Origin of the sequence: Agromyces albus (assembly GCF_030815405.1) — a bacterium.
In the GTDB taxonomy this organism is placed as follows: Bacteria; Actinomycetota; Actinomycetes; order Actinomycetales; family Microbacteriaceae; genus Agromyces; species Agromyces albus_A.
Genome location: NZ_JAUSWX010000001.1, coordinates 3,186,940 through 3,410,965, shown reverse-complemented (window position 1 = coordinate 3,410,965; position 224,026 = coordinate 3,186,940). Strand labels below are relative to the sequence as shown.

Below are 224,026 nucleotides of genomic sequence, written 5' to 3'. Positions count from 1 at the left end.
CACGCCGAACAATAACAGAACGGGTCGCGAGCCCCGTTCGGCACTTCTCATCGGCATTACCCCTCGGCGTCACAGCATTCGCCCGGTGAGCACTGAGCACTGAGTTCCACGCCCAGGGCACACCGAGCGGCGGCGACGACGCCGACCGACTCAGGAGGCACTATGACGATCGTCAGGGCGGCCATCACGCAGACGACCTGGACCGGCGACAAGGAGTCGATGATCCAGAAGCACGAGGACTTCGCGCGGCAGGCCAAGGAGCAGGGCGCACAGGTCATCTGCTTCCAGGAGCTCTTCTACGGCCCGTACTTCGGCATCACCGAAGACGTCAAGTACTACGACTACGCCGAGCCGGCCGACGGCCCCATCGTGCAGCGCTTCGCGGCGCTCGCGAAGGAACTCGGCATGGTCATGATCCTGCCGATCTACGAAGAGGAACAGCCGGGCGTCTACTACAACACGGCCGTCGTCGTCGATGCCGACGGCACGATCCTCGGCAAGTACCGCAAGCACCACATCCCGAACCTCGACAAGTTCTGGGAGAAGTTCTACTTCCGCCCCGGCAACCTCGGCTACCCCATCTTCAACACGGCCGTCGGGCCGATCGGCGTGTACATCTGCTACGACCGGCACTTCCCCGAGGGATGGCGCGAGCTCGGCCTGAACGGCGCGCAGATCGTCTTCAACCCGAACGCCACGAAGCCGGCCCTCTCGAACCGGCTCTGGCAGATCGAGCAGCCCGCCGCAGCTGCCGCCAACGGCTACTTCGTCGCCGCACCCAACCGTGTCGGCACCGAAGACAATGAGTACGGCGACCTCGCCGTCACCTTCTACGGGTCGAGCCAGTTCGTCGATCCGCGCGGCAACCTCGTCGGCGAGTACGGCTCCGATGAGCACGAGGAGGTCGTCATCCGCGACCTCGACCTCGACCTCATCCGCGAGGTGCGCAACACCTGGCAGTTCTACCGCGACCGCCGGCCCGACTCGTACACCTCCATCCCGAAGCCGTAGCAAAGCTGGGGTAGGCGCGCGAGAGTGGTTTCGATACGCGACTCCGTCGCTACTCAACCACCGGACAGAAGGAGTTCCACGATGGCGACAACTCTCATCACCGGCGGCACCGTCGTGAGCTCCACGGGCCGTGCGCCGGCCGACGTGCTCATCGACGGTGAGCGCATCGTCGGCGTGCTCGAGCCCGGCAGTCAGCTGCTGGGCACGGATGTCGCGGCATCCGTCGACCGCGTGATCGACGCGACCGGCAAGTACGTGATCCCCGGCGGCATCGACGCGCACACGCACATGGAGCTGCCGTTCGGCGGCACCGCGGCGATCGACACATTCGAAACGGGCACTCGCGCTGCGGCGTGGGGCGGCACGACGTCGATCATCGACTTCGCGGTGCAGCGTTACGGCGAGCGCGTGCAAGACGGGCTCGCCGCGTGGCACGAGAAGGCGGCGGGCAATTGCGCGATCGACTACGGGTTCCACCAGATCGTCGGGGGCGTCGACGACGACTCGCTCGCGGCCATGCGCGCGCTCCCCGACGAGGGCGTCTCGAGCTTCAAGCTCTTCATGGCCTACCCGGGCGTCTTCTACTCGGATGACGCGCAAGTGCTGAAGGCGATGCAGGTCTCGCGCGACACCGGCATGCTCACGATGATGCACGCCGAGAACGGGCCTGCGATCGACGTGCTCGCGCAGCAGCTCGTCGACCAGGGCAAGACCGACCCGTACTACCACGGCATCGCCCGCGCCTGGGAGATGGAAGAAGAGGCGACGCACCGCGCGATCATGCTCGCGAAGCTCACGGGCGCTCCCCTCTACGTCGTGCACGTGTCGGCCAAGCAGGCCGTGGAGCAGCTCGCGTGGGCTCGCGACAAGGGTCAGAACGTCTACGGCGAGACGTGTCCGCAGTACCTGTACCTGAGCCTCGAGGAGCAGCTCGGAGCGAAGAGCGACGAGTGGGGCTCCTTCGAGGGGGCGAAGTGGGTGTGCTCGACGCCGCTGCGCAGCCGCGAAGAGGGCCATCAAGATGCGATGTGGCAAGCGCTGCGCACGAACGACCTGCAGATGGTCTCCACCGACCACTGCCCCTTCTGCATGAAGGATCAGAAGGAGCTCGGCGTCGGCGACTTCCGCAAGATCCCCAACGGCATCGGCTCGATCGAGCACCGCATGGACCTCATGTACCAGGGCGTCGTCACGGGTGAGATCACCCTCGAGCGCTGGGTGGAGCTCACGAGCACCACGCCGGCCCGCATGTTCGGCCTCTACGGCACGAAGGGCGTCATCCAGCCGGGTGCCGACGCCGACGTCGTCGTCTACGACCCGAACGGCCACACGTCGATCGGCATGGGCAAGACGCACCACATGAACATGGACCACTCCGCATGGGAGGGCTTCGAGATCGACGGACACGTCGACACCGTGCTCTCTCGAGGCAAGGTCATCGTCGACGAGAACGCCTACCTCGGCGCCAAGGGCGACGGGCACTTCCTCAAGCGCGGCCTCAGCCAGTATTTGATCTGACACAGCCTGATCTGACACCGTCCTGATCTAAGGAGCACCCATGGAATTCGGAGCGGTACTGCAGACGAACCCGCCTGCCTCCCGAACGGTGCAGCTCGCGAAGCTCGCAGAGGTGCACGGGTTCACGCACGTCTGGACCTTCGACTCGCACATCCTCTGGCAGGAGCCATACGTCATCTACAGCCAGATCCTGGCGCAGACCCAGCGCATCAAGGTCGGCCCGTTCGTCACCAACCCGGCCACTCGCGACTGGACGGTCACGGCATCCGTGTTCGCGACACTCAACGAGATGTACGGCAACCGCACCGTGTGCGGAATCGGCCGCGGCGACTCGGCGGTGCGCGTCACGAACGGCAAGCCGGTGACCCTCAAAGAGCTGCGCGAGGCGATCCACGTCATCCGCGAGCTCGCCAACAGCCGGTCGGTCCAGTACCACGACTCGACGATCCAGTTCCCGTGGAGCCGCGGCTCCGAGCTCGAGATGTGGGTCGCCGCCTACGGACCGCTCGCGCTGAAGCTCGCGGGCGAGGTGGGCGACGGGTTCATCCTGCAGCTCGCCGACGTCGACATCGCGAAGTGGATGATCACGACCGTGCGGAACGCCGCCGAGGCCGCCGGGCGCGACCCGATGTCGGTGAAGTTCTGCGTCGCCGCGCCCATGTACATCGGCGACGACTGGGAGCACATGCGCGACCAGTGCCGCTGGTTCGGCGGCATGGTCGGCAACCACGTGGCCGACATCGTCGCGAAGTACGGCGAGCATGGCGACGTGCCCGAGGCGCTCACCGACTACATCAAGGGCCGTGAGGACTACGACTACAACGAGCACGGGCGCGCGGGCAACGTGCACACGCAGTTCGTGCCCGACGAGATCGTCGACCGCTTCTGCGTGCTCGGCACGGCACAGCAGCACATCGAGAAGCTCGAACAGCTGAAGGCCCTCGGCGTCGACCAGTTCGCGGGCTACGTGCAGCACGACAACAAGGAGGAGACGCTCCGGGTCTACGGCGAGACCGTGATCCCGGCGCTCTCCGAGCACATCACGGCGAAGGCATGACCGAGGTCGGGGCGCGAGAGACGAACGCGGTGACGGATGCCGCGGCCGTCGTCGCGCCCGGAGACGCGGGTGCTCGCGCGGCACCACCGCGCCGTGCTCGCGCCGGCGCCGGCCGCGGCGGCCGGGCCCGCGGATTCGCCACGTGGATCTGGGGGCTCGCGGGTATCCTCACGATCGCGCTCCTCTGGGAGGGCTACAAGCTCGTCGGTCCGGCCAACGGCGTCGAGGTCGGCGACCTGCGCATCATGCCGCGCACCACCGATCTCGCGATGCCGCACGTGTGGGACATGCTCGGCCGCCTCTTCGAGCCGGTCACGCGAGCGGATGACGCGCTGCCGCTCTGGGCGGCGGTCGCGCTCGCCGCGCTCACGACCCTCGGCATCGCCGCGGCGGGCTGGCTCGTCGGCGTCGTCGTGGGCATCGGCCTCGCCCTCGTCATGCAGCGCTGGCGCATCGCCGAGTGGGGCCTCCTTCCCTGGATCGTGCTCAGCCAGACGGTGCCGCTCATCGCGTTCGCGCCGATCGTGAAGAGCTGGGGCTCTCGCATCGAGATCGGCGCGTTCGAATGGCAGGACTGGATGTCGGTGGCGCTCATCGCGAGCTACCTCGCGTTCTTCCCGATCGCGATCGGCGCCCTCAAAGGGCTGCAGTCGCCCGATCGCATCCACACCGAGCTCATGGAGACCTACGCCGCCGGGTACTGGCAGACCCTCGTGAAGCTGCGCTTCCCGGCTGCTGTGCCCTACCTCCTGCCCGCCCTCCGGCTCGGCGCGGCGAACGCCGTCATCGGCGCCGTCGTGGCCGAGGTGTCGACGGGGCTGCAGGGCGGCATCGGGCGCATCCTCATCCAATTCGCCGGACAGGCCTCGGGCGACCCGGCGAAGGCATGGGGCCCGATCTTCGGCGCCATCGTGCTCGGACTCGTCGCCGCCGGCTCGGTGGCCCTGCTCGGGGTCATCCTCTCGAACTACCGACGAAACGAGGAACACGCATGAGCACCGCCGTCGAGATCATAGGGGTCGACAAGACCTTCGACACCCGCTCCGGCGCGGTCCAGGCCCTCACCGGGATCGACCTCACCGTCGAAGCCGGCGAATTCGTCTCGCTCATCGGCCCCTCGGGGTGCGGCAAGTCGACGCTCATGCGGCTCATCGCCGACCTCGACGAGCCCACGGCCGGCACCGTCGAGGTGTTCGGCAAGGGCGCACGCCAGGCGCGGCTCGACCAGGAGTACGGCATCGCATTCCAGTCGGCGGGGCTCCTGCCGTGGCGCACGGTCGCCGCGAACGTCGCGCTGCCCCTCGAATTGCACGGCGTGGCATCCGCCGTTCGCAGCACACGGGTCGCCGAGCTGCTCGACATGGTGGGGCTCGCCGACTTCGCTGATCGCTACCCCGACCAGCTCTCGGGCGGCATGCAGCAGCGCGTCGCGATCGCCCGCGCGCTCGCCGAGCAGCCGCGGCTGCTGCTCATGGACGAGCCCTTCGGCGCCCTCGACGAGATGACCCGCGAGAAGATGCAGTCCGACCTCGTGCGCATCTCGGCCGAGACGGGGGCCGCGGTCGTGTTCGTCACGCACTCGATTCCCGAGGCGGTGTTCCTCTCCGACCGTGTCGTCGTGATGTCGCCGCGGCCCGGGCGCATCCAGGAGATCGTGCCCATGCGGCTCGGCGCCGAGGCGGCGCGCGCAGCCCGCACTGAAGAGCTGCGCGAGGAGCGCGCCTTCTTCGACATGGTCACCGCCGTGCGCGAGGCCCTGCACCAGGGCGCGCCCGTCGGCACGGCCTCACGTGGACTGGAGAATCGCTGATGGCCACCGCGACCGCGACGCGCATGGGCCCGAAGACCGAGACGACGTTCCGCATCGTCGCCCCGGTCGCGGTGGGCGTCATCGTGCTCGGGGTCTGGCAGTTCCTCGTGACGGTCGTCGGGGTCTCCGACTACCTGCTGCCGAGCCCGGCTTCGATCATCGAGGAGTTCATCCAGTTCTGGGAGTCGATCCTCTCGGCCTCGATCCTCACCGGCGCGAACGCGCTCATCGGCCTCGTTGTGGGCTCGCTCGTCGGCATCGCGCTCGCCGCGATCGCCGCTCGCTGGCGCGCGGTCGACCAGATGAGCGCCCCCGTTGTCGCTTCGCTCGCCGTCATCCCGATCGTCGCGCTCGCGCCGGTGCTGAACTCGATGTACGGCGCTGACAGCCAGTTCGGCCGGCAGGCGATCGCTGCCCTCGCCTCGTTCGTGCCCGTCTTCATCAACACGCTCCGCGGATTCCGGCAGACCGCGCCCGTGCACCGCGACCTCATGAAGGCGTACGCCGCGAGCTCCGGCCAGGTGCTGCGCACCCTGACGCTGCCGACCGCGCGGCCGTTCATGCTCACCGGCATCCGCATCGCCTCCTCGCTCGCCGTGATCTCGGCACTCGTCGCCGAGTACTTCGGCGGCCCGCGCGGCGGCCTCGGCGGGCTCATCTCCACGTCGGCCGCGTCGAGCGCCTACGCCCGAGCGTGGGCGTACGTCGTGGCATCCATCGCCCTCGGCCTCCTCTTCTACCTCGTGACGCTCGGCCTCGAACGGATGCTGCAGCGCCACGCACCTCAGGCGCAACGACGCCCCTGACGCCAGACCACCACGGCCCCGGCCCTGGCGGACCGCACCAACACCGCACCGCAACACGAAAGGACCGACATGAACCACAGCAGACGTCGCTTCGCGACGATCGGCGCCCTCGCCCTGTCGGCGGCGCTCGCACTCACCGCATGCGCGGCACCCGGCGACGGGGGCGGCGACGGCGGCGACGGCAACGGCGGTGACGAGCTCACGCAAGTGAAGCTCCAGCTGCAGTGGCTGCCGCAGGGCCAGTTCGCCGGGTACTTCGCCGCCCAGGAGAACGGCTACTTCGAGGAGGAGGGCCTGGAGGTCGAGATCATCCCCTCGGGCGGTGACATCGTTCCGCAAGACGCGCTCGCCAACGGCGACGTGGACTACGCGATCGCGTGGGTTCCGAAGGTGCTCGGCTCGATCGAGCAGGGCGCGAACCTCACCAACATCGCGCAGATCTTCCAGCGTTCGGGCACCCTGCAGGTGTCGTGGGCCGACTCGGGCATCGACTCGGTGGCCGACTTCGAGGGCAAGAAGATCGGCTCATGGGGGTTCGGCAACGAGTGGGAGATCTTCGCGGCCATGGCCGCAGAAGGCCTCGACTCGTCGACCGTCGAGATCATCACGCAGGACTTCAACATGAACGCCTTCCTGCAGGGTGACATCGACGCGGCCCAGGCGATGACCTACAACGAGTACGCGCAGCTGCTCGAGACGGCCAACCCCGACACCGGTGAGCTCTACCAGCCCGACGACTTCAACGTCATCAGCTACGAGGACACCGAGGGCGCCATGCTCCAGGACGCGATCTGGGCCGACACCGAACGACTCGAGTCCGATGAGGAGTACCAGGAGACCACGGTCAAGTTCCTGAAGGCCGTCATCAAGGGCTGGGTCTACGCGGCCGAAAACCCCGAGGAGGCGTCGGAGATCACGATCGGCGAGGGCTCCGGATGGGGTCCGAGCCACGAGCTCTGGATGGTCAACGAGACGAACAAGCTCATCTGGCCGTCGCCGAACGGCATCGGCGTCATCGACGAGGCGGCCTGGCAGGCCACGGTCGACGGTGCGCTCAGCGCCGTGAACGAGTCGGGTGCGAGCCCGATCACCGAGGAGCCGCCGGCCACCGCGTGGTCGAACGAGTGGATCCAGCAGGCGCTCGACGAGCTCGAGGGCGAGGATCTCGACCTCACGGGCGAGGGCTTCGAGCCCATCGAGGTCGAGCTCACCGAGGGCGGCAACTAGCGAGCGGATGCCCCGTGGCCGGCGCATCCCGGCGGGCCACGGGGCATCCACCCCACACACGAAAGGCACCGACGCCATGACCGAGAACGTCACCGAAAGCCTCACCGAGAGCCTCGACGAGCTCGCCCGCGAGCTCGACCGTGCCCACGTCTTCCACTCCTGGTCGGCGCAGGCGCAGCCGTCGTCGCTCGTCGTCGCGAGCGGCCTCGGATGCCGCGTCTGGGACCACGCCGGCCGCGAGTACCTCGACTTCTCGAGCCAGCTCGTGAACGTCAACATCGGCCACCAGCATCCGGCGGTCGTGCAGGCGATCCGAGAGCAGGCCGAGCTGCTCACGACGATCGCGCCGGCGACGGTGAATCTCGCGCGCGGCGAAGCGGCCAAGCGCATCGTCTCGCACGCGCCATCCGGATTCCACAAGGTCTTCTTCACCAACGGCGGTGCGGATGCCAATGAGAACGCCATCCGCATGGCCCGCTTGCACACGGGCCGTGACAAGATCCTCTCGACCTACCGCTCGTACCACGGCAACACGGGCGCGGCCGTCGTCGCGACGGGCGACTGGCGGCGCATCCCGAACGAGTTCGCCCGAGGGCACGTGCACTTCTTCGGCCCCTACCTCTACCGCTCGGAGTTCTGGGCCGAATCCCCCGAACAGGAGTCGGAGCGCGCCCTTCGCCACCTCGAGCACGTGATCCTCGCCGAGGGGCCGTCGTCGATCGCCGCGATCCTGCTCGAGACGATCCCGGGCACCGCGGGCATCCTGATTCCGCCGCCCGGCTACCTCGCGGGCGTGCGCGAGCTCGCCGACCGGCACGGCATCCTGCTCATCCTCGACGAGGTCATGTGCGGCTTCGGCCGCACCGGACGCTGGTTCGCCTTCGACGGCTACGACGTGCGCCCCGACCTCATCTCCTTCGCGAAGGGCGTGAACTCGGGCTACGTGCCCGTGGGCGGGGTGCTCATCTCCGACCCGATCGCGGCGACGTTCGACGAGCGGGTGTTCCCCGGGGGGCTCACGTATTCGGGGCATCCGCTCGCCATGGCCTCGATCGTCGCGGCGCTCGACGCGATGGAGTCCGAGGGCATCGTGGCGAATGCGCGCGACGTCGGCGACACCGCGATCGCGCCGGCGCTCGACGACCTCGCCGAACGGCACGCGGTCATCGGCGAGGTGCGCGGCGAAGGCGTGTTCTGGGCGCTCGAGCTCGTCGCCGACCGCGAGACCCGCGAGCCGCTGGCGCCGCCGGCCGTGGGCCGCATCAAGTCCGCGCTCGTCGAGCGAGGACTCCTGCCGTTCGTACAGGACAACCGAATCCACGTCGTGCCTCCATGCATCGTCACCGCAGATGAGGTCGCCGAAGCCATGGCGATCTACGATGAAGTATTGAGCACTGCACTCGAAGGAGAGGGCTGACTCATGAGCCAGACCACATCAGCAGCACCGTCCGGAACCGAGCCGAAGGCCGCCGAGGCGACCATGGTCGAGCACTGGATCGACGGGGCATCCGTCGCCGGCGACTCCGAGCGCACCGGCCCCGTCTACAACCCCGCCCGGGGCGTCGAGCAGAAGCGCGTCCGCTTCGCGTCGACCGACGACGTCGACACCGCCGTGCAAGCGGCGGCTCGCGCGTTCCCCGGCTGGCGCGACACCTCGATCGCGAAGCGGCAGCAGATCATGTTCACGTTCCGCGAGCTCCTGAACTCGCGCAGCGACGAGCTCGCGGCGATCCTCACGAGCGAGCACGGCAAGGTGCTGTCGGATGCCGCGGGCGAGATCGCGCGCGGACTCGAGGTCGTCGAGCTCGCGTGCGCGATGCCGGGCTACACGAAGGGCGAGCACTCCGAGAACGTCTCGACGGGCATCGACGTGTACTCCACGAAGCAGCCGCTCGGCGTCGTGGGCATCATCAGCCCGTTCAACTTCCCGGCCATGGTGCCACTGTGGTTCTTCCCGCTCGCGATCGCGACGGGCAACACCGTGGTGCTGAAGCCGTCCGAGAAAGACCCCTCTGCGGCGATCTGGCTCGCACGGCTCATGCAGGAGGCCGGCCTGCCAGACGGCGTGCTGAACGTCGTGCACGGCGACAAGGTCGCCGTCGACGCCCTGCTCGAGCACCCCACCGTGCGTGCGATCTCGTTCGTCGGCTCGACGCCGATCGCGAAGTACATCTACGAGACGGCGGCACGCAACGGCAAGCGCGTGCAGGCGCTCGGCGGCGCGAAGAACCACATGCTCGTGCTCCCCGACGCCGATCTCGACCTCGCCGCCGACGCCGCCGTGAACGCCGGCTTCGGCTCGGCGGGCGAACGCTGCATGGCCGTCTCGGTCGTGCTCGCGGTCGACACGATCGCCGACGAGTTCGTCGAGAAGGTCGCCGAGCGGATGTCGCGGCTCACGATCGGCGACGGAACGCGCGGTTGCGACATGGGCCCGCTCATCACGCGCGAGCACCGCGACAAGGTGGCCGGCTACCTCGACGTCGCCGTCGACGACGGCGCCTCACTCGTGGTCGACGGACGGGGCGTCGAGATCGACGGCGAGCCCGACGGCTTCTGGCTCGGCCCGACGCTCGTCGACAAGGTGCCGACCTCGTCGAAGGTGTATCGCGACGAGATCTTCGGCCCCGTGCTCTCGGTCGTGCGGGTCGACGGCTACGAAGAGGGAGTCGGCGTCATCAACGAATCGCCCTACGGCAACGGCACGGCGATCTTCACGAACGACGGCGGCGCCGCCCGGCGTTTCCAGCGCGAGGTGACGGTCGGCATGATCGGCATCAACGTGCCGATCCCGGTTCCCGTGGCGTACCACTCGTTCGGCGGCTGGAAGGACTCGCTCTTCGGCGACGCCAAGGCGTACGGCCCGCGGGGCTTCGACTTCTACACCCAGGAGAAGGCGATCACCTCACGCTGGCTCGACCCGAGCCACGGCGGACTGAACCTCGGGTTCCCGCAGCACGACTGACGGCCATCACGGCGCTTCACACCGCAATGGCGGGTGTGGTGATCAGTTGCGCCACGAGCGTCGCGCCGAGCCATCGCTCGTAGCGGTCTGCCGACCAGCCGCGTTCCTCGACGAGTTCGCGGTAGATCTCCTCGTTGGAGAAGCACCACAGGATGTCGGTCGCGGCTGATTCGGTGACCCCGGGGGCAAGGTCGGAATGGAGATCGTGGATAAACGCTGCGAAGACGCCGGCGCGGTTGTCGAGCACGTTGCGGTAATCGGCGGCGACCTTCGGGTCGGATGCGGCGGCCTGGCGGTGGATGGAGATCACATCGAAACTCGTCTCCATCTGCTGGCGGATGAGCCGTGCCCATAACTCGAGGCGACGAGGGGCCTCTGGCTCAGCGGCGGCTTGGGCCATCAACTCGGGGATGTTGGAGTCCCGCAGCATGACACTGCGCATGCCCTCGAGCAGCGCCCGCTTGTTGCCGAACGCGGCGTAGATCGTCTGGTGTGCGACGCCGGCCTCCGTCGCGATCGCGTCAATGGTGGTGCCGGCCCAACCGTTGCGCGCCATGAGTACCCGAGCAGCGGCGATGATCCGGTCTTTCGTCTCTTGGGCCTGGCGCTGTCGATGGGTGAGCCGCGGGGAATCAGAGTTCACGGTTTGAGTATAGCCATAGCCCATTAAAGAGAGTATAACTATGTTCAATATAGTGAAGCTCTAACGAGGAGGAGACGATGTCGAACCCGACAGCGCGGAAGGCCGACGCGACAGATCCGGCGATCGACCAGCGACACTCCCTCGATGGCACTGCGCGGCGCCTGACCGGTTGGTGCGGAATCGGGATGGTGGCAGCCATCCTGGTGAACGGCCCACTGTCGCAAGTGCTGCAACGAGTGCCGAGCTACTGGAACGCGGGCGCGGGCGACGAGCTGGCCGCCTACCTGCAAGACGACGGGAACGTCGGCCAGATGGTGGTGTTCTTCACCCTGTCGAACCTCATCTTCGTCTTCGCGATCGGGTTCTTCGCAGGGCTGCGCCGCGTTGTCAGCCAGTCAGGCCTCTCGGACTGGGTAAGCGGCGTGGTGTCGATCGGCTCGGCGATCTTCCTGGCGGGCGGGCTGTTGTCCGAGACGCTGTCCACAGGGATCGCCGTGGTCTTGCGCACGAGCCCCGACTACCAGCTCGACGTCAACTCCGCTCTGCTCCTCCAGGGCTTGTGGTCGACCGCCATAGCCCAAGGGCAGGTGGCACTCGGCGTCGTCATCATCACCGTCAGCGCGGTCTCGCTTCGGGCCGGCGGGCTGCCCCGGTGGCTCGCGTGGTTCGGTGTCGTCGCCGGCATCGCGACCATTCTGCGTCCGGTCCTCATCGCCGACATCCCGCTGTTCATCGCGTCGTTCCAGCCGACGTTGCTGTGGATCGCGGCCGTCTCCGTCGTCCTCCTCGTCTGGAGAGCGCGCCGATCCGCTGCTCGCTGAACGAGTTCGAACGACGTCGCCGTCGCTTGGAACGAAGGTCAGGGCGCTGGCGGCAGCGCGTCGCGCAGCAGTTCGAGCGCGGCGCGCACTGTCTGGTGCACGACGTGCGACGGGTCGCCGTCGAACTTGAAACGCGCATCGTGCGTGGCACCCTGCACGGTAACGGCCGCGAACACAATGCCCGCCGGCTCCCCGTCGGCGGATTCGGGGCCGCCCACCCCGGTCACGGCGACCGCGGCGTCGGCACCCAGCACGCGAGCGACGCCAGCGGCGAGCTCGCGCGCGCACTGCGCCGAGGTGACGGACTCCGCGGTCACCCCGAGCAGCTCACGCTTCACGGCTTCGGCATAGGCGACGACGCCACCGCGGAACCAGTCGGATGCATCATGCCCCGCACCGAGCGCGTTCGAGAGCGCGCCGCTCGTGAGCGACTCGGCCACCGCGACCGTCAGGTCCGCGGCCTTCACGCGCCGCGCGATCTCCGCGGCGATGCCATTGAACTGCTCTGCCGGATCCTGCATCCGCCCTCCTCGTCTCGATCTGTCCTGCTTACCGCACTGGAGTGAGGATGTTCGCGTGGAGGCATCCGCTCCACGCACTCCGGTCGAACAACGTCACTCCTGCGCGGTCGGGGGCCCGCTCTGGGCGGATGCGCGTACGGATGAGGCCCTCGCGAAGGCAGCGACCGCGGCTCGCGCATGCGGCGACTCGAACGCGGCCCCGATCGTGCGGGCCTCGTCGTCGAGCGCCTCGCGGAAGGAGCGAGCGAGTCCGGCCCGCATGAGTCGCTTTGTCTGCCCGAACGCGGCGGTCGCCCCGTGGAGCCACGACGCGGCGATCTCGCGGGCGCGAGCGTCGAGCGCCTCGGGGGCCACGACCTCGGTCACGAGTCCCCACTCGAGTGCCTCCGTCGCCGAGAGGGTGCGCGAGGTGAGGGTGAGCTCGAGCGCGCGGAGGGCGCCGATCGCCTCGGGCAGCAGGGTGCTGACGCCGCAATCGGGGGTGAGTCCGACATCCGCATACCTGCTCGCGAACGTGGCGCGCTCGGAGGCGACGATGACGTCGGCGACGAGCATGAAGCCGAGTCCACCCCCGGCGACGGGGCCCTGCACTGCCGCGACGATGGGCTTCGCGCTCTCGCGCAGCACCCGATGGCCCTCGTGGATCACGTCGGCGAGGCCGGTGATCACGGCGCCCGCGTCGGGTTGCCCCGCCGCGAGTTGCGACATCGCGAGCACGTCGCCGCCCGCGCAGAACGCGCGGCCGTTCGCGTCGAAGAGCACGGCGCCGATGTCGTCGCGCTCGGCGACCTCATGCGCGATGGTTCGCCACAGGCGGATCGCGTCGGGGTCGACGGCGTTCAGTCGCGAGGTGCGGTTGAGCGTGACGTGCGCCAGCCCGTCGGACACTTCGAACAGGATCGCGTCATCGCCCATGCTGCCGAAGTGTACCCGGCACGACCGTGACGCCGAGGTTCCGGTCGCCGGGAGCGTCCGAGCCGGTTTGCAGGGCGATGATGCCGATCGTCATGCGGCCGCGCGCGCGGACTCGAGCCGCGCGGCACGATCGACGAGCACGTCGAGCACGGTGCGCACGGCGAGTCGCTCCGCGACATCCGGTCGCACAAGCGCAACGATCTGGCGAGCGGATGCCACGCCGCGGAGCGGCTTCAGCACGATGCCGGATGACACGGGGCCCGACGTGTAGCGCGGCACGAAGGCGATGCCGAGCCCTGCCTCGATGAAGGCCTCCATGATGCGCATGTCGCTGAACCGCTGGCTCACCTGCACTCGCGACCCGGCCTGCTGCTCCACCTCGTGCAGGATGCGCTCGAAGGGATAGCCCATGGGGACCCCGAGCCAAGTCTCGTCGACGAGGTCGGCCGCCGTGACGTGCGCGCGGCCCGCGAGGCGGTGGTCTGCGGGCAGGCCGATGTCGAGCGGCTCGGTGAGGAGCGGGACGGCACGCAGGCCCCGGCCGCCCCATGGGAGCAGGCCCGGCATCGTGTGGGCGAGCACGATGTCGAAGTCGCCGGTGTGATCGGCGAACTCCTCGAGCTCGGGGTCGAGGTCGGTGCAGCGCACGGTGAGCCCGGCGACCTGGGCCAGGTCGATGAGCACGCTCGGCAACAGGGTTGCACCGATCGTGGGGAAGGTGAGCAGCGTGACCTCGCCGCTCGGATGGTTGCGGAATTCGTCCCACAGCGCTGCGGCGCGCTCCAAGGCGATCGCGATGTCAGTGGCGCTTCGAGCGAGCGCCTGGCCTGCGCTCGTCAGCACGATGCCTCGTCCGCTGCGTGCGGTCAGGGGCATCCCGGCCTCGCGCTCGAGCACCTTGAGCTGCTGCGAGACGGCGGATGGGGTGCGACCGGTCGCTTCGGCCACGGCCGTGACGCTGCCGCGCTCGGAGAGCTCGCGCAAGAGATCGAGTCGATGTACGTCCATGTAGCCAGCCTAAACTATTCGTGAAGCACTATGCGATTGTGCTGAAAGGTTTTTCGCGGTTCAATGGAGAAGTCGAACACGTGCAACGGCGCAACGGTCGCTCGACCAGCCATTTCATCTTCGAAAGGAAAATCATCGTGTTCACCGCCATCCTGCTCCTCGGCGGCGTCTCCGCCGCCGCCATCTCCGCCTCGATCTTCAACACGGTTCGCGATGGTTACCGTCGCCTGCCGAAGGAGACGTTCGCCCGCACCGTCTAGGCGCCGCGAGCATGGGGTCGCAATCCCCGAGCGCAGGGCCGCCGCGCGGGGGAGGGACACCCCGCGGGGCGGCCCTTCGTCGTCGACGTGAGCTTTCGTCACACCCGAGACATCCGATCCTGCTCTCACAGCGCGCGGGCCGTAGAGTATTCGGGTGACCATTCGAGAGCCTCTGGACATCACCGACGCACGTCGGCAGCTCATCGACCACATCTCGGCCGATGCCGTGTTCCATGGTGACTTCACCCTGACGAGCGGCAAGAAGGCCTCGTACTACGTCGATCTACGCAAGGTGAGCCTCGATCACCGGGTCGCTCCGCTCATCGGACAGGTCATGCTCGACCTCATCCACGACGTGCCCGGCGTCTCCGCCGTCGGCGGCATGACCATGGGCGCCGACCCGGTCGCCGCGGCGATCCTGCACCAAGGCGCGGCCCGCGGACTCGCCTACGATGCGTTTGTCGTGCGCAAGGAGCCGAAAGACCACGGCCGCGGCAAGCAGGTCGAGGGCCCCGACCTCGAGGGCAAGCGAGTGATCGTGCTCGAAGACACGTCGACCACCGGCGGCTCGCCGCTCAAGGCGATCGAGGCCCTGCGGAGGGTCGGGGCAGAGGTCGCGGCCGTCGCCGTCGTCGTCGACCGCGCCACCGGCGCGCGCGAAGTCATCGAGGCCGCCGGCGTGCCTTACCTCTACGCGATCGGCTTGGAAGACCTGGGCTTGGCCTGATGAACGCTGACGGGCGCGACGAGAGCGGCACGGAAGGGGGAGCAGACTGGCTGCTCGCCCAACTCGCCGCCGGGCGCCCGCCAGCCCGCAGCGAGCCGCCCGTCGTGCCGCCTCCCTCGACGCGCCCCGAGAAGCCCGCGGCGGCTACACCACCGGTGGTGCCGCCCCCGCCGCCGACGCCCGAGCGCACTCCCGCCCCGCGCCGCGAAGAGGTACTCGACTGGTTCTCGCTCGCCGACTCCGCTCCATCGGCGACGGATGCCGCGACGCGGGCACTCCCGATCGTCGGCGCGCCGCTCGACCGCGGCTCCGCAGCCGAACCGCCTGCGCCCGAGGAACCGCCCGCGCCGTACGCTCCCGCCGCCCTGCCGTCGTGGACTCCGCCGTTCGCGGTCGGGCGTCCCGCTGCCCCGGCCGTGCCGCCGCCCGCGACGCCGCCGACGCCGATCCCGCCCGTGCCACCGGTCGCGCCGCCTACCACTCCCGTCTACTTGACCGAGGTCGAGCCTCCGGTGGGCCAAACGGCGGCTCCGCAGATGCCGACGGTCGCGCCGACGGCAGCGCCGACTCCGACTCCGGCTCCGACTCCGACGCCGACGCCGGCTCCGACCACCCCGCAGGCTCCGCCCGTCGCCCCGACCCCAGTGCCGCCTGCCCAGCAGATGCCGCCCGTCGCTCCGCCTCAGGACGCGGCGCCTCCCGCGGCGCCGATTCCGCCGGCATCCCACGTATCCGACACACCGCCCGGACCGGTCACGCCGACGGCGCCGTTCGCCCTCACTTGGGGCTCGAACGAACTGGACTCGGAAGACGCCCTCCGGTCTGCATTCCGCAACCTGTCGCAGCCGTTGACCCCGTCTGATCCCTCGACGCCGGCCGCCTCCACCTCTTCGGCTCCCCCGGCGGCTGATCCGCCCGCGGTGCCGCCCGCCGCGCCCGCCGATCGCGTGCCTCCGCCCGAGTCGCCGTTCGCCGACTACACCCCGCCGCCGGTCGCCCGGCAGTCGTTCACGCCGGTGCAGCATCCGATCGCGCCCGACACCGCGCCTCCGACTTGGGAGGAGCGAGCAGCCCGACGGTCGCAACTGCCGAACTACGATGCCGAGCTCTGGTCGGCCCTCAACGAGCCCGATCCGGCTGGGCCGACGCCGCCACCCGTGCCGCCCGCTGCGCCGCCTGCTGCGTCTCCCGTGTCGCCGGAGCCTGCTGCGCCGGCGTCGCCTCCTCCGCCTTCGCCTGCGCCGCCTGCTGCGCACGCGTGGCCCGAGCCCGCTGCGCCGACGTCGCCTCCACCGTCACCTGCGCCCCCCGCGTCATCCGTGTGGCCCGAGGCCGCCGCGTCGCCAGCACCGACCGCGTCAACTCCGCCGCCAGCGTCACCTGAGCCACCGGCGTGGCCTTCCGCGTCACCGACGCCGCCCGAGGCCGCATCGCCTCCGTCGCCGGCGTCTCGTGCTGCAGACGCACCGCAGGCATCCCAGCAGCCCGTTCCGACCAAGTCGGAACCCACGACGGCAGGGTTCCCGTATCTCGAGGTTCGAGGTTCGGCTGAGGCCGATCCCCGAATCTCCGAGTCCGTCGGGGCGCCGTTCCGCGAGGCGAGCGTCGATCGCCGCCCGCCGTTCCCGGCATTCGCGTCGGCCACCGGCGATGACGACTCCGGCCGCGAGCCGGCTGAGCCCGTCGACGACCTGCTCGCGCAGCTCGGCGGCGCACCCCGCAACCGCGACCGCGACGCCGATCACGCACCGCGCGTGAGCACTCCCGGTCCGACTTCACTGGGCGGCCCGCCCGCCGGCGACCCGCCGACCGGTCCTCTCTCCGGCCTGGGAGCGCTCGGCCTCGACTTCGACGACGAGCACGACGAGCACGACGATGACGTCGACGAATACGAACCGTCGGGCCGTGGCCGCGGGGGAGTCGGCCGCTTGTTCGGCCGCGGTCGCCAGACCGATCAAGACGAATTCGAGGACGCCGAGGACGCCGAGGAGTCGGCGATCGCACGCGAGGTCGCCGAGACCGGCTACTTCTGGAACCTCACTCCCGACCCCAACGCCGAGGATCCCAAGGCGAATCTCGAGTCGGCGGGTGTCACGCCCGCAGCGTTCATCGGCCCGCAAGTGTTCGCTCAGCCGCAGCCCGAACCGCAGCCCGAACCGCAGCCCGGGCCCGAGCTGACGCCCGAGCCGGTGCTCGACGATGAGCCGGAGTGGGCGTTCGGGGCGCTTCCGGCCGATACCTCGACGGATTGGCCACCGGATGCCCCGACGACGGCCTTCCCCATCGGTGACGCAGACGACTCGGCAACCACGGGGTTCCCGACCCCCGCGTTCCCGGCCGCACGGCGCGACGCCGCCGCCAACGACGGCCCGCTCGCTGCGCTCTTCGGCGGCACCGGCCCGGCGACCGACGGCGCCCCCGGCGCGTTCCCTGCCACGGCGGGCGCGTTCCCAGGCACGGCTGAATCGCGCCCCGCAGCATCCGTTCCCACCGCCGCCCGTGGCACGGGCGTCGCTCGAGCCTCGAGCTCGCCGATCGGCTCGGCTTCACCGGCCGGCGGCGGCGCGGGCAGCGGCTCCGGCCGACCGCCGACCGGATCCGGCGACGCTCCCGGCAGCCAGCGCACACTCCGCACGCTGCTCTGGATCGCGGGCGGCCTCGGCGTGCTCGTCATCCTCGCCGGACTGTACTTCCTCGGAACCCAGCTCATCGGCGGGTCGACACCCGCGGCATCGCCCGCGCCGAGCGCCACCGAGGCGCCGGTACCTGAGCCCACGGCAGCGCAGCCCCCAGGCCTGCACGCGTGGGACACGCTCTTCGGCGGCGAATGCATCGACCCGTACGTGGGTCCGTGGGCCGAGGAGTTCACGGTCGTCGACTGCGCGGCCCCGCACGCGGCCCAGCTCGTCTACCGCGGCGAACTGCCCGGCGACGCGGCTGCCCCGTTCCCGGGCGAGGCCGCGCTCGGCGAGCAGATGGGCCCGCTCTGCCGGGTCGATGGCGTGATCGACGTGGCCGCGGCATCCGGCGCTCCCGACCTGCAGGTGCAGGGCAGCTACCCGGTGACCGAGGAGCAGTGGGCGAGCGGCGAGCGCACCTACTACTGCTTCGCGAGCCGCGCCGGCGGCGAACCGCTCACCGGCAGCGTCGCAGGCCCGGGCCCCGCGGCTTAGCGGCACTCGACGCGCAACTTCTGCCGAGGGTGGTGGTTGTCGGCGGATCGAACGGCGAGGAGAGGCGACAGATGCCAGCGGAGAACGGCGTGACGATGCACATCGACCGGGGTGAGCTGTGAGCGGCCCCGTCGTGGTGTTCGGTTCGCTCAATGTCGACTCGACAAGTTATGTCGAGGCGTTCCCCGCTCCAGGCGAGACGATCCTCGCGCACGGCTTCCAGGTGGCGCTCGGCGGCAAGGGCTCGAACCAGGCTGTCGCCGCCCACGTGGCCGGCGCCGAGGTCGAGCTCGTGGCGCGCATCGGCGATGACGCGAGCGGCGAGTTCGCACTCGCGACGCTCGAACGCTTCGGGCTGCCGACCGGAGCAGTCGGCCGGGTCGCGGATGCCCCGACGGGCGTCGCCCAGATCACGGTCGCTGATTCCGGCGAGAACACCGTCATCGTCACCGGCGGCTCGAACCTCGCCCTCACCCCCGACGTCGTCGACGCCGAGCGATCGCGCATCGCCGCGGCGGGGCTCGTGCTGACGCAAGGCGAGCTGCTCGTCGACACGATCGAGCGCATCGCCGAGGTCACGGCCGAGCTCGGCGTGCGCTTCGTGCTCAATCTCGCCCCGCCCGCGCCGGTCGCCGCCGCGGCACTCGTCGCGTGCGATCCGCTCGTGCTCAACGAGCACGAGGCGCGGGCGGTCGGCATCGGCACGGATGCCGCGGCCGGCACCTCGCTCGACGAATGGCGCGAGCTCGCGGCATCCGCCGCCGGCACCGTGGCCCGCTCGATCGTCGTGACCCTCGGTGCCGCGGGCGCTGTGGCGGCCGACGCCGAGGGTTCGTGGACGGCGCCGGCGCCGCGCGTCACAGCCGTCGACACGACGGGCGCGGGCGACGGCTTCACCGGCACGCTCGCGGCGTTCCTCGCCGAGGGCCGCCCGCTCGCCGAGGCGGTGCGCATCGCGGTCGCGGCGGGCGCGCTCGCCGTGCAGGCGCGCGGCACCGTCGACTCCTATGCGCCGCGCGAGGCCGTGCTGCGGGCGGCGGCCGAGCTCGCGGCATGACGATCCCCGTCATCATCGACTGCGACCCCGGACACGACGACGTCTTCGCGCTGTGGCTCGCGGCGGGGCATCCGTCGCTCGAACTGCTCGCGGTGACCACGGTCGGTGGCAACGTGTCGATCGAGCACACGAGCCGGAACGCCCGCATCGCACTCACCGTTGCAGGCGTCGCGAACGTACCCGTCGCGGCCGGCGCCGCTGGACCGCTCGTGCGCGAGCTCGAGACGGCGGAGTGGATCCACGGTGAGAACGGCCTCGGCGGCCCGGCGCTGCCCGAGCCGACCGTGCCGCTCGACCCCCGCGACGCGACGACGCTCATCGCCGACACCCTGCTCGCGGCATCCGAGCCCGTGGCGATCATCGCGACCGGACCCATCACGAACGTCGCCGTGCTGCTGCGCGACCGGCCGGAGCTCGCGGGTCGCATCCGCGAGATCGTCTGGATGGGCGGATCGACCGAGCGCGGCAACGTGACGCCCTACGCCGAGTTCAACGCGTGGGTCGACCCCGAGGCGCTCGACCTCGTGGTGGGCAGCGGTGTGCGGTTCACGATGGTGGGGCTCAACGTGACGCATCGTGCGCTCGTGACCGAGGCCGTGCGCGAGCGGCTCGCCGCCGTCGGCACCCACACCGCCGCGTTCGGCGACGAGCTGCTCGACTTCTTCTGCCGCACCAACGACGAGGTCTTCGGCATGCCCGACGGCCCCCTGCATGATCCCGTCGCGGTCGCCGTGCTCGCCGACCCGGGGTGCGTCGAGCTCGTGCACACGCGGCTCGACGTCGAGCTCGCCGGCACCGAGACGGCGGGCGCGACGAGCGTCGACTTCGACGGGATGCTGCGGCGCGAGCCGAACGCGTGGGTCGCGACCGGCCTCGATGTCGACTGGTTCTGGGGCCTCGTCGAGACGGCGGTGGAGCGCCTCGCCTGATGTGAGGATTGCGGCGTCAGGCGAGCGAGCGGATGCCGGCGGCGAGCCGGGCGACCGACTCGTCGACGAGCGCGTCCGAGAGGTTGCCGTAGCCGAGCACGAGTGACTCGGTCGTGTCGGCCGAGGCCGAGACGCGATAGCGCGTGAGGTCGGACACCGCGACGTCGTGCCGGGCGGCGGCCGCCGCGGCATCCGTGGCCTTGATGTCCGGCGGCAGCGCGAGCACGGCGTGCATGCCCGCGGCGATGCCGGTGACGGGCAGGCCCGGCAGCTCGCGCGCGATCGCCTCGAGGAGCACGGTGCGGCGGCGACGGAAGCGGCCGCGGGCGGCGCGCAAGTGGCGCTCGAGGTCGCCCGACTCGATGAACGCGGCGAGGGCGGCCTGCTCGATCGTCGACGGCCGTGCCGTGTCGGGGAGGCGCACGCGCTCGCGCAGCGACGCGGGCATCACGGCCCAGCCGAGGCCGAAGCCCGGCGCCATCGACTTCGACAGCGAGCCGATGAGCACGATGCGCTCGGGCGCGAGGCCCTGCAGCGCCGCGACCGGTCGGCGGTCGTAGCGGAACTCGGCGTCGTAATCGTCTTCGATGAGCACTGCATCGTGCGCTCGCGCCCACCGCACGATGGCGTCGCGGTGGCCGGGGGCGAGCGCGGCGCCGAGCGGGAACTGGTGCGCCGGCGTGATGAGCGCGGCGCGGGCGCCCGTTCGCACGGCGGCCGACGCGAGGCGCGCGACGTCGATGCCGCCGGCGTCGACCGGCACCGGCACGGGCGTGAGGCCCGCCGCTGCGGCGACCTCGCGGAGTCGCGGCCAGCTCGGGTCCTCGACGAGCACGCTCCGATGGCCCGCCGCGCGCAGGCCTGCGGCGATCGCGGTCATCGCGTCGGTCGCGCCGTGCGTGATGACGACATCGGCGGGCGCGACGACGGCGCGGCGCGAGCGGGCGAGGTACGCGGCGACGGCCGTGCGGGCGAGCGGATGCCCCAGCCGGTCGGCGACGGCGAACTCGGCGTCGGGCAGCGATTGCAGCGCGTGCCGCACCGCGGCCGCCCAGCGCGCCCGCGGCACGTGCCGCACGTCGGGCATGCCCGGGCCGAGGTCGAAGGTCGGGCGGCGGAACTCGGCGCGGAGCGGCCGGGACGCCTCGGGGGTTCGCGGCGCGGCGCTCGGTGCGGTGGGCACTCGCGTCGCCGAGCCCACCCGCGACTCGAGGAACCCCTCGGCGACGAGCTGGCCGTACGCCTCGGTGACCACCCAGCGCGAGACGCCGAGCGTCTCGGCGATGGCGCGGCTCGGGGGGAGCGCGGCGCCCGCGGGGATCCGGCCGTCCGACACGGCGTCGCGGATCGCCGCCTCGAGGCGGTCGCGCAAGGGGAGCGGCGAGTCGCCGAGGTCGAGGAGGGTCTCCCAGGCGAGGGCGGAGGCCGGGTGGTCGGCTCGCGGCATCCGTCGCTCCTTCGGTCTGGGTGGTCTGGCTGATCGGTCGGTCTGGCTGATCGGTCGGTCTTGGCCGATTGGTCTGGTCTCACGCCTGCTGATTGGAGTGTATGCCCGAGCCGATCCGTTCCTACGCTCGAATCACACGATCCGGAAAGGACACACCATGCGCTACCGCACCATCGGCGACGGACGCTCCTCGTTCGACGTCTCCACCCTCTGCCTCGGCACGATGTTCATGGGCACCCGCACCGACGAGGCGACCTCGTTCGCCATCCTCGACCGCTTCGTCGAGGCGGGCGGCACCTTCATCGACACCGCCAACAACTACAACGCGTGGATCGGCGGGTACGGCCGCGACAGCGAAGACGTCATCGGGCGCTGGCTCGCGAGCCGCGGCATCCGCGACGAGCTCAAGCTCGCGACGAAGCTCGGCGCCGCGAAGAAGGACCCGGCGCTGCCGCTCTCGAACACGCCGCCCACGAACTACCAGGGTCTCTCCGCCGAGGTCATCGACCGTGAGGCACACGAGAGCCTCCGCCACCTCGGCGTCGACCACATCGATGTGCTCTACGGCCACGTCGACGACCGCGACACTGCGCTCGCCGAGACCGTCGGCGCTTTCGGGGCGCTGCAGGCCGAGGGCGTCGTCGGCATCACGGGCATCTCGAACGTCGCCGTGTGGCGCGTCGTGGAAGCGCGTGAGGAGGCGATTCGGCAGGGCATCGCGCCCTACGGGCTCGTGCAGCAGCAGTACAGCTTCGTGCACCCGGCGCCGAAGATCGGGCGCTTGAACTACGTCACCCCCGAGCTGCTCGACTACGCCGACTCGACGGGTGTCGACGGCCGCCCGCCGCTCGCCGTTGCGGCGTACTCGCCGCTGCACCAGGGCGCGCTCACCCGCACCGACAAGCCGCTGTTCGGCGGCATCGACCACCCCACGACGCATGCCCGGATCCGATTGCTGCACGAGGTCGCCCGCGACGTCGGCGCGACGCCCAACCAGGTCGCGCTCGCGTGGCTGCTCGGCGCCGAGGTGCCCGTCATCCCCGTCGTTGGCGCTTCGTCGATGGCGCAGCTCGAGGAGATCCTCGGTGCGGCCGAGCTCGACCTCGGCGCCGACGTGCGCGAGCGGCTCGACGCCGAGGGCGTGGAGCAGCTCGTCGCGTAGTCGCGGCCGCTCCCGCTAGAGCTCGACCTCGATCGGGTCGGCTCGCACGAGCTCGTGCACGCCCGTGAGGATCTCCTCGGGCCGGAACGGGTACTTCTCGATCTCGGCCTGGTCGCTGATGCCCGTCATGACGAGGATCGTGTGCAGGCCGGCCTCGATGCCCGCGACGATGTCGGTGTCCATGCGGTCGCCGATCATGGCGGTGTTCTCGGAGTGCGCGCCGATCTTGTTGAGCGCCGAGCGGAACATCATCGGGTTCGGCTTGCCCACGACGTAGGGATCCTTGCCCGTTGCCTTCGTGATGAGCGCGGCGATCGCGCCGGTCGCGGGCAGCGGCCCGTCGGCGCTCGGCCCGGTGGCGTCTGGATTCGTGACGATGAACCTCGAGCCGCGGCCGATGAGCCGGATCGCCTTCGTGATCGCGTCGAACGAGTAGTTGCGGGTCTCGCCGACCACGACGAAGTCGGGCTCGGTCTCGGTCATGATGAAGCCCGCATCGTGCAGGGCGGTGAGCAGGCCCGCTTCGCCGATCACGAAGGCCGACCCGCCGGGCAGCTGCTGCTTCAGGAAGTCGGCGGTCGCGAGCGCCGAGGTCCAGATGCGGTCTTCGGGTACGCGCAGGCCGCTCGCGCGAAGCCGGGCCGAGAGGTCGCGCGCCGTGAAGATCGAGTTGTTCGTGAGCACGAGGTAGGGCGTGCCGGCATCCTCCCACTGCTGCAGCAGCTCCGCGGCGCCGGGCAGGGCGTGGTTCTCGTGCACGAGCACACCGTCCATGTCGGTGAGCCAGCACTCGACTTCTTCTCGTCGTCGTCCCATGGGCCCAGCTTAAGGTGCGGATGTCACGAGCCGATGAACAGCGGATGCCGCCGCCGCACCGTTCCCGGGCCCACGCACGAGCGTCACTCGGTGATCCAGATCGCCGCCGCCGTCGCGAGCGGCAGCACGTGCGTGCGCTCGCCGGCGCGGAGCGAGACGGCGTCGGCCGCGGCATCCGTCACCATGACGACCGTGTCGAGCCCGAGTCCCGCATCGTCGAGCGATCGCAGCACCTCGGGGTCGCGGTCGCTGATGCGCACGATCGCGCCGGAGTGGCCGACCGGCGCTTCGGCGAGCAGCACGGTCGGGCGTCGCTGCAGGGTGCCGTCGGCCGTCGGGATCGGATCGCCGTGCGGGTCACGTGCAGGGCGTTCGAGGCGCACGTCGATCGCCTCGAGCAACCGGTCGGAGAGGGCGTGCTCGAGCACCTCGGCCTCGTCGTGCACCTCGTCCCACGTGTAGCCCATCTCCTGCACGAGCCAGGTCTCGATGAGCCGGTGCCGGCGCACGACTGCGAGCGCGCGGGCGAGGCCGGTATCGGTGAGCCGCACGGCGCCGTACGGCACGTGCGCGACGAGTCCGGCCGCCGCCATCTTCTTCACCATCTCGGTGACCGACGAGGGCGCGACGCCGAGGCGGCCGGCGAGCACCGACGGCGTGATGGGCTCGGGCTGCCACTCGGTGTGCGCGTACACCGTCTTCAGGTAATCCTCGATCGCGGGGCTCGTGGCAGGCACCGCCTCAGGATATCGGGCGGCGGTCGGCGGCAGCCGCCCGGGGCAAGGCTGACGTGGGCCGATGCACCGGCATCAGACCGGGAAGGACATGGCCAGCGGATGTCGCGACACGGCGTCTGCCGGCCGTGCGCAGCGCCACTGAATCGTGTCAATCTGACGTTTTCTCTTGACCCCTGCGGACTGCGGAGGATACGTTCGACCTTGGGAAAGCGCTATCCCGTTCCCGATCTCCGCCGACGGGCTACTCGCCCAGAGAAGGATTCGACGATGAATCTCGGACACCATCCGTTCCGCGCAGCCCTGGCGGTCGCCGCCGCCGGCTGCCTGATCGCCGGCATCGCACAACCCGCCACGGCGGCTCCGCCCGACACAGCGCAACCGGCCGGGCCACAGCTCGAGGCCCTCGACCGCGGCCTCGTCGCGATCTCGACCGACCAGGGCGTCTTCCTCAGCTGGCGACTGCTGGGCTCCGAGGCGACCGGCGCCACCCCGACTGGCCTCGCCGGCCCCGACTTCGCGGTCTACCGCGACGGCGAGCAGCTCGCGGTCGTGACTGACAGCACCAACTTCGCCGATGCCGACGGCAGCGCGACCTCGCAGTACACGGTCGCCCCGATCGTGAACGGCGTCGAGCTCGACCAGGGCGCCGCGGCATCCGCTTGGCAGCAGGGCTTCCACGACCTGCCGCTCCAGAAGCCCGCCGACGGGGTCACGCCCGCCGGGGAGGCGTTCACCTACTCGGCGAACGACGTCGCGGTGGGCGACGTCGACGGCGACGGCGCCTACGAGTTCGTCGTGAAGTGGGATCCCTCGAATCAGAAGGACGTCTCGCAGGTCGGCTACACGGGCACGGTGTACCTCGACACCTACGAGCTCGACGGCACCCTGCTCAACCGCATCGACCTCGGCGTCAACATCCGCGCCGGCGCGCACTACACGCAGTTCAACGTCTACGACTTCGACGGTGACGGCCGCGCGGAGATCATGCTGAAGACCGCGCCCGGCACGAAGTCCACGGGCTTCGCGGCCGACGGCTCGGTCACGAACGAGGCCTACGTCACGATGCCCGAGACGGATGTCGCGGCGGGCTACACCCACGCCGACGACTACCGCATGAGCGCGGCCGACTACGAGGAGCACCTCACCGAGATGTTCCAGGGCTGGACCGAGCACCCCGAGGTCGTGGCGGGCAACTGGCCCGCAACCCTCGAGGAGGCGTTCGGCATCCCGGTCGCCCACGAGTACCCGCTCTCGCGTGCGAGCGCGCAGCAGCTCGTCGACCACTTCATCGACGTGTACGCCCCGTCGCGCAGCACCCGCAACCAGCTGCGCAACTTCGCGGGCTTCATCGTCGACGGCCCCGAGTACCTCTCGGTGTTCGACGGTGCGAGCGGCGAAGAGCTCGAGACGATCCCGTACGAGCCGGGTCGCGGCGACGACGGCCTCATGTGGGGCGACTACGCCATGGCCCGCATCGAGCCCGGCAACCGCGTCGACCGGTTCCTCTCCGGCGTCGCATACCTCGATGGTGAGCGCCCCTCGGCGGTCTTCGCCCGCGGCTACTACACGCGCACGACGATCGCGACGTACGACTGGGACGGGGAATCGCTCACGCAGCGCTGGTTCGTCGACAGCGGCCACGCGCCCCTGACGAACCCGTTCAACGATTCGCCCCACGGTCGCGACGGCACCGATCCCGAGTACGGCTCGATCACGACGCAGGGCTTCCACTCACTGAGCGCGGCCGATGTCGACGGCGACGGCAAGCAGGAGATCGTCTACGGCGGCGCCACGATCGACGACGACGGCAGCCTGCTCTACAGCTCGTTCGACGTGATGCCCGAGGGCAGCGCGACGCCCGGGGAGCTCGCCCGGCTCGGCCACGGCGACGCGATGCACGTCGCCGACATCGACCAGGCACGACCGGGCCTCGAGCTGTGGACGGTGCACGAGGGCGGCACGTGGGCGCCGTACGGCTCGGTCATGCGCGACGCCGCGACGGGCGAAGTCATCTTCGGCGCCCACTCGGGTCGTGACACGGGTCGCGGCATGATCGGCGACGTGCGATCGGATGTCGCGGGCATCGAGGTGTGGGCGAGCATGCCCGGCGGCACCGATGCGAGCGGACTGCTCAGCACCCAGGGCGACATCCTCTCTGCGGCGACGCCCGGAACCAACATGTCGATCCGCTGGTCGGCCGCACTCACGACGCAGATCGTGAACGGCAGCGGCGACAACACGCCGACGATCGACGACTGGGAGCGCGGGAACGTGCTCACCGCGACGGGCACGCGTACGAACAACGGCACCAAGGGCAACCCGAGCCTCGTCGCCGATGTCTTCGGCGACTGGCGTGAGGAGCTCCTCGTGCGCACGGTCGACTCGAGCGCGCTGCGCATCTTCACGAGCACCGAGGTCACCGGGCACAAGCTCACGACGCTCATGCACGACCCGCAGTACCGCGTCGAGGCAGCTCGTCAGCAGACGACGTACAACCAGCCGTCGTACACGTCGTACTACCTCGCGAGCGACATGGACTTCGCGAAGGTGCCGATCCTCACGACGCCCGCGACGCCCGTCGGCCCGAAGTTCAAGGACCGCCCTGGCGCCGCGGCCGACACCGTGCAGATCCCGCACGACGAGGCGTTCGCGTACTACGTCGACGGTGAGCTCATCGAGAAGGGCACGTACGACGCCGAGGGCGAGGTCACCGTGGTGGCCGTGCCGAAGGCGTGGGTCTCGATCGCCGACGGCGCCGAGTCGGAGTGGACGGCGGTGTTCGGCGACTGAACCAGGAACAGCTCGGCAGCCGGCACGTCACGCGTTCGCGGTGACCTGTCGGCGCCGGGCCGCCGCCGTCAGCCGTCGACCGATGACGCCGTGCTGGGGCGCGAAGAGGTAGACGAGCGTGAACACGGCGCCCATGGTGAGCACGACCATGCCACCGGATGCCGCGTCGAGGTAGTAGCTGAGGTAGATGCCGACGATCGAGCACGCCGCCGCGATGATCGGCGAGATCACGAGCATGCGGGCGAACCGGTCGGTGAGCAGGTACGCGGTGGCACCGGGGATGATGAGCATCGCCACCACGAGCACGACGCCCACGGCCTGCAGCGCGACGACGACCGTGAGCGCGAGGAGCCCGAGCAGCAGCGCGCCGAGGGCCTTCGGGTTGAGCCCGATCGCGTTGGCGTGCGTGGGGTCGAACGCGTAGAGCGTGAGGTCGCGGCGCTTGAGCACGAGAATCGCGAGCGTCACCACGCCGAGCCCGAGCACTTGCGCGAGGTCGGCCACGCTCACGCCGAGCAGGTTGCCGAACAGGATGTGGCCGAGGTCGGTCTGGCTCGGCACGACGGAGATGAGCACGATGCCGAGGGCGAAGAGGGTCGTGAACACGACGCCGATCGCGGCATCCTCCTTCACGCGGCTCGTCGACCGCACGAGACCGATGAGCGCGACCGCGGCGACGCCGAACACGAGGGCGCCGACCGCGAACGGCGTGCCGAGCAGGTAGGCGAGCACGACACCGGGCAACACGGCGTGCGAGACGGCGTCGCCCATGAGCGACCACCCGATGAGCACGAGCCAGCAGCTGAGCACCCCGCACACGATCGCGGCCGTGACCGTGACGAGGAACGCGCGCTGCATGAAGTCGTAGCCCAGCGGCTCGAGCAGCAGGTCGACCAGGGGCATGCTCACTCCCCCGCTCGGCCGGTGAGATCGAACCCGAACGCCCGCGCGAGGTTCTCGGGGCGCAGCACCTCTTCGGGCGTCGAGTGCATGAGCACGCGCCGCAGCAGGAGGATCGCCTCGTCGGCGAGGCGGGGCAGCCCCTCGAGATCGTGCGAGGAGACGAGCACCGTGCGGCCGTCGGCGGCGAGCTCGCGCAGAAGCTCGGTGATCGTGGCCTCGCTGCGCCGGTCGACTCCCGCGAACGGCTCGTCGAGCAGCAACACCTCGGCGCCCTGCGCGAGCCCGCGGGCGACGAAGGCGCGCTTGCGCTGACCGCCCGAGAGGGCGCCGATGCGGCGGCCGGCGAGGTCGGACAGTTCGACCCGGTCGAGGGCTTCGGCCACCGCTTCGCGGTCGGCGTGCCGAGGATGCCGCGTGAAGTTCTGGAACCCGTAGCGACCCATCATGACGACGTCGTACACGCTGAGCGGGAACGACCAGTCGACGTCTTCGCTCTGCGGTACGTAGCCGACGATGCCCCGCTTGCGTGCGCGCTTCGGAGGCAGGCCCTCGATCGTGACGGTGCCGCGATCGGGCTTGACCGAGCCCATGATCGCCTTGAAGAGCGTGGACTTGCCCGAGCCGTTCATGCCGACCAGGCCGCAGATCGTGCCGCGCTGCAGCGTGATGCTCACGTCGTCGAGGGCGAGCACGTCGCCGTAGTGCACGGTGAGCCCGCGCACGATGAGCGCCGGATCGGATGCCGCGCCCGGAACGTGACCCGTTCGAGTGAACGTCATCACCCACCCCCGGCGAGCGCGTCGGTGATCACGGTGGCGTCGTGGCGGAGCAGGTCGAGATAGCTCGGCACCGGACCGTCGGGGTCCGATAGCGAGTCGACGTAGAGCGTGCCGCCGAACGCGGCATCCGTCGCCTGCACGACCTGCTGCATCGCCTTGTCGGACACCGTGGACTCGCAGAACACCGCTGGCACGCCCTGCTCGTCGACGAACTCGATCGTGCGCGCGATCTGCTGCGGCGTGGCCTGCTGTTCGGCGTTGACGGCCCAGAGGTACTGCTCGGTGAGGCCGGCGTCGCGGGCGAGGTACGAGAACGCGCCTTCGCACGTGACGAGCGCCCGCTCGTTGGCGGGGAGCGTCGCGAGCTCGGCGACGAGCTCGTCGTGCACCTGCTGCAGCTCGGCCTGGTAGGCGCGGCCGTTCGCCGCGTAGTCGGCGGCGTGGTCGGGATCGAGCTCGCTGAACGCGGCGACCATGTTGTCGACGTACACCTGCACGTTGAGCGCCGACATCCACGCGTGCGGGTTCGGCAGGCCCTCGGCGGAGCCGTCGGCGATTGACATCACCTCGACGCCCTCGCTCACGACGACGTGCGGCACATCGAGGCTCTCGACGAACTGCGCGAACCACGCCTCGAGGTTGAGCCCGTTGTCGAGGATGAGGTCGGCGCCCGAGGCGCGGCGCAGATCGCCGGGCGTCGGCTCATAGCCATGGATCTCGGCGCCGACCTTGGTGATTGATTCGACCCGCAGATGCTCGCCCGCGACCTGCTCGGCGATGTCTTCGAGCACGGTGAAGGTCGTCAGCACGACGGGCCGTTCGTCGGCCTCGCCGTTGGCGCTGCTGCCGGTGCATCCGCCGAGCAGCACGGCGGCGGCAGTGAGCCCTGCGGCGGCGGCGACGATGCGTTTCGGCATACCTAAATCGTACACAGATTTCGGTGTGCCGAAAGCGGCGGCCAAAGCTCGCGGCGGACGGCTAGCGTTGAGGTGTGGTTCATGAGCGAGCGGATGCCGCGGGCGAGTCCGGCGAGGGTGTCGGCGACGCCACCCGGCACGACGAGCCCGAGCACGACGAGCCGGTCCTCCTGACGCACGGCGTCGGTCCCTGGCCCGGCGGCGCCGAGGCGTGGCCAGACGACCCCCGGTACGACCCTGAGCTCCTCGAACGCGGCGACACCCGCAACGTCATCGACCGCTACCGGTACTGGCGCATGGAGGCGATCGTCGCCGACCTCGACGCCCACCGGCATCCGTTCCACGTCGCGATCGAGAATTGGCAGCACGACATGAACATCGGCTCGATCGTGCGCAGCGCCAACGCGTTCGCCGCCGACACCGTGCACATCATCGGGCGCCGCCGCTGGAACAAGCGCGGCGCGATGGTGACCGATCGCTACCAGCACCTCGAGCATCACGCGGATGTCGCGGCCTTCGCCGAGTGGGCGCGCGCGGCATCCGTGCCCATCATCGCCGTCGACAACGTCGAGGGCGCCGTGCCGATCGAGGCATTCGCGTGGCCCGAGCGATGCGTGCTCCTCTTCGGGCAGGAGGGCCCGGGCCTCTCGGCAGAGGCGACCGCCGCGGCCGACGCCATCGTCGAGATCACGCAGTTCGGGTCGACCCGATCGCTCAACGCGAGCGCGGCCGCCGCGATCGCCATGCACTCGTGGGTGCTCACCCATGGCCGGTTCGGCGCGCCCCCGGCCTGACCCTCGGGCATGCGGCAGACTGGAACGGATGCCGGTCATCGACAACGCGATCTACAACGGCGGCGTGCGCGTCGCCACGCCCGTGACCCTTGAAGAGACGTTCGAGACTCGGGAGGCACACGGCGGCTTCGCCTGGATCGGCCTCTACCGTCCGACCGATGCGGAACTCGACGCCGTCGCGAGCGAGTTCGGGCTGCACCCGCTCGCTGTCGAAGACGCGCGGAAGGGCCACCAGCGTGCCAAGCTCGAGCGCTACGGCGAGACGCTCTTCGTGGTGCTGCGCCCGGCCCGCTACCTCGACGACGTCGAGCAGGTCGAGTTCGGCGAGCTCCACATGTTCGTCGGGCGGGACTTCACGATCTCCATCCGGCGGGCCGAGTCACCCAACCTCGCCAAGGTGCGCCATCGGCTCGAGGCCTCGCCTGAGCTGCTCATGAAGGGGCCTGAGGCGGTGCTCTACGCCGTGCTCGACGAGGTCGTCGACGAATACCTCCCGGTGCTCACGGGCCTCGAGAACGACATCGACGAGATCGAGGAGCAGCTCTTCGACGGCGACCCGGCAGTGACGCGGCGCATCTACGACCTCGCGAGCGAGGTCATGGAGTTCCAGCGCGCGACCCGCCCGCTCGTCGACATGTTCGCGGCGCTCGAGCACGGCTTCGAGAAGTACGGCGTCGACCTCGAGCTGCGGCGGTATCTGCGTGACGTCAAGGACCACGTTCTCCGCGTCGTCGACCGCGGCGAGGCGTTCCGCCAGTTGCTGCAGAACGCACTCTCGGTGCATGCCACGCTCGTCGGCCAGCGGCAGAACGAGGAGATGAAGCGACTCACCGAGACGAGCCTCGCGCAGAGCGAGCAGACGAAGAAGATCTCGAGCTGGGCGGCCATCCTGTTCGCCCCCACCCTCGTCGGCACGATCTACGGCATGAATTTCGCCTACATGCCCGAGCTCGACTGGGTGCTGGGGTACCCGTTCGCGGTGCTGCTCATGGTCGGGCTCGGCTTCGTGCTGTACGGGGTCTTCAAACGCCGCGGCTGGCTCTGAGCGGATGCCGCAGGCGGCGCTCCGGGCACACCCGGCGCATCTCGCCGGTGCCCTTCCCGCGGCATCCGATCGCCGTTAGCGTGGGGACATGACCGAGATCACCGACGATCTGCCCGCCCGACTGCTGCACGAGGAGCACGCCGGATGGCGGGCGATCCTCGAAGGTCGCGGCGGTGAGCACTACGCCAGGGCCATGACGCGCGACGCGCTCATGGTCGTCGAGGGGGCGATGCTCGGCCGCGATGAGATGATGGCCGCGTTCCGCAACACCCAGCCGTGGGACTCCTACGAACTGCACGAGCCGGCCGTCATCCGCCTTGGCGACCATGCGGGCGTGCTCGTCTACCGAGCGGTCGCGCGCCGTGGCGACGACACCGCGAACCTGCGGATGTCGACGACCTACCTCTACGACGACGGCGCATGGCGAGTGGCCGCGCACCAGCAGACGCCCGCCTGACGGGTGCGGGTGCCCGATCGGCGCTGCCGGTCAGGCGGTGCCGGTCAGGCGGTGCCGGTCAGGCGGTGCCGGTCAGTCGGTGCCGAGGTCGAACGCCGCGCCCTCGTTCGCGGCATCCGTCGCGGCCTCGAGGTCGGTCTCGAGCGCGCCTGCAGCGATCGCGGCGGCTTCGCCCTGCACCAGATCGCCCATGAGCTTCGCCGTCTCGCCGCCGACGATGCCCTGCATCGCATACTGCTCGAGGCGGGCCCGCGAGTCGGCGATGTCGAGGTTGCGCATCGTGAGCTGGCCGATGCGGTCGAGCGGGCCGAACGCGGCCCCGTCGACGCGCTCCATCGAGAGCTTGTCGGGGTGGTAGCTGAGCACGGGGCCGCGGGTGTCGAGGATCGTGTAGTCGTCGCCTCGGCGCAGGCGCAGCGTGACCTCGCCGGTGACGGCCGAGCCGACCCAGCGCTGCAGCGACTCGCGCAGCATGAGCGACTGCGGGTCGAGCCAGCGGCCCTCGTACATGAGCCGGCCGAGCCGGCGCCCCTCCTGGTGGTAGCTCGCGAGGGTGTCTTCGTTGTGGATCGCGTTGAGCAGGCGCTCGTAGGCGATGTGCAGCAGCGCCATGCCGGGCGCCTCGTAGATGCCGCGGCTCTTCGCCTCGATGATGCGGTTCTCGATCTGGTCGGAGACGCCGAGGCCGTGCCGGCCGCCGATGGCGTTCGCCTCGAGCACGAGCGCCACGGCATCGGCGAACTCGACGCCGTTGAGCGACACCGGGCGTCCGGCCTCGAAGCCGACGGTGACGTCTTCGGTGTCGATCACGACGTCGTCGCGCCATGACGGCACGCCCATGATGGGCTCGACGATCTCGACGCCCGTGTCGAGGTGCTCGAGGGTCTTCGCCTCGTGCGTGGCACCCCAGATGTTCGAATCGGTGGAGTAGGCCTTCTCGGCCGAGGCGCGGTAGGGGAATCCGCGCGCGACCATCCACTCGCTCATCTCGGTGCGACCGCCGAGCTCGGTGACGAACGCCTCGTCGAGCCACGGCTTGTAGATGCGCAGGCGCGGGTTCGCGAGCAGGCCGTAGCGGTAGAACCGCTCGATGTCGTTGCCCTTGTAGGTGGAGCCGTCGCCCCAGATCTCGACGTCGTCGTCGCGCATCGCGCGCACGAGCAGCGTGCCGGTGACGGCACGGCCGAGCGGAGTGGTGTTGAAATACATCTTGCCGCCGGAGCGGATGTGGAATGCACCGCACGCGAGTGCCACGAGGCCCTCCTCGACGAGCGCAGCGCGGCAGTCGACGAGTCGCGCGATCTCGGCGCCGTACTCCTTGGCGCGCCCGGGCACCGCCTCGACGTCGGGCTCGTCGGGCTGGCCGAGGTCGGCGGTGTACGTGCAGGGCACGGCGCCCTTCTCGCGCATCCAGGCGACGGCGACGGAGGTGTCGAGACCTCCGGAGAAGGCGATGCCGACGCGCTCGCCGACGGGAAGGCTCGTGAGGACTTTCGACATGGGCTCCAGCCTACTTGGGGCGCGGGGGTGCGGCCGTCTCGGGCCGTGAAGGCGCCCGCGATAAGGTTGAGTGTGACTGCAGACGAATCAACTCAGGAGACCGAGGCGTCACTCGCCGACGAACCCGAGGTTCGCCAGGCGCTCGCCGACGGGAATCGCGGCTCGGTCGTGGCCGTCGTGGCCGACCATCCGTCGTCGCCGCTGGCGTGGACCGAGCTCGCCGACATCGCCGACTCCGAGGGCCGCGCGATCGAGGCGTTCGCCTTCGCGTCGGTCGCCGCCGAGTTCGCACGCGACCAGCTCGCGGCATCCGGCTGGCAGCCCGGTGAGGCCGTGCCGTGGTCCGACGAGCGCAACCGCGCCTTTCTCCGAGCGCTCGACACGCAACGCCGGGCCGCCATCGAGCTCGGCCTCAACGACCGCGCAGCGCGACTCGCGGGCGAGCTCTCGAGCGCCGACCCCGACGCGCCGGCCCGCATCGCCTCGGAGTTCACGCCCACCCAGCTCATCTCGGTCGTCACGACCGCCCAGCTCTTCGAAGCCGCTGCCGCCAACGAGGCGCACACCGCTGCCGTCGTCGAGGCGCGCGCCGGTGAACCACTCGCAGAACCCGCCGTGCTCGACGCGGCAGGAGAGGACTGATATGCCCGCGGTCGTACTCATCGGTGCACAGTGGGGCGACGAGGGCAAGGGCAAGGCCACCGATCTGCTCGGTTCACGGCTCGACTATGTCGTGAAGTTCAACGGCGGCAACAACGCCGGGCACACGGTCGTCGTCGGCGATGAGAAGTACGCCCTGCACCTGTTGCCCTCCGGCATCCTCACGCCCGGCGTCACCCCCGTCATCGCCAACGGCGTGGTCGTCGACATCGAGGTGCTCTTCGAGGAGCTCGAGGGACTCTCGAGCCGAGGGGTGGATGTCTCGAGGCTGCGCATCTCCGCCAACGCGCACCTCATCACGCAATATCACCGCACGCTCGACAAGGTCACCGAGCGCTTCCTCGGCAAGCGCCAGATCGGCACGACGGGCCGCGGCATCGGCCCGGCCTACGCCGACAAGATCAACCGCGTCGGCATCCGCATGCAAGACCTCTTCGACGAGAACATCCTGCGGCAGAAGGTCGAGGGCGCACTCGACCAGAAGAACCACCTGCTCCTGAAGGTCTACAACCGGCGCGCGATCGGCGTCGACGAGGTCGTCGACGAGCTGCTCGGCTACGTCGAGCGGTTGCGGCCCATGGTCACCGACACCTCGCTGCTGCTGCACCGCGCGCTCGACAAGGGCGAGACGGTGCTCTTCGAGGGTGGGCAGGCCACGATGCTCGACGTCGACCACGGCACCTACCCGTTCGTCACCTCGTCGAACGCCACGAGCGGCGGCGCCGTCACGGGCTCCGGCATCGCGCCGAACCGCATCGACCGCGTCATCGGTGTCGTGAAGGCCTACACGACGCGCGTGGGCGCCGGCCCGTTCCCCACCGAGCTATTCGACGAGTGGGGCGACTTCCTCACCGACCGCGGCCGAGAGTTCGGCACCACCACGGGCCGCCGCCGCCGCACCGGCTGGTACGACGCTCCGATCGCGCGCTACACGTCGCGAGTGAACGGCGTCACCGACTTCGTGCTCACGAAGCTCGACGTGCTCACCGGGCTCGAGCGCATCCCCGTCGCGGTGGGCTACGAGGTCGAGGGCGAACGCGTCGACGAGGTGCCCGTCTCGCAGTCCGACTTCCACCACGCGAAGCCCGTGTACGAGGAGTTCCCCGGCTGGACGGAAGACATCTCGGGCGCTCGCTCGCTCGACGCCCTCCCGGCCAACGCGCAGAGCTACGTGCGCGAGCTCGAGGCGATCAGCGGTTCGCGCATCTCGGCGATCGGCGTCGGCCCCGGTCGCGACCAGATCATCGAGCTGCACGACCTGCTCGACTGAGCCGTGCCGAGATTCGTGCGGTGACCGCCACTCGCCCCGCCGCCGACGAGATCGTCGGCCGATTCATCCGTCTCACTCCGTTCGCCGAGACCGACATCCCCGCGCTGCACCGCGCGCTTTGCCGCCCAGAGGTCTTCGCGGGCGGGTATGGCGGCGGGCCCGCCGGGCTGCCGGCCGACCTCGCGGCGTTCGAGCGGTTCGCTCGCGCCTACTACATCGCGGGGCCCGATGCCCTGCCGTGGACCATTCGCGTGCACGGCGGGCCCGACGACGGCACGGTCGTGGGTGCGAGCACGCTCGGCGACCTCGACCCGGGCAACGAGTCGGCGCACATCGGGTGGACGGCGTACGACCCGCGCGTGTGGGGCACCGCCGTGAATCCCGAGGCGAAACTGCTGCTGCTCGGGCTCGCATTCGATCACGGGTTCGGTCGTGTGAAGCTGCAGGCGGATGCCCGGAACGCCCGCTCGCGCGCGGCGATCCTGAAGCTCGGGGCCCGATTCGAGGGCATCGCGCGCCGTCACAAGCGACGCGCCGACGGGTCGTGGCGCGACTCCGCCATCTACTCCGTCATCGTCGACGAGTGGCCCGAGGTGCGGGCCGGACTCGAGGCGCGGCTCGCAGCGTGGGGCGATCGACCGGTGACGGTGGTCGAGTAGCCGCGAAGCCGCCTATCAAGCCACCCGCGCGGCATCCGCTCGCCTAACCGCCCCGCTCGACACGCGCCTCGGGCACGTGCAACCGGGTGAGGAACGCGTCGGTGCCCCGCGGTGTGCCGCGCCGGTCGGCGCGCGAGACCACCACGGTCACAAGCACGGCGAGCGGAACGGTCCACGCGGCGGGCTGCTCGAGGAACGGGCGGATGCCGGGCCGCGCCGCCGAGATCGCGGCGCCGCCGAGGATGGCCGCGCCCGAGAGCACCGCGCCCGTCGCCATGCCGGCGATCGCGCCGCGCGCGGTGAGGCCGCGCCACCAGATGCCCAGGATGAGCATCGGACAGAGCGTCGACGCCGTGAACGCGAAGACGAGTCCGACGCTGCCCGCGAGCCCGGTCGACTCGGTCGCGAGCGCGACGACGAGCGGCACGAACGACGACGCGATCGCCGCGATGCGGAAGCCGCGCACGCTGCCGCCGAGCAGGTCTTGGCTGATGACGCCCGCGAGCGAGACGACGAGTCCCGACGACGTCGAGAGGAACGCCGCGAACGCCCCCGCGATGACGAGCGCGGTGAGCAGGTCGCCCGCGACGCCCGGGATGAGCCGGTCGGGCAGCAGCAGGATGAGGGCATCGGCCTCGCCGGTCGCGGCGAGGTCGGGGGCGAACGCACGGCCGATGAAGCCGAAGGCCGTGGGGAAGAGGTAGAACACCGAGAGCAGCACGAGCACGATCACCGTCGTACGTCGGGCGGCCGCGCCGTCTGGGTTCGTGTAGAAGCGCACGAGCACGTGCGGGAGGCCGAGGGTGCCGAGGAGCAGCGCGACCATGAGCGAGACCGTGCGGTACACCTCGAGGTCGCCCGGACCCGCCGCCGGCGGGAAGGCGTCGGCGGGGCTGAGCTCCGCCTGCGAGCCGCCGCCGATCACGAGGAGCAGCGCGACCGCGGGCACCGCGAGCGCCGTGAGCTTGAGCCAGAACTGGAACGCCTGCACGAACGTGATCGAGCGCATGCCGCCCGCGGCCACGATCACCGAGACGATGACGGCGACCGCGAGCGACCCGGCCCACGACGGCAGGCCCGTGGTGATGCGCACCGTGAGCGCGGCGCCCTGCAGCTGCGGCACGATGTAGAACCAGCCGATGACGATCACGAGGAGGCTCGTGACCCGGCGTGCCCACGGCGACTCGAGCCGCGCCTCGGTGAAGTCGGGGATCGTGTAGGCGCCCGATCGTCGCAGGGGCGCGGCGACGAAGAGCAGCAGCATGAGGTACCCGGCGGTGTAGCCGATGGGGAACCACAGCGCCGACGAGCCCGTGAGCAGGATGAGCCCCGCGATGCCGAGGAACGATGCCGCCGAGAGGTACTCGCCGCCGATCGCCGAGGCGTTCCACCACGGGCGCACAGTGCGCGAGGCGACGTAGAAGTCGCTCGTCGTGCGCGAGACGCGCAGTCCGTAGAAGCCGATGAGGGCCGAGGCGAGGGCGACCGCGGCGATCGCGGTGTAGCCGATCGCGGCGTTCACTCCTCCTCCGTGAGCGAGCGGTAGCGCGCCTCGTTGCGCGTCGCGGCGCGCACGTAGAGCCCGCCGACGGTGATCGCGAGCGGGTACACGCCCACGCCGAGCAGCAGCCACGAGAGCGGTACGCCGATCACGAACGTCGAGTCGAGCGCGGGCACGAGCGCGATCGCGAGCACGAAGAGCGCGGTCGCGGCGACGAATCCGATGGCCACGACGATCGCGAGCCGCAACTGCGAGCGGATGAGCGAGCGGACGTAGACGCCGGCGATGTCGCTCGTCGGCGCGGGGGCGCCCAGTCCTCGCGCCGCGACCGGACGAGCGGATGCCGCGGCGGTACCGGTGCCCGGGCGCGGCGCGGTGACGCGGACTCGTGCGGGTGCGGCATCCGTCGCGGCATCCGTCACCGAAATGTCGTCGGCAGTCACGATCTCGGCCGGATGGTCGCGGACTCGAGGCGGTCGCGAAGCGCTGGGAGGAGCCGGCGGCTCACGGGCAGCTCGGCGCCGCCGACGGTGACGCTCGGGTGGTCGGAGCCGAGGCGGATGCGGCCGACGTGGCCGAGCGCCACGAGGTACGAGCGGTGCACGCGCACGAACCCCGCGTCGGCCCATTGCCGTTCGAGATCGGACATCGGCACGCGCACGAGGTAGCTCGCCTCCTCGGTGTGCAGCCGCGCGTAGTCGCCCTGCGCCTGCACGTAGCGCACCTCGTCGCGCCGGATCATCCGCGTCGTGCCGCCCAGTGTCACCGCGATCATCTCGGGCTGCGGGTCGGATGCCGCGGCGCCGGCGTGTGCCGCCGCGGCGGCGTTCAGCGCCTCGGCCACGCGCGTCACCGACCGGTGCAATCGCTCGGTGCGCACGGGCTTCAGCAGGTAGTCGACCGCCGCGAGGTCGAAGGCCTCGAGCGCGCCCTCCTCGTCGGCGGTCACGAAGACGAGCGCCGGGCGATGCTCGAAGCGCTGCAAGGCGCGGGCGAGATCGAAGCCCGTGAGGCCCGGCATGTGGATGTCGAGGAACGCCGCGTCGACTGGCTCGCGAGTGAGCAGGCGGATCGCCTCGGCGCCCGTGTTCGCCTGGTGGATCACGCCGATGCGAGGGTCTTGGCGGAGCAGGAACGCCAGCTCGTCGATCGCGGGCTGCTCATCGTCGGCGATGAGGACGGAGATCATCGATCCAGTCTCCCATCGGTGCGCAGCGCGGTGCCGGCGGATGCCGTGACTCGGCCGGGCTGGGACTTCGGCACCCGCAACCGCACGAGCGTGCCCGCCCCGACGTTGGTCTCGACGACGAGACCGTGCTCCTCGCCGTACACCTGCCGCAAGCGCGCGTCGACGTTGCGGAGGCCGACGTGCTCGCCGGGCGACCCGCCGGCGAGCACCGCCGCGAGCGTCTCGGGGTCGATGCCGGCGCCGTCGTCCTCGACGCTGAGCTCGGCGAACGCGCCGGAGTCCTCGGCGGTGATCGTGATGCGCCCGCCGCCCTCCTTCGACTCGAGGCCGTGCCGCACGGCGTTCTCGACGAGCGGCTGGATCGAGAGGAACGGCACGACCGTCGACAGCACCTCTGGCGCGATCTGCAGGGTCACCTTCAGCCGGTCGCCGAAGCGGGCGCGTTCGAGGCGCAGGTAGCTGTCGATCGACCGCAGCTCCTCGGCGACCGTCGTGAAGTCGCCGTGCCGGCGGAACGAGTAGCGGGTGAAGTCGGCGAACTCGAGCACGAGCTCGCGAGCCTGCGCCGGGTCGGTGTTGATGAACGAGGCGATCGCGTTGAGCGAGTTGTAGATGAAGTGCGGGCTGATCTGCGCGCGGAGGGCACGCACCTCGGCCTCGGCCAGGGCGGCGCGCGAGGCGTCGAGCTCACCGAGCTCCACTTGGGCGGCCACCCAATCGGCGACCTCGCCCGTGGCGCGCACGAGCCCTGCCCGAACGGGTGCCGCGAAGGCCACGATCGCCCCGACCGAGCGCCCGCCGCTGAGAATCGGTGCGGCGACGGCATCCGTCTCCCGATCGCCGATCGCGATGCGGCGCTGCACCTGGGCCCTGCCCGACGCGCTCACCTCGGCGGCGAGCCGTGCCGCGACGGTGCGCACGGCCTCGTCGCCGTCGACCGTGACGAGCCCTGCCGGATCGACGATCGCGAGGCTCTCGCAGCGCAGCAACGCCCGAAGGTGGCGCCCGGCGCGGATCGCGTCGTCTTCACCCACGCCGCCGCGCAAGTGCTTCGCGGCTCGCGAGGCGAGGTGCAGCGTCTGGTACGTGGCGCGTTCGACGTCGGTGCCGAGATCTTTCGACGCGAGCACGATGCGGCGCAGCAGCAGCACGACTCCGACGGCGAGCGCACCCGCCACGACGCCGGCGGCCGCGGCGAGCAACATCGACTCGGGCATGCACGACACTGTAGCCGTCGTTCGTCGACGCCGATTCACCGTTCGTCGCACGTGCAGCGCCGCTCACCGACGACGAACGGTGCGGGCCCCTACGCCCGGGGCGGGCGCGCGAGACTGCTGGCACTGCGCAATGCAGCGGCGCGGCGGAAGCCCGCCGACCCCCTCGAAGGCCATTCTCGAACATCTCGAAGGAGAGACGCCATGGGCAATGATGCCCTGAGCGCGGAGACTGCGACGGCACCCGACGTCGACTACCGCGCCGTGCAAGATTCAGCAGAATTCCAGACCCTCCGGCGCACGCATCGGAGGTTCGTCTTCCCCGTGCTCGGCGCGTGCCTCGTCTGGTACCTCGCCTACGTGCTGCTTGCCGGCTACGCGCACGACTTCATGTCGACGCCCGTGTTCGGAAGCATCAACGTCGCGATCCTGCTCGGGCTCGCGCAGGTCGTCACCACGTTCGCGGTCACGACCTGGTACGTGAGCTTCGCGAACCGCAAGCTCGACCCGCTCTCTGAGGAGATCCGCGATGAGCTCGAGACCGATGGCCTCGGCACGCCCGCCGCGGCATCCCAGGCAGGGGTGAACCGCTGATGCGACCCTTCGAAGCCGCCCCCGTGACCTCGCCCGGCGAGCCGTGGCTCAACATCGCCATCTTCGGCGCGTTCGTCGCGATCACGATGATCATCGTGTTCCGCGCGAGCCGCAACAACAAGACCGCCGCCGACTACTACGCCGCCGGACGCTCCTTCACGGGCGGCCAGAACGGCTCTGCGATCGCGGGAGACTACCTCTCGGCGGCGTCGTTCCTCGGCATCGTCGGCGCGATCGCGATCACGGGCTACGACGGGTTCCTCTACTCGATCGGATTCCTCGTGGCGTGGCTCGTCGCGCTGCTCCTCGTGGCGGAGCTCCTCCGCAACACGGGCAAGTTCACGATGGCCGACGTGCTCTCGTTCCGCCTCAAGCAGCGGCCGGTGCGCATCGCGGCAGCGACGACGACGCTCGTCGTGTGCTTCTTCTACCTGCTCGCGCAGATGGCCGGCGCCGGCGGGCTCGTCTCGCTGCTCCTCGGCGTGGGCGATCAGGTCGGCCAGGCGCTCGTCATCACGGTCGTGGGCGCGCTCATGATCCTCTACGTGCTCATCGGCGGCATGAAGGGCACGACCTGGGTGCAGATCATCAAGGCCGTGCTCCTCATCGCGGGTGCGGGCGTCATGACGGTGTGGGTGCTCGCGATCAACGGGTTCAGCTTCTCGACGCTCCTCGACAACGCGGTCGCCATCTCGGGCAACCCCGAGATCCTGAATCCGGGCATCAAGTACGGAGTGTCGGATGTCGCGAAGGTCGACTTCCTCTCACTCGGTCTCGCCCTCGTGCTCGGCACCGCGGCACTGCCGCACGTGCTCATGCGCTTCTACACTGTGCCCACCGCCAAGGAAGCCCGGAAGTCCGTCGTCTGGGCGATCTGGCTCATCGGCATCTTCTACGTGTTCACGCTCGTGCTCGGCTACGGTGCTGCGGCGCTCGTCGGCCCCGAGGCCATCGCGGCGGCGCCCGGCGGCCCGAACTCGGCGGCCCCGCTGCTCGCGTTCGAGCTCGGCGGGCCGCTCCTGCTCGGCCTCATCTCGGCGATCGCGTTCGCGACGATCCTCGCGGTCGTCGCGGGCCTCACGATCACGGCAGCTGCCTCCTTCGCACACGACATCTATGCGAGCGTCGTGAAGAAGGGCAAGCCGGCCGCCGGCGCCGAGGTCAAGGTGGCGCGTCGCACGGTCGTCATCATCGGCGTCGTCGCGATCATCGGCGGCATCGGGGCGAACGGGCAGAACGTCGCGTTCCTCGTGGCGCTCGCGTTCGCGGTGGCGGCGTCGGCGAACCTGCCGACGATCGTGTACTCGCTCTTCTGGAAGCGCTTCACCACTCAGGGCGCCATCTGGAGCATGTACGGCGGACTCGCGTCGGTGATCCTCCTCATCGCCTTCTCGCCGGTCGTCTCGGGTTCCGTGACGTCGATGCTGAAGAGCGAGGAGATCAACTTCGCGATCTTCCCGCTCTCCAACCCCGGCATCGTCTCGATCCCGCTGGCCTTCTTCCTCGGCTGGCTCGGCACGGTGCTCGACAAGACCATCGAGAGCCCGGCGAAGCAGTCGGAGATGGAGGTGCGCTCCCTCACTGGCGTCGGCGCCGAGAAGGCGGTGCGCCACTAGAGACTTCGGCGCGGCGGGAATGCCTGCCCATGCCGCGCCGAACGAACAGACGGGGGCGGATGCCGCGACTTCGCGTTGCGGCATCCGCCCCCGTTGTTGTTCACCGGTGGTCGACTCGACCACCGTCACATGTTGATCATGTGACCCGCGAGGCCGTGGTAGGCCTCCTGCAACGCCTCGGAGAGCGTCGGATGCGTGTGCACGTTGCGGCCGAGCTCGAGGCCGCCGAGGTCCCACTTCTGGGCGAGGGTGAGTTCAGGCAGGAGCTCGGAGACATCCGGTCCGATGAGGTGGCCGCCGAGCAGCTCGAGGTGCTTCGCATCGGCGACGAGCTTCACGAAGCCCGTCGGGTCGCCGAGTCCGTGCGCCTTCGCGTTCGCCGAGAACGGGAACGTGGAGACCTTCACGTCGTAGCCCTCGTCGCGCGCCTGCTGCTCGGTGAGACCGAAGCTCGCGACCTGCGGCGCGCAGAACGTGGCTCGCGGCATCATGCGGTAGTCGCCGAGCGGCATGGTCTCCGCGCCGCCGATCGTCTCGGCCGCCACGACCCCCATCGCCTCGGCGACGTGCGCGAGCATGAGCTTCGCGGTGACGTCGCCGATCGCGAAGATGTGCGGGACGCTCGTGCGCATGAACTCGTCGATGTCGATGGCGCCGCGATCGGTGAGTTGCACGCCGGTGGCCTCGAGGCCGAAGCCGTCGACGTTCGGTGCGAAGCCGACCGCCATGAGCACGCGGTCGACCTCGAGCGAACCGGGCTGGTCGTCGGCGCCAGTGTAGGCCACGGTGACGGAGGTCCCGTTGTCGGTGACCGTCTGCACCTTCGTCGAGGTGAGGATCGGCACGCCGAGCTTGCGGTACTGCTTCGTGATCTCCTTCGACACGTCGACGTCCTCGTTCGGCAGCGCCCGGTCGAGGAACTCGATGATGGTGACCTCGACGCCGAAGTTGCGCACGATGAATGCGAACTCCATGCCGATCGCACCGGCGCCGATGACGGCGATCGAACGCGGGAGGTCGCGGTCCATGATCTGCGTGTCGTAGGTGACGACGTTCGGCGAGAGCTCGACACCGGGCAGGAGCTTCACGCGCGAGCCGGTCGCGATGATCGCGTTGTCGAAGGTGAGGGTCTCGGTCGACCCATCGGCTTTCGCCACGTCGATGGTGTTCGCATCGCGGAACGTGCCGCGACCGTCGACCTCGGTGATCTGGTTCTTCTTCATGAGGTAGTGCACGCCCTTGACGCGACCTTCTGCGACCTGGCGGCTGCGCTCGTATGCCACGCCGTAGTCGAACGTCGCGTCGCCTGAGATGCCGAACGTGGCGGCCTGCGCGTGGAAGATGTGGGCGAGCTCGGCGTTGCGGAGCAGGGCCTTCGACGGGACGCATCCGATGTTCAGGCACACCCCGCCCCAGTACTTCTCCTCGATCACCGCGGTGCGCAGGCCGAGTTGTGCGGCGCGGACGGCGGCGACGTATCCGCCGGGCCCGGCGCCGAGGACGACGACATCGAAATGGCTGGTCATCGGCCCAGCCTAGAGGGGTGCAGGTGGACTCGATACGGCTGCTTCGCGGCCTACTCGATCACCGGGTCGATGGGGTCGCAGTTGGCCAGGTCGGTCTCGGCGAGCGGCTTGCCCTCCGCGGTGACGTAGGTCACGAGGAGCACGACCTCGTCGTCGCTCAGGTTCATGCCCTTGTGCACGTACGAGGCGCCCTCCACGATCGTGTCGCCCGCCTCGTAGACGTGCACCCCGTCGGGGTAGACCGGGGCGTGGTGGGTGAACTCGCCGGACTCGACGACCGCGATGAGCTGGCCGTAATGGCAGTGCAGGCCGGTGCCCGCGCCGGGCTCGAGCGTGATGCGGCGGTAGGTGACGGTGACCGGGCCATCGACCTCGACGTCGATGGCGTCCTCGCTGTCGCCGGCCCCGAGCTCCTCGACCGTGACGGGCGATTCGGTCGCGGTCGCTGTCGAGGGAGGGCTCGCGGTGGTCGCGGCGGGCGTCGAGGCGGGGCTCGCGGCGCATCCGGCCAGGGCGACGATCGCTCCGAGTACCACGGCTGCGACGGCGGAAGCGCGCGTGGCCGGCGTAGTGGACGAGGACATGCCCCCGATCCTATGGAGGCGGTCGTGCGGCCGACCGCTCCGCCCCACCCCCAGAACGGGCCGCGACTGCCGACGTCCGGCGGATTCCGGACACGTACCTTCAGGAGGCTCCCCGCCTGTCGGTGGCGGGGCATACGCTCGACCGGTGAGCACCACCACGGCACCACAGGTCACTGCGCCGGCATCCGCATCGAAGCGCCCGGGGCGACTGTCGACGTGGTCGCAGTTCCTCGCGATGGGCCTCGTGTGGGGTGCGAGCTTCCTCTTCATGAAAGTGTCGTTGGAGGGCGTCTCGTTCGGCCAGGTCGCGTGGTCGCGCACCCTGCTCGGTGCGCTCGCGCTCGGCGTGATCGTACTCATCATGCGTCCGCGCGTGCCGCGGGCCGACGGCACGCCGGGTCCGGTGCTGCCCCGTGAGCGCGTCGTGTGGCTGCACTTCCTCGTCGTCTCGCTCACGACGTGCGTGATCCCGTATCTCGCGTTCGCGTGGGCCGAGCAGTACGTCTCGTCGAGCCTCGCCTCGATCTACAACGCGACGACGCCGATCATGACGGCGATCATGGCCACGCTCGTGTTCCGCGTCGAGCGGCTCGTGCTGGGCCGTTGGGCCGGCGTCGGCGTCGGCATCGTGGGGGTGCTCGTGGTCATCGGTCCGTGGCAGTACTCGGCGCTCACCGGCAGCCTCGCCGGGCAGCTCGCGTGCCTCGTCGCCACCGCCTGCTACGGCTTCACCTTCGGCTACCAGCGTCGCTTCCTCAGCCAGCGGCCGATCGCGCCTGCGACGTTCGCGTTCCTCTCGATCGGCGTCTCGGCCGTGGTCATGCTCGCGCTCACGCCGTGGATCGCCCTGACTCCGGTCGACCTCGACTGGACGATCACGGGCTCCCTCCTCGCGCTCGGCGTGCTCGGCACGGGCCTCGCCTACATCTGGAACATCAACGTGCTGCGCGCGTGGGGCCCCACGGGCACGTCGACGGTGACGTACGTCACGCCGGTCGTCGGCGTCGTCCTCGGCGTGCTCCTCCTCGACGAGACGTTCTCCTGGCACGAGCCGGTCGGCGCCGTGCTCGTGCTGCTCGGCATCCTGCTCGCGCAGGGCAGGCTCCGGATGCCGCGCCGCCGCGTTCCCGCTGCCGCCTGACCCCGGCCGCGTTCTCGCTGCCCTCGCGCGCGCCACCTCGAGCGCGTCACTTTCCGCCACTGGGAGCCCACTCGCGCGCCCGAATTGGCGCAATCTGACGCGCTCGCCGGCAACTTCTCCGCTCGCACTTGACACGCGCCATCCCGACATGGTTGGTTAGCTACGTAAGTAACTAACCAAATAAGCTCGACCCGCTCGAGCTGAACACCGATTGGCCGGCATGGACGATTCACGTCCGATCTTCATCCAGATCGCAGAACAGGTCGAGAACGACATCATCGAGGGCACGCTCGCCGAAGACGCGCAGATCCCCTCGATCAATGAGTTCGCCGCGTTCTACCGCATCAATCCGGCCACCGCACTGAAAGGGGTGAATCGTCTTGTCGACGATGGCATCGTGTCGAAACGCCGGGGGATCGGCATGTTCGTGACCCCGGGGGCCAGGGCGCGCCTCATCGAGCGTCGTCGCGCCGGCTTCGCGGCGCTCTACCTCAGACCGCTCATCGTCGAAGCCGAGAAGCTCGGCATCGACGTCGACGAACTCGCGGGACTCCTCCGCGCCGAAAGGATCGAATCATGACCCGCACCGTGGTCCGCGCAAGCGGACTCACCAAGCGCTACGGCACCTTCACGGCCGTCGACGCGGTGGACTTCACCCTCGAGGAGCACCGCATCTACGGTCTCCTCGGGCGCAACGGCGCCGGAAAGACGACCATCATGCAGATGCTCACGGGCCAGCTCTTCCCGAACGCCGGAGAGCTCGAGGTGTTCGGTCGCACTCCGGCCGAGCACGCCGACGTGCTGCGCCGCATGTGCTTCATCGCCGAGTCGCAGCGCTACCCCGAAGACTTCACCCCGGCGCACGTGTTCACGTCGGCCCCTTGGTTCTTCGAGAACTGGGACGCCGCGTTCGCCGAGCAGCTCATCTCCGACTTCCGCCTTCCGGTGAAGCGCCGCATCAAGAAGCTCTCACGCGGCCAGCTCTCCGCCGTCGGCGTGATCGTGGGGCTCGCCTCCCGCGCGGAGCTCACGTTCTTCGACGAGCCGTACCTCGACCTCGACGCAGTCGCACGGCACGTCTTCTACGATCGCCTCCTCGCGGACTACGCCGAGCACCCGCGCACGATCGTGCTCTCGACCCACCTGATCGACGAGGTCTCGAGACTGCTCGAGCACGTGATCCTCATCGACCAGGGCCGAATCATCCTGAACCGCGACGCCGATGAGGTGCGCGGCTCCGCCACGACGGTCGCCGGTGCACGTGCTGCGGTGGAATCGTTCGTCGCGGATCGAGCGGTGATCGGGCAGGAAGCCCTCGGCGGGCTGGCATCCGTCACCATCGACGGCCGACTCGATCAGCGAGACCGAATCCTGGCCGCTGAACTCGGACTCGAGCTCGCACCCGTCTCGCTCCAGCAGCTCATCGTCCATCTCACCGGCACCGAGCTCGATGCCGACTCGACCGAACAGGAGGTCGCCGCATGACCGCCACCGCCGCGCAACCGCTCGTCCGCACCGAGACCCGCTCGCGAGCCCACGAGATCTGGCGCATCGTGCGCCTGCACACCGTGAACCCCTCGATCTTCTTCGGCGTGCCGTGGCTCATCCTCGGCGGCGCCTGGGCCGTGAGCATGGTGCTGGCGGTCATCATCACGGGTTCGGGCGCCCAGCCCGACGACGTCGGCGACGGCATGCGATACAGCTGGGCGGTGCTGTCGCCGCAGTGGTACCTGGTCGTCGTGGGCGTGCAGGCCGTGGGCCTGACGTTCTCGTTCGCCCTCGGGTTCGGCGCCACGCGTCGTGACTTCTGGCTCGGGACGAGCCTCATGTTCGCTCTCGTCTCGCTGCTGAACGCGGCGGCCATCGCGACGCTCGTGCAGCTCGAGATCGCGACCGACGGCTGGTGGATCGGCACCCGTATGTTCGACGCGCTCTGGTACGGGCAGACGAGCTGGTTCGGCGACTTCTACGCGACCTTCGCGATGCAGCTCCTCGTGCTCTTCGTCGGCGCGGCCGTGACGACCGTCTTCATGCGCTGGCGCATGCGCGGCATGATGATCCTCTCGTTCGGCGCGATCGCGCTCGCCCTCGCGGCGGTCGCCCTCGTGACGCTGAACCAGGCCTGGCCGGCGGTGTTCGAGTGGTTCGGGAGCCTCGGACTCGGCGGGGCCTTCACACTCGTGCTCACGATGGCCGCGGTATTCGCCGTAGCCGGGTATCTTGTCATCAGGCGGGCGACGCCCCGCTGAGCACGTGCACGGGCACACAGGCCGCGGCGCGGCATCCGATGGGGGTCGGATGCCGCGCCGCATCCGTGTCGCACGTCATCCGCGAGGATGACGCCGGCGCCGCGCAGTCACTCTCCAGCCCGACGCGACGGCTCCACGAGCACGGGCAGTCTCGAACCATGAGCTCCTTCGTGATCGAGGCATCCGGCCTCAGCAAGTCATTCGGGTCGACGCACGCGCTCGCGGGCGTCGACCTCGCCGTGCGCCAGGGCGAGTCGCTCGCCATCATGGGCGCGTCGGGTTCGGGCAAGACGACGCTGCTGCACTGCCTCGCAGGAATCACTCGCCCCGACGCCGGCACGGTCGGCTTCCACTCCGGCGCCGGGCGGGTCGACGTGATGGCGCTCAGCGAGCGCGAGCGTTCCCGGCTGCGCCGCGAGGCGTTCGGGTTCGTCTTCCAGCAGGGGCTCCTCATTCCGGAGCTCACCGCGGTCGAGAACGTCGCGCTCTCGCTCATGCTGAACGGGATGCCGCGCGCCCGCGCCGAGGAGTACGGCGCCGGATGGCTCGCGGCACTCGGCCTCGCCGGCCTGGAGCAGCGACGCATCGGCCAGCTCTCGGGCGGCCAGGCGCAACGCGTCGCGATCGCGCGAGCTCAGGTGACCGGGGCATCCGTCGTCTTCGCCGACGAGCCCACCGGTGCACTCGACTCGGCGACGTCGTCCGACGTCATGGGGGCGCTCCTCGACTCGACCGTCGGGCAGGGGCGCACGCTCGTGCTCGTGACGCACGACGCCGGCGTCGCGAGTCGCTGCTCGCGGATCGTCGACATGCGCGACGGCCGGGTCGTGGCCGAGCGGGTGCCGGCATGATCGCGCGGGTCGCGTGGCTGCTCGCCCGGCCGGGCTCCACGGGGATCGCCGCCATGGCGCTGCCGGTTACGGCGTTCGGCGTCGTGACGGCGCTCCTGCTCACCGTCATCGGCGGGAGCGCAGTCGTTCTGGGGCTGGACCGACGAGATGGGCTTCACCTACCAGGCGCTCGCCGTCATCGCGCTCGTGCTGCTCGTCGTGCCGCTCGTGTCGCTCGGCGGCGCGGCCGCCCGGCTCTCGGCGCGCCGGCGCGACGACCGCCTCGCGACGCTGCGGCTGCTCGGCGCGACGCCCGCGACGGTGTCGGCGCTCGCGGTGATCGAGTCGGCCGTGCTCGCGCTCGTCGGCGCCGTGCTCGGCGTGGCGGTGCATCTCGCGCTCGTGCCGGCGCTCGCGCTCATCGAGTTCCGCGGCGAGGCGCTCGGTGCCGCCGGCGTGCTGCTGCCGTGGCCGGCGCTCGTCGCCATGCCGTTCGGCGTCGCGATGCTCGCCGCCGTGAGCGCGGTGCTCGGCCTTCGGCAAGTGGTGATCTCGCCGCTCGGCGTGCGCACGAAGCAGGATGCCCCGAAGCTGCACTGGCTGCGCATCGTGATCGGGGTGGGCGTCATCATCGTCGCGTTCGGCGTGATGAGCGCGATCCAGGTCGCGCCAACGGCGATGGCGATCCTCGCGATGCTCGTGCTCGGCTTCGGCGGAACGCTCGCGGTGCTGAACCTCATCGGCCCGTGGGTCATCCGCCTCGTCGCACGCGGGCAGGCCGGGCGCGCGAAGACGCCCCAGCGACTCCTCGCGGCGCGCACCGTGCTCGAGTCGCCGAAAGCCGCGTGGCGGCAGGTCGGCGGGGTCGCGATGACGAGCTTCATGGCGGTCTTCGCAGGCGCCGGCGTCTCGGTGCTCGGGGCGTTGGAGTCGGACTCGGATGCCGCGATGCGAGTGCTCGTGACCGACATCCGCACCGGCATCCTCATCACGGTGATCGGCTCGTTCCTCATGGTCGCGTGCTCGGTGGGCGTCAACCAGGCCGCCGGCATCCTCGACCGGGGCGAGCTCTACCGCAGTCTCGACATGCTCGGCATGCCGACGAGGACGATGGATGCCGCGCGCCGCCGTGCCGTCATGTCGCCCCTGCGCATCACCGCGATCGGGTCGGCCGTGACAGCCGCGATCGTGATGCTGCCGCTCACCGGCGCGGCTCTTATCGTCGCCCCGGTCTCGCTCCTCGTCATCGCCGGGGTGCTCGCGGCGGGGATCGGCATCGTGTGGCTCGGACTCGTCGCCACCCGACCTGTGCTGGAGCGCGCCGCTGCGGGTTAGGGTCGAAGCATGACTGATCGGGCCTTCGACGAACGGGATGCGGCGATGAGCGAGCTCCTCGGCATCCGCTCGAGCATCGACAACATCGACGCCGCCCTCATCCACCTGCTCGCCGAACGGTTCAAGTTCACGCAGCAGGTGGGCCGGCTGAAGGCCGCGCACGGGCTGCCGCCGAGCGACCCCGATCGCGAGAAGCGGCAGATCGCGCGGCTCCGCGCGCTCGCCGTCGACGCGCACCTCGACCCGGCCTTCGCCGAGAAGTGGTTCAACTTCGTCGTCGCCGAGGTGATCCAGCACCACGAGGAGCTCGCCGGCGAGGCGAACGGCGACGCGGCCGGACTGTGAGCTGGTACCCGCTCGTCCTGCCGTCCCAAGCCGGGCGGCGCTACCTCGTGACGGGTGCGAACGCGGGCATCGGGTTCTTCACGTCGGCCCGGCTCGCCGGAGCGGGCGCCCACGTCGTGCTGAGCGGACGCAGCCCCGAGCGGCTCGAGGCGGCGACGTCCGCGATCCGCGGCATGGTGCCCGCGGCATCCGTCGAGTCCATCGTCATCGACCAGTCGTCGCTCGACTCGGTGCGCGTGGGAGCCGACCGGCTCATCGGCGGGCCGCCGCTCGACGGCGTCGTGGCGAACGCCGGCCTCGTGCACGCGCCGAGGCAGCGGCTCGAGTCGGTCGACGGCAACGAGCTCGTGCTCGCCACCAACGTGCTCGGCAACTTCGCCCTCCTCTCGCAGTTGCTCCCGCACCTCGCGCCGGGCGCGCGCATCGTCGGGCTCGGTTCGCTCGCGTCGATGCTCAGCACGTTCCGCATGAACGACCTGCACCTGACCCTCGGCTACGACTTCTGGCGGGCCTACGCGCAGTCCAAGATCGCCGGCCAGGTGTTCGCGTTCGAGCTCGATCGCCGGCTGCGGGCCGCCGGCGCGTCCGTGTCGAGCCTCGTCGCGCACCCCGGCTACTCGATCAGCGGCCGCACGCCGCGCGTGCCCGGCGTCAACGAGCCCACGACGGGAACCCGGTTCGCCGACTCGCTGCAGGCGGCGTGGGCGCAGGGCAAGCACCGCGGCGCCGAGGTCGTGCTGCACGCGATGACGTCGCCCGTGGCGAACGGCGGCCAGTTCTGGGGGCCGCGGTACCTGACCAAAGGTCCCCCGGCGCTGCACACGCCCACGCGCACTTCGACCGACGCCGAGATCGGTGCGCAGTTCTGGAGCTTCGCCGAGCAGGCGACCGACTCGGTCTTCGCGGTCGGCGGATGACGCGGCCACGCTCGGCGCGCATACGGCTCCTCCTCGCCCGGGTCGTCGTGGCGGTGGGCATCGTGCTCGTCGTCGTGGCGATCGTCACCGGACGCTTGGGGTTCCTCGTCGTCGGTGTCATCGTGGTGGGCCTCGGGGCGGCACTCGGCCCCGCTCGCATCCGGCCCCGCTGACCGGCGCCTCCGGCAGACGCCCGCGGTTCATGCTCCGGCAACCGCGCATTGGCGCACTGTTGGCGACCGCTCAGTAGCGTGAGCGGTCATACCAACGGCATTCCAGTAGGGGGCATTCGTGCACACTGTAGTGCGAGTTGGCGACCTCGACATCATCGTCAAGCCATCGCCCGTCGCGCTCGTATGGAGCGTGCCCGGTCGGCCGCACGAGGCGCTCGCCGCTCCGGGCGTGCGACTCGCGCCCGGCGATGCCCTCGTCGAGGTCGAGCTCGCGACGATCTGCGGCTCCGACGTGCGCACGGTGCGCGGCGATCGCCCCGCGGCCGCGCCCCTCGTGCTCGGACATGAACAGGTCGGACGCGTCGTCGCGGTCGGGGAGGGCGCCGTGCGTGCCGACGGCTCGCCGCTCGAGCTCGGCGACCGCGTGGTGTGGTCGATCGCGGTCAGCTGCGGCGAGTGCGACCGGTGCCTCCGCGGGCTCACCCAGAGCTGCCGCTCGCTCTCGAAGTACGGCCACGAGCGCGTGCACCGCGGCTGGGAGCTCTCGGGGAGCTTCGCCACGCACGTGCAGCTGCGGTCGGGCACGGCGATCGTGCGCGTGAGCGAGAACATGCCGGCCACGGTCGCGGCCCCAGCCCCCTGCGCGACGGCGACGGCCGTGGCCGCCCTCGACGCGGCATCCGCTCGGGTCGACCTCGACGGCGTACTCGTGCTCGTCACCGACGGCGGCATGACCGGGCTCACCGTCGCCGCGATGGCCCTCGACGCCGACGCCGAGGTGATCGTGTCGGATCCGGATGCCGCCCGCCGGTCGTTCGCGCGACGACTTGGCGCCGTCGCAGTCGACCCGGGTGCCCGTGCAGGATCGCCCGATCTCCTCGACGCGACCCTCGCGCGCTTCGCCGCACGGGGGATCGGCGAGCCGCTCGTCGCGATCGAGACGTCCGGCACCACGGCGGCGGCGTCGACCGCCATCTCGACCGTCGGCGTCGGCGGAATCGTGGTGCTCGCCGGCAGCTCGGCGCCGGGCTCGGAGCTGTGCCTCGATCCCGGGTCGCTCGTGCGCCGCCTCGTGACCGTCACATCGGTGCACGGCGCCACCGGCGAGCAGCTGGCCCGCGCCGTGAGGTTCCTCGAGCGCACGTGGCGCACGCTGCCGTTCGAGGAGCTCGTCGGTGCGACGCATCCGCTCGCCGAACTCGACGCGGCCCTGCTCGAGGCCGCCGGCGGACGGCACGTGCGCGTCGGTGTCGCGCCGGGTCGTAAATCGCTGTGAGTCCGCGCATGTCGGGGGCCGGGCCACATAGGCTGGTGCCTACATGAGAGTGATCAGCTACAACCTTCGAAAGCACCGGGCCAGCGGCGAACTCGTCGGGCTTGCCGAGCACTATGCGCCCGACATCCTGTGCTTACAGGAATGCGACACTCGTGAACTGCCGCAGCACATCCACTCGCTGCAACTCGCGAACGCGACGATGAAGAACCGCCTCGGCCTCGCCGTCTACTATCGCGCCGACCTCTTCCGTGCCGAGAAGGTGCAGGCGTTCGTGCTGAAGAAGTCGCTGCACGACCACCTGTTCCGGCCGGCGCATGAGCGGCTCGTCGGGGTGCGGCTGTTCGACCTCCAGGCCGAGCGCGAGCTCATCGTCGCCTCGTTCCACGCGGCGCCGCTCACGGCGCTCAACTCGCTGCGCCGTCACCAGATCAAGACGGCGCTCGGGGAGCTGCAGCTGCTCGGCCCCGGCCTGCCGACGCTCATGGTCGGCGACTACAACTACCCGATCTTCAAGGACAACCTCGGCGAGAAGGTGCGCGACTCCGGTTACGAGCTCACCCTCAGCGACAAGCGCACCTACACGCGCTACAAGTTCTTCCGCGGGCACTTCGACCTCGCGACCTCCGTCGGCTTCGACATCAGTGGCATCGAGACGCTCAAGCGCGGATCGTCCGACCATATGCCGATCCTCGCGAACGCGACTTACAGCGACCAGATGCAGCCGCTGTCGGAGACCCGCACTCCGTGATCAGTCGCGAGCTCGCGATCGCGCTGCGGGATGCCGGGCTCGTGTGGCGTCCCGAATCGGGCGATCGGTTCCAGCTCGACCTGCCGGGCGACGTGGAGCCCGAGGTCGAGGCCGACGTGTTCACGGTGAGCGACATGACGATCGAGGCGCATCGCTACCCCACCGGTACGATCCTCGGGTTCAACGGCACGACCGAATGGGCGCTCGACTCCGTCTCCCTCGGCGACGCCGTGTGGCTGCCGCGCGAAGACCAGTTGCGCGAGCTGCTCCGATCGACGTTCCGCACGCTGCGGCGGCTCGACGACGCGTTCGAGGTCGAGATCGAGCTCGGCGACGAGCACAAGCGGTTCGAGCATCCGGATGTCGCTGAGGCCTACGGGCTCGCACTCCTCGAGCTCGTGTCGCGCTCGCGCTGACCCGACGTAGGCTCGGAGCATGCCGGAGCGCGACCTCGATGACGTCGCCGCGGCTCGCGCACGTGAGCTCGTGGCACGCGCCGCCGCCGAGCTCGGTGCGGCACGCGCGACGAGGCGCTCGCCGAGTTCGTGCCCGAGCGCCGGGTGTTCGGCATTCCCCGTCGGGCACGCATGACGCCGATCGGACGAGTGTGGCGCCTCGGTGCGCTGCTGCTCACAACCGACGGGGCGCTTTTCGCCGCCGGGCGGGTGACCCGCGCCGAGCGGCCCGCGCGGCGGAGCATCACGGCGAACGCCGTCGCCGAGCAGCGGGCGTACCGGGCCGCCGCCGTGGCCGGAGGCTTCGCCGAGGGCGAGACGGTGAACTTCGATGCGCGCCCGATCGAGCTCGACGCGACGGCGCTCGCCGAGGCATCCGACCCTCTCGTGCTCGACTCGGGCGAGGTGTTCGTGCGCTGGAGCGCCGCGCAACCCGACGCGCTCACGCCGCTCGAACGCTACCTCGCCGATCGGGTCGACCTGCTCGTGAACCCGCCGTCCGGAGCGTGAAGCCGGCAGCTCGGCGGCTGCCTTCAGCGTTCGCCGGGAGTGCCCGTCTCGGCGCCGCCGACCTCCTGCTCCTGCACCGACCTCAGAACCCGTAGGGGGTGATCGGGGCGAGTGTGCCGAGGCGAAGGGCATCGAGTACGGCGAGCTCGTGCGGCACGACCGGTTCGGGCAGTGCGTCGAGCGGGAACCAGCCGAGATCGGCGGCCTTGTCTTCGAGCGGGCTCGGCTCGCCGACCCAGGCGCTGGCGGAGAAGAACACATCGAGGCGCTCCTCGATGGCTCGGGCTCGGCGCTCCGGCCCGCCGCCGGTGCGGTGCATGACGGTAAGGGTCGTGAGCGACGCCGGGTCGACGTCGACGCCGAGCTCCTCACGCGTCTCGCGAACCGCCGCCGTGAGCAACGACTCGCCCTGCTCGACGTGCCCGGCTGCGCCGCACGCCCAGTGCTCGTCGAAGTACCCGGTGCCGCGGCGGAGCTGGAGGAGCACCTCGTCGCCACGACGGAGCACGACGTAGACCGCAGGGATCAGCGAGAACCGACCGTGCGACGCGGCGTACTCCTCGGTGTAGGAGACGCCATCGGAGACGGTCACGGTCGCGGCATCCGCTCGCTCAGTACCCGACGACCGGGCCGAACGCGTCGGAGAGGGTCGCACGGTTCGCGCCGCGCAGTTCGTCGATGCTCACCGTGAAGAGGCCCTGCACCTCGAGCGCGCCCGAAGTGGCATCGGTCACGCCGATGCGGCGCACGGGGTAGTTGCGGCCGTCGCAGAGGCCGCGGAACTTCACGTCGTCTTCGCGCGGCACGGTGACGATGACGCGGCCGGCCGACTCGGAGAAGAGCGCGGTCGCGGCGTCGATGCCAGCGTCTTGGACGATCTCGTCGAGCACGACACGGGCGCCGACGCCGAATCGCGAGACGGCTTCGGCGAGGGCGATCGCGAGGCCGCCGTCGGAGAGGTCGTGGGCCGAGTCGATGAGGCCCTCGACCGCCGCGGCGTTGAGCAGACCCGCGAGGCGCTGCTCGCCGGCGAGGTCGACGAGCGGCGGGTGGCCGCCGAGGTGGTCGTGCACGAGGCCCGCCCACGCGGAGCCGTCGAGCTCGGCGCGGGTGTCGCCGAGCAGGTAGATGTTGTGGCCGTCGTCCTGCCAGCCGCTCGGAACGCGGCGAGCCACGTCGTCGATGACGCCGAGCACGGCGATGACCGGCGTCGGGTGGATCGGCAGGTCACCGGTCTGGTTGTAGAAGGAGACGTTGCCGCCGGTGACGGGGATGCCGAGCTCGAGGCATCCGTCGCTCAATCCCTCGACGGTCTCGGAGAACTGCCACATGACCTCGGGGTTCTCGGGGGAGCCGAAGTTCAGGCAATCGGAAACCGCGGCCGGCACGGCGCCCGTGACGGCGACGTTGCGATACGCCTCGGCGAGGGCGAGCTTCGCTCCCTGCCGCGGGTCGAGCTGCGAGTAACGGCCGTTCGCGTCGGTGGCGATGGAGACGCCGAGCCCCGACTCTTCGTCGACGCGCACCATGCCCGCGTCATCGGGGTAGCTGAGTGCCGTGTTGCCGAGCACGTACTTGTCGTACTGGCTCGTGACCCACGCGGCGTCCGCCTGGTTCGCCGAGCCCACGAGCCGCAGGAACTGCTCGCGAATCTCGTCGGGGGAGGCGGGGCGGTCGAGGTTCGCGGCGGTGTCGGCCTGCAGCGCGTCGATCCACGTGGGGTAGCTGACGGGCCGCTCGTACACGGGGCCGTCGACGGCGACGGTGCGCGGGTCGACGTTCACGATCTCCTCGCCGCGCCACATGATCGACAAGCGGCCGGTGGTGGTGACCTCGCCGAGCACGCTCGTCTCGACGTCCCACTTCTTCACGACCTCGAGGAAGCCGTCGAGCTTCTCGGGGCGCACGATCGCCATCATGCGCTCCTGGCTCTCGCTCATGAGGATCTCTTCAGGCGTCAGTGTGGGGTCGCGCAGGAGCACGTCGTCGAGCACGATCGCCATGCCGCCGTCGCCGTTGCTCGCGAGCTCGGAGGTCGCGCACGAGATGCCGGCGGCGCCGAGGTCTTGGATGCCCTCGACGAGGTCGCCCGCGAAGAGCTCGAGGCAGCACTCGATGAGCACCTTCTCGGCGAAGGGGTCGCCGACCTGTACGGCGGGGCGCTTCGTGGGGCCGCCCTCGGCGAAGGTGTCGGACGCGAGGATGGATGCGCCGCCGATGCCGTCGCCGCCGGTGCGGGCGCCGAAGAGCACGACCTTGTTGCCGGCGCCCTTCGCGTTGGCGAGGTGGAGGTCTTCGTGGCGCATCACGCCCACGGCGAGGGCGTTCACGAGGGGGTTCGCCTGGTAGATCGGGTCGAACCAGGTCTCGCCGCCGATGTTCGGCAGGCCGAGGCAGTTGCCGTAGAAGCTGATGCCGCTCACGACGCCGTGCACGACGCGCGCCGTGTCGGGGTGGTCGATCGCGCCGAAGCGAAGCGCGTCCATCACGGCGACGGGGCGAGCGCCCATCGAGATGATGTCGCGCACGATGCCGCCGACGCCCGTGGCCGCGCCCTGGAACGGCTCGATGTAGCTCGGGTGGTTGTGGCTCTCGATCTTGAAGGTGACCGCCCAGCCCTCACCGATGTCGATGACGCCGGCGTTCTCGCCCATGCCCACCATGAGGTTCTTCTTCATCTCGGGCGTGACCTTCTTGCCGAACTGGCGAAGGTAGATCTTGCTCGACTTGTAGGAGCAGTGCTCGCTCCACATGACCGAGTACATCGCGAGCTCGGCGCTCGTGGGCCGGCGACCCAGGATGTTGCGGATGCGCTCGTACTCGTCGGGCTTCAGCCCGAGCGCGGCGTACGGCTGCTCCTTCTCGGGCGTGGTCGCGGCGACCTCGACGGTGTCGAGCCGGGTCGTCGCGGGCGCAGGAGTCGTGGCGGGAGTCTGAACGGTCACAGGTGGCGAACTCCAGAGAAGGGCGGCGAGGCGGATGCCGCGGGCGGATGCCTGACCGTGCAAGTCTACCGGGCGGCGACGAGTGGCCTCCCGGCTGCCCGCTCCCCGCTCCCCGCAGTAGCCGCAGACCACGCAGAGGATCGTGTCGCGCCGGAGTGAACGAATTCGCTGCCTCCAGCGCAACGCGGTTACTCCCACGTGAGGACGCGATCGTCTGCCCTACTCCGCGCGGGAGAACACCGACGCGCGCTCCACCTGCTCGCGCGTGAGCGGCACGCCCGTGTACCGCTCGAACTGGCGTGCTGCCTGCAGCGCGATGACCTCGGCCCCCGAGATCACGCGCTTGCCGGCCGCGCGGGCGGCGGTCACGAGCGGCGTCTCCGCGGGGAACGCCACGACGTCGAACACCGTCGAGGCGCGCTCGATGAACTCAGGCGAGAAGGCCTGGGCTTGGGCGTCGGTGCCGTGCATCCCGATCGGGGTGACGTTCACGATGACGTCGAACGACGGCGCCGGGTCGTCGGCGACCCACTCGTACCCGTACTTCGCCGCGAGCGCGGGCCCGGCGTCAGCATTGCGCGCCACGACCGTGACCTCCGAGAACTCGGCGCCGCGGAACGCCGCGACGACCGCCTTCGCCATGCCGCCCGAGCCGCGCACGAGCACGCGCGACGCCGGATCGAGCCCGTGCTCGGCGACGAGCGCCGCGATCGCCTCGTAGTCGGTGTTCGAGGCCGTGAGCCTGCCGCCGTCGTTCACGATCGTGTTCACCGACTCGATCGCCGCAGCAGACGGCTCGATTTCGTCGACGAGTGGGATGACGGCCTCCTTGAACGGCATCGAGACGGAGCATCCGCGGATCCCGAGCGCACGGATGCCGCGCACGGCACCCTCGAGATCGTCGGTCGTGAAGGCCTTGTAGATGAAGTTCAGGCCGAGCTCGTCGTAGAGGAAGTTGTGGAAGCGCGTACCGAGGTTCGACGGGCGGCCGGCGAGCGAGATGCAGACCGACATGTCCTTGTTCAGGATGGGCATGCCATCAATGGTGCCGGATGTCGCGCCGCGGCGGTGACTCCGGATGCTGCGGCTGCGGCCGCGGCATCCGCTCGCTCATGCCTCGCGGCCGCCGGGCGGGCCGATAACGAGCAACGTCGTGAACACGGCAGCGATGCCGAGCGCGGCGACCACGGTCAGCAGCACCGGACGCGCGAGGAACCAGCGCAACAGCGCGTTCACCCAGTTGCCGTCGGCGGGGTGGTCGGTGCGCTCGTGGCGCCAGCCTCCCTCGAGGCGGCCGCGGCGAACGAGCCACAGGTCGAAGGGAACGGTCGCGTACGGAACGACCGCGGTGGCCACGGCGACGGCGACGAGGCCGATGCTCCAGCGCTGGTTCACGCCGACGAGCACCGCCGAGAACGCGTACGCGAGGAACACGAATCCGTGGATCGACCCGCCCACGAGCACCGCGGCGTCGATGCCGGCCGCGTACTTCAGGATCATCGCGACGATGAGGATCGTCCAGGTCACGGCCTCGGCGAAGGCGAGGATGCGGTAGAGGCGCTTCGGTGACACGGATGCTCCAGGGGTCGTCGTTCGCGTTCGTCAATCCTCGCAGGAGCAGACCGCCGGTGTTCGCCGATGGGTCGGCGTTCCGTGCGCTCGCCGCGGCGCTCACGGCACCGTTCGAAGGTCGATTCGACGACCTCGGCGGCGTCGAGGCTCGAGGCTTCCTGCTGGCCGGTGCTGCGTCGGCGCTCTGCGGTGCGGGCGTGCTCACCGTGCGCAAGACGGGCAAGCTGCCGCGCGCTGTCCTGAGCGAGAGCTACGACCTCGAGTACGGCACCGCCGGCCTCGAGGTACACGAGGGCGAGCTCGCTCCCGGAGCCCGGGTGCTCATCGTCGACGACGTGCTCGCCACCGGCGGCACGGTCGCGGCTGCGGCGCGTCTCGTCGAACGCGCGGGTTGGCAGGTCGCGGGCATCTCGGTCGCCCTCGAGCTCACGGCCCTCGGCGGTCGCGCGGCGCTCGGCGACCGCTACGAGATCTTCTCGCTGCTGCAGTACTGAACAGGGCGAATGCGGCCAGCGGATGCCGCGGCCCGCCGACCTCAGCCCGCCGGGCGCTCCTCGTCGAGCTGCGTGAGGTAGGCCGCGTTGCCGCGCAGCGCCGCCTCGTAGCGCTGCACATCGGGAATCCGCATGCCGTCGGCCACGAGCTCGAGCAACTCGCCCACGGCGCCGTCGCTGCGGCCCGCCGCGTGGAGGGCGAGGGCGTGGAACGCCCGCACCGAGGCGGAGTCGGGATACTCGGCGCGCGCCCGGTCGAGCGCCACGAGCGACTCGTCGTAGCGGCCGAGGATGCGCAGCGTGCTGCCGTATTGCATGAGGCACTTCCGCAGCGATTCGCCCGAGAGGCCGGCCGCCATCGCGGCCTCGTAGTAGCCGAGCGCCGTCTGCTCCTCGCCCGCCGTGTCGTACGAGCCGCCCACCTCGTAGAGCACCTCGGGGTGACCCGGGTGCGCGGCGAGGAGCGCGAGGAACGCGTCGATCGTCGGCTGCATGTCGTCGCGGTCACGGCGGTCGAAGATCTGACGGATGGCGGACTCGGGCTCGGGCGTGAGGGGCTCAGGCGTCAGCGGGTCGGTCATTGGTCCATCATGCCGCGCGTGCCTCGTGGATTCGATACGCACCGGCCTGCGCCCGGCGCTACGCAACCACCGGAGACGGAGGTTCCCTCAGTTGTTTTGAGTAACTCAAAACAACTGCTACTGTGACGGCATGTTGACCGACGTCGCTCCCGACCGCGAGCAGGCAGCCGCCCACCTGCGGGAAGTCGGCCTCAAGGTCACCGAGCCGAGGCTCGCGGTATTCGGCGCGATCGAGATCGGTGAGCACGTCGATGCCGATGAGATCTTCCGCCGTGTCTCGCGCGAGCTGCCCAGCACGTCGCTGCAGACGGTCTACGGCGTGCTCGCCGCGCTGAGCGGTGCCGGCCTCTTGCGCAAGATCGAGCCGGCCGGGTCGCCGGCACTCTACGAGAACCGCATCGGCGACAACCACCACCACCTCGTCTGCACGAGTTGCAACGCCGTGGTCGATGTCGGCTGCGTCGTCGGCGAGGCTCCGTGCCTCACGCCGTCCGAGACCCACGGGTTCCAGATCGCGACGGCCGAAGTCACCTTCTGGGGCCTGTGCCCCGATTGCCGCGCCCTCACCTGACCGATCCGCCCCTGAACCGGCCGACCAGCGCCGGTCCATCCGCCGACCTGTCACACCGGCAGTCGCACCCTGAAGAGAGAAGGAAGCAATGGCCGAACACACGACCACGCAGACGGGAACTCCCGTCGCGAGCGACGCCCACTCGCTGACCGTCGGCGCCGACGGCGCCACGGTGTTGCACGACCGCTACCTCGTCGAGAAGCTCGCGCAGTTCAATCGCGAGCGAATTCCCGAGCGCATCGTGCACGCCAAGGGCGGCGGCGCCTTCGGCACCTTCGAGGTGACGGCGGATGTCTCGGCCTTCACGCGTGCTGCGGTGTTCCAGCCCGGCTCGACCGTCGAGACCCTCGCGCGCTTCTCGAGCGTGGCCGGAGAGCAGGGCTCGCCCGACACCTGGCGCGACGTGCGTGGATTCTCGGTGAAGTTCTACACGACCGAGGGCAACTACGACATCGTCGGCAACAACACGCCGGTCTTCTTCATCCGCGACGCCATCAAGTTCCCCGACTTCATCCACTCGCAGAAGCGACTGCCGGGTTCGGGCCTGCGCAACGCCGACATGCAGTGGGACTTCTGGACCCTCTCGCCCGAGTCCGCGCACCAGGTCACGTATCTCATGGGCGACCGCGGGCTTCCCAAGTCGTGGCGCGAGATGCAGGGCTACGGCTCGCACACCTACGAGTGGATCAACGCCGCAGGCGAGAAGTTCTGGGTCAAGTACCACTTCCGTTCGCAGCAGGGCGACCTGCACCTCGACGCCGAGACCGCCGAGGCGATCGCCGGCGCCGACGCCGACTACTACCGTCGCGACCTGCACGACGCTATTGAGGCCGGCAACCACCCCGCGTGGGACCTGCACGTGCAGGTCATGCCCTATGACGACGCGAAGCAGTATCGCTTCAACCCGTTCGATCTCACCAAGGTCTGGCCGCACGCCGACTACCCGCTCATCAAGGTGGGCACGCTCACGCTGAACCGTAACCCGCAGAACTTCTTCGCCGAGATCGAGCAGGCCGCCTTCTCGCCGGCGAACACCGTGCCGGGCATCGCGATCAGCCCCGACAAGATGCTCATGGCCCGTGTGTTCTCCTACCCCGACGCACAGCGCTACCGCGTGGGCACGAACTACAACCAGATTCCGGTGAACGCGCCGCACGCGGCATCCGTGCACAACTACTCGCAAGACGGCGCCCAGCGTCACCACTACAACTCGCCGACCGCACCGGTCTACGCGCCCAACTCGTTCGGCGGCCCCGTGGCCGACGCCGACCGGGCGGCCGAGGGCGGCTGGGAGAGCGACGGCGAGCTCGTGCGCACGGCCTACACCCTGCGTTCGGAAGACAGCGACTTCGGCCAGCCCGGAACGCTCTACCGCGAGGTCTATGACGACGCGGCCAAGGCCCGCTTGCTCCAGACCCTCGCCGGCCAGGCCAGCGCGATCACGATCGACGAGATCCGCGAGCGCTTCTTCCAGTACTGGACGAACGTCGACGGCAGCCTCGGGGCCGCGCTTCGTGCGGCGTATGCCGTCGGCGTGAACGCCGACGCGCCCCAGCAGCCCGAGGCCGACGAGGAGGACGACGCCGCGTAGTCCGCACCGAACCTCTCCCATCGGGCGGGTGCCCGGGTTGCGCGGATGTCGCGACTCGGGTGCTCGTCCGGTGGGGAGACGCGATGCCGGGGTGGCAGCCCCGGCATCGCTCGACCCAGATCCCCGAACTCCCGACCAAGGAAGCACCGATGAACCACGGATCCGCTCCAGCCTACGCCTACGCCCACCTCCAGCCCGCGGCGGCGGCGGTCCCGCCCGCCTCGCCGTCCGGGCGATCCCCTCGGCCCGTATCGGGCCATTACGTCTCGGGCGTCACGCCCGCTGAACCCGGCGTGTACGTGTCGGGCGTCGTGCCCGGCGCGCCCGCGTCCTACGTGACCGGCGCCCGGGCTGATCACGCCCCGGGGTGCTACGCCGACCGCCACGCCTGACGGAACGCTCTGACGGGGCAGGGCGGGGCGGCTGCACGGCCGCTCCGCCTCGCCTGTCAATCGGCTGGATCTGCTTGGCCTCGGCCGACCGCTTCGCAAGGCTCCTCGGGTCGGTCGAGCTCGACCTCGACTGGCGCGTCTCCCCTGCGGCGATGCGCGACCAACTCGACGCCATACTCGAGCGCACCGACCTGTGGGACGGCCGGGCGAAGGTGCTGCAGGTGACCGACGCGGTGGGCGGCCCAGTTCACGCAGGCGATCCCGGTCGTGAACCCGCCGTCGGCGGACGACCAGGTCTCCGCGACGAGAGACTGACGCTGGCGGCCGCTACGCCTCGACGAGCGCCTTGCGCACGACGCTCGTGAAGAACCCGAGCCCATCGACGCCCGAGCGCATCGCGAGCGACGTGTCGGGTCCGAAGCCGGGTTCGACGGCGTGCTCTGGGTGCGGCATGAGCCCGACGACGTTGCCGCGTTCGTTCGAGATGCCCGCGATGTCGCGGAGCGAGCCGTTGGGGTTCACGTCGACGTAGCGGAACACCACGCGTCCTTCGCCCTCGAGCCGGTCGAGCGTGTCATCTGACGCGATGAACCCGCCCTCGCCGTTCTTCAGCGGGATCGTGATCTGCTGGCCGGCCTCGAATTCGCTCGTCCAGGCGGTGTCGGCGTTCTCGACCGAGAGCGCCTGGTCGCGGCAGATGAACGAGCCGTGGTCGTTGCGGATGAGTCCGCCCTCGAGCAGGTGCGCCTCGGCGAGCATCTGGAAGCCGTTGCAGATGCCGAGCACGGGCATGCCGCTGTTCGCGGCATCCACGACCTCGCTCATGATCGGCGAGAGGCTCGCGATCGCGCCGGCCCGCAGGTAGTCGCCGTAGCTGAAGCCGCCCGGCAGGATGAGCGCGTCGACGCCCTCGAGGTCGTGCGAGCCGTGCCAGAGGGCGACGGGCTCGCCGCCCGCGAGTCGCACGGCACGCTGCGCGTCGCGGTCGTCGAGCGAGCCGGGGAACGTGATGACGCCGATGCGCATATGGGTCGGTCTCCTCAGTGCGTCTCGCCGGCGGGCGCAACGTACCCGTCGTGCGTCTCGGATGCCGCGTGCGTGGCCTCTTCGGCGAGCTCGGCGTTCGACTGCTCGTAGTGGATGCCCACGACGTCTTCGATCACGGAGTTCGAGAGGATCTCCTCGGCGATCTCCTTGACGCTCGCCTTGAGGTCGTCGTCGATCGGACCATCGACGGTGAGCTCGAAGCGCTTGCCGATGCGCACGCCGGTGAACCCCGTGCGACCGGTGCGGGCGAGGGCGCCGGCGAGGGCCTTCCCCTGGGGGTCGAGCAGCTCGGCCTTGGGCATCACGTCGACGACGATGGTTGGCACCGCGGTTCTCCGTCCGGTGTCGGGGGTCTGGATGCCTCGATTCTATCCGGGCTTGCTGCGCGACTCGTCCGCCACGGGTTCACGATCCCTGCGCCGCTTCGATTCGCAGATCCGGGCGCGCGTCGACACACGCCGGAGCGCCGTTCGGCGCGCGGGCGCGTTCGCCGGCGTGGTCAGCGCCGGGTGATCGCCTTCACGACGGTGACGACGCCGATCAGGGCGGCGGCTCCGATCGCGATCACGAGGCCGGGGTTCTCGCGGTAGCGTTCCTTCACGTAGGCGACGCCCTCATTGACGCCCTCTTTCGCACTCGACACTGCGGCCGTCGCCTGGTGCGAAATGGTGTCGATCGTGTCGGCGAGCTCCGCCTTCTTGGCGTGCGCGGTCGCGGAGAACGCGTCAGCGGCATCGCTCGCGGTATCGGAGATCCTGTCCGCCGCGCCGAACGCGGCATCGGAGAGCCGTGCCGCTGACCCGGTGGCGGTGTCGCCCACTCGGTCGGCCGCGCCTCGCGCTGCCTCTGTTGCTGCCTTCGTCGCTTCGTCGATATTGCGGTCGGCATCGGTCATCGTGCCACATCCTTTCGTCGTGCGATTCGGCCATCGTACGCTCGGGCCGTCCCACCCGCCTGAACGGACGGCGGGCTTGCCAAGACGACGGCGTGGCTGGTAGTGATCGCCACACCACCACCGGCTAGGCGAGCCCCGCCCGCTCGAGCAGCACCGTCTTCAGCGTGTCGCGCGTCGCTGCGAGGCCGCGGTGCACCTCCTCGAAACTCGTCGACAGCGGCGAGAGTCCGATCCGCAGCCCGCCGGGGTCGCGATAGTCGGGAATCACGTCGCGCTGCCACAGCCGCGCGGTCACCTCGCGCATCGCCGGGTGCTGCAGCGTCACGTGGCTGCCGCGCTGCTCGGCGTCGAGCGGCGAGGCGAGGGTCACGCCGAGCGGGCCGAGCCACTCGTCGGCGACGGCGATGGCGAACGACGTGAGTGCCACCGACTTCGCGCGGATCGCGCGCATGCCGGCCTCCTCGATCATCGTGAGCGTCTCCTCCATCGCGAGCATGCCCACGATGGGCGGCGTGCCGCTCACGAATCGGCGGATGCCGGGCGCCGGCGCGTACTCGGGGCCCATCGCGAACACGTCGGACGCACCCATCCAGCCCTGGATCGGCTGACGGATCGCCGCCTGCAGGTCGTCGCGCACGTACGCGAACGCGGGCGAGCCCGGGCCGCCGTTCAGGTACTTGTAGGTGCATCCGACTGCGAGATCGAAGCCCCAGAGGTCGGCCTGCACGGGAACCGAGCCCGCCGAGTGGCAGAGGTCCCAGAGGATGAGCGCGCCGGCGTCGTGCGCGATGCGGGTGAGCTCGCGAGCGTCGGCGAGGTAGGCCGATCGGTAGGCGACGTGACTGAGCACCACGAGCGCCGTCGCGGGGCCCACCGCGTTCGCGAGCTGCTCGGGCGTGACGCCGCCGCTCGTGTCGACGTCGATCCAGCGCAGCCGCACGCCGCGTTCCTTCGCGATGCCGTCGAGCACGTAGCGGTCGGTCGGGAAGTTGTCGGTGTCGACGACGATCTCGTTCCGGCCCGGATCGCGCGCGAGTTGCGCATCGACGGCGGCGCGAGCGAGCTTGTACAGCAGCACGGTCGTCGAGTCGCCGATCACCGTCTGGCCGGCCTTCGCATCGATCACCGCCCGGCCGATGCGGTCGCCGATCTCATACGGCAGCTGCATCCAGGCCTCGTCCCAGCCGCGGATGAGGCGGCCGCCCCAGTCGTCGCGCAGGAAGCGCTCGACCCGCTCGATCGCCGACAGCGGCGGTCTCCCGAGCGAGTTGCCGTCGAAGTATACGACGTCGCCGGCGGCGCCCACGAAGCGCTTGCGGTAGTGGGCGAGCCCATCGGCGCGGTCCATGCGGCGCGCGAAAGCGAGATGCGGGTCGAGGGTCACCGGAGCTCCAGGTCTTCGATCGGAACGATCACGGCCGACGCGAGCCACTCGGGCACCTCGTCGAGCGCGGCGGGCGGCGTGCCAGGGATGAACGTCGCGATGCCGTCGAGTGGCACGTCAGGGCCGGGCCACGGGTCGGTGAGGGCGGCGACGAGGTCGGATGCCTCGAGCCCGGCACGCACGAGCGCGACGAGCTCGTCGGGGTTCACCCCGAGCGGCTGGTCGCCGTTGCCGAGGTCGGTGCCGTAGAGCACCCGGCCGCCGGCGGCGCGGAACCGCGAGAGGTTGTCGAGCGCGAACTCCAGCTCGGGCGTCGGTTCGCCGTGGCCCGTTACGTGCAGCGTCGAGATCCAGCACTGTCCTCGGGCCGCGGCGCGCGCCACGAGCTCGTCGTCGACCCGTTCGGTGAACGGCGTGTGGGCGAGCGCGTCGACGCCGGCCTCGATCGCGAGCCGCGACATCCCATCGCCCTCGACGTGGGCGACCACCGGCAGGCCGTGCGCGTGCGCCGTCGCGACGATCACGTCGAGTGTCGCGCGGTCGAACACGGGCCCGGCCACCGAGTTGAGGGCGACCTTGATGACGGATGCCCCGAACGCGAGCTGCTCGTCGATCGCCGTCTGCACGGGCGTCGGCAACGACGAGCGACCCGCGCCCTCGACGGCCTCGAGCTCGCGCACGCTGCCCTCGGCGGCCCACGGTCGCCCGACGGGATACCCACCGGGTGCCGTGAGGAACTCGCCCGCGAAGTCCACGTGGGGCAGGCCCTCTCGCTGGGCGTACGACGCGATGTCCTCGAGCGGCCCACCGAGGTCGACCACGCTCGCGATGCCGCTGTCGCGGAGCGCGTCGGCGCCGACGATCATGAGGTGCACGTGATGGTCGCGGAACGGCGGCAGCATCGTGCCCGGCTCGCCGGGGTGGTCGCCGCCGAGCGACCGGCGCGCGGGGCGGGCGAGCGGTCCGAAGTCGAGCGGCGAGCGCGACACATGTCGGGCGACCGACGCGCGCCTGTCGGCTGCGCGGTCTGGAGCGGACGCGTGCGGATCGGGTTCAGCGACGTGCGACATCCGTCACCCGGGGATCTCGGTTCGAACGGCGTAGAGCTCTGGGAAGAACGTGAGCTCGAGGGCGCGCTTGAGGAAGGTGGCGCCGCTCGAACCGCCGGTGCCGGTCTTCGAGCCGATGATGCGCTCGACGGTCTTCAGGTGCCGGAACCGCCAGAGCTGGAAGTTGTCTTCGAGGTCGACGAGCTCTTCGCACGTCTCGTAGGCGGCCCAGTGCTCATCGGGTTTCGCGTAGATCTGCCCGAACATCGGCACGAGTTCGGGCACGAAGGTCCACGCGGCGGTGACGTCGCGCTCGAGCACCTCGTCGGGCACCGGATATCCGGCCCGCGCCAGCAGCCGCAGGAACTCGTCGTAGAGGCTCGGCGTCTTGAGCGCCGCTTCGAGCATCGCGGTCGCCATGGGGTCGGCCTCGAAGACCTGCAGCATGCGCTCGTTCTTGTTGCCGAGTACGAACTCGACCGCACGGTACTGGTACGACTGGAACCCGCTCGCGTTGCCGAGCACGCCGCGGAACTGGCCGTACTCGGTCGGCGTCAGCGTGGCGAGCACCGACCACTGCTCGGTGAGCGTGCGCTGGATGTGCTTCACGCGGGCGATGCACTTGAGCGCCGGCGCGAGCTCGTCGGCCCGCAGCAGGTCGCGCGCCGTCTCGAGCTCGTGCAGCACGAGCTTCAGCCACAGCTCGGTGGTCTGGTGCTGGATGATGAACAGCAGTTCGTCGTGGTGCTCGGGCCGGCTGATCGGTCGTTGCGCCGAGAGCAGCGTGGGCAGGTCGAGGTAGCCGCCGTAGCTCATGCGGTCGCTGAAGTCGGTGACGACGGATGCCTCGATGCGCCGCGTGTTGCCGATGACGGGCTGCTCGGCGTCGTCGCTGGGTTCGGGTTGTTCGGCGGGTTGGGCCACGACTTCAGCCTAGCCGCGCGCACTCGTTCCCCGAATGGGCGCAGATACGGGGATGCCCTGCCGGCGCGGGTTGCAGCCGGCAGGGCATCTGCCGCTCAGCTCCCCCGAACGAGCGGCCATCCCCCGCAGACAAATGGTGCGGAGGATGCTCTCCGTATCGTAGTCGGCAGTACGGTGAGGGTGTGAACTCGAGCGCAACACCGCGTCGTGACGCGCAGCGCAACCACGAGCGGATCCTGGCGGAGGCGCGCATCCTGTTCGCCGAGCGCGGCATCCAAGCGCCCTTCGACGAGCTCGCCTTGCGCGCCGGAGTAGGCGCCGGCACGCTCTACCGGCACTTCCCCACGCGCGATGCGCTCATTCGCGAGCTCTACGATTCCTCCATCGAGATGTTCCACAGCCTCGCCCCCGAGATCCTCGGGGCGCCCACCGGCTGGCGTTCGGTCGAGCTCTTCGTGGAGCGGCTCGGCGAGTGGGTCGCCTCCTCGCCGTATCTGCCCGCCGTCATGCGCCGCGTCGCCGAACTCGATCCCGAGCATCGTCCGGGCCTCGAGTTCGAGTCGGCGATCGAGGAGTTCGTCGAGCGTGCCAAGCGCGAGGGCTCGCTCCGCCCAGACGTCTCCGGCGTCGACCTCAACGTGCTCGTCAACATGCTCGGCTCGCTCGGGCAGTTCGGCGGAGACTACCTGCCCTACTGGCGCCGCCAGCTCGCCATCATCCTCGACGGACTCCGGGCGCGCCCCGACTCGACGCCGCTGCCCGGCGTCTCCCAGGACTTCGAGGACTTCCACCGGATGACGCACGCGCGCAGCGCGCCGTAGAGCTGCCTCAGCGGGCGGCGCGCACCTCGACGAGGTTGGCCCACGGGTCGTCGAACGCGATCGTGCGGCCGTCGTGACGGGTGGGAACGCCGAAGTGCCGCATCCGTTCGCCGAGCTCGCCGAGGTCGTCTGCGCCGGGCACGACGATCTCGACCTTGCCGAGGCCGAGCGCGAGGCCACGCTTGCCGGCGCCTGCGCTGTTCCACGTGTTCATGGCCATGTGGTGGTGGTAGCCGCCCGCGCTCACGAAGAGCGCCGACGATCCGAGGGCCGCCGTGGTCTCGAAGCCGAGGCGGTCCACGTAGAACTCGCGCGCACTCGCGACGTCGCCGACCGACAGGTGCACGTGGCCGACGATGGCGCTGCCGAGCCCGGTGCCCGCAGCCGCGGCATCCGCTGCCGTCTCGGTCAGGTTCGCGCGCAAGTACTTGTTCGGGTCGAGGAACATCGTGGCCATCTCGAGCTGGCCGTGGGTCCAGCTCCACGTGGTACGGTCGCGGTCGAAGTAGAGCTCGACGCCGTTGCCTTCGGGGTCGTTGAAGTAGAACGCCTCGCTCACGAGATGGTCGGCGCTGCCGGTGAACGCTCCCGGATACTTGGCGGCGACCGAGTAGACGGCCGTCGCGAGCGCCTCGCGGGAATCGAAGAGGATCGCCGTGTGGAAGAGGCCGGCGCTGCGCGGAGCGGCATGCTTCAGCTCGGGGGCGAACTCGAGGATGACGATCGGCGTCGAGCCGCGGCCGAGCACCGCGACCGGCCCGTCGTGGCGCAGCAACTCGAGGGTCACGCCCTCGCGGTAGTACCGGATCATGCCGTCGAGGTCGCCCACCCGGAGCGTCACGGCGCCCATGCCCGTGTCGGCAGCGAGGAGCCCGCTCGTCGGCCGCTCATTGGTTGTAGTCACAACTAATGATAACGGATGCCACCGCCGCGGCATTCCCGCTCGGAACTACCCGCCCTGCGTCAGCCGGTCGACGAGCGCCCGATACCGCTCGGCCGTCTGCTCGACGATCTCGTGCGGAAGCGTCGGCGGCTCTTCGACGGCCTCTGGATCCCAGTTCGCGGCGAGCCAGTCGCGCACGATCTGCTTGTCGAAGCTCGCCATGCGCAGCTCGGGGGTCTCTGCCGTCGCGTACGCCTCGGCATCCCAGTACCGGCTCGAGTCGGAGGTGAGCACCTCGTCGGCGAGCGTCACGATGCCGATGGTGCGGTCGGCGCCGAACTCGAACTTCGTGTCGGCGAGGATGAGGCCGCGCTGCTCGGCGATCGCCGACGCGTGCTCGAAGATCTCGAGCGAGAGCTCGCGCAATTGCTCGGCGACGGTCTCGCCGACGATCTCGACGGTGCGCTCGAACGAGATGTTCTCATCGTGCTCGCCGAGCGGCGCCTTCCACGCGGGCGTGAAGATGGGCTCAGGCAGGCGGTCGCCGTTCGAGAGTCCCTCGGGCAGCGGGATGCCACCGATGGCCCCGGTCTCCTGGTACTCCTTCCAGCCGCCGCCCGTGATGAAGCCGCGCACGACGCACTCGATGGGGAACATGTCGAGCGTGCGGCAGAGGGTCGCCCGATCGGCGAGTTCGGCCGGCACCTCGGGCAGCTCGAGCGCCTCGAGACGGTCGTCGAGCGGATGCGCCAGGTGGTTCGGCATCTCGGGAAGCTGGTCGAACCACCAGCGGGTGAGCTTCGTGAGCATTGCGCCCTTGCCGGGGATCGCGGGGCTCAGCACCTCGTCGAACGCACTCACGCGATCGCTCGCGACGACCAGCACGACGGGCGACTGGCGCAGCGGGTCGCCGGTCCAGCTGTCGTCGTCGTCGATCATCTTGGTCGGCACGTAGAGGTCGCGCACCTTGCCCGAGTAGACGTGGGTCCAGCCGTCGATGGTTTCGCTCACGACCTCAGTGTAGGCCGGGCGCCGAACGGGCGGCGGGCTGCGGTCATCCCTTGACAGCGCCGGCGGTGAGGCCCTGCACGATGTACCGGCTCGCGAAGGCGAACAGCACCATGGTCGGGATGATCGTGAGCACGGCGGCGGCCGACATCGAGCCCCAGTCGATGTTGTAGCTCGTGATGAACCCGTTGAGCGCGGTGGGGATCGTCTTGTTCTGGTCGCGGTTCATGAGCGTCACCGAGAGGAACAGCTCGTTCCAGCAGTTCACGAAGTTGAAGATGAACGCCGCCACGATGCCGGGCTTCATGACGGGAACGATCACGCGGAAGAGCGCGCCGATGCGCGAGCATCCGTCGATCATCGCCGCCTCCTCGAGCGCGTCGGGCACGTTGGCGAAGAATCCGCGGAGCATCACGGTGCAGAACGGGATGCACACGGCGATGTAGATGAGGATCAGCCCGAACTTGTTGTCGACGAGCTTCAGCTGGGTCATCAGCAGGTACAGCGGGCCGAGCGCGATGAACGCCGGGATCATCTGCGTCACGAGGAACGCCATCATCAGGGCGCCCTTGCTGCGGAACTCGAACCGAGCGAGCACGTACGCCGAGAGCATCGAGATCAGGGTGGCGACGGATGCCGCGACCGTCGCAACGAGCAGGCTGTTGCCGAGGTACGTGCCGAACTGGGCCTTCTCGAAGAGCCCGACGTAATTCTCGAGCGAGATCGCCTCGGGCCAATAGGTCAGCGGGTAGCTGAAGATCGCGCCCGGCTCCTTGAGCGAGGTGATCGTGATCCAGTAGAGCGGGAAGACCGTGATCACGAGCCAGAGGGCCAGCACGACGACGCGGATGACGCGGGCCGGGTTCGTTTCCGTGTTGATCATGCTCAGGCGTCCTTCTTCTCTCGGATCGCCATCAGGTAGAAGGCCGAGAACACGAGGAGGATACCGACGACGATGAGGCCGATGGCGGAGGCCTGCCCGTAGTCGCCGCGCTGGGTCGTGTTGATCATCCACGTCGTCACGATGTGCGTCTGGTTCGCGGGCCCGCCGCCCGTCATCGCCCAGATGATGTCGGGGAAGTTGAAGATCCAGATCACACGCAGCAGGATCGTCAGCGCGAGCGTCGTGCGGATGTACGGGATCGTGATCTGGAAGAGCGTGCGCACCTTGCCGGCGCCGTCGAGCGCAGCGGCCTCGAAGAGGTCGTCGGGCACCGACTGGAGGGCCGCGAGGATCATGATCGCGAAGAACGTGACGCCGTACCAGATGTTCGCGATGATCACGGCGGTCATGGCGCTGCCGGGCTCGGCGAGCCACGGAATGGGCGAGTCGATGAGGCCGGCCTTGGCGAGCAGGTCGTTGACGACGCCGAACTCGCTGTTGAACATCCAGCGGAACAGGATGCCGATGAGGAAGCCCGAGATCGCCCACGGGAAGAAGATGAGCGCCTGGTAGACGCCGCGGAACCGGAACTTGCGACGCAGCCAGAGGGCGATCGCGAAGCCGATGACGAGCTGGGGGATGATCGAGCCCAGCACCCAGAGGAGCGTGTTGCCGAGCACGGTGTAGAACACGGGGTTGGCGAAGATCGCCTCGAAGTTCTTGAAGCCGACCCACGAGGTGTCGGTGAGGTTCGTGAGGTTCCAGTTGCGGAACGCCATCTGGCTCCCCGAGATCATCGGGTAGTAGATGAACACGGAGACGAAGAGCATCGCCGGGGCGAGGAATCCGAGGATCGCGAAGCCCTTGCGCGTCGTGAACGCGCGCTTCCTGCCGCCGGCCCGCGGAGCGCCCGCCTGAGCGGACGGGCGCTCCGCGGGGGCGCCCGCCCGGCTGGACGGGCGCCCCACGGTGTCAATCGGTGTGCGAGTCATGGCAGGGATCGCCTAGTTGTTCTTCCACTTGTCGACCCAGTACGCATCCCAGCTCTCGAGGAGCTCCTGCTGCGTCATCTGCCCGATGAGCACCTGCTGCACCTCGGCGTCGGACTTCTGGATCCACTCGGTCCACCAGCTCGAGTCGCGCGGTTGCACGGCCGTGATGTAGGTGTCGGGGTTCTCGTTCATGGTCACGTAGCTCGCCCAGGCGCCGGTCTTGGAGAAGTCGCTCTCGGCGGCATCCTTCAGGATCGGCACGAGGCTGTTCTTCTCGGTGAAGGTCGTCGACGCCTCGCCCTCCGAGAGGAACGCGATGAGCTTGGCGGCCTCGGCCTTGTGCTCGCTCGACTCGGCGGTTCCCCAGCCCGCGGTGGCCATCGGCTGGATCGCCTTGCCGGTCGGGCCGGTGAGCAGGGGCGCGGTCGTCCACTGGTCTGCCTTCAGCGCGGCGGACTGCTCGACGGTCGCGATGACCTCGGGGTCCTGCAGAAGGAATGCCGTCGACCCGTTCGAGAAGCCCTCGACCATCTCGGGGTATCCCCACGCGACGGATGACGGCGGCGACGCCTTCTCGAAGAGCTCGAAGTAGGTCTCGAGTGCATCGGCGGCCTCGGGGGCGGAGAAGATCGTGTCGCCGTTCTCGAGCTTGAAGGCGTTGTCGGGGTCGATCTGGTCGGCGACGTAGGCCTCGATCGCGACGACGACGTTGGAGTTGGCGTTGGTGCCGCCGCGGAACGCGTAGCCGAACTGGTTCTTCGAGGGGTCCTGGATCGCGCTCGCCTGCTCGAGCAGCTCCTCCCAGCTCGCGGGCGGAGCGTCGAAGCCGGCTTCCTCGATGAGGTCGGTGCGGTAGAAGAGGCTGAGGCCGTAGAAGCCGTAGGGCACGTAGTACGTCTTGCCCTCGGCGTTCGTCGCGTACTTCGCGGCGTTCTCGGTGAGGTTCGCCCAGCCGTCCCAGTCCTCGAGCTCGGCCGACATGTCGGCGAGCCAGCCGTTCGTCGAGAACGGCCCGACGGTGATGTCGCGCACCTCGACGACGTCAATGCCCTCGCCGGCCTGCAGCATCTGCTGGATCTTCTGGTCGGCCTGGTCGGTCGGCGGCGAGACGAGCTCCACCGTGATGCCGGGATTCTCCTCCTCGAACTGGCCGATGAGCTCGTCCAGCACCTCGGTTCGGGCCGGGTTCGTCAGGCTCTCGACCATCTGGAGGGTGACGCTTCCGTCGCTCGCCTCGCCGGAGCATCCGGACAGTGCGAGCGCGGCGACGAGCCCGAGGCCGAGACCGGCCATTGACTTCTTGTGAGCCACAGCTTTCCTCTTTTCGTGGGGGATGAATGGTGCAGGGGTGGAGTGCCGATGGAGCTCAGTGGGCGCGGGACTGCTCGTGCGCCCACTCGCTGAGCGCCGGCACGCAGCGCTCGGCGAAGTGGTCGAAGTCGGCCGTCGTGTTGTACACGTGGGTCGAGAGCCGGAAGTAGCCGACCCCGTCGAAGCTCGTGAACGCGGCCTCAACTCCGAGCTCGGCGAGCACCCGGTCGCGCAGGGCGTCGGCGTCGGCGTGGTTCGTGGCGATGCCGTCGGGCAGTCGCACGAGCCGTAGCGCGTTCACCGGCATGCCGACGCCGACGAGGTGGTCCTCACCGGTGATCGCCGCAAAGGCCTCGGCGATCGTGTGCTCGGCGTAGTCGGCGAGCTCCGACATGTAGGCGCGGACGGCGCCCCAGCCCCAGCTCGCCTCGATGAACTCGAGCGACGCGGGCGTGGCGAGGTAGCTCGTGAGGTCGAGCGTGCCCTGGGTGTCGAAGCGCTCGGGGAATCCGTACGGCGCCCCCCACGAGTCGATGAGTGGGTAGAGCTCGTGCTTGAGGCGGCTTCCCGCGACGAGCACCGACGTGCCGCGAGGAGCGCAGGCGAATTTGTGCAGGTTGCCGATCCAGAAGTCGCACTCGAGTCCGTCGAGCGGGGCGTCGTAGAGACCCGGCACGTGCGCACCGTCGACGAGCGTGGGGATGCCGCGGCGACGGGCCTCGGCCGCGATCGACTCGACCGGCAGCAACCGGGCCGTCGGCGACGTGATGTGGTCGACGACGAGGAGCCCGGTGCGCGGCGTGAGCTCGGCGACGACAGCCTCGTGCGCCTCGAGCGCGGTCGCGCCGAGCGGGATGTGCGCGGTTCGCACGACTCCGCCCCAGCGGCGGGCGAGTCGTTCGGCGCCCATGGTGACTGCGCCGTAGCCGTGGTCGGTCACGACGATCTCGAGCCCGCGCTCGACCGGGAGGCTCGAGAACACGACGCTCGCCCCGCCGCTCGCGTTCGGCACGAGCGCCGTGGCGTCAGGGGCGACCCCGAGGAAGGCGGCGATGTCGGCGCGGGCCGCGCCCACCATCGAGGGCAGCGCGGGGAACCAGGCCACGGGCGCCGAGTCCATCTCGGCGCGCAGGGCGTTCTGCCGCTCCTGGGCGACGAGCGGCACCGCGCCGAACGAGCCGTGGTTGAGGTGCACCGTGTTCGGGTCGAGCGTCCAGCCCTCGGCCGCGGGGCGGCCGTTCGGTAGTGTCAGGGCGGCCGGGGCCGCGGTGAGTGGGCTGGTCATGCGGCGTTCGAGTCCGATCTCTTCGTAGTCTTACGGTGTCTCACGATAAAAAGAGATCCGATGACTTCAATGTCCGTCGTGTTTCTACTGCGTTAATATGCCAGAGAAATGTGCCTAGCGCTAGAAGTCATCCAATCACTAGGATGAAACCGGCGAGTACCGCGTACCGATGAAGGAGAGCCGCGTGTCAGCAGTCGACGATGCGTTCCACGGATTGCGCCACATGATCTCGTCGGGGCGGCTCGAAGCCGGGCAGAAGTTCCCGCCCGAGCCCGAGCTCTGCGCGGAGCTCGGCGTCTCACGCGGATCGCTGCGTGAAGCCGTGCGCATGCTGTCGGCGCTCGGCGTGATCGAGTCCCGTCACGGCTCGGGCACCTACGTGTCCCAGTTGCGGCCTGAGGAGATCGTCGGAAGCCTCGCCCTCACGGTCGACCTGCTGCCGCTCTCGGGTCTCCTCGACATGTACGAGCTCCGGCGCGTGCTCGAGTCGCACGCGGCCGCCCAGGCCGCGGCGAAGGTCGATGACGCCTCCGCCGCCGAGCTGGTGCAGCTCATCGAGGCGATGGAGGCGACCGGCGACCCGACCGAGGCATCCGAGCTCGACGGGCGGTTCCACGCCGCGATCGCGAAGCTCGGCGGCAACCCCACCCTGATGGCGTTCCTCGGCGTCTTCCGCTCGCGCTCGCGGGCCTACCAGGTGTTCGAGCTGCCCGACGGCCCGGCCCTCAAACGCATCAGCGACCTCGGCCACCGGGCCATCGCCGACGCGATCGTCGGCCGGGACCCGATCGCCGCGTCGACCGCCGCCGCGGCGCATGTCGCCCAGACCGAGGCATGGTTGCGGCTCTACCAGCCCGCGGTCGTCTCGACCTGAGTCAGGCCGCTCGAGCCGCGAGCTTCACTCGGTCACTCCGCGACGCGCGCCGCGATGTCGGTGCGGTACTGGGCGCCATCGAGCCGGATGTGCGCGAGCGCCTCGTAGGCGCGGCGGCGCGCCTCGGCGAAGTCCTGCCCGACGGCCACGACGCTCAGCACCCGGCCGCCGGTCGCGAGCAGCGGCGACGTGCCCCGGGCCTCGGTTGCGGCCCCGATGGCGGTCGCAGCGTGGGCGAGGTGCACTCCGGGCACGGATGCCGCGGCATCGAGTCCCTCGATCACCCGGCCGGTCTCGGGGGCCTCGGGATACCCCTCGCTCGCGAGCACGACCGTGACCGCGGCATCCGAGCGGAACACCGGTCGCGGCAGCCCGCCGAGACCGCCAGTGGCCGCGGCGAACAGCAGGCCCGACAGCGGCGTGTCGAGGCGAGGCAGCACGACCTGGGTCTCGGGGTCGCCGAAGCGTGCGTTGAACTCGATCACGCGGATGCCGCGCGACGTGAGGATGAGGCCGGCGTAGAGCAGGCCGATGAACGGCGTCTGCTCGGCGGCGAGCTGGCGCACGGTGGGCAGCGCGATCGTGTCGATGACCTCGTCGACGAACGCCTTCTCGCTGCCGAAGCGGTCGTCGAGCCAGGGCAGCGGGGAGTACGCGCCCATGCCGCCGGTGTTCGGGCCCTGGTCGCCATCGCGGAGGCGCTTGTAGTCCTGCGCGGGCGAGAGGGGCAGCACGTGGGTGCCGTCGGAGAGCAGGAAGAGCGAGACCTCCTGGCCGTCGAGGTACTCCTCGACGAGCACCGGGCCCTGCTGCAGGTAGTGGGCGGCGTGCGCGAGCGCCGCGTCGCGGTCATCGGTGACGAGCACGCCCTTGCCCGCAGCGAGGCCGTCGGCCTTCACGACATAGGGGGCGCCGAACTCGTCGATCGAGTGCTCGACCTCGTCGAGCGTGTCGGCGAGGCTCGCCCGGCCCGTGGGCACGCCCGCGGCCTCCATGATGCGCTTCGCGAAGGTCTTCGATCCCTCGAGGGCGGCGGCCGCCTTGCCGGGGCCGAACACGGCGATACCGCGAGTGCGCAGGGCGTCGGCGACGCCCGCCACGAGGGGAGCCTCAGGGCCCACGACGACGAGCTCGATGTCGTTCTCGAACGCGTAGTCGGTGACGAGCACCGGGTCGGTCGGGTCGAGCGCGATCGTCGTCACGCTGCCACGGGCCGACGACGTGGGGGATGCCGCGATGCCCGCGTTCCCGGGTGCGGCGATGAGTTCGTGCCCGGCCTCCTCGTCGAGCAGGGCGAGCATGATGGCGTGCTCGCGCGCGCCCGATCCGAGGACGAGGATTCTCACCGGTTCAGGCTACCCCAGCGATTTCGGCCGCTCGTCACGCGTTCGTGGCAGCCCTCCACCCTGCATCGGACGAAGCGGCGCGCACCGGCGGCGATAATGGGGCGGGTGAGCACCGAAGACCCGACGAGCGCGGATGACACGACCAGCACGGATGACGCGACCAGCACGGATGACGCGACCAGCGCGGATGACGCGGCCGACGCGTCCAGCGACCCGGCCGACGCCGACGTCGACGTCGACACCGACACCGACACCGACACCGACACCGACACCCCGGCCGACCTCCTGGCCGGCGTCGCCGAACCCCCGGCCCGTGGCGGTCGTCGGCTGTTCTGGTTCACGCTCGTCGTCGCCGCCCTCGTCGTGTTCGCCGACCAGGGCACCAAGTTGTGGGCGGAGACGGCCCTCGCCGACGGCCAGACGATCCCGGTGATCGGCGAGCTCATCCGTTTCGTGCTCGTCTACAACCCGGGCGCCGCGTTCTCGATCGGCACCGAGTTCACGTGGGTGCTCGCGGTGCTCGCAGGCGCTGCCGTCGTCGGCCTCGCCTGGTTCGCGTGGTCGCTGCGTTCCGTCGGCTGGACGGTGGCGATCGGCCTCGTGCTCGGCGGCGCGGCCACCCACCTCGGCGACCGGCTGTTCCGCGAGCCGGGATTCGGTCGCGGCCACGTGGTGGACTTCATCGGGTACGGCAACCTCTTCGTCGGCAACGTCGCCGACATCGCGATCTTCTCGGGCGCCGTCCTGATCCTCCTGCTCACGCTGCGCGGCGTCGCCACGGGAAGGACCGCCTCGGTGTCCTGAGCCGCACGCACACGCTCGATGGGAGAATCTCCTCATGGCACGAGCGAGGATCGACGACGAGTCGGGCACGGCGGCGCTCGCCGCGGCGACGAGCCACGATGGAGCAGCGGATGCCGCGGCATCCGTCGATCGCGCGACCCTCGCGCTCGCCGTGCGCTACACGCTGCAACTGCTCGCCGAGCAGGCGCCGGGCGGCACCGTCGAGGTGCGGGTGCCGCCGTTCGGGGCGGTGCAGTGCATCGAGGGGCCGAAGCACACGCGCGGAACGCCGCCGAACGTGATCGAGACGGATGCCGCGACGTGGCTCGCCCTCGCCACCGGCAGCCTCGCGTGGGCTGATGCTCGAGCTGCCGGCCGCGTGCACGCCTCGGGGCAGCGCGCCGACGTGAGCGCCCAGCTGCCGCTCGCACGTTGAGCGCACCGATAGGCTCTGCGCCGTGACCATCGCCGCCATCGCCCTCTGCGTCGTGCTGGGCCTGCTGGCCGTCTTCCAGCTTGCGCTCATCGCGGGAGCGCCGCTCGGGCACTTCGCATGGGGCGGCGCCGACCGCGTGCTGCCCGCCTCGAAGCGCATCGGCAGCGTCGTGTCGATCCTGCTCTACGCAGCCTTCGCGTGGATCTTCCTCATGAAGGCGGGACTCGTGGCGTCGGTGCTGCCCGAGCTCGCGGTCGACATCACGGCGTGGGTGATCTTCGCGTACTTCGGCCTCGGCATCGTCATGAACGCGATGTCGCGCAGCAAGCCGGAGCGCTGGACGATGACGCCCGTCGCCGCGGTGCTGTTCGTGCTGTCGTTCTTCGTCGCGCTCGGCTGAGGGCTCAGGCCGACCGGCTCGCGGCCCGCGGAAGCTCCCGCGCCCGGATGCGACAATGGACGGGTGAGCGACGCTTCGAACTCCCCCGAATCCCTCGAGCCCGGCGCGGGCGGCCGGATCGAGCCGTTCGAGACGACCGACGTCACGTCCGACACCGTGAGCGTGCGGCGCTCGCCGCGCTACCCGCGGTTCCTCGCGCTCGGAGCCGTCGTGGGTGTGGTCGCCGCACTCATCCTCACGGTCGCGTTCCCCGACAACGCCGAGTTCGACAAGGGGCAGGTGTTCGGATTCCTGCTGCTCGCGTGCGGCACCATCGGGGTCGCCCTCGGCGCGCTCGTGGCACTCGTGATCGACCGGGTGCTCGCCGGCCGCGCGGCATCCGTCACCATGGAGCACCAGTCGACGCACCGCATCGACGAGTAGCGAGCCGGCCCCTCGGGGTCAGTATCAGAGCAGGCTCAGCACCGCCTCGGCGAACTCGCGGGGCGCCTCCTGCGGCAGATCGTGGCCGATGCCCGCAAGTTCTCGGAAGGCGCACGGGCCGGTGAACGACTTCCGGTCCTCCACCCCGCTCGGACCGCCGATGCCGTCGGCGCCGCTCTCGAGCACGACCGTCGGAACCGCGATCGGCGGCTCGGCCGCCATCGCGCGCTCGATCGCCGCGTGACGGGGATCGCCCGCGACGAGCCCGTACCGGTGGCGATAGGAGTGGATCACGACGTCGACGAAGTCGGGGTTGTCGAGGCTCGGCGCGCTCGCGCGGAATGCCGCCGCGGCATCCGTCCACTCGGGCGACCACGTGGTCCACAGCAGCTCGCAGAGCTCGCGCCGGTGCTGCTCGAGTCCGCGGCGACCTCGCTCGGAGTGGAAGTAGAACACATACCAGTACGTGGCCTCCCACTCGGGGCGAGCCGGCTCCATCGCGCGAGCGGGGTTGAGCACGTTGTATCCGCCGACCGTCACGAGCCCAGTGACCCGTGACGGATGCAGTGCTGCGACGATGCACGACGCGCGTCCGCCCCAGTCGTAGCCGCCCACGACGGCTCGTTCGATCTCGAGCGCGTCGAGGAGGTCGAGGAGATCTTGAGCGAGGGCGCCCTGCTCGCCCGAGCGCAGCGTCGTGGCATCCGTGAACCTCGTCGGGCCGAAGCCGCGCAAGTAGGGTGCGATGACCCGGACACCGGATGCCGCGAGCAGCCCCGCGACGTCGTCGTACGCGCGCACGTCGTACGGGAACCCGTGCGAGAGCACCGCGACCGGACCGTCGGGCGGCCCCGCCTCTTCATACGCGATCTCGAGTACGGGCGTGCGGACGGTGCCGCGGCTGGTGAACCCCATCAGGCCAGTCTGGTGCAGGTGGGGTCGCTCAGGAGAGCTGTGTCTTCTCCACCCACTCGAGGTATTCCTCGGTGACCGTGCCCGTGACGTAGTCGCCCGTGAAGCACGACATGTCGAGCTGCTCGATCGGGGTGCCCTCGGTGATCGCCGCCTGCAGGTCGGCGACCTCCTGGTAGATCATGTGGTCGGCGCCGAGCTCGGCCGCGATCTCGGGGATCTTGCGGCCGTACGCCACGAGCTCGCGGCGCGAGGGCATGTTGATGCCGTAGACGTGGGGGAAGCGCACCGGGGGGGCCGCCGAGGTGAAGGTGACCTTGTTTGCGCCCGCCGCCCTCGCCATCTCGACGATCTCCTTCGAGGTCGTGCCGCGCACGATCGAGTCGTCGACGATGAGGATGTTCTTGCCCTTGAACTCCGTGCCCATGGCATTGAGCTTCTGGCGCACCGAGCGCTTGCGCTCCGCCTGGCCGGGCATGATGAACGTTCGGCCCACGTAGCGGTTCTTGTAGAAGCCTTCGCGGTACTCGATGCCCAGCTTCTGCGCCACTTGCATGGCGGCCGGCCGCGACGAGTCGGGAATCGGCATGACGACGTCGATGTCGCCCTTGTCCATGTGGGTGACGATCGTGTCGGCGAGGCGGTTGCCCATGCGCAGGCGCGCCTCGTAGACCGAGATGCCGTTCATGACCGAGTCGGGTCGCGCGAGGTAGACGTACTCGAACGAGCACGGCACGAGCCGCGGGTTCGTGGCGCACTGCTTCGAGACCATCTCGCCGTCGAGGCCGATGAAGATCGCCTCGCCGGGTTCGACATCGCGCACGATCTCGTAGTCGCCGTTCTCGAGCACGAGGGACTCGGATGCCACGATCCACTCGGGCTTGCCGGCCTCGGTCATGCGCCGGCCGAGGATCAACGGGCGGATGCCGAACGGGTCGCGGAAGGCGAGCAGGCCGTAGCCGGCGATGAGGGCGATGACCGCGTAGGAGCCCTCGACGCGGGCGTGCACCTGCTCGACGGCCTTGAAGACCTGGTCGGGGTCGAGGTCGAGGCCCTTGATCTGGCCCTGGAGCTCGGTGGCGAGCACGTTCAGGAGCATCTCGGTGTCGCTCGTGGAATTCACGTGCCGGCGGTCGATCGAGAACAGGTCGCTCGAGAGCTCGCGGGTGTTCGTGAGATTGCCGTTGTGCACGAGGATGATGCCGTAGGGCGCGTTCACGTAGAACGGCTGCGCCTCCTCTTCACGCTCGGCGGCGCCCTTCGTGGTGTAGCGCACGTGGCCGAGGCCGATGTTGCCGATGAGGGAGCGCATGTCGCGCGTGCGGAACGCCTCACGCACCTGTCCGCGGGCCTTCGTCATATGGAAGATGGGGCCGTCGGCGGTGGCGATGCCGGTGGAATCCTGCCCGCGGTGCTGCAGCAGGAGGAGGCTGTTGTAGATCTGCTGGTTGACGGGCTCGGTTGAGACGATGCCGACGATGCCGCACATGCGAAGCGATGGCTCCTCGAAGGTGGGGGAAGCGTCCGAGTAGGACTCCCCAATCCTCCCACACCCGAGCTTGTGAGCCGGCTGGGCGGACAGCGTGCTCATCGGAGCACCGGGCCGGTGCTCGGCCAACTGCCGAGCCTAACGCGGCGGGCGTGAGCATCGGGTGCTTTCTTCGGTTCCGCGTCGATGTTCGTCGATCTCCACGAACCCGCCCTCCACCGCTCCCCCGAACGGGGTACCTGTGAGACGCTCTCCGGCATTCAGTTCACCGCGACTCCGGTGCACCGAGTGGGGGGACCGAGTCGCCGGCAGAGAGGACATCACGTCCATGAAACTCACGTCACTTCGCCACGGGCTCGTCGGTGCCGCGCTCGTCGCGTGCGCACTGCTCGCCGCGCCGACCGCGGCCGCGGCCGCGCCGCCATCGGGGTCGCCGGGGGTCGACCACGTCGCTGTCCCGGCCGCCGAGACGGCGACTGCCGCCCAGTACTGGACGGCCGACCGGATGCGCGGGGCGACTCCCGCCGACGTGCTCGTCGCCGACCGGGTGGCGTCGACGCCGGCGAGCGAGGTCGCCAAGGGCGACCCGGTCACCTACGGCAAGCCCGCTCCGATCACCGACGTCGACCTGTTCGCGACGAGTGAGGCGGCGGTGCCGAACATCGGCAAGGTGTTCTTCACGCTGGGCGGTCGCAACTACGTCTGCTCGGCCAACTCGGTGAGCGCGACCAACGGCAGCGTCGTCTCCACAGCAGGCCACTGCGTGCACGGCGGCCACGGCAAGTACGCGAGCCGCTGGATCTTCGTCCCCGCATACGAGAACGGCGCGGCGCCCTACGGCCAGTGGGCGGCGACCTCGTTCTCGGCGCCCACGCAGTGGACGAAGGGCGGCGACATCTCCTATGACACGGCATTCGTGAAGGTGGCGCCGTCGAACGGACGCACGCTGGCGGCGGCCGTCGGCGCCTCCGCGGTCGCCTTCAACCAGCCGCGCGGGCTGGCATATGAGGCCTTCGGGTATCCCGCCGCCGCCCCGTTCGACGGGCAGACGCTGAAGTCGTGCGCCGGCACCGCGACCGCCGACCCGTACGGCCAGACGCAATCGCAGGGCATCCCGTGCGACATGACCGGCGGATCGTCGGGCGGCCCCTGGTTCCTCGGCTCCGGGGCGCAGAACTCGCTCAACAGCTTCGGGTACAGCGGCATCCCGAACACGATGTTCGGGCCGTATTACGGCTCGGTCGCGCAATCCGCGTACACCACCGCGGCCGCCTCCTGATCGGCGCTGTTCGTCCCGGTGTCGGTCGCGGCACCGGGGCGAACGCATACGAGCGGATGCCCCGCATGCCGGGCGTCGCCGTCCTCGGCTACCGGGCGTGGCGCTGGACGAAGGTGCGGAGCATTCGGCTCGGGTACGACACCGCGGCGCGCCGTACCGCAGCGAGGGTCGACTCGAGCTCGTGCGCGGCGAAGTAGCCGTGGTTCGCGTAGGCGTGGATGCGCAGGATGATGCCGTCGACGTCGAGCTCGGGGTGGAACTGCGTCGCGTACACGTTCGTTCCAACCCGGAACATCTGCACCGGGCAGGTCGGCGACGACGCGAGCAGGGTCGCCGAGTCGGGCAATGAGCGGATGGCCTCCTTGTGTCCGACGAAGGCGCTGAACGTGCGGGGCAGTCCGGTGAGGATCGGGTCGGATGCTCCGGCATCGGTCAGCGTGACCGGCACGACGCTGATCGGCTCGGCATAGGTGCCATCGATCGGCGCCCCCTGCTGGACACCGAGGGTGCCGACGCCGTAGCAGGCGCCGAGGAACGGGAAGTCCCTGGCCACGACCTCGTCGAGAAGCGTCCTGAACTCCGCCTCGACCCGATGCTGCACCGGCGTCTTCCGCTCGGGCGGGTCAGAGGCGTTGAACGGCCCGCCGCCGACGAAGATGCCCGACAGTGCGCTGAGGTGCAGCCGCGGCATGGGCGCCGCCTCGAGCCGTACCCGGACGAGGTCGCGCTCGTCGAGTCCGGTGTAGCGGAGGAAGAGGGCGTACTCCTCGTCGGCAGGCTGGTCCTCGGCGCGCGTGGCGAGGAGGACGAATGGCTTCACAGGTCCACGATATTCGCGCACCGGGACAACCGCCTCAGTGCGCGAACTTCACCTCTCCCCCGCCGGTCACCCCCGCGGGCAGCACGAACGCGGCGGCCACGGCGGTGATCGCGGCGATCGCGGCCGCCACGCCGAAGCCGAGGCCGAGGCTCGTCACCGCGATCGCGGCGAAGATCGCGACGCCCACCGCGCTGCCGAGCTCGTGGAACGAGTTCAGCACTCCCGAAGCGGTGCCCGCCTCGTGCCCGCTGATGAGCGAGAGCGCGGTGGTGCTCGCGCTCACGAACCCGGCGCCGAGTCCGAGTGCGGCCACCGTCATGCCGGCGATGGCGAGCGCCGGGGCCAGATCGGCCGAGATCGCGCTCGTGGTGGTCGCGAGTCCGATCGCCGCCACGATCAGGCCAGTCGGGGCCACGATTCTCGCGCCGAAGCGGCCGAGCGCTCTCGCGGCGAGGTGCGCGCCGGCGATGACGCCCACTGAGATCGGCAGGAACGCGAGCCCCGTGGCGATCGGCGACCACCCCGCGCCGTCCTGCAGCTCGAACGAGAACATGAAGAATCCGCCGACGAGCAAGCCCGTCGAGACGAGCATGAGCATCGATCCGCTCGCGACCGGCCGGGATCGCAGCAGGCTGAGCCGGACGAGCGGATGCGCCGACCGCCGCTGCACGATGACGAACCCGCCGAGCAGCAGCGCGCCCACCGCGGCGAGCGCCCACGCGACGACCGGCTCCATGAGCTCGGCCGACGAGATCGCGGCGACGAGGCTCGCGATGCCCGCGGTGGCGAGCAGTGCACCGAGCACGTCGACTCGGCCGCGGCGCACAGCGACAGCGCCGGCCACCATGAGCGGCACCGCGATCGCGACCGCGATGCCCACGGGCACGTTGATGAAGAAGATCCACCGCCAGCCGGGGCCACCGGTCAGGAGGCCGCCGAGCAGCACGCCGATCGCCGCGCCGGCGCCGCCGACGGCTCCCCACACGGCGAGCGCACGGCGACGGGACGGCCCCTCGAAGCGATGGAGCAGGGTCGCGAGCGCCGCGGGCGAGAGGAGTGCCGCTCCGATGCCCTGGGCTGCGCGCGCGGCGAGGAACAGGGTCGAATCGGTGGCGAGGCCCGCCGCGAGCGAGGCGACGGTGAAGATCGCGAGCCCGGCCAGCAGCATCCGTCGAGCGCCGAAGACATCGGTGAGGCGCCCGCCGAGGATGAGGAGCCCGCCGAACGGCACGGCGTAGGCGGCGATGGCCCAGCCCGCGAGCGCCGGCTCGAGCCCGAGCTCACGGCTCAGCATCGGCAGGGCGACGTTCACGACGGTGACGTCGAGCACGAGCATCGCCTGGGCGAGGGCGAGCAGGAACAGCGTGAGGCCGTCCCGACGAGCGGGTGGCCCCGCCGGCTCGTGCGGCGCGACGAGTTCGGGGGAGTGCGGATGCGTCATGAGCAGTTCCTTATCTCGAACAGTGTTGTATGAGTTCGTTAATTCATACACCTATGTTTGAGATAGAGTCAAGGTGTGACCGAGACAGCACCCCGCTCCCAGCGCAGCGATGCGCTCCGCAATCGCGACGCGATCCTCGATGCCGCCCTCGAACGCCTCACGGTCGATCCGCGCGCGAGCATGTCCGACATCGCGAAGGCGGCCGGCGTGGGCCGGGTCACCGTCTACGGGCACTTCGCCTCTCGCGAGGAGCTGCTCGAAGCGGTGCTCATCCGCACGATCGACCGTTCCAAGGCCGAACTCGCCACGGTCGACCTCACCGGCGACCCGATCGCCGCGCTCGAGCGGCTCGTGCACCGATCGTGGCGCATCGTCGACTCGTTCCACCGCTTGCTCGGCGTCGCCGAGGAGGCGCTCTCCAACGAGCGCATCCTCGCCCACCACACCGAGCCGATGGCGCGAGTGCAGGCGCTCATCGAGCGCGGCCAGCGCGAGGGCGTCGTGCGCCGCGACCTCGACTCCGGCTGGCTCACCACGTGCTTCCACGCCCTGCTGCATTCCGCCGCCGGCGAGCTGCGCGAGGGGCGGCTCGCCGAGGCCGACGCCGACCGCGTCGTGGCCACCACGGTGATCTCGTTGCTCACCGCGTCATCCGCAGGCTGAGCGGTTCGATCCCGCCTCAGTACTGCGACGGCGTCGAGAGCACCGCGAGCGTGCACCGCGAGATGCACACGAGCTTGCCCGCAGCATCCGTGATCCTGATCTCCCACACCTGCGTCGTGCGGCCGCGGGCGATCGGGCGCGCCTCGCCGTAGACCCAGCCCTCGGCCACCGGCCGGATGTGGTTCGCGTTGATCTCCATGCCGACGCAGTAGTTCAGCGCGGGGTCGACGGTGAAGCTCGAGCCCCAGCTCGCGAGCGTCTCGGCGAAGGCGACGGATGCCCCGCCGTGCAGCACCCCACCGGGCTGCCGGGTGCGGTGGTCGACCGGCATCCGCCCGCGCAGCACGTCGTCGCCGAGCTCGGTCATCTCGATGCCGAGCGCGCGGATGAGCGCATGCTCGCCGCGAGAGTTCGCCCACTCGATCGACGGCTCTCCGAACCAGATGCTCATGCCTGCGAGTCTGTCACGCGAGTTCGGCGATGATCGGGTGGATCGCGTCGTCGAACGCCGAGGCATCCGACCGCAGGGCATCGGTGACGGCTACCGTCATCGCGCCGATCCACCACACGCCCGTGGTCGTGAACGGGATCACCTCGACGTTCAGCTCGAAGGAATGCGCGCGCCGGCCGACCTCGCGCTCGTGCTCGGCGATCGTGCCCGCATAGGCCCGGTAGGAGTCGCCGCGTCGCGCTGCCGACGCCGTGCGATAGCCCTGGTGCGCCCATTCAGCCCACGCGCGCGCCGCCTCGGCATGCGGCACGATGGCCTGGGCGAGCACCTCGGCGCCCGAGACGGGCAGTGCGACATCGGTGCCGTAGGCGTCGACGAGTTCGAGGGGGACGATCGACGGATGCGCCTCGGGCTCGACGGTCATCGCCCACCAGGCCCGCCACTGCCGCTCGAGCAGATCCTGCTGGTCGACCTCGAGTCGGGTGCCCACCGCGCCGACGTCGCGGAGCCGCGGCAACTCGACGGGAGACGCGATCGCGAGCACCTCGCGAAGATAGAGCGCAAGAAGAACCGAGCGACTCGCGTTCTCGCGAATCACCCACGACGGCGTGCCACCCGCCTGCATGACTCAAGTTTAGTCCTGCGCATGCCCCGCTGACCCGGGCGACGCGCGGTGCCCGGGTACGCTTGACAGGTGACCTCGAACTCGTCCTACGCCGCTGCCGGAGTCGACACCCATGCAGGCGACCTCGCCGTCGAGCTCATGAAGGAGGCGGTGGCCAAGACGCACGGCCCGAACGTGCTCGGCGGCGTCGGCGGTTTCGCCGGCCTGTTCGACGTCTCGTTCCTCAAGGACTACGCGCGTCCGCTGCTCGCGACCTCCACCGACGGCGTCGGCACGAAGATCGCGATCGCCCAGGCGATCGACAAGCACGACACGATCGGCCAAGACCTCGTTGGCATGGTCGTCGACGACATCGTGGTCGTGGGCGCGAAGCCGCTCTTCATGACCGACTACATCGCGTGCGGCAAGGTGGTGCCCGAGCGCATCGCCACGATCGTCGCCGGCATCGCGCGGGCGTGCGCCGACACCGGCACCGCGCTCGTCGGCGGGGAGACCGCCGAGCACCCCGGCCTCATGGGCGTCGACGACTACGACGTCGCCGGCGCGGCGGTCGGCGTCGTCGAGGCCGACCGGCTCCTCGGCGCCAAGCGGGTGGCCGCGGGCGACACGGTCATCGCGATCGCCTCGAGCGGCTTGCACTCCAACGGGTTCTCGCTCGTGCGACGCATCCTCCAGCAGGGCGGCATCGACTTCGCCGACACCGCGGCAGACCTCGGCACCACGTGGGGTGAAGCGCTCCTCGAACCCACCCGGCTCTACACGCGCCCGCTCGTGCGCCTGCTCGGGCACGGGCGGCTCGGCACGGCCGTGCACTCCCTCTCGCACGTGACGGGCGGCGGCATCGCCGCGAACCTCGCGCGCGTGCTGCCGCGCGGCTCGTGGGTCGAGCTCGACCGGTCGACGTGGTCGCCGGCTCCGGTGTTCCGGGTGCTCAGCGACCTCGCCGGCACGTCGCTCGAGAGCGCCGAGGGCACGTGGAACCTCGGCATCGGCTTCTTCGCGGTCGTGGCGAGGGATGCCACAGCCGACGTGATCGCCGAGCTCGGCGCACTCGGGCTGCCGTCCTGGCAGGTCGGCACCGTCTCGATCGGCGATCGCGACCTCGCGGGCTTCGAACAGGGGGCGAAGGGCGTCGACGGCGGAGCGGTTCGGCTCGTCGGGTCCTACGCCGACTGATCGAATGCGCGCGGCGCTCTCCATCGGGCTCTCGGGAGCGACCGATGCCCGCGCCATCCGCGCCCTCGCCCCGCGCATCGAACGGCTCGGCTTCTCGGGCCTCTGGCTCAACGACGTGCCGAATGGCGATTCGCTCGCGGGCCTGCGCGTCGCGGCATCCGTCACCGCCACCCTGCGCCTCGCGACCGGGGTGATCCCGCTCGATCGGCGACCGGCCGAGGGCCTCGACCTCGGCGGCCTCCCAGCGGAGCACACGACGTTCGGCATCGGGTCGGGTGCTGCGCAGCATCCGCTCGGCCTCGTCGAACGCGGCATCGCGACCCTCCGGCGAACGACCGAGGGGGCGATCGTCGTCGGCGCGCTCGGCCCGCGGATGCGTCGACTCGCCGCCGAGCGCGCCGATGGCGTGCTGCTCAACTGGCTCACTCCTGACGCCGCCGCCCGAGCGCACTCGGAGCTCCGTGCCGCGGCCGGCGACCGCCCGGTGCGCAGCGTGCTCTACGTGCGCACGATCACCGATGAGGGCGCGCGCTCGGCGCTGAAGCGCGAGGCCGACCGTTATGCGTCGGTGCCGTCGTACGCGGCCAACTTCGAACGGCTCGGCATCAGCGCGATCGACGCGACGATGGACGGCCGTTCAGACCTGGGCGCCTTCGACGTCGTCGACGAGATCGTGCTTCGCGCCGTGACCGCGACCGGCTCGCTCAGCGAGCTCGAGCGCTTCGTCGAGGATGCGGCAGGCTGGCGGGTGGGGGCCAGATGATCGCGACGTCGACGCAGAGCGCGCGCCGTCATGAGCGCGCGCCGTCATGAGCGCCACGCTGTCATGAGCACCACAGCGGGGAGGGATGCCGGGGCCGATCGGCGGCGAGGGGCTACGCGCGCCGTTCGTCGCCAGCGAGGAAGGTGTCGCCGTCGTCGGTGTAATCCGACCACTTCGCGACTTCTTCCTCGTATTCGTCATGTACTGAGCCGGTGAGCTCTCGCTCAAGCGCGTTGTAGTCGGTGTTGGGGCTGAAGTACTTCAGCTCCCGAGCGACCTTGGTGTGCTTGGCTTTCTGACGGCCGCGCCCCATGCGTGACCCCCTTACGACTTCAGGCCGGGTGGGATGGTTTCTTCACCCGGCGCGCATCTGATAATGAATAATCCTGTGGTCAGTTTAGCACCGCCATCCGACCCCAAGCGGTGCCCCCCACAAGCCATGGCGTACGCTCTCCGCAGGCCCTGACGCGCGATCCGGCGCAGGTCGGGCCGACGTGCGTACTGCGCGTATACAGCAACCCGTGTTGAGATTGTCAGGTGATGCAGAGTCCCGAGCGCGTGAAGGTCGTGGTGATCGGCGCCGGGCAGGCCGGCCTGTCGGTCGCCTACTATCTGCGCCGCTTCGAACTCGTCGCCGAGCAGGACTTCGTGATGCTCGATCGGGCACCCGGAGCGGGCGGCGCGTGGCAGCATCGCTGGTCGTCGCTGCGGCTCGGCACCGCCCATCGGGTCAACGACCTGCCCGGAATGGCCGAGATCGGCTTGAGCTTCGACACCGCCGACCGGAACCTTCCCGCGAAAGAGGTCGTCGCCGACTACTACGGCAGGTTCGAGGAGCACTTCGACTTGCGCGTGCGTCGCCCGATGAACGTACGGTCGGTTTCCAACCAGGGCGTCGACCTCCTCGTCAGCTTCGAGGACCTCACGCCGCAGCCGCTCGAGGAGCAGAAGGCGCGCGGGCTGTTCGGCCGTCGGCGCAAGACCTTCGAGGCTGCTCCGGCCCCCGCCGTGCCGCGATTCGAGCTGCAGACCCAGTTCCTCGTGAACGCGACCGGCACGTGGGGTTCGCCGTTCGTGCCCTACTACCCGGGCATGGCCGACTTCCAGGGCCGGCACGTGCACACCTCCGACTACACCGAAGCCGCCGACTTCCGCGACAAGCACGTCGTCGTGGTCGGCGGCGGCACCTCGGCGATCGGCTTCATGCTCGAACTCGAGGACGTCGCGGCCGGACTCACGTGGGTCTCCCGCCGCCCGATCGACTGGCTCGATCGTCAGGAGCTCGATCTCGAGGGCGCATCGGCCGCGGTCGCACGGCAAGACGAGGCGGCCCGATCTGGTCGTGCTCTGCCGAGCATCGTGAGCGGCACGGGAGTGCCGAGGAGCCGTCGCATCGCCGCGGGCATCGAGCGCGGCCTGCTCGTGGCGCGGCCGATGTTCGACCGCATCGAGGCAGACCGGGTGGTCTGGGACGGCGACGAGGGCGGCTTGGCACGAGCCGATGTCATCATCTGGGCCACGGGCTTCCGCCCCGACCTCCGGCACCTCTCGCCGCTCAAGCTGCGCGAGAAGACCGGCGGCGTCACCGTCGGGCAGGGCGCGGCCTGGAACGATCCGCGCATCTTCCTCGCGGGCTACGGCCCACAGGCGTCGACGATCGGCGCGAACCGCGCGGGCCGCATGATCGCCCGCCAGATCATGGCGATGATCTAGCGAGCGGATGCCTCAGTCCGAGGCCCCATCGCCCTCGCGGCCGCTCGCGTACTTGTAGTGGTAGGCGCCGAACCCGACGATCGACGAGCCCCACATGCGGGCCGGCTCACCGGTGGCCCGCTCCATGAGGGCGAGCAGCGTCTCGGCGTCGCGGCGCCGCACGGGATGCGTCACCCCGTCGAGGAACGTTCGCACCGCGGCATCCGTTGCCATGGGCCGATCCTAGCGCCCGCGCTTCTGGCCGTTCGGGGAGATCGGGCGCCGGGGCACCGGACGAACCGGCTCGCCGCGGCGGTCCTGGCCGGGCAACGGGCGCGAGCGACGGCCGTAGATGAGGTCGGAGGAGTCGAGCAGCCACGGCACGAGCGAGACCGTGACGCCGTGCACGAGCAGGAGCTTCTGGCGAATGCGGCGTGCCTTGTGGTTGTGCAACAGCGACTCCCACCAGTGCCCCACGATGTACTGCGGCATGTAGACCGTGACGACCTCGCTGCCGTGTTCCTCGCGGCGCGACTTGATGTACTGGATGAGCGGGTAGCTGAGGTCGCGATACGGCGAGTTCAGGATGCGCAGCTTCACGTGGATGTTCTGCTTCACCCAGTCCTTCTTCAGTCGCTTCGTCTCCTCTTCGTAAAGCGAGACGTGCACCGCCTCGAGCGAGTCATGACGGGCCGCGATCGCGTAGTCGAGCGCCTTCAGGGTGGGCTTCTGCATGCGGCCCACGAGCACGATGGCATGATCGCCGGCCGAGCCGAAGGTCGTGGTGGGGTCGACCTCGATCTCCTTCTCGACGTCGCGGTAGTAGCGGTGCACGCCGAGCATGAGCGTGAAGAGGATCGGCATCATCACGAAGACGATCCAGGCGCCGTGCGTGAACTTCGTGACCGTCACCACGATGAGCACGATCGCGGTCATCGCCGCGCCGATCGCGTTGATCGCGAGTGCGCGCCAGATGGCGCCGCGCGTGATGGGCGCACTCCGGTCGTCGGCGTCACCCCTCGACGACCGCGGCGACTTCGGCGACTTCGGCTTTCGGGGCGATCGCAGTTCGCGCAGCCAGTGCCGCACCATGCCGGTCTGGCCGAGGGTGAACGAGACGAACACGCCGATGATGTAGAGCTGGATCAGCACCGTGAGGTTCGCCTGGAAGACCACGAGGATCACGGATGCCGCGAGCGCGAGGATGAGCACGCCGTTCGAGTAGATCAGGCGGTCGCCGCGCGTCGAGAGCGACTTCGGGGCGTACCCGTCTTGCGCGAGCACCGAGCCGAGCAGGGGGAATCCGTTGAACGCGGTGTTCGCAGCGAGGAGGAGTACGAGCGCCGTCGCCGCCTGGACGAGGTAGAAGAACACCGTGTCGTCGCCGAACGTCGCCGACGCCACTTGTGCGATGAGGCTGCGTTGCGGCTCGGTGGCGCACTCGGCCCATCCGATCAGGTGGCACGGATCCTCGGCGTAGTGCACCTGGGAGATGAGCGCGAGCGCGGTGAGCCCGGCGAAGAGCACGATCGCGATGCCGCCCATGAGCACGAGGGTCGTCTGGGCGTTCCGGATCTTCGGCTGCCGGAACGCCGGCACGCCGTTCGAGATCGCCTCCACGCCCGTGAGTGCGGAGCATCCGCTCGCGAAGGAACGCAGCAGCAGCAGGATGATGCCGGCTTGCGTGAGCGACTCGGACTCCACCACGAAGCCGGCCGACTCTGAGATCGGCGCATCGCCGAGGAAGGTGCGCGTGAGGCCCACGACGATCATCACGAAGACGCTGGCGATGAAGAGGTACGTCGGTATGGCGAAGGCGCGGCTCGACTCGCTCACGCCGCGGAGGTTCACGGCCGCGAGGATGATCACGAAGAGCACTGCGAGCTCGACGCGGAACGGGTTCAGCTCGGGGATCGCCGAGATGATGTTGTCGACGCCCGAGGCGACCGAGACGACGACCGTCATGACGTAGTCGACCAGGAGGGAAGATGCCACGACGAGGCCGGCCTTCTCGCCGAGGTTGCGGTGCGCCACCTCGTAGTCGCCGCCACCCGACGGATAGGCGCGGATGAGCTGCCGGTACGACGCCACCACGGTCACGAGCAGCACGATCACCGCCACGGCCACCCACGGCGCGAAGCTCAGGAAGGCGAGGCCGCCGACCATGAGGATCATGAGCAGCTCCTGCGGCGCGTAGGCCACGGAGGAGAGCGGGTCGCTCGCGAAGATCGGCAGGGCCAGGTGCTTGGGCAGCAACTGCCCCTCGAGCTTCTCGGTCGGCAGCGGGTCGCCGATGATCCAATGCTTCGGCGACTTGAGTTCAGCTGGAGGGGCTTCCGCCTCGTCTGTCACGGCGGACGACACTACTCCTGTTGCGCCGGGAGTCAAGTCGGCCGGTCAGGGACGGATTCCGCGATTGCTAGAGTTGAGCCGATTTCCGAACTCACTCCGGGGGCCTGACGTGAACCGTGCGACGCAGCTCGCGCGTGGCGCTGCCACCGCGTCGGTCGCCCTCTTCCTCGCGGCACTCTCGCACGGCGTCGCCGGCCGGGAGGCACCCGGGGGCGTCGGGCTCGCGCTCGCCGCGATGGTGGCGCTCGCGGCATCCGTCGCCTTCGTCGGTCGCCGTTCGACGCCCGTGCGCACCGCGCTCGCCGTGGTCGCGAGCCAGGCTGCGTTCCATGTGCTCTTCGGGGTGGGAGCCGGCGGCGGCGCCCGGCTCGTCGTGAACGGCACGGGCCACCACCAGACCGTGACGGTGTTCGAGGGCACGGCCACCTCGCACGCGGCCCACGCGGCCCACGCGGCCCACACCGATGCGCCGATGCTCGTTGGGCACGCCATCGCCGCCGTTCTCACGATCGTCTACCTGCTGGCCATCGAGGCGGCCGCGTGGCGTTCGCTCGCAATCGCGGTGCGGCGCTTCGCCGTGCAGCTCACGAGCGGGATCGCGCCCGTGCCCGCCCCGCTCGTCATTCCTCGCGGCGCCGCGCCGGCCGTGAATGCACGGCCGCGCGAGCGCCTCCTGCTGCCCGGGCTGCGGTACCGCGGGCCGCCGGCACTCCTCGCCTCCGCGTAATCCCGCCGCCGGTCGACCGGCGGCGACCCATCAGCCCGGATGCCTCGGCACGGCCGCGCAGTGCACACTCACCCGCGTCGCGCAGCGCCGGCGCACCACCCCGGGCACCAGGAGAGGAACTCCCGAACACATGACCAACGAACCCCCCATCTCGACCGCCGCGACCTCGATCGCGACCACCGCCGACGCCCCCGCCGACCGAGCACGCCGCCTTCGCGCGCTCGTGCTCGCCGGTGCCGCGCTCACCGCCGCAGCGCTCTTCGCCCTCGCCGACGCGGCGCCCGCTTTCGCGCACGACGAGCTCATCGGCTCGAGCCCCGAGCAGGGCGAGGTGCTCGACGCCTCGCCCGAGGCCATCGGGCTCAGCTTCTCGAACGACATCATCGAGGTCGGCACGTCCGTCGTCGTGGTCGACCACCACGGCGAGGAGATCGAGGTCGACGAGCCCGTGATCGCGGGATCCGAGGTGACCGTCGAGCTCCTCGCCGATCTCAGCGGCGACTACCAGGTGCGCTGGCGCGCCGTCTCCTCAGACGGCCACCCCATCGAGGGCACGATCGACTTCGGCGTCGGCGCCGAGGCCACCGGCGTGTGGGAGGAGCAGCCCCCGCACACCGACGAGGCCGACGAGGCCGATGGCGAGAACGGCGACGGCGGCGAGCAGGCCGATGACGCCGCGGCATCCGATGCGGGCGTCTGGCTCGTCGTCGCCATCGTCGCGGGCTCGCTCCTCGTCGCGGCGCTCGTCGCCGGCATCATCGTGTCGGAAGTGCGCCGCCGCCGCCGCCGCAACGCGGACTGAGCAGACGGTGAGCGGATGCCGCGGCCGCCCGCTGCGGCATCCGCTCACCCTCAGCGGAAGGCGAGGTACATGCCCGCGGCCGCCGCGATGCCGAGGGAGAGCGTCACGACGACGTTGAGGATCGCGGCGCGCCACCGCCCGCCGTCGAACAGCTCGATCGTCTCGACGCTCCACGTGCTGAACGTCGTGAGTCCGCCGCAGAAGCCCGTGACGAGCACGAGGCGCACGTCGGCGTCGAGGGCGGCGCGCTCGGCCACGCCGATGAGCGCACCGGCGAGCGCCGACCCCAACACGTTGACGATGAGGATGCCGCCGGGCAAGTGACCCGGCCGCACCGGAAAGGCCCGGGAGAGCGCGTATCGGAGCACTGCGCCCACCGCGCCCGCGCCGAGCACCGCGGCCACGACGAGCGGGGTCACAGCGTCTCTCCGGCGTCGGTGACCTCGGTGGGCATCGGCCGGTGCGCGATGATCGAGCCGATGCGCAGCCCCGCCGCCGCGAGCGCAAGGCCGCCGACGACCGAGACGAACAGGTAGAGCACGCCGAGCCACAGCTCGCCCGCGCCCGTGAGTGCGATGAGCGAGACCATCACCGCCGAGAGGGTCGTGAACGAGCCGATCAGGCCGGGGCCGAGGCCGGCCTTCAGCCACGTGGGCGTGCCGGGCCGGGTCCAGAGTCCACCGACGAGCCATCCGAGCGCGAAGGAGCCGAACAGGTTCACGACGAAGGTCTCGACGGACAGCTCGCCGTCGGCGTGCGGGAACGCGAGATCGAAGCCGAGCCTGAGCCCGGTGCCGATGAGACCGCCGACGGCGACGGCGAGATAGGCGCGCACTCCTCGAGACTAGGCCAGGGGGCGATGAGGTTAGGCCAGGGGGCGATCTGCCAGCTCGACGACCCAGTCGTTCGTGTGCAGGATCAGGCCCGGCGTGATCTCGAAGTCGCGCTCGCCGAGCAGGGTGAAGCCGGCCTTGCGGCAGACGGCGTTCGACGCCGGGTTGTCGACGCGCGGGTAGGCGTGCACGGGGAGCGTCTCGCCGGCGGCCCGCGCGGTGTCGAGCATGGCGAGCACCGCGGCGGGAGCGATGCCGCGGCCGCGATACTCGGCCTCGACCGACCAGCCGGCCTCGAGCGCCGGAACGCCCTCTTCATCGCGACGCCAGTAGCCGATGGTGCCGACGCCCTCGGGATGCCCCGGGATCACGATGCGGAACTGGAACCCCGTGCCCTCGCGCCACATGCGCAGGTACCGCTCGTGGCGCGCTCGCACCTGCTCGTCGTTCTCTGGACCGCCGAGCTGGTCCATGAGTTCGTGGGTGTTGCTGCGGCGCAGCAGGTCGAGGTCGCCGTCCGACCATGGCAGGAGGGTGACGTCGGGCATGCGCCCATGAAAGCACGATGCACCGACATGCGCACGCGGCATCCGTCGATCACAACGGATGCCGCGTGCACCGGGTTCAGCGCTCGGCGAGCGTCGCGAGCACGTCGGCCCGCACTTGCGCGAGCCGTGCCTTCAGCAGGGTCACCGATTCAGAGCTCACTCGGCCGCGATGCGCGTGCGTGCGCAGGTCGGTGCGGAGCTGCTGGCGGAACTCGTTGATCGCCAGCTCGGCCTCGTGCAGGGCCCGATTCGATTCGGAGCTGAGGTTCATGGTCGCGTTCGTCGCCGTCTTCGCGGCGCGCTTGGCCTCACGGGCAGCGCTCGCGAGTTCGGCACGCATCGAGCGCATGGCCTCGTCGACCTCGGCTCGCACGCCGTCGGCGAGGCGGCGCACCGAGTCGGTGACCTCGTCTTCGATGGCGTCGAGCTCGTGCCGGCGCGCCTCGAGCTCTGCGCGACCGGCATCCGTGATCTCGTAGACCGTCTTGCGGCCGTCGGCGGACTTCGTGACGAGCCCCTCCTCCTCGAGCTTCGAGAGGCGGGGGTAGATCGTGCCGGCGCTCGGGCTGTACGTGCCGCCAAAGCGATCGGAGAGCGCCTGGATGAGCTCGTAGCCGTGCCTCGGCTGCTCGTCGAGGAGGGCGAGGAGGTAGAGCCTGAGACTCCCGTGGGCGAAGACTGGCGGGGTCATTCGGATGCCTCGCCGTTCGCCGATCCCGCGCCGCCGGTCGTGCCCGTGCTCGCCGGGGCCTCACGGCGCATGACCGAGATGTTGCCCGAGACGCTGTTGGCGCCGAGGTCGAGCCACGTGCCCGCGAGCTCGCCGACGACGCGCTCGAATCCCTTGCCGAACATGCCCTTCACCGACATGTCGTCGAGCAGCACCGTGCCGCCAACGGTGTTGATGCGGTAGCGCGCGCCAGATCCGGCGGCGAAGCGGACGGTGAGGTCGCCCGCGACCGTGTTCGTGTCGATGCGGTCGGGGGTGCCGCGGGTATCGACGATCATGTTGCCCGACACCGTGTCGGCGTTGAAGGTCGTGATGTCGCCCGTCGCGACGATGTCGCCCGAGACGCTGTGCGCCGTGATGCGGCCGACGTGGTTGCCGGCCGAGAGCTCGCCGCTGACGCTCGAGAGCTCGACGTCGCCCTCGTGGTTGTCGAGCACGAAGTCGCCGGAGACGGTGCTGAACCTGCCGTCGCCCGTGAATCCAGAGACGAGGCCGTCGCCCGACACCACGCCGAGCTTCATCGCGATGTTGCGCGGGGCGAGGATCGAGACCTCGGCCTTCGCGCTGCCGACGAAGCCCTTGAAGGCCTCGATGAAGTTGTCCCAGCGCAACTGCGGGTGGTCGATCTCGAGCGTGTCGCCGTCGATCTGCACCATGAGCTCCTTGCCCGTGACGTTCGAGATCTCGACTCGCACGCCCGGCTCATCGTGGGCGATCACGTCGACCTTGCCGCCGATGAGGCTCACCTTCAGCTTGCGTACGAGCTCGAGGTCGATGACCCGTGCTTCGCCGGGGGCGATGACCCATTTCTCGATGGCCATGTTGCGTTCTCCTTCGTTGGTGAGGGAAGCGGATGCCGCGGCATCCGTGCCCTGAAAACCTGTATCGCGATATATCGCGTCTTCCTTTCGAAACACGATATATCGCGTCTTGGACCAGTGCAAGTCCGTCCTGCGTGCAGAACTCGGATGCGGACGGCGACTCGCCGCGCCGACGGCGGCTGAATACGGCGTGTTGCCTGCGAATCCGGAATTGCGTCCCGCGAAGGCGGACTGCGACGAGGTTCGACCGCTTGACATTGACGTGACGTCAACTTCTAATGTTGCTCGGGTGGGGCGCATCGCCTCGGAAATCTCTGAGCGGAGGACGGCGTGGACGACTGGTCGATCCAGGAGATCGCGAAGCTCGCCGGCACGACGAGCCGCACGTTGCGGCACTACGACGACATCGGCCTGCTGGCGCCGAGCCGCATCGGCGGCAACGGCTATCGCTACTACGACGAGCGGGCGCTCGTGCGCCTGCAGCGGATCATGCTGCTGCGCGACCTCGGCCTCGGTCTGCCCGTGATCGCCGAGGTGCTCGACCGCGAGGCGAACGCCCAACCCGCCTTGCTCGGCCACCTCGAGTGGCTGCGCAAGGAGCAGGAACGACTGGCGCGGCAGATCGCGTCGGTCGAACGCACCATCGGAGCATTGGAAGGAGGTGAACGACTCATGGCAGATCAGATGTTCGACGGCTTCGACCACACCCAGTACAAGGAGGAGGTCGAGCAGCGCTGGGGAAAAGACGCGTACGCGAAGAGCGACGCGTGGTGGCGCGGCCTGAGCGCCGACGAGAAGTCGGCGTGGCAGGAGCGCGCGACGACGCTGGGCAGCGACTGGATCGCCGCGTTCGAGCGCGGCATCGACCCCGCCGGCGACGAGGCCCAAGCGCTCGCGCGACGCCACTTCGAGTGGCTGCGCGGCATCCCGGGCACGCCCGGCGGTGGCGCTGGCGGCCCGACGAAGGAGTACTTCCTCGGCCTCGCCGACATGTACGTGGCCGACGATCGCTTCGGGGCGAACTACGGCGGCCCGGCCGGCGCCGAGTTCGTGCGCGACGCGATGACCGCCTTCGCGGAGCGCAACCTCTAGCGGGGTAGCGCGGCGCGCCGGCGGAGGGGCGCGTTCCGCCCGCCGACTCTAGGCGCCGCTCAGGTGCGCGGGCGCGCGCGGCGGTAGCCGTCGCGTGCCCAGTCGACGACCGTGGCGGCAACGCCCGCGAGTGCGAGTGCTGCAAGCAGCGACATCGTGGCGATCATGGCCGCCTCCTTTCAGGCGATGAGGATCGATGCAGAACGGAACGGCGGAGGTTCAGGCGGGCGGTCATCCCGGCGCCGGGACGACCGCTTCGGCCGCGCGAGCGCGCACGGTCGGCTTCGCGCGCGTGCCGACGCGGTCGGCCGGCATCCGGCCGGAGCGCTTCACCGCGAAGAGCGGCATCGTGTACCCGCACAGCGGCCCGATGAGCAGGGCGAAGGCGAGCGTGCCGATGCCGACGTTGCCGCCGAGCAGCCACCCGGCGGCGAGCACGGTGACCTCGATGCTGGTGCGCACGATCCAGATCCTCCAGCCGGTGACGCGGTGCAGCCCGGTCATGAGGCCGTCGCGTGGGCCGGGGCCGAAGTGCGCGCCGATGTAGAGGCCGGTCGCGACGGCGAGCAGGAGGATGCCCGCCGGCAGCAGGAGGGCTCGCACCCAGAGGTCGAGGCCGGTCGGGATGAGCCAGAGGCCGACGTCGATGGCGGGACCGACGAGGAGCGCGTTCAGGATCGTGCCGAGTCCCGGCCGCTGGCGGATCGGGATCCACAGGAGCAGCACGATCCCGCTCATGATCACGGTGATCAGCCCGAAGCTCAATCCCGTCTGCTTCATGATGCCCTGGGTGAGCACGTCCCACGGGGCGACGCCGAGCTCTCCGCGCACGATGAGCGCGATGCCGATGCCGTAGAGGAACAGACCCACGAGGAGCTGGGTGAAACGGCGGACGAGCACGGGCGCGGGGTCGGTCGGCTGGCGGAGCATGCTTCAATCCAATTGCACGATTGGCCTTCTCGTATACATCCAATTCGACTAAAGTGGCTCGTATGGGAGAAACGACACTCAGCGCCCGATCGCTCGAGATCCTGCTCGGCGACTGGCGATCCGACGGCAGTGCCTACCAGGCACTCGCCGATCGCGTGCGGCTCCTGATCCTCGATGGGCGCATCCCGGTCGCCACGCGACTCCCCGCCGAGCGAGACCTCGCCGAGCGGCTCGCACTCAGCCGCACGACCGTCACGGCGGCCTATCGCCACTTGCGCGAGCACGGGCTCGTCCAGAGCGTGCGCGGCTCCGGCAGTATCGCGCGGCTGCCCGGCGCACCCTCGATCCTCCCCGCGCCGCCCGCAGCCGACTACATCGACTTCTCGAAGGCGGCGCCGCCCGCGTTGCCCTGGCTGACGGAGGTCGCACGGCAGGCGATCGACGACCTCCCGGGCCAACTCGGCGACGCGGGCTTCGACCCGATCGGCACGCCCGCGCTGCGCGCCGTCATCGCCGACCGGTACACGGCGCGCGGCCTGCCGACGTCACCCGAGCAGATCATGGTCACGATCGGCGCGCAGCACGCGATCGCGTTGCTCTCTCGTGCCGTCATCAGCCGCGGCGACCGGGCGATCATCGAGGCGCCCACGTATCCGCACGCGTACGAGGCGCTCCGCACCGCCGGCGCCCGCCTCGTGCCCGTCGCGGTCGCCCCGCACGACGCGGGTCCGTTCGGCGAGGGCGACGAGACCGAGGCGCTCGAGCAGGCCATCCGGCACAGCAACCCCTCGGCCGCCTACCTGATGCCCGACTTCCAGAACCCGACCGGGCGGTCGATGAGCATCGACCTGCGTGAGCGCGTCGTCGACGCGGCGGCCAGGCAGGGCACCGTGCTGATCGCCGACGAGACGACGGGCGAGCTCGACATCGACCGCGCCGAGTTGTACCTGCCGCTCGCCGCGTACGGCCCCGCCGTCATGGTGGGCTCGGTCGGCAAGACCGTGTGGGGCGGCGTGCGCGTCGGCTGGATCCGCGCCGACCGGCCGCTCATCAGCCGCCTCCTCGCGGTGCGCTCGCCGGGAGACCTCGGCACGCCCATCATCGAGCAGCTGCTCGTCACCCGGCTCCTCGAGGAGCACATGGACGACATCCTCGAGTTGCGGCGCGAGCAGCTCCGATCCGGTCGCGACCGGCTCGAGGCGCTGCTCGCCGAGGCCTTCCCCGAGTGGCACGTGCCGCATGTCGACGGCGGCATCGTGACGTGGATCGGGCTCGGCGCGCCCGTCAGTTCGCAGCTCGCGCTCGCCGCGCGCACTCACGGGCTCATCATCGCCGCGGGCCCGCGCTTCGGTGTCGACGGCGCCTTCGAGCGGTTCCTGCGCCTGCCGATCTGCTCTCCGGCCGAGGCGACGGATGCCGCGGTGCACGCCCTGTCACGAGCCTGGCGTTCGCTCTCGACCACGCCGGTTCCCGAACCGAGCCTGCTCGCCTCGGTCATCTGAGCCGCGGCATCCGTCGAGGCCGAGCCGGCGTCAGTGCACTATCGCCGGTTCGGCCTCGGAGGCGGCATCGGCCGACGTCGACGCGGCGACCGGCGCTGCATCCCGGGCCGTCGCGAGCGACAGGCCGTCGCCCCGGCGTCGGAAGAGCAGCGCCGCGACCACGCCGCCGAGCGCGAAGAATCCGGCGCCCCACCAGTACGCCACCGCATAGCTGTGGATCGCTGCCTCGGCCACCACGGCGTCGGTGGTCGGGGTGTGCGCCGTGAGGTAGCCGGTCGCCGCGGTGGCCGCGAGGGTGTTGAGGAGCGCGGTGCCGATCGATCCGCCGACCTGCTGGCTCGTGTTGACCATCGCGGAGGCGACGCCGGCGAACTCGCGGTCGACGCCGAGCGTCGCCGTCTGCATCGACGCCGGCATGATCGAACCCATGGCGAACCCGAGGATCATGAGCGGCGGCAGGATGTCGGCCGCGTACGCGGAGTCGGCGTTGAGCAGCGTGAAGTAGGCCATGGCGACCACGCCGAGCAGCATGCCGATCGGCACGATGACCTTCGGGCCGAACCGCGGCAGGAAGATATTCGTCGAGAGCTGGGCGGCGAGCACGAGCATCGCGATCATCGGCAGGAACGAGAAGCCGGTCTGCATCGGCGAGTAGTGCAGTGAGGTCTGCAGGTAGTAGGTGACGAAGAGGAAGATGCCGAACATGCCCGCGCCGGCGATCAGCACCGACACGTAGGCGGCACCGCGATTCCGGTCGAGCACGATCGAGAGCGGGAGCAGCGGATGCCTCGCGCGCAGCTGCCACAGCACGAACGCGACGAGCAGCACGCCCGAGGCGGCCAGCATCCCCCACGACAGCGGCGAGTCCCAGCCTTCGGTCTCGGCGTTCGAGAACCCGTAGACGAGGAGGAAGAGTGCGCCCGAGACGAGCACGGTTCCGGGCACGTCGAGCTTCGGCCGCGGACCCGTGCGGGCGATGTGACCCACGAAGATCATCGCGCCGATCACCGCGACAATCGCGATCGGAACGTTGATGTAGAGGTTCCAGCGCCAGTCGAGGGTCTCCGTGAGGAATCCGCCGAGCAGCAGGCCGATCGCGCCGCCGGCTCCCGCGATCGCGCCGAAGACGCCGAAGGCGCGGGCCCGCTCCTTGGGGATCGTGAAGGTCGTGGTGAGCACGGCGAGGGCGGTCGGTGCCAGCACGGCGGCGAATGCGCCCTGCAGCGCGCGGGCGCCCACGAGCATGCCGAAGGTCGTGGCTGCGCCGCCCAGGGCGGAGGCCGCAGCGAAGCCGATGAGCCCGATGATGAAGGTTCGCTTGCGGCCGACCAGGTCGGACAGGCGTCCGCCGAGCAGCAGCAGGCTGCCGAAGGCGAGGGAATAGGCCGTGATGATCCACTGGCGGTCGCCGTTGGAGAAGCCGAGGTCGGCCTGTGCGGCGGGCAGCGCGATGTTCACGACGGTCGCGTCGAGCACGACGATGAGCTGGGCAAGACCGACGGTGGCGAGGGTCCACCATCGACGCGAGGTCACCGCTGCTATGGGCGGAGCATCCGAAGTCTGAGTCATGGGCGCTACTATATACGAGACTCGAGAGTTCCGGATATCCCCGGTTCCTGAAGTAACATGACAGCAACACGACCACTTGCGAGAGACGGAGACGCCGCGATGACGCAGCACGATTCCATCGCTTCCGCTGCCGACGCGATCGACGCCACTCACGGTGCGATCGATGCGGCTCCCCGGCTCGGGCGCAAGCGCGACCACACGCGTGACCCCGAGATCCTCGCCGCAGCCATCGACGTGCTCGCCGAGACGGGCTTCGACGGCATGACCATCGACATGGTGGCCGCGCGCGCGAAAGCCGGCAAGGCGACCCTGTACCGGCGCTGGCCGTCGAAGGCCGACCTCGTGCTCGAAGCCGTCGCCTGCATGAAGGCGGCCGACCTGACGCCGGAGTCGCTGCCCGACACCGGTAGCCTGCGTGGCGATCTGGTTGCGCTGATCAAGCCGCGCTCGGTCGAAGAGGCCTCGAAGAAGATGCAGGTGATGGCCGGCCTCGTGGGGATGCTCTCGAGCACGCCCGAACTCGCCGAGGCCGCGAACGCCGCCATCGTCGAGCCGCGGGCGGCAATCAACCGGATGCTGCTCGAGCGCGCCATCCGACGCGGCGAGATCTCGCCCGAGTGCGACGTCGAGACGCTCGCGATCCTGATGCCCGCAATGGCGGCCTTTCGCACGCTGGTCCTGCGCAAGCCGGTCGACCGCGAGTTCTTCGTCTCGCTCATCGACGGGGTCCTCCTGCCGGCGGCCGGGGTGCCGCAGGGGCGACCAGCGACGTAACGTTCGCCCGTGGACCTTCGTCCCGACGCCTCTGGGGCTCTCCGCGAGGGTATTGATGAGGTGAGGCGGAGCGGCGGCGGGGGGACTGCCACCGCCCCGACCGGCCGCCAGAGGGGTTTCTGGCGACCTACCGTGCCGCCCTGGGGGCGCCGCGGAGCTTGAGGGGGCAGTGAGTGCCGCGGGGTGCTCCGGCACCGCCCGTCAGGGGCGGCGCCGGAGCTCACCGTGATTTACCGGCGCACTGCGAACCGGCGGAAGCCGACGAGCAGGAGCCCGGCGAACAGCGCGAGGGCTGCCACACCGAGACCCGTGAGGTCGGTGCCCGTGGCGGCGAGGGTCTTGGCCGCTACCGGGGTCGTGGTGCCTGATGCCACCGAGGAGGCGCTGCCGCGATCACCCGGCGTCGCCGGGTCCGTCGGGTCCGTGGGATCCGTGGGGTCCGTGGGATCGGTCGGGTCCGTGGGATCCGTGGGGTCCGTCGGGTCTGTCGGGTCCGTGGGATCGGTCGGGTCCGTGGGATCCGTGGGGTCCGTGGGATTCACGGTCGTCGTCGGGCCGTCGGTCGAACTGTCGCCGATCACTGAGATGGCGTTGCCGCCGATGGTGATGGGCACGGACAGTACGGGTACGAGCTGTGTTCCTCCGAGCAGCCCGCCCGATCCATCCGTTGTGGCCGAACCGCCCCCGGTTCGTGTGGCCACCACCGTTTCGGCATCCGTCGACTCGCTGTCGCCGATTCCCGAGATCGCGTTGCCGCCGACCGTCACCGGGAGACCGAGCGACGGCAGCACTTGCGTGCCACCGGCGATCCCGTCCTCGCCGGAGGTGGTGGCGTCGCCGCCGCCCGAGCCGCCGGAGGCGACCTGGGTCGTTGCGCCGTCGGTCGTCGAGTCGCCGATGCCCGAGATGGCGTTGCCGCCGACCGTCACCGGAACATTGCCGCCGATGATCGCCTGGGTGCCGCCGGCGATGCCGTCTTCACCCGAGGTCGACGCGTTGCCTGCGTCACCCGAGCCGCCGGATGCCACTGCGGTGTCGGCGCCGCTGCTGTTGCTGTCGCCGATGACCGAGACGGCGTTGCCGCCGACCGTGACGGGTGCGCCGATGCCGCCGACCACCTGGGTGCCGCCGGCGATGCCGTCCTCGCCCGAGGTCGACGCGCTGCTTGCGTCACCTGAGCCCGAATCTGCGCCGGGTGCAACGGCCGTGCCTGCGCCCTCGCTCGACGAGTCGCCGATGACCGAGATGGCGTTGCCGCCCACGGTGACCGGAACCGACACGTTGACGAGGCCCTGCGTGCCGCCGAGCAGCGAGTCGGAGCCGCTGGTCTCAGCCGCGCCCGCCTCCTGGCCGGATGCCGCCGGAGCGACCGCGGTGCCCGCGTCGCTCGACGAGCTGTCGCCGATGACCGAGATGGCGTTGCCGCCCACGGTGACCGGAACCGACACGTCGACGAGCGCCTGCGTACCCGAAGCGACGCCGTCGTCACCGGAGGTGACGGCGACGGGTTCGGCTGGGGTGGCGGCGGCGACGGGTGCAGCGGCACCGCCGTTGTCGACTACGGTCGCGGCATCCGACGACGACGAGTCCCCGAGGAGGGAGATCGCGTTGCCGCTGACCGTGACCGGGAGTTCGATCGAGATTCCCGCTTGGGATCCCGACAGGATGCCGTCGTCGCCGCTCGTGTCCGAGGCGTGTGCGACGCCGGCTCCGAGGAGCGTGAGCCCCCCGGCGAAGAGGGTCGCGTAGAGCGCCCTCAGAGCAAATCGTTTCATGGGTAAGTCTCCTGACTGATGGGTTTCGTCGCTCCCGGGCGGGAGCGTTGACCGTGTCCGCCTTCGGGGAGGCGGGGCGGTCCCCGTCAGTCAGGTGAGGAGTCGGTGTCGTAGACCGGTGACGACGGCAGCTCGTCGTCGACCGGAGTCAACACCAGCGACGCGAGCGCGTCGAGTTCGAGCGCGGCGAGGGCCCCGTCGGAAGCGCCGGATGCCCCGCGGTGCCGGGCGAGCCGGCGCCGGCGGAACCGGAGGAGCGTGCAGGTGCGCCGGGCATGCTCACAGGCGGCAGGTCGCCGCCTGATGGAGCGCCGTAACCGGCGGGTGTCGTGCTGGAAGGCCCCGAAGACGGGGTGAACGTTCCGAGGGAGCCGAGCGAGTCGGCCGTGGTTCCGGGCGGCGCACCGGGCAGCGTCGTGCCCGGTGGACTGCCGGGTGGATTGACGGGCGACGCCGGAAGCACTTCGCCGGGAGAGCCCGGCAGGAATGGGAGATCGGGAGGCGTGGGAAGCAGTCCGGTGCCGTCGGTGGGCAACTCGCCGATCGTTCCGACGGCGCCGCCGACGACCGTGCCGAGGGTGTCGTCGACGACACCGGTGACCGGGCCGAGCACACCGCCGAGCGTGTTGTCGCCGAGGATTCCGCCCACGATCGGGAGGCTGCCGACGACGCCGTCGACGAGTCCGGTGACGGGAGTGACGATGCCGCTGACCGTATCGCCGGCGAGGTCGGAGACCGTCGCGGTGAGACCGTTCACGAGCGTTCCGACGGCGATGTTGGCGCCGGAGATCGTGCTGTTCGCGACATCCGTCACGCCGCCGACGACGGGCGCGACAGCAGCCACGGGCGCGGGTGCTGCGGGTGCCGGGACGGGCGCGGGAGGCGCGACAGGAGCAGGTGCAGGAGCAGGCGCCGGGGCAGGGGCAGGTGCAGGAGCCGGCGCGGCCGGCGCCGTGCCGACGACGCCGCCGAGCGTGTTGCCGACGGTGGTCGTGACGCCGCCGAGCACCGAGCCGACGGTTCCGAGGAGGCCGTTGCGATCCTGCTCGTCGGCCGAGGCGCTCGAGGAGCTCGCGAAGAGGCTCACGGCGAGCCAGGCGACCGAGAACCCGGTGGCCATGAGGGCAAGACGAAGCACCGGCATTCGCCGTTCAGCTTGCGCCTTGGATACCTCCACAAGACCCCCGGGTTGTCGTTTGGCACACTACCTCGCGTTTCTCCGGGCCGTCTATCCCCCCAGAAGGGGGGACCCACTGTTCCGTAACATGACGATCCTTCAGACTGCGAGAATCGTGCAATGCACCTGCTTGCCGCGCTCAGCATGAAGAACCGCGCGCTCATCGCCCTGATCACCGTCGTCGTCGCGATCTTCGGTGGGATCTCGCTCTCGAGCCTCAAGCAGGAGCTGGCGCCGTCGATCGAGTTCCCGCAGCTCTCGATCGTCACGTCGTATCCCGGCGCGTCGCCCGACGTCGTGAACACCGACGTGTCGACCCCGATCGAGACCGCGATCCAGGGCATCACCGGACTCGAGTCGACCTCGACGACGAGCTCCACCGGCCTCTCGCGCGTCATCGCGAGCTTCACCTACGGCACCGACCTGGCGTTCGCCGAGCAGAAGCTGCTCTCGTCGGTGAACCGCATCGCGGGCGAGTTGCCCGACGACGTCGACCCCCAGGTGCTCGCCCTCAGCCTCGACGACTTCCCCGTCATCCAGGTCGCCGTCACGGGCGCCGACGATGTGAGCGCGCTCTCCGACGAGATCGATCGCACGACCCTCGGCGAGCTCCGCGACCTCGATGGCGTGCGTGACGCGACCCTCGTCGGCGACGTCGGGCAACGGGTCACGATCACCCCGAATCCCGAGGCACTCGCCGCGCGCAGCATCACCGAGCAGTCGATCCGCGACGCGCTGGCGCAGAACGGGCTGCTCGTGCCCGCCGGCGCGATCAGCGAGGGCGACACGACGTTCGCCGTGCAGTCCGGCGCCGTGCTCGAGAGCGTCGAGGACATCGCCGCCCTACCGGTGCTCGGTGCGACCGAGCAGCAGGAGGTTCCGGATGCCGCGGAGGGCGTCGCGGAGGGCGACCCCGACGCCGACCCCGACGCCGACCCCGCCACGGTGACCGTGCCCGTGGCGGCGACGATCGCCGACGTGGCATCCGTCGACCTCACCGACAACCCGGTCACGAGCATCTCTCGCGTGAACGGCGAGCCCGCCCTGACGATCGCCGTCACGAAGCTGCCCGCTGCCAACACGGTCGAGGTGTCGCACGCCGTGCGTGCGCTGCTGCCCGACCTCGAGGCGGGGCTCGACACCACCAATCCCGGCGCGACCTTCACGGTCGTCTTCGACCAGGCGCCCTACATCGAGCAGTCGATCGAGTCGCTCGCGACCGAGGGAATGCTCGGGCTGCTGTTCGCGGTGATCGTGATCCTCGTGTTCCTGCTGTCGGTGCGGGCGACCCTCGTGACGGCGATCTCGATTCCGACGTCGGTGCTCATCACGTTCATCGGCCTGCAGGCCGCCGACTACACCCTCAACATCCTGACCCTCGGCGCGCTCACGATCGCGATCGGGCGTGTGGTCGACGACTCGATCGTCGTCATCGAGAACATCAAGCGCCATCTCGTCGAGGGTGTCGACAAGGTGTCGACGATCGTGCACGCGGTGCGTGAGGTCGCGGGCGCGATCACGGCGTCGACGATCACGACCGTCGCCGTGTTCCTGCCCATCGCCCTCGTCGAGGGCGTCACGGGGGAGCTGTTCCGGCCGTTCTCGCTCACGGTGACGATCGCGCTGCTCGCCTCGCTGCTCGTCTCGCTCACGATCGTGCCCGTGCTCGCGTACTGGTTCCTGAAGCCCGCGAAACTCCACAAGCACGAAGAGGATGAGGCGGATGTCGCCGCTGCGGCGTTCGTCGACGACGTGTGGCTCGCCCCCGCCCTTCGGGACCCCGACGGGAACCCACGCCTCAAGGTGCCGGCGAAGCCCGCGGGGTCGCGGCCCGCCGCGACACGGACGCCGGCGGTCGACGAGCTCGAGCACCCGTCGCGCCTGCAGCGCGGCTACCTGCCGATCATCGCGTGGACCCTGCGGCACGGAGTCGTGACGATCATCGTCGCCGTGCTGATCCTCGGCGGCACGATCGCGCTCCTGCCGTTCATGAAGACGAACTTCCTCGGCTCGTCAGGGCAGAACACCTTCCGGGTCTCGCAGGAGCTGCCGGTCGGCACGAGCCTCGAGGCCCTCGACGACGCCTCCCGATCGGTGGAGCAGGCCATTCGCGGCACCGATGGCGTCGAGACCGTGCAGACCTCGATCGGCTCGAGCGGTCGCGGCCTCGCGGCGGCCTTCGGCGGCGGGGCGAGCTCCATCACCTACTCGGTCACCACAGACGAGAGCGCCGACCAGGAGGCGCTGCAGGCGTCGGTTCGGGGCGAGCTCGACGCGCTCGACGACATCGGCGACGTGACGCTCACCGCGTCGAGCGGCTTCGGCGCCTCGACCGACATCGAGGTCGATGTCACCGCGTCGAACGCCGAGGACCTCCAGTCGGCGACCGCGGCCGTGGAGGAAGAACTCGACGAACTCGACTCGCTCGCGCAGACCGCGTCGAACCTGTCGGAGTCGCGGCGCTACATCGCCATCGAGGTGCACCGTGACGACGCAGCCGCCGCGGGCTACAGCGAGGTCGCGCTCGGCGGCCTGGTCTCGGCCGCGATGCAACCGCAATCGTCGGGTTCGGTGGTGATCGACGAGAAGACGCTCACGATCTACCTCGCGAGCGACGACCCGCCAACCACGGTCGGGGAGCTGTCGGCGCTCGAGGTGCCGACGCCGGAAGGGCTCGTGTCGCTCGATTCGCTCGCGACGGTCGCGGAGGTCGACGGCCCGTCATCCGTCACGACCGTGCAGAGCCTGCGCAGCGCCACCATCTCGGCCACGCCCGACGACGACGACCTCGGCACCGCGAGCGCCGAGGTGTCGGCTGCGATCGCCGCCGCCGACCTGCCCGCCGGAGCGACCGCCTCGATCGGCGGTGTCTCCGCCGACCAGGCCGAGTCGTTCTCGCAGCTCGGGCTCGCACTGCTCGCGGCGATCCTCATCGTGTACATCGTGATGGTCGCGACGTTCCGCTCGCTCCTGCAGCCGCTCCTGCTGCTCGTCTCGGTGCCGTTCGCGGCAACGGGTGCGATCGCGCTGCAGGTCGCCACGGGCATCCCGCTCGGCGTCGCCTCGCTCGTCGGTGTGCTCATGCTCGTGGGCATCGTGGTGACGAACGCGATCGTGCTCGTCGACCTCGTGAACCAGTACCGCGATCGGGGCATGCCGGTGCGCGACGCCCTGGTGCACGGCGCATCCCGTCGACTGCGGCCGATCCTCATGACCGCGCTCGCGACGATCTTCGCGCTCCTGCCGATGGCACTCGGCATCACGGGCACCGGCGGTTTCATCTCGCAGCCGCTCGCGCTCGTCGTGATCGGCGGGCTCGTCTCGTCGACGGCGCTCACGCTCATCGTGCTGCCCGTGCTCTACAGCCTCGTCGAGGGCGGGCGTGAACGTCGTGCTGCACAGCGCCGCGGCGCCGGCGCCTAGCGCGGGAGCGCGGCCGCCTTCGCGAGGAGCGCCTCGCGCTCGCGCTCGTTTCCGGTGAGTCGCGCGGCGGCCTCGAGCTCGAGACGGGCCTCGCCGGCGCGACCGAGGCGCGCGAGCAACTCGCCGCGCACCGCGGGCAGCGGCGCATACCCGGCGAGCCTGCCACCGGCGACGAGCGCGTCGACGATGCGGAGCGCCGACGCCGGCCCCGTCGACATGGCGACCGCGACCGAGCGGTTCAGTTCGACGACGGGCGACGGCGCGAGCTGTCCGAGTGCCTCGTAGAGCAACACGATGCGGGCCCAGTCGGTGTCGTCGACGGATGCCGCGACGGCATGGCACTCGGCGATCGCCGCCTGCAGTCCGTAGGCGCCGCGGCCCCGGCCGATCCGGTCGGCTCGGGCGAGCGCCTCGCGACCGCGGGCGATCTGCGAGCGGTCCCAGCGGGAGCGGTCCTGCTCGTCGAGGGGGATCGGAGTGCCGTCGCGCTTGGTGCGGGCCGCGAAGCGCGACGCGGTGAACTCCATGAGGGCGACGAGCGATTGCGCCTCGGGCTCGCGCGGCATGAGGCTCGCGACCATGCGGGCGAGCCGAAGGGCCTCGGCCGAGATGTCGGGTCGCACCCAGGCCTCGCCCGTTGCCGGCAGGTAGCCCTCGTTGAAGATCAGGTACAGCACCTGCAGCACGGACGCCAGCCGCTCGGCGTACTCGTTCGGCTCGGGCACCTCGAACGGCACCTTCGCCGCGGCGAGGGTCTTCTTGGCGCGCACGATGCGCTGCTGGATCGTCGCGGTCGGCACGAGGAACGCGCGGGCGATCTCCTCGCTCGAGAGGCCGCCGACGATGCGGAGGGTCAGCGCGATCTGTGCCTCACGCGAGAGCACCGGGTGGCACGACACGAAGATGAGGCGCAGGATGTCGTCGTCGATCGTGTCGGGGTCCCAGAAGGTGTCGTCGCCCTCGTGCTGTTCGAGGTCGCGGGCCAGGGCGGCGTATCGCTCGTCGAGCCGCTCGCGGCGGCGCCATCCGTCGATCGCCCGGCGCTTGGCCACGGCCGTGAGCCATGCGCCCGGGTTGTTCGGCACGCCCTCGTCGGGCCATTGCCGCAGGGCCTCGACGAGCGCCTCCTGTGCGAGGTCCTCGGCCTGGCCGACGTCTCCGACGAAGCGCGTGAGCGTCGCGACGATGCGGGCCGACTCGATGCGCCACACGGCTGCGACGGCGCGCCGGGCGCGATCGGCGGCGTCATTCGCCTGGCCGATCGCGCCCGCGGCATCCGATTCGTTCATTCAGGCGTTCGCTTCACCGCTCGGTGCCGCGAGCCGACCCTCGGCCTCTTCGCGCCAGCCGGCTTCCTTCTGGATCCACTCGTTGTCTTGGGGGAAGTCCTCGAGCTCGTGGACGCGACGGACCTCGAGCTTCGCTCCCGGGCCGAGGGGGCAGCGCTTGGCCCACTCGGCGGCCTCTTCGGGGCTCGAGGCCTGGATGATCCAGAAGCCGTTGAAGAGCTCCTTCGTCTCGCCGTAGGGGCCGTCGGTGACGACGGGCGGGGTGGAGTCGAAGTCGACGACGAAGCCCTCCTTGGCGTCGGCGAGGCCCTCGCCCGCGAGCAGCACGCCCGCCTTGATGAGCGACTCGTTGTAGGCGCCCATCGCCGCGATGACCTCGTTGAAGTCGATCTCCTCGTACGCCTCGACGGCTGCGTCGGTGGCCCGCATGATCAGCATGTACTTCATGGTCGTTCTCCTTTGTGGGGAGGGGGCCGAAGTGCCCGCCTCACTCTGGCGTCGAACGGGCGAGGGCCGGATCGACATCCGTCTCGAACTTTTTCTCCGGCCATGTTTTCACGAGCGTGGGCTTCGCACATGGCCGACTTCGAGGCGCACGATCACCGCCTTCGAAACCGGTGTGTTGCTCTCCTCCGCGGCGCTCTCGAGCGGCACGAGCACGTTCGCCTCGGGGTAGTACGCCGCCGCGCACCCCCGCGCCGTCGGGTACGCGACGATGCGCTGGTTGGGCAGCACCCGGTCGGGCTGGCCCGGCCACTCGCTGACCACGTCGACGCGCTGTCCGTCGTGGAGCCCGAGCTCGGCCAGGTCGTCGGGGTTGACGAAGACGACGTCGCGGCCCTTCTTGATGCCGCGGTACCGGTCGTTGAGGCTGTAGATCGTCGTGTTGAACTGGTCGTGCGATCGGAGCGTCTGCAGGATCAGCCGGCCCGGCGGCCGCTCGAGGTGCTCGAGCTCGTTGACCGTGATGATCGCCTTGCCCGCCGGGGTGTCGAACCGGCGCTCGTCGCGCGGGCCGTTCGGGAGGATGAATCCGTCCTTGCGCCGCACGTCGGCGTTGAACGACTCGAAACCCGGCACGACTCGCGAGATGCGATCGCGGATCAGGTCGTAGTCGGCCTCGAACTCCCGCCACGGGATCTCGTGCCGGTCGCCGAGCGTCGCCGACGCCAGCCGGCAGACGATCGCGATCTCCGACAGCAGGCCCGGCGCGACCGGCGGTAGCGCGCCGTGGCTCGCATGCACGGCGCACACGCTGTCTTCAACGGACACGAATTGCGGATGCCCCTGCTGGAGGTCGATCTCGGTGCGACCCAGCGTCGGCAGGATGAGCGCCTCCTCGCCCGTCACGACGTGCGAGCGATTGAGCTTGGTCGACACCTGCACCGTGAGCTTCGCGCCGCGCATCGCCGCCTCCGCGACCGCGGTGTCGGAGATGGCGCCCACGAAGTTGCCGCCCATCGCGAAGAACACCTCGATCTCGCCGTCGCGCAGTCCGTGGACCGTCTGCAGGGCGTCGGCACCGTGCCGACGCGGCACCGGGAAGCGGAACTCCTGCTCGAGCGCCGAGAGGAACCGCTCTGGCATCCGCTCCCAGATGCCCATCGTTCGGTCGCCCTGCACGTTGCTGTGGCCGCGGATGGGCGAGGCGCCCGCGCCCGGCTTGCCGATGTTGCCGCGGAGCAGCAGGAGGTTGACGATCTCCCTGATGGTGGCGACGGCCTTCTTCTGCTGCGTGAGGCCCATCGCCCACGTGATGATCACCCGGTCGGCCGCGAGGTACTCGCCGGCCAGGTCGTCGATCTCTTGCGAGGCGAGCCCGGTGGCCGCGAGCACGGCCCCCTCGTCGAGGCCGGCGAGGTGGATGCGGAACTCGTCGAGCCCGACGGTGTGCGCGGCGAGGAAGTCGTGGTCGAGCACGGTGCCCGGCGCGGCGTCCTCGGCCGCGAGCACGCGCTGCGAGACCGCCTGCAGCAGCGCCATGTCGCCGCCGGCCCGGATCTGGAGGAACCGGTCGGCGATCTCGGTGCCCTTGCCGAGGATGCCGCGCACCTTCTGCGGATTCTTGTAGCGGATGAGCCCCGCCTCGGGGAGCACGTTCACCGAGACGACCCTGCCACCGTTGCGCTTCGTCTCCTCGAGCGCCGTCAGCATGCGCGGGTGGTTCGTGCCGGGGTTCTGGCCCATCACGATGACGAGATCGGCCTTCGCGAAGTCGTCGTAGGCCACCGTCGACTTACCGATGCCGATGGTCGCCGTGAGCGCGGTGCCGGTGGACTCGTGGCACATGTTCGAGCAGTCGGGCAGGTTGTTCGTGCCGAAGGCGCGCACGAACACCTGGTAGAGGAACGCCGCCTCGTTCGAGGTGCGGCCGCTCGTGTAGAACGCGGCGCGGTCTGGCGAGTCGAGTGCCTTCAGGCGCTCCGCGATCAGGCGGAACGCCTCGTGCCACGAGATCGGCTCGTAGTGGTCGGATCCGGCACGCTTGACCACGGGCTCGGTGAGACGGCCCTGCCGGCCGAGCCAGTACTCGCCCTTGTCGGCCAGCGAGCTGATCGGATGCTCCGCCCAGAACGACCGGGGCACGGTGATGGGCGTGGCCTCCCACGTCGTGGCCTTCATGCCGTTCTCGCAGAACTCGAGCACGTTGCGGTGACCCGGATCGGGCCACGCGCAGCTCATGCAGTCGAAGCCGTCCTTCTGGTTGATCGCGAGCGCGAGCCGGGCCGTGCGGGCGGGACCCATCTTCGCGAGCGCCGGCTCCATCGAGTGCAGGATCCCGGGCACGCCCACCGCCCACTGCTTGGCGGGGTGGACCTCGAGGTCGGGGTAGGGGCTGGGTGGGTCGGTCGGTTCGATCGTCGGGTCGGTCACGTCAGTGCTGCTCCACGGTCTGCTGCTCCACGGTCTGCTGTTCCACGAGAATGCGCTCCGCGCCCGCGTAGATCACCATCGACTCGCCGCGGAGGAAGCCCACGAGCGTCAGTCCGGCATCCTTTGCGTGCTCGACCGCGAGCGACGAGGGTGCTGATACGGCCGCGAGCACCGGGATGCCCGCCATCGACGCCTTCTGCGTCAGCTCGAAGCTCGCCCGCCCCGACACCTGGAGCACCATCCCGCGCAAGGGAAGCCGCCCCTCCCGTTCCGCCCAGCCGATGACCTTGTCGACCGCGTTGTGGCGACCCACGTCCTCCCGGAGCACGAGGAGCTCGCCGGTGCTGCCGTCGAAGAGCGCAGCGGCGTGCAGTCCGCCGGTCTTCTCGAAGACCTCCTGCCCGGCCCGCAGCTGCTCGGGGAGGGTGATGAGCAGGGCCGGGTCGACGCGCAGGTCGTCGTCGATCGGGTAGGCCGAGCGAGTGCGGACGGCGTCGATGCTCGCCTTGCCGCAGACGCCGCACGAACTCGTCATGAAGAAGCTGCGCTGGATCGAGGCATCCGGGTTCGGAACATCCGGCGCGAGCGTGAGGTCGAGCACGTTGTAGGTGTTCACGCCATCGGGCCCGGCGCAGTGGATGGCCGCCGCGACCTGGTCGCCGCGCACGATCACGCCTTCGGAGAGCAGGAAGCCGACGGCGAGGTCGACGTCGTGGCCGGGCGTGCGCATCGTCACCGCGAGCGGCGTTCCGCCGACGCGCAGCTCGAGCGGCTCCTCGACCGCGAGCAGGTCTTCGCGTCGGGAAACCGTGCCGCCGACCGTGACCCGCGTGACCCGCGTCCTCGCGGTGATCCTGCCCATGCCCTCCTGCCTATCACGGATGTCGCGTCCGCGTGCACGAGGTCGCGATTGCGGCATCCATACCCCAGTGGGGTATGGTTGACCAGGATTTCGACGAAAGGACCCGCGATGACCCTCATCCCCGAAGGCCGCACCGAACTGACGCTCGCGACCGAGGCCTGCTCGTGCTGCGCCACCGATTCGCAGGGCGTGTCGATCGAGGTGCGCACGGATGCCGCGGCATCCGCCTATCGGGCCGAGTTCGGCGTCATGGGCATGACGTGCTCGAGCTGCGTGCGGCATGTGACCGAGGAGCTCACCGCCCTCGACGGCGTCGACGGCGTCGATGTCGCACTCAACGTCGGCGGAGTCTCGACGGTCACCCTGCAGAGCTCGGTTCCGCTCGATGACGCGGCCGTGGAGGCCGCCGTCTCGGAAGCCGGCTACGAGGTCGTGGCCTGACCGCCTCGGCACCGAATGCCAGTTGTGGCCGCTTCCCACGCAGGGAGGCGGCCACAACTGGCAACTCGCCGACTTGCCGGGCTCGCCGAGGCGAGCCTCAGCGCGCGGCGACGGGAACCCGCTCCTGCTCCGTGCCGCTGCGCTCGAGCACCGCTCGCGTCGACGCCTCGGGGCGCAGGTCGAGCCGGCGCAGCAGTTGCGCGTTGAGCGCGACGACGATCGTCGAGAACGACATGAGCAGCGCGCCGACCGACATCGGCAGCACGAACCCGATGCCGGCGAGCACGCCCGCGGCGAGCGGCACCGATACGAGGTTGTAGCCGCCGGCCCACCACAGGTTCTGCTGCATCTTGCGGTAGCTCGCGCGCGAGAGCTCGATCACCGAGATCACCGAACGCGGGTCGGACGACGCGAGGATCACGCCGGCTGAGGCGATCGCGACATCCGTGCCCGCTCCGATCGCAATGCCCACGTCGGCCTGTGCGAGCGCGGGCGCGTCGTTCACGCCGTCGCCGACCATCGCGACCGAGAGGCCCTCTGCCTGGAGCTCCTGCACCTTCGCCGACTTGTCCTCGGGCCGCACACCCGCGTAGACGCGGTCGATGCCGAGCTCCTCGGCGACCGTGCGAGCGACGGGTTCGGCGTCGCCCGTGATCATCACGACCTGCACGCCGAGCGCGTGCAGCGCGTCGACGGCCTCGCGCGACTCGGGGCGGATCTCGTCGGCCAGGGCGATGGCTCCGACCACGTCGCCGTCGACGAGCACGTGCAGCACGGTCTGGCCGGCTTCGCTCCAGGCCACGGATGCCTCGAGCGGCTCGATCCCGTCACGGGCGAGCAACCTGGGGCCGCCGACCTCGACGACGCGGCCGTGTGCGATCGCGCGCACCCCGAGTGCGGGCGATGCCGTGAAGTCGGACGCGGGGTGGACGTGAGACACGCGTCGGTGCGCCTCGGCGACGATCGCCTTCGCGAGCGGATGCTCCGAATCGGCCTCGGCGCCGCCGGCCTGTGCGAACACCTCATCGATCGTGAAGCCCGGCGCGGCGGCGACATCCACGACCGCCGGCTCGCCCTTCGTGAGGGTGCCCGTCTTGTCGAAGAGGACCGCGTCGACCGTGCGCATCGTCTCGAGGGCGAGACGGTCGGTCACGAGCACGCCGCCCCGGGCCGCACGCTCGGTCGCGATCGACACGACGAGCGGGATCGCGAGGCCGAGGGCGTGGGGGCACGCGATCACGAGCACCGTGATGGTGCGCACGACGGCGTCATCGGGGTTGCCGAGGAGCGTCCAGACGGTCGCCGTGATGACGGCGGCGGCGAGCGCGAACCAGAAGAGCCAGCCCGCGGCGCGATCGGCGAGGCGCTGCGCGCGCGAGCTCGAGGCCTGCGCCCGGGCGACGAGGCGCTGGATGCCGGCGAGCGCGGTGTCGTCGCCGACGGCGTCGACGCGCACCCGGATCGCGGTGTCGGTGGCGACGGTGCCGGCGACGACGTGGTCGCCGGGGCCGCGGATCACGGCGATGGACTCACCGGTGATCATCGACTCGTCGACCGCAGCCGTGCCGTCGATGACCTCGCCGTCGGCCGGCACCCGGCCGCCCGGACGCACGATCACGACGTCGCCGAGCGAGAGGTCGGCGGGCGAGACGATCTCGACGGTGCTGGAGCCGTCTGCGGCATCCGTCACCCGCTCGGCCTCGTCGGGCAGCAGCGCGGCGAGTGCGTCGAGCGCCGAGGATGCCTGTGCGATCGACTTCATCTCGAGCCAGTGCCCGAGCAGCATGATGACGATCAGGAGGGCGAGCTCCCACCAGAAGTCGAGCTCGTGGCTGAGCAGCATGAGGCTCGCGCCGAGCGAGGCGAAGTACGCGACCGTGATCGCGAGGCCGATGAGGAGCATCATGCCGGGCTGCCGCGCCTTGAGCTCCGACCACATGCCCGTGAGGAACGGCCGGCCGCCCCAGAAGTACAGGACCGTGCCGAGCACCGGCGAGATCCAGCGCACGAAGCCGCCCTCGGGCAGCTCGTAACCGATGAGGTCGGCGAACATCGGGCTGAACCCGATCGTCGGGATCGCGATGACGAGCATGATCCAGAAGAGGCGGCGGAACTGGCCGACGTGGTCGCCATGGCCGCCGTGTCCGGCGTGCATGTCGTGGCCGGCGTGCATGTCGTGGCCGGCGTGCATGTCTTGACCGGCGTGCATGTCGTGTCCGTCGTGCCCGGCGTGCATGTCGTGCCCCGCGTGCCCGTCGTGACCCACGTGCATCTCGTGCCCGGCGTGCCCCGCGTGCTCTTCGTGCTTGTGCACCCCGGCGTGTTCAACGTGCCCTGCGTGCCCGGTGTGGTCGTCGTGCTCGTGCCTGCCGTCGCGAGTCGTGCTCATCGATCTTCCTCCGTTGCCCTTCCCTGCGAATATACCCCTCTGGGGTATCCCTGTCACGGTGTAACTCCGAACCCACGGATCTTGTTCCCATCGGAGAACGACGCGCGCAGCGCGTGCGGCATCCGTTCTGCCGCTGCCGCTGCCGCTGCTGCCGCCGCCGTTCGCGGTCGGTGAACACCTGCGTGCCGCCTGCGCTGCCGTGGTGTGATGACGGGATGGACCTGCTCATCCTCGGTGGAACGCAATGGCTCGGACGCGAACTCGCGAAGGCGGCGATCGACCGCGGTCACCGGGTGACGTGCCTTGCGCGCGGCGAGGCCGGCGACGTTCCCGCCGGTGCCGTGTTCGTGCGAAGCGATCGGTCGCTGCCCGGGGCATACGACGAGGTCGCGCGCCACGAGTGGGACGCCGTCATCGACGTCACGCGCCAGCCCGGCTTCGCGCGGAGCGCTGCAGCTGAGCTCGCGCCGCACGCGGCGCACTGGACGTTCATCTCGTCGGGCAACGTGTATGCGGCCCAGAACGAACCTGGCGCCGACGAGACCGCGGAGCTCATGCCGCCGCTCGAGTCCGACGAGTCGACCCCCGAGACCTACGGCGAGGCGAAGTCGGCGATCGAGCAGGCGTATCGCGATGCGCTCGGCGAGCGGCTCCTCGTGATCCGGCCGGGGCTCATCGCCGGGCCCGGTGATGCGTCGGGGCGGAGCGGGTACTGGGTCGCCCGTGCGGCGCGCGACGACGAGGCGATGCTCGTTCCCGACATCCTCGAGGCATCCGTGCAGGCGATCCATGTCGACGACCTCGTGCGCTTCACGCTCGATTCCATCGAAGGTGGGCTGACCGGCGCGTTCAACGCCGTCGGGCAGCGGCTCACGTTCGGCCAGTGGCTCGATCTCGCCCGGCGGATCGGCGGTCACGAGGGCGAGGTCGTCACCGCGCCGCCCGAGTGGCTCGCCGACCAGGGGGTGGCCGAGTGGTCGGGCCCCGAGTCGCTGCCGCTCTGGATCCTCGATCCCGAGTGGAACGCCTTCCTCGACCGCTCGAATCGAGCCGCGCTCGAGGCGGGCCTCCTGCTGCGCCCCGTCGACGAGCTGCTCACCGAGCTCCTCGAGTGGGAGCGCCGCGAAGGCCTCGAGCGCGAACGCGGCGCCGGCCTGAGTGCCGCCCGCGAGCGGGAACTCCTCGCCGCGCTGCGCAGCTGAGCGCCGCTCGCGCAAGCCCACGGCGGCTCGCAGGCCCGCGAGTAGCATGAGAGCAGGGCCGCGTTCGCGCCCTGCGTTGCATCGGAGGGGGTGCATCCATGTTCATCGGTGGTCATGGTTATGGCGTGGGACTCGCCTGGGTCGGGATCTTCCTCGCGCTCCTCATCCTCGCGGCACTCATCCTGCTCGTCGTGAGATCGTTCACGGCCGGTTCGCACGGTGGCCCGGGAACCCATCCGGGCAGCGCGCGCGCGATCCTCGAGGACCGGCTCGTGCGCGGCGACATCACGCCCGACCAGTACCGCGAGGTGGTACGGGCGCTCGATGAGACGTCACCGCCGCCGCCGCGTGAATGACGCGGCGCTGCTCGCTGCGACATCCGAAATGCCAGACACCACGGCGAGCGGATGCCTCGGCTCGCGGCATCCGTCATTGTTAGCGTCAAGGCATGGCTGAACAGACCCGCGCGCGCGATCCACTCTGGCCACAGGCCGGCGACTGGCCGACGCTTGCGGATCTCGGGGCCGGCGAACGCGTCGATCTCGCGCTGCTCGGAGTGCCCGCGTGGCGCACCTCGTTGTCGCCGACGAATGCGCATGCCACTCCGGCCGCCGTTCGCGCGGCGCTGCGGCGGTACAGCCCGGCGGTCATGCCGGATCGGCGCGGGTCGCCCGACTCGGGCGACCCGCGCGGCTCGGGCGGGTCGGGCGGCGCTCGCCGCGGCGCGCCCGTCGACCTCGGCGCCCTGCGGTTTGCCGACGCGGGCGACGTCGACGAGCCCGACAGCCCCGAGGGCGAGGCACGCACGATGGCGTCCGTCGCCGGCGCGCTCGACCGGGCGCGCACCCTCATCGCGCTCGGCGGCGACAACTCGGTGACGGTCGCGACCGCCCTCGGCGCGTGGGGCGACGAGCTCGGAACGGCCGGGCTCGTGACGATCGACGCCCACTACGACCTGCGCGACGGCGTCTCGAACGGATCGCCGGTGCGCCGTCTCGTCGAAGCCGGCCTCGATCCGGCGCGAATCGTGCAGATCGGCATCGCCGACTTCGCGAATTCGGTCGCCTACGCTCGTCGTGCCGCCGAGCTCGGGATCACGGTGATCCACCGCGACGAGCTGCACGGCCGCGACCTCGGCGAGGTCATGGCCGAGGCGATCGAGATCGCCGGGGGCGCCGGCGGGCCCATTCACCTCGATGTCGACGTCGACGTGTGCGACCGTTCGGTCGCGCCCGGCTGCCCCGCGTCGGTTCCGGGAGGTCTCGCCGCGTGGGAGCTGCGGGCACTCGTGCGTGCCGCGGCATCCGATGACCGCATTCGCACCGCCGACCTCGTCGAGATCGACGCGACGGCCGACGTGCCCGATGGCCGCACCGTGCGCCTCGCAGCGCTCTGCGTGCTCGAGTTCGCGGCGGGACTTGCGTTGCGCTGAGGTTGTGCGGGGTTTGGGTTTGGGTCTGGGAGCACGGCCGGTGGCGTCAGTGCGTTGTGCAGAGCCGCGCGGCGCGCTCGCGACAGTGGCAGACTCGGCGCATGAAGACGCTCTTGCTGATTCGTCACGCCAAGTCGAGCTGGGATCACTTCGGTGTTTCCGACCATGACCGTCCGCTGAATGACCGCGGTCTTCGGGATGCGCCCATGATGGGCCGGCGGCTCGCCGAACGTGGGCTTGTGCCCGATGTGATCCTCTCGAGCACCGCATTGCGGGCGCGCGCGACGGCCAAGCTCTTTGCGGATGCCCTCGGCTTCGGGGCGACTCGCATCAAGACCGACGAGCGGCTCTACGCGGCATCCGCCGACGAAGTGCTCCAGGTTGTCGGCGAGCTCGGCAGCGATGTCGCGTGCGTTGCCGTGGTGGGGCACAACCCCGAGACCGCGTTGCTCGCGCACCAGTTCTCGGATGAGATCCACGAGATGCCGACGTGCGCCGTCGCCGAGTTCACCTTCGAGATCGATTCGTGGCGGGAGCTCGCCGACGCCGAACCGGTGTCGGTGCGGGTGGACACGCCGCGGTCATAGCGCGGTGTAGTTGTCGTCCACCGGTGGGCTGTGGTGGCAGTTATCCACAGGTGGCGCGCGGCGCTTCACTTGTCCTCCACAGGTGGTCTTCGCGGCGATCTATCCACCGGTATTCATCCCCTGATCAGCCATTCTGTTGTCGTTGGAATGTCGGTGGGTGGTGGTTGGGTTGTCTCATGACCACCTCTTCGGCGCCCTCACCGCAGGCGGCGCTTGATGCCGAGTTGTCGCGGATCGTTGAGCTCGATCGGGTGATCCGGGCGGCGCAGGCCGAGCAGTTCCGGCGCATCGAGTCGGCGCGGGCGCTTGCCGCTGAGGTCGAGGGGGTGACGGATGCCTCGCCGTTCGTCGATCGGGAGTTCGCGACGCGCGCGTTCGTCGCCGAGCTCGGAACGGCCCTGGTGGTGCACGAGGCCACGGCGGGGCGGCTGATCGCCGACGCGCGCCTGTTGACCGGCAGGTTCCCGGCGACGCTCGATGCACTTGCGGGCGGGGTGATCTGCGTCGGCCGGGTCCGGTCGTTGCTCGAGATCGTGAGCACCATCCCCGCCGAGCGGGCCGGGCAGTTCGAGGCGGCCGCGCTCGAGCGGGCACCGCAGGAGACGCCGTCGGCGTTCCGCCGCCGCATCCGCCGGTTGCGAGCGGATCCACCCCGAACCGCTCGCCGACCGGCAGCGCCGTGCCCGAGACGAGCGGCGGGTGTGTTTCGAACCGGCCGAAGACGGCATGGGCTGGCTCAGCCTGTTCCTCGAGGCCGAGCGCGGCATCGCGATCATGGCCCACCTCGACGCCCTCGCCGACGCACAACAGCGCGCCGATGCCGCAGGCAGGGCACCCGCCTCTGGCCCTGGCCCCGGCTCCGCTTCCGATTCCGCTTCCGGGGCATCCGATTCGCGCACCCGCGCTCAGCTCAGCCTCGACCTCGCCGCCGACCTGCTCCTCGGCCGCGCCACAACAGACGCACCGCCGCTCGGGGTGGTCACCCCGAAGATCTACGTCACCGTCCCGGCGCTCACCCTCCTCGGCCACACCGACCAGCCCGCCGAACTCGACGGACACGGCCCGATCGACGACGACACCGCCCGCCGACTCGCCGCACACGCACCCTCATTCCACCGCATCCTCACCCACCCCGAGACCGGCGCATACCTCTCCTACGGCCGCACCAGCTACCGGGTCCCCGCCGACCTCGCCGGCTACCTCCGGATCCGCGACGGCAGCTGCCGCTTCCCGGGCTGTTCCCGCCGCGCCCACCGCGCCGACCTCGACCACACCACCGACTGGGCCACCGGCGGACCCACCCGCCACGACAACCTCGCCCACCTCTGCCGAAAACACCACCGCCTCAAACACCACACCAACTGGAAAATGACCCAAACACCCGGCGGCGACATCCGCTGGACCTCACCAGCCGGCCGCGAACACCACACCACCCCCACCCACCCATTCGCGCCGATAAGCGGATCACAAGTCAACGCCGAACGGAGCGCGCCACCGAGCCCACCAGCGGATGCCAGGCAACCCGCATCGGAGACCGCCTCGACGAGTGCGACGAATAGTGCACCGGCGGGCGCACCGAGTGCGTCGGCCAACGAGATCGAGCCGCCTTGGGCGACCGCAGCATGAGCCGGCCACCCCCAAGCTCACTCCACCGATCCCGAGAGCATGCGCTCCACATAGGGCGTCGCGGGCGTCGCACGGAGCTCATCGAGGGTGCCACGCTGGGTGACCCGCCCCGACTCGAGCACGAGCACGGAGTCCGCGAGTGCCGCGGCATCCGCTGGGCTGTGCGTGACGAGCACGGTCGCGCCGCCGAACTCGCGCACGTGCGTCGCGAGCTCGGCGCGCATGTCGGCCCGCACCTCGACGTCGAGCGCCGACATCGGCTCATCGAGCAGCAGCACCTCGGGCTCGGCCGCGAGGGCGCGAGCGAGGGCGACGCGCTGCGCCTGCCCACCAGAGAGCTCCGCAGGCAGGCGGTCGGCGAGGTCGAGGAGCCCGTAGCGTTCAAGCCAGGGCTCGGCGGCCGCCCGCGCGTTCGCGCGCGAGTGCCGCATCCGGGTCGCGAACGCGACGTTGTCACGCACCGTGAGGTGCGGGAAGAGCACGTAGTCCTGGAACACCACACCGATGCGCCGCCGTTCGGGCGGAACGCCGCGGTGCAGCACTCGCCCGCCCACGGCGACACGGCCCGACTCGAGCGGCACGAGGCCGGCGATCGCGGCGAGCAGACTCGACTTGCCGGCCCCGTTCGGCCCGATGACGGCGAGCGGATGCCCCGGCGCCACTTCGAACGCGGCACTGATACGCGTCTCGCCGCGCACGACGGTGACATCGGCGTGCAGCGCGGGCCGCCCGGCCGGCTGTGGCGCCGGCAACGGCGCGGGTTGTTGCGAGGGCATCATCCGCGCACTCCGGGAAGCCAACGATCGCGCAGCCCGAGCAACACGCCGATCGATACCGCAAGCAGGAGCAGCGCCAGCGCGATCGCCTCATCGGGGTCGGACTGCATCGCGAGATAGCTCGCGATCGGCAACGTGCGCGTGACTCCGGGCAGGGAACCCGCGAAGGTGATCGTCGCGCCGAACTCGCCGAGCGCGCGGCTGAAGCAGAGCACCGCGCCCGCGGCCACGCCCGGTGCCACGAGGGGCAGCGTGACGAACCGGAACACCTGCCAGCGCGAAGCGCCCAGTGTGGCCGCGGCGAGCTCCGTGCGGCGGTCGGTGGAGCGCAGCGCCCCCTCGACCGCGAACACGAGGAACGGCAAGGCCACGAAGACCTGCGCGAGCACCACGGCGCCCGTCGTGAACGGTACCGTCACCCCGAACCAGTCGTCGAGCACCGCACCGATGAGACCGCGTCGCCCGAGCAGGAGGAGCAAGGCGATGCCGCCGACGACCGGCGGCAGCACCAGGGGAACGGTGACCGCCGCGCGCAACAGCCGGCGCGGCACCGTCGGCCAGTCGGCCGCCCGCGCGAGCACCGCCGCGAGCGGCACACCCAGCACGAGGCAGACCGCGGTCGAGGCGAGCGCGGTGCCGAACGAGAGCAACAGCGCCTCGAGCACCGATCGGCGCGCAAGGAGCTCGGGCAGCTCGGCCCACGGAGCGCGCACCACGAGCCCGGCAAGCGGCAGCACGAGCAGCGCGAGACCGAGCCCGGCAAGTGCGATCACCGGCCACGCCAATCGGCCGCTCACTCGCGTCGTCGGCGCCGCCATCTACGGCGCCCCGAATCCGGCCTCGGCCATCACGGCGCGGCCCTCGGCGCCGGCGACGAACTCGACGAATTCATTGGCGAACCGTGCGGCGGCGGCATCCGTCAGCACGATGATCGGGTAGCGATTCACGACGGATGCCGCACCGGTCACCTCGATGCCCTCGACCGCGTCGCCCGCCGCGAGCACGTCGGTGCGGTACACGAGGCCGGCGTCGACCTCGCCGAGCGACACCTTGGTGAGCACGGCCCGAACGTCGGACTCGAGTGTGTCGGGCGCCGCCGTGACCGATTGCCGCTCGAGAAGCTCGGCGGACGCAGCCCCGCACGGAACGGACTCATCGCACAGGGCCACCGTGAGCTCGGGGCGCCCGAGATCGTCGAGGCCGGCGACGCCGGCGGGGTTCCCGGCAGGCACGACGAGTTGCATGGTGTTCGTCGCGAACACGACCGGGCCGGCCGCGAGGCCGGCGTCGACGAGTGCCTGCATGGGCTCCTCGGCGGCCGAGGCGAACACATCGGCCGGGGCTCCCTCGACGACCTGCCGGGCGAGGGCCGCGCTGCCGCCGTAGTTGATCACGATGTCGGCGCTCGGATGCTCCAGCTCGAACCGCGAGGCGAGCTCATCGAAGGCATCGGTGAGTGAAGCTGCAGCGAAGACGGTGACGGTCGTGGCGTCCACGCCCGCTGGTGTGGTCGAACCCACCTCGGCGGACGGCGACGCACCGGGCGACCCGCCATCGGAGGGTGAGGCGCATGCGGTGACGGTGACCCCGAGCAGCGTCGCGAGCGCGATCGCGACGACGTGGCGGGGCATCCGTCTCGGCATCCGGCTCATGTATCCGCACCAGGTGGCAGCTCGATCGAGACCGTGGTCGCCTTGGCACTCGCAGCGGCGAGCATGCCGGGCTCGAGGCCGAGCGCGTCGGCGGCTTCACGGCTCATGAGCGAGACGATGCGGAACGGGCCGGCCTGCAGATCGACCTGCGCCATCACGCCGTCGCGCTGGACACGGATGACGAGCCCCACGAATCTGTTTCGCGCCGAGGCACTGGCGAGCGGGAACGCCTCGGCGAGGGCGCTGCCCGCTGCGAGGTCCTCCATGAGGGGGAGCAGGTCGGAGCCGTCGACGACCTGCATGCCGTTCGGGCCGCGAGTGACGTGGAGGCGACCCTGATCGGCCCATCGGCGCACCGTGTCGTCGCTCACGCCGAGGAGCGCTGCCGCTTCGCTGATGCGGAACTGCTTCACGATGGTTCCCGCAGGTGCGTTTCCATACGGCGATTCTAGCCGCGAATGTGGATCGAGCTCGGGCCGAGATGTCGAAGGCGCCTTGGCGGTGATGTTGCCGCTTGCAGCCGGGCGAACCGTGTTGCATGCTGGCCAGAAGCCCGCAAAGGGGGGCCGGATGGATGCCAGTGAAGGCCGAGTCCGCGCGTTGCAGCGCATCGCATATGGCGCCGACGCGACGGATGCCGAGCGTGCCCGGGCCGTAGCCGAGCTCGACGAAATCGCGGTGCGTGGGGGCGACCGCGATGAGGCGGGACGCGCGGGTGGAGTTGGTGACCGCGGCGACGCCGACGGCCCGGGCACTGGCGAGGGCGCTGGCGAGGCCGACGAGACCGAGGGCGACGCCGGCGCAGGGCCGCCGGATGATGTCACCTCCGGGCGCGGACGGCTCGTGCGCTGGACGGCCGCAGCGGGTGGCATCGGCCTCCTGTTCGGCGCCGCCCTCGGCTGGACCGCCGGCCACCGCGTCGCGGTGGACTCCGCCGCTCCGACGGTCAGCGCCTCGCCAGCGGAGGAACCCGGAACGCCGCTCGAAGAGACCGATCTGCTGCCACTGTTCGACCGGCTGCCCCTGGCCGACGAGTCGGCGCGGGTCGCGAGCGTCGACGACGCGATCGACCCCGAATCGGTGCGTCTGCTCGCCACTCGCGTCGACGGTCCGGCGGCCTTCCTGACTCGCACGGTCGACGGCGAGAACGTGTGCCTGGTGCTCCTGCTGCCCGCCGGTCCGTCGCGCATCGAGTGCACCGTCGATGGACTCCTCCCCGCCGACGGGCTGAGCATCCTCTACGGCGCGCAGGGCTACGGGCTCGCCGCGGCGAGACTCGCCACCACCGGTACCGTCTCGCTCGGCCTCATCGTCACGTTCTGACGTGCGTCGGTGGCGTGGCCGATGGACATCGCCGAGCGACATGACCCCACAACTGGCGGCAGAAGATGAGCAGCACTCGCGATTAGGATCGCAGTGAACGCGCACCTTACCCGAGAGCGTGAGTGTTCGCCCTACGCAGACCCGCCGATGTGCATACCCTCTCGGGCGAGAGGCCGGCCCCGATGAGCTTCCAGACGTCGACCTCGAAGGTCGACATCACACCGGCGTCCGGCGCGAACCCCTACATGGCCGGATACGGCACTCAGGCCGGCGCCCGCGTCGTTGAGCGCAACACGCCCTTCGCGCAGCCCCTGTACGTGCGATGCGTGATCTTGTGGGACGACGGGTACCCCAATGCGATCGTCTCGCTCGACATCCTGGGAATTCCGCGGCGCGTGCACCAAGCGGTGCGGCCGCGCCTTGTCAAGCTTGCCGGCTGGGTGTCCTCCGACATTGTGCTCGTCGCGACCCACACTCATAACGGGCCCATCATCGGGAACATGCCGAACCCGTACATCACCTACGGGATCAGCAGCCTCGAACTCATCGATTCCTACACGAGGTGGCTGCAGGATCGGATCGTCGCCGCTGTGACCGCGGCGCTTGCCGCCACTCGCACCTCAGTGAAACTCGAGTACCGCCTGACGTCGGCGAACTTCTCATTCAACCGGGCCGGCAAGCCGACCGTCGAGACGGCGGTGCCCGTGCTCACCGCTCGCCGTGGCAACGGCACGCTCGCCGCGGTGCTGTTCAGCTACGGCTGCCACCCGGTCAGTGCGGGCTGGCAGGAGCGGTGGGACGGAGATTGGCCGGCTGAAGCATGTGCCGTCGTCGAGAGCCAGACCGGGGCCTTCGCAATGTTCATACCTGGGGCAGCCGGCGACCAGGACCCGACCGGTGTGCGCAGCTGGTCTCTGCGCACCTCCCACGGCAGGGCGCTCGGAAGCGCCGTCGTCAGCTCGGCGAAGGCGGCCGGTCGCGTGCTGACCGGGCCGATCTACTCGCAGCTGCGCGAAGTGTCGCTCCCACTCGACATCACCGTGACGTCGGCCAACCTCGCCGCCGTGCGTGCCGCCTTCGCGTCGCGCATCCAGAACCCGGCGGGACAGCCGGCCTGGTACCAGCGCCACGCCGCGCTCATGATCACACGCATCGACAGCGGCACGTATGCGACGAGCGTGCCCAATCCGTCGCAGGTGTGGAAAATCGGCGGCAGCCCCATCCTGAAGATGGCGTTCGTGGGCGGCGAACTGGTCAGCGGTTACGCAGCCTATTTCCGTGCACGCCAGGGTGGGGCGAGCAGGCTCTTCATCGGCGGGTACGCCAATGAGACCAACTGCTATGTGCCGGCGAACGACTTCCTACCGCCGCTGGCGCCGTCGAACGGCAGCTACGAGGGCGGCTGGGACCCGGACCTGCCGGGCATCGCCGGCGGCAGCATGACGATCTATCCGCAGATCGGCCACTTCCGCGCCGGAACCTCGGGCGTGGAGTCCGCGATCATCAACGCGCTCGCCGTGCAGCTCGGCTGAGTGAACTCTGCTGAGCGAGGCTGGCAGATCGAGACCGGCGCGGCCCGGTCGATCAGCCGGCCCGCTCCAGCCATGCACCGAACTGGGCGGCCTGCGGAGCCTCGGGTGCCAGCGCCAATGACGCCAACACGACCGGGCGCCCCAGCTCGGCGAGTTTCGCGTCGAGCGAGGCCGGATCGATGCGAGTGCTGGCCGCCAGGATCAACAGGTACAGCGCGCGACGGTCATCGACGACCGCGCCGGCCGCCTCGGCGACGTCAACGACCGCGGACTCGTCTGCCGTCAGCTCGAACGTCTCCGCGCCGACGTAGCGGACGGCGCAGTCGGTGATCCTCATGTACTGCGGGCTCGCCCACACCTGTTCCAGCCTCGTGAGCGGCGCGGACATCGGCAACGCTGTGATGAAATCGAATCGGAACCGCGGTGCATTGGAACCGTAGGTCACTGGAGGCGCCGGGACGGCCGGAACTGCCGCGAGCGCCGGCGCCGTGGTGAAGGCGAGCGTGCCGACGGACCACGCCGTCACGATGCCGAGCCGGAGCGCCGTCCGGCGGCTGATGCTGGGAGTGTCTCTGGGCATCCGTCACCCCCTTGTGCCGAGCTCGGTCTCGATGAGCCCTGCGTGCGGCGCCTCGGGGCACAGCACGAGGGCGGCCTCGAGGATCGACGTGGGTCGGCTCGCCATGCCGCGGTCTCCCTCAGGAGTGAGTCGCACGCACGCGGCCAGGGTGAGCAGGAAGAGCTCGGTGGCGTCTTCGCCGGGGAGATCCGCTTCTGCCACGCTCGCGACCTCCGCTTCCTCGTCGCTGAGTTCGAACTCGTCGGGTTCGGCAGCCCGCGCTTCGCAATGATCGATGCGCACGTAGTTCGTCGACGCCCAGGCCTCCTCGAGTCGCGTGAACGTGGCGACCTCGCTGCCGTCGGGGTAGAAGCACTCGATGAGGACGCGCGGCTCGTCGTCGCCCGGGGATGACGTGGGTGATGCTGTGGGGGGTGACGTCGTCGTCGTTGTCGGGGGTGGGGGCGGGGTCTCGACGGGGCCGACAGATCCCGCGCATCCCATGAGCGAGAGCATCAGGAGGGCGAGCACTCCATGACGGCCGAGCCTGGCATGCCTGCTCATGTGATCACCGTCATCACGTTCCAGCCGGACCCGATCTGCCGCGTCGTCCGCCATCCTCCGGTGCCGTCGCCGGTGTAGAGCAGCAACCGCCCGGAGCTGTCGCGTGCGATCAGGTCGGGCGTGCCGTCGCCGTCCCAGTCGCCGGGTCCGAAGATCGCGGTCATGAGGTTCCAGCCGGAGCCGACCTGCCGCGTCGTCCGCCATCCTCCGGTGCCGTCGCCGGTGTAGAGCAGCAACCGCCCGGAGCTGTCGCGTGCGATCAGGTCGGGCGTGCCGTCGCCGTCCCAGTCGCCGGGTCCGAAGATCGCGGTCATGAGGTTCCAGCCGGAGCCGACCTGCCGGGGCGGCAGCACTCCGCCCGCTCCGCTCCCAGAGAAGAGCATGAGCCGCCCCGAGCCGTCCCGCGCGAGGATGTCTGACTTGCCGTCGCCATCCCAGTCGCCCGGACTGAAGAGCGGCGAGAACCCGCCCCACCCGGTCGCGACGACCTCTGGCCCGCCGATGTTGCCGTCGCTGTCGCCGCGGTGGAGCCGGAGCTCGCCGCCGCTGTTTCGCGCGAGGAGGTCGGGATGGCCGTCGCCGGTCCAGTCGCCGGGCGTGACGATCGCGTTGACGTCGTTCCATCCGCTGGCCATGACGTGCCAACCCAGCCAGCCACCGGAACCGTCGCCTCGGTAGAGCCACAGGTCGCCATTCCCGTTGAGCGCGACGAGATCCATCCTGCCGTCACCGTCGTAGTCATGCGGATGGCTCGATGGCGGCGGTGGCGGCGGTGAGGTGCGCACGACATAGGCCTGGGCGGTGGGCGCCGAAGCGTTGCCGGCGGCATCGACGGCGAAGTACCGCAGCGTGAAGTCGGCGGTCAGCGCGATCGGGGCACTGTATTGCGTGGATGCCGTCGTCGGAGTGTCGCCGTTGGTGGTGAAGTAGATCGTCGCGGCCTCGTTGGCGCTGAGCGTGATCTGCTGCCCGGCGTCGTACGTGCCGCCGACCGGCGAGGCCGTCACCACAGGCGCTGTCGTGTCGGGCACCGCGAACTGGAACGTGCGCGTCGCCGTCCCGGTGTTGCCGTTCGCATCGTGTGCCTCGACGACGAAGGTGTGCGCACCGGCGGTCAGGCCCGTGTAGCTTCGGGGCGAAGTGCAGGCCTCGAAGGGCAGCGCATCGATTCGGCAGCGATACGTGAGGCCCGACTCGGACCCCGCGGAGAATTCGAACGTCGCCGTGTTCGTGAGCGTCTGGCCGTCGGCGGCGGGCGCAGTGATCACCGGCACGGGCGCCGTCAGGTCGACGGTGAACGTCGACGTGACGGGTGCGCTCACGTTGCCCACGCGATCGGTCGCGGTGACGCGCAGCGAGTGCTTGCCCGAGGTCGTGAAGGTCAGGGTGTCTCCCGACTTGCAGACGGTGCCAGGAGAGGTCAGGGCTGCGTCGACGGCGCACCGGAGGACCGCGCCCGCCTGCGACGTGATGTTCAGCACGACCGACCCGCCGATTGTCGATCCCGTAGCCGGCGTGACGATCGAGGGAGTGGCCGGAGATGTCGTGTCCACGGTGAACGCGGCCTCGACGGGCGTGCCCGTTGCGCCGACCCGCACCGAGAACTGGTGCGCGCCGTCTGCGAGCGGCTGCGTAGCCGTCACGTCGCCGACCGCGCATCCGGCCCAGTTCGCGTTGTCGAAGGCGCACTGGAGTGACTCTCCGACGTCGACGGCGACCTTGAAGGTCGGCGTCGCGTCGTTCGTGATCGCCGGATCAGGCGCCGACGACCCGTCAGCCATGGTCGGACCCGCGACGATGCGCGGCAGGACCTCGCCGAGCAGGTAGGTGAAGCCCTTGCCGATCTGCGCGGGAGATGCGAGGAGCCCCGGATCGTCCGCGGCGAGCACGAGCGTCTTGCGCACGGCGATGCCACCGACGCGGCTGAACCCGGCTGCCCAGTTCGCCTCGACCTGCCCGGTCTGGGTGATGACTCGCGTGATCGAGTCCGCGCCGGCCGTGGTCGCCGTGGCCTTGCCCGCGTAGAGGACGCTCGTCGCGGAGTCGAAATGCAGTCGCGCCACGTCACCGACGGGGAACGACGCGGTCGGCGAGGCCATCGACGCCCCGGTGAGCGGCGGGCGGAACGAGGTGAGCCCCGACGCTTCCGCCACGTAGACGGTGACCCGGCCGGTGGAATCGGCCGCACCCGCCGCGATGGCGCGCGCGCCGTTGGCGCCGACGGAGGCGACCGTATGGATTGTCGGCTGGGTGGCCGCGGGGTTGACGATTCGTACGATGCTGCGCGCGCGCTCGAATGCGACATAGGCGCTCCGGTCGGGCCCGACCGAGACGGCCACGGGGCGCAGGTCGCCGCCGTAGATCGTGAGCGTGCTGGCGTACCGGAAGCTACTGGAAGGCGCGTCCCAGCGCGCCCGCATCACGAACGAGGAGTTCGCGGCGGCATCCGGAACGAGCGCGAGTTCGTCGCCGCTGCCCGGGGTCTGCGGAGTCGGGTCGAGCAGTGCAGGGGCCGCCCGGCTTGATCGGGCCGTTCTGCGGGGCCCCGGCAGAGCCGCCGAGGCACGTGGACGCCTCGATGCTGCCCGCCGTCGACCCGGAGGTCTCGACAACGCGGCAGAAGCCGCGTTGCGCGTCCGAGACCCACAGGCGACCCGCCGGGTCGACGAGCAGGCCGCCCGCAGCGGTGATGCCCTGTGCGATGCTCCGGCGCGGCTGGTCGGCGACCGCAGCGGGGCCTGCACCCGCGACCGTGAGGCCGACGGCGATGACGGCGGCGAGGGCCGCGGCCAGGGTTCGGCGGAGGAAGGACCGTGGCTCGGGGGGCGATCCGATGCCGGGTTCTTCGTGACGCGCGTTCGGGTATGCAGCAGCCACCGGGTCCCCTCGGGTTGGGACGGTGATCGGGTAACGATCCGGGTAAGAATCGCGTAGTGATTCGGGTATCGTGAGAATACCTCGATGCACCATTCTCCCGCGCTTCCCAATTCGGGGGTGCTTTTTCTTGCGTTTCGGGGCCGCGACCGTCTCCGATCCGGCGCGACCTCCCGCTCCTGCGAGAATCGATGCATGACCGAAGCCCTCGACCCGGATGCTCTCCGGTACGCCAGGCAGCGCGTTCTGCCCGGTTTTGGCACCCAGGGCCAACGCCGGCTCGCCGACGCGCACGTCGTCGTGCTCGGCGCAGGCGGGCTCGGCAGTGCCGTGCTTCCGGCGCTCGTGGCCGCGGGAGTGGGCCGGCTCACCGTCGTCGACGACGACCACGTCGACACCACGAACCTGCACCGCCAGACGCTGCACACTCCCGCCGATGTCGGGCGGGCCAAGGTCGAGTCGGCAGCGGATGCCGCGGCGGCACTCTCGCCCGAGACGACGGTCGTGCCCGTGGCCGCACGATTCACCGCCGGCGACGCCGACGAGTTGCTCGCCGACGCCGACCTCGTGATCGACGGCACCGACGACATCCTCACGCGCTACGTCGCCGACGACGCCGCAGCTCGCGCCGGCATCCCGCTCGTCTGGGGATCGGCGGCGAAGTTCTCCGGACAGGTCGGCGTCTCATGGGAGGCGCGCGGCGTCTCCTACCGCGACCTGTTGCCCGAGCCGCCCGCCGACGCGGGGCTCAGCTGCGAGATCGACGGCATCCTTCCCACCGTGTGCACCGTGACCGGGGGCATGATGGCGAGCGAGGCGCTGAAGCTGCTCACCGGGGTGGGTGAGCCGCTCCTCGGCCGCGTCGTCGTCTACGACGCGCTCTCGGGGCGCATGCGCGAGATCGCCTATCGGCGGGCGGAGCCGGGGGGTGAGGCGCCTGCGGAGAAACAGCAGTCCGCAGCTCCTCAACCCGCAGCGACCAGCGAGATCGAGCCGGGCGCACTCGCCGACGAGCTCGCGTCCGACGCGCCGCCGCTCGTGCTCGACGTCCGCGAGCCGTGGGAGGCCGAGGTCGCCACGATTCCCGGCTCAGTGCTGATCCCGCTCGGCGATCTCGGCGAGCGGCTCGGCGAGCTCGACCCCGCGGCATCCGTCGTCGTCTATTGCCACCTCGGCGTGCGCTCGAACTACGCCGCGCGACAACTCGCAAGCGTGGGCTTCGGGCACGTGCGCAACCTCGCGGGCGGCATCGACGCCTGGTCGCGCAACGTGGATCCCGCGGTGGCGAGATACTGATGGCCGACCGCATCTCGGTCGACGAGCACGCCGCGTTCATCCGCTCGCTCCTCGCGGGTCTCGGCGCCCGGCCCACCGAACGAGTCGCGCTCGCCGACGCGCTCGGCCGCATCACCGCGTCGCCGGTCGAGTCGCCGATCCCGCTGCCGCCGTTCCGGAACTCGCAGATGGACGGCTTCGCAGTGCGGGCCGTGGATGTCGCGGATGCCCCGGTGAACCTGCCGATCGCCGGTGAGGTCGCCGCTGCCGCGGGCACGCCGGCCCCGCTCCAGCCCGCCACCGCCGTGCGCATCATGACGGGTGCTGCGGTGCCCGACGGCGCCGATGCGGTCGTGCCCGTCGAGGACACCGAGCCCGTCGAGCACACAGAAGCCGACGGCGAGGACAACCCCGGCGTCGGCGCTGTGCGCATTCTTCATGCGCGAGCCGCCGGTGCGTTCGTGCGCGACGCCGGATCCGACCTCGCCGCCGGCGCCGACGTGCTGCCGCCGGGACTGAGGCTGGCCTCCCGCCATCTCGCAGCGGCCGCGGCATCCGGCCTCACCGAACTCCTCGTGCGCGAGCACGTGCGCGTCGCCGTCGTGAGCACGGGCAGCGAGCTCGTGGAGCCCGGTGCGCCGCTCGGGCCGGGCGAGATCCCCGACGCGAACGGCGTCGCGCTCGCCTCAGCCGCCCGTGCGGCCGGAGCGCTCGTCGTGCACTCGGGCCGTGTGCGCGACGACGTCGAGCGGCTGCGCGCCGAGCTCGACGCGGCCGTCGACGCGGGCGCCGAGCTCGTGGTGACGAGCGGCGGCATCTCGATGGGCGCCTACGAGGTGGTGCGCGAGCTGCTCGAGCCGCTCGGCGCCTGGGTCGGCTCCGTGGCCATGCAGCCCGGCGGACCGCAGGCGACCGCGGGCTACCGGGGCATGCCGGTGATCTGCTTCCCCGGAAATCCCGTGAGCGCGCAGCTCTCGTTCGAGCTGTTCGTCGCCCCCGCCCTGCGCGCGATCGCGGGGCTTCCGCCGGCCCGCACCGAGCGGCTCGCACTCGCCGAAGACATGCGATCCGTGGCGGGCAAGCGGCAGTTCCTTCGAGGGCGCCGCACCCCCGACGGCCGCGTCGAGCCCGTCGGAGGCGCCGGTTCGCACCTCGTCGCGACGCTCGCGGCATCCGAACTGCTCATCGTCGTGCCCGAAGGCGTCGAGGCACTCGACGCGGGCGCGATCGTCGATACCGTGTTCCTATGACCCAGCTCACCCACCTCGACGACGACGGCCGTGCACGCATGGTCGACGTCGGCGCGAAGCCCGTGACCCGGCGGGTGGCCATCGCCGAGGGCCGCCTCGACACGACCGCGGAGGTCATCTCGCTCGTGCGCAGCGACGCACTCAAGAAGGCCGACGTGCTGCCCACCGCACGCATCGCGGGCATCTCGGGAGCGAAGCGCACGAGTGAGCTCATCCCACTCGCGCACATCGTGCCGCTCGACGCCGTGTCGATCGAGTTCGGCTTCGAGGAGCGGGCGATCATGATCCGCGCGACGGTCTCGACGACCGCGCGCACCGGCATCGAGATGGAGGCGCTCACGGCCGTCGCCATCGCGGGGCTCACGCTGCACGACATGGTGAAGGCCGTCGACCCCGCAGCCGAACTGGGCGGCATCCGCCTCGTCGAGAAGCGCGGCGGCAAGCGCGGCGTGTGGCGAGCGGATGCCACGGCAACGGGCGCTGCGGATGCCTCGGGCGGCGCGAGCCCCGCCGGCCGTGCCGTTGCACTCGTCGTCTCCACTCGAGCCGCAGCCGGCACCGCGGATGACACGACCGGGCCGGTCATCGCGTCGTGGTTGCGTGCGCAGGGCTTCGACGCAGGGGAGCCGCGAGTCGTCGCCGACGCCGACGTGGCCGACGGCCTTCGCGACGCCCTCGCCGACGCTCCGGCGGTGGTCATCACGACGGGCGGCACCGGGGTGAATCCGGGAGACCGCACCCCTGAGGCGACCCGGGCGGTGCTCGACCAGGAGCTGCCCGGCGTGGCCGAGGCGATCCGCGCCGCGGGCCTTGCGGCGACGCCCACCGCGGCGCTCAGCCGCGCGCTCGCCGGAATCGCCGGTCGCACGATCGTCGTGAACCTCCCGGGGTCGAGAGGCGGCGTCGCCGACGGGCTCCGCGTGCTCGAGGGACTGCTGCCGCACCTCGTCGACCAGGTCGCCGGCGGCGATCACGCGCGCCGGTCGTCACAAGAGGAGGCATCCGATGCCTGAGTTCGAGGTCTTCGCGCTCGTGACCACCGAGCCGCTCGACCGCGCCGCGATCGAGTCGTTCGTCACGAGCCGACAGGATGGAGCGGTCGTGACATTCGAGGGCGTCATCCGCGACCACGACCACGGGGCATCCGTCACCGCGCTCGACTACCAGGCGCACCCCGACGCCGAGCGCTTCCTGCGCGAGACGTGCGTCGAGGTCGCTCGCGAGACCGGCCTGCGCGTGGGTGCTGCCCACCGTGTCGGAGCGCTCGCGATCGGCGATGTCGCGCTCGTCGCATGCGTCGCGGCCCCCCATCGCGCCGAGGCGTTCGCGGCGTGCTCGCTGCTCGTCGAGCGCATCAAGGAACGCACGCCCATCTGGAAGCGCCAGTACCTCGACGGCGGCACGACGGAGTGGGTCAACCTCTGATCGCGGCGGTCGACCGACCTTGGCCGTCCTGAATCGTCAGCTGACGGCCTTGCGAACGAGCTCGGTGACCTTCTGCTCCACCGCCGGCGTCCAGTTGAGGATGGCGAAGGCGACGGGCCACAGGTCGCCGTCGTCGAGGTTCGCCGGGCCCTCGAAGCCGAGCGTCGCGTAGCGCGTCTTGAACTTCTTGGCCGGCTGGATGAACACGACCATCTTGCCCTCGGAGTTCGCGTAGCCGGGCATGCCGTAGTAGGTCTTTGGGACGAGCTCGGGCGCGACCTCGGTGACGACCTTGCGGAGCCCCTCGGCGAGTACCTTGTCGTCGGGCTCCAGCTGGGCGATGGCCTCGAGGAGGGCCTTCTCACCGGCGGCGCGGCTCTTGCCCGCCTTCTCCTGCTCGCGGAGCTCCTTGGTGCGCTGCTTCACCGCGTCGCGCTCTTCCGCGCTCAGCCCGCCGGACGTGTCGGTCTTTGCCATCGTCTTGTCTCCTTCGGGGTTCTCGTCACTTCTCGCCCTCACTGGACGAGGCGTCGGTCTCAGGCTATGCGGACGCGTTCGTCGCGTGCTTCTCCGATCCTGATCGATCTGAACGTCGCTCGCCCGCTTCGAGGTGGCGAGAGCTTCATGTTCCCCCGCTGACATGCGGACACCGCTCCCGATCATTGACGCACGAGGCGGCCACTGCTCTGATGAGCGCATGGAAACGAACGTGGACGTCGACTACCTGGTCGTCGGGGCGGGGGCGATGGGGATGGCGTTCGTCGACGCCCTCACTGCCAACGCAGATGTTTCGGTGGCGATCGTCGACCGCCGGCACGGTGCCGGAGGTCACTGGCTCGACGCGTACGGTTTCGTGCGCCTGCACCAGGCGTCGGCGTTCTACGGCGTCGCCTCGACGCTGCTCGGCGGAGCTCGGGTGCAGGCCGACGGCCCGGAGCGCGGATTGCACGAACGGGCGAGCGCAACGGAGGTGTGCGACTACTACGCTCGCGTGCTCGCGCGCCTCATCGCGACCGGTCAGGTCGTCTTCCACGGCCGCAGCGAGTATCTGGGCGATCGGCGATTGGTGTCGTTGCTGAGCGAAACCCGCTACCACGCACCCCGCGCCCGCGTCGTCGATGCGAGGTACCTGTCGCCCGACATCCCGGCGCTCACGCCACCGCCATTCGCCGTCGACGAGGGAGCCCGCGTCGTCGCCGTCAACGAGCTCGTCCGCATCGCGCACGCACCCGAACGATTCGTCATCGTGGGGTCGGGCAAGACGGCGACCGACACCTGTGTGTGGCTGCTTCACAACGGCGTCTCGCCGAATGCGATCACCTGGGTGCGTCCCCGCGACCCCTGGTTTCTCAACCGCGCCGTCGTGCAACCCGATCCCGCCGTCTTCCTCGGCATGGCCGCGGACACGATGGCCGCGGCGGCGGGCGCGACCAGCGCAGACGACGCCTTCGTGCGGATGGAGGACGCCGGGATCATGCTGCGAATCGATCCCACGGTGACGCCGACCATGGCCAAGACGCCCACGCTCGCGAGGTGGGAGCTTGATCTCCTCCGCACGATCGACGACGTGATCCGCCGCGGGCACCTGCGTGCCGTCGCTCCCGGGCGCCTCGTCTTCGCGGACGGCGACATCCGCATCCCAGCGGGCACGCTCGTCGTGCACTGCGCCGCCGAGGGGCTGAAATACCCGGGACTGCGGCGCATCTGGGCCCAAGAGGCGATCACCCCGCAACCGGTCCGGGTCGGGTTCCCCTGCTTCGGGGCGGCCCTCGCCGGCTACGTGGAAGCCACGCGCGACGACGACGCGGACAAGAACCGCGTCTGCCAGCCGTCGCCGTACTCGAACACGCCAGCTGACTGGGCGACCATGCAGATGATCGGCGGGGACGCGTCGCTGGCGATGGCGAAAGCGACCGACGTGCGCGTCTGGGCGAACACCACATCGCTCAACCCCGCTCGTGTTCCCCCCGACCGCGTCGACGATCCGGCGGTTCTGGCGGCGAAAGCGCGGCTGAAGGAGCACATCGGCCCAGGACGCGCCCGCCTCGCCGAGCTCGCCGGCCGCGCGTGATGACACTCCCGGGGGCAAGCCCCCTGTGAGCTCGGGAGCCAGCTCCAGAGCCGCGTCGCGATACCGGCGATAGCTTCGGGCCATGGAACAGATCACGCGCACCAGGAGCGCAGTCCTCTTCTTGGCAGTGTCGCTCGCGGCGATGGGAGTGGGGCAGCTTCTGCTCTCGTTCGGGCGCGACTTCGTCGATGCCCAACAGCCCATCGACTGGGCGCACTGGCTCATCCTCATCGGCGCAGTGGGAGGTGCGCTCAGCACCTCAGGATTCGTGCTCGGCCAGCTCGGCCAGCTCGGCCGGATCGCACGTGCCTTCGTCGTCATCGGCGCCATCGGCTTCGGCGGAATGGTCGCGATCGACCTCATGCTGTGGACGCTGCCCGCCGACCCGATGCTCGATGACGCCCTCCGCGCCGCGCTCGACTCACCGCAGGTCGCGGTGCCTTTCCTGTGGGTCGGACCCGCGTTGTTCTTCATCGGCCTGATGCTCATCGCGGTCGAGTGGGTGCGCCTGAGTGCACGGGCCGCCGGGCTGTTCATCGTCGGCACGCTGCTGAACGGAGTCGGCGCGGCCACCCGCGTCGACGGGATCACACTCGTCAGTTCCGCGATCATGCTGGCAGGTCTGGGCGGACTGCTCGCCGCGACATCCGTCAGACCACTTGCCGGACGACTTGGACTCATCCCTCAACGGTCATCGTCGGAGCGCGGCTGAGGGTCGTGGTGATGACGGGGATCCGCGATGAAGGCTCGCTCGTAGATGTCGTACACCGCCGCCGCCTTCAGTTCGTTGTACCGCGCGGAGCCGGTCGCCTCAGTCGCCGCCGTTTTGGCGTCGTTGTACCGCTGGCGGTCAGGCGCGTTCGCGCGGAGCCACTCGGTGAACAGCGCATGCCGTTGCGGTTCGACGGCTCCCCGATTCCAGACATGCAGGTTCGTGTTCGGGATCGCGAACGTCAGGTGCCGGTGTGGGTCGCCGGCCATCCCGTCGCGGAAGATGAGGCGGAAGCCGGCAGCTTCCAATCGAGGCAGGTAGCTGGGCTCCTCGTCGACGTTGGGGACGGTCAGGTCGACATCGATGACCGGCTTGGCGATGAGCCCGGGAACTGACGTCGAGCCGACATGTCGGATGGCGAGAACTTGATCACCGATCGCGTCGGTGACGACGCCACGCACCATCCGAAAGTCATCCAGCCAGGCGGTCCTGTGTTCCTGGATTACGCCGGGGTCAGTCTGACGGAAAGCGATGCGCTGGCCCTGACGGGCTGCGTTCGCCCGAGGTGCGAAGGATCGCCAGAGGGGGTGCGTCGTCATACTTCAACCATCTCCGGAGAAGTAGTCGACGGCAAGTCTCGGGGCCGGCGCGGTCGCCCGCTGCGGTCAGTGCGGCAGGAGAACGCGCACTTGGCTTCTGATGTCCTCGAGGATCTCGTCGACCGAGCGGCCGATGTAGATGGTGGCCGCCATGCTGAGGAACATGATGGCGGAGACGATGTGCGCGAGGGTTGCCGCGTCGCCGGGGCTCGTGCGCTGGTCGCGTTGCAACACCGTCGCGATCGCCTCCTCGGTCTGCACGGTGAGGGCGAGCGCGTCGCGGTGGTATGGCTCTTCAGGGTCGCCGAAGACGATCTCCCGCAGGTAGGTGCGCCCGTTGTCGATCTGAGCGCGGTTGCATTCCACGACCGGGCGGACGATCGCCATCACCGCGTCGAGCGCGTCGGGAATGCCCTCGGCGGCTGCCCTGCCCTCCACAAGGGCGTGGACATAGCTGGAGTTCTGCACGAGCAGGAGCAGCTCGCCCTTGGTCTTGGCATAGAGGAACAGCGTGCCCGTGCCGATGTCGGCCTTGTCGGCGATCTGCTGGGTCGTGACCTCATCGACGCCGTGCTTCGCGAAGAGCTCGCCGGCCGCGGCGGTGATGCGCTCCAGCTTGTCTTGCTTGTTCCGCTCGCGCCGGCCGACCGGCTGTGGGGCGAGGGCCATGACCTGTCCTCCGGGGAATAGACTCTGATTCGACTCAGTTCTGATCATAGTCAGAACCGTGTGGGCTCGGATGTGCCTCGGTTCATTCTCCCACGAGCCGCACCGCCGGTGCGGATCAACTCCCGCAACAGAAAGAACGTGAATATGCCCTCACTCAACGGAGCCGTCGTCCTCATCACCGGGGCGAACGGCGGCATCGGAACGCACTTCGTGCACGAAGCGCTCGCCCGCGGCGCGCACAAGGTCTACGCCACCGCCCGCAACCCCCGCGCCTGGGACGACGAGCGAATCGTGCCCCTCACCCTCGACGTCACCGACCCGGCATCCATCCAGGCGGCCGTAGCGGCAGCCGGAGACGTGACCGTGCTGATCAACAACGCAGGCGCGAACCCGTCGACCCCAGGCATCCTCACCCACACGGATGAGGAGATCCGGAACAACGTCGAGACGAACTTCCTCGGCCCGCTGTTCCTTGCCCGCGCGTTCGCACCGATCCTGTCAGCGAGGGACGAATCCGTCATCATCGACATCCACTCCGCACTGAGCTGGTACGCCGTCGCAGGCATCTACAGCGCCACCAAGGCGGCCCTCTGGTCGGCCACCAACTCGCTGCGCCTCGAGCTCGCCCCCGAAGGAGTCCATGTGGTGGGCGTGCACGTCGGCTGGGTCGACACGGCGATGGCTGCGCACACCAGCGATCCCAAGACCGATCCGGCTGATCTGGTACGCACCGTATTGGATGCCGTCGAAGCCGGCGAGTACGAGGTGCTCGCCGACGGGACATCCGTGCAAATCAAGGCCGCCTTGAGCGGCCCGGTCGAGGCGCTCTACCCGGAGCTGCAGCGCACGAACGCCTGACGCCGCATGAATGAGGGCCGCAGCTTCTGCTGCGGCCCTCACTCGTGGTGAATGGTGTCAGCGTCGCTGATTGGCGATGCCGAGGTACTCGCCGAGGCGGTATTCCAGGTCGATGCCGGCCTGCTCCGCAAACGCCTGGAAGCCTGCGGCGCGAGTGAGGAATCCGGGCAGGGTGAGGGAGTTGGCGAACTCGCCGTAGGCGGCGACGAGGTCCGCATCCGGCGGTAGCGCCCGAATATCGCCTTCTCGCGGCTGGCGTAGCGCAGGTCGAACGCGAGCTCATTGCCGCCACCAAGGGTGCGGCCCCGGATCGTGGCGATGGTGATGTAGGGGCCTTGGAGAGTTTCAGGACCAGGTCGGTCCAGACCGGCACGGCTCCCTCGCTTTCGGGGGCAGGGAAAGTCGGCGGCCGCGGCGAGGTCGAAGTGGTTGTAGAAGAAGTCCGGCGCGCTGCTGTCGAACAGGACGACCTGGATGTCGGGATCGGTCGCCAACTCGTCGACGATCTCGGCGAGACGCAGGACGGTCTCTCCGACGATGAGGAGTTCGTCTATTCCTGGTACTGCGGAAGGATGACGCCGTCCTCGACGTAGGTCAGGGCCGCGGACACGTCGTAGGCGTGCACGGCGGACGCGAAACCGGACAGCTCGTCCGACAGCGAGGTGATCTCCTCGCCGGCGAAGAAGGCCGCCCGCGCGGCTCCGTCTTCGAAGCCGAGGATCAGCGAGGCGTGGAACCGCTGGTCGGTGGGGTTGTCGTGGGCGACGCTCGGGGTATCCCAGAGCTTCTCGTTCCAGGGCATGAACACCTGGGTCCGCAGTTCCGACACGCCTGCGCGCGCGAACGCGGGCACGAGTTCGTCGTTGATGTACCTACGGAACGCGCCGGTGCCGACGCCTTCTCTTTTCCGGAGGTAGACCAGGGCCCGAGCCCCGGTCTTCTCGCTGGGCCCGGCGACGTCGTACCAGCGGGTCGAGTTCGGCGGCCCGGCGTAGAGCAGGGTGCGCCGGAACACGTTGATCTCGTCCTTGTATGCCAGCCGGGTCTGCTTCCGGCCGAAAAGCGGCGACAGAGCCGACTGGAACGTGACCTCGGCGACGCCGTCGATTCTGCGGTCCGCGGGAATCGTGGTCTCGACGCCGGGGGTGGCGGGCCACAGCCCGGAATTGGTTGCGGCGAGATGGATCTGCCGGTACTCCTCGAACCCCGGTGTCGCCGAGATGATCTTGGAGTGTGGGCCCTTCCAGTACTCCATGCCAATTTGGCGAGGCTGGTCGGTGCGGACCCGGAGCAGGATCGATGACGCGAAGGGCTTCTTCGTGTACGGAATCGCGGTGGTCATTGCGTTTCCTTCGGGTGGTCTCGGATGCCGGGTCAGCGGTCGAGGAACTTGACCGCGACGGGCGCGAACCGGTCGTGGAACTGGAAGATGCCCCCGTGGCCGGAGTCGGGGTAGATGACCAGCTCGCTGCCCGTGATCCGGCGGTGCAGGTCTTCGGAGAGCACGGAGGGCACCATCCGGTCGTTGTCGCCGTTGGCGATCAGGGTGGGCTGGGTGAGCTTCGACAGGTCGGCGGGCGCCGAGCGCCCCCACTTCTTGATCGCGTTCAGCTGCGTCTGGAGCACCTTCACCGTGGCCGGGGCGTCACGGTCGACGGTGCGCTCCTGGAGCCGCTTCACGAAGGCCTTGCCAGCGGGCTTGCCCGTGGCGTTGCGGTTGAAGAAGAGGAACTCCTTCGGGTCGGACCCGGTCAGGGTCGCGCGGAGGATGTCCCAGTACGTGATTCCGGCGACCTTGTCGATGTCCTTGCCACCGGCGGGCCCGGTACCGGTCAGGACGAGCTTGCGGACCAGGTCGGGGTGCTTGACCACGAGCGCTTGGGCGACCATGCCGCCGAGGGAGAACGAGAAGACGTCGATCGTGTCGAACCCGAGCGCGCGGATGAAGGTGTAGGCGTCGTCGGCCATCGCCTCGACGCTGTCGGCCACCTTGCCGGTGGACGCGCCGACCCCGCGGTTGTCGAAGGTGATGACGTGGTGGTTCTTCGCGATCGGGTCGACGATGCGCGGGTCCCAGTTGTCGAGGTTCGCGGCGAGGTGGACGAAGAAGACGACGGGGATGCCGCCCTTCGGGCCGAGCTCACGGTAGGCGTACGTCACGCCTCCGGCGCTGACGGTGCGGGCCGGTGCCTCCGCGTAGGACGTGATGATCGGCGTGTTGCTGGGGGTGCTCATGATGAGGCTCCTCGTAGTGGTTCAGGACGAATTCGGGGTGGTGATGTCTTCCTCGGATACCCGAGTATACTCAACTATGAGTCAACTCAGTAATAATGTTCAAGGGAGGTCATCATGAGCGACGCTTTGATGCCGATCGGCCGCCGCGAGCGGGCCAAGCAGGACAAGCGCGAGCGCATCATGGTGGCCGCGCGCGAACTCTTCGCAGAACACGGCGTCGGTGGAGTCACGACACAGCAGGTCGCCGACCGTGCCGACGTTGCGATCGGCACCCTCTACCTGTACGCCGCGACGAAGGCGGAGCTGCTGATCATGGTGCAGAACCAGAAGTTCGCCGCCGCCATCGACACCGGCCTGGCCGCCGCATCCGTCACCACGAGGCGAAGCTCGCTGGAAGGCGTCATCGCGCTCATTCGCCCGGTGGTGGCGTGTGTGCGTGAGCAGGTCGAGAACGGACGCACCTATCTGCACGAGCTCTTCTTCGGGGATCCCACCGAGCCCTACCGACGCGAGGGGCTCGCCCTTTCAGTTCGACTCGAGGACGGCATCGCGCGCCTGCTCACACGCGACGAGCGAATCGACGGCCGGGATGCAGCGACGCTGGCACGCGTGATCACCGCGATCATCCACATCAGCACGACCGCCACCGTCTACCTGCACCGCAGCGACGACGCCGTGCTCGGCGACATCCGCGAACAAGTACGAGTCACCTTGTCGCTGCACGACGAGCCCTTGCCCAACTAGCCGCCGGCGAACGGCGGAAGCACGTCGACCTGTGCGCCGAGCGGTGCCGCAGCGTCGCGCTGCACGACCCCGTCGATGAGGAACGAGCCGTTGGCGACCACTCTGGCCATGGTGGCGCCATAGCGGCCGACGAGGAGCTCGCGCAGTTCGCCAACCGTCGCGCCGGCGGTGCCCGATGCGAACGTCTCCTCGTCGACACCCGTCGCCTCGGCGGCCGCGGCGAAGTAGCGGACGGTGACGGATGCCACGTCAGCCACCGATGCCGCCCATGGAACGCGCGGGGCGCACGAAGTCGTCGTCGTCGATGCCGTGGCCTGCCTTCTTGCCCCACATGGCGGCGCGCCAGCGATCGGAGATGGTCGCGTCGTCCGCTCCACCACGGAGGAGCGCGCGAAGGTCGGTCTCATCGTCGCCGAAGAGGCACGAGCGCACCGATCCCTCGGCGGTGAGCCGGGTGCGGTCGCACGCCGCGCAGAACGATCGCGTCACCGAGGCGATGATGCCGACCGTCGCCGGACCGCCGTCGACGAGCCAGTCTTCAGCGGGCGCCGACGGATCGTCGCGGCCGACGGCCTCGAGCACGAAGCGCTCGCCGAGCACGCGGAGGAGCTCGTCGGCGTCGACCATGTTGTCGCGTTTCCACGTCTCGTCGGCGTCGAGCGGCATCTGCTCGATGAACCGCAAGCGGCATCCGTGATCGATGGCCCACGCGAGCAGGGCGGGAGCGTCGTGCAGCGTCTCGCGCATCGCGACCGCGTTGATCTTGATCGGCCCGAGGCCCGCGCGGTGGGCCGCGGCGATGCCGGCGAGCACCGCGGGCAGCCGGTCGCGCCGCGTGAGCCGGGTGAAGTGCTCACGGTCGAGCGTGTCGAGCGAGACGTTGACGCGGCCGAGGCCCGCGTCGGCAAGCGCCTGCGCGCGCTTCTCGAGCCCGATGCCGTTGGTCGTGAGCGCAAGGGGCGTGCCCGGCGCGGCATCCGCACTGCGCTGGATGATCTCGACCAGGTCGCCTCGCGTGAGCGGCTCGCCCCCGGTGAAGCGCACCTCGCGCACGCCGAGGTCGCGCACCGCGATGCCGACGAGCCGGGCGAGTTCAGTCGCCGAAAGCAACTCGTCGCGGGGGATCACCGGAAGCCCCTCGGCCGGCATGCAATACGTGCAGCGCAGCGAGCAGGCCGAGGTGATCGAGATGCGCAGGTCGCGAGCGACGCGGCCGAAGCGATCGACGAGCCCCGGGACATCCGGTCGGCCCTCGATCGAGGGCGCAGCAGAAGGCGACCGGCGCACTGCCGGCTTGCCGAGCTGAATGGCCGCCATGCAACGAGTTTAAGCGGTTGCGCGTTTCCAACGGATGACAGCGGATGCCGCCGTCACTATCGTGAGACCCAGTGGCGTGAAACCCAAGGGGAGGAGTCGCAATGTCGTTCATCACCAGGGGGTTCAGCGGCCGAGGCCATGAACGCGACGAGCGCCTCCCACCCGGACAGACCCTCGCGCACGACTTTCCGGTGCTGTCGGCCGGGCCAACGCCCGAGATCGACACCGCCGAGTGGGAGTTCTCGATCGCGACCGAGACCGGCGGTGTGCACTCATGGAACTGGGAGCAGTTCATGGCGCTGCCGATCGAGGAGGTCGACACCGACATCCATTGCGTGACCCACTGGTCGAAGCTCGGCACGAGCTGGCGCGGCGTCTCGCTCGACACCCTCTTCGAGGACGTCGAGACCCAGTACGAGTACGTGATGGCGCACAGCTACGGCGGCTACACGACCAACCTCGCGCTCGACGACCTGCTCGACGGCAAGGCGTGGATCGCGTTCGAGTTCGACGGCGAGCCGCTCGACCCAGAGCACGGTGGGCCCGCGCGACTGCTCGTGCCGCACCTCTACTTCTGGAAGAGCGCGAAGTGGGTACGCGGACTCGTCATGATGGGCGAAGATGAGCCCGGATTCTGGGAGCAGAACGGCTACCACCTCCACGGCGACCCGTGGAAGGAAGAGCGCTACTGGTGAGCGACGCCTCGACCGCGACGGCGACGTCGGCGACGAGCGAGCCCGCACCGGCGCTCGCCGCCATGCCGCGCGCCGGCTGGCACGTCGCGACGGTCGTCGCCACGCGCCAGGAGACCGCGAAGGCGGCACGACTCGAACTCGACGTCGACGGATGGCCCGGCAACGCTGCCGGGCAGCACCTCGACCTCCGGCTCACCGCCCCCGACGGGTACACGGTGACCCGCTCGTACTCGATCGCCTCGTCGGGACCGGGCACCCGGGTCGTGCTCGCGGTCGACAAGCTGCCCGATGGGGAGGTGTCGCCGTTCCTCGTCGACGAGGTGCGTGTGGGCGACCGGCTCGAGGTGCACGGTCCGCTGGGCGCGTTCTTCGTGTGGCGCCCGGTGGATCGCGGGGCTGTTCGTGCGGCCGGCGATGGAGCCGGGGGCGCGGCATCCGCTCTCCGGGCCCGGCCGGTGCAGCTCATCGCGGGCGGCTCGGGCATCGTGCCCCTCTTCGCGATGGCGACTGCACACGCCGAGGCACGAGACCTCACGCCGTTCCGCATGCTGTACTCGGTGCGCACGCCCGACGACCTGTTCTTCGCCGAGGAGCTCATGGCGCTCGCCGCGGCATCCGACGTCTTCCGGCTCGATCTCGTCTACACCCGGCGCACGCCCGACGGGTGGCCGAACCTGGCCGGCCGGGTCACGCGTGCGGCGCTCGCAGCTGCGGTGCTTCCCGCCACCGAGCGGCCGATCGTGTACGTGTGCGGCTCGACGGGCTTCGTCGAGCGAGTCGCGAGCTGGCTCATCGAGCTCGGGCACGATGCCCGCGACATCCGTACCGAACGATTCGGAGGCATCTGATGCAGCACGTCGACGGCAACGCCATCGCCGGTCCGCTCGCCGAGTTCTTCGCATTCGACGTCACGACCGCGGTCGCGCGGTGCAACGGATGCGGCTCCGTCGCCGAACTCGCCCGCGCCATGGTCTATACGAGCCCTGCCGGATCGGTGCTGCGGTGCGCGTCGTGCGAGCAGGTGCTCGCCACCCTCGTCGAGTCCGACGACCGCGCGTGGATCGGGTTCAGCGGCGTGAGCGCGATCGAGGTGCGGCGCCGCTGAAGCGCCCGCTGAGGCGCCCGCTGCGGTCGGGAGGAATGAGCCTGTGTGGATCGGCTGGATGGAGTTCGACGTGCTGCTCGGCGACGTGCACTCGCTGAAGGGCAAGCGTGCAGTGCTGCGGCCGATCATCGCCGAACTCCGGCGGAACCTCGATGTGAGCGTCGCCGAGGTCGGCGATCACGACCTGCATCGGCGGGCGGAGATCGGGGTCGCGGTTGTCGCGGCGCACTCGGAACGAGTGACCGACGCGCTCGACCGCGCTGAACGGCTCATCGCCGAGCGACCCGAGATCACCTTGCTGTCGGCGCGCCGCAGGCTGCGTCACAGCGACGACGACTGAGCGCATGCGTCGGTGCTACCGAGCGCCGGGCCCCGTGACGACCGCCCCGCCCTTCCACACGCGGCTCACGAGCGGCACGCCCGGCCGGTAGGCGAGGTGCACGTGGCTCGGCGCGTCGAGCAGCACGAGGTCGGCGCGCGCACCGGCCCGGAGCGCCCCGACATCCGTTCGCCGCAGCGCCGCCGCCCCGCCGGCGGTCGAGGCCCACACGGCTTCGGCGGGTGTCATGCCCATGTCGCGCACGGCGACGGCGATGCAGAACGGCATCGAGCTCGTGAAGCTCGAGCCCGGGTTGCAGTCGCTCGCGAGCGCCACCGTGACTCCCTCGTCGATGAGGCGCCGCGCGTCGGGGTAGGGCTGCCGGGTCGAGAACTCGACGCCCGGGAGCAGGGTCGCGATCGTGTCGGATGTCGCGAGCGCCGCGACATCCGCGTCGCTCAGGTAGGTGCAGTGGTCGACGGATGCCGCGGCGAGCTCGACCGCGAGACGCACCCCGTCGCCCTCGCCGAGCTGGTTGCCGTGCACCCGAACGCCGAGTCCGGCGGCTGATCCCGCCTCGAGCACGCGGCGGGACTGCTCGGGCGTGAACGCACCGCGCTCGCAGAACGCGTCGACCCAGCGGGAGTGCGGCGCACACGCGGCGAGCATCTCGCCCACGACGAGGTCGACGTAGGCGTCGGCGCCGCCCTCGCGGTCGGCGTACTCGGCCGGAACCACGTGGGCACCGAGGAACGTCACCTCCTCGGTGACCTCCCGCGCAAGGCGCACGAGCCGTTCCTCGTCGGTGACGCTCAGGCCGTAGCCGGACTTGATCTCGAACGTGGTCGTGCCCTGCGCGTGCAGCTCGGCGACGAACGACGCGAGGCGAGCCCGCAGCTCATCATCGCTCGCGGCCCGGGTCGCGGCGACGGTCGAGCGGATGCCGCCAGCCTCGTAGCGGCGACCCGCCATGCGTGCGGCGAACTCCTCGGCGCGATCGCCGCCGAAGACGAGGTGCGTGTGGCTGTCGACGAACCCGGGGATGACCGCGCGGCCGCCCGCGTCGACGACCTCCGGCGCTCCAGGAGTGCCCTGCGCGGCCGCGGCGAAGCCCGGGTCATGCCCCGGGGTCTCGGCGGGGCCGACCCACGTGATGCGGTCGCCCTCGATCAGCACCGCGGCGTCGCGGATGATGCCGAGCCGGCCGCCGTCCCGAAGCGGCGCCGGGTCGTTCGTGACGAGCTCGCCGATGTTCGTGATGAGGAGTGCGCCGGCCCGCGTCATCCGTCAGCCTTCCTGCATCGGGATGCGCAGGCCGCGCTCGTGGGCGACCTCGACCGCGCGCTCGTAGCCGGCGTCGACGTGCCGCATGACGCCCGTGCCGGGGTCGTTCACGAGCACGCGCTCGATCTTCTCGGCCGCGAGCGGGGTGCCGTCGGCGACGATCACCTGGCCGGCGTGGATCGAGCGGCCGATGCCCACGCCGCCGCCGTGGTGGATCGAGACCCACGTCGCGCCCGAGGCCGTGTTGAGCAGGGCGTTCAGGAGCGGCCAGTCGGCGATCGCGTCGGAGCCGTCGGCCATCGCCTCGGTCTCGCGATACGGCGAGGCGACCGAGCCCGAGTCGAGGTGGTCGCGGCCGATCACGACCGGTGCGCTGAGCTCGCCCGAGGCGACCATCTCGTTGAACCTCAGCCCCGCGAGGTGTCGTTCCTTGTAGCCGAGCCAGCAGATGCGGGCCGGCAGGCCCTCGAAGTGCACCTTCTCGCCGGCCTTCGTGATCCAGCGGCGGAGGTGCTCGTCGTCGGGGAAGAGCTCGAGGATCGCCCGGTCGGTCGCCGCGATGTCGGCGGGGTCGCCCGAGAGCGCCGCCCAGCGGAACGGCCCCTTGCCCTCGGCGAAGAGCGGGCGGATGTACGCGGGCACGAACCCCGGGAACGCGAAGGCGCGGTCGTAGCCGCCGAGCTCGGCCTCGCGGCGGATCGAGTTGCCGTAGTCGAACACCTCGGCGCCGGCATCCTGGAACCCGACCATCGCCTCGACGTGCTTCGCCATGCTGGCGCGCGCTCGCCGCGTGAAGTCTTCGGGGTCGGATGCCGCGAGCTCGTGCCACTCGGCGACGGTAACCCCCTCAGGCAGATACGACAGCGGGTCGTGGGCGCTCGTCTGGTCGGTGACGATGTCGATCGGCACACCGCGTGCGAGCAGCGCGGGGAACACGGTCGCCGCGTTGCCGACGACGCCGACCGAGAGCGGCTGGCGCTCGTCCTTCGCCGCGAGCACCCTCGCGACCGCGTCGTCGAGGTCGACGGCGAGCTCGTCGAGGTAGCCGTGCTCGACCCGGCGCGCGAGCCGGGTCTCGTCGACGTCGACGATGAGCACGACTCCCTCGTTCATCGTGACCGCGAGCGGCTGCGCGCCGCCCATGCCGCCGCACCCGCCGGTGAGGGTGAGCGTGCCGGCGAGCGACCCTTCGAAGCGGGCGCGCGCGATCGCGCCGAACGTCTCGTACGTGCCCTGCAAGATGCCCTGCGTGCCGATGTAGATCCACGAGCCGGCCGTCATCTGCCCGTACATCGTGAGGCCGAGCTGCTCGAGCCGGCGGAACTCGGGCCACGTCGCCCAATCCCCGACGATGTTCGAGTTGGCGATGAGCACACGCGGAGCCCACTCGTGCGTGCGGAAGACGCCGACGGGCTTGCCCGACTGCACGAGCAGCGTCTCATCGGACTCGAGCCCCTCGAGCGTGCGCACGATCGCGTCGAACGACTCCCAGTTGCGGGCGGCCTTCCCGGTGCCGCCGTAGACGATGAGGTCGTCGGGGCGCTCGGCCACCTCGGGGTCGAGGTTGTTCATGAGCATGCGCAGCGGCGCCTCGGTCTGCCAGCTCTTCGCGGTGAGCTCGGTGCCGCGTGCTGCGCGGACGGTGCGCCGGGTGGTGGGTGCGTCGGTCATGTTCCGATCTCACCGCACGCGGCATCCGGCGACAACGGATGCCGCGGCCAGCCCGTCTGGGATCCCAGACCAACCCAGGATGTCCGGTCGACTCAGCCGAGGCGGATGCCGCGAGCGGCCATGAACGGCTCTGCGTCGATCGCGACACCGCCGAGGCGAACCTCGAAGTGCAAGTGGCAACCGGTGGAGGCGCCGGTACTGCCGACCGTGCCGATGAGCTGTCCGGGCGAGACGATCTGGCCGTCCGAGACGAAGACGCCGCCGACGGCGAGGTGCGCATAGCCGGTCGAGACCCCTGCACCGTGGTCGATCAGCACCCAGTTGCCGTAGCTGCCGTTGGGACGCGCCTCGAGCACGGTGCCGCCGGTCGCGGCGAACAACGGGGCGCCGCAGCTCGCGGCGATGTCGGTGCCGCGGTGGAACTCGTTCACGCCGGCAAGCGGCTTGTCGGGCCGCGGTCCGAATCCGTCGCTCTTGCGACCGGTGACCGGTGCAGCCCACCCCTGCTGGCTCAGCTGTCCGGCGTCGCGAGGCAGCGAATCGACGAGCACCACGCTCGTGGATGCGACTTGCGACTGCACGCTGGAGAGAGCAGCGCGCGCGGCGGTGACGGCGCTTTCGGCTTCGGCGACGGCCGCCTCGAGTGCGCCGACCGGCACGGCGTCGACCGCGTCCCAGGCGGCTTGGGCTTGGGCCTCGGATGCAGCGGCCTCTTCGGAGCGCTGCGCGGCGATCGCCTGCAGTTTCTCGACGTCACCGGTGATCTGGGTGACGCGCTGCACGCCCGCGAGCCCCGCGAGCAGGTCGTCTCCTGGGCCGAAGACGGCCTGCATCGAAGTCATCGCGGCGCCGTCGCCTTGCGAAGCCGCCAGGAAGGCGCGAGTCGCGATGTCGGCCTGCTCACGATCCGCATCGGCGAGTGTCTGTACATGTTCGGCGATGCCGCGGGCGACCTCACGCGTGGAGACGGCGGCGGCCAGTTCGGCTTCAGCGCCGCGGAGCGTCGCCTCCGCGGTGTCGACCGCCGTGCGCGCCGCGAGCAGGGCGCCGAGGTTCGGGTCGACGGCGGAACCGATGCGGGCGACCGGGCCGTTGCCGAAAAAGAGCGGGGGCGCCGTGGGTGCGGGCGGCGCGGCGTTCGCGGTCGGGGCCGGCGGCTCTTCGGTCGGCGTGGGCTCTTCGGTCGGCGTGGGCTCTTCGGTCGGCGTGGGCTCTTCGGTCGGCGTGGGCTCTTCGGTCGGCGTGGGCTCTTCGGTCGGCGTGGGCTCTTCGGTCGGCGTGGGCTCTTCGGTCGGCGTGGGCTCTTCGGTCGGCGTGGGCTCTTCGGTCGGCGTGGGCTCTACGGTCGGCGCGGGCTCTACGGTCGGCGCCGGCTCTACGGTCGGCTCGGTCGTCGGCTCGGGCTCACTCGGTGCGGGCTGCTCCGGCTCGGGCGGCGGCTCGCTCGGTGCGGGCTCTGGCGTCGGCGTCGGCTCGCTCGTCGCGGTGGCCTCGGGTGCCGGAGCGGGAGGCGCCGGCTCCTCGGCACTCGCCGGACTGACCCCCACGAAGCTCAGCATGACCACCGTGGTGAAGGTCGCGAGCGCGACCCCTCGCCGTCGAGCGACTCGCACTCGCAACGGTCGGTTCGGGCTGGATTCGGATCGGCTCAACGAAATCATCTTCATTCGGGTTGTCATCTCGGGCGACGACCACCCCAGTCTGCCATCGAGACAATGGCACCACAACGCCCCGTTCCGGGGACATGTCAGTCGAGTCGCCCGGTGACCGATGCCACGGTCGCGACGACCTCGCCGTCGCCCACGAGTGCCGAGATCGCCTCGATCTCAGGCGAGAGGAAACGGTCGGGTCCGGGCCTTGCACCCACGCGGTCGACGAGCCGCACGATCTCTCCGGTCGCGGCCCCGGGCTCCAGCGGAGCGCGCAGCGCGAGTCCCCGCGCCGCGGTCATCACCTCGATCGCGAGCACCCGAGTGAGGCCGTCGATCGACCGGCGGAGCTTCCGTCCGGCCGCCCAGCCCATCGACACGTGGTCCTCCTGCATCGCCGACGAGGGGATCGAGTCGACGGAGGCCGGCACCGCGAGCCGCTTCAGCTCCGACACGATGCCCGCCGCGGTGTATTGGGCGATCATGAGTCCCGAGTCCACGCCGACCTCGTGTGCGAGGAACGGCGGCAGGCCCTGGTTGCGGGCGCGGTCGAGGAACCGGTCGGTGCGTCGCTCGCTCATGCTCGCGACATCCGCCACCGCGATCGCGAGGAAGTCGAGCACGTAGCCGACCGGCGCGCCGTGGAAGTTGCCGTTGGACTCGACGCGGCCGTCGAGGGTGAGCACGGGGTTGTCGATCGCGCTCGCGAGCTCGGCACGGGCGACGGATGCCGCGTGCGCGACCGTGTCGCGCGCGGCGCCGTGCACCTGCGGGGCGCACCGCAGCGAATACGCGTCTTGCACGCGAGTGCACTCGGGGCCCTTGTGGCTCGCGACGATCGGCGAGCCGGCGAGCAGCCGTCGCAGGTTCGACGCGGAGTCCGCCTGGCCGGCCTGCGGGCGGAGCGCGTGCAGGTCGGCGGCGAAGACAGCATCGGTGCCCAGGAGTCCCTCGACGCTCATGGCGGCGGCGATGTCGGCGGTGGTGAGGAGCATCCGCAGGTCGTCGATGGCGAGGGCGAGCATGCCGAGCATGCCGTCGGTGCCGTTGATGAGGGCGAGCCCCTCCTTCTCGGCGAGGCGGAGCGGCGTGATGCCGGCGGCGGCGAGGGCTTCTGCGGCGGACACGAGGTGGCCGTCGGCGACCCGCACCTCACCCTCGCCCGTCGCGACGAGGGCGCAGTGCGCGAGGGGGGCGAGATCGCCCGAGCAGCCGAGCGAGCCGTACTCGCGCACGACCGGGGTGATGTCCGCGTTGAGGATCGCCGCATAGGTCTCGGCGGTCTCGCGTCGCACGCCCGTGCGCCCGGTCATGAGGGTTGAGAGGCGCAGCAGCATGAGTGCCCGCACGACCTCGGTCTCGACTTCGGCGCCCGAGCCGGCGGCGTGCGAGCGGATGAGGCTCGCCTGCAGCTGGGCGCGGCGGTCGGCGGCGATGAACGTCGTCGCGAGCGCGCCGAATCCCGTCGAGATGCCGTAGTGCGGCTCGGGGTCTTCAGCGAGTCCCTCGATGATCGCCCGGCTCGCGGCCACGCCGTCGAGCGCTGCAGGGTCGAGCACGACGGATGCCCCGTGGCGGGCCACGGCGACGACCTCGTCGATGCCGAGCGGACCGGTGGCGACGGTGACGGATGCGGCGGCGCGATGGGGTGCTGATGCAGGTGCGGTGGTGCTCATGCATCCGATTCCACACCGCGCTCGCGCGCGCGGGAATGCCGTGCTCGCGGCATCCGTCCGGGATCCCGGACACGGGCGTAGGCTGCCGCTGTGAGCGAATCGACGAAGGTGCCCGCGGCCGACCAGACGCTCGCGATCCTCATCCACCTCGCGGCTCAGCGCGGTCCGGTGCCCGCCGCGACGATCGCCACGGCCCTCGGCCTGCCGCGCTCGACCGTCTACCACCTCCTCGCCGTCATGCAGGAGCGCGGCTTCGTGCTGCATCTTCCCGAGGAGCGGCGCTACGGACTCGGCGTCGCGGCATTCGAGCTGTCGAGCGGCTTCTCGCGGCAACAGCCGCTCGCGAGACTCGGGCGGCCGCTCGTCGCCGCGATCGTCGACCGCCTCGGCGAGAGCGGCCACCTCGCCGTGCTGCACGGATGCGATGTGGTCTACCTCGTCGAGGAGCGCGCTCCCCGGCGGCCGTCGCTCGTCACCGACGTGGGCGTGCGGCTGCCCGCGCACCTCACGGCGACCGGCCGCGCGATGCTCGCCGAGCTCCCGCCGGCGCAGTTGCGAGCGCTGTATCCCGATCGTGCGGCGTTCGAGTCGCGGCATCCGGCGCCCGAAGGGGATGCCGCCGAATGGAACTACGGACGACTGAAGCGCGTGCTGGCCGAGGTTCGTGCGCGCGGCTCGGCGCACGAGGACGGTGAGGTCACCTCGGGGCTCGCCTCGGTCGGGGCGGCGGTCGTCGACCACCTCGGCTGGCCCGCGGCGGCGATCGCGATCACCTACCCCGACGACGCCGCGCGCGAGTTGCTGGCCGAGGCGGTGCCTGCGGTGAAGGAAGCGGCGGCGACCCTCTCGCGACGGATCCGCGGCGTGCGCTGACGGATGTCGCGTGCGGGCGTGGCCCTGCCGGCGCCCGCGCTGCGCGCGCCGCTACTCAACCACCGGGTGGCGCGCGAGCCAGGGGCGCAGCGTGCGGGTCACGAGGGGGAGCACCCAGTACGTCATGACGGGAGTGAGCACGAGCGTCGTGGCGAGGGCGCGCACCCAGATCGGCAGTTCGCCCCAGCCGGGCACGGGCGCGACGACGTAGGCGAAGAGCAGGTTCACCGGGAAGAAGCCGAGCCAGATGGTCACGGCTTGCTTCCAGCGGGGTGGTGCTGCGGTGACGGCGGCGTCGTGGGATGCGGATGCCGCGGCATCCGTCACGGGAATCGACCCCGTCGCCGGCTCGTCGAACCAGCCCTCGATGCCCGTGCGGCGCCTGCTGCGCTCGGAGCGCACGAAGCCCTCGCCCATCGAGAGCCACCAGCTGCGCTCGGGCGACTGCTCCCACGCCTCGAGCGTCTGCTCGTTCGCGAACCGGTAGAGCATGTGCCAGACCTGCGACTGCTCGCCCGCGCGCACCCAGCCGGAACCGAGGAATCCCGGGTACTTGTTCGCGAGGTTCACCCCCGTCTGCACCCAAGCCGTCGCCTCGGAGATGCGCGCCGGGTCGACCTCGCGCCGGATCGACACGGTGATCGGATCAGTCGCCATGCTCCCATCCCACCTCATGCGCATTTCGAAGCGGTAACGGATGCCGCGGCGAGCTCTCTCGATCACGTGGTGGAGGGGCCCTCGGTACTCCGTGGGCCCCTCCGAGATCGAGTGTACCCAGCTCGCCGTTACCGGTCTGTTACATTTTGCGCACTGTTCGGGAAGGCTTCATGCCGGGCGACACCGACGCGGTGCGGCCTCGGGAGAGTGTGGCGCTGCCGCGGAGCGAGATGATGAGCAGCGCGAGCGCGATGAGCGCCGGAATCGGCCCGAACCCGGCGATGAGGAGCACCGCGACGCCCGCCACGGCGCACGCGGCATCGACGACGGTGGAGCGCCCTTGCGGCAGCGCGAGGGCCGGCCGGCCGGCCTCTCGCCGCGATCCCCGCGGCCCTCGCTCGAACCGACCCATCGCAAGCGCCACGGGCACGACGGCCATGGCCGCGACGGTGAGCCAGATCGGCCGGGTCGCCCACCACTCGAGGCTCAGCGGCTCGGGCAGCGGCACTCCGAACGTCGACTCGGCGACGAGGCTCGCACCCGCGAGCGCGATGAGCACGGGCATGTGCCACAGGTAGACCGTCATGGCGCGCTCGCCGACGGCCGAGACGAGCCGCGAGGCATCCGGTCCATCGGTCACATCACGCAACCGAGGTCGCACGAGCTGGAAGAGCGCGAGCTGCGCGATGCCGAGCACGACGAGGCACACCGTGGGCGGGTTGAGGTTCTCGAGCATGTCGACGTCGTAGGGGCCGATCACGGTGAGCACGGTGAGGAAGGCGAGCGACCCGGCGGCCACGGCACCGAGCGTGCTGCGCCGGACGCGATCGATCCCGCCGTCGGCGAGCCAGAAGCCGAGCTGCTGCACGAGCAGCCACACGAGGAGCAGATTGACGAACCCGATCCCGTCGATGCCGGTCGCCATCCGCACGACGTCGACCGAGACGACGGCCGCGAGCAGGGCCACGGGGGTGAGCACCCTGGCCCGCTCGTGCGCCCGGACGAGCAGCGGCACGAGCGCCGAGGTCGCGACGTAGACGCCGAGGAACCACAGCGGCTGGCCGATGCGGAACCCCGCGGTCGCGACGATGTCCGCCGGCATCCCCGACATCGTGAGCGCGATGACCGCCACGGCGACGACGATCACGAGCGCGATCGCCGGGCGCACGAGTCGCTCGAGCCGAGCACGCACGTACTCGCTGCTGCTCGCCCCTCGCGCTCGCATCGACTGCCAGTGGCGGTAGCTCGAGAAGCCGCCCGCGATGAAGAAGAGCGGCATGATCTGCACGACCCAGCTGACCGGGCCGAACCACGCCTGGCCGTCTAGGGCGTTCTGCAGGATCGGTCCGTCGGGGCCGACGCTCACGCCGACCATCGTCGCGTGCAGGGCGAACACCGCGACGAGCAGCACGACCCGGATCGCGTCGATGCTGGAGTCCCGGTGAACCCTGGTGGGGGCGGATGTCGCGATGCGGCGTCCGAGCGTGTCGGTCATGACCGGTCCCTTCCTGGCGGTTCCTCCGCCCACGAGGGCAGGTTAGGAACGCGGTATCGGTGAGCCCATCACCCCGGGGAGCCATTCCCGACCCCTACCGGGGTAGGGGTCGCGCGCCCGCTCCAGCAGTCGGAATCAGGGCTTTACGCGGCGGCCTCGCAGGACGACGCTGGGTGGACGACTCAAGCGGGCGGTCCGCTTCGTCGGGGAAGAGGGCGCCATGACCGACGCGACAGCACTCAGGAGCAAGTCGTTCGAGTGGGTCGATCCGCTCGCGATCGCCCATCAGGTGGTCGGCATGAGCGGCCTCGAGTACCTGCATGCGGTGCGCGACGGGACGGCGGCATGGCCGCCGATGGGGGTGCTCATGAACTTCGAGCTGGCCGAGGCCGAACGTGGGCGCGTGGTCATCACGTGCACCCCCGGCGAGGAGCACTACAACCCGCTCGGCATCGTGCACGGCGGACTGCTGTGCACGCTGCTCGACACGGTCATCGGCTGCGCGACGCACACGACGCTCGAGCGAGGCACCGGGTACACGTCGATCGAGCTCAAGGTCAGCTACCTGCGGCCGGTCACGCTCGACACGGGCCCGCTGAGGGGCACGGGAACCGTCACGAAAGACGGACGGCGCGTGGTCTTCGCCGAGGGCACTGTGACCGACGAGGACGGGAACCTCGTCGCGACCGCCTCGAGCTCGCTGCTGGTGCTGTCGCCCAGGTGATCGAGGATCGGGGTCAGGAACCGGTCAGGATCCGGGCTGCACGAGCCCGGTGTCGTACGCGAGCACGACGGCGTGCACGCGATCGCGCAGCCCGAGCTTCTGCAGCACCTTGCTCACGTGCGTCTTCACCGTCTGCTCGGCGATGAAGAGCGCCGCAGCGATCTCGGAGTTCGACAGGCCGCGGCCCACGAGGGTGAGCACTTCGCGTTCACGCTCGGTGAGTGCGGCGAGCCGGGTGCCCGACGGCCGCGGCGGCGGCCCCGACCGGGCGAAGTCCTCGATGAGGCGACGGGTGACGCTCGGGGCGAGGAGGGCATCGCCGCCGGCGACGATGCGCACGGCGGCCACGAGCTCTTCAGGAGTTGCGTCCTTCAGGAGAAACCCGCTCGCCCCGGCGCGCAGCGCCTCGTAGACGTAGTCGTCGATGTCGAACGTCGTGAGCATGAGCACGCGCGGCACGTAGTCGGAACTGCGCGGCGGGGTCTGCAGGGCGCGGGTCGCCTCGATGCCGTTCTGCAGCGGCATCCGCACGTCCATGACGACCACGTCTGGGCGCAGGCGCTGCGCGAGCGAGACCGCCTCGACCCCGTCGGCGGCCTGGCCCACCACCTCGATGCCCGGTTGCGCCGCGAGCACGGCGGCGAACCCGGCTCGCACCATCGCCTGATCGTCGGCGATCAGCACCGAGATCGTCACGCCATTCCTCCGTCGGGCTCGAGCGGCAACGTCGCGAGCACCCGGAACCCGCCCCCGGGCTGCTCGCCGAACTCTATGCTGCCACCGAGCAGCGCCGCGCGCTCGCGCATGCCGATGAGCCCCTGGCCGCCGTCGCCCTTCACGTCGAGTGCAGCGGCATCCGGTGATGCGTCGTTCTCGATGCCCACGACGAGATCGCCCGCGAGCACTTCGGCCGACACGTGGGTCGCGGCACCGGGTGCATGGCGCACGACGTTGCTGAGGGCCTCCTGCACGATGCGGTAGGCGGCGGTCGCCGCGAGTCCGCCCTCGGGGAGTCGATCGCCGAGCTCGAGCGTCACGGGCACTCCGGCGCGTTCGACGGATGCCGCGAGCGCCGGCAGCTCGGCGAGACCGGGCTGCGGCGCGGTGTCGGCCGCGGCATCCGCGCTCCTCAGCACGCCGAGGAGTTGCCGCATCTCGGCCATCGCGGTGCGGGCGGAGGTCGCGATCTCGGCGAACTCGGCTCGCGCGCCGTCGCTGAGCCCCTCGACGCGATAGGGCGCGCTCGTGGCCTGCACGTGGATGATCGAGAGCCCGTGCGCGACCACGTCGTGGAGCTCACGGGCGATGCGGGTGCGCTCCTCGACGAGGATGCGGCGCTGCTGCTCGTCGGCGGAGTGCGCGCGCTCGCGGAACAGCTCGACGCCGATCACCCGCCGTTGCGCGATGGCCACGGCGACCGCGAGCGCCAGGGCGGTGATCGCGGCTCCCGTCACGGCGTTGCCGGCTGCGCCCGCGTCGACGAACCCGAACGGGGCGGTGACGAGCATGGTCGCCGCCCAGGCGGCGAGTCCCTGCCACCACGGCGCGAGGAGGCCGAGCACGACGAGGAGTGCGCCCTGCCCGATGATCGCCGTGACCGGCCATGGCCACGGGGCACCGTCGGAGCCGGCCGAGAGCAGCGCGAAGGTCAGCAGGCCTGCGGTCGCGAGGCCGATCGCGAGCCACGGCAGCCGGATCGCGAGCGGGATCGCCGCCGAGAGCAGGAGGCTCGTGCCGAACGCCGCGAGGAGGTGCACCCCGTAGACGGTCGCGGCGAGCGGCACCGACACGGTGAAGAGCATGAAGGCGAGCAGCGACGTGGTCACCCACATCCACGCGCGGAACTGGCGCTCTTCGTCGGCGCGGTCGACCGCGCCTTCGGCGATCTGCGCGGGCGTCGCTCTTGGCACTCGCGGCGGCTTGGGCGGCTTCGGCGGCTCGGGCGCCTGTGGCGGCGCGGACGGCTCGGGCACCGTGGGAATGGCGCGCTGGTCGGTGTTCTGGCTCTCGTGCATCGTGCGAGTCACTCTTCCACGCGGCATCCGCGCCTGCATCCCTCCGCCGAACCATTCCGCGGCAGTACCGGAGTAGGGGCTCGGCGTGGTCCGATCACTCGTCGGACGGCAGGGCCGGGTCAGCCGGCCGCGCGAGCCCGTCGACGGCGGTGTCGTCGCGCATCGCGGCCGAGTCGCGGATGTCACCCGCACGCTGCTCGCGGTTCTTCTCGATGAGCCGGTCGTCGCGCAGTGAAAGCTGCACGTGCTCCTCGGCGATGACGCCGGCGCGAAGCTGGCGGGCGCGCTCCACCTCGGTGTCGAGCACCGCCCCGAACATCATCGCGAGATTCGACAGCCACACCCACAGGAGGAACGCGATGATCCCGCCCACGACGCCGAACGTGCGCTGGTAGCCGCCGAATCCGAACACGTAGAGCCAGAACAGCGCCGTCGTGACGATCCACGCGAGCATCGCGCCCACCGCGCCGACACTGAGCCAGCGCACGTTGCGGCGCCTCACGTTCGGCGCCGCCCAGTAGAGCACGGCGATCACGAGGATCGCGATGCCGACGAGCACGGGGAGCTTCGCGAGGTCCCACCAGAGCACGACGCCCTCGTCGAGGCCGAGCACCCGGGCGAGCGAGTCCGCCACGGGCCCGCTCACGATGAGTGCGAAGGCCACGATCGCGCCGAGCACCACGATCAACGCCGAGACGCCGATCATCGTGGGTCGCATCTCCCAGAACGGACGTCCCTCGCCGACGCCATAGATGCGGTTCATGCCCCGGCCGAACGCGCCGACGAAGCTCGATGCCGCCCACACCACGCCGACCAGTCCCGTGACGAAGGCGAGTGCCGCGTTCGACGCGTTCACGAGCTGTGCGAGCGGCTCGCGCAGTGCCGCCGCGACGGATTCCCCGCCGAGGTCCTCGATCACCTGGAGCGCGTTCTCGGCGCCCGCTTCGGCGCTGCCGAAGATGCCGACGGTCGCGAGCGTCGCGAGGAGGGCGGGGAAGACCGCGAGCACCGCGTAGTAGGTGAGCGCGGCCGCCATGTCGTACACCTGGTTGATGCGGTACTCGTGCACGGTGCGCTTGAGGATGACGCGCCAGTCCTCGCGCGACAGCTCGGCGGGTGAGTCGTGGTCGGACATCGTCGTGCTCCCGGGTCGCTGGCTGAGCCGAGCCTACGACTCGCCCGGCGAACCGTGGCAGGGGTTGCGCTCGGTCGTCAGTCGAGGTGCGTGTGCAGGAAGGCCGCGACGCGAGCCCGCAGCGCCTCGTCGAGGATTCCGATCGAATGGGCCGCCCCCGGCACCACGGCGAGCTCGACCGGCACGCCGGCGGCGGCGAGCGCCGCGGCGAACCGGGTGGACTGGCCGAGCGGAACGGCCTCTGCGTCGGCGTGCCCGATGAAGACGGGCGGGTCGCTCGGGTCGATTCGCATGGCCGGCGAGGCATCCAACGCTTGCGGGCACGCCTCCTCACCCGCCCCCGGCGCGCACCCGAGGTACTCGCCGACGATCGTGCGCAGCCAATCGGATGCCGCGTCGGCCTCCAGCTCGGCCGCGCCGAGCCCGAGGGGGCCCGAGAGCTCGGCCACCGCGGCGACGCGCGACCCCTCATCGAGCGCGCCCTCGCCGGTCATGCCGAGGAGCGCCGCGAGATTGCCGCCGGCCGAGCCGCCGAACGCGCCGATGCGCTCGGGGTCGATGCCGAACCGCTCGACCTGCTCGGGTGCGCGCAGCCACTCGACGGCGAGCGCCACGTCATCGATCGCCGCTGGGAAGCGTGCGTCGGGCACGAGCCGGTAGTTGACGGATGCCGCGACGAACCCCTCGCTCGCGAGCCAGAGGCACACGTTGCGCCAATCGGCGTTGGCCTTGTCGCCCCGCGCCCAGCTGCCGCCGTGGATCGAGATCACCGATGGACGCGCTTCGCCGAGCACGCTCTCGGGCGGGCTGCAGACGTCGAGGGTGAGCAGCGTTCCGTCGTCGCGCACGCCGTATTCGAGGTCGGCGTCGACGACGAGGTTGCCCGGAGGTGTGAACGTGCGGATGCCGATGACGGCCGAGCCGATGACCTCGCTCGAGGCATCCGTGCCCTTGGGAGCGATCTCACGCAGCTCGGTGTGGAATCCGGACAGCATGACGACGCCCGTGATGACGGCTGCAGCCGTGACGACCGACGCGATCCGCCTGGCGCGGATGCCGGGGCCGCCTGCGATTCGGGTCGAGGTCACACCGGTCTCCGTGTTCAGGGGTGGAGTGATGCTACCTCAGGTTCTCCGCGGCGGATGCATCGGCCGGTGCCGAAGGGCGGGGCGCGATTACATCGGGGTGAGCGGCTCCTCGGGGTTCGGCGCGAGCGGCTCCTCGGGATTGGGCGCCAGTGGCTCCTCGGGCCCTGCCGGCCCTGGCTCGACGGGCTCGGGCCTCGTGGGTACGGGGTTCGGATTCGTGGGGTCGGGGTACGGCAGGTTCGGATCGGTTGGATCCGGGTTCGGCAGATTCGGATCGGTCATGGCTGCTGCTCCTTCTGCTTCTTCGCTGATGCGTGCGACGCTACGCCGTCGGCTCGCTCACGGCTACCGGCGGGTCAGTAACGGTCGATCTCGGCACGCCCCGGGTTGAGGTCGTTGTCGGTGACCCGCCGAACCACTCGGCATGGGGTCCCGACGGCGACGGTCATCGGTGGGATGTCGCGGGTCACGACACTGCCGGCGCCGATGACGGCGCCGTATCCGATCGTGACGCCGGGAAGCACGACGACGTTGCTGCCGATCCAGACCTTGTCCTCGATGACGATGGGTTCGGAGAACCGTCGGAAGTCGACGCGCAAGTCGGGGTGGACCGGATGCCCCGTCGTCGTCAGCGTGACGCTCGGCGCGATCATGACCCCGTTGCCGATACGGATCTCGACGTCATCGACGAAGGTGAGGTTGACGTTGCCGAAGAAGTCGTCGCCGATGTGGACGTTGCTCCCGAAACCCGCGTGGAACGGGGAGAGCAGCACGGTGCGGGCACCGACCGAGCCGAGAATCGCCTCGAGGAGTGCTCGGCGCCGTTCGGTGTCGCTCGGACGCGTCCGGTTGTAGTCGAAGATCAGGTCGGCGCGGCGTCGTGGGTTCTGGAAGGAGGCCTCCGATTCCGTGTAGAGCAGGCCCCGTCGAATTCTCTCGAGTACCTCGTCGTGCCGATCTGTCATGCGCTTCTCCCTTGCCTCTCCGCGTCGGATGCCGCGTGCGGGCGTTCTCCCAGCGACATCCGCTATTCTGAGACGGTCGGTTCTGGACACCGCGCTGTGCGCGGATGGGTTTGTGAGTCTTGAGGGCCGGTTTCGCAGCAATCAGCTGTGGATAGTCACCGTATGTGAACGGCCCCGGTCGACGATGTTCCGGGTTCTCAGTGTGCTGCGCCCGCAGGCGCTGCCATGTACTCAAGTACAACCCAGGAAGTCATCATGCCCAAGAACAAGAAGCCCGCTGGCGGTAGGCCAGCCAAGAACTTCGATCCCTCGTACGCGAAGGGCGGACACAAGGGACCCGTGCGCCACACCGGTGCCGGAGCCTCGAAGCCCGGCTCGCGCAGCGCCGGACACCGCGGCTACCGTCCCGCCGAGGAGGAGGCTCCTCGCAAGGCGCGCTGGTCGGCTGAAGAGCGCGTGGCCACCGGTCGCGCACCGCACCGCGCCGAGCGCGAGGGTCGCGAGCCCGCCGCCGAGCGCCCCGCGCGTCGAACCGACCGCGACGACCGCGCGCCCCGCTCGAACGACCGCAACGACCGCGCACCCCGTTCATACGACCGCGCCGAGCGCCCCGCCCGCTCCTACGACGACCGCGCCCCGCGCTCGAACGACCGCGGCGACCGCCCCGCTCGTTCGTACGACGACCGCGCACCGCGTCGCGACCAGGGCGACCGCCCGGCTCGTTCGTTCGATCGCAAGGACCGCCCGGCGGGCTCCTACGATCGCCCCGACCGCGCCCCGCGTTCGCACGACCGCGATGACCGCGCGCCTCGTCGCGACCACGCCGACCGCCCTGCCCGCTCGTTCGATCGTGCCGACCGCCCTGCCCGCTCGTTCGATCGCGCCGACCGCCCCGCGCGCTCGTTCGATCGCGCCGACCGGCCCGCTCGTTCGTACGACCGTGACGACCGTGCGCCGCGCCGTGACTCCGACCGTGCCGGCTTCAAGCCGTCCGAGCGTCGCGAGTCGAGCTTCTACCCCGCCAAGCAGCCCGGCGAGCGTTTCGATCGGGCCGACGACGTCGTGCTCGAGCGCCTCGAGGCCGACGCCATCCAGGCTGAAGCGGTCGACGGTGTGAGCTTCGGCGACCTCGGGCTCGGCGGCAACGTCGTGCGCGTGCTCAAAGACCTCGGTGCCGACGCGCCGTTCCCGATCCAGGCCGCGACCATCCCGGTCGTGCTCGAGGGTCGCGACGTGCTCGGCCGTGGCAAGACCGGTTCGGGCAAGACCATCGCCTTCGGTGCTCCCACCGTCGAGCGCCTCATGAAGCTCTGGTCCGACAGCGGCAAGGCCGGCGGCAAGCGCCAGATGGGCCGCAAGCCCCGCGCCCTCATCCTCGCGCCGACCCGTGAGCTCGCGCTCCAGATCGACCGCACGGTGCAGCCGATCGCACAGAGCGTCGGCCTCTTCACGACGCAGATCTACGGCGGCGTGCCCCAGCAGCGCCAGGTCGGCGCCCTCCAGCGCGGTGTCGACATCGTCATCGGCACCCCGGGCCGCATCGAAGACCTCATCGAGCAGCGCCGACTCGACCTCTCCGAGGTCGTCATCACGGTCATCGACGAGGCCGACCACATGTGCGACCTCGGCTTCCTCGAGCCGGTGCAGCGCATCCTCCGCCACACCGCCAAGGGTGGCCAGAAGCTGCTCTTCTCGGCGACCCTCGACAAGGGCGTCGCCACGCTCGTCGACGAGTTCCTCGTCGATCCGGCCGTGCACGAGGTGGCGGGCGAAGACCAGGCGTCCTCGACGATCGCGCACAGCGTGTTCATCATCGAGAACCACGAGAAGCGCGACATCGTCGCCAAGCTCGCGGACCGCAACGGCAAGACCCTCGTCTTCGCGCGCACGCGTGCGTTCGCCGACGACCTCGTCGAGCACCTCGAGGACCGCGGCATCCGTGCAGTGTCCCTCCACGGCGACCTCAACCAGTCGCGCCGCACGCGCAACCTGCAGCAGCTCACGAGCGGCCGCGTGAACGTGCTGGTGGCCACGGATGTCGCAGCCCGCGGCATCCACGTCGACGACATCGACCTCGTCGTGCAGGCCGACGCGCCCGACGAGTACAAGACCTACCTGCACCGCTCCGGCCGCACCGGCCGCGCGGGCAAGGAGGGCCGTGTCGTCACGCTCATCCCGAAGCAGCGTCAGCGTCGCATGACCGAGCTGCTCGAACGCGCCGAGATCGAGGTCGACTTCCAGCGCGTCTCCATCGGCGACGACCTGGCGGGCGAGCTCGCCGGCTGAGGCTGATCCACTGAGCGGCTGATCCACTGAGCGGCTGATCCACTGAGCGGCTGATCCACTGAGGGAAGGCCCGCATCCTGCCGGATGCGGGCCTTCGTCATGTGCCCGAGGAGCTTCCTCGCCTGACGTCGGTCACCCACCTGTGAGAGATGACGCCTGTCTCCCGCGGTACACCGCCGTGCGCAGCTCCGTTGCCCAGACGTCGCGCCGCGGCATCCGCAGCCGTTCTGCGACCGCGATTTCGGCCTCGATGTCGTACGGCACCCGTACGAACTGGATTCCGAACGGCGCCGGCGCCGCGGCATCCGTCACGCCTTCCAGGACCACGTACGACGGCGTCGGCTCGTCGAGCGGGTTGCCCACGCTTCCGATGTTGAAGAGCGTGCGCCCCTCGAAGGACTCGACGTAGGCGTCGTGGATGTCTGCGTACCCGACGACGTCGGGCTCGGGGCCGTCGCCCGTCATCTCGGTGTTGCGGAACATGGCCGCGAACTGCTCTGGGGTGTGTTGGAAGTGCACACGCACGTGCGGGCTCTCCGCGGACGCGTGGAAGAGCCGGATGCGCCGCCCGCTCATCACGAGGTCGAGGCTCAGCGGCAGCGCGCCGAGCCAAGCGAGCGATTCGGTCGAGAGTTCGTCGCGCCACCACACCATCTCTTCCGGGTCGTCGTCGCCGATGGTGCGGAGGAAGTCGTCCCAGTTGCCGCGGATGCTCGTCTCGCACGCCTGGCGGCAGCGCTCGACCGTCGCTTCGCCGCGCGGACCCTTGCCGGCGGTGTCGCCGAGATTGATGATGCGATCGATTCCGCGATGCGCGATATCGGCGAGCACGGCCTCGAGGGCCGTGAGGTTGCCGTGGACATCGGAGATCAACGCGATGCGATCGAGGGTCACCGCATCATTCTGGCATCGCGGCGAAACCACGTCCCGCGTGGTCACGAGTGGCGCGCGGGGCATCCGTTTGCCATAATTACTTCCTGAACGGTCGGTCACTAATTCCGAGCGTGCGGATGCCGCGAACCCCCGCCTACGCTGGGTGCAGCGTTCCACTACAGACGGTGCGGTCAGGAGTGGCAGTGTTCATGAACAGCAGCAAGGCGGAGGCCTACCTCGTCGGCGGAGTGCGAACTCCGGTCGGGCGCTACGGCGGTGCGCTCGCAAGCGAGCGACCCGATGACCTCGCGGCGCTCGTCGTCGGCGAAGTGGTGCGGCGGGCGCAACTCGATCTCGCGGGCGAACTCGGCGCGATCGACGAGGTCATCCTCGGCGCCGCCAACCAGGCTGGGGAAGACAACCGCAACGTCGCACGCATGGCGGTGCTGCTCGCCGGGCTTCCCGACGAGGTGCCGGGCATCACGGTGAATCGCCTGTGCGCCTCGAGCATGTCGGCGATCACGATGGCCGCGCAGGCGATCCGCGCCGGTGACTCGCATCTCATCGTGGCCGGCGGCGTCGAGTCGATGACGCGGGCGCCGTGGGTGCAGGCGAAGCCCGAGAAGGCGTGGGCCCGGCCGGGCGCAACGCACGACACGTCGATCGGCTGGCGCTTCCCGAACCCCGAGCTGCTCGCGCGCGACAAGGCGACGTACTCCATGCCAGAGACCGCCGAGGAGGTCGCGCGCATCGACGGGATCACGCGTGAGGAGGCGGACGCGTTCGCCCTGCGCTCGCAGCAGCGCGCCCTGGCCGCCATCGCGGGCGGACGCTTCGAGCCCGAGATCGTCGGCGTGCAGACCCCGCGCGGCGAGGTGCTCGTCGACGAGGGTCCGCGTCCGGAGACGACGCTCGAGGTGCTCGCCGGACTGCGACCGGTCGTGCCGGGCGGCTCGGTGGTCACGGCGGGCAATTCGAGCGCACTGAACGACGGGGCATCCGCGATCCTCGTGGCGAGCGGCGAGGCAGTGGAGCGCTACGGGCTCACGCCTCGTGCCCGCGTGGTCATCGGCACGAGCGCGGGCCTCGCCCCCGAGATCATGGGCCTCGGGCCCGTGCCCGCCACCGAGAAGGCCCTCGAACGCGCCGGGATCGACCTCGACGAGATCGGCTCGATCGAACTCAACGAGGCGTTCGCCACCCAGTCGATCGCCGTGATGCGCCGGCTCGGGCTCGACCCCGCGCTCGTGAATGCCGACGGCGGGGCGATCGCCCTGGGGCATCCGCTCGGCTCCTCGGGCGCACGCCTCGTCGTCACGCTGCTCGGCCGCATGGAGCGCGAGAGGTCGCGCTACGGGCTCGCGACGATGTGCGTCGGCGTCGGCCAGGGCACGGCGCTCATCGTGGAGCGCGTGTCATGAGCAACCCGGCGCCGATGCGGCGGTTCGACGATCCCCACGCCCCGATCCTCATCGAACGGTTCGACGACCGGGTCGTCGCGACGCTCAATCGGCCCTCGGTGCGCAACGCGATCGACCAGGCGACGATCGACGAGCTGCACGTGCTGTGCGCCGAGCTCGAGGCGATCCCGCGCACCCTCATCGTGACGGGCGGCGGCGGCGTGTTCGCGTCGGGCGCCGACATCGCCGAACTCCGCGAACGGAGAGCGGATGACGCGCGCGCCGGCATCAACGCCCGCGCCTTCATTCGCGTGGCCGAACTGCCCATGCCCGTCATCGCTGCGATCGACGGCTACGCGCTCGGCGGCGGCGCCGAGCTCGCCTACGCGGCCGACATCCGCATCGCGACGTCGTCGGCGAAGATCGGCAACCCCGAGACAGGGCTCGGCATCATCGCCGCGGCCGGGGCGAGCTGGCGCCTGAAGGAGATCGTGGGCGACGCGCGCGCGATCGAGCTGCTGCTCACCGGGCGCACGGTCGACGCCGAGGAGGCGCTCGCCATCGGGCTCGTGAGCGCGGTGCATCCGGTCGACGAGCTGCTCGTCGCGGCGCACGTGATCGCCGACCGCATCGCGCGGAACGACCGCGCGGCGACGATCGCGACGAAGCGGGTGTTCCGCGCGGCGCGGTCGGATCACCCCGAAGAGGACCTCGAGGCGCAGGCCGCGCTGTTCGAGAGCCCGGAGAAGTATCGGCGCATGAGCGAGTTTCTGGAGAGGAAGCGGGAGCGGTGAGCGAGGAGCGGGAGGGTGCGCAGGGTGGTTTCGATTCGCGGCCGGCTGCCCCGGGCGCCACTCAACCACCGGAGGCGGAGGCGAGGGTGCCGGGCGTGCCGGGGGATGTCGGGGTGCTCGGCGGCGGACGCATGGGCGCGGGAATCGCGCACGCGTTCCTCGTCGCGGGCTCACGCGTCACGGTGGTCGAGCGCGATGCGGATGCCGCGAGTGCGGCCGTCGGTCGCGTGCGCGAGTCCGTCGAGGCATCCATCGCCCGAGGCACCATCGACGAGAGCTCGGCCGTCGTCGCCTCGCGCTTCGCCACGAGCACCGAGGTCGCCGACTTCGCGCGCTGCGCCCTCGTGATCGAAGCCGTGCCCGAAGACCTCGAGCTGAAGATCGACGCGCTCACTCGCGTCGAGTTCGTGCTCGGCCCCCACGCGGCGCTCGCGTCGAACACCTCATCGATCTCGATCGACCAGCTCGCCGCGCTCCTCGATCGACCCGGCCGATTCCTCGGCATGCACTTCTTCAACCCCGTGCCGGCGTCGACGCTCGTCGAGATCGTGCGCGGCGAGGCGACCGACGGCACCCTCGTCGCCGAGGCGCGCGAATGGGTGCACGCGATCGGCAAGACCCCGATCGTCGTCGCGGATGCCCCCGGCTTCGCGTCGAGCCGCCTGGGCGTCGCGCTCGGGCTCGAGGCGATCCGGATGCTCGAAGACGGTGTCGCGAGCGCGGAGGACATCGACGCGGCGATGACGCTCGGCTACAAGCATCCGCTCGGCCCGCTGCGCCTCACCGACATCGTGGGGCTCGACGTGCGCCTCGGCATCGCCGAGTACCTCTCGAACTCGCTCGGTGAGCGCTTCGCGCCGCCCGCGCTGCTGCGCCGGATGGTCGCCGAGGGCAAGCTCGGCCGCAAGACCGGCGAGGGCTTCTACCTGTGGGACGCGCCGTGAACGTGAAAGGAACACCGATGACCGAGATCCTGCCGAGCTACGTGAAGGGCGAATGGTGGGCGCCGGATGCCGCAGCCGGCGCATCCGCATCGGCCCAAGAGGTGCGCGACGCGTCGACGGGCGAGCTCGTCGCTCGCGTGAGCACCGAGGGACTCGACCTCGCCGGAGCGCTCGAGTATGCGCGCACGGTCGGGCAGGCGAGCCTCGGCGAGCTCACGTTCCACCAGCGTGCCGTGTTGCTCAAGCAGATGGCGGTTGCGCTCTCCGAGCGCAAGCCCGAGCTCTACGAGCTCTCCGTGCGCTCGGGCGCGACGCAGCAGGACTCGTGGGTCGACATCGACGGCGGCATCGGGGTGCTCTTCACCTACTCGTCGAAGGGTCGCCGCGAGCTGCCGAACAGTCACGTCTACGTCGACGGCGCCGTCGAGAGCCTCTCGAAAGACGGCTCATTCCTCGGACGGCATATCTATACACGCCTGCCTGGCGTGGCCGTGCAGATCAACGCGTTCAACTTCCCCGTGTGGGGTTCGCTCGAGAAGTTCGCGCCCGCCTTCCTCGCGGGCATGCCGACGCTCGTGAAGCCCGCGACGCCGACGGGCTACGTCGCCGAGGGGTACGTGCGCATCCTCGTCGAGTCGGGCCTGTTGCCGGAGGGCTCCCTGCAGCTCGTCTCGGGCAGCGTGCCCGACCTCTTCGACCACTTGCGGCTCGGCGACCTCGTGGCCTTCACCGGATCCGCCTCGACGGCCGAGTGGCTGCGCACGCACGAGTCGGTGCAGACCGGCGGCGTTCGGTTCACGGTCGAGACCGACTCGATCAACGCGAGCGTGCTTGGCACCGACGCTGTCGCGGGCACTCCGGAGTTCGACGCGTACGTCAAGCAGCTCGTCGTCGAGATGACGTCGAAGGCGGGGCAGAAGTGCACGGCGATCCGTCGCGCGATCGTGCCCGACGCATCCGTCGACGACGTGATCGAAGCGGTGCGCGCCCGCATCGCCGAGCGCGTGGTGCTCGGCGACCCACGTGCCGAGGGCGTCACCATGGGCCCGCTCGCCTCGAAGACGCAGCAGGAGGAGGTGCTGCGCCAGGTCGGCAAGCTCACGGAGGCGGGTGGCGAGCTCGTCATCGGATCGACGGATGCCCCGACGGTGACGCTCGCCCATGGCAACGCGAGCGTGGCCTCCGACGGCGCCTTCGTCGCGCCCATGCTGCTGCGCTTCGCGGATGCCACGGCGGCGGCCGTGCACGAGGTCGAGGCTTTCGGACCGGTCGCGTCGATCATCGGCTACTCCTCGCTCGACGAGGCGTCCGCGCTCGTCGCGCGCGGCGGCGGCTCGCTCGTCACGAGCGTCGCGACCCACGACCCCGAGGTCGCGATGCGGCTCGCGAGCGGCATCGCCGCCTACAACGGGCGCGTGCTGTTCCTCGATCGCGATGATGCGCGATCCTCGACCGGTCACGGTTCACCTGTGCCGCACCTCGTGCACGGCGGGCCCGGGCGCGCCGGCGGCGGCGAGGAGCTCGGCGGCATCCGTGCGGTGCTCCACCACATGCAGCGAACAGCCGTGCAGGGCTCTCCCGAGATGCTCACGGCGCTCACGGGCGTGTGGCACCAGGGCGCGGCTGCGCGGTCGGGCGGCGAGCACCCGTTCCGCAAGTCGCTTGCCGAGTTGAAGATCGGCGATCAGATCGTGTCGGGATCGCGCGCCGTGACGCTCGAGGACATCGAGACGTTCGCGGCCTTCACGGGCGACAGGTTCTATGCACATATGGATGAGGCCGCGGCATCCGCGAACCCGTTCTTCCCCGGCCGTGTCGCGCACGGCTACCTGCTCGTCTCGTGGGCGGCCGGTCTCTTCGTGGATGCGGCGCCGGGCCCCGTGCTCGCGAACTCGGGCCTCGAGAACCTGCGGTTCGTGACGCCAGTGTCGCCGGGCGACTCGATCCGTGTCGAGCTCACGGCGAAGCAGATCACGCCGCGCGAGACCGACGACTACGGTGAGGTGCGCTGGGACGCGGTGCTGCGCAACCAGAACGACGAGCTCGTGGCGTCATACGACGTGCTGACGCTCGTGGCGAAGGAGCTCGAGCCGGCCGCGTAGCGCCCGGACCCAGACGACGCCGGCGCAGCGGAGTCTGCCGGTGTCAGCTGCGGAGCGCGAGCACGAAGGGGAGCACGTCGGTCGCGCCGGCCTTGCGCAGGGAGTGGGCGGCGACGGTGAGGGTCCACCGGCTGTCGGCCTGGTCGTCGACGAGCAGGACCCCGCCCGAGGGCACGTCGAGGCCCTCGGCGCTGACGCGATCCCAGAGTCCCGCGAGACGGAAGGCGCTGTTGCCGCCGGGCTGGCCGGTGGGGCCGCCGCTGGAGTAGGCGAGCGCGCCGAGATAGGGGAGGCGCCCGACCTCCGCGAGGCCCCTCGCGAGTGAGTCGACGAGCTCAGGTCGCGAGCGCGACGGCATCGAGACGACCGCGACGGGGCGCTCAGCCCAGCCCCAGTCGGCGAGCACCCGGACGCACGCGCCGAGCACGTGCGGTGGCACGGGGCCGTCGGGGGTTCCCGGCGCGAACAGCTCGCGCAGCGTGCCGCCCCAGCCGAGGTCGGTGAGGCGGGCGAGCGCTCGCCCCTCGCTCGCTTGCTCGGTGGGATCGATGCGGCCCTTCACCGGAACGCCGAGCCGGTCGGCACCGGTCGGCCACTGGCGGCGCGGTTCGATCGGCACGCCGACGCGGTCGAGCGACGCGGCGGCCGACGCGCTCGCGGATGCCGCGATCTCGCGGGGGTACCAGACGCCCGCGCAATTGTCGCAACGGCCGCAGGGCGCTGCCGTCTCATCGTCGAGGGAGCGCTGGAGGAACTCCATGCGGCATCCGCCGGTCTGCTCGTACTCGATCATGTGCTGCTGTTCGGCTTCGCGCTCGGCGGCGATGCGCCGGTAGCGCTCCGCGTCGTAGACCCACGGAACCCCGGTGGAGACCCAGCCGCCCTGCACTCGCTTCACGGCACCGTCGACGTCGAGCACCTTCAGGAGCAGTTCGAGCGGCGTGCGGCGGATGTCGACCATCGCTTCGAGCGCCGGCGTCGAGAGCGGCGCGTCGGAGAGCGCCGCGATGACGCGCTCGGCGCGCTCTTGATCGGGCATCGAGGCGGTCGCGAAGTAGTGCCAGATGTCGGGGTCTTCGGTGCCGGGCAGGAGCAGCACGTCGGCGCTCTCGCTGGCGCGGCCGGCGCGGCCGACCTGCTGGTAGTAGGCGACGGGCGACGAGGGCGCTCCCAAGTGGAGCACGAACCCGAGGTCTGGCTTGTCGAAGCCCATGCCGAGCGCGCTCGTCGCGACGAGCGCCTTCACCTCGTTGCGCTTCAGCATGCCCTCGGACTCGGTGCGCTCGTCGGTGTCGGTCTGCCCCGTGTAGGCGCGCACCTCGTGGCCGCGCTCGCGCAGCAGTCGGGCGGTGTCGACGGCCGCCGCGACCGTGAGCGTATAGATGATGCCGGAACCGGGGAGGTCGTCGAGGTGGCTGAGGAGCCACGCCAATCGGCTCGGCGAGTCGGGCAGCCGCAGCACGCCGAGCCGCAGGGAGGTGCGAGCGAGCGGCCCGCGGATCGTCACGACGCCTTCGCCCGGCTCAGTGCCGGCATCGCCGTCTGGGGCGGCGGTGCCGAGTTGCTCGGCGACATCCGCGACGACCCTGCTGTTGGCGGTCGCCGTCGTGGCGAGCACGGGCACCTCGGCGGGCATCTGCGCGATGAGGTCGCGCAGCCGCCGGTAGTCGGGCCGGAAGTCATGGCCCCAGTCGCTGATGCAGTGCGCCTCGTCGACGACGAGCATGCCGATGCGGCGCACGAGCGCTGGCAGCTGCTGTTCGCGGAAGGCGGGGTTGTTCAGTCGCTCGGGCGAGACGAGGAGCACATCGACCTCGTCGCGATCGAGTTGCTGCTGCACTTCGGCCCACTCGTGCGGATTCGTCGAGTTGATGGCCACTGCTCGCACGCCGGCGCGTTCGGCGGCGGCGATCTGGTCGCGCATGAGCGCGAGCAGGGGCGAGACGAGCACGGTCGGCCCGGCGCCCTGCCGGCGCAGCAGCAGGGTCGCGACGAAGTAGACCGCGGACTTGCCCCAACCGGTGCGCTGCACCACGAGCGCTCGGCGACGCCCTTCGACGAGCGAGTCGATCGCCTCGTACTGGCCGTCATGGAACGCGGCGTCGTCACGGCCCACGAGTTCGCGCAGCGCCAGGAGTGCGGCGGTGCGCGTATCGGCTGGTGATGCAGCGAGGGTCATGCCCCCACTCTGGTCGATGCGGCCGACAACCACCTGTGTCAGTCGGCCGGGGACCACACCCGATCGCGGGCGCGATGTGCTCGGCGATCGCCGCGAGCAGTCGCGCGTTGTAGTCGACGCCGAGCTGGTTCGGCACCGTGACGAGCAGGGTGTCGGATGCCGCGACGGCGGCGTCCTGCGCGAGTTCGGCCGCGATCCTGTCGGGCTCGCCGATGTAGCTCTTGCCGAAGCGGGCGAGCCCGCCGTCGAGGTAGCCCACCTGGTCCTGGCTGTCGGAGGCCTCGCGCTCGCCGAAGAGCGCGCGGTCCTCGTCGGTGAGGATCGGCAGGATGCTGCGCGACACCGAGACGCGTGGGGTGCGCTCCCACCCGGCATCCGCCCATGCATCGCGGTAGATCTGGATCTGCTCGGCCTGCAGCTCGTCGAAGGGCACGCCCGTGTCTTCGGTGAGGAGGGTCGAGCTCATGAGGTTCATTCCCTGTTCGGCCGTCCACTTCGCGGTCGCACGCGTGCCGCTGCCCCACCAGATGCGGTCGGGAAGGCCGGGGGACTGCGGCTGGATCGGCAACAGGCCGGTCGTCCCCGTCATCTGCGGATTCGCCTGGACGACACCGGCGCCCGCGATCGCCGCGCGGAAGAACTCGGTCTTCGACCGCGCGAGGTCGGCATCGGTCTCGTCGTCACCCGGCACGTAGCCGAACGTCGCCGACCCGTTCAGCGCGGTCTCGGGTGAGCCTCGGCTCACGCCGAGCTGCAGCCGGCCCTCGCCGCCGGCGTGCGCGCTGATGAGGTCGGCAGCCGCGGCCTCCTCTGCCATGTAGAGCGGGTTCTCGTAGCGCATGTCGATCACGCCCGTGCCCATCTCGATGCGGCTCGTGCGCGCGCCGATCGCCGCCAGCAGCGGGAACGGGCTCGCGAGCTGCCGGGCGAAGTGGTGCACGCGGAAGAACGCGCCGTCGATGCCGAGCTCCTCGGCTGCCACGGCGAGGTCGATCGCCTGCACGAGCGCGTCACCGCCGGTGCGAGTGCCGGAATGCGGCGACGGATGCCAGTGGCCGAACGAGAGGAACCCGATGCGTTGCTTCACTCCTGATAGAGCGCCCTGAGGCATCCGCTCATTCCCCTCTGCGAAGGAGCCGCGCGAATACGGCATCTGCCGGATGCCGGGCGGCCGCCTTAGAGAGGAGTTTAGGGGGAGGTGAACGACGAACCGGAGTCGACATGTTGATCTCAGAACTGAGCTTCCCGCATCTGCAGGCGGAGCGTGAGGCGCGCCTGACGCGTGAACTCGAGCAGCGCCGCGTCGTGCTCGAACGGCTCGACGACGAGGCAGGGGATGGCGCGGGACCCGCTGGGCGGTCACGGGCGCGGCGACGCCAATTCAGGGGATTCGGATCCATGCGTCCCCTGCGAGGGGGATGATCGCGAATCCCCTGCGTTCGCGCAGGTGTGCCGGTGACGGATGCCGCGTGCAGCTCGATCGCTGACCGCATCGCGGAATCGCGCGCGATGCTCAGCCGAGCAGTTCCTCGATGCGGTTCGAGGTGGGCATGCGCAGTCCGTCGAGCGCGACGGCGATGACGTCGTCGGCGAGGCGGTCGGCGTCTTCCTTGCCGCCCGGCCGGTACCACTCGACGATCGAGTTGATCATGCCGAAGAGCAGGCGTTCGACGATGCGCGGGTCGATGTCGCTGCGCAGCGACCCCTCGTCGCGCGCCTCGGTGACGAGGGCCATGACCCGGCGGTCGAAGGCGCGGCGTCGCTCGAGCGCCCGCCGCTCCACCTCGGTGTTGCCGCGCACACGGAGCAGCAGGGTCACGTAGGGAAGCTTGTCGACGAGCACGTGCACAGCGCCCCGCAGCACCTGGTCGAGGCGATCGGCAGCACGGCCGCGCGCGGCATCCGCTTCATCGAGCACGCCCTCGAGACCGCTGAGCGCCTCGTCGAGCGCGCGCTCGAGGATCTCGTCCTTCGACGCGAAGTGGTGGTAGATCGCCGACTTCGAGAGGCCGAGCCGGTCGGCGAGCACGCCCATTGACGTCGCGTCGTAACCGAACTGGTTGAACGCGGCGACGGCGACCTCGAGGATGCCCTGCTGGTCATAGCCGGGGCGGCCTCGTCGAAGTGATCCATTCTCGGACATCGACCTCAGTCTCTCAGGTCGTACACGCGCTTGAGCTTGCCCTCGCTGCGTGGAAGCGTGCCCGGCTCCTCCACGTGCACGGCGACGGATGACCCGATGTGGTCCTTGATGCGCTTGGCGAGCACGACGGCCGCCCGCTCGCCGACCTTGGGCTCGCGGTCGGGATGGCGCTCGATGCGCACGGTGAGCTCGTCCATCGTGCCCGCGTGGGTGAGCTCGAGGATGAAGTGGGGCGTGAGCTCGTCGATGCCGAGCACGAGCTCCTCGATCTGCGTGGGGAACAGGTTCACGCCGCGCAGGATGATCATGTCGTCGTTGCGGCCCGTGATCTTCTCGATCCTGCGCATGCCGGGCCGGGCGGTGCCGGGCAGGAGGCGCGTGAGGTCGCGCGTGCGATAGCGGATGACCGGGAATGCCTCCTTCGTGAGCGAGGTGAACACGAGCTCGCCCATCTCGCCATCGGGCAGCTGCGCGCCAGTCTCGCCGTCGATGATCTCGGGCAGGAAATGATCCTCCCAGATATGCGGTCCGTCCTTCGTCTCGAGGCACTCGTTGCCGACACCCGGGCCCATCACCTCGCTGAGGCCGTAGATGTCGAGCGCGTCGATGCCGAGGCGCTGCTCGAGCTCGTGCCGCATCTCGTTCGTCCAGGGCTCGGCGCCGAGTACGGCGACCTTGAGGCTCGTCGAGCGCGGATCGACGCCCTGCTCGACCATGCAATCGGCGATCGTCAGCAGGTAGCTCGGCGTGCAGAGGATCGCATCCGGCTCGAAGTCCACGATGAGCTGCACCTGCCGGGTGGTCTGCCCGCCCGACATCGGGATGACGGTGGCGCCGAGCTTCTCGATGCCCGCGTGGGCGCCGAGACCACCGGTGAAGAGCCCGTAGCCGTATGCGTTGTGCACCTTCATGCCCGGGCGGATGCCGCTCGCCCGCAGCGAGCGAGCGACGAGCGTCGCCCAGTGGTCGAGGTCGCCCTTCGTGTAGCCGACGACGGTGGGCCGCCCGGTCGTGCCCGACGAGGCGTGGATGCGCGCGACCTGCTCCATCGGCACGGCGAACATGCCGAACGGGTAGGTCTCGCGTAAGTCGGCCTTGGTCGTGAACGGCAGCTTCGCGACATCCGAGAGCGAACGGATGTCGCCGGGCTGCACTCCCGCCTCGTCGAACTTGCGCGTGTAGAGCGGAACGTGCTCGTAGGCGTGTCGCACTGTCTGCTGCAGCCGCTCGAGCTGCAGCGCCTCGAGCTCGGGGCGAGGCATCCGCTCCTCGGGGTCGAGTTCATCGGGCTTCACCGGCGCGAGGCCCGAGACGGTGGCGTGGGAGGTGGTCGGCGTCGACACTGGGTGCTCCGGGTGGGTAGTGGTCTCGATGCGGCGCTGCGCGCCTACTCGACCAGCGATCGGTTGGTGGAGATCGAGCGGCCGCGGAACTCCGCGACCGGGTCGCCGTGCTCGTCGACGACCGAGACGTCGTAGAGGCCCGTGCGGCCGCTGAGGACGCGGCGGACGGCCGTCGCGGTGAGGGTCTGCCCGGCAACGGTGGACTTCAGGAACGTGATGTCGGCGCCCGCCGCGACGGTGATGGTGTCGTCTTCGTTGCAGGCAATGGCGAAGGCCGTGTCGGCCAGGGTGAAGACGAGGCCGCCGTGGGTGATGTGGAACCCGTTCGTCATGTCGTCGCGCACGCGCATCGAGACGACGGCGTGCCCGGGTTCGTCGCGTTCGACGACCATGCCGAGCGCAGCGGAGGCGAGATCGCGGCGCATCATCGGCCGGTTCGCGGCATCCGTCATCTGAAGCTCCTCATCGAGTTCACGCGGTTTCGGGCGCCGTTGCTGCGGCGCTTGAGAAGACTATATACTAACTGAACGATCGGTTAGTAATGTCGGATGCCACGAGCACCGGATGCCGCGAACACACAGGAGTCGACGATGACGACCGCACCCGCAGACCTCAGCGTGGCCAGTCGCGACCAGCAGGGCGACGAGGCCGCGCAGGCGCTGTTCGACGACCTCATCGCCAAGGACTCGCGCATCGAGCCGCGCGACTGGATGCCCGAGGGCTATCGCAAGACGCTGATCCGGCAGATCTCGCAGCACGCGCACTCCGAGATCATCGGCATGCAGCCCGAGTCGAACTGGATCACGCGAGCGCCGAGCCTCAAGCGCAAGGCGATCCTCATGGCCAAGGTGCAAGACGAAGCCGGCCACGGGCTCTACCTCTACTCGGCGGCGCAGACACTTGGCATCTCGCGGGACGAGATGACGGACCAGCTCATCACCGGTCGCGCGCGCTACTCGTCGATCTTCAACTACCTCACGCCGACGTGGGCCGACATGGGCGCGATCGGATGGCTCGTCGACGGCGCCGCCATCTGCAACCAGGTGCCGCTCTGCCGGTGCTCCTACGGCCCCCTACGGCCGGGCGATGGTGCGCATCTGCAAGGAGGAGTCGTTCCACCAGCGGCAGGGATTCGAGATCCTGCTCGAGCTCATGCAGGGCACCGAGGAGCAGCGAGAGATGGCACAGGATGCCGTGAACCGCTGGTACTGGCCGTCGCTCATGATGTTCGGGCCGCCCGACGACGAGTCGCCGAACTCGGCGCAGTCGATGGCGTGGAACATCAAGCGCTTCTCGAACGACGAGCTGCGACAGCGCTTCGTCGGCATGCTCGTGCCGCAGGCCGAGGTGCTCGGCGTCACGCTGCCCGACCCCGCGCTGCGGTGGAACGAGGAGACCGGGCAGTACGACATGAGCGAGATCGACTGGGACGAGTTCAACGAAGTGCTCGCGGGTCGCGGGCCGGCGAACGCCGAGCGCATCCGCCGCCGGCGTGAGGCGCACGAAGATGGCGCCTGGGTGCGCGAGGCCGCCGCGGCGTACGCGGCGAAGCAGGCGGCACGGCAGGCGGAGGTCGCGTGATGAGCACCCCCGGCGAACTGGGAACCGAGGCCTGGCCCCTCTGGGAGGTCTTCGTGCGCGCCAATCGCGGCCTCTCGCACGTGCACGTGGGTTCGCTGCACGCACCCGACGCCGACATGGCGGTGCGCAACGCCCGCGACGTCTACACGCGCCGCAACGAGGGCGTGTCGATCTGGGTCGTGCCGGCCGACGCGATCACGACGAGCGACCCCGACGCGAAGGGCGCGTTCTTCGAGAGTCCCGCCGGGAAGAACTACCGTCACGCTGTCTACTACACGAAGAGCGAGGGGGTGAAGCACCTGTGAACGACCCGAAGCCCGGTCCCCCCGGCGGCCGAGCAGTGCCGCCGGAGGAGGCGCACGGTGACGTCTCCGTCGACCGGCTCGCGCTCGCCGAAGAGCTCACGGGCGTGGGCGCTTCCGGCGCGGGCGCGACCGCCTCACCGGAGGTCGCGGAGTACGCGCTGCGGCTCGGCGACGATTCCCTTCTCCTCGCCCAGCAGCTCGGCATGTGGATCGCACGCGCGCCCGAGCTCGAGGAGGACGTCGCCCTCGGCAACATCGCCCTCGACCTCATCGGCCACGCCCGATCGCTGCTGCACTACGCCGGCACCGCGACGAGCCGCAGCGAAGACGACCTCGCCTACTGGCGTGACGAGCCCGAGTGGCGCAACGCCTGGCTCTTCGAACAGCCGAACGGCGACTTCGCCCACACGATCGCACGGCAGTTCGCGGCATCCGTCTACCTCTTCGAGCTCTACGGCGCGCTCACCGAGTCGACCGACCCGACGCTCGCGGCGATCGCCGCGAAGGCGGTGAAGGAGGTCGACTACCACCGCGACCACGCGACCCAGTGGGTGCTGCGGCTCGCGGGCGGCACCGAGGAGTCGCGCCGGCGCATGAGCGTGGCACTCGACGACACCTGGCCGTATGTCGACGAGCTGTTCGACGACGACGAGCTCGTCGTGCGACTCAGCGACGCAGGCACAGCCGTCCTCCCATCGAGCCTGCGCGGTCCCTTCCAGGAGATCATCAGCGCGGTGCTCGTCGAGGCCGAGCTCGAGCTCCCCACCGGCCGCACCGCCTTCACGGCATCGGGCGGCGGTCGCGAGGGCCGCCACACCGAGCACCTCGGCCCCCTGCTCGCCGAGATGCAGGTGCTCGCCCGCGCACACCCGGGGGCATCATGGTGACCGCGACGACGTCCCTGCAGGTCGAGGCCCGGCCTGTTCCCACCGACCCCGCCGCGCGCCGGGCGTGGGAAGTTGCGGCGACCGTCACCGACCCCGAGATCCCAGTGCTGACGATCGAAGACCTCGGCGTGCTCCGCTCGGTCGAGCTCGACGACGCCGGCCGCGTGCGCGTGCAGCTGACCCCCACGTACAGCGGATGCCCCGCGCTCGACGCCATGCGCGACGACGTGCTGCTCGCGCTGACGCATGCCGGCTACGCCGACGTGCGTGTCGACGTCGTGCTCTCCCCCGCGTGGACGACCGACTGGATGAGCGAGGCCGGCAAGCAGAAGCTGCGCCGCTACGGCATCCAGGCGCCGAGCGGGCGCGCCGCCGCGCGCGGCACGGGTCCGGTTCGCGTGCAGCTCGCGGTGAAGTGCCCGCGGTGCGATTCGCTCAACACGCGTGAGCTCGCGCGCTTCGGCTCGACGTCATGCAAGGCGCTCTACGAGTGCCGCGACTGCCTCGAACCCTTCGACTACTTCAAGGTGCTCTGATGGCCGCGCGCAACCTGGGCTCGACCACGCTGCCGTCGCCGGTGAAGCCGGGGCCAGATGCCGCGGTGGCATCCGCCTTCCTGCAGAGCACCGTCGGCGGCGAGCATGTGGCCAAGCGCCACCGCGCGCGCTTCCATCCGCTCGAGGTCGCCGAGGTGCGACGCCTCACCGACGACGCCGTCGAGGTGACCTTCACGGTGCCCGACGAACTCGCCGACGATTACACCTACCTGCCCGGCCAGTACGTCGCCCTGCGCAAGGAGTTCGACGGGCACGAGTTGCGGCGCAGCTACTCCATCTGCCGCCCGCCCGTGCGCGGGAGCATCTCCGTCGCGATCAAGCGCGACCTCGGCGGGCAGTTCTCCACGTGGGCGAACTCCGAGTTGAAGGCGGGTGACACGCTCGACGTCATGAGTCCGCAGGGCACGTTCACCTCGACCCTCGACGCGCTCGACGGCAAGCACGTCGTGGGCATCGCAGCGGGCAGCGGCATCACGCCGCTCATGGCGCTCGCGCACACGGTGCTCGCGCGCTCCGAGACATCCGAGTTCGAGCTCGTCTACACCAACCGCTCGACGCTCGACGTGATGTTCCTCGAGGAGCTCGCCGAATTGAAGGACCGCTACCCCGCGCGCCTCGCACTGCACCACGTGCTGTCGCGCGAGCAGCGCACGGCGCCGCTGCTCTCCGGTCGCATCGACGCCGAGAAGCTCCGGACGATGCTCGACGTGCTGATCCGGCCCGAGACCGTCGACGAGTGGTTCCTCTGCGGTCCGTTCGAGCTCGTGCAGCTCGCGCGCGACACGCTCGAGGCGGCCGGAGTCGAGGCGAAGCACGTGCGGTACGAGCTGTTCACGACCGACGCCGACCGCGTCGAGCCGCGGCACGGCCGGCCCGTCGTCGTCGAGCGCGGCGAGGCCACCGTGGCGATCGAGTTCACGCTCGACGGGCAGTCGTCGACCGTCGAGAGCCCGGTGAGCGCGAACGAGTCGATCCTCAACGCGGCCTTGCGAGTGCGGCCCGACGTGCCGTTCGCGTGCGCGGGCGGCGTGTGCGGCACGTGCCGGGCCAGGCTCGTCGAGGGCAGCGTCGCGATGACCGAGAACTACGCGCTCGAACCCGACGAGCTCGAGCGCGGCTACGTGCTCACGTGCCAATCGCACCCGAAGTCCGAGCGCGTCGTCGTCGACTACGACGTGTGATGCGCGCTCACCGGCCCGCCGCATCCCGCGAACGCGTCATCTTGCGACGGAATCGGCGTTCCGGCGGGCATCCTTGTCGGAATATGACGCGCTCGTGGAGCGCTCGAGAACTGGAGGATCGACGATGATCGAACTGGGCGTGGACGACGGCGTCGCCGAGATCGTGCTCAACGCACCTGAGAAGCTCAACGCGCTCGACCCGGCCGCGATCGCCGAGCTCTCCGACGCATACGCAGAGACCGAGCGGATGGCGCACGCCGGCGGCGTGCGGGCGCTCGTGCTCCGCGGCGAGGGCCGGGCCTTCTGCGCCGGACGCGACATCTCGGGCGTCGACCCGCGCGACGACGACGTGCTCGGCTACCTCGGCGGCCTCGTCACGCCGCTGTTGCAGCGCATGAGCACGTTTCCGGGGCCCACGTTCGCTGTCGCGCATGGCGCGTGCCTCGGCGTCGGGCTCGGGCTCCTCATCGCGACCGACATCGTCTACGTCGCCGACACCGCGAAGGTCGGCTCGCCGTTCGCGAACCTCGGCGCCACGCTCGACTCGGGCGGCCACGCCCTGTTCGTCGAGCGCCTCGGCGCGCACAAGACGATGGACCTCATCGTCACCGGGCGGCTCATGTCGGGCACCGAGGCGGTCGCGTCAGGCTTGTTCTCGCAGGTGTTCCCCGCAGATGAGGTGACGGATGCCGCCCTCGCGGCGGCCCGCGCCGCGGCATCCGGGGCCACCCAGGCGTTCCTCGCCTCGAAGCGGCTCATCGCCGCGCTCCGCGACGAGCGCCTCGGATTCTGGCAGTCGATGGACCAAGAGAATCGGGCCCAGGCCGCACTCTGTGACACCGCGGACTACCGCGAGGGCTTCGCCGCCTTCCAGTCGAAACGCAAGCCGGAGTTCACCGGTCGGGGCTGAGATCGGGCTCCTGGTCGTGCTCGGCGATGTCACGGCCGAGGTCGTCGACGATGAGGAGGTCGCGGCGCACGTGGTCGCTGCGATACGCCGCGCGCCCGAGCATGTGCGCCGTCATCGGCTGCGTGAGCAGCTGGAAGGTCATGATGAGCACGACGGTGGTCAGCACGCCCCACGTCGGCACCTGCAGCACGATGGCGAGCAGCACGGTCGCGAGCCCGAGCACCTGCGGCTTCGTCGCCGCGTGCAGGCGCGTGAGCACGTCGGGGAACCGCACGACGCCGATCCCGGCGGCCATCGAGAGGAACGCGCTCACGAGGACGAGCACGCCCACGGCGATCTCGGCGGCGGTCATGAGGCATCCTGCTTCGCCATGAAGCGGGCGATGGCGATCGAGCCGACGATGGCGAACATCGAGAGGATGAGCAGCACGACGAGCGTGTCGGTGTGCCGGTTGATCGCCATCTCGGCGCCGAGGCCGCAGATCGCGATCGCGAGGAGCACGTCGGTGGCGAGCGCGCGGTCGAGGATCGACGGGCCGCGGATGATTCGGGCCAAGGCGGCGATCGCGCCGATGCCGAACATGACGCCGGCGAGGATGCTCACGAGGGCGAGGAACGTCATGAGCGTCCTCCTTCCGGTGGTCGGTCGGATGTGGCCAGTGGTCGGTCGGATGTCGGGGGCTCGCCCAGCGCGCGACGAGCACGACGAGCACGACGAGTGGCCCGCACGGATGCCGCCTGCTCACGCGTGCCGATCGCGAGCACGATGCGCTCCTCCGTGCCGAGCACGCCGCGGTGGGTGCGCTCGAGGTCGGCCTCGGTGCGCGTGCCGATGGCGTGCAGGTAGAGGAGCCCGCGCTCGCGGTCGATGTCGACGACGACGGTGCCCGGCACGACCGTGATCGCCTCGGCGGTGAGCGTCGTGACGAGGTCTGAACGGGTGAGCAGTTGCACGGCGATGATGGAGTTCATCGGCGTCCAGCGCGGGTTCACGGCGAGGAGGGCGACCTGCACCGAGGCGACGACGACCTCGAACATCATGCGGAGCCCGAGCAGCAGCGCCCGCCACGGGTTGAAGCGGCCGCTGAGGAGCACGGGCGGCAGGTAGAGCACGCGCGTCACGGCGATCGCGAGCAGGATCCCGGTGACGATCGTGAGCACGTCGATGTGGTCCCAGAGGAACAGCCAGAGGGCGACGAGGGCGATGAGCAGCGGCAACTGCCGCCACACCGAACGCCAGGGCGAGAACACCGGCTCAGCTCCCGTCATCGGATGCCTCCCGGGAACACGAGCGAGACGTAGACGCCGGGATCCGTCAGGCTCTCGGCAGCCCGGCTCGCGAGATCGAAGAGCGGACCGGCGAAGACCGTGAGGCACACGGTCACGACGACGAGCGCGGTCGTCGCGACGACCATGAGCACGGGCGTCGTGCGGGACGCGGTGACGGTGTCGCCGCCAGGGGCCTCCTGCACCGAGCCGAGGAGCACCGACTCGTAGCCCTCGAGCTCTCCGCGTCCGCGCCAGAACGCCATGTTCCAGAAGCGGGTCAGGGCGTAGAGCGTGATGAGGGAGGTGATCGCCCCCGCTGCGATGACGGCCCAGACGAGCCATCCGGTGCCGGTGGCATCCGTGTTCGCGGAATCGGCGCCCGCGAGGAACAGGCCGGTCTTGCCGAGGAAGCCCGAGAACGGCGGGATGCCGCCGAGGTTCAATGCCGGGATGAAGAACAGCACGCCGAGCAGGGGCGATGCCTTGAGCAGCCCGGCGAGCCGGTTGATGGAGGTCGCCCCACCGAACCGCTCGATGAGTCCGGTCGTGAGGAAGAGGGTCGTCTGCACGGTGATGTGGTGCACCACGTAGTAGATCGTCGCTGCGAAGCCGAGCACGCCGCCCAGCGCGATGCCGAAGATCATGTAGCCGATGTGGCTCACGAGCGTGAACGACAGGAGTCGCTTGATGTCGGCCTGGGTGAGGGCGCCGAGGATGCCGATGAGCATCGTGAGCCCGCCGATCATCATGAGCAGCACGGTCACGTCGTTCTCGGAGAAGATCACCGTCTCGGTGCGGATGATCGCGTAGACGCCGACCTTCGTGAGCAGGCCCGCGAAGACGGCGGTGACCGGGGCGGGCGCCGTGGGGTACGAGTCGGGCAGCCAGAACGACAGCGGGAACACCGCGGCCTTGATGCCGAAGGCCATGAGGAGCAGCAGGTGCAGGATGAGCTGCACGCTCTCCGGCAGCTCGGCGATGCGCACCGAGAGCTGGGCGATGTTGGCGGTTCCCGTGGCGCCGTAGATGAGGGCGATCGCGCTGAGGAAGAAGAGCGAGGAGACGAGGCTCACCACGATGTAGGTGACGCCCGCGCGGATGCGCTCGCCAGTACCGCCGAGCGTGAGCAGCACGTAGCTCGCCGCCAGCAGGATCTCGAACCCGACGAAGAGGTTGAAGAGATCGCCCGCGATGAAGGCGTTGAAGACGCCGGCCGACAGCACCAGGTAGCTCGGGTGAAAGATCGACACGGGCGTCTCGCGGTGCCGGTCGGCCACGCCCTGTCCTACGGCGTACACGAGCACCACGAGCAGCACGATCGCCGAGATTACGAGCATGATCGACGAGAGCCGGTCGACGACGAGCACGATGCCGAGCGGCGCCTCCCACCCGCCGACCGCCACGGCGACCGGGCCACTCGTGTCGACCGCGACGAGGAGCACGGCCGCGATCACGACGACCGACGCGAGCACGGTGATGCCAACCGCCATCTGGGCACGTCGACGCCGACCGAGGATGAGCGCCGCCGCCGCCCCGAGGAAGGGCAGCAGCACCACGAGCGGCACGAGCGCGGCGATCATCGGGGCACTTCCTCGTCGCTCGCGTCGAGGAGCTCCTGGATGGCCGCGTCATCGGCCGCGGAGCTGCGGATGAGGTCGGCCGCCTCCTCGGCGTCCTCCGCGTCCTCCGCCTCGTCGTCGACGAGGTCGCCCTTCTCGCCGAGCTGCGCGAGCCACCACGAGCGGTAGACGAGCGCGAGCATGAACGCGGTGATGCCGAGGTTGATGACGATCGAGGTGAGCACGAACACCTGCGGCAGCGGGTCGGAGATCCCGTCGGGGTCGACGCCCTCGCCGAGGATCGGGGCCGTGCCGGGCGCGCCGCTCATGAGGTAGATGAGGATGTTCACGGCGTTGCCGACGAGCAGGAATCCGATGAGCACGCGCGTGAGGCTGCGCTCGAGCATGATCGAGATGCCCGCGCCGAACAGCACGGCCATGAGCACCACGAGCGTGAGTGAGGCGGTCATGTGCGGGCCTCCCCGGCTCGGCCTGCTCCCGTGAGCGGCGTCTCCAGTTCGGCGTCGACGTGTTCGGGGCGTTCGGCGATCTCAGGGCCTTCGCCCTGTTCGAGGTCGTCGACGTCTCCATCAAGCTCGCCGGCCTCGTCGCCCGATTGCTCCTCCTGGCGGTCGACCTCGCCGCCGAGCGCGCGGAGGATGTCGAGCACGAGACCCACGACGACGAGATACACGCCGAGGTCGAAGAGCGTCGAGGTGCCGATCGAGAGGGTGCCGAGCACGGGGACGTCGGTCTCGAACCACGCGGACTCGAGCGGAGCGCCGCCGAAGAGCAGCGGCGCCGTCGCGGTGCCGGCCGCGAGCAGCAGCCCCGTGCCGAGCAGGCGGCCCGCGTCGACGGGTGCGGCCTCGCCGAGCTCGTAGCGCCCGCCCGCGAGGTATCGCGCGACGAGCGCGAGGCCCGCGAGGAGCCCGCCCGCGAAGCCGCCGCCCGGTGCGTTGTGGCCCGCGAAGAGCAGGAACACCGACACGACGATGGCGGGGTGGAAGAGCAGCCGCACGAGTACCTCGATGAGAATCGAGCGGTTGCGGGGCGAGAGGGTGCGCCCAGCGAGGAGCCACGTCTGCCGGGTGCCCGCGGCGTCGGCAGCGGCATCCGTCTCGCCCTCGGTGTTCGCGAGGCTCGTGCGTGGGGCACGAATGCTCGACGCGGGCTCGGGCACGGGGCGAAGCCGCTCGCGCCGGTCGACGGGCACGACGTCGTCACCGAGGTCCTCGAGCCTCGGGGCGCCGCCGGTGCGTCCTGACACGAAGATGAGGCTCGCGACGCCAGTGGCCACGGCGACGAGCACGGAGATCTCGCCGAGCGTGTCCCAGGCCCGGATGTCGACGAGCATGACGTTCACGATGTTCTTGCCATGCGCCTCGAGTGCGAGCGCGGGCAGGCCGTCGGCGATCGTCGGCTGGACACGGGCGCCGATCGCGACGAGCCCGATGACGGCCATCACGAGGCCCGCGAGCGCGCCGATGATGCCGCGCGCGAGCTTGTGCACGGGCGGGTTGCGCTGCGCGATCCGCTGCGGGAGGCGGCGCAGCACGAGCACGAACACCACGACCACGACGGTCTCGACGAGCGCCTGGGTGAGGGCGAGGTCGGGGGCGCCGGACATGCCGAAGAGCAGCACGAGTCCGTAGCCGGTGACGCCCACGAGCAGCACGGCGGTGAGGCGCTGTCGCACGGTGGCCGCGGCGATGCCCGCGACCGCCATCACGAGGGCCAGGAACGGTTGCGCCGGATAGTCCCACAGGCGCACACCGTCGGGCCAGGTCGTGTTCATGACGGATGCCACGCCGAGCCCGCCGATGAACACCGCGACGATGATGGCGAGGTAACCGGGGAGCCCGCGGTGCTGGATCGCGTTCGTGACCGCCGCCGCGAGCCGGTCGACGACCGACACGACGCCGAGGTAGCCGCGCGCCGAGTCGAGCACGGGCGTGATCGAGGCCTGCAGGCGGGCGACCCGCTGCCGCCCCCACACGAGCAGGGCGCCGAACGCGAAGACGACGGCCGAGACGGCGAGCGCTGGCACGAGCCCGTGCCAGAGGGCGAGGTGGAACTCGTGCGGCCCCGGGAGCTCATCGGCGTGCGCGGCGAGCAGCGGCTCGACGAGCGGCACCGCGAACGCGAACACGAGGCTCGCCGCGGCGAGGAGGCCCGGTGCCACGCCGATCGCGCGGCCCTCGGCGTGCAGGGGAGTGGGCGCTGCATCCGCCTTCGTGGCGAATGCGCCCCAGACGAACCGAACGGTGTACGCGACGGTGAGCACCGAGCCGAGCACGGCGCCGGCGAGCGCGATCCATGCCCACTGGTCGCCCTGCGCGACGGCGTCGAGGAACGCCGCGAACACGGCTTCCTTCGCCACGAAGCCGAAGAGCGGCGGCACGCCCGCCATGGAGGCGGCGGCGACGATCGCGATCGCGGAGATCACCGGCATCCGTCGCCCGAGGCCTGAGAGCCTGCGCCAGTCGCGGGTGCCCGCGGCGTGGTCGACGATACCGACGACGAGGAAGAGCGCGGCCTTGAACAGGGCGTGGGCGACCAGCAGGGCGACGCCCGCGAGCGCTGCATCGCGCGTGCCGAGGCCCGTGACGAACACGAGGAATCCCAGCTGGCTCACCGTGCCGTAGGCGAGCAGCAGCTTGAGGTCGTACTGTCGCAGCGCACGCCAGCCGCCGACGAGCATCGTGAGGACCCCGAGGGTGATGACGATCGGATGCCACACCGTGAGGTCGGCATAGCCGGGCGCGAGCCGCGCCACGAGGTACACGCCGGCCTTCACCATCGCGGCGGCGTGCAGGTAGGCCGAGACCGGCGTCGGGGCCGCCATCGCCGCGGGCAGCCAGAAGTGGAACGGCACGAGCGCGCTCTTCGAGATCGCGCCGACGAGCACGAGGGCGATGCCCCACGCGCCCGCGATCCCATCGACGGGGTTCGTGACGAGTTCGCTGAGCGAGCTCGTGCCGCCCGCCACGACGAGCAGCACGAGGCCCACGAGCATCGCGAGCCCGCCGAGGGTCGTGACGGTGAGCGCCTGCAGCGCGGCGCCGCGGCTCTCCTTCCTTCCCGTGTAGTGGCCGATGAGCAGGTAGGAGAGCACGCTCGTGGCTTCCCAGAACGTGAACAGGATGAAGACGTCGTCGGCCGTGACGAGGCCGAACATCACGCCGGCGAACGTGAGGAGCAGCGCCGCGAACCGGCCGAGCGCCGGTTCGTCGTCGGCGAAGTAGTGCATGCAGTAGAGCAGCACGAGCGCGCCGATGCCCGTGACGATGAGCGCGAGCAGCAGCGCGAGGGCGTCGAGCCGGAACGACAGGGCGATACCGAGCTGCGGGATCCACGGCACGATCTCGACGACCGCGTCGCCGGCGAGCACGCCGGGGAGCCACGTGAGCAGCAGCACGAACACGGCGGCCGGAACGAGTGCGATGAGAGGGAAGACACGGCGGCCGAGCAGCCTCGTGAGGAGCGGTGTCGCAAGCGCGACCACCGCGAACGCAGCGAGGCAGGCGATCATTCACCCTCCCCGCGCTCGCACCGTCCCACCATTCTATCCGGCGGTCTTTGGCGCTTTAGTGCGCTTTAGGAGATCTCGATAAACCATCCGAACCGTCCTAAACTCACGACCATGGACAGCATCAGCAATCCGTACACGCCGAACGCGGGTGCAGCTCCCGAGATCGTCGTCGGCAGGGACGACCAGATCGACTCCTTCCGTGTGCTCCTGCGCCGATTGGAGCGCGGTCGTACCGAACAGTCCATGATCATCACAGGCCTCCGCGGCGTCGGGAAGACCGTCCTGCTCGGTCAGTTCGTGGACATCGCGAACGCGGCCCGCTGGGAAGTCGTCGAGATCGAGGCGAGCAAGCACGACGACGCTCGATTCCGGCAGGCGATGTTCTCGCAACTGAAGGCCGCCCTCCTGCGCCTCTCTCCGCGGGCCCGCTGGACGGAGCGAAGCCGTCGCGCAGCAGAGGTGTTGAGTGCCTTCGCGGTCTCCGTCGACAAACAGGGCACATTCAGCGTGTCATGGGATGTGCCGCCGGCCGAGGGCCACGGCGACCACGGCGACCTCGGGATGGATCTCACCGATGTCTTCGTCGCGCTCGGCGAGGCGGCCGCCGAACAGCAGCGTGGAGTTGCGCTGCTCATCGACGAGGTGCAGTTCCTCGGGCGCTCCCAGCTCGAAGCGCTCATCCAGGCGGTTCACAAGACCGTCCAGCGAAAGCTCCCGATCACCTTCGTCGGGGCGGGCCTCCCGCAGATCGCCGAGCTCGCGGGCGACGCGAAGTCCTACGCGGAGCGCTTGTTCAAATTCCCGACGATCGGTTCGCTCACGGGCGACGACGCGCGCAAGGCACTCATCGAGCCGGCCCTCGTCGAGGGCGTTGCATACGACCCTGACGCCGTCGATCTCGCCATCGAGATCACGCAGGGATACCCCTACTTCATCCAGGAACTCGGCTACCAAGTCTGGGGCGTCGCCACCGACGACAGGGTGCATCGCGAAGACGTGGAGATCGCGAAGGACGCGTACGAGGCGAAACTCGATGGCTCCTTCTTCCGCGTGCGGCTCGATCGGGCGACACCGCTCCAGACGGCATACATGCGTGCGATGGCGGAGCTGGGCCCCGAGCCGCAGAAGGCCGCCGACGTCGCACGCGTGATGGGCCGCGAATCGACCCAGGTCGGACCGACCCGGGCGGAACTCATCGACATGGGACTCCTCTACACCCCCGAGCACGGGTACGCCGCGTTCACGGTTCCCGACTTCGACCGGTTCATGCTGCGGGCGGTGCCCGAGCTGAAGGTGCCCGAAGTGCAGAAGCGCAAGAAGCACCACGACGATCGCCACGACTCGTGACGGATGTCGCCGGGCGAATACGCCCTTCACAGCTTTCGCACGATCGACGACGAAATCAGTGATGCCGTGGGGATCCCGAGAGCGCCTGATGGAGCGTAACCGCGAGGCGGATTGGCTACGAATCGGGAGGGCGACGTCGTTGCATCTCGCGGCCCGGTAGGGATCGGTATCCGGACATCTCTGCAGACCATGCCCCGGAATGGTGTGTGGTCACCTCGGTGGCCTACATCTGGTCGATCTCCCCTTTTCCGCGGCATGTCCACCAGGTGGAAGGACGGCGAGCTGGGCACCCGGCCGCGATCGTTGGGTGCCCTCTTTGGGGGCCGGTGGCTCGTGTGCCTGGGGAGTAGTGTCTGCTGCGTTCGGCAACCCGAGGGGGAATGATGTCCGTTCGTCAGAGCACACGCATCGGCATCGCAGCCACGGCGGTGATCGGTGCCCTGGCTTCATTGTCGATGCCGGCGGCCGCGCACGCCGCTGCCGACCACTCACCGACGGTCACCCACAACGAGGTAGAGACGGTGCACTACACCGATGACATCTGCGGGCCTCGCGAGAACGACACCACCTACACACGCAAGGTCGTGGTCGAGCGCATCGTGGATGCCGGCGACGGTTCGTTCTGGTACCACTACACGGCGCGGGTGAACTATGTCTCGGACTTCGTCGATCCCTCGATTCCCGACGCACGGGGATCACTGACCGAGGTCATCAACTTCAACCTCACGCCGGGCGCCACGTTCACAGGCACCGGCACATACCATGAATATCTCGGCGACGACATCCGGATCTACGAGCGCTTCCACCTGACGGTGGTTGACGGCGAACCCGTCGTGGATCGCTTCATCAGCGGATTTGAGGGCTGTCCGTGAACGGACGGTACTCGTCGACGGCCCTGGGCATGATGCGGACGGTGCTGCGGTAGCCATGCGCGATACGCGGCCGCCGCCTCAGCGCGCGGCTGGTTGGTGGCGTATGACGATCGGCTATCGGAACGCGCGACGCTGCGATGCTGCGCCTAGATTGGAACGATGGCGATCGAGGGCGCTCGGATGAAGCGGCTGATTGAGTTCTACCGCGACGAGGTCGCCGACCGCGCGGCACGACCTCTGAGTGAACAGCGCACGCGACGGTTGGCGTCGTTCGTCGCTCACTGCACCGATTCTCACGTTCGGTCGGTTCTGGAGATCGGAGCAGGCGCAGGTCGTGATGGTCAGGTCATCGCCGAGCAGGGTCTCGCCTACGTCGGAGTCGATGTGACGCCAGCCGCGGTCGAACACTGCCGCGCGCTCGGCCTGGATGCGATGGTCGCGTCGGCGACAGACCTTCCGTTCGGAAGCGCAACGTTTGACGCCTGCTGGACCATGAGCACGCTTATGCACCTCACTGAAGCCGATTTCGAGCTCGCGCTCGGGGAGATCCATCGCGTCGTCTGTCCCGGCGGGCTCGTCGAGGTCGGAGTTTGGGGTCACGTCTCGAACCTTGAGCGCATCGACGAGAACGGCCGGTACTTCCGCCAACTTTCCGACGAGAACCTCCTCGCGTCCCTGGACCGCATCGGCGAAGTTGTCGCCTTCGACACGTGGGATCCCCGTCCCGACGGTGGTCGATACCAGTGGGCTCGGATCGTCCGCTAGCCGGTCCCGCACCGAACACTCCTATCGCCAGCACCGCCAGCATCCACGGGTGGGCGATTGCACGGCGGCACGATTCCCGCAAGACCCGCCCGCGAAGCTGCCCGGTGAAGGTGCCCGACCGCTGCAACTCAGGCCGTGCACTCCAGAGGCCCGGAAGGGGGAGACAATCGCTAGGCCGCGGCGCCGCCGAGGTAGGCGTTGCGCACCTCGGGCAGCTCGACGAGCTCGGCAGGCGTGCCCTCGAGCACCACGCGCCCGCGCTGCATCACGACGGCGCGATCGGCGATGCCGAACGACGCCCTCACGTTCTGCTCGACGAGGAGCACCGCGAGGCCGCGGTCGCGCAGCTCGGTGAGCACTCGCATGATCTCGGCGACGACCTTCGGCGCCAGCCCGATCGACGGCTCGTCGAGCATGATCGCCTTGGGCGACGCCATGAGTCCGCGGCCGATCGCGACCATCTGCTGCTCGCCGCCCGAGAGCGTGCCCGCCGACTGGCCCAGCCGCGGCTTCAGCCGCGGGAACAGCGCGAGCACCGCGTCGAGATCGCCTTTGCCGCCGCGGCTCCACGCGCCGAGCGTGAGGTTGTCGCGCACGGAGAGCGACGGGAAGCACAGCCGGTTCTCGGGCACATGGGTGAGGCCGAGGGCGGCCATTCGCTCGGTGGCACGGCCGGTGATGTCGACGCCGTCCAGCGTGACCGTGCCGGCGGTCGGCCGGATGAGGCCGTTCACGGCTCGCAGCAGGGTCGTCTTGCCGGCGCCGTTGGAGCCGACGACGGTGACGATCTCGCCCGGCGCGACAGCGAGGCTCACATCATGCAGGATCGCGAGCTTGCCGTAGCCCGCGTCGAGCGCGGTGACTGCGAGGGTCATGCGTGCTCCTCCAGTTCCTTCAGCTCGTGCTCGGCCTCTTCGGCGTCGGTGCCGAGGTAGGCGACGATGACGGCGGAGTCGGCGCGCACGGCCTCGGGCTCGCCATGCGCGATGAGCACGCCGTCGTCGAGCACCGCGACGGTGTCGGCGAGCGACAGCACCTGTTCCACGTCGTGCTCGACGAGCACGATCGTGAGCCCAGCGTCGCGGAGGGCGCGAAGCAGCGCCGCGAGGAGTTCCCGCTCCCCGCCCGACAGGCCCGCCATCGGCTCGTCGAGCAGGAGCAGCGCGGGTTCGGAGGCGAGCGCGCGGCACACCTCCATCATGCGCTGGCGTCCGAACGGCAAGTCGCCGGCGGCGAGGTCGGCGACGTCGCCGAGCCGCATCGAATCGAGGATGTCGCGCGCGATCTCCTCGTGCCGGTACTGCTCGCGACCCTGGAGGCCGAGCATGCCGCGGATGATGCCCGCGCGCCCCTTGCGGTAGCGGCCCATGTAGACGTTGCCGACGACATCGGTCGACGAGAACGACTGCAGATTCTGGAAGGTGCGCGTGAGCCCCCGCACGGCGCCGACATGGGGTTTCCTGCCCTGCACTTCTTCGCCGAGGAACGTGACGGTGCCCGTCGTCGGCGAGATCGCGCCGGTGATCATGTTGAAGCACGTCGTCTTGCCGGCACCGTTCGGGCCGATGAGGCCCATGATGCGTCCGGCCGGCACCGTGAAGCTCACGTCGTCTACGGCGACCACGCCCCCGTAGCGCTTCGTGAGTCCGATCACCTCGAGGATCGGCTCGCCCGCGGCCATCGGCGTCGAGACGGCGGGTACGCGCGGTGCATCGGGCGCGTCGGGCGCGTCGGGCGCGGATGCGGCACCTGACGCCTCGCTTGCGGCATCCGCCTCCGCCCCGGCATCCGCCGGCCTCGACCCCATGCGCCGCCGGATCGCCGCCCATGACGTGCGCACCACTTGGTAGAGGCCGCCCGGCAGCAGGATGATCACGAGGATGAGCACGAGCCCGTAGCCGATGAGCTGCACCTCTCCCGTCGCGCCCGGGATGATCGCCGGAATGAGGTCGCGCAGGCCTTCGGACAGCAGCTCGACGATGAAGGCGCCCGCGATGGCGCCCCACACCGATCCGAGGCCGCCGATCACGACCATGAGCAGCAACTCGACGGAGACGTGGAACTCCGCCACCTGGGGCGAGACGATCTGCACCTGGTAGGCGTAGAAGACGCCGCCGAGACCCGCGAAACCGGCGGAGAGGGTGAAGACCTTCACACGCAGGGCGTACGTGTTGACGCCGAGCGACTCGGCTGCGAGCTCAGAGTCGTTGACTGCTGAGAGCGCGCGACCCGCCCGCGACCGGGTGAGATTCAATGCGAGCACGAGCCCGATGAGCACGAACGGCGCGACGAACCAGAAGAACAGCCCGTTGTTGTCGATCGGGATGCCGAAGACCTCGGGTCGGCCGTAGCCGTAGATGCCGGTCGTGCGGCCGGTGAACTCCCACTCGCGCACGGCGATCATCACGATGAAGCCGAGGCCGAGCGTCGCGAGGGCGAGGTAGTGCCCACGCAGGCGCAGCATCGGCAGGCCCACGAGGAGCGCCGCGAGCATCGCCGCGACGACCCCGCCGACCGCCGCGACGGGGCCGGGCATCTCGAACTTCTGCAGCAGGATCGCGTGCGTGTACGCGCCGATCGCGAAGAACGCGGCCTGGCCGAGCGACACCTGCCCCGCGAGGCCCATGAGCAGGCTGAGCCCGATCGCCGGCAGCGCGAAGATCATCGAGAAGACGGCGATGTTCATCAACGACGAGCTCGCGGTGAATGGCACGATCAGGATCACGACCGCGAGCACCGAGACGCCGATGATCGTGCCGCGGTTGTTCGGCCAGAATCCGGTCTTCGACCGGACCGAGCCCGGATCCTTGCTGAACAGTGACATCAGACCCTCACGGCTTCGGGGCGCAGCATGAGACCGGCCGGCCGGATGATGAGCACGATGATGAGGATGAAGAACGCCACGGCGTCCTTCCACCCCGAGGCCACGTAGCCCGCGACGTACGACTCGAGCACGCCGAGCAGCAGCGCCCCGACGATCGCCGCGCGGAACGACACGAGCCCGCCGAGCACGGCGGCGACGAAGCCCTTGAGCCCGAGCAGCAGGCCGCCCGACCAGATGGAGAGGTAGATGGGCGAGCTCACGACACCGGCCGCGGCACCGGCGAACCCGGCGATGGCGAAGGCGAGCACGGATGCCACGGCCGGCGAGATACCGACGATGCGCGCCGCAACGGGTTGCTCGGCACTCGCGCGCAGCGCCTTGCCCCAGCGGGTCTTCTCGTAGAACAGCAGGATGCCGCCGCCCACGATCACGAGTGCGCCCAGCATCCACAGCTCCTGCGAGCGGATGCTGACGCCGCCGAGGTTGAGGTCGTTGCCGGGGAACGGCGGCAGGCGCCGGGCCTCCGCGCCCCACACGAGCAGCATGATCGCCTGCAGCAGCGTCGAGACCCCGAGCGTGAGGATGATCGACACGAGCGTCGTGAGGTTCTTCACCCGCGCGATCACGAGCCGTTCGATGAGCACCGAGGCGAGCGTCACCGAGATGAGGGCGACGAGGATCGCGACGGGCAGCGGCAGCCCGGCGGTCACGAGCGAGATGCTGCCGAGGCCCGCGAGCGTCGCGAAGTCGCCCTGCGCGATGTTCACGACGTGTCGCACCGTGTAGGTGGCGATGAGGCCGACGGCGAGCAGGGCGTACACGGAGCCCTGCGACAACCCTGCCGCCGTCAGCTGGAGGAAGTCGGTCAACGGATGCCGCCGCTCACTCTTCGTAGAGGTTCCAGCGGCCGCCCTCGGCGATCGCCATGATGAGCGCGTCGGCGGTGAGGCCCGAGTGGTTGTCGGGGGTCATCGTGAAGACGCCCGAGATGCCGACGAAGTCGCTCGTCGCCTCGATCGCGTCGCGGAGCGCCTCGGGGTCGGTGCCGGCTTCCTCGATCGCGGCGACGCCGATCTTCCATGCATCGTACGCGTGGCCGGCGAAGCTCGACGGGGGAGCGTCGTAGGCCTCGGTGTAGTCGGCGATGAACTGGTCGATGACCTCCTTCTGCGGGTCGTCGGCCTCGAGCTGGTCGGCGACGAGCAGGCGGCCCATCGGCGCGAGTACGCCCTCGGCGGCGGGGCCGGCCGCCTCGAAGAACGCGGCGTTCGCGACACCGTGGGACTGGTAGACCGGCTTGTTCACGCCGATCTGCACGTACGCGGCCTGCGCGAGCCCGGCCGACGGCGTGATGCCCCAGATGATGACGGCGTCGGCGTCGGCGGCACGGAGATTCGTCATCTGCGCCGTGAAGTCGGTCGCGCTCGGCTCGAACGCCTCGGTTGCCGTGAGCGTGATGCCCCGCTCGGCGCCGAGCTCCGTGATGATGTCGGCAATGCCCTCGCCGAAACCGGTGGCGTCACGGGCGAGTGCGATCTTCGTGTAGCCCTTCGACTCGGCGTCGTCGAGGATCCGCTCGAGCACCACGATGTCGTTCTGCGCCGTCTTGAAGACCCACTCCGAGCCGTCGACGATGGCCGCGTTGGCCGCGACCGAGATCGTTGGCATCTGGGCCGCCTCCACGAGCGGGCGCATCGCGAGGCTGGGGCCGGTGCGCGAGGCGCCGATGATGAGGTCGACCTGCTCATTCTCGATGAGCTGGGTCGTGGCGCGCGCAGCCCCGTCTTCGGTCGACTGGTTGTCCTCGATGAAGAGCTCGACCTCGCGGCCGTTGATGCCGCCGTCTTCGTTGAGCTGGTCGGCGAGCATGTTCAGCGTGTTCTGCTCGGGGACGCCGAGGTTCGCCCCGACACCCGTGATGTCGAGCACGGCACCGATCTTGATGGGGCCCTCTTCGGTGGCGCCGTCTCCGCCACCGTCGTCGCCGCCGCCGAAGTTTGCCGCGTTGCAACCGGTGAGGGCGAGGGCGATGGATGCCGCGACCGCGGCGGGAACGAGCAGTCGGCGGCGTCGTGCACGGTTCATGATGAACTCTCCTTTGAGCCCTGACGGGGTCCTCGTCGCTGAGTAGGTGCCACTTCATGACCGACCATTCGGTCACTATTTCGACAGACACGACGATACGTTGCGCCACGCGGCATCCGCAAGCGGCTTGACTGCCGGGCGGGGCAAGATGGAGCCATGTCGATCCTCATCTCCGCAGACGAACTCGCCGCACGACTCTTGTCGGGTGAACGTACCGTGGTGCTCGACGTGCGCTGGACGCTCGCCCAGCCCGACGGGAGCGAGGCGTTCCGCGCAGGGCACATCCCGGGCGCCGTCTACGTCGACCTCGATCGCGAGCTCGCCGACCACGACGTGCAGGGTGAGGGGCGGCATCCGCTGCCCGGCGAAGGTGCGCTCACCGCGGCGATGCGGCGCTGGGGGCTTCGCGACGGCGACACGGTCGTGGTCACCGACGACCTCGGCAACCAATCCGCCGCTCGTGCGTGGTGGCTGCTGAAGCACGCGGGCGTGGCCGACGTGCGGATGCTCGACGGCGCGCTCGCGGGGTGGCGTGCAGCGGGGCATCCGCTGGAGACCGGCGAGACGAAGCCCGAGCCGGGCGACGCCACCGCGCACTTCGGCTCGATGCCCGTCGTCGACATCGACGGGGCCGCCGGCATTCCGGCCGAGGGCGTGCTGCTCGACTCGCGGGCCGCTGAACGGTATCGGGGCGAGGTCGAGCCGATCGACCCGCGCGCCGGACACATCCCGGGCGCAGTGTCGGCGCCCACCTCGGCCAATCTCGACGCCGAGGGCCGATTCCGCACGCCGCGCGAGTTGCGTGAACGCTTCGCCGCGCTCGGCGTGCACGGCGGCGCGCCGGTCGCCGCCTACTGCGGCTCGGGCGTCACGGCAGCGCACCAGGTCGCGGCCCTCGCGATCGCCGGCATCGACGCAGCACTCTTCCCGGGCTCGTGGAGCCAGTGGTCGAACGACTGGGCACGGCCCGTCGCGACGGGAGCCGAAGCCGGATTGGCCGTGAAGTAGCTACTCGGCCGTCGGCGGGGGAGACGGGCGGCGGCCCACCGCGATGAGCGTCGTGACGTCGACGGTCTGCACGTCGCGCTCCTCGAGGGCCGCGAGGTAGCGCTCGCGCACGCCCGCCACGGCCTCGTCGTCGAGGTCGCCGAGCGCGAGGCGAAGGCCCGTGCCCTCGACGAGCCCCCATGCGAGCTCGGGCGTGAGGTCGAGATGGCGTTGCACCGCCTCGGCCCGCACCTGCGCGAGCCCGAGGCCGGTGAGCCAGTGTGCGAGGCTCCCGGGGGTGCTCGCAACGTCGATCGCGGGCGAGCGCAGGTCGCCGAGCTCGGATGCCACGCCCTCGGGCAATGCCGATGTCAGCACCTCGGCGAGCGGTTCCATCGCTCCGGCTGCCCACACCGTGATCGCAACCCGGCCGCCAGGCCGAGCGCACCCGATGAGGTGGCGGGTGCCCGCGTCGAGGTCGTCGAAGAACAGGATGCCGAGCACGCACTGCACGACGTCGTACCCCGTGGTCTCCCACGTCGTGACGTCGGCGACGTGGAAGCGCAGCTGCGGCATCCGCTCTCCCACTCGCTCCCGGGCGAGCTCGATGAGCCCCTCGGCGAAGTCGACCGCATCGACGAGGCCCCCGGTGCCCACGAGTTCGGCGGTCGGCACCGCGGATGCCCCGTCACCGCAGCACGCGTCGAGCACGCGCTCGCCGAACTGCGGGTGCGACCGCAACACGGCGGCGGTGGAGATCGGATTCCAGAGCGCGTCGTCGATCTCCGCGAAGGAGGCCGCCGCAGCGGCGAACCCTTCCGCGAAATCGGGCACCCCAGTTGTCTCCCCCATCTGCCCATTGTGTCCCTGATCGGCCGAGAATCGGGGATTCAGGCAATCGAAAGCCGGGAACGTGCAGACTGGGGAGACGTGTCTTTCCCGATCGAAACGAGATCCTCCCCTATGAATCGTGTCCTGCGCCGCGCCGCGCCCGTCGCGCTCGCCGCCACCGCAGCCCTCTTCCTCGCCGGTTGTGCCGGCAGCCCCGAGCCTGAGCCGACCGAAACGCCAGATGCCACCGCCGAGTGCATGGAGCTCTCGTCGGGCGAGCTGAGTGACGGCGTCACGGTCGAGGGCGCGTTCGCCGAGGCGCCGACCGCGACATTCACGGCGCCGCTCGAGGCGGAGTCGCTCGAGCGATCGGTCGCCATCGAGGGCGACGGCGACGAGTCGGCGCCCGGCGACCCGATCAACGCGGTCATCAGCGCGTTCTCGGGCACCACGGGTGAGCGCGTCTTCTCGCAGCCCACTACCATCACGGTGGGCGACCCCAACCTCTTCGAGGCGTTCCTCGCCGGCATCGACTGCGTACCGATCGGCTCGCGCACCGTGACGGTGGCGCCGGCCTCGACGCTGTACGGCGACGAGGGCAACGAGTCGATCGGCATCGCCGGCGGCGAGACGATCGTCATCGTCGTCGACGTCGTCGAGGTGCAGGAGCCGCTCAAGCCCGGCGAGTGGACGGAGAACCCGCCCGAGGTGAAGTTCGGCGCCGAGGGCGAAGCGCCCACGGTCACGCTGCCCGACTCTGCTCCGCCCACTGCGCTCCTGCTGAAAGTGCTCGAAGAGGGCGACGGCGACACGGTCGGCACCGGCGACAACGTGACCGTGCAATACCAGGGCACGAGCTGGGAGACCGGTGAGATCTTCGACCAGAGCTACGGCGGCGAGCCGGCGACGTTCCCGACCGACGGCGTCATCCAGGGCTTCGGAGCCGCGCTCGTCGGCCAGAAGGTCGGCACGAAGCTCATCGTGACCATCCCGCCGGAGTACGGCTACGGAACGGATGCCGCTGCGCACGAGCTCGGCGCGCAGACGCTCGTGTTCCTCGTCGAGATCGAGGGCACCGCGCCGGCCGAGTAGCCCGCACGCGAGAAGTGAGGGGCCGGGTGGCGTTCGCCGCCCGGCCCTTCGCCGTCGCCCATTGGGTTGAAATGCAGGGGATATCGCGTCATATCCGCCGTATCAGCCGACATGAACCCGAATCTCCTGAGTTCTGCATGGTCATGCGGCGGGGAACGCCCCGGTGCTCGAGTAGCGGCCAACGTAAGAGGCCGCGTATGGAGGCCACACGCGGTTCGGCTTCGCCGCCGTGCGGCTATCCGACGCTCAGGCCCCACGCCCACCACGTGAGCACCGCGCTCGCCGCGAGGAAGCACCCGACGAACACGGTGTCGCGAACGCGCCAGGGCATGCGGTGTCGTTCGGTGCGGGTCGGGTGCGCGCCGAACGCGCGGGCGTCCATCGCGAGGGCGACGCGCTCGGCATGCCGGATGGCGCTCGCGAGCAGGGGCACGGCGTAGCCGATCGCGCGCCAGAGGGCTGCGATGGGCCCGCGCCCGGCATCCGTTCCGCGCACCCGGTGTGCAGCCCTGATGACCTCGAGCTCGTGGCCGAAGCGCGGCGCGAAGCGGTAGGACGCGAGCACGGTGTAGCCGATTCGGTAGGGCACGCGGAGGTTCTGCACCATGGCGCGCACAAGGTCGGGCCCGGTCGTCGTGAACCCGGCGGCGAGCGCGAGCAGGGCGATGCTCGCGAGTCGCAGCGCGGTGGCGAGACCGAGCAGGTAGGCGGCGAGCGTGAACCGGAGGTCGCCGAGCTGGAGGAGCACGGCGCCGGCGCCGGGATCGTGGGCGCCGATGCGGCCCGGGTCGATCCAGATGCCGAAGCTCACGCCGACGAGGAGCGTCACGACCGGGATCGCCACGAGCACGAGCAGCAGGGCCCCGCGTGAGAGCCGTGCGCCGACGAGGAGCAGCGCGATCGCGAAGATCGCGAACACGAGCGGCACCGGGATGCCCCGCGAGAAGGCGATGAGCACCATCACGGGCACCGGCGCGAGCACCTTCGCGAGCGGATTGAGGTGGTGCAGGAATCGCCACGCGGGCGCAGGTGCCGCCGGGGCGAAGGGGTCGGGCCGGCCGCCGGATGCCGCTGCGGAGACGGGAGCCGCGGGCGAGCCTCCCGTCGAGGACGAGCCGCCACGGCCAGTGCGCTCCGCGGATCCCGCCGTCATGCGCGCACCCGCACCCGCACCGGCGAGCCCGGCAGCTGGTCGAGTCGTGCGACGCCCTGCCACTCGGGATGCCGCTCGAGCAACCGTGTCGCCCGTGCGAGCGGCGGCGGCGTGAGCCCGGCCTCGCCGAGCAGCGGACCGGCGAGCACGTCGGCGGTGCGGCCCGTGCCGATCACCCGGCCGTCGCGCATGACGGCGACGTGACTCGCCGAATCGGCGACGAGCTGCAGGTCGTGCGTGACGATGATGACCGTCGTGCCATCGCGGTTCAGCTCCGCGAGCATGTCGATGAGTTCGGCGGCTCGCCCGCGGTCCTGCCCGAAGGTCGGCTCGTCGAGCGCCAGCACCGGCGCGCCGGCGACGAGAGCGGTGCCCACCGAGAGTCGGCGCTTCTGCCCGCCCGAGAGCAGGAACGGATGCTGCTGCCGCAGCTCCTCGAGCCCGAATCGCTCGAGCAGCTCGGTCACGCGTGCCGCCCGCTCGGCCTGGCCGACGCCCTGCAGGCGCAGCCCGTGCTCGAGCTCCTCGGCGGCGGAGTGCGTGATGAACTGGTGCTCGGGGTTCTGGAACACGAATCCGATCGACCGGGCGAGGGTGCGCGCGTCGGCCCGCGCGGGGTCGACCCCGCCGAGGTCGACGGTGCCCCGTGGGGGAGGGATCACGCCCGCGATCGCCTGCAGCAGGGTCGTCTTGCCGGCGCCGTTCGCGCCGACGATCGCGAGGAAATCGCCCCTGGCGACGTCGAGGTGCACGTCGTGCACGACCTCGGGTCCGCGACGGCCGCCGCGGCGCACCGTGAGGTGTCGCACGGATACGGCAGTATCGGCTCCGGTCAGGGCGTCGGCCCCGGTCGGGGCGTCGCGCCCGTCGCGCCCGTCGCGCCCGTCGTCGAGGGGTGGCGGCAGCACGTCGTTCGCGTCGAGTGCCGCGGCGAGCTCGGCCGGCGTGAGCGGCAGCGGCGACATCCGCACGCCGGCCGACCGCAGCCGCAGCGCGGCGAGGGTCGAGACGGGCAGCCACACGCCGAGCTCGAGCAGCTCGTCGGCGCGGCCCTGCACCACCTCGTGCGCGGGCCCGTCGATCACGAGCGCGCCCGCGGCGTCGAGCACCACGACCCGGTCGACGAGGTCGACGACGGCGTCGAGGTTGTGCTCGACGAGCACGATCGCGTGGCCGTGCTCGCGCGCGAGGCCGCGGAGCACCGCGTACACCTCGTCGATGCCGGCGGGGTCGAGGTTCGCGGTCGGCTCGTCGAGCACGATGAGCGGGGCCTGCATCGCGAGGGCGCACGCGATGGCGAGCCGCTGGCGGCCACCGCCCGAGAGACGGTCGGGGTTGTCGAAGCGCCGCTCCCAGAGGCCAACGTGCCGCAGGGCGCGCTCGGCGCGTTCGAGCACCTCGGATGCCGCGACGAGCTGATTCTCGGGTGCGAAACACACCTCGTCGAGCACCGAGCCCGTGACGATCTGCGCGTCGGGGTCCTGGAACACCATCGCGACGTGCTCGCTGAGCGCGCCCACCGGACGCTCACGCGTGTCGAGCCCCGCGAGCGTCACCCGCCCGTGCAGCTCGGCGGGCACGGCGTGCGGCACGAGGCCGTTCATCGCGAGGGTGAGGGTGGACTTGCCGCATCCGCTCGGTCCGAGGATGAGCACGACCTCGCCCGGTGCGACCGAGAACGACACGTCGACCGGTGTGGCGCGCACGGCGCCCTCGTGTCGGATGCTCACGCGGTCGAGCTCGAGGAGCGGTGCAGGGGGCATGGGCGGCCTGGGTCGAGGTGGCGGACGGCCCGCAACGCGGCATCCGTGTTCTTAGGCCAGCCTAAGCTTTCCCACCCACCCAAGCGACCCGGCCCCCGTGCGCCGCCGTGCGCCGCCGTTCAGCCGGCCGGGGCCTCGAGCTGCAACCGCGCCGAGCGCACCGCCGACTCGAGCTCGGCCTCGATCTCGCCGAACGTGTCGTACTCCTCGATGCGGGCCGCGAGGGCGACCGCCCGCTCGCGGAACCCCGGGTCGCCGAGCACCCGCTCGACCCCGGCGCGGATCGCCGCAGCCTTCGGCGTGCCGGTCTTGAGGTTCACGCCGACGCCGATGTACTCGGCGCGCATGGAGACCTCAGGCTTGTCCTCGGTCTCGCCCGCGGTGACGAGCGGAACACCGTGGCTGAGCGCGTACTGCGTGCCGCCGAAGCCCGCGTTCGTGACGAACACGTCGGTCTTGGGGAACAGCAGGTCGTAGGGGAGGAACTCCGCCGCGCGGGCGTTCCCGGGCAGCTCGCCGAGCTCCTCGACGGGACGGCCGCCGGTGGCGACCACGACGAGCACATCGAGGTCGGCGAGGGCGTCGAGGGTCGGGCGCACGAGGCGGTCGAAGTCCTTGTTGTCGATCGTGCCCTGCGTGACGTGCACGACGGGGCGTTCGCCGTCGAGCTCCGACCACCAGGCGGGCAGCGGGCCCGCGACGGGAGCGGGCGGCAGTACGGTGCCGACGAAGCGGAGGTTCGAGGAGAGATCGCTGCGCGGGTACTCGAACTCCGACGGCGAGAGCTGCAGGAAGCGGTCGAAGAGCCGCGACTGGTCGAGGATGAACTCGTGGAGCTTCGGGCGCCCGAGGGCCACCATCGTCTCGTTCGCGAGCCGCTGCGTCTGGCGGAAGATCACCTTCTGCACGAGCAGGTTGAGCACTCGGTTGCGCGCGCGCCCGAAGGCGCCCGGCTTGGGCGCGAGCCCGAGGCCGTACGGTGCCGCATCGACGCTCGCCTGGCTGAGCGGCACCACGCCGACGGCGAGCACCGCCGGACGGTTCGCCCGTCCGTCGAGCAGCAACGGGATGATGCCGGCGAACGCGGCCTCGACGAGGATCGCGTCGGGTGCGAGCTCGGCCACGGCGGCCTCGACCGCGCGGGTCTGGTCGGGGACGGTCTTGATGAAGATCGTCTGGATGTCGTATTGCAGCTTGGCGATGCCGCGGTACCGGTCGCGGTCGGGCAGGTGATCCTGGATGACGCGGTCATCGAAGTCGGCGATTCCGCCGAGCGTGCGATGTGCGGCGCCGGCCGCCTCGACCGCATCGCGGAAGCGCGACCCGGTGAGCACGGTGACGTCGTGTCCGCGTGCGACGAGGTCACGGGCGATGGCGATGATGGGGGCGGCGTGACCTTGGATGGGATTCGCGCAGAGGAGGTAGTTCGACATGGGGGTTGCGTCTTCCGGATTGGTTTCGACCTTCGCGGAATGCCGCGTGGTCATGCCGGCGGGAACCGCGCACGAGCAGTGAAACTAGCGAGGTCGAGGATGCCTCGACAAGCGAATCGAGCCGGTTTCGGTGCTGGCCCGTCCCACGTTCAGGGCTGGCACCGAGCTGACACCCCGCAAGCGTTCAGCTTTGCGACCGAAAGTCGGGAATGCCCCGGTCAGCTCCGATGTTGTATCAGTGTTCGGACGTGGAGCCGCCACGTCTCGGAAGGAGGAGAACGTGGGCATCAGCTATGTCGAGTTCGAAGACGAAGCCGGAGTCCTGCGTCGCTACCGCAAGCACGTGAACGGCCGTGGCCTCGTCGCCACGACCGCGAAGGTCGACCCGACTGCGTTCGTCGACCCGACGGCCTACGTCGACCCCGGAGCCGAAGTGCAGCGCAACGCCTCGATCGGCCCAGGTGGCTGGGTCGACCGTGACGCGATCGTCGCCGAGCGCGCGGTCGTGGGCGTGAACGTGCACGTCGGACGACGCGCCGTCGTCGGCCGCAACGCCGTCGTCGGCCCGTACGCCGTCATCGGCGAAGGCGCGCGCGTGCAGAACGGCGCCCGGGTGCCGCGCGAGTTCTCGATCGCCGAAGGCGACGAGTTCCGCGCCACGAGCGACGACCTGCGCCGGCTCGGCCTCGCGGCCTGACCGCGAGGCACACAGCAGCGGCCGGCGGGCCTGCGGATGCCGCGGCGCCCGCCGTACGCTGGATGAATGTCCGATCCTGAACGCGCCGAGGCGACCGAGACCATCGCACGCGACTGGTGGAAGTCCGCCGTCGTCTATCAGGTGTATCCGCGGAGCTTCCAGGACTCCGACGGCAATGGCATCGGCGACCTCCGCGGCATCCTGAATCGGCTCGACCACCTCGAGCGACTCGGCGTCGACGTCGTGTGGCTCTCGCCGATCTACCGTTCGCCGCACGCCGACAACGGCTACGACATCAGCGACTATCGAGACATTGACCCGGTCTTCGGCACGCTCGACGATTTCGACGCGCTGCTCGCCGCGGTGCACGACCGGGGCATGAAGCTCGTCATGGACCTCGTCGTGAACCACACCTCCGACGAGCATCCGTGGTTCATCGAGTCCCGCTCCTCGCGCGACAACCCGAAGCGCGACTGGTACTGGTGGCGGCCGCCCCGCGAGGGCTTCACTCGCGGGCAGCCCGGCGCCGAGCCGAACAACTGGGAGTCGTTCTTCTCGGGGTCGACGTGGGCCTTCGACGAGACCACGGGCGAGTACTACCTGCATCTCTTCGACCGCAAGCAGCCCGACCTCAACTGGGAGAACCCCGAGGTGCGCGCGGCAGTCTACGAGATGATGCGGTGGTGGCTCGACCGTGGTGTCGACGGCTTCCGCATGGACGTCATCAACCTCATCTCGAAGCATCCCGCCCTACCCGACGGCCCCGTACGCGACGGGCACCCGTACGGCGACGGGTTCGCCTTCACGGCCGGCGGCCCGCGCCTGCACGAGTTCATTCAGGAGATGCACCGCGAGGTCTTCGACGGGCGTGAGGGCCTGATCACCGTCGGTGAGACGCCCGGCGTCACGATGGAGGAGGCCCGGCTCTTCACCGACCCCGCCCGCCGCGAGGTCGACATGGTGTTCCAGTTCGAGCACGTCGGCCTCGACCACGGCGTCTCGAAGTTCCGCCCGAGACCGCTCGCCCCCGGCGAGCTTGCGGCGTCCCTTGCCCGTTGGCAGGTCGCCCTCGCTGAGTCCGGCTGGAACAGCCTCTACCTCTCGAACCACGACCAGGCACGCTCGGTGAGCCGCTTCGGCGACGACGGCGACTACTGGCGCGAGTCGGCGACGGCGCTCGCCACGATGCTGCACCTGCAGCGCGGCACGCCCTACGTCTACCAGGGCGAGGAGCTCGGCATGACGAATGCGCCGTTCTCGGCCATCTCCGAGTACCGCGACGTCGAGTCGCTGAACTACTACGCGCAGGATGTCGCGGGCGGCACGCCGCCGGCCGAGGCCGTCATCGGGCTCGGAGCGATGAGCCGCGACCACGCGCGCACGCCCGTGCAGTGGGACGCCTCACCGAATGCGGGCTTCACCACGGGCGAGCCGTGGATCGCCGTGAACCCGAACCACGACCGCATCAACGCCTCAGCGCAATACGGCGACCCCGAGTCGGTCTTCGAGTACTACCGGCGGCTCATCGCGTTGCGTCACGAGCTGCCGGTCGTCGCGCACGGCAGCTTCGAGCAAGCGGATGCGGGGCACCCGGCGATCTTCGCCTTCGAACGCGTGCACGGCGACGAGCGCCTGCTCGTCGTCACGAACCTCTCCTCGGTCGAGCGCGGTCCGGTCTTCCCCGTGGAGCTCGCCGTGCGCTGGACGGGCGCGCAGCCCCTGCTCACGAACGGCCCCGGCGGCGAACCGACGGCAACCCTCGCCCCGTGGGAGGCGCGGGTCTACGCGTCGGCCGAGGCGGTCGCCGCTTCGATGGTGCGGTCCGATCGGTCCTTCGGCGGCTGACCGCCGAGCAGTTCGCCGGCGAGCAACGCGAGCGTCTGCTCGCGACCCGGCGTGGCATCCGTCGGCTCGGCAACGAATGAGCCGCCGATCGGCGAGATCATGACCTCGTCGATGCCGTGCCGCTCGGCGAGGCGGCGGAGCTCGGATGCCGCGCCCGCGGCATCCGCGATGATCCACCGTCGTTCCATCCCGGCGATGAGCTCGTCGGCGTTCGAGTCGGCGGGTGCGTTCGCAGCCTCTTCGATCGTCTCGAGCGCGCGCATCGGCAGGTTCAGGCGCAGCCGGGCCATCGACCGCAACTGCGGCAGCGCGCGAGCCCGTGCCTCCTCGGCCGTGGGCGCCACCGACGCGTTGACCGTGAGGAAGGTCTCGGGTGCCGGATGAGCCTCGCTGGGCTGGTACTCGGTGCGGTACAGCTCGAGCGCACGCTCGAGGCCTTCGCCCGAGAAGTGGTTCGCGAAGACGTAGGGCAGCCCGAGCTCGGCGGCGAGCTTCGCGGAATAGTCGCTCGATCCGAGGAGCCAGACCGTCGGGACATCCGTCGCAGCCGGGGTCGCCGTGATCGCGTACTCGCGCCCGCTCGTGAGTCGCAGGTTCGCTCCGTCGGGGCTCAACAGGCTGAGGATGTCGGCGACGTGATCGGGGAACCGGTCGACGTCGGCCGTCGGTCCCGAGATGCGCAGGAGTTGCGTGATCACCGGGTCGCTGCCCGGCGCGCGCCCGATGCCGAGATCGATGCGACCCGGCGCGAGCGCCTCGAGTGCCGCGAACTGCTCGGCGACGACGAGCGGCGCGTGGTTCGGCAGCATGACGCCGCCCGAGCCGACGCGAATGCGCTCGGTGCGCGCGGCGATCGCGGCCACGAGCACGGGCGGGGTGGTCGAGGCGACGGCAGGCATGTTGTGGTGCTCGGCGAACCAGTAGCGCGTGTACCCGAGGCGGTCGGCGAGCTGGGCGAGGCGAACGGATGCCGCGACGGCACCCGCGCTCGATTGGCCGGTGCGCACGGGAACGAGGTCGAGCACGGAGAGGCGGGTCGTGGCAGTCATCATGTGGGGGAACTCCGGCGGGACGACGTGTATTCCGTGCCGCCGGCCCTCGGGATAACCCTGAGCCGATCGGAGGGGTCGCACTGGTGCGGCTCGCTGCCGCATGTCGTGGGATGGAGCCCGTCGTGAACGCCGCCGGATTCCCCGCCGGCCGCCGCCGCCCGCAACGAGGCAGCTGGCCCGCGACCCCGCAACCCGAAAGGAACCACCCGTGAACACCCCTGTGCCTCCCGGTCCCGACGCCGTGCCCGTGGCGCCCGCAGCGCCCATGGCGACCACCATTCCCGGCGACACCGCCCCCGTCATCGACCTCTCCGTGGGGCGCCCCCTCCACGACGAGGTCGCCGAGCTCCCGCTGCCCGAGGCGCTCGCGCTGCTTCGCGAGCGCCTCGACGGTCGTCTCGTGATCGCCGGCGATGCCGGGTGGGACGAGGATCGCGCGGCCTGGAACCTCGCGATCGACCAGCGGCCGGCCGCCGTCGTGGTCGCCGCGAGCACCGATGACCTCGCGCAGACGGTGCGCGCGGCGAAGGGACTCGGTCTCTCCGTCGCCGCGCAGGCGACCGGCCACAACGCCGGCCCGCTCGCCCACGCCGGGCTCGCCGACGTGATCCTGTTGCGCACGTCGGAGTTGCGCGGTGTCGAGGTCGACGCCGAGGCGCGCGTCGCCCGAGTCGAGCCCGGCGCGCTCTGGGCCGATGTCGTCGCCGCCGTGGCACCGCATGGCCTCGCCGCGCTCGCCGGATCGTCCCATGACGTCGGCGTCGTCGGCTACACGCTCGGCGGAGGCGTCAGCTGGCTCGCCCGTTCGCACGGACTCGCCGCCAACCAGGTGCTGGCGATCGAGCTCGTCACCGCCGACGGCGTCGAGCGCCGCGTCGACGCCGAGCACGACGGCGAGCTGTTCTGGGCGCTCCGCGGTGGCGGTGGCGACTTCGGCGTGGTCACCGCGCTCGAGTTCCGCCTGTTCCCGGTCGCCGAGATCGTCGCCGGCACGCTGTTCTGGCCGATCGAGCGCGCCGAAGAGGTGCTGCAGGCCTGGGCGGCATGGACCACCGAGGTGCCCGACTCCGTCACCTCCATCGGTCGGCTCCTTCGCTTCCCGCCGATGCCCGAGCTGCCGCCGTTCCTCTCCGGCCAGTCGTTCGTCGTCGTCGAGGCTGCCATCCAGGAGTCGCCGGCCCGGGTCGACGAGCTGCTTGCTCCGCTGCGTGCCCTCCACCCCGCGATGGATTCCGTGCATCCGCAGCCGACCGCCGAGTTGCTCCAGCTGCACATGGACCCGCCGGCGCCGACGCCCGGTTACGGCGACGGCATGATGCTCTCGTCCCTGCCGCCGGCTGCGGTTCGCGCCTTCCTCGAGGCGGCAGGTCCGGATTCCGGCAGCGCCCTCCTCTCGGCCGAGATCCGTCACGCCGGGGGCGCACTCGCGCCCGACGCCGCGCTGGCCTCCGCGGGTGAGCGCGGCACGCCCCTGCCGGGCGTCACCGCGGGCTTCGACGCCGAGTACCTCGTGTTCGGCGTGGGGATCGCGGATCCCGGCACCGAACAGGCGCTCGCGGCATCCCTCGGCCGCCTGCTCTCACGCGTGGAGCCGTGGCGAGCCGAACTCGACTACCTCAATTTCTCGGAGCAGTCCCGGCCCGCCGAACGCCTGTTCGGCGACCGGATCGAGCGGTTGCGCGCGGTGAAGAACGCGGTCGATCCGACCGGAGTCATCCGTTCGAACCACCCGGTCGGTCGCTGAGCGGTTGCTGAGTTGGGGTGTCGCTCACGCCCGAGCCTTCATAGGCTGGAGTGAGCGACACCGCTGTCGCGCGACTCCGGGGGAGGAACGATGACGGTCCACTACGAATTGCCCACCACCGCCGATTTCGCAGCACTGGCAGGGGTACATGATCCTGCGATCACGATCTACGTGTCGACGTCGCCCGTCGTAAGCGAACGCGAACGGGCGGAGGTCGGGGTCAAGAGCGCCTTCGACGATGCGATCGAACAGGTCAGGGCGGCCGACGCCGCCGGTCCGGTCGTGGCCGAGTTCCGCGCCGAACGGGATCGGATCCTGGCCGACCAACAGTTGTGGGGCTCGCTGGCCCGCTCGATGGCGATCTTCGTCGCACCGGGCTTCAGTGAGATCTTCGTGCTGCCGAATCGGCTCGACGACGCCGTGCACGTCGGGTCCCACTTCACGCTCGGGCAGTTGCTGCGCGCGCCGAGCCAAGATCAGGAGGCCTATGCGCTGACACTGTCGGCGCACGAATGGGGCCTCTGGCACGCCACGCCGGTCGAGCGTGCGGCGAAGCTCGACGTCGACCCCGCGGGCACGGCGAACCTCGACGAGGCCACGAACCGCGAACCCGGCGAGGAGCGGCCACGCGGCGTCCATCGCGGCACGGGGAGCACGAGCCAGGGCGGCGCCAGCAGGCTGACCGGCGACGAGGGCCGGAAGACCCTGCTCGACCTCTATGCGAAGCGCGTCTCCGACGTCGTGCGCCGGGAGCTCCAGCAGCGTGACGCCGAAGAACGGGTTCCGCTCTTCGTGTTCGCCACTGAACCCCTCCTCAGCCTCTTCATCGAGCGGCACCGCAACGGGCGACGGGTGGTGGCGCTCGCCGGTGCGCCCGATCGGCTCGGCGGGGCCGAGATCGACGACGCGGCGCGCCAACAGCTCGCGAAGCTCAACATCCGAGAGGCCGAGTCGGCGTTGCGGCAGCTCAGGGAGGGAACGGCGGGTCGTGTCGAGCGCGACCTCGCCGCGATCGCCCGAGAAGCCGCCGACGGCGCGGTGGAGTGCCTCTGGTTCGACTTCACGACCTCGGTGAACGGCACGCTCGACCGCGAGTCGGGTGCAGTGCAGTTCGCCAAGGGCAACGGCGCAGGCGAGGAGCTCAACGACGGCACGCACGCGGGCGACCTGCTGCCGCAACTTGCACTGCTCGTGATGGCGAAAGGCGGCAAGGTGGTCACGGTGCGCAGCGACGACCTCGACGGCGACGTCTGGTCGGGGCCCGCGATGGCCGAGTTGCGGTTCGCGCTGGCGTAGGTCGCACTGGCGTAGGAGATCGGGGACCGCCGGCTCGCGGCATCCGTCGGCCTGCCCCCTGTGGAAAGCGCCTGCCGATCGGGGGTGGCCGACGTAGGCTTGAACCCATGCGTTTCGGAATGTTCGTTCCCCAGGGTTGGCGTTACGATCTCGTCGGCATCGAGCCGGCCGAGCACTGGGAGGCGATGCGCGGCATTGCGCAGCGCGCCGATGCCGCCGATTCCGGCTGGGAGTCGATCTGGGTCTACGACCACTTCCACACGACGCCCGTGCCGAGCGAGACCGAGGCCACTCACGAGGCCTGGTCGCTCATCTCGGCGTTCGCGGCATCCACAAGCCGCATCCGGCTCGGCCAGATGTGCACGTGCATGAGCTACCGCAACCCCGCCTACCTCGCAAAGGTCGCGGCGACGGCCGACCTCATCTCTGGAGGGCGCATCGAGATGGGCATCGGCGGCGGATGGTACGAGCACGAGTGGCGGGCGTATGGCTACGGCTTCCCGCCCGTGCCCGAGCGGCTGGCCCGCTTGCGCGAGGGCGTCGAGATCATGCACCAGGCGTGGACCACCGGCACGGCCACGCTCGACGGCACGCACTACCAGGTCGACGGCGCGATCGTGCGGCCGCTGCCGCTCCAGCCCGGCGGCATCCCCTTCTGGATCGCCGGCGGCGGTGAGAAGGTCACGCTGAAGATCGCGGCGAAGTATGCCTCGTACACGAACTTCGCCGGCACTGCCGAGGAGTTCGCCCACAAGACCGAGGTGCTGCGCGGTCACTGCGAGACCCTCGGCACCGACTTCGACGCGATCGTGCGGAGCTCAGACTTCAACACCGTCATCGGCACGTCGGCGGCGGATGTCGCGCGTCGCCTCGATGCGATCGAAGCGCGCCTCGCGCCGCACCTCGGCCCCGAGAAGACGGCGAGCGTGATGGCGGAGTATCGCTCCGGCAACGCCATCGCGGTCGGAACGCCCGAGCAGGTCGTGGCGCGGCTCGCCGAGCGGCAGGAGCTCGGGCTCGGCTACTCGATCCACTACTTCCCCGAGGCGGCCTACGACCGCTCGGGGCTCGAGCTCTTCGAGCGCGAGGTCATGCCCGCGCTGCAGGAGGCCGTGCCCGCGCTGCGGTGAGTCGGCAGGCTGCGGGCTCCTAGCGGAGGCCGCGCATGAGGAGCGAGAGCAGGCGCGGCAGTTCGTCTTCGCCGCTGCCGCGTGCTGCGCGGTCTGCTGCCCACGCGAGCGAGCCGGCCATCACGAAGAGCTCGCGGGCCGAGGCATCCGCAGTGACCGCCCCTTGCTCCTTCGCGCGGTCGAGGAGATGCGCGGTGGCGTCGAGCAGGGTGCTGCATGATGCCCCGAGCGGGGACTTCTCATCGCGGAGCGATTGGGTGATCGAGTCAGCGAGGCCGTCCCACCTGCCGGAGTGACGTGCGAGGGCGAGCATCCACTCGTCGAGCGCGGCGCCCGCGTCTGCCGCATCGAGGAGCCTGCCGCCGAGCGCCTGCAGTTCGTGGCGGCTGTCGACGAGCGCGGCCTCGAGCAGGCACTCACGGTTGGGGAAGTGGCGGTACAGCGTGCCGGGGCCGACGCCCGCGCGACACGCGATGTCATCGAGCGAGGCGTGCGTGCCGTGCTCCGCGAAGGCCTCGCCCGCCACTCGCACGATCGCTTCGTAATTGCGCCGTGCATCGGCGCGCATGGGCCGCGCCGGTGCGGCAGTATCCACGCTCACTCGAACTCCAACCAATTGAATCTCTCGACTGCTCTTGACAAAGCGGAGACTGTCTCCGTATCGTCGACTCAGACAAAACAGGAGACTCTCTCCGGATACGAGATTACCCCAGCGGGACCAGGAGCACCAGTATGACCGCAGCACCACCCTCCCTCGCCACACCGACCACGGCCCGGCTGACCGGCCGAACGCTGCTCGGCCTCATCGTCGTCTTCATCACGCAGCTCATGCTCGTGGTCGACGCGAGCATCGTGAACGTCGCCCTCCCCCACATCCAGGACGAACTCGGCTTCACGGCCGCCAACCTCTCCTGGGTGGTCACCTCCTACGCACTCGCCTTCGCCGGCCTCATCCTGTTGAGCGGACGCATCGGCTCGATGCTCGGAGCGCGCCGAGCGCTCATCATCGGCGTCGTCGTGTTCATCGCGGCATCCGCTCTCGGTGGATTCGCCGTCAGCCCCGAGATGCTGATCTTCGCCCGGGTGCTGCAGGGCATCGGCGCAGCCCTCGCGGCGCCGAGCACCCTCGTGCTCCTGATGGCGAACACCGTGCCGGGCGCCCAGCGCAATCGCGCGATGTCGCTCTTCGTGCTCGCTGCGGGCTCAGGCGGCGCCATCGGCCTCATCCTGGGCGGAGTGCTCACGACGAGCCTCGGGTGGGAGTGGGTGATGTTCGTGAACGTGCCGATCGGGCTCGTGATCATCGCCGGCGCGATCGCATTCCTGCGCGAGACCGACCGCAGCCCTGCGCGACTCGATGTCGGGGGCGCCCTCACCTCGACGATCGCCATGGTCGCCCTCGTCTACGGGTTCACGACCGCAGCCGAGTCGAGCTGGACCGACCCGCGCACCATCGCGGCGTTCGTCGTCGCGACCGCATCGCTCGTGGCGCTCGTCCTCATCGAGCGGCGGCACGCGAGCCCCGTCGTGCAGTTGCACTACTTCGCGTCGACCCGCACGGCCGTGCCGTTCTGGGTGATGCTGCTCGTGCCGGCCGGCATGTTCGGGTTCTTCTACTTCGCGACGCTCTTCACGCAGAACGTGCTCGGCTACGACCCGCTCGGCACGGGCCTCGCGCTGCTGCCGTTCGTCGGCACGATGCTCATCGTGAACCAGTTCACGCCGCGGCTCGTCGCCGCGCTCGGCGAGCGGGTCGTCGCCCTTGCGGGACTCACGGGCCTTGCCGGCGGCATGCTCTGGATGGCCCAGCTCGGCACCGCGAGCACGTTCCTCACCGGCATCTTGGGCCCGGCCCTCGTGCTCGGTTTCGGCGCGGGCCTCACGTTCGCGCCGATCACGTCGATCGTGATGGCGCAGGCCCTCCGCTCGGAGACGAGCCAGGCGTCGAGCCTCCTGCAGGGGATGCAGCAGCTCGGCGGATCCATCGGCGTCGCCGGGCTCACCACCGTGTTCGCCGCGATCGCGGTGAGCGGCGGCGAGGCCCGGGGCATCGCGGCGGCGCTGCTCGGCGGCACGGTGTTCCTCACGGTCGCCCTCGTGCTGTTCGCTGTCTGGGGGCGGCGAACTCCTGCCGTCGACGACGAGGGGACGACGGATGCCGCGAGCGAGCCCGTTCCCGAGTTCGCGGGTCGCGAGCCCGTGGCGGCGTTCGCGGGGGACTGATCCTCGCAGCCGTCGAACGTCGGAGGCCGGGGTGCATGCGCACCCCGGCCTCCGGTGATTCAGGTCGGCGACTCAGGCCGCGATGGCCTCGTCGAGCTTCGCGACGAGCTCTGCGTCGGTGGGCTCGGTGAAGTGCGAGCCGTCGGGGAACACGACCACGGGAATCTGCGTGCGACCGCTGATCGCCTTGGCGCGATCGGCGCCGTCGACGACGGCCTCGAGGTCGATGTAGTCGTAGTCGATGCCGCGATCGTCGAGCAGGGCTTTCGAGCGGCGGCAGTCCCGGCACCAGTCGGCGCCGTACATGGTGATGCGTTCGGGGTACAGGTCAGAGCTCACGGGGGACGTCATACCCCTAACCTACGTACGCACCCTGTGGGGTATTCCCAGCGAGCACGAGGTGGCAGACTCTGCCGGCAGCGACGGATCGACGGAATCGTCGCGAAGCTCACGGCCGGATGAGGGCGGCTCCGCTGAACTCGGCATCATCGACCGAGGTGTCCTGCCCGGCTCCGACGAGCCGGATGAACGCGCTGAGCTGGGCCACTCCCTCGGGGGTTCGCGGCAGGGCGTCGAGCAATCCCGGCGAGTAGATGAGGTATGCCGCCCATTTCGCTCGCGAGATCGCGACGTTGAGACGGTTCTTCAGCAGCAGGAACTCGACGCCGCGCGGGGCTGCCGCCGCCGAGGATGCGGCGAGCGACACGATCGCGATCGCCGCCTCCTGGCCCTGGAACTTGTCGACGGTGCCGACGGGGACGTCGTGATAGCCGGCCTCGTCGAGGGCGGCGCGCACGACCGTGAGCTGTGCGTTGTAGGGCGTGACGACGATGAGGTCGCGCTGCGCGAGCGGCCGAGATCGCGTCGGCAGCGCGGCATCCGTGGGCAGTGCATCGGTCGGCAGCAGTACGTCGGTGGGCGGGAGCTCATCGGTCGACTCGAGCGCCGCAAGCGCGCCGGTGGACTCGGACACCTCGACGTCGGCGCCGGTGGGCGGGATCACCTCTGACCACGCACGACCGAGCAGCATGCCCACGAGCTCGACGACCGCCTCGGCCTCTTCTGGCGACGAGGTCGTGTTGCCGGCGTGCTCGATCGGCACCGTCGTGAGCCCGGGAGAAACGCCGTGGAGCGAGCGCAGCGACGCGACCGGATGCGAGCGCAACTCGCCCTCGTAGGAGAGGCGCGACACTGGCCCGGCGACCGCGGGATGCATGCGCCGGCTCTCGGCGAGGAAGTAGCCGTATTCGGGCGGCAGCACGTCGTGCCCGTCGGCGATCCAGCCGAGCGCCGACGTGTCGATCGGCTCGGGGTGGTTGCCCTGGCTCACTTGCGGCAGCTGCTGCGGGTCGCCGAGGAGCAGCAGGTTGCGGGCCGCGACAGCGGTGGCGATCGTCGACGCGAGCGAGAACTGCCCGGCCTCGTCGATCACGAGCAGGTCGAGCGAGCCGCGAGGGACGCGGTCGGCGTTCGCGAAGTCCCACGCGGTGCCGCCGATGACGAATCCGGACGCCTGGTGTGCCGCGCTGTAGTCGGCGACGCCGTCTTTCGTGATCGCGAGGTACGCGTGCGTGCCGGGCGCTCGCGCATCCTTCGGGGCCTTGGCGACGAGATCGGGTGCGAGCCCCGCGGCGACGACCGCGTCGAGCACGTTCTCGACGACCGCGTGCGATTGCGCGACGACGCCGATGCGCCACCGATAACGGCCCACGAGCTCGGCGATCACGCGAGAGGCGACGTAGGTCTTGCCCGTGCCGGGAGGGCCCTGCACGGCGAGATACGAGTCGTCGAGGCGACCGAGCGAGTCGACGACCGCGGCCACGTAGTCGGGCGCCGCCGCGAGCGGTGCGAGCCCTCCCCGGCTGCGCGGGTGAGTGCGGCGCAGCACGTCGACGGCGGGATTCCTGGGCCACACCGGATGCATCCGCTCAATGAGCCCGGCCCACTCGAGGATCGCACCCTGCTGCCGGCCGGCAGGCGGGGGCGTGCCCGGCACGATCGCCATGGGCAGCTCCGACCACGTCATGCCCGCGATGGCGCGCTCTTCGACGATGAGCCCGTCGTCGAGGAGCTCGAGGACCCGCACCGAGTTCTGCCCACGCGAGCCGGGGCGCAGACCGATCCGCGGGAACGGAACCGGCGGCTCGTAGAGCGCGAAGAGTTCGGCGCCGACGCCGAACCGGGAACCGGGCGCGATGCGGCCTCGCAGTTTCACGTGCCGGCGATCGGTGCGGTGCTGGTCTTCGCGATACCACCGCTGCACGACCTCGGATTGGGCGGGGTCGACGACGAGCACGTCGCGGTGATCCTCCCAGGCCTCGAGCGGCTGCTCGATGCGGAAGAAGTGCGACCACCAGAAGCTCTTCGACTCGCGATCGTGGTAGTCGATCGCCGCGGCGGCGAGGGCGAGCGCCGTGTGGTCGGCGTCTCGCGTGGGGTCGTCGGGCGGGCCGGCGATGCGCTGCAGCTCGAGGGCCAGCGGCGACGGCTCGTAGATCTTGCCCGAGGCCCTCGCCGCTTCGACCAGGAGCGACTCGGGCACGGGCTCGACCCCGGCCGCGCGCGCGAGCCCGAGCAGCCAATCGCGCAGGCGCAGCGTCGACACGCAGTCGTAACGGTTGTAGTCGGCGAGGTCGTCGAGCACGTGCTGGGCCGCGGCAGTGCCCGCGAGACCGGTGGCAGGGTCGACCTCGCCGGTCGCGGCGAGCTCACGGGCGCGCACGTACTCGAGGATCGAGTCGCCGCCCGACTTCACCTCGGCCTCGCGCAGCTCGGAACCCATGTAGAGCGGCTCGAGCTTCTTGATCGAATAGGAACGGCTGCCGACGCGAACCGCGCGCTTCACGATGGGGTAGAGGTCGACGAGCACGCCGTCGGCGAGCAACTGGTCGACCGCGGCCTCGCCGACGCCGTGACGCGCCGCGATCGAGAGCAGGTGCGTGCGCTCGTAGCTCGCGTAGTGGTAGATGTGCATGCCCGGATGGGCCGCCCGTCGCAGCGCCACGAGCTCGAGGAAGCGTTCGAGCGCCACTCGCTCTTCGGCGAAGCTGTGCGCCCAGAGCGGCGTGAACTGCTCGTCGTTGTCGATCATGCCGAAGAGGTAGTCGATGCCCCACTCGGTTGCCGGGCCCTCGGTGTAGAGCGGATCGCCCTCGAAGTCGAAGAAGAGGTCGCCGGCGTCGGGCTCGGGGATCGCGGCGAGCGACGCCGCGTCGCGCACGACCACGGGAGGCGGCAGCGGCGGTGCACCCTCGGGGCGCGGGCCTGCGGCATCGGCTCGCCGTTCTGCTGCCTCGGCCTCGAGCTGCAGGCGCGCCTGCACCCGGTGGTTCTCGATCGTGGCGTCGAGGATGCCGTCGATGTGCCCTTCGGATGCCGCGAGCTCGTCGATCGTCGTGATGCCCACGTCGAACAGGGCCGCTCGTTGCGTGACGCGCAAGCCCGCCACGAGCAGCACGTCGCGGTGCGCCTGCACCTCGAGGTCGCACGTGGGGCAGCGGCCGTCGAGCGCGTAGCGCGGATCACCCCACTGGACCGGGCCCGGCTCGGCGAGCCGGTCGGCGATGATCTGCTCGAGCCGTGCCCGGCGCAACCGGTAGACGGGGGCGATGTCGTCGAGGCGATGCACGCTCGTGGTGCCGTCGCCGAGGAGGAGCTCGACGGTGTCGGCGCAGGGGACGCCCGTGCGCTCGAGCTGCTCGGCATAGGCCGCGAGCTGCAGCAGCGCGGTGACGCGCGCGCGGCGGGCGAGCTTGGAGTCTTGCACGAGGTAGCGCCCGTCGGGCTGGCGCACGATGAAGTCGGCGAAGCCGATGAACCCCTCGTCGGCGAAGGTGGCCTGGAACACGATCGGGGCACCCGCCGCGAACGCCGCCTGCGTCGCTTCGACGGCGGCGGCCACGGCGGCCGCGTCGCGCACGTCGGGCCGCTCGATCTCGACGACGGCCGCGCCGAGCTCGGCCCGGTATGCCTCGAGCACGCGGTGCTCGTGCGCGTCGCCCATGCGGCCCGATCGCTCGAGCATCGCGTCTTCGGGGTCGGGAACCGGGTCGATGCGGCCGAGCTTCGCGTCGAGCGCGCGCAGGAACGCGAACTCGCACTCGGACGCCTTCTTCAGATCGCTCGCGCTCGTGACGACGGTGCCGTCGACCAGATACATCGGCTCCTCCGTTCGTCTCGTGTTCACGCTACCTGCGGGCACCGACATTCAGGGCACGACGTCACACGCCGAGGCGACCGTCGCTACGCCCCGGTGAGCGCGCCCCGGCGCATCCCGAGCATGCCCTCGAGTGCATGCCCGATGAGCGAACCTCGAGCGCGCGCGTCGCCCCAGCGCACGAGCGCTTGCGCGTTCAGCCCGTCGATCATGCCGAGGAGCTGCCAGGCGACGGATGCGGCATCCGGCGTCTCGAACTCACCGCTCGCCACGCCCGCCTCGATGACGCCCTGCACGACCTCCTGCCACGCGTCCATCTGTTCCCGCACGGATGCCGCGAGCGCGTCGTTGCGACGACCGAGGCCCCACGCCTCGACCCACACGACGGTGACGTCGTCGCGAGTGCCGTCGAGGAGCGTGTCGATGAGCGCGGCCATGCGAGCGGTCGGCGTCGGCAACGAGGCGAGCAGTTCGTCGACCTCCTCGATCTCGGCGGCGACGATCGTGGCGAAGGTCGCGGCGATGAGCGCGTCCATGTTGGGTTCGTAATGGGCGACGAGAGCAGGGGCGACGTCGATGCGAGCGGCGATCCCTCGCAACGTCACGGCGGTGAGCCCCTGCTCGCGGGCGAGGTCGCGTGCGGCATCCGTGATCTCGGCGGCGCGCTCGCCCGGCGACTTGCGGGCGGCCTTCTTGCGAGGGGGTCTTGACATGGTGACCTCAGTGTAGATAACGTCGTTGCAACTTATTGATCGTGCGATCAATAGTAGATCGAGTCCCCCGATCGTGTCGAGAGAGTCCACCTCATGAGCAACGAAGCCATCGACCGCCAGGCGGCAACCGCCGCAGCGGCAGCCCCGCCTCCCACCGACCGTGCCGGCCACGTCGAGACGCACGGCGCCGACCATATCCCGGCATCCGAGCGGCACGGCCGCCCCCGCGAGCTGTTCTGGGTGTGGATGTCGGCGAACGTCATCTACCTGTACTTCGTCATCGGCGGGGTGCTCATGCTCCTCGGCCTCTCGCTCTGGGAGGCGCTGCTCATCACCGTGCTCGGCAACCTCTGGTGGACCGCCGTCGGCTGGCTCGCGATCAGCGGTCCCGCCTCGGGCACGCCGAGCGTGGCGATCATGCGCGCGATGTTCGGCGTCCGGGGCAGCCGAGTGTTCGGCGCCGGGCTCGGCGTGGCGATCGGCATCTTCTACGAGATCATCAACATCGCCTTCGCAACGCTCGCGGCGCTCGCGCTCATCGCGCAATTCGGCATCGCCCTGCCGGCCGGCTTCGAGTGGGCGGTGCTCATCCTCGTCGCCGGGCTCAGCTTCGTCATCGGCGTCTACGGGCACGCGACGATCCTGAAGCTCGCGCCGTACTTCTCCGCTGCGCTCGCCGTGGTCTTCATCGTGCTCGCCGTGTTCGTGTTCGGCGCGGCCGACTTCTCGTACACGCCCGAGCCGCTCGCGCCGGCCGAGCACTGGGCCATGCTCCTCCTCGGCTTCGCGATCGTCGCGTCGAGTCCGCTGTCGTGGGGCACCGGCGCCGACTACGCCCGCTACCTGCCGGCGGATGTCTCGAAGCGGGCGGTGGCCTGGTGGACCGCGCTCGGCGGCTTCATCCCCGCCATCGTCATCGGCACGCTCGGCGTCGTCGCGGGCACCGCGATCGACATGACCGACCCGCAGCTCACGATCGCCGAGATCGTGCCCGCGTGGTTCACGCCGGTCTTCCTCGGCATGATCGTGCTCTCGAGCATCACGAACAACGTGCTCGTCGCCTACTCGACCGGGCTGTACGCGCAGGGCCTCGGCTTCCGCGTCTCGCGCGCCGTGACCGTCGTCATCACGGGTGCCGCCGCGACCGCCGCCGCCGCGTGGCTGCTCTTCATCGCGCCGAGCTTCTTCGACACGCTGAACGCGTCGCTCGAGCTGGCCGTGACGGTGCTCGGCCCGCTCGTCGCGGTGTACGCCGTCGACATCCTGTTGCGCCGGAACCGCTACGACGGACTCGCCCTCACCGACGAGCGCCGCGGCAGCCCGTTCTGGTACCGCGGCGGCGTGTTCTGGCCGGGCGTCATCGCCATGGTCGGCGCCACGACAATTGCCGTGCTCATGGCCAACACGACGCTCTACGTCGGCCCGATCGCCGCGGCACTCGGCGGCGCCGACCTCTCGGCGCTCGTCGGCCCTCTCCTCGCAGGCGGGTTGTACGCCGTGCTGTGGCTCACCACGCGGCCGTACCGCGACCCGGCAGCCCGGCCGGCGGCATCCGCGGGCGATGATGAGGTGGCGGATGCCGCAGACGTTGCCCCTGGGGCAGGCGCGGTCGCCGTGGCATCCGGAGCCCGCAACCAGGAGGTGCCAGCATGACGTGGCGCATGCCCGCGGAGACCGCGCCGCACGAGCGCACGTGGATGGCGTTCCCACGGCCGGGCATCACGCTCGGCAGCGACCCGGGCTCGGCCGAGGAGGCGTATGCCACGTGGACCGCGGTGGCGCACGCCGTCGCCGAGTTCGAGCCCGTCGTGATGGTCGTCGACCCGGTCGAGCGAGACCGTGCCCGCCGCATGCTCTCCGCGGAGATCGAGCAGCTCGAGGCCCCGCTCGACGACTACTGGATGCGCGACATGGGCCCGTCGTTCGTCGTCGACGACGAGCGTCCGGACGTGCTCGGCGGCGTCGACTGGGTCTTCAACGCCTGGGGTGCGCCCTCGTGGGCGACGTGGCAGAACGACCGCGAGATCGGCCGCTTCGTGACGGATGCCGCGGGCGCCGAGCTCGTGTCGTCGATGCTCGTGAACGAGGGCGGCGCGATCCACGTCGACGGCGAGGGCACGGTGCTCGTCACCGAGACGGTGCAGCTCGATCCGGGCCGCAATCCCTACGCCGACAAGGCACGCGTCGAGGCGGAGCTCGCCCGCACAGTCGGCGCGACCCACGTGATCTGGCTCCCGCGCGGCCTCACCCGCGACTACGAGGACTTCGGCACCCGCGGCCACGTCGACATGGTCGCGACGATCCCGTCGCCGGGCACGCTGCTCGTGCACGAGCAGCCGAATCCCGAGCATCCCGACCATGACATGATGCGCGGCATCCGCTCGTTCCTTTCCGAGGCGACGGATGCCGCGGGCAGCAGCTTCGACCTCATCGACCTGCCCGCGCCGTCGACACTCCGCGACGACGAGGGATTCGTCGACTGGAACTACGTGAACCACCTCGTCGTCAACGGCGGCGTGATCGCCTGCGGCTACGGCGATGAGCGAGCGGATGCCGCAGCGCGGGAGCTCCTCGCCGCCGCCTACCCCGGACGACGCGTCGTCACCGTCGACGCGCGGCCGATCCTCGCGCGCGGCGGCGGCATCCACTGCATCACCCAGCAGCAGCCGGCGGTGACGCGATGACTGCGGGGGAGCCGCTCGACGTCGTCGAGGCATCCATTGCCGACCTGCGTGCCGCGCTCGAGGCAGGGCGCATCACGAGCGTCGAACTGACGCAGGCGTACCTCGACCGCATCGAGGCGTACGACCGTCCTGGCACGTCGACGGCGCTCAACGCGGTCGTCGTGCTGAATCCCGACGCGCTCGTCGACGCTCGGGCATCCGACGCCCGACGCGCCCGTGGCGAGACCTTCGGGCCGCTCGACGGCATCCCGTACACCGCCAAGGACAGTTACCTCGCCCGCGGACTCACCGCCGCAGCCGGCAGCCCCGCGTTCGAGCACCTCGTCGCCCAGCGCGACGCGTTCACGATCGAGCGACTCCGCGCGGCGGGCGCGGTGCTCATCGGACTCACGAACATGCCGCCGATGGCCAACGGCGGCATGCAGCGGGGCGTCTACGGCCGTGCCGAGAGTCCGTACAACGCCGACTACCTCACCGCGGCGTTCGGGTCGGGCTCCTCGAACGGGTCGGGCACGGCGACTGCGGCGAGCTTCGCCGCGTTCGGCCTCGGCGAGGAGACCTGGTCGTCGGGCCGTGCGCCCGCCTCGAACAACGCGCTCTGCGCGTACACCCCCTCGAGGGGCGTCATCTCGGTGCGCGGCAACTGGCCGCTCGTGCCGACGATGGACGTCGTCGTGCCGCACACGCGCACCATGGCCGACCTGCTCGAGGTGCTCGACGTCATCGTCGCCGACGACCCCGATGCCCGTGGAGACTTCTGGCGGGTGCAACCGTGGATCAGGATCCCGGCCGCGTCGGCGGTGCGCCCGCCGTCGTACCGCTCCCTCGCCCGCCGTCGCCTCGCGCTCGCGGGCAAGCGATTCGGCGTGCCGCGCATGTACCTCAACGCGGATCCCGGCGCGGGCACCGCCGAGCCCGGACGCACCCCGGGGATCGGCGGATCCACCGGCCGGCGCATCGAGACACGGGCATCCGTCATCGAGCTCTGGGAGGCGGCTTGCCGCGATCTGGAGGTCGCCGGCGCCGAGGTGGTCGAGGTCGACTTCCCGGTCGTGTCGAACTACGAGGGCGATCGTCCAGGTGCGCCCACCATCGCGACGCGCGGACTCGTCTCGCCCGAGTACCTGCACCGCGAGATCGTCGACCTGTCGGCGTGGGCGTGGAACGACTTCCTCGAGGCGAACGGCGACCCCGCGCTGCACTCGCTCGCCGAGGTCGACGGCGCGCGCATCTTCCCGCATCCCGAGGGCGCGCTGCCCGACCGCTACACGGGCTTCGACGACGCCATCGCCGAGTATCCGGAGTGGGCGCGCGCGCACCCCGACACCACCTTCGCCGACATGCCCGAGCTCGAGGTCGGCATCCGCGGCCTCGAGGAGACCCGCCGCCTCGACCTCGAGGAGTGGATGGATTCCCTCGGCCTCGACGCCGTGGTCTTCCCCGCGGTCGCCGACGTCGGCTCGGCCGACATGGACGTGAACGAGGCATCCGCCGACCTCGGCTGGCGCAACGGCGTGTGGGTCGCGAACGGCAACCTCGTGCCGCGGCACCTCGGCATCCCGACCGTGACCGTGCCGATGGGGTTGATGAGCGACATCCGGATACCGGTGGGCCTCACGTTCGCCGGACGCGCCTACGACGACACGGCCCTGCTCGCCCTCGCGGCCGCGTTCGAGGCGACAGGCTCCCGCCGCATCCCGCCGCCGAGCACCCCGCCGCTCGCTGCTGCGACGGTGGGTAGGAGGCGCGACATTCGGTGAAGCGGCGTATGGTTTCGGCATGGCCGCCTGGGACGACGTTCGCGAGCTCGCCCTCGCCCTGCCCGACACGAGTGAAAGCCTGAGTCGGGGCGAGGCGCACTGGCGGGTGCACCACAAGGCTTTCGTGTGGGAGCGGCACTTGCGCCGCGCGGACCTCGAAGAGTTGCACCTCGACGCACAGGGCGGCCCCGTGCTCGCTGCCCGCGTGGAGGACGAGGCGGTCAAGCACGCCCTCATCGCCGACGACAGGTCGGTCTTCTTCACGACCCGGCACTTCGACGGCTGGCCCATCGTGCTCATCCGGCTGGATCGGATCTCTCGCCGCCGGCTCTCGGAGGTCATCGCCGAGGCGTGGCTCGCCAGGGCGCCCGCGCGGTTGGCGCGAGAGCACCTCGAGTCGTTCCCGGACTGAGTGCCGCCCCAGTGGGAAACCTCCCGGATCACCGAGGCGCGGGCATATGCTGAGCGCATCCGGCGGACGCCGCGGCGACGATGCGACAGCTCTCTTCGACGCCGAACGTCCGAAGATCGCTCGAGGTGCTCCATGTCGAATCCCGACTCGCCAGATCCCGCACCGTCCGCCGTTGAGACATCGGCGGGGCCTGCCGGTCACCGCAGCTGGTGGACACCAGCAGGAATCTCGGCAATGGCCGGCGTCGCCGCCGTCGCGGTCACGGCGATCGGGGTCTTCGTCGGCCTTCCTCGGAATGACGCGCCGCCCGCCCCGGCGACGACGTCCACCGACAGCACCGCAGTGCGCGTATTCACCTACGGGTCGTCGATGCCGGGCGAGTCCCGGTACGGCGAGATCAAGGAGTACGTCGAGTCGTCGACCCGAGCCGTCGTCGAAGGCCTGCTCTACGACTCGGGCCTTGGATATCCCGCGGCGAAGTTCGAGCCCGGTGGAGAGATTCCGGGCTTTGTTCTCACGCTCGACCCCGACACGGCGGACGCGTTCATGCGTGAGCAGACGGCGCTCGAGTCCGGCCTCTTCGCACCCGTGACGGTGCAGACCCAGTCCGGTGTCTCGGCGACCGCGTGGGAATGGATCGGTGCGACCGACGGGATGCCGCGAATCGACGCTTGGGACGGCTCGACGGCGGAATACGGGCAAGCGGTCGACATTCGAGCGCTCTCGGTCGGGGACTGCTTCACCAACTCCGACGGACGCACCGCCCTGACCGTCTGGTGCGATGCACCGCACGGGTACGAGACGCTCCACGTCGAGTCGCTGCCGGCGGCTCCGTACTCGGTTGACGCCATCGATGCCACGGCAGCCGAACGGTGCGACGATGCCTTCACCGGGAAGGTCGGTGAACGGGCCGACGCATCCGAACTCGCCATCGAGCGGTTCCTCCCCTCGAGAGAGGAGTGGGAATCGGGTGATCGAGTCGTG

220 protein-coding genes and 2 pseudogenes (1 of these 222 cut by a window edge) are annotated in these 224,026 nt (G+C 70.3%); 110 read left to right on the top strand and 112 right to left on the bottom strand.

All coding sequences use genetic code 11. The features are described 5' to 3' along the window. Positions 1 to 162 precede the first annotated feature (162 nt). From QFZ29_RS16165 to QFZ29_RS16125, 9 genes are all read left to right on the top strand, one after another. Complete coding sequence (locus tag QFZ29_RS16165) at positions 163 to 1,011, top strand: nitrilase-related carbon-nitrogen hydrolase (protein WP_129522513.1); 849 nt, start codon at positions 163 to 165, stop codon at positions 1,009 to 1,011. An 81-nt stretch (positions 1,012 to 1,092) separates the two neighbouring features. Continuing rightward, complete coding sequence (hydA, locus tag QFZ29_RS16160; protein ID WP_306895057.1) at positions 1,093 to 2,529, top strand: dihydropyrimidinase; 1,437 nt, start codon at positions 1,093 to 1,095, stop codon at positions 2,527 to 2,529. A 40-nt stretch (positions 2,530 to 2,569) separates the two neighbouring features. Next, the gene (locus QFZ29_RS16155; protein ID WP_306895056.1) at positions 2,570 to 3,586 is read left to right on the top strand and encodes a TIGR03842 family LLM class F420-dependent oxidoreductase; all 1,017 of its coding nucleotides are present in this window, start codon (positions 2,570 to 2,572) and stop codon (positions 3,584 to 3,586) included. After that, positions 3,583 to 4,581, top strand: a complete 999-nt coding sequence (locus QFZ29_RS16150) for an ABC transporter permease (protein ID WP_306895055.1) — start codon at positions 3,583 to 3,585, stop codon at positions 4,579 to 4,581. The genes QFZ29_RS16155 and QFZ29_RS16150 overlap by 4 nt, the downstream gene beginning before the upstream one ends. Continuing rightward, complete coding sequence (locus QFZ29_RS16145; RefSeq protein WP_306895054.1) at positions 4,578 to 5,396, top strand: ABC transporter ATP-binding protein; 819 nt, start codon at positions 4,578 to 4,580, stop codon at positions 5,394 to 5,396. The genes QFZ29_RS16150 and QFZ29_RS16145 overlap by 4 nt, the downstream gene beginning before the upstream one ends. Next, positions 5,396 to 6,202, top strand: coding sequence for an ABC transporter permease (locus QFZ29_RS16140; RefSeq protein WP_306895053.1), 807 nt, complete (start codon positions 5,396 to 5,398; stop codon positions 6,200 to 6,202). Before QFZ29_RS16145 ends, QFZ29_RS16140 begins: the two co-directional genes overlap by 1 nt. A gap of 69 nt (positions 6,203 to 6,271) precedes the next feature. Next, positions 6,272 to 7,429 (top strand): ABC transporter substrate-binding protein, encoded by a 1,158-nt coding sequence (locus tag QFZ29_RS16135; RefSeq protein ID WP_306895052.1) that lies wholly within the window; start codon positions 6,272 to 6,274, stop codon positions 7,427 to 7,429. 76 nt (positions 7,430 to 7,505) lie between these two features. After that, a complete protein-coding gene (locus QFZ29_RS16130) occupies positions 7,506 to 8,846 on the top strand; it encodes an aspartate aminotransferase family protein (protein WP_306895051.1) in 1,341 nt (446 codons plus the stop codon). Positions 8,847 to 8,909: 63 nt separating this feature from the next. After that, positions 8,910 to 10,394 (top strand): CoA-acylating methylmalonate-semialdehyde dehydrogenase, encoded by a 1,485-nt coding sequence (locus QFZ29_RS16125; RefSeq protein ID WP_306896770.1) that lies wholly within the window; start codon positions 8,910 to 8,912, stop codon positions 10,392 to 10,394. A gap of 16 nt (positions 10,395 to 10,410) precedes the next feature. Here QFZ29_RS16125 and QFZ29_RS16120 read toward each other — a convergent pair whose 3' ends face one another. Beyond that, the gene (locus tag QFZ29_RS16120; protein ID WP_306895050.1) at positions 10,411 to 11,037 is read right to left on the bottom strand and encodes a TetR/AcrR family transcriptional regulator; all 627 of its coding nucleotides are present in this window, start codon (positions 11,035 to 11,037) and stop codon (positions 10,411 to 10,413) included. Between the two features lie 77 nt (positions 11,038 to 11,114). Here QFZ29_RS16120 and QFZ29_RS16115 point away from each other — a divergent pair, with 77 nt between their 5' ends. Further along, the gene (locus QFZ29_RS16115) at positions 11,115 to 11,858 is read left to right on the top strand and encodes a hypothetical protein (protein ID WP_306895049.1); all 744 of its coding nucleotides are present in this window, start codon (positions 11,115 to 11,117) and stop codon (positions 11,856 to 11,858) included. A 38-nt stretch (positions 11,859 to 11,896) separates the two neighbouring features. Here the strand turns inward: QFZ29_RS16115 and QFZ29_RS16110 are convergent, their stop codons facing one another. The 3 genes from QFZ29_RS16110 to QFZ29_RS16100 form a co-directional block, all read right to left on the bottom strand. Then, on the bottom strand, positions 11,897 to 12,379 hold the full coding sequence (locus QFZ29_RS16110) for a CinA family protein (protein ID WP_306895048.1): 483 nt from the start codon (positions 12,377 to 12,379) through the stop codon (positions 11,897 to 11,899). Positions 12,380 to 12,472: 93 nt separating this feature from the next. Further along, positions 12,473 to 13,294 carry an enoyl-CoA hydratase/isomerase family protein gene (locus QFZ29_RS16105; protein WP_306895047.1) on the bottom strand — a complete coding sequence of 274 codons (822 nt, stop codon included), beginning with the start codon at positions 13,292 to 13,294 and terminating at the stop codon, positions 12,473 to 12,475. Between the two features lie 90 nt (positions 13,295 to 13,384). Beyond that, positions 13,385 to 14,302 (bottom strand): LysR family transcriptional regulator, encoded by a 918-nt coding sequence (locus tag QFZ29_RS16100; RefSeq protein WP_306895046.1) that lies wholly within the window; start codon positions 14,300 to 14,302, stop codon positions 13,385 to 13,387. A gap of 20 nt (positions 14,303 to 14,322) precedes the next feature. Here QFZ29_RS16100 and QFZ29_RS16095 point away from each other — a divergent pair, with 20 nt between their 5' ends. From QFZ29_RS16095 to QFZ29_RS16075, 5 genes are all read left to right on the top strand, one after another. Beyond that, complete coding sequence (locus tag QFZ29_RS16095) at positions 14,323 to 14,562, top strand: hypothetical protein (protein ID WP_306895045.1); 240 nt, start codon at positions 14,323 to 14,325, stop codon at positions 14,560 to 14,562. A gap of 172 nt (positions 14,563 to 14,734) precedes the next feature. Further along, positions 14,735 to 15,289 carry an orotate phosphoribosyltransferase gene (gene pyrE, locus QFZ29_RS16090; RefSeq protein ID WP_306896767.1) on the top strand — a complete coding sequence of 185 codons (555 nt, stop codon included), beginning with the start codon at positions 14,735 to 14,737 and terminating at the stop codon, positions 15,287 to 15,289. Continuing rightward, complete coding sequence (locus tag QFZ29_RS16085; protein ID WP_306895044.1) at positions 15,289 to 18,462, top strand: hypothetical protein; 3,174 nt, start codon at positions 15,289 to 15,291, stop codon at positions 18,460 to 18,462. The genes pyrE and QFZ29_RS16085 overlap by 1 nt, the downstream gene beginning before the upstream one ends. 118 nt (positions 18,463 to 18,580) lie before the next feature. Then, positions 18,581 to 19,519 (top strand): ribokinase, encoded by a 939-nt coding sequence (locus QFZ29_RS16080; RefSeq protein WP_306895043.1) that lies wholly within the window; start codon positions 18,581 to 18,583, stop codon positions 19,517 to 19,519. Beyond that, entirely contained in the window at positions 19,516 to 20,448 is a 933-nt protein-coding gene (locus QFZ29_RS16075; RefSeq protein WP_306895042.1) for a nucleoside hydrolase, read from the top strand. The genes QFZ29_RS16080 and QFZ29_RS16075 overlap by 4 nt, the downstream gene beginning before the upstream one ends. 16 nt (positions 20,449 to 20,464) lie before the next feature. On the opposite strand, the gene pdxR is transcribed toward QFZ29_RS16075, so the two are convergent. After that, positions 20,465 to 21,895, bottom strand: a complete 1,431-nt coding sequence (gene pdxR, locus QFZ29_RS16070) for a MocR-like pyridoxine biosynthesis transcription factor PdxR (protein ID WP_306895041.1) — start codon at positions 21,893 to 21,895, stop codon at positions 20,465 to 20,467. A gap of 157 nt (positions 21,896 to 22,052) precedes the next feature. Between pdxR and QFZ29_RS16065 the strand changes: the two genes are divergently transcribed. After that, the gene (locus tag QFZ29_RS16065) at positions 22,053 to 23,057 is read left to right on the top strand and encodes an aldo/keto reductase (RefSeq protein WP_306895040.1); all 1,005 of its coding nucleotides are present in this window, start codon (positions 22,053 to 22,055) and stop codon (positions 23,055 to 23,057) included. Between the two features lie 15 nt (positions 23,058 to 23,072). Here QFZ29_RS16065 and QFZ29_RS16060 read toward each other — a convergent pair whose 3' ends face one another. Both QFZ29_RS16060 and QFZ29_RS16055 read right to left on the bottom strand, forming a co-directional pair. Further along, the gene (locus tag QFZ29_RS16060) at positions 23,073 to 23,873 is read right to left on the bottom strand and encodes an HAD-IIA family hydrolase (protein WP_306895039.1); all 801 of its coding nucleotides are present in this window, start codon (positions 23,871 to 23,873) and stop codon (positions 23,073 to 23,075) included. Between the two features lie 83 nt (positions 23,874 to 23,956). Then, on the bottom strand, positions 23,957 to 24,610 hold the full coding sequence (locus tag QFZ29_RS16055; protein ID WP_306895038.1) for a metal-dependent transcriptional regulator: 654 nt from the start codon (positions 24,608 to 24,610) through the stop codon (positions 23,957 to 23,959). 267 nt (positions 24,611 to 24,877) lie between these two features. Here QFZ29_RS16055 and QFZ29_RS16050 point away from each other — a divergent pair, with 267 nt between their 5' ends. Next, complete coding sequence (locus tag QFZ29_RS16050; RefSeq protein WP_306895037.1) at positions 24,878 to 27,400, top strand: rhamnogalacturonan lyase; 2,523 nt, start codon at positions 24,878 to 24,880, stop codon at positions 27,398 to 27,400. Positions 27,401 to 27,427: 27 nt separating this feature from the next. Here QFZ29_RS16050 and QFZ29_RS16045 read toward each other — a convergent pair whose 3' ends face one another. Genes QFZ29_RS16045 through QFZ29_RS16035 form a run of 3 tightly spaced genes read right to left on the bottom strand, consistent with a single transcriptional unit; the run spans position 27,428 to position 29,999 of the window. Further along, positions 27,428 to 28,303, bottom strand: coding sequence for a metal ABC transporter permease (locus tag QFZ29_RS16045; RefSeq protein WP_306895036.1), 876 nt, complete (start codon positions 28,301 to 28,303; stop codon positions 27,428 to 27,430). 2 nt (positions 28,304 to 28,305) lie between these two features. Next, a complete protein-coding gene (locus tag QFZ29_RS16040; protein ID WP_306895035.1) occupies positions 28,306 to 29,082 on the bottom strand; it encodes a metal ABC transporter ATP-binding protein in 777 nt (258 codons plus the stop codon). Further along, entirely contained in the window at positions 29,082 to 29,999 is a 918-nt protein-coding gene (locus QFZ29_RS16035; protein WP_306895034.1) for a metal ABC transporter substrate-binding protein, read from the bottom strand. The genes QFZ29_RS16040 and QFZ29_RS16035 overlap by 1 nt, the downstream gene beginning before the upstream one ends. Positions 30,000 to 30,169: 170 nt before the next feature. On the opposite strand from QFZ29_RS16035, the gene QFZ29_RS16030 reads away from it, so the two are divergent. From QFZ29_RS16030 to QFZ29_RS16020, 3 genes are all read left to right on the top strand, one after another. Further along, the gene (locus QFZ29_RS16030; RefSeq protein WP_306896765.1) at positions 30,170 to 30,793 is read left to right on the top strand and encodes a TrmH family RNA methyltransferase; all 624 of its coding nucleotides are present in this window, start codon (positions 30,170 to 30,172) and stop codon (positions 30,791 to 30,793) included. A 28-nt stretch (positions 30,794 to 30,821) separates the two neighbouring features. Next, on the top strand, positions 30,822 to 31,838 hold the full coding sequence (locus QFZ29_RS16025) for a magnesium and cobalt transport protein CorA (RefSeq protein ID WP_306895033.1): 1,017 nt from the start codon (positions 30,822 to 30,824) through the stop codon (positions 31,836 to 31,838). A gap of 88 nt (positions 31,839 to 31,926) precedes the next feature. Further along, a complete protein-coding gene (locus QFZ29_RS16020; RefSeq protein WP_306895032.1) occupies positions 31,927 to 32,295 on the top strand; it encodes a nuclear transport factor 2 family protein in 369 nt (122 codons plus the stop codon). Positions 32,296 to 32,367: 72 nt separating this feature from the next. On the opposite strand, the gene argG is transcribed toward QFZ29_RS16020, so the two are convergent. Continuing rightward, positions 32,368 to 33,795, bottom strand: coding sequence for an argininosuccinate synthase (gene argG / locus QFZ29_RS16015; protein WP_306895031.1), 1,428 nt, complete (start codon positions 33,793 to 33,795; stop codon positions 32,368 to 32,370). Between the two features lie 72 nt (positions 33,796 to 33,867). Here argG and QFZ29_RS16010 point away from each other — a divergent pair, with 72 nt between their 5' ends. From QFZ29_RS16010 to QFZ29_RS16000, 3 genes are read left to right on the top strand one after another with little or no spacing between them, the layout of a single operon-like run. Further along, on the top strand, positions 33,868 to 34,437 hold the full coding sequence (locus QFZ29_RS16010) for a DUF3151 family protein (RefSeq protein WP_306895030.1): 570 nt from the start codon (positions 33,868 to 33,870) through the stop codon (positions 34,435 to 34,437). Position 34,438: 1 nt separating this feature from the next. Next, positions 34,439 to 35,725 carry an adenylosuccinate synthase gene (locus QFZ29_RS16005; RefSeq protein ID WP_306895029.1) on the top strand — a complete coding sequence of 429 codons (1,287 nt, stop codon included), beginning with the start codon at positions 34,439 to 34,441 and terminating at the stop codon, positions 35,723 to 35,725. A gap of 20 nt (positions 35,726 to 35,745) precedes the next feature. After that, a complete protein-coding gene (locus QFZ29_RS16000) occupies positions 35,746 to 36,384 on the top strand; it encodes a GNAT family N-acetyltransferase (RefSeq protein ID WP_306895028.1) in 639 nt (212 codons plus the stop codon). A gap of 43 nt (positions 36,385 to 36,427) precedes the next feature. Here the strand turns inward: QFZ29_RS16000 and QFZ29_RS15995 are convergent, their stop codons facing one another. From QFZ29_RS15995 to QFZ29_RS15980, 4 genes are read right to left on the bottom strand one after another with little or no spacing between them, the layout of a single operon-like run. Continuing rightward, positions 36,428 to 37,906 (bottom strand): sodium/solute symporter, encoded by a 1,479-nt coding sequence (locus QFZ29_RS15995; RefSeq protein WP_306895027.1) that lies wholly within the window; start codon positions 37,904 to 37,906, stop codon positions 36,428 to 36,430. Continuing rightward, the gene (locus QFZ29_RS15990) at positions 37,903 to 38,328 is read right to left on the bottom strand and encodes a hypothetical protein (RefSeq protein WP_306895026.1); all 426 of its coding nucleotides are present in this window, start codon (positions 38,326 to 38,328) and stop codon (positions 37,903 to 37,905) included. The genes QFZ29_RS15995 and QFZ29_RS15990 overlap by 4 nt, the downstream gene beginning before the upstream one ends. After that, the gene (locus QFZ29_RS15985; RefSeq protein ID WP_129522245.1) at positions 38,325 to 39,074 is read right to left on the bottom strand and encodes a LytR/AlgR family response regulator transcription factor; all 750 of its coding nucleotides are present in this window, start codon (positions 39,072 to 39,074) and stop codon (positions 38,325 to 38,327) included. The genes QFZ29_RS15990 and QFZ29_RS15985 overlap by 4 nt, the downstream gene beginning before the upstream one ends. Further along, a complete protein-coding gene (locus tag QFZ29_RS15980) occupies positions 39,071 to 40,291 on the bottom strand; it encodes a sensor histidine kinase (protein WP_306895025.1) in 1,221 nt (406 codons plus the stop codon). The genes QFZ29_RS15985 and QFZ29_RS15980 overlap by 4 nt, the downstream gene beginning before the upstream one ends. 201 nt (positions 40,292 to 40,492) lie before the next feature. Between QFZ29_RS15980 and QFZ29_RS15975 the strand changes: the two genes are divergently transcribed. Both QFZ29_RS15975 and QFZ29_RS15970 read left to right on the top strand, forming a co-directional pair. Next, positions 40,493 to 40,882 carry a DUF485 domain-containing protein gene (locus QFZ29_RS15975; protein WP_306895024.1) on the top strand — a complete coding sequence of 130 codons (390 nt, stop codon included), beginning with the start codon at positions 40,493 to 40,495 and terminating at the stop codon, positions 40,880 to 40,882. Then, positions 40,882 to 42,498 carry a solute symporter family protein gene (locus tag QFZ29_RS15970; protein WP_306895023.1) on the top strand — a complete coding sequence of 539 codons (1,617 nt, stop codon included), beginning with the start codon at positions 40,882 to 40,884 and terminating at the stop codon, positions 42,496 to 42,498. Before QFZ29_RS15975 ends, QFZ29_RS15970 begins: the two co-directional genes overlap by 1 nt. 125 nt (positions 42,499 to 42,623) lie before the next feature. Here QFZ29_RS15970 and lpdA read toward each other — a convergent pair whose 3' ends face one another. Beyond that, positions 42,624 to 44,024: a dihydrolipoyl dehydrogenase gene (gene lpdA / locus QFZ29_RS15965; RefSeq protein ID WP_306895022.1), complete on the bottom strand. Its 1,401-nt coding sequence runs from the start codon at positions 44,022 to 44,024 to the stop codon at positions 42,624 to 42,626. A gap of 50 nt (positions 44,025 to 44,074) precedes the next feature. Further along, positions 44,075 to 44,608, bottom strand: a complete 534-nt coding sequence (locus tag QFZ29_RS15960) for a cupin domain-containing protein (protein ID WP_306895021.1) — start codon at positions 44,606 to 44,608, stop codon at positions 44,075 to 44,077. Positions 44,609 to 44,843: 235 nt separating this feature from the next. On the opposite strand from QFZ29_RS15960, the gene QFZ29_RS15955 reads away from it, so the two are divergent. The 14 genes from QFZ29_RS15955 (at position 44,844) to QFZ29_RS15890 (ending at position 54,587) form a co-directional block, all read left to right on the top strand. Next, the gene (locus QFZ29_RS15955) at positions 44,844 to 45,749 is read left to right on the top strand and encodes a DMT family transporter (protein ID WP_306896763.1); all 906 of its coding nucleotides are present in this window, start codon (positions 44,844 to 44,846) and stop codon (positions 45,747 to 45,749) included. 220 nt (positions 45,750 to 45,969) lie between these two features. Beyond that, positions 45,970 to 46,329 (top strand): GntR family transcriptional regulator, encoded by a 360-nt coding sequence (locus QFZ29_RS15950; RefSeq protein ID WP_306895020.1) that lies wholly within the window; start codon positions 45,970 to 45,972, stop codon positions 46,327 to 46,329. Further along, positions 46,326 to 47,234, top strand: coding sequence for an ABC transporter ATP-binding protein (locus QFZ29_RS15945; protein WP_306895019.1), 909 nt, complete (start codon positions 46,326 to 46,328; stop codon positions 47,232 to 47,234). Before QFZ29_RS15950 ends, QFZ29_RS15945 begins: the two co-directional genes overlap by 4 nt. After that, positions 47,231 to 47,998 (top strand): hypothetical protein, encoded by a 768-nt coding sequence (locus tag QFZ29_RS15940; protein ID WP_306895018.1) that lies wholly within the window; start codon positions 47,231 to 47,233, stop codon positions 47,996 to 47,998. Before QFZ29_RS15945 ends, QFZ29_RS15940 begins: the two co-directional genes overlap by 4 nt. 158 nt (positions 47,999 to 48,156) lie before the next feature. After that, the gene (locus QFZ29_RS15935) at positions 48,157 to 48,849 is read left to right on the top strand and encodes an ABC transporter ATP-binding protein (protein ID WP_306895017.1); all 693 of its coding nucleotides are present in this window, start codon (positions 48,157 to 48,159) and stop codon (positions 48,847 to 48,849) included. A 147-nt stretch (positions 48,850 to 48,996) separates the two neighbouring features. After that, complete coding sequence (locus QFZ29_RS15930; RefSeq protein WP_306895016.1) at positions 48,997 to 50,163, top strand: FtsX-like permease family protein; 1,167 nt, start codon at positions 48,997 to 48,999, stop codon at positions 50,161 to 50,163. A 9-nt stretch (positions 50,164 to 50,172) separates the two neighbouring features. Beyond that, complete coding sequence (locus tag QFZ29_RS15925) at positions 50,173 to 50,508, top strand: chorismate mutase (RefSeq protein WP_306895015.1); 336 nt, start codon at positions 50,173 to 50,175, stop codon at positions 50,506 to 50,508. Further along, the gene (locus QFZ29_RS15920; RefSeq protein WP_306895014.1) at positions 50,505 to 51,425 is read left to right on the top strand and encodes an SDR family NAD(P)-dependent oxidoreductase; all 921 of its coding nucleotides are present in this window, start codon (positions 50,505 to 50,507) and stop codon (positions 51,423 to 51,425) included. Before QFZ29_RS15925 ends, QFZ29_RS15920 begins: the two co-directional genes overlap by 4 nt. After that, complete coding sequence (locus QFZ29_RS15915) at positions 51,422 to 51,598, top strand: hypothetical protein (protein WP_306895013.1); 177 nt, start codon at positions 51,422 to 51,424, stop codon at positions 51,596 to 51,598. Before QFZ29_RS15920 ends, QFZ29_RS15915 begins: the two co-directional genes overlap by 4 nt. 118 nt (positions 51,599 to 51,716) lie before the next feature. Further along, positions 51,717 to 52,874 (top strand): alcohol dehydrogenase catalytic domain-containing protein, encoded by a 1,158-nt coding sequence (locus QFZ29_RS15910; RefSeq protein ID WP_306895012.1) that lies wholly within the window; start codon positions 51,717 to 51,719, stop codon positions 52,872 to 52,874. Between the two features lie 43 nt (positions 52,875 to 52,917). Beyond that, positions 52,918 to 53,622, top strand: a complete 705-nt coding sequence (locus QFZ29_RS15905) for an endonuclease/exonuclease/phosphatase family protein (protein ID WP_306895011.1) — start codon at positions 52,918 to 52,920, stop codon at positions 53,620 to 53,622. Continuing rightward, complete coding sequence (locus QFZ29_RS15900; RefSeq protein ID WP_306895010.1) at positions 53,619 to 54,038, top strand: pilus assembly protein CpaE; 420 nt, start codon at positions 53,619 to 53,621, stop codon at positions 54,036 to 54,038. The genes QFZ29_RS15905 and QFZ29_RS15900 overlap by 4 nt, the downstream gene beginning before the upstream one ends. A 19-nt stretch (positions 54,039 to 54,057) precedes the next feature. Next, on the top strand, positions 54,058 to 54,213 hold the full coding sequence (locus tag QFZ29_RS15895) for a hypothetical protein (protein WP_306895009.1): 156 nt from the start codon (positions 54,058 to 54,060) through the stop codon (positions 54,211 to 54,213). Then, the gene (locus QFZ29_RS15890; RefSeq protein ID WP_306895008.1) at positions 54,210 to 54,587 is read left to right on the top strand and encodes a glutaminase; all 378 of its coding nucleotides are present in this window, start codon (positions 54,210 to 54,212) and stop codon (positions 54,585 to 54,587) included. Before QFZ29_RS15895 ends, QFZ29_RS15890 begins: the two co-directional genes overlap by 4 nt. Positions 54,588 to 54,669: 82 nt before the next feature. Here QFZ29_RS15890 and QFZ29_RS15885 read toward each other — a convergent pair whose 3' ends face one another. The 4 genes from QFZ29_RS15885 to QFZ29_RS15870 form a co-directional block, all read right to left on the bottom strand. Beyond that, complete coding sequence (locus QFZ29_RS15885; protein ID WP_306895007.1) at positions 54,670 to 55,179, bottom strand: NUDIX hydrolase; 510 nt, start codon at positions 55,177 to 55,179, stop codon at positions 54,670 to 54,672. 19 nt (positions 55,180 to 55,198) lie between these two features. After that, positions 55,199 to 57,532, bottom strand: a complete 2,334-nt coding sequence (gene purL / locus QFZ29_RS15880; RefSeq protein WP_306895006.1) for a phosphoribosylformylglycinamidine synthase subunit PurL — start codon at positions 57,530 to 57,532, stop codon at positions 55,199 to 55,201. Between the two features lie 219 nt (positions 57,533 to 57,751). Next, positions 57,752 to 58,567: a shikimate 5-dehydrogenase gene (locus tag QFZ29_RS15875; RefSeq protein ID WP_306895005.1), complete on the bottom strand. Its 816-nt coding sequence runs from the start codon at positions 58,565 to 58,567 to the stop codon at positions 57,752 to 57,754. 75 nt (positions 58,568 to 58,642) lie between these two features. Continuing rightward, positions 58,643 to 59,104: a DUF3817 domain-containing protein gene (locus tag QFZ29_RS15870; RefSeq protein ID WP_306895004.1), complete on the bottom strand. Its 462-nt coding sequence runs from the start codon at positions 59,102 to 59,104 to the stop codon at positions 58,643 to 58,645. A 2-nt stretch (positions 59,105 to 59,106) separates the two neighbouring features. Between QFZ29_RS15870 and QFZ29_RS15865 the strand changes: the two genes are divergently transcribed. Then, entirely contained in the window at positions 59,107 to 59,598 is a 492-nt protein-coding gene (locus QFZ29_RS15865; protein ID WP_306896761.1) for an adenine phosphoribosyltransferase, read from the top strand. Positions 59,599 to 59,639: 41 nt separating this feature from the next. Here QFZ29_RS15865 and QFZ29_RS15860 read toward each other — a convergent pair whose 3' ends face one another. Next, positions 59,640 to 60,179, bottom strand: coding sequence for a tetratricopeptide repeat protein (locus tag QFZ29_RS15860; RefSeq protein WP_306895003.1), 540 nt, complete (start codon positions 60,177 to 60,179; stop codon positions 59,640 to 59,642). A gap of 130 nt (positions 60,180 to 60,309) precedes the next feature. Here QFZ29_RS15860 and QFZ29_RS15855 point away from each other — a divergent pair, with 130 nt between their 5' ends. The 4 genes and pseudogenes from QFZ29_RS15855 to QFZ29_RS15840 all read left to right on the top strand — a co-directional run. Next, positions 60,310 to 60,750, top strand: a complete 441-nt coding sequence (locus tag QFZ29_RS15855; protein WP_306895002.1) for a Fur family transcriptional regulator — start codon at positions 60,310 to 60,312, stop codon at positions 60,748 to 60,750. Between the two features lie 88 nt (positions 60,751 to 60,838). Next, positions 60,839 to 62,341 carry a catalase gene (locus QFZ29_RS15850; protein ID WP_306895001.1) on the top strand — a complete coding sequence of 501 codons (1,503 nt, stop codon included), beginning with the start codon at positions 60,839 to 60,841 and terminating at the stop codon, positions 62,339 to 62,341. 149 nt (positions 62,342 to 62,490) lie between these two features. Continuing rightward, positions 62,491 to 62,733: a hypothetical protein gene (locus QFZ29_RS15845; protein ID WP_306895000.1), complete on the top strand. Its 243-nt coding sequence runs from the start codon at positions 62,491 to 62,493 to the stop codon at positions 62,731 to 62,733. A gap of 95 nt (positions 62,734 to 62,828) precedes the next feature. After that, positions 62,829 to 62,981, top strand: a pseudogene (locus tag QFZ29_RS15840) (mechanosensitive ion channel family protein); the annotation flags it as partial. A gap of 79 nt (positions 62,982 to 63,060) precedes the next feature. Here QFZ29_RS15840 and purQ read toward each other — a convergent pair. The 6 genes from purQ to kynA all read right to left on the bottom strand — a co-directional run bounded on the left by purQ (position 63,061) and on the right by kynA (position 68,032). Then, positions 63,061 to 63,759, bottom strand: a complete 699-nt coding sequence (gene purQ / locus QFZ29_RS15835; protein ID WP_306894999.1) for a phosphoribosylformylglycinamidine synthase subunit PurQ — start codon at positions 63,757 to 63,759, stop codon at positions 63,061 to 63,063. Positions 63,760 to 63,773: 14 nt separating this feature from the next. Continuing rightward, complete coding sequence (purS, locus tag QFZ29_RS15830; protein ID WP_306894998.1) at positions 63,774 to 64,106, bottom strand: phosphoribosylformylglycinamidine synthase subunit PurS; 333 nt, start codon at positions 64,104 to 64,106, stop codon at positions 63,774 to 63,776. A 173-nt stretch (positions 64,107 to 64,279) separates the two neighbouring features. Beyond that, positions 64,280 to 64,675, bottom strand: coding sequence for a hypothetical protein (locus QFZ29_RS15825; RefSeq protein WP_306894997.1), 396 nt, complete (start codon positions 64,673 to 64,675; stop codon positions 64,280 to 64,282). Between the two features lie 124 nt (positions 64,676 to 64,799). Beyond that, complete coding sequence (locus QFZ29_RS15820) at positions 64,800 to 66,023, bottom strand: kynureninase (protein ID WP_306896759.1); 1,224 nt, start codon at positions 66,021 to 66,023, stop codon at positions 64,800 to 64,802. 32 nt (positions 66,024 to 66,055) lie between these two features. After that, on the bottom strand, positions 66,056 to 67,129 hold the full coding sequence (locus QFZ29_RS15815; RefSeq protein WP_306894996.1) for a hypothetical protein: 1,074 nt from the start codon (positions 67,127 to 67,129) through the stop codon (positions 66,056 to 66,058). Between the two features lie 3 nt (positions 67,130 to 67,132). Further along, entirely contained in the window at positions 67,133 to 68,032 is a 900-nt protein-coding gene (gene kynA / locus QFZ29_RS15810) for a tryptophan 2,3-dioxygenase (protein WP_373426225.1), read from the bottom strand. A gap of 182 nt (positions 68,033 to 68,214) precedes the next feature. Between kynA and QFZ29_RS15805 the strand changes: the two genes are divergently transcribed. Next, on the top strand, positions 68,215 to 68,853 hold the full coding sequence (locus QFZ29_RS15805; protein WP_306894995.1) for a TetR/AcrR family transcriptional regulator: 639 nt from the start codon (positions 68,215 to 68,217) through the stop codon (positions 68,851 to 68,853). A gap of 7 nt (positions 68,854 to 68,860) precedes the next feature. Here QFZ29_RS15805 and QFZ29_RS15800 read toward each other — a convergent pair whose 3' ends face one another. The 6 genes from QFZ29_RS15800 to QFZ29_RS15775 all read right to left on the bottom strand — a co-directional run bounded on the left by QFZ29_RS15800 (position 68,861) and on the right by QFZ29_RS15775 (position 75,215). Then, positions 68,861 to 69,703: a VOC family protein gene (locus QFZ29_RS15800; RefSeq protein WP_306896755.1), complete on the bottom strand. Its 843-nt coding sequence runs from the start codon at positions 69,701 to 69,703 to the stop codon at positions 68,861 to 68,863. A gap of 99 nt (positions 69,704 to 69,802) precedes the next feature. Further along, positions 69,803 to 70,747, bottom strand: coding sequence for a phosphoribosylaminoimidazolesuccinocarboxamide synthase (locus QFZ29_RS15795; protein ID WP_306894994.1), 945 nt, complete (start codon positions 70,745 to 70,747; stop codon positions 69,803 to 69,805). Between the two features lie 43 nt (positions 70,748 to 70,790). Further along, a complete protein-coding gene (locus QFZ29_RS15790; RefSeq protein ID WP_306894993.1) occupies positions 70,791 to 71,627 on the bottom strand; it encodes a carbohydrate ABC transporter permease in 837 nt (278 codons plus the stop codon). A gap of 2 nt (positions 71,628 to 71,629) precedes the next feature. Next, positions 71,630 to 72,619, bottom strand: coding sequence for a carbohydrate ABC transporter permease (locus QFZ29_RS15785; protein WP_306894992.1), 990 nt, complete (start codon positions 72,617 to 72,619; stop codon positions 71,630 to 71,632). Between the two features lie 12 nt (positions 72,620 to 72,631). After that, positions 72,632 to 73,930 (bottom strand): ABC transporter substrate-binding protein, encoded by a 1,299-nt coding sequence (locus tag QFZ29_RS15780; RefSeq protein ID WP_306894991.1) that lies wholly within the window; start codon positions 73,928 to 73,930, stop codon positions 72,632 to 72,634. Between the two features lie 55 nt (positions 73,931 to 73,985). Next, on the bottom strand, positions 73,986 to 75,215 hold the full coding sequence (locus QFZ29_RS15775; protein WP_306894990.1) for an aminotransferase class V-fold PLP-dependent enzyme: 1,230 nt from the start codon (positions 75,213 to 75,215) through the stop codon (positions 73,986 to 73,988). 184 nt (positions 75,216 to 75,399) lie between these two features. On the opposite strand from QFZ29_RS15775, the gene QFZ29_RS15770 reads away from it, so the two are divergent. Next, positions 75,400 to 76,089, top strand: coding sequence for a FadR/GntR family transcriptional regulator (locus QFZ29_RS15770; protein WP_306894989.1), 690 nt, complete (start codon positions 75,400 to 75,402; stop codon positions 76,087 to 76,089). Positions 76,090 to 76,121: 32 nt separating this feature from the next. On the opposite strand, the gene purD is transcribed toward QFZ29_RS15770, so the two are convergent. Continuing rightward, the gene (gene purD, locus QFZ29_RS15765) at positions 76,122 to 77,435 is read right to left on the bottom strand and encodes a phosphoribosylamine--glycine ligase (protein WP_306894988.1); all 1,314 of its coding nucleotides are present in this window, start codon (positions 77,433 to 77,435) and stop codon (positions 76,122 to 76,124) included. Positions 77,436 to 77,540: 105 nt separating this feature from the next. On the opposite strand from purD, the gene QFZ29_RS15760 reads away from it, so the two are divergent. The 4 genes from QFZ29_RS15760 (at position 77,541) to QFZ29_RS15745 (ending at position 79,477) form a co-directional block, all read left to right on the top strand. Continuing rightward, the gene (locus tag QFZ29_RS15760; protein ID WP_306894987.1) at positions 77,541 to 78,239 is read left to right on the top strand and encodes a signal peptidase II; all 699 of its coding nucleotides are present in this window, start codon (positions 77,541 to 77,543) and stop codon (positions 78,237 to 78,239) included. A gap of 34 nt (positions 78,240 to 78,273) precedes the next feature. After that, complete coding sequence (locus QFZ29_RS15755) at positions 78,274 to 78,654, top strand: sterol carrier family protein (protein ID WP_306894986.1); 381 nt, start codon at positions 78,274 to 78,276, stop codon at positions 78,652 to 78,654. Between the two features lie 22 nt (positions 78,655 to 78,676). Continuing rightward, on the top strand, positions 78,677 to 79,054 hold the full coding sequence (locus QFZ29_RS15750) for a hypothetical protein (protein ID WP_306894985.1): 378 nt from the start codon (positions 78,677 to 78,679) through the stop codon (positions 79,052 to 79,054). A 63-nt stretch (positions 79,055 to 79,117) separates the two neighbouring features. Further along, positions 79,118 to 79,477, top strand: a complete 360-nt coding sequence (locus tag QFZ29_RS15745) for a potassium transporter Trk (RefSeq protein WP_306894984.1) — start codon at positions 79,118 to 79,120, stop codon at positions 79,475 to 79,477. 24 nt (positions 79,478 to 79,501) lie between these two features. On the opposite strand, the gene QFZ29_RS15740 is transcribed toward QFZ29_RS15745, so the two are convergent. Next, a complete protein-coding gene (locus tag QFZ29_RS15740; RefSeq protein ID WP_306894983.1) occupies positions 79,502 to 80,392 on the bottom strand; it encodes an alpha/beta fold hydrolase in 891 nt (296 codons plus the stop codon). 28 nt (positions 80,393 to 80,420) lie between these two features. Further along, positions 80,421 to 81,878: an amidophosphoribosyltransferase gene (gene purF, locus QFZ29_RS15735; protein WP_306894982.1), complete on the bottom strand. Its 1,458-nt coding sequence runs from the start codon at positions 81,876 to 81,878 to the stop codon at positions 80,421 to 80,423. A 328-nt stretch (positions 81,879 to 82,206) separates the two neighbouring features. Here purF and QFZ29_RS15730 point away from each other — a divergent pair, with 328 nt between their 5' ends. Continuing rightward, the gene (locus tag QFZ29_RS15730; RefSeq protein WP_306894981.1) at positions 82,207 to 83,157 is read left to right on the top strand and encodes a trypsin-like serine peptidase; all 951 of its coding nucleotides are present in this window, start codon (positions 82,207 to 82,209) and stop codon (positions 83,155 to 83,157) included. An 88-nt stretch (positions 83,158 to 83,245) separates the two neighbouring features. On the opposite strand, the gene QFZ29_RS15725 is transcribed toward QFZ29_RS15730, so the two are convergent. Further along, entirely contained in the window at positions 83,246 to 83,977 is a 732-nt protein-coding gene (locus QFZ29_RS15725; protein WP_306894980.1) for a glutamine amidotransferase, read from the bottom strand. Between the two features lie 34 nt (positions 83,978 to 84,011). Then, complete coding sequence (locus tag QFZ29_RS15720) at positions 84,012 to 85,418, bottom strand: MFS transporter (protein WP_306894979.1); 1,407 nt, start codon at positions 85,416 to 85,418, stop codon at positions 84,012 to 84,014. 75 nt (positions 85,419 to 85,493) lie between these two features. On the opposite strand from QFZ29_RS15720, the gene QFZ29_RS15715 reads away from it, so the two are divergent. Beyond that, positions 85,494 to 86,081 carry a TetR/AcrR family transcriptional regulator gene (locus QFZ29_RS15715; protein ID WP_306894978.1) on the top strand — a complete coding sequence of 196 codons (588 nt, stop codon included), beginning with the start codon at positions 85,494 to 85,496 and terminating at the stop codon, positions 86,079 to 86,081. A gap of 16 nt (positions 86,082 to 86,097) precedes the next feature. On the opposite strand, the gene QFZ29_RS15710 is transcribed toward QFZ29_RS15715, so the two are convergent. Continuing rightward, entirely contained in the window at positions 86,098 to 86,532 is a 435-nt protein-coding gene (locus QFZ29_RS15710) for a hotdog fold thioesterase (protein WP_306894977.1), read from the bottom strand. A gap of 13 nt (positions 86,533 to 86,545) precedes the next feature. Next, positions 86,546 to 87,157, bottom strand: a complete 612-nt coding sequence (locus tag QFZ29_RS15705) for a zinc-binding alcohol dehydrogenase (RefSeq protein WP_306894976.1) — start codon at positions 87,155 to 87,157, stop codon at positions 86,546 to 86,548. Between the two features lie 69 nt (positions 87,158 to 87,226). Between QFZ29_RS15705 and purM the strand changes: the two genes are divergently transcribed. Together purM and QFZ29_RS15695 are read left to right on the top strand one after the other, a co-directional pair. Beyond that, positions 87,227 to 88,333: a phosphoribosylformylglycinamidine cyclo-ligase gene (gene purM / locus QFZ29_RS15700; protein WP_306894975.1), complete on the top strand. Its 1,107-nt coding sequence runs from the start codon at positions 87,227 to 87,229 to the stop codon at positions 88,331 to 88,333. Between the two features lie 4 nt (positions 88,334 to 88,337). Continuing rightward, positions 88,338 to 89,096 (top strand): LLM class flavin-dependent oxidoreductase, encoded by a 759-nt coding sequence (locus QFZ29_RS15695; RefSeq protein WP_306894974.1) that lies wholly within the window; start codon positions 88,338 to 88,340, stop codon positions 89,094 to 89,096. 112 nt (positions 89,097 to 89,208) lie between these two features. On the opposite strand, the gene QFZ29_RS15690 is transcribed toward QFZ29_RS15695, so the two are convergent. Beyond that, on the bottom strand, positions 89,209 to 89,409 hold the full coding sequence (locus tag QFZ29_RS15690) for a DUF3073 domain-containing protein (protein WP_129521360.1): 201 nt from the start codon (positions 89,407 to 89,409) through the stop codon (positions 89,209 to 89,211). Positions 89,410 to 89,636: 227 nt separating this feature from the next. Here QFZ29_RS15690 and QFZ29_RS15685 point away from each other — a divergent pair, with 227 nt between their 5' ends. Further along, the gene (locus QFZ29_RS15685; RefSeq protein ID WP_306894973.1) at positions 89,637 to 90,809 is read left to right on the top strand and encodes an NAD(P)-binding domain-containing protein; all 1,173 of its coding nucleotides are present in this window, start codon (positions 89,637 to 89,639) and stop codon (positions 90,807 to 90,809) included. Positions 90,810 to 90,821: 12 nt separating this feature from the next. Here QFZ29_RS15685 and QFZ29_RS15680 read toward each other — a convergent pair whose 3' ends face one another. Together QFZ29_RS15680 and QFZ29_RS15675 are read right to left on the bottom strand one after the other, a co-directional pair. Next, the gene (locus tag QFZ29_RS15680; protein WP_306894972.1) at positions 90,822 to 91,022 is read right to left on the bottom strand and encodes a hypothetical protein; all 201 of its coding nucleotides are present in this window, start codon (positions 91,020 to 91,022) and stop codon (positions 90,822 to 90,824) included. A 9-nt stretch (positions 91,023 to 91,031) separates the two neighbouring features. Beyond that, positions 91,032 to 93,140 (bottom strand): APC family permease, encoded by a 2,109-nt coding sequence (locus QFZ29_RS15675; RefSeq protein WP_306894971.1) that lies wholly within the window; start codon positions 93,138 to 93,140, stop codon positions 91,032 to 91,034. Between the two features lie 109 nt (positions 93,141 to 93,249). Between QFZ29_RS15675 and QFZ29_RS15670 the strand changes: the two genes are divergently transcribed. Both QFZ29_RS15670 and QFZ29_RS15665 read left to right on the top strand, forming a co-directional pair. Then, on the top strand, positions 93,250 to 93,867 hold the full coding sequence (locus QFZ29_RS15670; RefSeq protein ID WP_306894970.1) for a hypothetical protein: 618 nt from the start codon (positions 93,250 to 93,252) through the stop codon (positions 93,865 to 93,867). A gap of 130 nt (positions 93,868 to 93,997) precedes the next feature. Beyond that, the gene (locus tag QFZ29_RS15665) at positions 93,998 to 94,669 is read left to right on the top strand and encodes a copper resistance CopC family protein (protein WP_306894969.1); all 672 of its coding nucleotides are present in this window, start codon (positions 93,998 to 94,000) and stop codon (positions 94,667 to 94,669) included. A 50-nt stretch (positions 94,670 to 94,719) separates the two neighbouring features. Here QFZ29_RS15665 and crcB read toward each other — a convergent pair whose 3' ends face one another. The 5 genes from crcB to QFZ29_RS15640 form a co-directional block, all read right to left on the bottom strand. Beyond that, entirely contained in the window at positions 94,720 to 95,088 is a 369-nt protein-coding gene (crcB, locus tag QFZ29_RS15660) for a fluoride efflux transporter CrcB (RefSeq protein WP_306894968.1), read from the bottom strand. After that, entirely contained in the window at positions 95,085 to 95,504 is a 420-nt protein-coding gene (locus QFZ29_RS15655; protein ID WP_306894967.1) for a fluoride efflux transporter FluC, read from the bottom strand. The genes crcB and QFZ29_RS15655 overlap by 4 nt, the downstream gene beginning before the upstream one ends. Before the next feature lie 30 nt (positions 95,505 to 95,534). Next, on the bottom strand, positions 95,535 to 96,050 hold the full coding sequence (locus QFZ29_RS15650) for a GNAT family N-acetyltransferase (RefSeq protein ID WP_306894966.1): 516 nt from the start codon (positions 96,048 to 96,050) through the stop codon (positions 95,535 to 95,537). 76 nt (positions 96,051 to 96,126) lie between these two features. Next, positions 96,127 to 96,741, bottom strand: a complete 615-nt coding sequence (locus QFZ29_RS15645) for a PadR family transcriptional regulator (protein ID WP_306894965.1) — start codon at positions 96,739 to 96,741, stop codon at positions 96,127 to 96,129. Beyond that, positions 96,738 to 97,601: a DUF4097 family beta strand repeat-containing protein gene (locus tag QFZ29_RS15640; RefSeq protein ID WP_306894964.1), complete on the bottom strand. Its 864-nt coding sequence runs from the start codon at positions 97,599 to 97,601 to the stop codon at positions 96,738 to 96,740. The genes QFZ29_RS15645 and QFZ29_RS15640 overlap by 4 nt, the downstream gene beginning before the upstream one ends. 330 nt (positions 97,602 to 97,931) lie before the next feature. Here QFZ29_RS15640 and QFZ29_RS15635 point away from each other — a divergent pair, with 330 nt between their 5' ends. Beyond that, positions 97,932 to 98,693, top strand: a complete 762-nt coding sequence (locus QFZ29_RS15635; RefSeq protein WP_306894963.1) for a MerR family transcriptional regulator — start codon at positions 97,932 to 97,934, stop codon at positions 98,691 to 98,693. A 231-nt stretch (positions 98,694 to 98,924) separates the two neighbouring features. Here QFZ29_RS15635 and yczE read toward each other — a convergent pair whose 3' ends face one another. Next, positions 98,925 to 99,623 (bottom strand): membrane protein YczE, encoded by a 699-nt coding sequence (yczE, locus tag QFZ29_RS15630; RefSeq protein WP_306894962.1) that lies wholly within the window; start codon positions 99,621 to 99,623, stop codon positions 98,925 to 98,927. 62 nt (positions 99,624 to 99,685) lie between these two features. On the opposite strand from yczE, the gene yczR reads away from it, so the two are divergent. Continuing rightward, the gene (yczR, locus tag QFZ29_RS15625) at positions 99,686 to 101,125 is read left to right on the top strand and encodes a MocR-like transcription factor YczR (RefSeq protein ID WP_306894961.1); all 1,440 of its coding nucleotides are present in this window, start codon (positions 99,686 to 99,688) and stop codon (positions 101,123 to 101,125) included. A 30-nt stretch (positions 101,126 to 101,155) separates the two neighbouring features. Here yczR and QFZ29_RS15620 read toward each other — a convergent pair whose 3' ends face one another. Continuing rightward, on the bottom strand, positions 101,156 to 102,694 hold the full coding sequence (locus QFZ29_RS15620; RefSeq protein ID WP_306894960.1) for an MFS transporter: 1,539 nt from the start codon (positions 102,692 to 102,694) through the stop codon (positions 101,156 to 101,158). Positions 102,695 to 102,793: 99 nt separating this feature from the next. Here QFZ29_RS15620 and QFZ29_RS15615 point away from each other — a divergent pair, with 99 nt between their 5' ends. Then, positions 102,794 to 103,468 carry a TetR/AcrR family transcriptional regulator gene (locus QFZ29_RS15615; protein WP_306894959.1) on the top strand — a complete coding sequence of 225 codons (675 nt, stop codon included), beginning with the start codon at positions 102,794 to 102,796 and terminating at the stop codon, positions 103,466 to 103,468. Between the two features lie 230 nt (positions 103,469 to 103,698). Here QFZ29_RS15615 and QFZ29_RS15610 read toward each other — a convergent pair whose 3' ends face one another. After that, positions 103,699 to 105,243 carry a beta strand repeat-containing protein gene (locus QFZ29_RS15610; protein ID WP_306894958.1) on the bottom strand — a complete coding sequence of 515 codons (1,545 nt, stop codon included), beginning with the start codon at positions 105,241 to 105,243 and terminating at the stop codon, positions 103,699 to 103,701. A gap of 148 nt (positions 105,244 to 105,391) precedes the next feature. Beyond that, a complete protein-coding gene (locus QFZ29_RS15605; protein WP_306894957.1) occupies positions 105,392 to 106,381 on the bottom strand; it encodes a hypothetical protein in 990 nt (329 codons plus the stop codon). A gap of 159 nt (positions 106,382 to 106,540) precedes the next feature. Between QFZ29_RS15605 and QFZ29_RS15600 the strand changes: the two genes are divergently transcribed. Continuing rightward, on the top strand, positions 106,541 to 109,843 hold the full coding sequence (locus tag QFZ29_RS15600) for an efflux RND transporter permease subunit (protein WP_306894956.1): 3,303 nt from the start codon (positions 106,541 to 106,543) through the stop codon (positions 109,841 to 109,843). On the opposite strand, the gene QFZ29_RS15595 is transcribed toward QFZ29_RS15600, so the two are convergent. From QFZ29_RS15595 to fdhD, 4 genes are all read right to left on the bottom strand, one after another. Next, a complete protein-coding gene (locus QFZ29_RS15595) occupies positions 109,840 to 111,132 on the bottom strand; it encodes an RNA polymerase sigma factor (RefSeq protein WP_306894955.1) in 1,293 nt (430 codons plus the stop codon). The two genes, QFZ29_RS15600 and QFZ29_RS15595, sit on opposite strands and share 4 nt — an antisense overlap. After that, positions 111,133 to 111,579 carry a YciI family protein gene (locus tag QFZ29_RS15590; RefSeq protein ID WP_306894954.1) on the bottom strand — a complete coding sequence of 149 codons (447 nt, stop codon included), beginning with the start codon at positions 111,577 to 111,579 and terminating at the stop codon, positions 111,133 to 111,135. Between the two features lie 108 nt (positions 111,580 to 111,687). Beyond that, the gene (locus tag QFZ29_RS15585) at positions 111,688 to 114,006 is read right to left on the bottom strand and encodes an FdhF/YdeP family oxidoreductase (RefSeq protein WP_306894953.1); all 2,319 of its coding nucleotides are present in this window, start codon (positions 114,004 to 114,006) and stop codon (positions 111,688 to 111,690) included. 1 nt (position 114,007) lies between these two features. Then, positions 114,008 to 114,868: a formate dehydrogenase accessory sulfurtransferase FdhD gene (gene fdhD / locus QFZ29_RS15580; protein ID WP_306894952.1), complete on the bottom strand. Its 861-nt coding sequence runs from the start codon at positions 114,866 to 114,868 to the stop codon at positions 114,008 to 114,010. A 108-nt stretch (positions 114,869 to 114,976) separates the two neighbouring features. On the opposite strand from fdhD, the gene QFZ29_RS15575 reads away from it, so the two are divergent. Continuing rightward, positions 114,977 to 115,309, top strand: a complete 333-nt coding sequence (locus QFZ29_RS15575) for a heavy-metal-associated domain-containing protein (protein ID WP_306894951.1) — start codon at positions 114,977 to 114,979, stop codon at positions 115,307 to 115,309. Positions 115,310 to 115,406: 97 nt separating this feature from the next. Here QFZ29_RS15575 and QFZ29_RS15570 read toward each other — a convergent pair whose 3' ends face one another. Continuing rightward, positions 115,407 to 117,698, bottom strand: coding sequence for a copper-translocating P-type ATPase (locus tag QFZ29_RS15570; protein WP_373426223.1), 2,292 nt, complete (start codon positions 117,696 to 117,698; stop codon positions 115,407 to 115,409). 215 nt (positions 117,699 to 117,913) lie between these two features. On the opposite strand from QFZ29_RS15570, the gene QFZ29_RS15565 reads away from it, so the two are divergent. The 4 genes from QFZ29_RS15565 (at position 117,914) to QFZ29_RS15550 (ending at position 120,919) form a co-directional block, all read left to right on the top strand. Beyond that, on the top strand, positions 117,914 to 118,900 hold the full coding sequence (locus QFZ29_RS15565; RefSeq protein WP_306894950.1) for an NAD-dependent epimerase/dehydratase family protein: 987 nt from the start codon (positions 117,914 to 117,916) through the stop codon (positions 118,898 to 118,900). 98 nt (positions 118,901 to 118,998) lie between these two features. Continuing rightward, positions 118,999 to 119,256, top strand: coding sequence for an SHOCT domain-containing protein (locus QFZ29_RS15560; RefSeq protein ID WP_306894949.1), 258 nt, complete (start codon positions 118,999 to 119,001; stop codon positions 119,254 to 119,256). A 92-nt stretch (positions 119,257 to 119,348) separates the two neighbouring features. Continuing rightward, positions 119,349 to 120,332 (top strand): arginase family protein, encoded by a 984-nt coding sequence (locus QFZ29_RS15555; protein ID WP_306894948.1) that lies wholly within the window; start codon positions 119,349 to 119,351, stop codon positions 120,330 to 120,332. Positions 120,333 to 120,433: 101 nt separating this feature from the next. Then, entirely contained in the window at positions 120,434 to 120,919 is a 486-nt protein-coding gene (locus QFZ29_RS15550) for a SixA phosphatase family protein (protein WP_306894947.1), read from the top strand. Between the two features lie 197 nt (positions 120,920 to 121,116). On the opposite strand, the gene QFZ29_RS15545 is transcribed toward QFZ29_RS15550, so the two are convergent. Next, entirely contained in the window at positions 121,117 to 121,329 is a 213-nt protein-coding gene (locus QFZ29_RS15545; RefSeq protein ID WP_306894946.1) for a hypothetical protein, read from the bottom strand. A gap of 235 nt (positions 121,330 to 121,564) precedes the next feature. Here QFZ29_RS15545 and QFZ29_RS15540 point away from each other — a divergent pair, with 235 nt between their 5' ends. Next, the gene (locus QFZ29_RS15540) at positions 121,565 to 122,545 is read left to right on the top strand and encodes a DUF222 domain-containing protein (protein ID WP_444876256.1); all 981 of its coding nucleotides are present in this window, start codon (positions 121,565 to 121,567) and stop codon (positions 122,543 to 122,545) included. Positions 122,546 to 122,562: 17 nt separating this feature from the next. Here the strand turns inward: QFZ29_RS15540 and QFZ29_RS15535 are convergent, their stop codons facing one another. Genes QFZ29_RS15535 through QFZ29_RS15520 form a run of 4 tightly spaced genes read right to left on the bottom strand, consistent with a single transcriptional unit; the run spans position 122,563 to position 125,386 of the window. Beyond that, complete coding sequence (locus QFZ29_RS15535) at positions 122,563 to 123,324, bottom strand: sulfate/molybdate ABC transporter ATP-binding protein (protein ID WP_306894945.1); 762 nt, start codon at positions 123,322 to 123,324, stop codon at positions 122,563 to 122,565. Then, positions 123,321 to 124,094, bottom strand: coding sequence for an ABC transporter permease (locus tag QFZ29_RS15530; RefSeq protein WP_306894944.1), 774 nt, complete (start codon positions 124,092 to 124,094; stop codon positions 123,321 to 123,323). The genes QFZ29_RS15535 and QFZ29_RS15530 overlap by 4 nt, the downstream gene beginning before the upstream one ends. Positions 124,095 to 124,139: 45 nt before the next feature. Beyond that, complete coding sequence (modA, locus tag QFZ29_RS15525) at positions 124,140 to 124,952, bottom strand: molybdate ABC transporter substrate-binding protein (protein ID WP_306894943.1); 813 nt, start codon at positions 124,950 to 124,952, stop codon at positions 124,140 to 124,142. Between the two features lie 17 nt (positions 124,953 to 124,969). Continuing rightward, positions 124,970 to 125,386 carry a TOBE domain-containing protein gene (locus QFZ29_RS15520; protein ID WP_306894942.1) on the bottom strand — a complete coding sequence of 139 codons (417 nt, stop codon included), beginning with the start codon at positions 125,384 to 125,386 and terminating at the stop codon, positions 124,970 to 124,972. Positions 125,387 to 125,543: 157 nt separating this feature from the next. Between QFZ29_RS15520 and QFZ29_RS15515 the strand changes: the two genes are divergently transcribed. Next, positions 125,544 to 126,296 carry a hypothetical protein gene (locus tag QFZ29_RS15515; protein WP_306894941.1) on the top strand — a complete coding sequence of 251 codons (753 nt, stop codon included), beginning with the start codon at positions 125,544 to 125,546 and terminating at the stop codon, positions 126,294 to 126,296. A gap of 182 nt (positions 126,297 to 126,478) precedes the next feature. Further along, a complete protein-coding gene (locus QFZ29_RS15510) occupies positions 126,479 to 127,828 on the top strand; it encodes a hypothetical protein (RefSeq protein WP_306894940.1) in 1,350 nt (449 codons plus the stop codon). 52 nt (positions 127,829 to 127,880) lie between these two features. Here QFZ29_RS15510 and QFZ29_RS15505 read toward each other — a convergent pair whose 3' ends face one another. The 4 genes from QFZ29_RS15505 to QFZ29_RS15490 all read right to left on the bottom strand — a co-directional run bounded on the left by QFZ29_RS15505 (position 127,881) and on the right by QFZ29_RS15490 (position 131,828). Further along, a complete protein-coding gene (locus QFZ29_RS15505; RefSeq protein ID WP_306894939.1) occupies positions 127,881 to 128,273 on the bottom strand; it encodes a hypothetical protein in 393 nt (130 codons plus the stop codon). 138 nt (positions 128,274 to 128,411) lie between these two features. Continuing rightward, positions 128,412 to 128,951 carry a hypothetical protein gene (locus tag QFZ29_RS15500; protein WP_306894938.1) on the bottom strand — a complete coding sequence of 180 codons (540 nt, stop codon included), beginning with the start codon at positions 128,949 to 128,951 and terminating at the stop codon, positions 128,412 to 128,414. After that, positions 128,948 to 131,371 (bottom strand): FG-GAP-like repeat-containing protein, encoded by a 2,424-nt coding sequence (locus QFZ29_RS15495; protein WP_306896751.1) that lies wholly within the window; start codon positions 131,369 to 131,371, stop codon positions 128,948 to 128,950. Before QFZ29_RS15495 ends, QFZ29_RS15500 begins: the two co-directional genes overlap by 4 nt. Continuing rightward, complete coding sequence (locus QFZ29_RS15490; protein WP_306894937.1) at positions 131,340 to 131,828, bottom strand: hypothetical protein; 489 nt, start codon at positions 131,826 to 131,828, stop codon at positions 131,340 to 131,342. The genes QFZ29_RS15495 and QFZ29_RS15490 overlap by 32 nt, the downstream gene beginning before the upstream one ends. A 192-nt stretch (positions 131,829 to 132,020) precedes the next feature. On the opposite strand from QFZ29_RS15490, the gene QFZ29_RS15485 reads away from it, so the two are divergent. Genes QFZ29_RS15485 through QFZ29_RS15470 form a run of 4 tightly spaced genes read left to right on the top strand, consistent with a single transcriptional unit; the run spans position 132,021 to position 135,775 of the window. Next, the gene (locus QFZ29_RS15485; RefSeq protein WP_306894936.1) at positions 132,021 to 133,121 is read left to right on the top strand and encodes a ThiF family adenylyltransferase; all 1,101 of its coding nucleotides are present in this window, start codon (positions 132,021 to 132,023) and stop codon (positions 133,119 to 133,121) included. Continuing rightward, positions 133,121 to 134,350, top strand: coding sequence for a molybdopterin molybdotransferase MoeA (locus QFZ29_RS15480; RefSeq protein ID WP_306894935.1), 1,230 nt, complete (start codon positions 133,121 to 133,123; stop codon positions 134,348 to 134,350). Before QFZ29_RS15485 ends, QFZ29_RS15480 begins: the two co-directional genes overlap by 1 nt. Continuing rightward, complete coding sequence (gene moaCB / locus QFZ29_RS15475) at positions 134,347 to 135,363, top strand: bifunctional molybdenum cofactor biosynthesis protein MoaC/MoaB (protein ID WP_306894934.1); 1,017 nt, start codon at positions 134,347 to 134,349, stop codon at positions 135,361 to 135,363. Before QFZ29_RS15480 ends, moaCB begins: the two co-directional genes overlap by 4 nt. Beyond that, positions 135,356 to 135,775, top strand: a complete 420-nt coding sequence (locus tag QFZ29_RS15470; protein WP_129521871.1) for a molybdenum cofactor biosynthesis protein MoaE — start codon at positions 135,356 to 135,358, stop codon at positions 135,773 to 135,775. The genes moaCB and QFZ29_RS15470 overlap by 8 nt, the downstream gene beginning before the upstream one ends. A 36-nt stretch (positions 135,776 to 135,811) precedes the next feature. Here QFZ29_RS15470 and QFZ29_RS15465 read toward each other — a convergent pair whose 3' ends face one another. Beyond that, positions 135,812 to 136,252, bottom strand: coding sequence for an iron chaperone (locus QFZ29_RS15465; protein WP_306894933.1), 441 nt, complete (start codon positions 136,250 to 136,252; stop codon positions 135,812 to 135,814). Between the two features lie 220 nt (positions 136,253 to 136,472). Between QFZ29_RS15465 and QFZ29_RS15460 the strand changes: the two genes are divergently transcribed. Together QFZ29_RS15460 and QFZ29_RS15455 are read left to right on the top strand one after the other, a co-directional pair. Next, the gene (locus QFZ29_RS15460; protein WP_306894932.1) at positions 136,473 to 137,846 is read left to right on the top strand and encodes an NAD(P)-binding protein; all 1,374 of its coding nucleotides are present in this window, start codon (positions 136,473 to 136,475) and stop codon (positions 137,844 to 137,846) included. A gap of 82 nt (positions 137,847 to 137,928) precedes the next feature. Beyond that, complete coding sequence (locus tag QFZ29_RS15455; protein ID WP_306894931.1) at positions 137,929 to 138,558, top strand: hypothetical protein; 630 nt, start codon at positions 137,929 to 137,931, stop codon at positions 138,556 to 138,558. Here QFZ29_RS15455 and QFZ29_RS15450 read toward each other — a convergent pair. Continuing rightward, positions 138,531 to 139,157 (bottom strand): GrpB family protein, encoded by a 627-nt coding sequence (locus tag QFZ29_RS15450; protein ID WP_306894930.1) that lies wholly within the window; start codon positions 139,155 to 139,157, stop codon positions 138,531 to 138,533. The genes QFZ29_RS15455 and QFZ29_RS15450 overlap by 28 nt on opposite strands. A gap of 66 nt (positions 139,158 to 139,223) precedes the next feature. After that, a complete protein-coding gene (locus QFZ29_RS15445; protein WP_306894929.1) occupies positions 139,224 to 139,826 on the bottom strand; it encodes a TetR/AcrR family transcriptional regulator in 603 nt (200 codons plus the stop codon). A gap of 144 nt (positions 139,827 to 139,970) precedes the next feature. On the opposite strand from QFZ29_RS15445, the gene QFZ29_RS15440 reads away from it, so the two are divergent. Further along, a complete protein-coding gene (locus QFZ29_RS15440; RefSeq protein WP_306894928.1) occupies positions 139,971 to 140,684 on the top strand; it encodes an SDR family oxidoreductase in 714 nt (237 codons plus the stop codon). 38 nt (positions 140,685 to 140,722) lie between these two features. Here QFZ29_RS15440 and QFZ29_RS15435 read toward each other — a convergent pair whose 3' ends face one another. Genes QFZ29_RS15435 through QFZ29_RS15425 form a run of 3 tightly spaced genes read right to left on the bottom strand, consistent with a single transcriptional unit; the run spans position 140,723 to position 142,919 of the window. Next, complete coding sequence (locus QFZ29_RS15435) at positions 140,723 to 141,178, bottom strand: hypothetical protein (protein WP_306894927.1); 456 nt, start codon at positions 141,176 to 141,178, stop codon at positions 140,723 to 140,725. Positions 141,179 to 141,234: 56 nt separating this feature from the next. After that, the gene (locus QFZ29_RS15430) at positions 141,235 to 142,026 is read right to left on the bottom strand and encodes a strictosidine synthase (protein WP_306894926.1); all 792 of its coding nucleotides are present in this window, start codon (positions 142,024 to 142,026) and stop codon (positions 141,235 to 141,237) included. A gap of 32 nt (positions 142,027 to 142,058) precedes the next feature. Further along, positions 142,059 to 142,919 (bottom strand): alpha/beta fold hydrolase, encoded by an 861-nt coding sequence (locus QFZ29_RS15425; protein ID WP_306894925.1) that lies wholly within the window; start codon positions 142,917 to 142,919, stop codon positions 142,059 to 142,061. A gap of 114 nt (positions 142,920 to 143,033) precedes the next feature. On the opposite strand from QFZ29_RS15425, the gene QFZ29_RS15420 reads away from it, so the two are divergent. Continuing rightward, the gene (locus QFZ29_RS15420; RefSeq protein ID WP_306894924.1) at positions 143,034 to 143,663 is read left to right on the top strand and encodes a TetR/AcrR family transcriptional regulator; all 630 of its coding nucleotides are present in this window, start codon (positions 143,034 to 143,036) and stop codon (positions 143,661 to 143,663) included. Here the strand turns inward: QFZ29_RS15420 and QFZ29_RS15415 are convergent. Beyond that, on the bottom strand, positions 143,660 to 143,911 hold the full coding sequence (locus QFZ29_RS15415) for a MoaD/ThiS family protein (protein ID WP_306894923.1): 252 nt from the start codon (positions 143,909 to 143,911) through the stop codon (positions 143,660 to 143,662). The genes QFZ29_RS15420 and QFZ29_RS15415 overlap by 4 nt on opposite strands. A 1-nt stretch (position 143,912) precedes the next feature. Next, entirely contained in the window at positions 143,913 to 144,980 is a 1,068-nt protein-coding gene (gene moaA, locus QFZ29_RS15410) for a GTP 3',8-cyclase MoaA (protein WP_306894922.1), read from the bottom strand. 101 nt (positions 144,981 to 145,081) lie between these two features. Between moaA and QFZ29_RS15405 the strand changes: the two genes are divergently transcribed. From QFZ29_RS15405 to QFZ29_RS15390, 4 genes are read left to right on the top strand one after another with little or no spacing between them, the layout of a single operon-like run. Beyond that, entirely contained in the window at positions 145,082 to 145,675 is a 594-nt protein-coding gene (locus tag QFZ29_RS15405; RefSeq protein WP_306894921.1) for a sulfite oxidase-like oxidoreductase, read from the top strand. Further along, complete coding sequence (locus QFZ29_RS15400; RefSeq protein ID WP_306894920.1) at positions 145,672 to 146,523, top strand: FAD-binding oxidoreductase; 852 nt, start codon at positions 145,672 to 145,674, stop codon at positions 146,521 to 146,523. Before QFZ29_RS15405 ends, QFZ29_RS15400 begins: the two co-directional genes overlap by 4 nt. Further along, positions 146,523 to 146,780, top strand: a complete 258-nt coding sequence (locus tag QFZ29_RS15395; protein WP_306894919.1) for a DUF6510 family protein — start codon at positions 146,523 to 146,525, stop codon at positions 146,778 to 146,780. Before QFZ29_RS15400 ends, QFZ29_RS15395 begins: the two co-directional genes overlap by 1 nt. Before the next feature lie 43 nt (positions 146,781 to 146,823). Next, a complete protein-coding gene (locus QFZ29_RS15390; RefSeq protein WP_306894918.1) occupies positions 146,824 to 147,120 on the top strand; it encodes a DUF503 domain-containing protein in 297 nt (98 codons plus the stop codon). Between the two features lie 15 nt (positions 147,121 to 147,135). Here the strand turns inward: QFZ29_RS15390 and hutI are convergent, their stop codons facing one another. The 4 genes from hutI to hutH all read right to left on the bottom strand — a co-directional run bounded on the left by hutI (position 147,136) and on the right by hutH (position 153,379). After that, positions 147,136 to 148,383, bottom strand: coding sequence for an imidazolonepropionase (hutI, locus tag QFZ29_RS15385; protein ID WP_306894917.1), 1,248 nt, complete (start codon positions 148,381 to 148,383; stop codon positions 147,136 to 147,138). Positions 148,384 to 148,386: 3 nt separating this feature from the next. Next, positions 148,387 to 150,054: a urocanate hydratase gene (gene hutU / locus QFZ29_RS15380; protein ID WP_306894916.1), complete on the bottom strand. Its 1,668-nt coding sequence runs from the start codon at positions 150,052 to 150,054 to the stop codon at positions 148,387 to 148,389. Positions 150,055 to 150,146: 92 nt separating this feature from the next. Beyond that, positions 150,147 to 151,706, bottom strand: a complete 1,560-nt coding sequence (locus QFZ29_RS15375) for a M23 family metallopeptidase (RefSeq protein ID WP_306894915.1) — start codon at positions 151,704 to 151,706, stop codon at positions 150,147 to 150,149. Positions 151,707 to 151,801: 95 nt separating this feature from the next. Further along, complete coding sequence (hutH, locus tag QFZ29_RS15370) at positions 151,802 to 153,379, bottom strand: histidine ammonia-lyase (protein WP_306894914.1); 1,578 nt, start codon at positions 153,377 to 153,379, stop codon at positions 151,802 to 151,804. Between the two features lie 90 nt (positions 153,380 to 153,469). Between hutH and QFZ29_RS15365 the strand changes: the two genes are divergently transcribed. Then, positions 153,470 to 154,252, top strand: coding sequence for an IclR family transcriptional regulator (locus QFZ29_RS15365; RefSeq protein ID WP_306894913.1), 783 nt, complete (start codon positions 153,470 to 153,472; stop codon positions 154,250 to 154,252). Positions 154,253 to 154,303: 51 nt separating this feature from the next. On the opposite strand, the gene QFZ29_RS15360 is transcribed toward QFZ29_RS15365, so the two are convergent. Together QFZ29_RS15360 and QFZ29_RS15355 are read right to left on the bottom strand one after the other, a co-directional pair. Beyond that, on the bottom strand, positions 154,304 to 154,909 hold the full coding sequence (locus QFZ29_RS15360; RefSeq protein ID WP_306894912.1) for an antibiotic biosynthesis monooxygenase: 606 nt from the start codon (positions 154,907 to 154,909) through the stop codon (positions 154,304 to 154,306). Between the two features lie 139 nt (positions 154,910 to 155,048). Then, positions 155,049 to 156,404 (bottom strand): acyltransferase family protein, encoded by a 1,356-nt coding sequence (locus QFZ29_RS15355; RefSeq protein ID WP_306894911.1) that lies wholly within the window; start codon positions 156,402 to 156,404, stop codon positions 155,049 to 155,051. Between the two features lie 220 nt (positions 156,405 to 156,624). Between QFZ29_RS15355 and QFZ29_RS15350 the strand changes: the two genes are divergently transcribed. Beyond that, positions 156,625 to 157,128 carry a PaaI family thioesterase gene (locus tag QFZ29_RS15350; protein ID WP_306894910.1) on the top strand — a complete coding sequence of 168 codons (504 nt, stop codon included), beginning with the start codon at positions 156,625 to 156,627 and terminating at the stop codon, positions 157,126 to 157,128. Between the two features lie 24 nt (positions 157,129 to 157,152). On the opposite strand, the gene QFZ29_RS15345 is transcribed toward QFZ29_RS15350, so the two are convergent. From QFZ29_RS15345 to QFZ29_RS15320, 6 genes are all read right to left on the bottom strand, one after another. Next, a complete protein-coding gene (locus QFZ29_RS15345; RefSeq protein ID WP_306894909.1) occupies positions 157,153 to 157,824 on the bottom strand; it encodes a response regulator in 672 nt (223 codons plus the stop codon). Further along, positions 157,821 to 159,143, bottom strand: a complete 1,323-nt coding sequence (locus tag QFZ29_RS15340) for a sensor histidine kinase (protein ID WP_306894908.1) — start codon at positions 159,141 to 159,143, stop codon at positions 157,821 to 157,823. The genes QFZ29_RS15345 and QFZ29_RS15340 overlap by 4 nt, the downstream gene beginning before the upstream one ends. Before the next feature lie 94 nt (positions 159,144 to 159,237). Continuing rightward, positions 159,238 to 160,278, bottom strand: a complete 1,041-nt coding sequence (locus QFZ29_RS15335) for a YihY/virulence factor BrkB family protein (RefSeq protein WP_306894907.1) — start codon at positions 160,276 to 160,278, stop codon at positions 159,238 to 159,240. A 77-nt stretch (positions 160,279 to 160,355) separates the two neighbouring features. Further along, on the bottom strand, positions 160,356 to 161,366 hold the full coding sequence (locus tag QFZ29_RS15330) for an alpha/beta hydrolase (RefSeq protein WP_306894906.1): 1,011 nt from the start codon (positions 161,364 to 161,366) through the stop codon (positions 160,356 to 160,358). 87 nt (positions 161,367 to 161,453) lie between these two features. Continuing rightward, the gene (locus QFZ29_RS15325) at positions 161,454 to 161,648 is read right to left on the bottom strand and encodes a hypothetical protein (protein WP_306894905.1); all 195 of its coding nucleotides are present in this window, start codon (positions 161,646 to 161,648) and stop codon (positions 161,454 to 161,456) included. 74 nt (positions 161,649 to 161,722) lie between these two features. Beyond that, the gene (locus tag QFZ29_RS15320; protein WP_306894904.1) at positions 161,723 to 162,331 is read right to left on the bottom strand and encodes a sugar O-acetyltransferase; all 609 of its coding nucleotides are present in this window, start codon (positions 162,329 to 162,331) and stop codon (positions 161,723 to 161,725) included. Between the two features lie 255 nt (positions 162,332 to 162,586). Here QFZ29_RS15320 and QFZ29_RS15315 point away from each other — a divergent pair, with 255 nt between their 5' ends. Next, positions 162,587 to 164,617: a DEAD/DEAH box helicase gene (locus QFZ29_RS15315; protein ID WP_306894903.1), complete on the top strand. Its 2,031-nt coding sequence runs from the start codon at positions 162,587 to 162,589 to the stop codon at positions 164,615 to 164,617. 132 nt (positions 164,618 to 164,749) lie between these two features. Here the strand turns inward: QFZ29_RS15315 and QFZ29_RS15310 are convergent, their stop codons facing one another. Then, complete coding sequence (locus tag QFZ29_RS15310) at positions 164,750 to 165,511, bottom strand: metallophosphoesterase family protein (RefSeq protein WP_306894902.1); 762 nt, start codon at positions 165,509 to 165,511, stop codon at positions 164,750 to 164,752. A gap of 188 nt (positions 165,512 to 165,699) precedes the next feature. Between QFZ29_RS15310 and QFZ29_RS15305 the strand changes: the two genes are divergently transcribed. From QFZ29_RS15305 to paaZ, 4 genes are all read left to right on the top strand, one after another. After that, on the top strand, positions 165,700 to 166,911 hold the full coding sequence (locus QFZ29_RS15305) for an acetyl-CoA C-acyltransferase (RefSeq protein WP_306894901.1): 1,212 nt from the start codon (positions 165,700 to 165,702) through the stop codon (positions 166,909 to 166,911). After that, positions 166,908 to 167,684: an enoyl-CoA hydratase/isomerase family protein gene (locus QFZ29_RS15300; protein ID WP_306894900.1), complete on the top strand. Its 777-nt coding sequence runs from the start codon at positions 166,908 to 166,910 to the stop codon at positions 167,682 to 167,684. Before QFZ29_RS15305 ends, QFZ29_RS15300 begins: the two co-directional genes overlap by 4 nt. An 86-nt stretch (positions 167,685 to 167,770) precedes the next feature. Further along, on the top strand, positions 167,771 to 168,628 hold the full coding sequence (locus QFZ29_RS15295; protein WP_306896750.1) for a 3-hydroxyacyl-CoA dehydrogenase family protein: 858 nt from the start codon (positions 167,771 to 167,773) through the stop codon (positions 168,626 to 168,628). 17 nt (positions 168,629 to 168,645) lie between these two features. Next, a complete protein-coding gene (paaZ, locus tag QFZ29_RS15290; RefSeq protein WP_306894899.1) occupies positions 168,646 to 170,730 on the top strand; it encodes a phenylacetic acid degradation bifunctional protein PaaZ in 2,085 nt (694 codons plus the stop codon). Between the two features lie 43 nt (positions 170,731 to 170,773). On the opposite strand, the gene QFZ29_RS15285 is transcribed toward paaZ, so the two are convergent. From QFZ29_RS15285 to paaI, 5 genes are all read right to left on the bottom strand, one after another. After that, positions 170,774 to 172,909, bottom strand: a complete 2,136-nt coding sequence (locus QFZ29_RS15285) for a RecQ family ATP-dependent DNA helicase (protein ID WP_306894898.1) — start codon at positions 172,907 to 172,909, stop codon at positions 170,774 to 170,776. Continuing rightward, on the bottom strand, positions 172,836 to 173,996 hold the full coding sequence (locus QFZ29_RS15280) for an LLM class flavin-dependent oxidoreductase (protein WP_306894897.1): 1,161 nt from the start codon (positions 173,994 to 173,996) through the stop codon (positions 172,836 to 172,838). The genes QFZ29_RS15285 and QFZ29_RS15280 overlap by 74 nt, the downstream gene beginning before the upstream one ends. A 426-nt stretch (positions 173,997 to 174,422) precedes the next feature. Further along, a complete protein-coding gene (locus QFZ29_RS15275; RefSeq protein WP_306894896.1) occupies positions 174,423 to 175,052 on the bottom strand; it encodes a TetR/AcrR family transcriptional regulator in 630 nt (209 codons plus the stop codon). A gap of 5 nt (positions 175,053 to 175,057) precedes the next feature. Continuing rightward, a complete protein-coding gene (paaK, locus tag QFZ29_RS15270) occupies positions 175,058 to 176,395 on the bottom strand; it encodes a phenylacetate--CoA ligase PaaK (protein WP_373426220.1) in 1,338 nt (445 codons plus the stop codon). Positions 176,396 to 176,439: 44 nt separating this feature from the next. Further along, complete coding sequence (gene paaI / locus QFZ29_RS15265; protein ID WP_306894895.1) at positions 176,440 to 176,847, bottom strand: hydroxyphenylacetyl-CoA thioesterase PaaI; 408 nt, start codon at positions 176,845 to 176,847, stop codon at positions 176,440 to 176,442. Positions 176,848 to 176,985: 138 nt separating this feature from the next. On the opposite strand from paaI, the pseudogene paaA reads away from it, so the two are divergent. From paaA to QFZ29_RS15235, 6 genes and pseudogenes are all read left to right on the top strand, one after another. Then, positions 176,986 to 177,976, top strand: a pseudogene (gene paaA / locus QFZ29_RS15260) (1,2-phenylacetyl-CoA epoxidase subunit PaaA). Next, a complete protein-coding gene (gene paaB, locus QFZ29_RS15255; RefSeq protein ID WP_129521968.1) occupies positions 177,976 to 178,281 on the top strand; it encodes a 1,2-phenylacetyl-CoA epoxidase subunit PaaB in 306 nt (101 codons plus the stop codon). Before paaA ends, paaB begins: the two are co-directional and overlap by 1 nt. After that, positions 178,278 to 179,168, top strand: coding sequence for a 1,2-phenylacetyl-CoA epoxidase subunit PaaC (paaC, locus tag QFZ29_RS15250; RefSeq protein ID WP_306894894.1), 891 nt, complete (start codon positions 178,278 to 178,280; stop codon positions 179,166 to 179,168). Before paaB ends, paaC begins: the two co-directional genes overlap by 4 nt. Continuing rightward, positions 179,162 to 179,704 (top strand): 1,2-phenylacetyl-CoA epoxidase subunit PaaD, encoded by a 543-nt coding sequence (gene paaD / locus QFZ29_RS15245; RefSeq protein ID WP_306894893.1) that lies wholly within the window; start codon positions 179,162 to 179,164, stop codon positions 179,702 to 179,704. The genes paaC and paaD overlap by 7 nt, the downstream gene beginning before the upstream one ends. After that, the gene (gene paaE / locus QFZ29_RS15240) at positions 179,704 to 180,906 is read left to right on the top strand and encodes a 1,2-phenylacetyl-CoA epoxidase subunit PaaE (protein WP_306894892.1); all 1,203 of its coding nucleotides are present in this window, start codon (positions 179,704 to 179,706) and stop codon (positions 180,904 to 180,906) included. Before paaD ends, paaE begins: the two co-directional genes overlap by 1 nt. A 124-nt stretch (positions 180,907 to 181,030) precedes the next feature. Beyond that, positions 181,031 to 181,816 carry an enoyl-CoA hydratase/isomerase family protein gene (locus QFZ29_RS15235; protein ID WP_306894891.1) on the top strand — a complete coding sequence of 262 codons (786 nt, stop codon included), beginning with the start codon at positions 181,031 to 181,033 and terminating at the stop codon, positions 181,814 to 181,816. On the opposite strand, the gene mnhG is transcribed toward QFZ29_RS15235, so the two are convergent. Genes mnhG through QFZ29_RS15205 form a run of 6 tightly spaced genes read right to left on the bottom strand, consistent with a single transcriptional unit; the run spans position 181,800 to position 188,178 of the window. Continuing rightward, positions 181,800 to 182,168 (bottom strand): monovalent cation/H(+) antiporter subunit G, encoded by a 369-nt coding sequence (mnhG, locus tag QFZ29_RS15230; RefSeq protein ID WP_306894890.1) that lies wholly within the window; start codon positions 182,166 to 182,168, stop codon positions 181,800 to 181,802. The two genes, QFZ29_RS15235 and mnhG, sit on opposite strands and share 17 nt — an antisense overlap. Further along, a complete protein-coding gene (locus tag QFZ29_RS15225) occupies positions 182,165 to 182,437 on the bottom strand; it encodes a monovalent cation/H+ antiporter complex subunit F (RefSeq protein WP_306894889.1) in 273 nt (90 codons plus the stop codon). Before QFZ29_RS15225 ends, mnhG begins: the two co-directional genes overlap by 4 nt. Continuing rightward, a complete protein-coding gene (locus tag QFZ29_RS15220; RefSeq protein ID WP_306894888.1) occupies positions 182,434 to 183,084 on the bottom strand; it encodes a Na+/H+ antiporter subunit E in 651 nt (216 codons plus the stop codon). Before QFZ29_RS15220 ends, QFZ29_RS15225 begins: the two co-directional genes overlap by 4 nt. Next, on the bottom strand, positions 183,081 to 184,664 hold the full coding sequence (locus tag QFZ29_RS15215; protein WP_306894887.1) for a Na+/H+ antiporter subunit D: 1,584 nt from the start codon (positions 184,662 to 184,664) through the stop codon (positions 183,081 to 183,083). The genes QFZ29_RS15220 and QFZ29_RS15215 overlap by 4 nt, the downstream gene beginning before the upstream one ends. Further along, complete coding sequence (locus tag QFZ29_RS15210; protein WP_306894886.1) at positions 184,661 to 185,113, bottom strand: NADH-quinone oxidoreductase subunit K; 453 nt, start codon at positions 185,111 to 185,113, stop codon at positions 184,661 to 184,663. Before QFZ29_RS15210 ends, QFZ29_RS15215 begins: the two co-directional genes overlap by 4 nt. Continuing rightward, positions 185,110 to 188,178: a Na+/H+ antiporter subunit A gene (locus QFZ29_RS15205; protein WP_306894885.1), complete on the bottom strand. Its 3,069-nt coding sequence runs from the start codon at positions 188,176 to 188,178 to the stop codon at positions 185,110 to 185,112. Before QFZ29_RS15205 ends, QFZ29_RS15210 begins: the two co-directional genes overlap by 4 nt. Positions 188,179 to 188,289: 111 nt before the next feature. Between QFZ29_RS15205 and QFZ29_RS15200 the strand changes: the two genes are divergently transcribed. From QFZ29_RS15200 to QFZ29_RS15190, 3 genes are all read left to right on the top strand, one after another. Continuing rightward, a complete protein-coding gene (locus QFZ29_RS15200) occupies positions 188,290 to 189,525 on the top strand; it encodes an ATP-binding protein (RefSeq protein WP_306894884.1) in 1,236 nt (411 codons plus the stop codon). A gap of 383 nt (positions 189,526 to 189,908) precedes the next feature. Then, positions 189,909 to 190,397, top strand: coding sequence for a hypothetical protein (locus QFZ29_RS15195; protein ID WP_306894883.1), 489 nt, complete (start codon positions 189,909 to 189,911; stop codon positions 190,395 to 190,397). A 159-nt stretch (positions 190,398 to 190,556) separates the two neighbouring features. Beyond that, entirely contained in the window at positions 190,557 to 191,162 is a 606-nt protein-coding gene (locus tag QFZ29_RS15190; RefSeq protein ID WP_306894882.1) for a class I SAM-dependent methyltransferase, read from the top strand. 170 nt (positions 191,163 to 191,332) lie between these two features. Here the strand turns inward: QFZ29_RS15190 and QFZ29_RS15185 are convergent, their stop codons facing one another. The 4 genes from QFZ29_RS15185 to QFZ29_RS15170 are packed head-to-tail and all read right to left on the bottom strand — an operon-like array spanning position 191,333 to position 196,071. Beyond that, positions 191,333 to 192,037 carry an ABC transporter ATP-binding protein gene (locus tag QFZ29_RS15185; protein WP_306894881.1) on the bottom strand — a complete coding sequence of 235 codons (705 nt, stop codon included), beginning with the start codon at positions 192,035 to 192,037 and terminating at the stop codon, positions 191,333 to 191,335. Next, positions 192,034 to 193,986: a branched-chain amino acid ABC transporter ATP-binding protein/permease gene (locus tag QFZ29_RS15180; protein ID WP_306894880.1), complete on the bottom strand. Its 1,953-nt coding sequence runs from the start codon at positions 193,984 to 193,986 to the stop codon at positions 192,034 to 192,036. Before QFZ29_RS15180 ends, QFZ29_RS15185 begins: the two co-directional genes overlap by 4 nt. Further along, the gene (locus tag QFZ29_RS15175) at positions 193,986 to 194,855 is read right to left on the bottom strand and encodes a branched-chain amino acid ABC transporter permease (protein ID WP_306894879.1); all 870 of its coding nucleotides are present in this window, start codon (positions 194,853 to 194,855) and stop codon (positions 193,986 to 193,988) included. The genes QFZ29_RS15180 and QFZ29_RS15175 overlap by 1 nt, the downstream gene beginning before the upstream one ends. 13 nt (positions 194,856 to 194,868) lie before the next feature. Beyond that, on the bottom strand, positions 194,869 to 196,071 hold the full coding sequence (locus tag QFZ29_RS15170) for an ABC transporter substrate-binding protein (RefSeq protein WP_306894878.1): 1,203 nt from the start codon (positions 196,069 to 196,071) through the stop codon (positions 194,869 to 194,871). 156 nt (positions 196,072 to 196,227) lie between these two features. Here QFZ29_RS15170 and QFZ29_RS15165 point away from each other — a divergent pair, with 156 nt between their 5' ends. Then, positions 196,228 to 197,079: a sulfurtransferase gene (locus tag QFZ29_RS15165; RefSeq protein WP_306894877.1), complete on the top strand. Its 852-nt coding sequence runs from the start codon at positions 196,228 to 196,230 to the stop codon at positions 197,077 to 197,079. On the opposite strand, the gene QFZ29_RS15160 is transcribed toward QFZ29_RS15165, so the two are convergent. Then, entirely contained in the window at positions 197,080 to 197,910 is an 831-nt protein-coding gene (locus tag QFZ29_RS15160) for a class I SAM-dependent methyltransferase (RefSeq protein WP_306894876.1), read from the bottom strand. A 111-nt stretch (positions 197,911 to 198,021) separates the two neighbouring features. Between QFZ29_RS15160 and QFZ29_RS15155 the strand changes: the two genes are divergently transcribed. Further along, positions 198,022 to 198,981 (top strand): FKBP-type peptidyl-prolyl cis-trans isomerase, encoded by a 960-nt coding sequence (locus QFZ29_RS15155; protein WP_306894875.1) that lies wholly within the window; start codon positions 198,022 to 198,024, stop codon positions 198,979 to 198,981. A 235-nt stretch (positions 198,982 to 199,216) separates the two neighbouring features. On the opposite strand, the gene QFZ29_RS15150 is transcribed toward QFZ29_RS15155, so the two are convergent. The 3 genes from QFZ29_RS15150 to QFZ29_RS15140 all read right to left on the bottom strand — a co-directional run bounded on the left by QFZ29_RS15150 (position 199,217) and on the right by QFZ29_RS15140 (position 203,330). Continuing rightward, positions 199,217 to 200,134, bottom strand: coding sequence for an energy-coupling factor transporter transmembrane component T family protein (locus QFZ29_RS15150; RefSeq protein WP_306894874.1), 918 nt, complete (start codon positions 200,132 to 200,134; stop codon positions 199,217 to 199,219). Then, the gene (locus QFZ29_RS15145) at positions 200,131 to 201,897 is read right to left on the bottom strand and encodes an ABC transporter ATP-binding protein (RefSeq protein WP_306894873.1); all 1,767 of its coding nucleotides are present in this window, start codon (positions 201,895 to 201,897) and stop codon (positions 200,131 to 200,133) included. Before QFZ29_RS15145 ends, QFZ29_RS15150 begins: the two co-directional genes overlap by 4 nt. 119 nt (positions 201,898 to 202,016) lie before the next feature. Continuing rightward, complete coding sequence (locus QFZ29_RS15140) at positions 202,017 to 203,330, bottom strand: glycosyltransferase (protein ID WP_306894872.1); 1,314 nt, start codon at positions 203,328 to 203,330, stop codon at positions 202,017 to 202,019. A 280-nt stretch (positions 203,331 to 203,610) separates the two neighbouring features. Between QFZ29_RS15140 and QFZ29_RS15135 the strand changes: the two genes are divergently transcribed. Both QFZ29_RS15135 and QFZ29_RS15130 read left to right on the top strand, forming a co-directional pair. After that, positions 203,611 to 204,027 (top strand): transferase, encoded by a 417-nt coding sequence (locus tag QFZ29_RS15135; RefSeq protein ID WP_306894871.1) that lies wholly within the window; start codon positions 203,611 to 203,613, stop codon positions 204,025 to 204,027. A 66-nt stretch (positions 204,028 to 204,093) separates the two neighbouring features. Continuing rightward, positions 204,094 to 205,872: an alpha-glucosidase gene (locus QFZ29_RS15130; RefSeq protein WP_306894870.1), complete on the top strand. Its 1,779-nt coding sequence runs from the start codon at positions 204,094 to 204,096 to the stop codon at positions 205,870 to 205,872. On the opposite strand, the gene QFZ29_RS15125 is transcribed toward QFZ29_RS15130, so the two are convergent. Next, positions 205,809 to 206,924, bottom strand: a complete 1,116-nt coding sequence (locus tag QFZ29_RS15125; RefSeq protein WP_306894869.1) for an LLM class flavin-dependent oxidoreductase — start codon at positions 206,922 to 206,924, stop codon at positions 205,809 to 205,811. The two genes, QFZ29_RS15130 and QFZ29_RS15125, sit on opposite strands and share 64 nt — an antisense overlap. A 208-nt stretch (positions 206,925 to 207,132) precedes the next feature. Between QFZ29_RS15125 and QFZ29_RS15120 the strand changes: the two genes are divergently transcribed. The 3 genes from QFZ29_RS15120 (at position 207,133) to QFZ29_RS15110 (ending at position 211,094) form a co-directional block, all read left to right on the top strand. Next, entirely contained in the window at positions 207,133 to 208,668 is a 1,536-nt protein-coding gene (locus QFZ29_RS15120) for an FAD-binding oxidoreductase (protein ID WP_306894868.1), read from the top strand. Positions 208,669 to 208,758: 90 nt separating this feature from the next. After that, complete coding sequence (locus QFZ29_RS15115) at positions 208,759 to 209,964, top strand: baeRF11 domain-containing protein (protein WP_306894867.1); 1,206 nt, start codon at positions 208,759 to 208,761, stop codon at positions 209,962 to 209,964. 107 nt (positions 209,965 to 210,071) lie between these two features. Further along, on the top strand, positions 210,072 to 211,094 hold the full coding sequence (locus QFZ29_RS15110) for an LLM class F420-dependent oxidoreductase (RefSeq protein WP_306894866.1): 1,023 nt from the start codon (positions 210,072 to 210,074) through the stop codon (positions 211,092 to 211,094). A gap of 19 nt (positions 211,095 to 211,113) precedes the next feature. Here the strand turns inward: QFZ29_RS15110 and QFZ29_RS15105 are convergent, their stop codons facing one another. Beyond that, positions 211,114 to 211,689, bottom strand: coding sequence for a TetR/AcrR family transcriptional regulator (locus tag QFZ29_RS15105; protein WP_306894865.1), 576 nt, complete (start codon positions 211,687 to 211,689; stop codon positions 211,114 to 211,116). Positions 211,690 to 211,826: 137 nt separating this feature from the next. Here QFZ29_RS15105 and QFZ29_RS15100 point away from each other — a divergent pair, with 137 nt between their 5' ends. Continuing rightward, entirely contained in the window at positions 211,827 to 213,317 is a 1,491-nt protein-coding gene (locus QFZ29_RS15100) for a DHA2 family efflux MFS transporter permease subunit (RefSeq protein WP_306894864.1), read from the top strand. 72 nt (positions 213,318 to 213,389) lie between these two features. On the opposite strand, the gene QFZ29_RS15095 is transcribed toward QFZ29_RS15100, so the two are convergent. From QFZ29_RS15095 to QFZ29_RS15085, 3 genes are all read right to left on the bottom strand, one after another. Then, positions 213,390 to 213,668: a glutaredoxin family protein gene (locus QFZ29_RS15095; protein ID WP_306894863.1), complete on the bottom strand. Its 279-nt coding sequence runs from the start codon at positions 213,666 to 213,668 to the stop codon at positions 213,390 to 213,392. Between the two features lie 97 nt (positions 213,669 to 213,765). Further along, entirely contained in the window at positions 213,766 to 217,476 is a 3,711-nt protein-coding gene (locus QFZ29_RS15090) for a TM0106 family RecB-like putative nuclease (RefSeq protein ID WP_306894862.1), read from the bottom strand. Between the two features lie 83 nt (positions 217,477 to 217,559). After that, positions 217,560 to 218,186, bottom strand: coding sequence for a TetR/AcrR family transcriptional regulator (locus tag QFZ29_RS15085; RefSeq protein ID WP_306894861.1), 627 nt, complete (start codon positions 218,184 to 218,186; stop codon positions 217,560 to 217,562). A gap of 93 nt (positions 218,187 to 218,279) precedes the next feature. On the opposite strand from QFZ29_RS15085, the gene QFZ29_RS15080 reads away from it, so the two are divergent. The 5 genes from QFZ29_RS15080 to QFZ29_RS15060 all read left to right on the top strand — a co-directional run. Then, a complete protein-coding gene (locus QFZ29_RS15080) occupies positions 218,280 to 219,839 on the top strand; it encodes a purine-cytosine permease family protein (protein WP_306894860.1) in 1,560 nt (519 codons plus the stop codon). Continuing rightward, positions 219,836 to 220,870: an agmatine deiminase family protein gene (locus QFZ29_RS15075; protein ID WP_306894859.1), complete on the top strand. Its 1,035-nt coding sequence runs from the start codon at positions 219,836 to 219,838 to the stop codon at positions 220,868 to 220,870. Before QFZ29_RS15080 ends, QFZ29_RS15075 begins: the two co-directional genes overlap by 4 nt. After that, positions 220,867 to 222,630 carry an amidase gene (locus tag QFZ29_RS15070; RefSeq protein WP_306894858.1) on the top strand — a complete coding sequence of 588 codons (1,764 nt, stop codon included), beginning with the start codon at positions 220,867 to 220,869 and terminating at the stop codon, positions 222,628 to 222,630. The genes QFZ29_RS15075 and QFZ29_RS15070 overlap by 4 nt, the downstream gene beginning before the upstream one ends. A gap of 19 nt (positions 222,631 to 222,649) precedes the next feature. Further along, positions 222,650 to 223,042 carry an MmcQ/YjbR family DNA-binding protein gene (locus QFZ29_RS15065; RefSeq protein WP_306894857.1) on the top strand — a complete coding sequence of 131 codons (393 nt, stop codon included), beginning with the start codon at positions 222,650 to 222,652 and terminating at the stop codon, positions 223,040 to 223,042. Between the two features lie 234 nt (positions 223,043 to 223,276). Beyond that, on the top strand, positions 223,277 to 224,026 hold the 5' portion of the coding sequence (locus QFZ29_RS15060) for a septum formation family protein (RefSeq protein WP_306894856.1). The gene runs 57 nt beyond the window's last position; 750 of the gene's 807 nt are visible here — the first part of the coding sequence; the start codon lies at positions 223,277 to 223,279; the stop codon falls past the right edge of the window.

Bases quoted from the DNA above. Each gene is read 5' to 3' on its own strand.
- QFZ29_RS16165 (WP_129522513.1), top strand. From the start codon at position 163: ATGACGATCGTCAGGGCGGCCATCACGCAGACGACCTGGACCGGCGAC.
- hydA (WP_306895057.1), top strand. From the start codon at position 1,093: ATGGCGACAACTCTCATCACCGGCGGCACCGTCGTGAGCTCCACGGGC.
- QFZ29_RS16155 (WP_306895056.1), top strand. From the start codon at position 2,570: ATGGAATTCGGAGCGGTACTGCAGACGAACCCGCCTGCCTCCCGAACG.
- QFZ29_RS16150 (WP_306895055.1), top strand. From the start codon at position 3,583: ATGACCGAGGTCGGGGCGCGAGAGACGAACGCGGTGACGGATGCCGCG.
- QFZ29_RS16145 (WP_306895054.1), top strand. From the start codon at position 4,578: ATGAGCACCGCCGTCGAGATCATAGGGGTCGACAAGACCTTCGACACC.
- QFZ29_RS16140 (WP_306895053.1), top strand. From the start codon at position 5,396: ATGGCCACCGCGACCGCGACGCGCATGGGCCCGAAGACCGAGACGACG.
- QFZ29_RS16135 (WP_306895052.1), top strand. From the start codon at position 6,272: ATGAACCACAGCAGACGTCGCTTCGCGACGATCGGCGCCCTCGCCCTG.
- QFZ29_RS16130 (WP_306895051.1), top strand. From the start codon at position 7,506: ATGACCGAGAACGTCACCGAAAGCCTCACCGAGAGCCTCGACGAGCTC.
- QFZ29_RS16125 (WP_306896770.1), top strand. From the start codon at position 8,910: ATGGTCGAGCACTGGATCGACGGGGCATCCGTCGCCGGCGACTCCGAG.
- QFZ29_RS16115 (WP_306895049.1), top strand. From the start codon at position 11,115: ATGTCGAACCCGACAGCGCGGAAGGCCGACGCGACAGATCCGGCGATC.
- QFZ29_RS16110 (WP_306895048.1), bottom strand. From the start codon at position 12,379: ATGCAGGATCCGGCAGAGCAGTTCAATGGCATCGCCGCGGAGATCGCG.
- QFZ29_RS16105 (WP_306895047.1), bottom strand. From the start codon at position 13,294: ATGGGCGATGACGCGATCCTGTTCGAAGTGTCCGACGGGCTGGCGCAC.
- QFZ29_RS16100 (WP_306895046.1), bottom strand. From the start codon at position 14,302: ATGGACGTACATCGACTCGATCTCTTGCGCGAGCTCTCCGAGCGCGGC.
- QFZ29_RS16085 (WP_306895044.1), top strand. From the start codon at position 15,289: ATGAACGCTGACGGGCGCGACGAGAGCGGCACGGAAGGGGGAGCAGAC.
- QFZ29_RS16075 (WP_306895042.1), top strand. From the start codon at position 19,516: ATGACGATCCCCGTCATCATCGACTGCGACCCCGGACACGACGACGTC.
- pdxR (WP_306895041.1), bottom strand. From the start codon at position 21,895: ATGCCGCGAGCCGACCACCCGGCCTCCGCCCTCGCCTGGGAGACCCTC.
- QFZ29_RS16065 (WP_306895040.1), top strand. From the start codon at position 22,053: ATGCGCTACCGCACCATCGGCGACGGACGCTCCTCGTTCGACGTCTCC.
- QFZ29_RS16060 (WP_306895039.1), bottom strand. From the start codon at position 23,873: ATGGGACGACGACGAGAAGAAGTCGAGTGCTGGCTCACCGACATGGAC.
- QFZ29_RS16050 (WP_306895037.1), top strand. From the start codon at position 24,878: ATGAATCTCGGACACCATCCGTTCCGCGCAGCCCTGGCGGTCGCCGCC.
- QFZ29_RS16045 (WP_306895036.1), bottom strand. From the start codon at position 28,303: ATGCCCCTGGTCGACCTGCTGCTCGAGCCGCTGGGCTACGACTTCATG.
- QFZ29_RS16040 (WP_306895035.1), bottom strand. From the start codon at position 29,082: ATGACGTTCACTCGAACGGGTCACGTTCCGGGCGCGGCATCCGATCCG.
- QFZ29_RS16035 (WP_306895034.1), bottom strand. From the start codon at position 29,999: ATGCCGAAACGCATCGTCGCCGCCGCCGCAGGGCTCACTGCCGCCGCC.
- QFZ29_RS16025 (WP_306895033.1), top strand. From the start codon at position 30,822: ATGCCGGTCATCGACAACGCGATCTACAACGGCGGCGTGCGCGTCGCC.
- QFZ29_RS16020 (WP_306895032.1), top strand. From the start codon at position 31,927: ATGACCGAGATCACCGACGATCTGCCCGCCCGACTGCTGCACGAGGAG.
- argG (WP_306895031.1), bottom strand. From the start codon at position 33,795: ATGTCGAAAGTCCTCACGAGCCTTCCCGTCGGCGAGCGCGTCGGCATC.
- QFZ29_RS16005 (WP_306895029.1), top strand. From the start codon at position 34,439: ATGCCCGCGGTCGTACTCATCGGTGCACAGTGGGGCGACGAGGGCAAG.
- QFZ29_RS15985 (WP_129522245.1), bottom strand. From the start codon at position 39,074: ATGATCTCCGTCCTCATCGCCGACGATGAGCAGCCCGCGATCGACGAG.
- QFZ29_RS15980 (WP_306895025.1), bottom strand. From the start codon at position 40,291: ATGCCCGAGTCGATGTTGCTCGCCGCGGCCGCCGGCGTCGTGGCGGGT.
- QFZ29_RS15975 (WP_306895024.1), top strand. From the start codon at position 40,493: ATGGGCAATGATGCCCTGAGCGCGGAGACTGCGACGGCACCCGACGTC.
- QFZ29_RS15970 (WP_306895023.1), top strand. From the start codon at position 40,882: ATGCGACCCTTCGAAGCCGCCCCCGTGACCTCGCCCGGCGAGCCGTGG.
- lpdA (WP_306895022.1), bottom strand. From the start codon at position 44,024: ATGACCAGCCATTTCGATGTCGTCGTCCTCGGCGCCGGGCCCGGCGGA.
- QFZ29_RS15960 (WP_306895021.1), bottom strand. From the start codon at position 44,608: ATGTCCTCGTCCACTACGCCGGCCACGCGCGCTTCCGCCGTCGCAGCC.
- QFZ29_RS15955 (WP_306896763.1), top strand. From the start codon at position 44,844: ATGGGCCTCGTGTGGGGTGCGAGCTTCCTCTTCATGAAAGTGTCGTTG.
- QFZ29_RS15950 (WP_306895020.1), top strand. From the start codon at position 45,970: ATGGACGATTCACGTCCGATCTTCATCCAGATCGCAGAACAGGTCGAG.
- QFZ29_RS15945 (WP_306895019.1), top strand. From the start codon at position 46,326: ATGACCCGCACCGTGGTCCGCGCAAGCGGACTCACCAAGCGCTACGGC.
- QFZ29_RS15940 (WP_306895018.1), top strand. From the start codon at position 47,231: ATGACCGCCACCGCCGCGCAACCGCTCGTCCGCACCGAGACCCGCTCG.
- QFZ29_RS15935 (WP_306895017.1), top strand. From the start codon at position 48,157: ATGAGCTCCTTCGTGATCGAGGCATCCGGCCTCAGCAAGTCATTCGGG.
- QFZ29_RS15930 (WP_306895016.1), top strand. From the start codon at position 48,997: ATGGGCTTCACCTACCAGGCGCTCGCCGTCATCGCGCTCGTGCTGCTC.
- QFZ29_RS15925 (WP_306895015.1), top strand. From the start codon at position 50,173: ATGACTGATCGGGCCTTCGACGAACGGGATGCGGCGATGAGCGAGCTC.
- QFZ29_RS15915 (WP_306895013.1), top strand. From the start codon at position 51,422: ATGACGCGGCCACGCTCGGCGCGCATACGGCTCCTCCTCGCCCGGGTC.
- QFZ29_RS15905 (WP_306895011.1), top strand. From the start codon at position 52,918: ATGAGAGTGATCAGCTACAACCTTCGAAAGCACCGGGCCAGCGGCGAA.
- QFZ29_RS15895 (WP_306895009.1), top strand. From the start codon at position 54,058: ATGCCGGAGCGCGACCTCGATGACGTCGCCGCGGCTCGCGCACGTGAG.
- QFZ29_RS15890 (WP_306895008.1), top strand. From the start codon at position 54,210: ATGACGCCGATCGGACGAGTGTGGCGCCTCGGTGCGCTGCTGCTCACA.
- QFZ29_RS15875 (WP_306895005.1), bottom strand. From the start codon at position 58,567: ATGCCCATCCTGAACAAGGACATGTCGGTCTGCATCTCGCTCGCCGGC.
- QFZ29_RS15865 (WP_306896761.1), top strand. From the start codon at position 59,107: ATGCTCCAGGGGTCGTCGTTCGCGTTCGTCAATCCTCGCAGGAGCAGA.
- QFZ29_RS15860 (WP_306895003.1), bottom strand. From the start codon at position 60,179: ATGACCGACCCGCTGACGCCTGAGCCCCTCACGCCCGAGCCCGAGTCC.
- QFZ29_RS15855 (WP_306895002.1), top strand. From the start codon at position 60,310: ATGTTGACCGACGTCGCTCCCGACCGCGAGCAGGCAGCCGCCCACCTG.
- QFZ29_RS15850 (WP_306895001.1), top strand. From the start codon at position 60,839: ATGGCCGAACACACGACCACGCAGACGGGAACTCCCGTCGCGAGCGAC.
- QFZ29_RS15845 (WP_306895000.1), top strand. From the start codon at position 62,491: ATGAACCACGGATCCGCTCCAGCCTACGCCTACGCCCACCTCCAGCCC.
- purQ (WP_306894999.1), bottom strand. From the start codon at position 63,759: ATGCGCATCGGCGTCATCACGTTCCCCGGCTCGCTCGACGACCGCGAC.
- QFZ29_RS15825 (WP_306894997.1), bottom strand. From the start codon at position 64,675: ATGACCGATGCCGACCGCAATATCGACGAAGCGACGAAGGCAGCAACA.
- QFZ29_RS15820 (WP_306896759.1), bottom strand. From the start codon at position 66,023: ATGGACCGCGCCGATGGGCTCGCCCACTACCGCAAGCGCTTCGTGGGC.
- QFZ29_RS15815 (WP_306894996.1), bottom strand. From the start codon at position 67,129: ATGTCGCACGTCGCTGAACCCGATCCGCACGCGTCCGCTCCAGACCGC.
- QFZ29_RS15800 (WP_306896755.1), bottom strand. From the start codon at position 69,703: ATGGGCGCCGTGACGCTCCGGGTGGGCGACCTCGACGGCATGATCCGG.
- QFZ29_RS15790 (WP_306894993.1), bottom strand. From the start codon at position 71,627: ATGATCAACACGGAAACGAACCCGGCCCGCGTCATCCGCGTCGTCGTG.
- QFZ29_RS15785 (WP_306894992.1), bottom strand. From the start codon at position 72,619: ATGACTCGCACACCGATTGACACCGTGGGGCGCCCGTCCAGCCGGGCG.
- QFZ29_RS15775 (WP_306894990.1), bottom strand. From the start codon at position 75,215: ATGACCAGCCCACTCACCGCGGCCCCGGCCGCCCTGACACTACCGAAC.
- QFZ29_RS15755 (WP_306894986.1), top strand. From the start codon at position 78,274: ATGGCACGAGCGAGGATCGACGACGAGTCGGGCACGGCGGCGCTCGCC.
- QFZ29_RS15740 (WP_306894983.1), bottom strand. From the start codon at position 80,392: ATGGGGTTCACCAGCCGCGGCACCGTCCGCACGCCCGTACTCGAGATC.
- purF (WP_306894982.1), bottom strand. From the start codon at position 81,878: ATGTGCGGCATCGTCGGCATCGTCTCAACCGAGCCCGTCAACCAGCAG.
- QFZ29_RS15730 (WP_306894981.1), top strand. From the start codon at position 82,207: ATGAAACTCACGTCACTTCGCCACGGGCTCGTCGGTGCCGCGCTCGTC.
- QFZ29_RS15720 (WP_306894979.1), bottom strand. From the start codon at position 85,418: ATGACGCATCCGCACTCCCCCGAACTCGTCGCGCCGCACGAGCCGGCG.
- QFZ29_RS15710 (WP_306894977.1), bottom strand. From the start codon at position 86,532: ATGAGCATCTGGTTCGGAGAGCCGTCGATCGAGTGGGCGAACTCTCGC.
- QFZ29_RS15705 (WP_306894976.1), bottom strand. From the start codon at position 87,157: ATGCAGGCGGGTGGCACGCCGTCGTGGGTGATTCGCGAGAACGCGAGT.
- QFZ29_RS15695 (WP_306894974.1), top strand. From the start codon at position 88,338: ATGCGCGCGGCGCTCTCCATCGGGCTCTCGGGAGCGACCGATGCCCGC.
- QFZ29_RS15690 (WP_129521360.1), bottom strand. From the start codon at position 89,409: ATGGGGCGCGGCCGTCAGAAAGCCAAGCACACCAAGGTCGCTCGGGAG.
- QFZ29_RS15685 (WP_306894973.1), top strand. From the start codon at position 89,637: ATGCAGAGTCCCGAGCGCGTGAAGGTCGTGGTGATCGGCGCCGGGCAG.
- QFZ29_RS15680 (WP_306894972.1), bottom strand. From the start codon at position 91,022: ATGGCAACGGATGCCGCGGTGCGAACGTTCCTCGACGGGGTGACGCAT.
- QFZ29_RS15665 (WP_306894969.1), top strand. From the start codon at position 93,998: ATGACCAACGAACCCCCCATCTCGACCGCCGCGACCTCGATCGCGACC.
- QFZ29_RS15650 (WP_306894966.1), bottom strand. From the start codon at position 96,050: ATGCCCGACGTCACCCTCCTGCCATGGTCGGACGGCGACCTCGACCTG.
- QFZ29_RS15645 (WP_306894965.1), bottom strand. From the start codon at position 96,741: ATGACCCCGCCAGTCTTCGCCCACGGGAGTCTCAGGCTCTACCTCCTC.
- QFZ29_RS15640 (WP_306894964.1), bottom strand. From the start codon at position 97,601: ATGGCCATCGAGAAATGGGTCATCGCCCCCGGCGAAGCACGGGTCATC.
- yczE (WP_306894962.1), bottom strand. From the start codon at position 99,623: ATGCTCCGCCAGCCGACCGACCCCGCGCCCGTGCTCGTCCGCCGTTTC.
- yczR (WP_306894961.1), top strand. From the start codon at position 99,686: ATGGGAGAAACGACACTCAGCGCCCGATCGCTCGAGATCCTGCTCGGC.
- QFZ29_RS15620 (WP_306894960.1), bottom strand. From the start codon at position 102,694: ATGACTCAGACTTCGGATGCTCCGCCCATAGCAGCGGTGACCTCGCGT.
- QFZ29_RS15615 (WP_306894959.1), top strand. From the start codon at position 102,794: ATGACGCAGCACGATTCCATCGCTTCCGCTGCCGACGCGATCGACGCC.
- QFZ29_RS15610 (WP_306894958.1), bottom strand. From the start codon at position 105,243: ATGAAACGATTTGCTCTGAGGGCGCTCTACGCGACCCTCTTCGCCGGG.
- QFZ29_RS15600 (WP_306894956.1), top strand. From the start codon at position 106,541: ATGCACCTGCTTGCCGCGCTCAGCATGAAGAACCGCGCGCTCATCGCC.
- QFZ29_RS15595 (WP_306894955.1), bottom strand. From the start codon at position 111,132: ATGAACGAATCGGATGCCGCGGGCGCGATCGGCCAGGCGAATGACGCC.
- QFZ29_RS15590 (WP_306894954.1), bottom strand. From the start codon at position 111,579: ATGAAGTACATGCTGATCATGCGGGCCACCGACGCAGCCGTCGAGGCG.
- fdhD (WP_306894952.1), bottom strand. From the start codon at position 114,868: ATGGGCAGGATCACCGCGAGGACGCGGGTCACGCGGGTCACGGTCGGC.
- QFZ29_RS15575 (WP_306894951.1), top strand. From the start codon at position 114,977: ATGACCCTCATCCCCGAAGGCCGCACCGAACTGACGCTCGCGACCGAG.
- QFZ29_RS15570 (WP_373426223.1), bottom strand. From the start codon at position 117,698: ATGAGCACGACTCGCGACGGCAGGCACGAGCACGACGACCACACCGGG.
- QFZ29_RS15565 (WP_306894950.1), top strand. From the start codon at position 117,914: ATGGACCTGCTCATCCTCGGTGGAACGCAATGGCTCGGACGCGAACTC.
- QFZ29_RS15560 (WP_306894949.1), top strand. From the start codon at position 118,999: ATGTTCATCGGTGGTCATGGTTATGGCGTGGGACTCGCCTGGGTCGGG.
- QFZ29_RS15555 (WP_306894948.1), top strand. From the start codon at position 119,349: ATGGCTGAACAGACCCGCGCGCGCGATCCACTCTGGCCACAGGCCGGC.
- QFZ29_RS15550 (WP_306894947.1), top strand. From the start codon at position 120,434: ATGAAGACGCTCTTGCTGATTCGTCACGCCAAGTCGAGCTGGGATCAC.
- QFZ29_RS15535 (WP_306894945.1), bottom strand. From the start codon at position 123,324: ATGATGCCCTCGCAACAACCCGCGCCGTTGCCGGCGCCACAGCCGGCC.
- modA (WP_306894943.1), bottom strand. From the start codon at position 124,952: ATGCCCCGCCACGTCGTCGCGATCGCGCTCGCGACGCTGCTCGGGGTC.
- QFZ29_RS15515 (WP_306894941.1), top strand. From the start codon at position 125,544: ATGGATGCCAGTGAAGGCCGAGTCCGCGCGTTGCAGCGCATCGCATAT.
- QFZ29_RS15510 (WP_306894940.1), top strand. From the start codon at position 126,479: ATGAGCTTCCAGACGTCGACCTCGAAGGTCGACATCACACCGGCGTCC.
- QFZ29_RS15500 (WP_306894938.1), bottom strand. From the start codon at position 128,951: ATGAGCAGGCATGCCAGGCTCGGCCGTCATGGAGTGCTCGCCCTCCTG.
- QFZ29_RS15495 (WP_306896751.1), bottom strand. From the start codon at position 131,371: ATGCGGGCGCGCTGGGACGCGCCTTCCAGTAGCTTCCGGTACGCCAGC.
- QFZ29_RS15485 (WP_306894936.1), top strand. From the start codon at position 132,021: ATGACCGAAGCCCTCGACCCGGATGCTCTCCGGTACGCCAGGCAGCGC.
- QFZ29_RS15480 (WP_306894935.1), top strand. From the start codon at position 133,121: ATGGCCGACCGCATCTCGGTCGACGAGCACGCCGCGTTCATCCGCTCG.
- moaCB (WP_306894934.1), top strand. From the start codon at position 134,347: ATGACCCAGCTCACCCACCTCGACGACGACGGCCGTGCACGCATGGTC.
- QFZ29_RS15470 (WP_129521871.1), top strand. From the start codon at position 135,356: ATGCCTGAGTTCGAGGTCTTCGCGCTCGTGACCACCGAGCCGCTCGAC.
- QFZ29_RS15465 (WP_306894933.1), bottom strand. From the start codon at position 136,252: ATGGCAAAGACCGACACGTCCGGCGGGCTGAGCGCGGAAGAGCGCGAC.
- QFZ29_RS15460 (WP_306894932.1), top strand. From the start codon at position 136,473: ATGGAAACGAACGTGGACGTCGACTACCTGGTCGTCGGGGCGGGGGCG.
- QFZ29_RS15455 (WP_306894931.1), top strand. From the start codon at position 137,929: ATGGAACAGATCACGCGCACCAGGAGCGCAGTCCTCTTCTTGGCAGTG.
- QFZ29_RS15450 (WP_306894930.1), bottom strand. From the start codon at position 139,157: ATGACGACGCACCCCCTCTGGCGATCCTTCGCACCTCGGGCGAACGCA.
- QFZ29_RS15445 (WP_306894929.1), bottom strand. From the start codon at position 139,826: ATGGCCCTCGCCCCACAGCCGGTCGGCCGGCGCGAGCGGAACAAGCAA.
- QFZ29_RS15440 (WP_306894928.1), top strand. From the start codon at position 139,971: ATGCCCTCACTCAACGGAGCCGTCGTCCTCATCACCGGGGCGAACGGC.
- QFZ29_RS15430 (WP_306894926.1), bottom strand. From the start codon at position 142,026: ATGACCACCGCGATTCCGTACACGAAGAAGCCCTTCGCGTCATCGATC.
- QFZ29_RS15425 (WP_306894925.1), bottom strand. From the start codon at position 142,919: ATGAGCACCCCCAGCAACACGCCGATCATCACGTCCTACGCGGAGGCA.
- QFZ29_RS15420 (WP_306894924.1), top strand. From the start codon at position 143,034: ATGAGCGACGCTTTGATGCCGATCGGCCGCCGCGAGCGGGCCAAGCAG.
- moaA (WP_306894922.1), bottom strand. From the start codon at position 144,980: ATGGCGGCCATTCAGCTCGGCAAGCCGGCAGTGCGCCGGTCGCCTTCT.
- QFZ29_RS15405 (WP_306894921.1), top strand. From the start codon at position 145,082: ATGTCGTTCATCACCAGGGGGTTCAGCGGCCGAGGCCATGAACGCGAC.
- QFZ29_RS15395 (WP_306894919.1), top strand. From the start codon at position 146,523: ATGCAGCACGTCGACGGCAACGCCATCGCCGGTCCGCTCGCCGAGTTC.
- hutI (WP_306894917.1), bottom strand. From the start codon at position 148,383: ATGACGCGGGCCGGCGCACTCCTCATCACGAACATCGGCGAGCTCGTC.
- hutU (WP_306894916.1), bottom strand. From the start codon at position 150,054: ATGACCGACGCACCCACCACCCGGCGCACCGTCCGCGCAGCACGCGGC.
- hutH (WP_306894914.1), bottom strand. From the start codon at position 153,379: ATGAGCACCACCGCACCTGCATCAGCACCCCATCGCGCCGCCGCATCC.
- QFZ29_RS15360 (WP_306894912.1), bottom strand. From the start codon at position 154,909: ATGGCGACTGATCCGATCACCGTGTCGATCCGGCGCGAGGTCGACCCG.
- QFZ29_RS15355 (WP_306894911.1), bottom strand. From the start codon at position 156,404: ATGACCGACACGCTCGGACGCCGCATCGCGACATCCGCCCCCACCAGG.
- QFZ29_RS15350 (WP_306894910.1), top strand. From the start codon at position 156,625: ATGACCGACGCGACAGCACTCAGGAGCAAGTCGTTCGAGTGGGTCGAT.
- QFZ29_RS15340 (WP_306894908.1), bottom strand. From the start codon at position 159,143: ATGCACGAGAGCCAGAACACCGACCAGCGCGCCATTCCCACGGTGCCC.
- QFZ29_RS15335 (WP_306894907.1), bottom strand. From the start codon at position 160,278: ATGTCCGACCACGACTCACCCGCCGAGCTGTCGCGCGAGGACTGGCGC.
- QFZ29_RS15325 (WP_306894905.1), bottom strand. From the start codon at position 161,648: ATGACCGATCCGAATCTGCCGAACCCGGATCCAACCGATCCGAACCTG.
- QFZ29_RS15320 (WP_306894904.1), bottom strand. From the start codon at position 162,331: ATGACAGATCGGCACGACGAGGTACTCGAGAGAATTCGACGGGGCCTG.
- QFZ29_RS15315 (WP_306894903.1), top strand. From the start codon at position 162,587: ATGCCCAAGAACAAGAAGCCCGCTGGCGGTAGGCCAGCCAAGAACTTC.
- QFZ29_RS15305 (WP_306894901.1), top strand. From the start codon at position 165,700: ATGAACAGCAGCAAGGCGGAGGCCTACCTCGTCGGCGGAGTGCGAACT.
- QFZ29_RS15300 (WP_306894900.1), top strand. From the start codon at position 166,908: ATGAGCAACCCGGCGCCGATGCGGCGGTTCGACGATCCCCACGCCCCG.
- paaZ (WP_306894899.1), top strand. From the start codon at position 168,646: ATGACCGAGATCCTGCCGAGCTACGTGAAGGGCGAATGGTGGGCGCCG.
- QFZ29_RS15285 (WP_306894898.1), bottom strand. From the start codon at position 172,909: ATGACCCTCGCTGCATCACCAGCCGATACGCGCACCGCCGCACTCCTG.
- QFZ29_RS15275 (WP_306894896.1), bottom strand. From the start codon at position 175,052: ATGTCCGAGAATGGATCACTTCGACGAGGCCGCCCCGGCTATGACCAG.
- paaI (WP_306894895.1), bottom strand. From the start codon at position 176,847: ATGACGGATGCCGCGAACCGGCCGATGATGCGCCGCGATCTCGCCTCC.
- paaB (WP_129521968.1), top strand. From the start codon at position 177,976: ATGAGCACCCCCGGCGAACTGGGAACCGAGGCCTGGCCCCTCTGGGAG.
- paaD (WP_306894893.1), top strand. From the start codon at position 179,162: ATGGTGACCGCGACGACGTCCCTGCAGGTCGAGGCCCGGCCTGTTCCC.
- paaE (WP_306894892.1), top strand. From the start codon at position 179,704: ATGGCCGCGCGCAACCTGGGCTCGACCACGCTGCCGTCGCCGGTGAAG.
- QFZ29_RS15235 (WP_306894891.1), top strand. From the start codon at position 181,031: ATGATCGAACTGGGCGTGGACGACGGCGTCGCCGAGATCGTGCTCAAC.
- mnhG (WP_306894890.1), bottom strand. From the start codon at position 182,168: ATGACCGCCGCCGAGATCGCCGTGGGCGTGCTCGTCCTCGTGAGCGCG.
- QFZ29_RS15225 (WP_306894889.1), bottom strand. From the start codon at position 182,437: ATGACGTTCCTCGCCCTCGTGAGCATCCTCGCCGGCGTCATGTTCGGC.
- QFZ29_RS15220 (WP_306894888.1), bottom strand. From the start codon at position 183,084: ATGACGGGAGCTGAGCCGGTGTTCTCGCCCTGGCGTTCGGTGTGGCGG.
- QFZ29_RS15215 (WP_306894887.1), bottom strand. From the start codon at position 184,664: ATGATCGCCGCGCTCGTGCCGCTCGTGGTGCTGCTGCCCTTCCTCGGG.
- QFZ29_RS15210 (WP_306894886.1), bottom strand. From the start codon at position 185,113: ATGACCGCCTCACTCACGCTCGTGGTGCTCATGGCCGTGCTGTTCGGC.
- QFZ29_RS15205 (WP_306894885.1), bottom strand. From the start codon at position 188,178: ATGATCGCCTGCCTCGCTGCGTTCGCGGTGGTCGCGCTTGCGACACCG.
- QFZ29_RS15200 (WP_306894884.1), top strand. From the start codon at position 188,290: ATGGACAGCATCAGCAATCCGTACACGCCGAACGCGGGTGCAGCTCCC.
- QFZ29_RS15195 (WP_306894883.1), top strand. From the start codon at position 189,909: ATGTCCGTTCGTCAGAGCACACGCATCGGCATCGCAGCCACGGCGGTG.
- QFZ29_RS15190 (WP_306894882.1), top strand. From the start codon at position 190,557: ATGGCGATCGAGGGCGCTCGGATGAAGCGGCTGATTGAGTTCTACCGC.
- QFZ29_RS15185 (WP_306894881.1), bottom strand. From the start codon at position 192,037: ATGACCCTCGCAGTCACCGCGCTCGACGCGGGCTACGGCAAGCTCGCG.
- QFZ29_RS15180 (WP_306894880.1), bottom strand. From the start codon at position 193,986: ATGTCACTGTTCAGCAAGGATCCGGGCTCGGTCCGGTCGAAGACCGGA.
- QFZ29_RS15170 (WP_306894878.1), bottom strand. From the start codon at position 196,071: ATGAACCGTGCACGACGCCGCCGACTGCTCGTTCCCGCCGCGGTCGCG.
- QFZ29_RS15165 (WP_306894877.1), top strand. From the start codon at position 196,228: ATGTCGATCCTCATCTCCGCAGACGAACTCGCCGCACGACTCTTGTCG.
- QFZ29_RS15160 (WP_306894876.1), bottom strand. From the start codon at position 197,910: ATGGGGGAGACAACTGGGGTGCCCGATTTCGCGGAAGGGTTCGCCGCT.
- QFZ29_RS15155 (WP_306894875.1), top strand. From the start codon at position 198,022: ATGAATCGTGTCCTGCGCCGCGCCGCGCCCGTCGCGCTCGCCGCCACC.
- QFZ29_RS15150 (WP_306894874.1), bottom strand. From the start codon at position 200,134: ATGACGGCGGGATCCGCGGAGCGCACTGGCCGTGGCGGCTCGTCCTCG.
- QFZ29_RS15145 (WP_306894873.1), bottom strand. From the start codon at position 201,897: ATGCCCCCTGCACCGCTCCTCGAGCTCGACCGCGTGAGCATCCGACAC.
- QFZ29_RS15140 (WP_306894872.1), bottom strand. From the start codon at position 203,330: ATGTCGAACTACCTCCTCTGCGCGAATCCCATCCAAGGTCACGCCGCC.
- QFZ29_RS15130 (WP_306894870.1), top strand. From the start codon at position 204,094: ATGTCCGATCCTGAACGCGCCGAGGCGACCGAGACCATCGCACGCGAC.
- QFZ29_RS15125 (WP_306894869.1), bottom strand. From the start codon at position 206,924: ATGATGACTGCCACGACCCGCCTCTCCGTGCTCGACCTCGTTCCCGTG.
- QFZ29_RS15115 (WP_306894867.1), top strand. From the start codon at position 208,759: ATGACGGTCCACTACGAATTGCCCACCACCGCCGATTTCGCAGCACTG.
- QFZ29_RS15110 (WP_306894866.1), top strand. From the start codon at position 210,072: ATGCGTTTCGGAATGTTCGTTCCCCAGGGTTGGCGTTACGATCTCGTC.
- QFZ29_RS15100 (WP_306894864.1), top strand. From the start codon at position 211,827: ATGACCGCAGCACCACCCTCCCTCGCCACACCGACCACGGCCCGGCTG.
- QFZ29_RS15095 (WP_306894863.1), bottom strand. From the start codon at position 213,668: ATGACGTCCCCCGTGAGCTCTGACCTGTACCCCGAACGCATCACCATG.
- QFZ29_RS15090 (WP_306894862.1), bottom strand. From the start codon at position 217,476: ATGTATCTGGTCGACGGCACCGTCGTCACGAGCGCGAGCGATCTGAAG.
- QFZ29_RS15085 (WP_306894861.1), bottom strand. From the start codon at position 218,186: ATGTCAAGACCCCCTCGCAAGAAGGCCGCCCGCAAGTCGCCGGGCGAG.
- QFZ29_RS15080 (WP_306894860.1), top strand. From the start codon at position 218,280: ATGAGCAACGAAGCCATCGACCGCCAGGCGGCAACCGCCGCAGCGGCA.
- QFZ29_RS15075 (WP_306894859.1), top strand. From the start codon at position 219,836: ATGACGTGGCGCATGCCCGCGGAGACCGCGCCGCACGAGCGCACGTGG.
- QFZ29_RS15070 (WP_306894858.1), top strand. From the start codon at position 220,867: ATGACTGCGGGGGAGCCGCTCGACGTCGTCGAGGCATCCATTGCCGAC.
- QFZ29_RS15065 (WP_306894857.1), top strand. From the start codon at position 222,650: ATGGCCGCCTGGGACGACGTTCGCGAGCTCGCCCTCGCCCTGCCCGAC.